The sequence below is a fragment of the Variovorax raffinosi genome (assembly GCF_051216615.1).
Classification (GTDB): Bacteria; Pseudomonadota; Gammaproteobacteria; order Burkholderiales; family Burkholderiaceae_C; genus Variovorax.
On record NZ_JBPJZR010000002.1, the window covers coordinates 618734 to 846876 of the forward strand.

Consider the following 228143-nt stretch of genomic DNA (forward strand, 5'->3'; position numbering starts at 1 on the left):
GGGGCGCCCGCCCTCCAACACCGGGATGGGCGCGCTGTGAAGGCCGCAGCCCCGCGCCTACTTCGCGTCGATGCGGATCTGGCGCGCGCCGAAGGTCACGTTGAGTGTTTGCGGCTTGCCCGGCTCCACCGCGCGCACCTCGCGCCAGCGCGCGCGGTCGAGGTCGCGGAATGCCGCCATCACGCCGATGGCCTTGGCATCCGCCGGCAGGATGAGGTCGAGCTTCTTGCTTTCGCCGGGCCGCAGCAGCGCTTCTTCGCGTTGCACGAGTTCGGCGCCGAGCGTGGCCTGGTCTTTTTCAAACAGCGAGAAGAAATCGGCGCCCTCGAAGGGCCCCGACGACTTCAGCACATACACGCGCACCGTGAGCGGCGAGGCGCGCCCGCGTGCGTCGGGGTTGGCATCGGCACCTGCCACGAGCGTGATCGACACCGGCGTGACCACCGGCTTGCTCGCGCAGCCCGCGATCAAAAGACCCGCTGCAGCAAGGCCGAAGGCCGCGATGCGACGCCGCGAAGCGCCGCCAGAAAAGCCTTCATAGGACGAATGGTGTGTACCGAGCGTGCGCATGCTATTCCCTTCGTTGCATTGACCGGTCCTGACGCATCTTTGATTATCACCAGCGAACTCCAACAGGCAACATGCTGACTCCCGAACTTGCACAAGCACTGCTCGCGCCCATCGGCGAGGCCTCGCCATGCGGCGACGACCTGGAGTACGACGCGGACTTCACGGCGCTCGTGGCCGCCGCGCAAGGCAAGCCCGAGCAGCAGTTCGGCGACACCCTGATCCCCGCGGTCGAGCCCGAGTGGCGCGCCGTGGCCGAACAGGCCGATGCCATCCTGCGCCGCAGCAAGGACGTGCGTGCCGCGGTGCTGCTGCTGCGCGCCGCCACGCGCACGCAAGGCGTGACCGGCTTCACCGCCGCGCTCCAGTTGCTGAACGGCCTGCTCGACACCTTCTGGGACGGCATACATCCAAAGCTGGATGCCGACGACGACAACGACCCGACGATGCGCCTGAACGCGCTCGCGCCGTTCTGCGACGAAAACCAGACGATGCTGCGCGAGCTGTACGACGCACAGGTGGGCATGGCCCCCGGCGTCGGGCCGATCCGCGTGCGCGACATCGCCGTCGCCCACAACGTCCTGGACGCCGTGGGCGGCGAAGCCACCTACTCGGCCTCGCAGGTGCAGGGCGGCATCGAGGCCATCCAGGCGTCGCGGCCCGAACTGCTGCAGGCCGCGGTGGACGTGCTCGGCCTTCTCGACAAGCTGCAGGCCCTGCTGGTCGAACGCACCGGCCGCGCCGACGTGATCGACCTGAGCCCGCTTCGCACCGTGGCGCGCGTGCTGAAGAAAGCCTGCGGCGCCGTCGCCGGTGCAGCCGAAGAATCGCCGGCGGGCGCGGCGGACACCGGAGCCGACGGATCGCAGGCGACCGGCACGAGCGCCCGCCCCGCCGCACCGCGCGGCGAGATCCAGAGCCGGCAGGACGCCGTGCAGATGCTCGACCGCGTGATCCGCTATCTCGAACAGTCCGAGCCCGGCAACCCCGCGCCGCTGCTGATCGAGCGTGCCAAGAAGCTCATCGGCGTGAGCTTCCTCGAGATCATGGCCAACCTCGCGCCCAACGCGATGGACACCATCGAAACCGTGACGGGCAGACGCCCTTCCGAGTGACTAGGCAAAAACCCGACCCGCACCCCATTCACACCCGCAAGGAGCATCTCCATGGCCAAGAGCAGTCAGAAATTCATCGCCCGCAACCGGGCGCCACGGGTCCAGATCGAATACGACGTCGAACTCTACGGCGCCGAAAAGAAGATCCAGCTGCCCTTCGTGATGGGTGTGCTGGCCGACCTGTCGGGCAAGCCGGCCGACCCGCTCGCGCCGGTGGTCGACCGCAAGTTCCTGGAGATCGACGTCGACAACTTCGACTCGCGCATGAAGGCCATGAAGCCGCGCGCCGCATTCGCTGTCGAGAACTCGCTCACCGGCGAAGGCGACCTGAAGGTCGAGCTGACCTTCGAGAACATGGACGACTTTTCGCCCGCCGCCGTGGCCAAGAAGGTCGGCGCGCTCAACAAGCTGCTGGAGGCACGCACGCAGCTGTCGAACCTCGTCACCTACATGGACGGCAAGGGCGGCGCCGAAGACCTGCTGGCCAAGGTGCTCGAAGACCCGGCCCTGCTGCAGACGCTGGCCGCCAGCAAGAAGCCCGATGACGGCGCCACGCCGGCCGCCTGAATGAACCCCACTTGAGCAACGAGGAGTAACCCACCATGGCCGAAGCACTCGAACAGAGCGCGCTGAAAGATGTCGCGTACGCGGGCAGCGATTTTTCGTCGCTGCTGCAAAAGGAATTCAAGCCGCGCAGCGACGAAGCCAAGAGCGCCGTCGAAGCCGCCGTGCTCACGCTCGCGCAGCAGGCGCTGAGCAACAGCACCGTCATCGGCAAGGACGTGACCAAGTCGATCCAGGCCATGATTGCCGCGATCGACGCCAAGCTCACCGAGCAGGTGAACAAGATCATTCACCACCCCGACTACCAGAAGCTCGAGAGTGCATGGCGCGGCCTGCACTACATGGTGAACAACACCGAGACCGACGAGAACCTGAAGATCCGGGTGATGGACATCTCGAAGGTGGAGCTGGCCAAGAACCTCAAGAAGTTCAAGGGCGCGGCCTGGGACCAGAGCCCGATGTTCAAGAAGATCTACGAACAGGAGTACGGCCAGTTCGGCGGCGAGCCCTTCGGCGCGATCGTCGGCGACTACCACTTCGACCAGAGCCCGCCCGACGTCGAGCTGCTCGGCGAGATGGCCAAGATCGCCGCCTCGGCGCATGCGCCCTTCATCACCGGCGCAAGCCCCAACCTGATGCAGATGGAGTCGTGGCAGGAGCTGGCCAACCCGCGCGACCTGACCAAGATTTTTCTCACGCCCGAGTACGCCGGCTGGCGCACCCTGCGCGAGTCGGACGACTCCAAGTACCTGGGCATGTGCATGCCGCGCTTCCTGGCGCGCACGCCCTACGGCGCCAACACCAACCCAGTGGAAGAGTTCGACTTCGAGGAAGACACGGCTGGTGCCGACCACAGCAAGTACGCCTGGGCCAACGCGGCCTATGCGATGGCGACCAACATCAACCGCTCGTACAAGCTCTACGGCTGGGGCTCGCGCATCCGCGGCATCGAGTCGGGCGGCGCGGTGGAAAACCTGCCGCTGCACACATTCCCCAGCGACGACGGCGGCGTCGACCAGAAGTGCCCCACCGAGATCGCCATCAGCGACCGGCGCGAAGCCGAGCTGTCGAAGGCCGGACTGCTCTCGCTGATCCACCGCAAGAACTCCGACTTCGCGGCCTTCATCGGCGCGCAGTCACTCAACAAGCCGGCCGAGTACGACGACCCGGACGCCACGGCCAACGCCAACCTGGCCGCGCGCCTTCCCTACCTGTTTGCCTGCAACCGCTTTGCGCACTACCTGAAGTGCATCGTGCGCGACAAGGTCGGCAGCTTCAAGGAGCGCGAGGACATGCAGCGCTGGCTCAACAAATGGATCATGAATTACGTCGATGGCGATCCCGCCAATTCGTCGGAAATCACCAAGTCGCAAAAGCCGCTGGCAGCCGCCGAGGTGGTGGTGGAAGAGGTCGAGGGCAACCCCGGCTACTACACCTCCAAGTTCTTCCTGCGCCCGCACTACCAGCTCGAAGGCCTCACGGTCTCGCTGCGGCTGGTGTCGAAGCTGCCTTCGGGCAAGGCCGCCGCATGACGGTGGCATAGGCCGTCGGGCGTGTTTGAAATCCCGGCGTTTCTTTCGTCTTCAAGGCACTACCGCCAGCGGCCAAGGGGCCCGAGGCGGTAGGCCCGAAACCTCACAGATCGTCATCAACCCATCGCCCGAAGAATCTTGGGCCCAACAGGAGTAGCAACATGGCATCCGATTTCCACATCAAGTTCGACGGCGTCACCGGCGAAGCCAGCCACAAGGACCACAAGGACGAGATCGAAATCTCGTCCTGGTCGTGGGACGTGAGCAATGCCTCGGGTGCGGCCGCGGGCGGCGGCTCCGGCAAGGGCAAGGCAACGCCGGGCGTCTTCAACTTCGTGCATACCTTCGACAAGGCGTCCCCGGTGCTCGCCAAGAACTGCGTGACCGGCAAGCACTTCAAGGACGCCGTGCTGACCTGCCGCAAGTCCGGCGACGGCCAGGGCGAATACCTGAAGGTCACGATGAAGGAAGTCTTCATCTCCCACGTCGCACCGGCCGGATCGCAGGGCGGCGACGTGATGGAGAACGTCGCGGTGACGTACAAGGACATCGAGTTCTCCTACAAGGCCCAGAACGACAAGGGCGCCACCACCGGCGACGTCAAGTTCGGCTGGAACGTCGGCTCCACGGAAACCCGATAAGCCATCGACACCCGTGCTGCGCCAGGCGGCATTCGGACGACGCACGCCGTCCGGCGGCCGCCGCCAGCCCAAGGAGCACACATGGCACACACCTACATCACCAACCTCGGCGGGCACGCCTACAACATCGACTGGGCGGTGGGCGTCACGGGCACCAATGCCAAGGCTGACGTCATGCTGGTCCAGTCGCTGTTCAACATCCTGTACTTCGACCACGACGGCAACCCCGGCGAAAGCCGGTCGCAGCGGTACTTTCCGCCCGCGGATGCCGGCCCCCTGGCAGTCGATGGCTACTACGGACCGTTGACGCAGCGCTTCATCGACCAGTTCGAGGACACGTTGCGGGCCGCCGACGGATGGACCATGCGACCGGACCGACGGATGGACCCTTTCATGGGAGGCTCGCCCAGTCCGATCCAGCATGAGGCCTATGCGCTGACGCTACTGGTGCGCTTTTGCCACTTCGGGGACATCGACACCGGCCGGTACTCCTACCGGGATCTGCCGATCAACCCGTCAACGTCGCCTACGCTGCGCGATGCATTGCACCGGCGCAAGAAGGTGCCGGACCAGTACGCCTACCACGCGCCGAAGAAGCCTGTCTTCAATCCCTGAAGACGCCGGCAGCCCGGCCTCAGGAAGTCAACGCCGCCGTCATGGCGGCGTTCAGCTTTGGGCGTTCGCCGACGCTGCAGGCTGCGCGGCCACCGGCTCGTCGACCTCGGCCAGCAGCCGCGTCTCGTCGCTGTCTTCATGGATCACCCACAGCGTCAGCGCCGTGTAGTTGTCATGGCCCGGCTTGGCATGGGCCCTGATCTGCGCATCGAGCAGCTCGGTCCACTGGCTCGGCGTGCGGCAGGCGTGCAGCGTGTCGACCAGCAGCTCGTCGCCCAGCGGCTCCCACACGCCGTCGCTGCACAGCAGCAGCACGTCGCCGGGCAAGAGGCGCATGCGATCCGACACCGTGATGTCAGGCGCCTCCTCGATCGAGCCCAGCGCCGACAGCAGCATGTTGCGTTGCGGATGCAGCCGCGCGCCTTCTTCGTCGAGCATGCCGCCGGCCACCATCTGCTGCACCAGGCTGTGGTCGGTGGTGCGCGCCACGATGGCGCCGCCGCGAAACAGGTAGGCCCGGCTGTCGCCGCTGTGCACCCAGGCCAGCGCCTGGCTTTCGAGATCGATGGCCGCGAACACGATGGTCGAGCGCATGCCCGCGAGCTTGCCGCCTTCGGCCTGGCGTGCCACCACATCGAGGTTGGCCTGCTCGACCAGTCTGCGCAGCACAGACTCATCGAGACCGGGCGCGGCCGAGAAGCCGCCCAGCACGCTGCTGCGCGCGATGGCCGCCGCCACGTCGCCGCCGCCGTGGCCGCCCGCGCCATCGGCCACGAGGCATGCAACGTAGCGCTCGTCATGCCAATGGCCGAACACGTCTTCGTTGTAGTTGCGGCCGCCCTGCCGGGAGAGCGTGACGATTTCGATTTCCAAGCGGGGTGCCTCGCTTCAGCTGGGGGTGTTGTTGTTGTCGTTGTGCTTCAGGCGCGCCATCTGCTCTTCATAGGCTTCGAGGAACGCCTTGCCGAAGAGGTTGTGGAAGTCGTCCTCCGCCTCGCTCGCGATGCCGCCGTAGAGCGCCACGAACTGGTCCCACAGCTTGGCCTTGCGGTTGGCGCTGAAGAGCGCATCGAGCGCGGTCTTCGCGCTGATCTTTTTTTCCAGTTCGGCCGGCTCGAAGCGAGCGATGACATGGGCCAGCGCCGCGCGCATGCCCACCATCACGCCGAACTGATGCGCGCGCAGATCGTTGAAGGCGTCGCGCATCGCGGCCTCGGGCGGCATGAAGCCGCGGACGCCGGGGCCCAGCAGATGGGCCAGCGCCACTTCGACCGTGGGCGAGAACTTCAGCGGGTTGTTGGCCTGCGCTGCGATCATCGTGACCTCGGCGCGCACTTCGCGCTTGAACTCCTGGCGCGTGAGCAGCAGTTGCAGCGTGCCTTCGGTGGCGCTACGCAGCATCGAGCCGATGCGCTCCATCAGGCCCGGCGTGAGCATCTCGGGCGGCTGGTGCGTGCTGGCCAGGCCGCGCAGGAAGGCGGCGAGCAGTTCGTCGTCGGCGGCGCGCTCGGCGCGCGGCGTGGTTGATGTGACCGGCGCGGGGGCATGTTGCACTGGTATCGGTGCCGGTGCCGGCGCTGGCGCAGGCATCGGCGGCAGCGCCGGCACCTCGGCCAGCTTGCCCGTGGGCTCCGGCCCGCTGATGCGGATCGGCTGCCCCGTCATGTCGTCGAAGCGCGGCAACTCTTCCGCGAGCAACGACACAGGTGGTGCAGATGGTGCAGGCGGCACCGGTGGCGCCACCGCCTTCGGCGGCGTGAAGCCGAAGCGGTCGATCGGCAAGTGATCCGATCGCGGCGTCGGCGTGGATGGCGCGGCATGCTGGAACGCCGCCAGCGGATCTTCCGAAGAGGCCGTGTTCGGCTGCAGCAAGGGATCGGCCAACGGCGACAACGCGAGCGGATCGCCGCCGATGCCGCCACCGCCGTCCATGCCGCCGAACAGCGCATCGATGCCCGCCGCCTTGCCGTGCGCGGGTGGCGCACCGAGGTCGGAGAAGTCGTCGAGCGCGCCCAGGCCCGCAGCGGGTGCCGATGCGGGCGTGGGCCCCAGCAGATTGGCGAAGGGATCGACCTGCGCGGCATGCGCGTTGCGCGAGCCGCTCTCCATCGGATCGGGGAACAGCATCGCATCGGCCGGCGGTGCGGACGCCGCAGGCGTCGCCGGCTTGGCCGCAACCGGCGAGCCAAGGCCGGCGAGCAGGTCGGCAAAGGGATCGTCGCCCGACGGTGCGGCGACGGTCAGCGGTATCGCCTCGACGGCGGGCGCAGCGCCCGCACCGGCACCCGCTGCAACCGCGCGCACGACCAGCTCGAAGCTGCCGATGACCAGGCGCGCACCGTCCGTCAGTGCGGCCTCGTTGCCGGCGCCCAGCGACTGCCCGTTGCACTGCATCGGGTTGCTGCCCCGGTCGATGATGAAGTAGCTGCCGTTGCGGCACAGCACCTGCGCATGCACGCGCGACACGGTGCGGTCGGGGTCGTCGAGCACCAGCGTGTTGGTGTCGGCGCGGCCGATGGTGCCGCCCTGCGGTCCGAACCCGGCCACCATGGGCTGCCCCGCGGGCGTGCCTTGCCGGGTGATAACAGCGATTTGGATCATGAACCGGCCCCCGGGCGACGCCCATACACCCTTCGCACATGCGAACGAAAAGGCTCACAGGGAGTATTCATTCCGGGGGACACCTTGGCAATCTCGCCGTAAGAGATATGCCTTTGCGCGCACCGCACGTCGCGCCCGCTCACGGCGCCAGCAGCAGCAACAGGGCCTGGCTCGGCACCACGCGCACGCCGGGGCAGTTGGTGCTGTTCTGTATGGACACGCTGGTCAGCCGCGTGGCCGGCATGCCCTGCAGCAGCACGGTGAAGGCAGCGGTGACGTGGCGGCTCGGCCCCATGACCGTGCCGGACGCCACGCCCAGCAGCACGCCTGCGTTGTCGCCGTTGGTCATCGGGATGGTGGTGCCGAGGTTGTGCGCCGGCGCGCCCATGACCAGGATGGTCGGGCAGTTGGGAATGGCCATCGGCCCCATCGCGATGTTGGGGTACGGCACCGGAATCGGCGAGGGCGCGGCCGGTGTGATGCAGACATCGGGAAAGCCCATGTCGGTGCCCATCAGTTGGCAGTTGGCGAACATGGCGGGCTCCTAGCCGAAATGGATCTGGCCGCCGCGCGTCTTGACCAGCTTCTCGCCGTTCACCAGCGTGTGCTCGCCCGACAGGCGCAGCAGCTGCCGTGCCTCGCACTCGACGTGCGTGGCGGCCACGCGGTCGGTGCCGTCGGTGGTGCGCACGTAGTGCCTGCTGTAGTGGTTCACGCGGTCCATCACGGTGGACAGCACCGAGCCCACCAGCTTGATCACGCTGCCCACCACGCGCAGGTGGCGGCCGACGAGTTCGGCCGATTCCACCGCCATGCGCCCTTCGCGCGCGCGCACTTCGAGTTGATCGCCATGCAGCGCGAGCCGCGGTGCCGCGAAGGTGAGCGCGCCGTCGTCGACCTGCACGCGCGTGTCGCCGGACAGGCGCAGCACGTGCGCCTGGCTGCCTTCGCGCTGCAGCACCGCAAGAATCCACAGCTCCTTGGGCGCCACTTCCATGCAGGCGACGCTGTCGCCCACGCGCGGCTCCAGCAGGCAGCTCGCGGCGCGGCGGCCGGTGCGGTGCAGCGTGCCGCTCAGCACGGTGAAGCCTTCGGCGTCGCAGGCACTGACGGTGCCCACGCACCAGCCAGCGGCAATCGCCTGCTGCGGCTGCTGTTGCTGCTGAAGTGGCGGCGATGCGGCAGCTCGCGCCTTGCGGCGACTGCGCCCAGGCAACGACGAAACGGTGCCGTTCGATGATGAGTTCATGAGGTCTGCTCCATGGGTTGCCAGCGTTCGGCGGCGGCCAGGTCGGGGTCTTCGTCGATGGCGCGGGTGCGATCGGTCATGCGCGCCTCTTGCGTGTTCGCGCCGTGCAGCACGGTGCGGAACATCGCGGCTTCGCGCAGGTCGGCACCCGACAGGTCGGCGTGGCGAAAGTCCGCGTAGCTGAGTTCGGCCGAAGCCAGTTGCGCCCGTGGCAACTTGGCACCGGCGAAGTGCGTCTGGTACAGGTCGGCGCCGGTGAAGTTGGCACCGGGCAGGCGCGCGCCGGTGAAGAGCGCCTGGCGCAGTTGCGCGCCGGCAAAGTCCGTCTTCTCGCCCTGGACTTCGCAGAACAGCGCGAGCGCGGCCTGTGCCTTGGCAAAGCAGGCGCCGTCGAGCGTCGCGCCCTGGAAGTTGCACTGGCGCATGCCGGCTTCGGAGAAATCGGCGCGCGCGAGTTGCGAGTTCAGGAACTGGCAGCCTTCGACCTTCAGCCGCGCGAACGACTTGCCCTGCAGGTCGGTGCCGATGAAGGCCACGCGCAGCAGCGTCGCGCCGGCCCAGGTCAGCAGCGTGAGGTCGCAGCCCGACACGGTGGTCTGGCGCCAGTGGGCACCGTCGGCGCACACGTCGATCAGGCTCGTGGCGTCGAGCAGCGCCGAGTCGAGGTTCGCGCCGCGCAGCACGGCGTGGTCGAGCTGCGAGCGGGTCACCGTTGCCATGCTCAGTTGCGCGTCGGCCAGCTGCGCATGCGGTGCCTGGCATTCGGTCCACAGCGCCGCATGCAGGTTGGCGCCGCGCAGGTCGGCATGGTCGAGCGTGCAATGGTCGAACACCGCGCGCCGCAGGTTGGCGCCCGCCAGCAGCACGCCGCGCAGGTCGCACTGCTCGAACACCGCTTCGCGCAAGTCGGCACCGCGCAGGTCGGCTTCGGCCAGCCGGGTGCGCGAGAACACGGCGCCGCCGAGCGCGGCGCGCGCATAGGCGCCCTTGCCCAGGTCCATGCCGATGACCGGTTCACCGATGGCGACGGCCATCGACAGCAGTTCGGGGCTCATCATGGCGCGGCCTGCTCTTCCGGCGTCAGGCGCGGCCAGGTGCGGGCGCGCTTGAGCATGGCGTCGTCGAAACGCACGTCGCCATCGAGCCGCACGCGCGACAGGTCGGCACCGAAGAGGTTGCTGCGGCGCAGGTCGGCACCGCGCAGGTCGGCGTGGTGCATCACCGCGTTCGACAGGTTCATGCCCGCCATCACGGCCTGGCGCAGCACGGCCTTGCGCAGCATGGCGCCCGCCGCGCTGGCCAGGCGCAGGTCGCAGCGCGCAAAGCGCGTGCCGGTGAGGTTGGCGCCGTCGAGCCGCGCCTGCACGAGCCGCGCGCCTTCGAGCTGGGTCTCGCCCAGGTTGCAGCGCATCAACTGCGCGCCGCTCAGGTCGGCACCGGCAAGGCTGCAGCCCTGCACGAACACCGCGCCCTCGGCCTGCATGCCGGCCAGCCGCGCGCCGTCGAGCTTGCAGCCGACGAAGTTGCCGCGCTGCAGACGCGCGGCGCGCAGGTCACAGCCGCTCAGGTCGCATTCGATGAAGCTGCAGTCGTCGAGGTCGGCCTCGGCCAGCACCAGCCCCTGCAGGTCGAGCTTGTAGAACACCTGGCGTGCCGCCTGCACGCCGCTCCAGTCGGCCGCGCCCCATCGGGTGTCGAGCAACTGGGCGCCGGCCAGTTGCGCGCGACGCAACTGCGTGTCGGCAAGCAGGCAGCCGCTCAGCACGGCGCCGCGCAGGTCGGCTTCGTCGAACACCACGCCGGCCAGTTGCGCGCCACCGAGGTTGGCCCCAGCGAACTTCGCGCCCACGCCGACAACGCCGCGCAGGTCGGCATGCGCGAGCACGGCGCCCGAGAAATTAGCGCCCGAAAGATTGGATTTCGACAGGTTGGCGCTCTCCAGCCACGCGCCCGCGAAACTCACGCCGCGCAGATCGAGGCCCGAGAGGTCGGCACCCGTGAGGTCCATGTTCTCGAAGTAGCGCATGCCGCTGGCCGCGGCCCGTGCGATCTCGGCGCGCAGCGTTTGCGCTTCGGCCGCCGGCATGGGGTCGGCCGGTGCCTGCGCATGCGCCGACTGCCGGTAGGCCAGCCGCTCGGCGGCCTCCTGCTGCACGAGCGCGGGATAGACCTTGGCGGTGTCCACCGCCCTGCCCTGCGCCGCGAAATCGGCGCGCATCGCATCGAAGCGTCCTTCGGCGCTGAAGCGCGGCGGCCCGCGATGCTGCAGCGCGGCCAGCGGCAGCTTGTGCTCGGCCGCGAACGCCAGCGCCTTTTCCGCCTGCGTCACGGCGTCTTCGAGCGCGGCCCACTGCTGGCGCTCGGCTTCCTTCATCTGGCGTTCCATGTAGGGCGCGAGCGCCGCGCCGGTGGGCACCTTCTCGCGCGCCGGCATCTTGATGCCGAGGGCGTCGGGGTCCCGCCCCTGCGCGCGGACCTCTTCGCGCGCCAGGGCCACGTCGGTCTCGGCACGCAGGTATTGCGCATCGCCCTGCAGGCCGTCCATGGCGAAGGCCGCGCGCGCGGCTTCGACGGCGGGATCGAAGGTATCGAGGCCGTCGGGCAGCAGGTCGCCGTCGTGCAGCATGTGGACGCTGCCCGTGCGCGGATCGGCGCGCCGCGCGATCGCGTCCGCATAGTGCGCGTCGCTTCGGCGCTCGCCGAGCCGCTCGACCGCGCCCATCAGCGTCACCACGTCGGCCCCGTCGTCGGTGGCGACTTCGGCCAGCCCCTGGAACAGCAGGACGGCGCGTTCCGCATGCGGAAAGAACCAGGCGGTCGTTAGCCGCAGCGGCACCTCACGCAGCTTGGGCTCACTGCCCTCGCTGCCCGTGCGATAGCCCGCGAACACACGCGCGCAAAGGCCCGGCAGGCGGCCTTCGATGTGCGCCTGCTCCGCATGCATGTGATCGAAGGCAAAGGGCTCGTCGCCGCGCAGCGGCTGGTCGAACCACTGGTCCGGCGGCGCGAGGTTGAAGTGGCGCCAGTCCAGGTCGGGCGGAAAGCCGGGCGCGTGCGCCTGCATGTAGCCGGCGTCGTAGGTGCCCCGGTATTGCGCACGCTGCGGATGCATGAGGTCGAGCGCGCCGAAACCCGCCGGCGGCACCGCATGGTCGGGCCGCAGCAGGCGGCTGCCCGGCAGCTCGATGTTGGGCAGCCACTGCGCACCGCCCTGCACCGCACGGCCCTTGCCCGCGGTGTTGAGCGCGAAGTCCGCGCCGCCGTAGGCATGCGCCCAGTCGATGGGCATCTGCTCGAAGGGCTCGGGGGCGGTAGCCTGCGCGCCGTCCCAGCGGCGCTCGCCGAAGACCAGCAGGGTTTTTTCGCGCGCACCCAGCCGTGCGCGCACGGCGCAGGCGGCGGGCTGCCCGGGCTGTGGAAATGCACGGCCGTGCACCAGGAACTCGGCCGTGAGCTTGGCCACGCCTTCGTCGATCAGCGGCACCGCCATCTCCTGCGACAGGAAGTCCCACATCGACTGCTCGCTCCACAGCGCGCCGCGCTCGCCCTGCGCAAAGGGCACATGCAGGCAGGCGGTCACGCACAGGCCGAAGCGCTTTCGGTACTCCACCGGCCGGGTCGACAGGCCGAGCGCCTGGGGCTTGGTCACTTGCATGCGCGAACGGCCTCAGGAGCCGCCATGGGGTGGCGTGTAGGGCGGTGGGAGCGGGGGCATGTCCGGCACGGGCGGAATGACGGGCGCGGCCGGCGTGGCAGGGCGGGCGCCCGTCGAGGGCGCGTCTTCCTTCGACAGGGCATCGGCGGTGCGGCTGGCATTGGTGCCGCCGAGAAGCTGGTCGTCGATCTCCATCGCCAAGCCGCCGAGGACGGGAAACATGACTATCGCGCCTTCGGTCCCCCGCCGGTCGGCGATGGCGGCCAGCCGGGTCAGCCGGCTGGCCAGATTCGTCAGGCCCTGGTCGCGCGCCTCCTGCGCGGCCGTTTCGAGGTCGGTCTTGGCCTTCTTGTACTGGTCGAAGGTGGCCTTGATGTCGAAGATGCCGTGAATGGCCGAGATCGCGCCGAACACTCCCGCCGCGACATGGCCCGCCACTGCCGCGCCGGACCCGGCCCCGGCACCAGCCCCCGAGTTGATGATCTTGACGGTGGCCAGGTCGATCGACAGCGGCTCCTGCGTCAGGTCGGGCCCGCCGACGTTGCTCATCTTGACCGCGAGCGTGTTCTCCATCTGCACGCCCAGGAAGTTCGAGACGTCCAGCGCCAGCGCATTGCTCATGCTCAGGCCCATGAAGGTGGAGCGCGTGACGCCCAGGTTGGCCTCGCTGTTCGAGCCGATGTAGCCGCTGGAGTTGGAGCCCAGCACGGTGGTGTTGGAGCCGATGGAGGTGGCGTTGATGTCGCCCACCGCCATGATGTCGACCGAGGTGTTGCTCAACATCTTGATCTGGTTGGCCATGATCGAATGCTTGCCGCTCGTGACATCGTTGCGCACGCCGCCGCTCTGCATCTTGGTGTTGCCACCGACGAGGTAGGCCATGTCGGCCCCCACCGAGGTGGTCTGGAAGCCGACCACGCCCACGTCCTGGTTTGCGCCCACCACGGTCCCCTGGAAGCCGCCGATGGCGACGTTCTGGTTGGCCGACACCACGAGCGCCTGGAAGCCGATCACCGAGGTCTTCTGGCCCGCATGGAAGATGTTTTCCTGGAAGCCCAGCACCTGCGTCTTCTGACCGCCCGCGCCGATGCTGTTGCTCTGCGAGATACCCACCACGTTGGTCTGTATCTCCGCCACCGTGTTCTTCTCGTTTCGCTTGACCAGCGCGGTGCGGTCGCGGTCCACCGTCTCGCTCTGGTCGCGCCCGACCGAGAGCGAGTCGTCCACTTCCACCGAGGTCGACATGTTCCGCTCGGCATGGATGTTGACCAGCTCCTGTCCCTTCTTGTCCTCGAACATGATCTCGTTGTAGTTCGAGGGCCCGCCGCCCGGCGTGGAGCGCGTCTTGAAGCCGCTCTGGGTGGGCGACTTGTAGGGAATCGGCTGGTCGTCGTTGTAGACCCGCCCGACGATGATCGGCCGGTCGGGGTCGCCGTTCATGAAGTCGACGATCACCTCCTGCTTGATGCGCGGCATGAAGTAGCCGCCCCATGCCTTGCCGGCCCAGGGCTGCGACACGCGGATCCAGCAGGTCGACTTTTCGCCGTGTTCTTCGCGGTCGTCGTAGCGGTCCCAGTGAAAGTGCACCTTGACGCGCCCCATCTCGTCCACGTCCAGTTCCTTGCCCTTGGCGCCGACGACGATCGCGCTCTGCGGGCCGGGCATGGTCACGCGCGGCGTGAGGCGCGGCGGACGGAAGGCCTGCTTGGCCGACAGCGCGGTAATCAGGAAGGTGCTGGTGCCGCGCGTGCTTTCGCTGAGCGCGGGCGTGGTATCGATCATTGCGAGAAAGGCGTCGAGGCAACCGGAGTTGACGGCGTCGTCGAGCAGCGCTTCTTGCAATACGCGGCGGATCGGCTGCACGGCGATCTCGGGGCCCAGGCCTTCGTAGCCGGGGTGCGTGGCGGCGAAGGTGCAGCCGGCAATGATGTAGTCGTCGTCGCCCGCGCCGTCGGGGTCGCCGCGGAAGGTGAAGCTGTGGCCCACCGCCACGTCGGGCCAGTGGGTGACGGCCCAGTGCGGTTCGTGCCGCGTGTCGAGTTCGTCGGCGCGCACGGCCAGCACGGCTTCGGCGTCGTCGGCGTTGAAGTAGCCGCCCGGGTATTCGAAGACTTCGAAGTCGGCCAGCTCGTGGTTGTCGGACACGTCGGCGCCGGTGCTCAGCAGCCGCTTGATGGCCTTGTAGTCCACGTCGCGCGAGGCGTACTTGCCCGACTGCAACTGGCGTGCGGTGGTCCAGCGTTCGATCTGGTTGAAGCGCGCCTCGCTGGCGCCGGCCTTCACGAATTCGAGCACGCCCTTCACGGGCAGGCCGGCGTGGGCCATGTCGGTCACGTCGGCCAGCATCATGGTGCCGGGCGCGGTGTGCGCGTCGAACCAGTAGTAGATGCCTTCATCCTCGAGGATGCGCGAGAGAAAGCGGTAGTCGCTCTCCTGGTATTGCACGCAGTAGCGTCGCAGCGGGTGCGGGCCGGTCACGCCGTCGTTCTTGATTTTCTTGACGGCCTTGATCGGGCTGTCCTCGAACACGGCGTCGAGCACTTCGAGCACCGGCTTTTCCTGCAGGATGCGCGAGTTGGTGCGCTTGGTGAGCAGCCAGAACCATGAGCGCAGGCTGATGCGGTATTCGAAGAAGCGACCGATCTGCGCGCCGCGTGCGAAGCGCACGGCATGGCCTTGGGCGTGGCGTTCGTGCTTGCCTTCGTCGGCGTCGAAGAATTCGATGACCACATCGAACGCGCGCCCGAGGATGGCCCGGGGGTCGATGGCACGGTTGGTCGAGAGCACCGTGAGTTCGTAGCTCGACGGCCGCGAGAACGCCTCGTGGCCCACGATGCGCCAGAACATCAGGTCCTTGTTGGCGGGCGAATCGCTTTCGATGCGGAACTCGTGGTCGGCCATCTTTTTTCTCTTGAAGGTGGAGGCGGTTTCAGCGGGCTGGCTTGGGGGTTTTTTCGGGGTGCGGGTTCGGGTTCATTCGGGGCGAGTGCGAATGACACCAGGAGCTCCCCTCCGCGAATGTCCCCCGCTTCGCTCCTCCTTTATTTCGCTGCGGGGAGCACCTGGTGCCATTCGCACTGGGGCACGCTGCTGGTGATCCTGCGATCAACCACCGCTCTGTCCAACGCTCACGTCGATACGGGGCTCTTTTTCGCGAAATAAAGGAGGAGCGAAGCGGGGGACATTCGCGAAAAAGAGCACCGTGTCGGCGGGAGCGTCGCCCTGAACAGCAGCAGCGCCCCAAACCAACAACGCGACGATCAGAAAAACAGGTTTTCATTTCAGTCGAACGCGTAAGTAAAGTCAGCGTCCTTCACATCCAGCGCAACACGGCGAATTTCTCCACCCGAGGCCAGACGCTGCAGGTACTCGACAGAAATCGTGGGCAGCACGGTGTTGGTCAGGATCGCGTCGATCACGCGCCCGCCCGACTCCGGGTCCTGGCAGCGCGCGACCACCTGGTCGACCACCGCTTCGGTGTAGTCGAAAGGCACGCCGTGGTTGGCTTCCACCCGCTTCTTGATGCGGCCCAACTGCAGCCGCACGATCTTCTTCATCATGTCGGGCGACAGCGGGTAATAGGGAATGGTGACGATGCGGCCCAGCAGCGCGGGCGGGAACACCTTCATGAGCGGTGCCTTGAGCGCATCGGCCAGCGCGTTGGAGTCGGGCAGCAACTCGGGGTCGCGGCACATGCTCATCACCAGCTCGCTGCCGGCGTTGGTGGTCAGCAGGATGATCGTGTTCTTGAAATCGATCATGCGGCCTTCGCCGTCTTCCATCCAGCCCTTGTCGAAGACCTGGAAGAAGATCTCGTGCACGTCGGGGTGGGCCTTCTCCACTTCATCGAGCAACACCACGCTGTAGGGGCGGCGGCGCACGGCCTCGGTCAGGATGCCGCCTTCGCCATAACCCACGTAGCCGGGCGGCGCGCCCTTGAGCGTGGAGACGGTGTGCGCCTCCTGGAACTCGCTCATGTTGATGGTGATGATGTTCTGCTCACCGCCATACAGCGCCTCGGCCAGTGCAAGCGCGGTCTCGGTCTTGCCGACGCCCGAGGTGCCGCAGAGCATGAAGACGCCGATGGGCTTTTGCGGGTTGTCCAGCCGCGCGCGCGAAGTCTGGATGCGCCGCGCGATCATCTCCAGCCCGTGCTTCTGGCCGATCACGCGCATGTTCAGCGTGTCGGCGAGTTTGAGCACCGCCTCGACTTCGTTCTTGACCATGCGGCCGACGGGAATGCCGGTCCAGTCGGCAACGACCGAGGCCACGGCCTGTTCGTCGACGGAGGGCAGGATCAGCGGCGACTCGCCCTGCACCGCATGAATCTTGGCCTGCAGCTCATGCAGCTCCGCAAGCAGCACCGCCCGGTCTTCGGCTTGGGGTTGGGGCACGTCGGCCTTGGCATCGCCGTCAGCCTTCGATGTATCCACCGGCTTGTTCCCCGCCCGCAGCTTCGCGCGCAGCTCAAGCAACCGGTCGACCAGCCCCTTCTCTTCCTGCCAGCGCGCATTCAACACATCGAGCTGTACCTTCGATTCGGCCAGCAACGTGGTCACCTGCGCCGCACGCTTGGTCACGTCAATGCCGATGGCCTCCTCGCGCCCGATGATCTCCTGCTCGACCGTGAGCCCTTCGATGCGCCGCATGCAGTCTTCCACCTCGGGCGGCGTCGCGTGCTGCGACACGGCCACGCGCGCGCATGCGGTGTCGAGCAGGCTCACGGCCTTGTCGGGCAACTGCCGCGCGGGAATGTAGCGATGGCTCAGCTTCACGGCCGCTTCGATGGCCTCGTCGAGCAACTGCACGCGGTGGTGCTTCTCCAGCACGCTGGCCACGCCGCGCAGCATCAGGATCGCCTTGGTCTCGTCGGGCTCGGGCACCTGCACGACCTGGAAGCGCCGTGTGAGCGCCGGGTCTTTTTCGATGTACTTCTTGTACTCGGCCCAGGTGGTCGCGCCGATGGTGCGCAGGTTGCCGCGTGCCAGCGCGGGCTTGAGCAGGTTGGCCGCATCGCCGGTGCCCGCCGCGCCGCCCGCGCCCACCAGCGTGTGGATCTCATCGATGAAAAGAATGATCGGCGTGGGCGAACTCTGCACCTCGTCGATCACCTGGCGCAGTCGCTGCTCGAACTCGCCTTTCATGCTCGCGCCGGCCTGCAGCAGGCCGATGTCGAGCGTAAGCAGCTTCACGTCTTTCAACTGCGGCGGCACGTCGCCACGTGCCAGGCGCTGCGCGAAGCCTTCGACCACCGCCGTCTTGCCGACACCGGCCTCGCCGGTGAGCAACGGATTGTTTTGGCGGCGGCGCATGAGGATGTCGACGATCTGGCGGATCTCTTCGTCGCGCCCGGTCACCGGGTCCATCTCGCCCTTCTTGGCCTTCTCGGTGAGATCGACCGCGAACTTCTTCAGCGCATCGCCCTTGCCCATGGCGGCCGGCGCCATCGCGCCCGAGTCTTCGCCCGGTGCGCCGCTGCCCATGCCGGTGCCGTCTTGTGCGCGCATCTGCGATTCGGGCGAGGCGTCGCAGATTTTTGCGAAGTTGTCGGCGAGGTCTTCGACCTTGACCTTCTCGAACTGCTTCGACAGATTGAACAACGGGTTGCGCAGGCTCTGCGTCTTCAGCATGCCGACCAGGATGTAGCCGGTGCGCACCTGCGCTTCGCCGAACTGCAGCGTCGCGTAGGTCCACGCGCGTTCGATGGCGTTCTCGATGTGGGGCGAGAAGTCGCTGATGGCGGTGGCGCCGCGCGGCAGGCGGTCGAGCGCGGCGGTCATGTCCTTGGCTATCACCGACACATCCAGGCCGTAGTGCTGGATCACGCGGTGCAGGTCGGAGTCTTGCGTCTGCAGCAGTTGGGCGAACCAGTGCTCCAGTTCCACATACGGATTGCCCCGCATCTTGCAGAACACGGTCGCGCCTTCGATGGCCTTGTAGGCCAGCGAATTGAGTTTGCCGAAAAGGGCGGTGCGGCTGATTTCACTCATGAAGGACTCCGTATCTCGTCTAGACGAATGAAGCTGGTTGGATTGAAAAAAAGCGAAGTTGAAAGGCAAGGCCGCATCAATGCGCTCCCGCCGGTTGACGGCCGATGCGCACGTCCGCCGCATCGCGGCTGCGCGTGCGCTCGCCGAGCCACGAGACCCAGCCCAGGCGCGGCGCATTGCCCTTGGCATGGCCCAGGCGCGTGGCGGGCACCTGCGCTTTTTCGAGCACAAGCTCGGCGTCCCATTCGAGTTCGTCGCCCAGCAGTTGCAGCATCCAGCGCTGCAGCACGGGCTGCGCATTGCCGATGGGAAGAAACATGCGGTACTGGTCCAGCGTGAGCGGGCCCAGGTGCAGGCGCACGCGGTGCTGCCGGTCCCACGCGCGCGTGCCGAGCATCGCGCCCATGCCCATCGAACGCGAACTCTCGCCCTGCCCCAGCCGCGTCAGCTCGCCGGGCGGCAGGCTCATCCAGTGGCCGACCCAGCGCTCCAGCGTCACGGGCACGCCGAAATAACTGCACAGCACCGACGCCACACCTTCGGCGTTGTGCACGCGGCGCGCGAGCCAGCCCGAAAAATGCAGCCGCGCGTCGTCATGGATCTCGTCGCGCTCGATGCGCCCCGGCGCGCCGATGCCGACCAGCGCGCCGATCTGCAGCCGGAACCGGTCTTCGTTCGGCCGGTCCAGCGCCACCGCCGGACGCGCCTGCGCCCAGGCCCGATAGAAGTGCAGCGAGAAGCGATGCAGGAAGGTGTCGAGAAAGGCCAGCCAGGTCGGGTCGCCGTGGTTGAGGCTGCGCTCGCGGATGAAGTCGCTCAGGTGCACCGGCAGCGGACCGTTGGGGCCGATGTAGCTGAAGAAATGCTGGCGCAAGCGCGGTGGCGAATAGGCGCTCGCCCCCTCGAAGCGGCTGAAGCTGGCGGGCGCGAACGACAGCGAGGGCTCCTGCCCCACGCGCAGCGGTTCGGCGCTGGGCAGCAGCGCGCGGCCCCAGCGCGGCGTGGTCTTGGCGATCGACTCCAGCCGGCGCAGCGCCGCGAAGTAATCGAAGGACCAGGGCTCGGCCGACCATGCGTGCACCGCGCCATCGACCCGCGATGCGGCCGTGCCCTCCAGCGCCGGTGCGGCTACAGGATCTGGCGCGTCCCGCACAGCGGTCTCCAGCGCATGGTCTCGCCCTTGCCCGCGATGCGAAGCACGGTCTCGACGAAATGATTGACCTCGACGTGGCGCGCCAGATAGCGCGCCAGCACGGCACCGAACAGGAACGCGCTGTGGCCGTGGAAGGCGTCCTTGTCGACTTCGAGCGTCACCTCCAGCCCGCGCCCGAAAGCGATCGGCCCCTTCATCGGCAGGCGGCGCGCCACCGGCTTGCTCTTGACCGACAGCAGCCCGCGCACCTGGCCCTGGCGCATTTCGTCGGCGTGCACCGCGTAGAGCATCAAGGTCTCGCGCAGCGCCGCTGCCCCCTGCTGCGGCGTGCTGTCGGACAGCGAGAGGTAGTTGAGCGCCAGGTGATCGAGCACGCGCCAGCCCAGCCCCTGACTCACCACCGGCGACACCGGCCGCGACGGGCCGCGCACCATGCGCACGCGCTGCACGGGGAAGGAGTCGACGCAATCGAAGTCGTTGTCGCGGCCCATCGGCAGCAGCAGCGGCAGGTCGCGGTTGGTGCACAGCGCGGTCACCGCCAGTTGCCGCAGCGCGGCCGCATACGGGGCCTGCTGCGGGTCGACGATCTGCATGTAGACCTCGGAGCCGATGTGGCTGCTGCGATGGCCTTCGGTGCGTTGGCGCACCGACAGCATGCGCGGCTCGCGCGTGGTCGTGAAGTAGGCCGGGTGGCTGTACCGCGTGCCGTGGAAGGCCGAGTAGAAGGGCCGGAAGACCTGCTCGACGGCGGCCGTGTCCGTGCCCGGCGCGCCATGGCCGATGGCCTCGGTGACGGTGTGCACCTCGAAGTCCTGCGGCCGCGTGCGGTCGGGCAGCAGGTGAAACTGGCTCACGCCTTCGGTCAGCGGCACGCGGTCCAGGCGCCGGCTGAACAGATTGATGGCCGGCACGCAATGCAGTTGCACGTTGTCGGCGCTCACCAGCTTTTCGAGCGCGGCATCGCCCCGCGAAAAAAGCAGCACGATCTCGATGTCGGTCACCGGCATGGACGCCAGCAGCGGCTGCAGGCCTGCAATGCGCGCGAACTGGAAGCGCTGCGGAAAGGCGAAGTACTCCTGCAGCAGCCGGAAGCCCGAGAAGCCGGTGGCGGTGACGGGCAGCAGTGCCTCGTCGTCCTCGAAGCCCATGGCGCGAATCGCGTCGGGCGGCAGGTGGCGCACCTCGCCCTGCAACGCGCCCGTGGGCGACAGCGGCCGCACCATCACGCCGACCGGCTGGCCCAGCGCGCATTCGTGCAACTGCCAGGCCACGTCTTCGCCGCCGCTGAAATGCAGCACGAGGTCGTCGAGCGCGATCTGGCTGAAGTTCAGACCCGCCGTCGCGTGCAGCGCGATGCGCAGGCCGCCGCGAATGCTTCGCGCCTGCGGGTGCGTGTTCAGCGGCAGGTCGGGCGCGTAGGTGAAGTACTGGGCGCGCTGGATCTCCAGCGGCCACACGCGCAGCGCGGCGGCGGTGCGAAATTCGCAATGCGTGTTCTGGCCCACGGCCTGCCGCGCGCGCAGGCCGCTGCCACGCGGCAGTGCGGGGCCGGTCGCAAGGTTCGCGTCTTCCGGGTCGGGCGTGAACGAGACCACCGCCATCGCCGGCGTGGGCGCCAGGAAGTGCGGATAGACGACGTCGAGCAGGTGCCCGGTGAAGCGCGGGTACTCGGCATCGAGCTTGAGGTTGACGCGCGCCGACAGGAAGGCCGTGGCCTCGATCAGCCGCTCGACATACGGGTCGGCGACTTCCTGGCCTTCGATGCCCAGGCGGTGCGCGATCTTCGGAAAGGCGCGCGCGAATTCCGAGCCGCTTTCGCGGAAGTAGCGCAGCTCCTGCTCGTACAGGGTCAGCAGCCGGGGGTCCATGGCATGGGGCTCACGTTTTTTGCGCCATGTCCTGGATCTCGATGCGCCCTTCTTCGAGGTCGACCCGGCTGCGCATCAGGAACTCCAGCGGCACGGGCTGCGCCCAGAGCATGCCGCGTATCTGCAGGCCGATGCTGTTGTGGGAGTCCAGGGCGGAGCCTTCCATGATGAGTTCCACTTCGAGAGTGCGGGACAGGATGCGCGGCTCGAACTGCAGGATCGCGTTCTTCAAAGCCTGTTCCATGCTGACACGCTGCACCGACGAGGTGAACTGGCCAGACAGCATAGGCAATCCGTAGTTGATGACCGAGCGCGCCGCATTCGGAAACTGCCGGTCGTCCATCGACAGGCCGTAGCCGGTGGCGTTGAAGAGCCAGCTCAGGTCGCGCAGCACGGCCGCGCGCAATGCCTGGCGGGTCAGCGTGCGTTTTTCGTCGCTCTCGCGTTTCTCGCTGGGCGCGTTGTCGACGAGGCGATCGAGCAGCGAAGGCTGCAGGCGTTCCTGGGCCGTGGCAACGTCAGCCATGGCCGGCCTCTTGCGCACCGTCTTCGTCTTCGGCCGCGGGCGTGAACAGGATCTCGCGCACGTCCATCAGCGCGTACTCACCCGCGTCGCTGCCGAGCACGCGCTGCCCATAGCCGGCCCAGACCTCGGGCCGCAGCTCGCGCCACTCGGTCTTGCGCGCGAGTTGCAGTTCGCCGTCTTCGGTCTTCTCGGTGCCTTCGTAGCGCGTGGGAATCAGCGCGAGGGTTTCGCCGCCGTTCTCGAACTGCAGGTGCGCGGGCATCCACACGCAGTCGCGCAGGTCTTCGGGCGGCTCGATCTTGATGTGCGCCAGGCGCGCGTAGGGAATCCAGTAGTACTTGCCATTGACGAAGGCTTCGAGCACCGGGCCCAGACGCATGTCGGCATCGGCCAGCCATTCGAAGGGTGCGCCGTCGATGGTGCCCGCGATGGCGGGCGCGCCGTCGAAGGCGCGCTGGCGCAGGTCTTCGGCCAGCGCCGCTTCGCCGCGCCCCTGGCGCAGCAGCGACTCGATGAGCAGCGCCAGCCATTCGTCGGGCTGGCCGAAGATCATGGGCGTGCGCGTGCCGGCGAACACTTCGGCGCGCAGGCCTTCGCAGCGCACGGCGTCGCCATACACCTGCTTCATCGGAACGGCGAGCGCGTCGAGTTCGGCCGCCACGGTGAGCTGGTTGAGCGCGCGCTCCCACTGCCCGAGCACGCACAGCAACTGCGCCATGAAGACGCGATGCTTGCTGTCGGCGGGCCTGGCGCGCACCTCGTCACTCAGTGCCTTGAGGGCTGCGACCGGATCGGCGGACTTGAGGAGTTCGGCGGAAGTCATGGCGTGGCTTTCCGGTGGGCTCAGTTGTTGAGGAGCTTGGCTGAACGCACCGCGCCACGGATGCCGCTGACAAGCTGCGGTGCGCTCTTGATCTCGATCGCGCGGTAGCTGAACACGATGATCTCGCACGGCCGCTTGGGCACGCCGCCCGTGAGGATCGCGTGCTGGCTGATGCGGCCGCCGGTGAGTTCGATCTCGAAGAAGGGCTGGCGATCGGCGTTGTCGCCGCCGGCCTTGAAGACCAGGATGTTGACGATCAGGTCGCTGTCCTGGCTGTACAGCAGGCTGGCGATCGAGGCGGTAGCCGCATCGCAGTCGCGCACCACCGCCAGCGGCAGGCCGCGCGCGACGCCCTTGCCCGAACCGGGCGCGGACGCGACCTCCGCCACGTAGGAGTAGCCGCCAATCTCCAACACCTCCATGTTGTCCGAGAAGAGAGACTGGATCTCGCCCACCACCTTCTTGCCCTTGCTCTCGAGCGTCATGTAGAAGTCGCTGCCCGATGCCTGCGACAGCAGGTCGAGCATGCGCAGCGCATCGTCGGTCTCCAGATACCCGCCGTTGTTGAATGACATTGCCATCTCCTGAAAAAACTACCGTGCGGGCGGGGCATCGCCCGCCCACCGGACCACCGCGGCAAAGGCCTGCCGCTCGCTGTCGGGCTGCAATGCCCCGCGCACCCGGACCTCGGGTGCCGTCGTGTTGTTGCTGGCCACCGCGCCCGTGCCGAACAATCGCGGCGCGCTGTACGGTGCGGCCGGCGTGGCCAGCACGAGCAGCCGGCCGCCTTCCGCGTTGAACCACGGCAGCTCGAAGCGCTTGGCGGCGGGCGCGTCGCGCGTGCCGCGCTTGAAGCGGTTGGTCTCGCCCGGGTCGTCCGGATAGACCTGGCGCACGCCGCCCTGCGGATCGACGCCGACCACGACAAGGTCCACCGAACGCCCGCTGCCGTTGCGCACGTTGAGCACCGCGCGCTCGCCGCCGCGCAATGGCAGCAGCCGTGACTCGGCCCGCTGCGCCGAGTCGCTGCGCAGCAGGCGGTCGCCGCTCCACACCTCGAACACGGCCTCGAAGCCGTCGAACTGCGCATCGCGGGCCAGCGCATCGAGCTGGTTGAGCCACTTCAGGCGTGCCAGCATTTCGAGGCGGCGGCGCGCGGCGGCCGCGTCGGGCAGCGATGTCTTCGCGGCCGATGGCGCGATGCCGAGCGAGGGCGAGAGCACTTCAAGGCGGTTGCCCGCCGCGCCGCTCCAACGCACGTCGGCGTTGGTGTCGGCCTCGCCCACGGCGACGATGGAGGCGGGGTAGTCGAGGCTCAGGCCGGGCGGCAGGCCCTGGTCCGCGCGCACGCGCAGCGCCAGCGAGGCCGGCTCGCCGAGCGGCGTCGTGCTCCACAACGCGGCGCCGGACAGGTCGCGCAAAGCGGGCGGCACGGGCATGCGGGCCCGGTCGAGGTCCACCTGCGAGAGCGTGCCCTGCGCGCTGCGCACCGTGCCGTCTTCCATGGTGGCCAGCACGCGCAGCGGCTGCCGGTCCGCAAGGCCGTCGAGCTGGCCGGCCTGCAGCGTGAGCGTGTCACCGGCCCGCTGCGCGCGCCAGACAGGGCGGGTCGAGACGGCCTGCGCGCGGTTGGCGAACAGCGGCGCATCGAGGTTGCCTTCGGCCACCGGTGAAGGCAGCTCGCGCGTCGGAAAGCGCTGCGCGAGTTCGTCGATGACCGGCGGGTAGACGGCCAGCACGCCGTCGAACAGGTCGCGCCAGGTGGCGGGCTTGCGCGACAGGGCTTCGACCACGGCCCAGGTGAGCAGCCCCTGCGGCCGCGCACCGCGGCTCTTGCGCGGCAGCCGCAGCTCGGGCGTGATCTGGTGGCTCTCGGAAGCGAAGAGCGCGACATAGCGGGCACGCGGCACGGTCTCGGTCGGCACGGGCGGCGTTGCCGCGCGTGCGGGGGCGGAAGGGGCCGGCGCTGCACCACTACTGGCCAATTGCACGGCGCGTAAACCGCGCCAGCGCACTTCGTCATCGGCCGGGCCTTCGGCGGTGACGGGTGCATCGACCGCACCACGGGTCATGGAGTTGGCGGAGCAGGTGTCGAACACCGAAGCGACGAAGACGTTGCGGGCGAGAAAGGCCTGGATCCAGCCGTCGAAATCGACATCGCGCACATCGCCGGTCAGCACCGTGTCGCTGCCGAGCGTGCCGCGCACATCGCGCGCAAGGAAATTCTCCGACAGGCCATCGGGCTCCTGATAACGCTTGGCGGTGTCGCGCAGGCGGGTGCCGTGGCCCGAGAAATAGAGCAGCACGAAGTCGCCGCTTTTCGACTGCGCGAGCAGCCGCGCCAGCGCCTCGTGGATGGCCTGCGCATCGGGCAGCGCGGCGCCGCTCACGCCGTCGGCGAGCATGGTGATGTCGGGCGCGGCGAAGCCCTGCCTGAGCAGCGCATCGCGCATCAGCATCACGTCGTTGCGCGGGGCCTGCAGCCAGAGGGCTTGGGGCTGGTTGACGAGTTCGGAAACGCCGACGAGCAAGGCGCGCTGGGTGGCGAAGGCGCTGCCCGAAACGAACAGCAGGCACACCATCAGCAGCCGCATTGCTCCTTCCCCCTTTGGGGGAAGGCTGGGATGGGGGCAGGCAGAGCGCCCCGTGGATGCGCCGCGTGCCCCCACCCCTGCCCTCCCCCGGAAGGGGAGGGAGAAAGACAGAGGCGCGGCAAACCTCATGGCCGCTCCGACGCCGGCCCCACCGACTCGACCAGCGGCGATGCCGCCAGCACAGCCAGTCCTTCGACCGGATCCTGCACACGCAGTCGCCATGTTCCGCTGACACCGGGCCCGCCCACCACTTCGGCCGAGACGGACTGCAGCAGCCGGTCGGCCTCGTCCATACGCACGCCGTCTTTCCAGCGCACGAACAGATCGGCACGTGCCGGTGCGGGCGCGGTCGGCACGGCGCGGTAGCGCACCTCGTCGTCTTCCGTACCGCCGCCGCTGAACAGGCCGATGTTCTGCACCACCACGCACAGGGCCAGCACCGCGAAGGCCGGGCGCACCCAGCCGTCGGCGCCGAACCAGCGGCGGATGCTGCCCCACCAGCCGCCTTCGGGCCGTGGCAGCGGCGTGGCGCGCGGGGAAGGCGTCGGCGTCTCGATGGGCGATTGCGCCGGGGCCGAGCCCAGCCGCAGCCCCGCATCGCGGTACAGCGCCTGGTAGTCAGCACGCGGGTCCTGCGGGCCGAGCGGCGTGCCCGACAGCACGGAGAACACACCGCCCACGCTGCGCAAGGCGATGCGCCCCGGTTCGGGTGCGATATCCAGCGTGGCCTGCGCAGCCCATTCGTCATGCACCGCGCCGATCGCCGCCAGCCGCGTGGCCGAGACTTCGCCGAGCACGCGCGCGCACAACTGCGGACTGGCTTCGAGCGTGAGCACGTTCCAGGTCTGGATCACGCCGAACATCGGCTCGAAGGGCTCGTCGTCGGGCTCCAGCAGCACGTCGAAGGCGCAGGCCCAGTCGGCCTCGCTCGCGGCCATCCAGCCCTGCCACACATCGCCACGGATGCAGCGGTCGAGCAGCACGCCGAGCAGCCGCCCTTCATGCACGACGCTGACGAGGCGGCCCGGCATCCAGCGCGCGGAGAAGGCGCGCCGCGCGACGGCCTCGCGGCGCCGGGCCAGTTCGGTAAGAGGCAGGAGCAGGTCCGACAGCGCAGCGGCGCCCACGGGTTCGGCCCCCGTTCCGGGAACCGAGCCCGGCATGGCCACCGTGGCGGTGCCGGGCAGCGCATCGTCGGGCACGGCCGCGCTGGCGGTCTCGAATGCGTTGCGGATCACGCTGAGCGGGGGCCAGAGTTCGGTGTTCATGGCGTCTGTTCCTGAATGGCTATGTCTTCAGGCATAAGACGCTTCAGCACCGAGGATTTTGAAAACCTGCAGGATCGCCGCCATGTTCTCGGCCTCGATGGCAATGCCCAGCGTCTGCTGGAGCCAGCCGCCGAGCCGGGTCTTGGCGTAGTCCGCGGGCAGCCCCTCGCGCTTGTGCACCAGGCCGAGCCGGCCCGCGCGGTAGTGGTACGACGCAATGGCATGGCGCGAGGCAATGCCCGACAGCCCGCCTTCGGCCTCCTTGCCGAAGCCTTCGCACAGCAGCAGGCGCTCGGGCTCGGGCAGCTCGGCGATGAAGGCGCGCGCGGCCAGTTGCACCGCCTGCGCGCTCAGGCCGTATTCGGCCAGGCAGCCTTCGAGGTCTTCGCCGGCGCCGATCTCGTCTTCGAGCTGGGCCTCGGTGATCTGCTCTCCGATGGAGAGCTTGCGGCGAAACGAGCTGGCCCGGGTGCAATCGATCAGGTAGCGACGGAAATACGCGCACAGCGCGAAGGCGGTCGAAGGCGCGCTGTGGCCCGCGCGCTCTTCCGATTCATCGGGGTCGGCATCGAGCCGCAGCACCTTGACATAGATGAACTGCGCCACCAACTCCTGCCGCCCTTCGCCCAGCACCTGCAGCTCGGGCGGATTGCAGGCCACGAGCGCATCGCCCACGATGCGGTACATGGCGCCCATGTCGTTCGAGGACAGCGTCTGCCGCCGCCGCCAGAGGCGGACGAGTTCGGCGCTTTCCGCGGACGACAGGGTTTCTTGCATGGAGGAACAAGAACAGTCAGTCGTCTACGCACACGCCTTCGGTGGGCACGAGGCATTGGGGCAGGTTGGCACCCACCGGGCCGCCGCGCGTGCGGATGGCCGACGACGCCGCGGCCTGCGCCACGGCCAGGCCGCGCGGCAGAAGAATCCACAGCTGGCCGCGCTCCTTCATGCGGCGCGCATTGGTCGCGGCCTGCTGGCCGTTGCCGAAGAAGTAGTCGGCCCGCACCGCGCCACGGATGGCACCGCCGGTGTCCTGCGCGATGGTCAGGCGCTGCATCGGCGCGCCGCTGCCGGGCGTGCGGGTCGAGACGAATACCGGATAACCCAGCGGCGTGCTGCGCGGATCGACCGCGATCGAGCGCCCCGCCGACAGCGGCACGCCGAAGGCACCCACCGGCCCGCCGATCGGCGACGTGGCTTCCTTGAAGAACACATAGCTCGGGTCCTTGATGCCCGAGCCGGCCACCGCGCCGGCCGTGCGTCGCCCCGGCACCACGACCGCGCCGCTGGCGGTGGGCCGGGCCAGCGTGAAGCCGCGCGTACGGATGGTGCCGGCCGCGACGGCGCTGGTGTCGTCGTCGTCATCGCTGTCGTCGAGCTGCAGCTCGATGGACGAGCCGCGCACCTTGACCGCGCTGCGCGGCTTGCCGTTGGCGGCCTGTGCGAGCGTCGGGCGGAAGGGCTGGCCGTTCTGCTCGGCGTAGGCCACGCGGATGATCTCGCCGCTGGCCAGCTTGATGCGGCCCGAGCCCTGAATCTGCATTTCATACAGCGCGGTGGCGCTGCCCACGAAGGCCAGCACCTTGGCGTTGGGTGCGCCCTTGGTCTCGATTTCTTCGCGCGTGTAGTAGGGCAGCAGTTGCTTGCCTTCGACCCGCAGGCGCACCTTGCGGTCGAGCGTGTCGCGCGAGATGCCCGCGAGATCGAGCGCATAGAGGCCCGGCGCGCCCATGTCGCGCGTGCTCAGCCCGGCCTGCACCAGCACGTTGCGCCCTTCGACGCGCGCCGCCACGGTGCCGCTGCCGGCCGGCAGCTTGCGCGCATCGGCGAACAGCATGTCGTCGGGCTGGCCGTACACCGGATAGATGAACGGCGCGGCGTACTGCCGGCTGCCCGCGATCTCGGGCTCGAAGTAGCCGGTGACCACGCCATCGGGCCGGCGGTCGTCGTCGCGGATCTGGTAGGCCGAGAAGCCGTTCTCGAAGAAGCCGCGAATGGCGGTGTTGCTCTTGCCGTCGACCTTCAGGGCCTTGTCGCACACCTCCTTCCACTCGGCGCCGCGCGCGGTGAGCACCTTGCAACTGCCGAGGAAGGCAGGCCAGCTCTCGGAGAAATCATCGCGCGACCAGCCCGGCACCGCGTCGAAGCCGACCGATGTGTAGGTGGCGAGTTGCGTCGAGAAGGTGCGAGCCTGCCCCGCCACGCTGGCACCGGTGGGCGCGGGACGCGACGCCGAGGTATCGGCGGCGGCGCTGGTGTCGGCGTTTGTCGCCGCAGGCGGTGGCGCGGCACAGCCGGCCAGCGACGCCACGGCGGCGGCGGTTGCCCAGCGAAGCAGTGCGGGAGTGAAGCGCGGCGACTGTGAGGTCTTCATGAAAGTCTCCTTGTCCGGAAAAAGGCGACCCATCGGGCCGACGTTCTACAGACGATTACTTCTCGACAATTTTGAAATTCGCGACGCCATAGACGTCGTTGCATGGCGCGCTGCCGGGCGCGCAAACCGGCTTGCCCAGCAGCGGCGACGGCCCGGAGCCGCGCGTGGCTTCGAGCGCGGCCAGCACCGGCAGCGGGAACACCGGGAACACGCCGTCGTTCTGCACGCCCGCGGCGCTGAAGTCGCGCTCGTGCTCGCTCACGAGCACCGCGAACTGGTCGGTGCCGGCCGGCCCGCCGGCGTCCATCGGCCACGAGGCGCGCGGCAGCGAAAGCGCGCCGCCGGCGGTGATCTTGTTGTACTTGTCGAGCAGGTTGGGGAACAGCAGGAACATCTCGCCACCGCTCGACAGCAGGAACACATAGACGAAGCCCTCGCGCTTGCTGCGCACCTCGAAGGCGAGCCGGTCCTTGCCGATGGCAACCTCGGCTTTCTTCGGCGTGGCCGTGACGTCGAAGCCGGCAGCGGCGCCGGCTGCGAACGATTGCAGCGAATCGGCGGGGGTGCGCGGTGCCGGTGGGGGCGGTGGTGCGGGAGCGGGGGCAGGCGGTGGTGGTGCTGATGGTGCTTCGGCGACCTTGGTGTCGGGCGCTGGCGGTGGGGTTGTTGTTGTCGTCGTGGTCGTGCTCTGCTTGCTGCCGCCACCCACGTCACCGGCCGTCGTGCGGCCCTGGAACCACCACCAGCCACCTCCGGCCACGACTGCGACGAGGGCGACCGATGCGAGTGCGGCCATGGTCTTGCCCTTGCCCTTGCCCTTGTCGTTGGTGCTCGTGTTGCTGCCTGCGGGGGCGGGAGCCGATGGCGATGCCTTGCCGCTGCTCTTCTTGTTGTTATTGCTGCTGCTGTTGTTGCTGCCAATGACCGTCGCGGCATTGGCATTGCTGTTCGTGTTGGTGTTGACGCCGCGCGCAGCCGATGGCGGTTGCGTGCGCGGTGTCGGCGCAATGCTGTGGCCCACATCGAGGTCCAGCGCCGCGCGCAGTTCGGCCATCGACTGCGGTCGCTGCTCGGGCCGCACGCCCAGGCCCGCGTCGATCGCCTGCAGCAGCCGCAGGCTGTAGCGCTGGCGCAGGATGTCGTTGCCCGCCAGCGGCACATAGCTGTCGGACAGCAGCCGCGCCACCGAAGGCGGCGGCGCGCGCCCGCACACGGCCACGTGCATCACGGCCGCGAGCGCATACACGTCGGTCCATGCGCCTTGCGACATGTCGGGCATCTCGGCGTACTGCTCGATGGGCGCGTAGCCGGGCTTGAGGATGACGGTGATCGCTTGTGTCTTGTCGGTGATGACGCGGCGTGCCGCGCCGAAGTCGAGCACCACCGGACGGCCCGAGCCTTCGAGCAGGATGATGTTGTCGGGTGCGATGTCGCGGTGGTAGCAGTGGGCGTGGTGCATCACCGCCAGCGCCTGTGTGACGCCGTCCATGATGCGGATCAGCCAGGCCTCGTCGACGCCCGCGGGGATGGCCACCAGGGCTTCTCTCAATGTGTCGCCACGGTAGAAGGGCATCACCATGTAGGTGGTGCCGCGCTCCTGCCAGAAGCGATAGACCTTGAGCAGCGACGGATGGTCGAACTGGGCCAGCAGGCGGGCTTCGTTGATGAAGCTGCGCATGCCGAGGTCGAAGGTTTCTCTGTGGCGCTCCGACAGGGGGACGACGGTGCCGTCCTGCTGTCTTGTCGACAGGGAGGTCGGCAGGTATTCCTTGATGGCGACGACGCGTTCTAGGTCGTGGTCCCAGGCTTCGTAGACGACGCCGAAGCCGCCCTGGCCGATGATTCGCGTGATTTCGAATTCTGCGAGGCGGCTGCCTACCAGGAGGAGGCCGGCTTCATGTGTGCCTGCGCCTGGGGTTGTTGGGGGTACTGCTGGTGGGGACAGGCTGGTGGGGGCGCCGCCTGTGATGATGGTTGCTGAGGTGTCGTTGCTGCTTGTGGGCTGCTGCGCGGGGCGGGAGACGACTCGGGTGCGGTCGTCTTCTGGGGGTTGGGTTTTGGGGGAGTCGGTCATTGACTGGCTCCTGATGTTTGAACTGCGCTTTGGGTTTGCTTTCCGAGGCCGGGTCTCGCCCCGGCAGGCGACCTACTTTTCTTTGCTTCGCCAAAGAAACGTAGGCAAAAGAAAGGCGACCCCACTGTCTGCGACCCCTGCGCTTCGCTACGGGGCAACCTGCGGTGCTCACGTTTCGCGGGGTCCGCAGAACTCGCTTCGCTCAAACAGCTGCGGCCCTGATCCGCGAAACGCTCCGCTCCTCGGCGCAGCCAGAGGGGGGTTGGATACCGAACGAGCCATCGCTTCGCTCGGCTCGAGCCCCCTCTCCCCTTGGGGAGAGGGTTGGGGTGAGGGCCGACGGCGCAGGAACACCGCCTCGCCTGGATGAAAGCCGATGCCCTCACCCCCGCCCTCTCCCCAAGGGGAGAGGGAGCAAATCCCAAGGCCGAGCGAAGCGAAGGCCCGAACGAAACCCAAGGCCGAGCGCAGCGATGGCCCGAAGGCTTCCCATCCCTTCTGGCTGCGCCGAGGAGCGCAGCGTTTCGCGGATCAGGGCTCGCAGCTGTTTGAGCGAAGCGAGTTCTGCGAGACCCCGCGAAACGCGAGCACCGCAGGTTGCCCGCAGCGAAGCGGAGGGACGCAGACAGCAGGGTCGCCTTTCTTTTGCCTACGTTTCTTTGGCGAAGCAAAGAAAAGTAGGTCGGCCGCCGGGCCGAGACCCGGCCTCGGGAAAGAAAACGATTAGCTCCCCTCATTCCCCGCCCCCGAGAAACAAAGCTTCGAATTGCGCATCGACAGGCAATCCAGAAGCAGTCATCCGAACCCCGCCCTCAACAGCCGGATCCCCCAACCACAACGAACCCCCTACCCCCGGCAACTCAAGCGATGCAGCAGCACCGCCAGCAGCGGCAGCAGCAACAACAAACAACCGCCCAAGCACCGCATCAAACCGCAGCGCATCCAAATCCCCATCAAGCCCTTCCAACGCAGCCTGCGTCCCCAACGCCCACCAGTGCAACGCGGCACCCAGCGCCTCCCCTTCCAGCCGATCCGCAACCCCGTCATCCAGCTCGACAGCCAGCGTGAACGGAAAGTACCGCCCCACCCCATCCACAGAAGGCATCAACACCCCGATCCACCGCCCCTCCCCCGCCACCTGCGCCCCCAGCGCAAAGCACCAGATCGGCGCTTCGAGGTAATGCGAAGTCCAGTCCGCATGCCGATCCCGCAGCCGTGCGAGTCCACGTTGCAGCCACGCATCCCACACAGAGCGAAACGATTCAGGCAGCCGCCGATGCGCAAAGTCCCCCATGCCCGGCAACTTGCCGAACCACCCCGGCAATTCCGCCGAAGCGAAAACGGAAGAAGGAAGAGAAGCAGAGGCAACGCTCACAACCCCTCCGGACAGGAAAACTCCCGCAGCTCACGCAGCCGGATCGGATGCTGCACGCTGTTCGTCGTCACTTCAAAACGCGTCTTGCGCGCGCCAATCTGGAAGGTGATAAAAAACTTCTCGGGCGCGTCACCGGCTTCGAGCTGGCCGTCGTCGAGCGCACGGAACAGCGCCCACGGCCCATCCACCGCCGAGCCCGAGCTGCCGGTGGTCGACGGCGGGCTCACCTGAATGCGCACCTGGTTGCTGCCCTTGGGCCCCGGCCACTGCACGGCCATCGGCACCACGGGGCCGTGCGCGTACTTCACGAGCTGGCCGTCGACGTCGAGGATGAACTGGGTGATGCCCGCGTCCATCTCCACCGGCTTGAAGTCCAGCCGCATCGACGGGCTGCGGCCACCCGCGCGAAAGAAGATGTCCTTGATGCGCGCGGCGCGCTCGAACTGCGCCAGCGCCTGCGTGGTGATGGCGCCGCGTTCGGCCACGGGCTTGTAGCGCCACGGGCGCGTGCTGGTGTCGACCAGCGCGGCCAGGCGCTTCTGGAAGAAGTCGTCCATCAAACCGCCGGGGCCGAACATCTGGCCGAAGTCTTCGGGCAGCACGTCGCGCTTGCTGCTCGGCACGAAGGGATAACGGCCGGCAATGGCGCGCGCGCAGAACTCGGCGACCGGGCGCAGGTCCTGGCTCAGGTTGCCGCGCTCGGCCACCTGGGCCTGCGCCGCACCCGACTGGCTCAAGTTCTCGACCATGGTGCGAACAGGCTCTGGCAGGCGGCCGGCGTCGGACTTGAGCTTGCCCGCCACGTCGCCGGGCGGCGGCGAAGTGCGGCCCTTGACCGCCGTGTCGACCGCGTTGAGGTACACGTACACCTCGTTGAAGAGCTTGAGCGCATCGTCGATGGGCGCGGGCTGGTTGGGGCCGCCGGCGGTGACGAGGCGGCGCAGCGGCTCGAAGCGGTCGTCGACGATGCTCTCGATGCGCTTGCCCGGCGCCACCTGCTTGCCGGGGTCGCCGCCGAACAGGTCTTCCAGGCCCTTGCGCGTGTTGCGCACCGTCTCGGTGGCCTTGCTGACCACGTCCTTGCCGGCGTCGCCCTGCGGGATCAGCGTGGTCTGCTTCACCACCGCGCGCAGGAAGTTGGCCAGCGGCGAATCGACGCCCGAGAGGATGCGCGCGGTCTCGATGTTTTTTTCCAGCCCGTTGGCGCGGATCAGGCGCACGTCGGCGAGCAGTGCCTCCCACTGCTTGACGTACTCCTCCAGGTAGAGGCGGCGCACGCGATCGGTCAACGCGCCGAGCGCGGCCACGTCACGCAGGCGGTCGGCGGTGCCCTTGTCCTGCCCGAGCACCCACGGGTCTTCCGCCGCGAGCAGGCCGGTGAGCACGGTCACTTCGTTCTGGAAGCGCTTGTGATAGCCGTCGTAGGTGAACATGCCCGGCACGCCATCGGTCAGCGGCTTGCCGCTGATGCGCTCGAACACCAGCGGACCCGAAGGACCGGTGGCGGTGGCCACGCTGAAGGCCGGAATGTCCTTGCTGGCGCGCTGGCGCTTGAGGCGGCTGAACACGCGCTGCTCCAGCGGATAGCTCGCAAGCACGGCGCGCACGCTGCGCACCAGGTTCTCGTCCATCTTCAGCGGCGAGCGCGGTGGGCCTTGCGCGATGAGCACGTCGAGCTGGTCTTCGAGGGCCTTGCGCTGGTCTTCGGGAATGCCGCGGTCCAGGCTGCGGGACCAGTCGAGCGTGATCCAGGCCTTGAGCGCCTCGGCATCGAAGTGCTCGGGCTGGTAGAGCATCAGGTAGCTCTTGAGCGCTTCGTAGGTGTACTCCAGGTTGTCCTTCTGCGCGGTGCGCAACTGGTCTTCGATTCGCTTGGCGATCTGCGGCAGGAAGGCGTCGTTGAGCGCGCGCTGGTGCGTGAGCATGGCGGCCGCATCGAGCTTGTCGCCCTGGTAGAGGCCCAGCGTCATCGACAGCGGCTCGTCGCCCTGGTGGTTGTCGGGTGTCTTCCAGATGTCGCGCAGGCCCTGCAGCACGGGCGCGACCTCGACCAGGTTCTGCACACGCGACGGCAATGCGGCCAGGGTCTGCTGCGCGGGCGCGACGCGGGCCTCGACCGACTTCAGGTAGTTCATGTTCTGCAGCGTGCTGTAGCCCCAGGCCGCGAGCAGGCCGACGGTGACGAGCGTCATCGCGGTGACGCCGATCACGCGCAGCGTGTGGCGGCGGCGCTCCAGCTTCACGTCGGCACCGGCCAGGCGCTGCTCGGGGAACACCACGTCGCGCAGCAGCGAGGTGAGGAAATAACTGCGACCGCTGCTCTTTTGCGGCGCGAGCATCGCGCGCTCGATGCCGAAGCTGCGCGAGAGGCTGCCCATCACGCGGTCGATCGGGCTGCCTTCCTGCGTGCCGCTGGTGAAGTACACGCCGCGCACCCACGGCGGCTGCGCGAAGCGCGAGCCGGTGAACACCTGGTCGAGCAGGTCGGACAGCAGCGAGCCGATGGAGCCGAACTGCGCCGGAAAACCGAAGATCGCCGCGCGGCGCGTGCCGTCGGTCTCGCGCTGCATGCGCGCGATGAGGCCGTCGTTCACGCGGTTGTGCAGCAGCGCGAACTCGCGCTGGAACGCGGCCGACATGCCCTTCTCATCGACCTGCACGACTTCCTCGGGCGGCAGCGTGAAGCCGAAGACCTGCGCGCGCTGTTCCTTGCCGAGGTCGTCGAAGTAGTCGGTAAAGCCGTACAGCAGGTCGCTCTTGGTGACGAGCACATACACCGGCAGGCGCGTGGTGAGCTTGCTGTCGAGTTCGAGCAGCCGCGCGCGGATCGAGGCCGCGAGCTGGGTGCGCGCCTCGGGGCCCTGGCTCAGCAGGTCGGCCACGCTGACGGTGAGGAACACGCCGTTGAGCGGACGGCGCGGGCGGGCCTTCTTCAACAGGCCCAGGAAGCCTTCCCACGCGCTCTTGTCTTCCGACTGGTGGCTGTCCTGCGTGGTGTAGCGGCCGGCGGTGTCGATGAGCACGGCCTCGTCGGTGAACCACCAGTCGCAGTTGCGCGTGCCGCCCACGCCGCGAATGGCGCCGGGGCCGAACTTCTCGGCCAGCGGAAAGCTCAGGCCCGAGTTGACCAGCGCCGTGGTCTTGCCCGCGCCGGGCGCGCCGATGAACACGTACCAGGGCAGGTCGTACAGGTAGCTGCCGCCCGAGATCGACATCCAGTCGCGCCAGCCCGGCTTCTTGCCGGCGGCATGCAGGCGCATCTGCTTGAGCGTGGCGACGGCTTCGCTGAAACGGGTGTCGAGGATCTTCTGTTCGCCGTTGACCGGTGCATCGGTCTTGGCCGCCGGCGCCTTCATGAGCCCATCGGTCAGGTGCTGGCTCGCACGGCGCGCGCGCCAGCGGCGGTACAGCGCGCGCAGCACCACGATCAGCACGATCACGCCGATGACGATGGCGCGCGTGGTCTCGCTCTCCAGCGGCGCCAGCGTGCCGATCTTCACCAGCGGGCCGATCCACCAGATCAGGAGCGCGACGACGATCAGCGCCAGCAGGGTCAGCAGCAACGGGCTGAACAGGAAGCCGAAGATTTTCTTGATCATTTCGTCGCTCCTGGGGCGGGAGCAGCCGGGGCAGCGACAGCAGCGGCAGCAACGCGGTCGGGTTCGGTCAGCAGCACGATGTCGACGCGGCGGTTGCGCGCGCGGTTGGCCGGCGTGTCGTTGGGCGCGACCGGCTCGGCGTCGGCCTTGCCGTCGGAGCGCATGCGCGCCGGATCGACCAGCGTGGTCAGCGCGCCCTTCACCGCATCGGCGCGCGCGGCCGACAGGTGCCAGTTCGACGGATAGCGCAGCGAGCGGATCGGCTGGTTGTCGGAGTGGCCGGTGATGAGCACGTCGCCCTTCACCTCGGCCAATGCCTGGCCGATGCGGCGCAACACCGGCAATGAAGACGCCATCGGCTCGGCGCTGCCGGAGCCGAAGAAGGAATCGCCGCGCAGGCGCACCACGCTGCGGTCGGCTTCGTCGGTCACCGTCACCAGGCCCTGCTTGATCTCGGGTTCGAGAAAACGCGCAAGCCGCGGCGACTTGGCCGGCGCGGCCGGCGGCGCGATCTGCAGGTTGGGCACGCGCAGGCCGGACACCGCCGAGTAGGTGGTGTCGGAGCGGTAGTTGAGCGTGAGCCGCAGGCCGAACCATGCGAGTGCAAGCAGCAGCGCAAAGCCCGCCGCGAACACCCACAGCGGCAGCGACTCGCGCAGCCGCACCGTGCCCGCGCCCTGCCCGCGCCAGTGCGGCGAGAGTTCGGCTTCGAGCGGCGGACGGTCCTTGGCGATCAGGTCGGCCAGGCGCTGTCGCACCGAGTCGAGTTGCGCGCGGCCGTTGTCGACCACGCGGTAGCGGCCCTCGAAGCCGAGCGCGAGCACGCTGTAGATCAGCTCCAGCAACTGGCGGTGCGTGGGCACGTCCTGCGCGAGCTTGGCCAGCAGCTGGAACACCTTTTCGCCGCCCCAGGTCTCGTTGTGGAACTGCACCAGCAGGCTCTGCTTGTTCCAGCCGGCCTGCACGCCCCAGGGCGTGTTGGCCACGGCTTCGTCGAGCGCGGTGCACAGCACATAGCGCGCGGCCAGCACCGATTCGTTGCTGACGCCCGCGCGGCGCGCACCGGCGTCGAACTGGTTGACGGCATCGGCGGTGGACGCGCGCAGCGCCGGCACGTTGGGCGGCTGTGCGAGGTTGCGCAGCTTGCCGATCAGCACCAGCAGCTTGCCGGCGGCGGACACGAGCGGATTGAGCAGGCCCAGTTCGCCGACCTCGGCGGGCGGCGTCGGGTCGGGGCCACCGAAGAACGGTGCGGGCGCGGGTGCCGGCGGCGTGCCACCCGGCGTGCGCGGCTTGGGCTTGATGACCGTGCGCTCCGACTCGAAGGCGGCAAAGGGGTCGGGAGGTGTGCTGCTCATGATGGTGTTCCGTTTCCGTCAGCCCATGGGGCTAGGAACGAATGGCCCAGAACGCGAGGTCCAGGCCCGGGAAGTCGCCGGCAATGTGCATCGCGATGCCGCCCGACTGTTCGAGCTGCCGCCACAGGTCGCTGTTGCGCGTTTCGAGCTCGAAGTAGTTGGCGCCCGCGTGAAAGGGAATCTGGCGCGGCGCCACCGGCATCGGCGTCAGCGTGACGCCCGGCAGCGCGAGGTTCACGAGGTCGCGGATGCGCTCGACCGGGCCGATCTTCACCTGCGTGGGAAAGCGCGCGCGCAGCGCTTCGCTCGGCATGTGCGCGTTGACCGCCAGCACGAAGGTCGCGTTGCGCTGCAGCTCCACGTCGGCCACCACCGCCACGCGCACGCCATGCTTGCGGTCGTGCAGTTCGATGCGGATGGCCGACTGCTCGAACACCATCGACAGGCTGCGGCGCAGGTCGTCCATCACAGGACGGAAGCTCAGCGCAAGATCATCGTGGATGTACGGCCCGAAGCGCGCGACACGCCGCGAATCGCGAAAGCTCGCAAGGTCGCCGGCCAGCCCTAGCGCATGCTCGAAGAAGTGCTGCGGATGCAGCAGCGCGGTCTTGGCCAGGTGCGCGAAGACGGCCTCGTTGCGGTTGACCGCCTGCAGCAGCATGAAGTCGGCGATCTCGGCCACGCCGCCGGTGCCGCCCTGCGTCATGCGCCCCGCGAGCGCTTCGCCGCGCTGGCGCAGCAGGCCCAGCAGCTCGTCGAGCCACGCGCGAATCACGGCATGCCCCGCCACATCGAGCAGCGGCGGCAGCATGGCGCGTTCGAGCTGCACCTGGTTGTCGACACGGCGCTCGACCACGCGCGCCACGCCCAGCGTGGTCCAGGCGTCGGTGGCTTCGCTGGCGCGCATCAGGCGCGTGTGGAGCTGGCCCAGTTGCAGCATCGCCGTGCGTTCGCCGGCGGTGTTGGAGTCGGGCACTTCGGATTCGAGCACGCGGTGGCGCACCAGCTCTTCGTAGTCTTCCGCATCGGCTTCGCGCGCGCCGGCGCGGCGCAGCGGCAGCGCCAGCACCACGGCTTCGTCGCGCATGGTGGAAGGAATGTCGATGGGCTCGGGCAGCGGATCGACCGCCGGCATGTCGAACACGGTGCCGTCGCCGAACACGCCGACCGCGCGCACCAGCGCGAGCTTGCCCAGCGTGAGCGCGGCCGCGTCGATCTCCAGCTCGGCAAAGCCCCAGGCGTAGGGGGTGGTCGTGCGCAACAGCACATGCCGCGCATGATCGGCATGGCGCTCGCTTTGCTGCAGGTGCTGAGGCTGCAACAGCATCCCCTCGCTCCAGACCACTTTTGTTCGCCAACTCATCCGCACTCCGTCAACGGCAAGGGTGCCTGAAAGAAACACGAAGTTTCCGGCGCGAAGGACGGATGGCAAATCCGCCTAATGGTCTAGGCGGAGCGGTTTGGAGGTACGGCGAAGGGAGTAGATGCGGGGAAGAAAGGGGCGCGCGGCACGCGCCCGTCTCCCTATCAGGCTTACGGGTTGTCTTCGTCCTGGGCAGAAGGCTGGGCCTTCGGGAACGCCAGCACCAGCGCGGCCGCTGCACTGGAAGCCGTTACCGCTTCGACCAGTTCATAGCCTGCGGCATACAGTTTTTTTGCGAGCCATTCATTGCCGTTCGACCCGAAGGTCCAGGAAATCGCGCACGCAACAAGGAGCACGAAGATGCTTGCGCCTGGTCCGACCAGCAGGTTGCCCACGAAGTCAAAGGCGAGCACTCCGACGATGACGCCGAATCCCAGGCTCCACATCGAATTGAACAAGGCCCAAAGCCCGCCAAAGAGGAATGCCATCCAGTTCCATCCTTCGGGGATGGCCGCGATGTCGCCTGAGGGGTGCTTGAATATTTGATAACGCTTCATGTTTTTTCTGTTGCTTGCTACTTCTGTTTTTGAATCAGGGCTGTGCCCTCCCTTTCAACCCATCGGCGCCTCTGGCCTGATGCCCTCCTCCTTTCATTCCTCCCTGTGATTGACGATTCACCGGCTGCCAGTCGTTCGGTATGCGCCTTCGCCAGGCAGCCGCGCCGGTGCCCGCGTCGGGCGACCAGCAACAACAGGAAAGGCAGAAGGATGAACAGACAGGAAGCGCGGCATCGACCTCTTCCGTGACAGGAAAAGAGGTCGCGGCAGTTTGCGGGCCGCGACACGCAGGCACTGCAAACAATGGTCACCCAGCCCGCATCAGGGCAGAGAAACTCTCGCGAAACGGGGATTTGTCATGTGCGAGCCGCGGGGCCCGCCAACTGGCAAGCGTCGCGTGCTCAGCGCCCGGCAGCCAGCGCGCGCAAGGTCTCGACCTGCTCGTTGTAGGTCTTCTCTATGCGCTGCAGCCGTTGCTCGCGCGCGGCCTCGTTGACCCACGAGGCGGCCATGGCCCGCTGCTTGCCGAGGCGGTATTCGAGCTTCGCCTCGGGCAGCAGCGCGCTGTCGTCGGCCTCGGCATAGCCGTAGGCGGCGCGCAGGGTCTCCAGCACCTTGCGTTCGGCGTCGGCGCGCGCGCCCTTGCCTTTGCCGTAGCCGGTCAGGAAGCCCTGCAGCCGTGCCTGGAATTCGGGCGGGTAGTCGCGCCGCACCACCATCGGGGCGCCGGGCGGCGGATCGGATTGCCAGACCACCTGCAGCCGCGCGGCCTCGACCGGGAACTGCTGGCGGAAGCGTTCGAGGTCGGTGGTGTTGTTGGTCGCCACGTCGGCGTCGCCGTTCGCCACCGCGAGCGCGGTGGCCTGATGGGTGCCGACGAACTCGCTGAGAAAGCGCGTTTCCATCTCGATGTTGTGCGGCAGGAACAGTTCGCTCTGCGGCACGATGAAGCCAGTGACGGATCGGCTGTCGCCGCGCGCGAGCCGCCAGCGTTCGGGCTGGGCGAGCATGCCTTCGAGGGAGTTGAGGGGGGCGGCCTTGCGCATGAGCAGCACGGCGCGGTGTTCGGGCATGCCGGGGCGACGCGCGATCTGGGCCACCACTTTCATGCGCCGCTGCATCACGGCGTCGAGTGCCATCTTGGCGGAGAGAAAGGCCATGTCGATTTCGTTGCGGCCGATGGCGCGGTCGAGTTCTTCGTACGACGGCACGGAGTAGGCATCGACCGGCATGCCGAGGGCGCGGCTCATGTCGGCCATGAGCGGTGTCCAAAGGGCACGCGATTCAACGGTGCCACCGAGGGGCAGTACGCCGAAGCGGACCGACTTGATGGTGGGGGTTGTGCTCTTTTCTGGTGCTCCGGCGTTTGTTCCTTGCGCCGAAGCATGCGGCGGCAGGGACAGTGCTGCTGCGATTGCTACGACGCGGCCTAGAGTTGCCAGCAGTTGCTTGAGTCGGGGGAGCATGTCGGTCGCTTTGTTTTGCTTTGCTGGCGCTTCAGGAAATTCGTTCGGGGCGGGTGCGAATGACACCAGGAGCTCCCCTCCGCGAATGTCCCCCGCTTCGCTCCTCCTTTATTTCGCTGCGGGGAGCACCTGGCGTCATTCGCACAGGACACGCTCTGCGTTTGCGGCTGATCAACGACCGCTCTGAGCGCTCGCGCCGATACGGGGCTCTTTTTCGCGAAATAAAGGAGGAGCGAAGCGGGGGACATTCGCGAAAAAGAGCACCGTGTCGGCGCGAGCGTCGCCCTGAAGAACAACCACGCCCCAAACAACAGCAGCGCCGGGAACAACACATTCCAGACACCACGCGACGAATAAGAAAACAGCTTCTCATCTCAAGGCGTCACGTCTTTCAGCACACTCACCTGCTCCGCATAACCGCTGTCGATGCGCTGCAGACGGGCCTCTCGCGCGGCGTCGTTCACCCATTGCGCCGTCATGGCGTTCTGGCGGGCCAGTTGGTAGGCCAGCTTGGCGGCCGGCTGCAGCGAACTGTTGTCGGCCGCCACGAAACCCGCCAGGTCGTGCAGCGACTTGAGCACCACGCGCTCGGCATCACCACGCGGACCCTTGGCTCGGCCGTAGTTGGTCAGGAAGGTTTGCACACGCGTGCGCAGCTCGGGCGGGTATTCGCGCCGCACCACGATCTGCGCGTGCGGAATCAGGTCCGACTCCCACAGTACCTGCAGCCGCTGCGTCTCGGCCGGAAAGCGCAGCTTGAAGCGCTCGAAGTCGGCCGAATTGTTGGTGGCCACGTCCGCCTCGTTGTTGGCAACAGCCAATGCGTTGGTCTGGTGGGTACCGACGACCTCGCTCAGGAAACGCGTTTCCATCACGATGTGATTGGGCAGGAAAAGCTGCAACTGCGGCACGATGAAGCCCGACACCGATTGCTTCTCGCCGCGCGCAATGCGCCAGCGCTCGGGCTGCTCCAGCAGGTCCTTCAGCGTGTTGAAAGGCGGCACCTTGCGCGACAGCAGCAGCGCGCGGTAACCGGCCAGGCCGTCGTGCCGCACCACCTGCGCCACCACCTTCATGCGGCGCTGGGTCACGGCGTCGAGCGCCATTTTTCCCGAGAGAAAAGCCATGTCGACCTCGTCGCGCTGGATGGCCTGCTCCAGCGCTTCGTATGAATTGACCGACAGCACGCTCACCGGCCGGTTGATGGCGCGGCTGAGTTCGGCCAATAGCGGATCCCAGTCGCTGCGCGACTCGAAGGCACCGCCCAGCGGCAGGATGCCGAAGCGCACCGGCGGCTGCAGCGGACTGCTGGCCTGGGCCGCGGCCCACAGCGGCAGACCCATGAGCAAGCCCAGCGCCGCCACACGAAGGGCGCCCGGAACAGCGGTGAAGCGACGCAGGAAAACCAGCATTTTTGAACCGGAAGACATAGGGACGCTGCGGACCAGCGGGTCTAACATGGGCTACGCGGACGCCATTAAATAGCAAATGCAGACATTCTTTGTGATGTTTTTCCTGTCTTCCATGTTCGGGGCGGGGCTCATAAGCTCGGCCCTCATGCGCCCACTTCCTTCATGAGCTGGAACTTCCGCGTCCTCCGGGGGCTTGCGCGCATGACCTTCGCGCAGCAGTTGATCCTGCTGGCGCTGGTGCCGGCGACGCTGGCCACGCTGGCGGCCATTGCCGTGCTGACGCGGCAGCACCTGGGCAACCTCACCGAGCTGATGCGTGCCAACGCGCAGACGGTGGCGATGCAGGTGGCCACGGTGGCGCAGGCCCCGCTGGCGCGCATGGACCGCCGCGCGTTGCAGCGCACCGCGCAGTCGGGCACTTACCAACCGCATGTGCAGCAGGTGCAGATCTGGACGGAAGACGGCGAGATCGTCGCCAACTCCGAGACGGTGGACCGCGCGCGCGGCGAAGGCCTGCAGGTGGTGGTGCCCATCGTCAGCGACGACGGACGGCACAACGGCAAGGTGATGGTCGAGATCAGCCTGGGCGCGGTGCAGACCGCCCGGCGTTCGGTCTGGCTCAACGTGGTGCTGGTGCTGGCCATCAGCCTCGTGGGCGTGGGCCTGGCGGGCTGGTGGGCGGCGCGGCGCATCAGCGAGCCGATCCGCGCGCTGGGCAAGGCGGTCGACCGGCTCGGCGCGGGCGAAGACGCGAGCGTGGCGATCGAGGGAACGTCCGAAGTGCGGCATCTGCAGCACGGCTTCAACCAGGCAGCACGCGCGCTTGCCGAAAGCCATGGCCTGCTGCAAAGCCGCATCACCGAGGCCACGGCCGAGCTGGCGCGCAAGAACGCGCAGCTCGAAGTGGCGAGCCAGGCCAAGACGCGGCTGCTGGCCGCCGCCAGCCATGACCTGCGCCAGCCGCTGCATGCGCTCACGCTGTTCTCCGACGGGCTGGCCAACGGCGAGACCGATCCGGTGAAGCTGCAGCGCATCGGCCACATCCGCGAGTGCGTGGACTCGCTCGACCGACTGTTCTCGGAGCTGCTGAACCTGTCGCAGCTCGACGCCGGCGTGCTGCAGCCGCAGTGGACCGACTTCCCGCTGGACCGGCTGTTCGACGAGATCAGCCGCAACTTCCGACCGGTGGCCGAGCAGCAGGGCCTGCGGTTGGTGGTGCGCAAGACCGAGGTGTGGGTGCGCTGCGACTACGTGATGCTCTCGCGCATCCTGAACAACCTGGTGTCGAACTCGCTGCGCCACACCATCGAGGGCGGTGTGCTGATCGGCGCGCGGCGGCGCGGCAAGGGCGTGCGCATCGACGTGCTCGACACCGGCGTGGGCATCGCGCTGCAGCACCAGGCCCGGGTGTTCGAGGAGTTCTATCAGGTGGAGCCCACCGGCCGCCAGGCGGCACGCGGCGCGCGCGGCATGGGGCTGGGGCTGGCCACGGTGCAGCGGCTGGCCGAGCTGCTGAACACGCGCGTCGAACTCAGCTCCCGGCTGCACAAGGGCACCTGCGTGCGGGTGCTGGTGCGCTCGGCGCCGGCCGCCCTGCCCGCGCCGGCCGGCTCGCCCATCATCACCGGGCTCGAAGAAGAAGCCAGCCTTGCGAACGTGCGCATCCTCGTGATCGACGACGAGCGCACCATCCTCGAAGGCCTGACCGTGGTGCTCGCCAACTGGGGCGCCGAAGTGCTGGCCGCGCAGACGCGCGCCGAAGCCCTTGCGCTGGCCGATGCCTGGGACCAGCCGCCCGACGTGGTGGTGAGCGACCTGCTGCTGCAAGGCGGCGACAACGGCCTCGACGTGATCGCCGCGCTGGAGCGCCATCCGCGCGGCATCGGCCCCGGCACCGCGCGCCTGCTGGTGACCGGAGAGACCAAGCCCGACCGCCTGCGCGAAGTGGCGAGCGCGGGCATCACGGTGCTTTACAAGCCGGTGTCGCCGCGCGTGCTGCGCCAGGCCATCCAGGCGCAGCGCCTCGCCGCGCTGCAGCTCGCGAGCGAGATAGGTGCGTAGGTAGGTGCGTAGGTAGTCCATCGGGCATAGGCCGTGCAGCCACCGGGGCGTGCATTCCGTCACGCGGGCAGGCCCTCGCGGGGGCTGACATAAGCCCTCCGCCTTATCGCGCAAAGGGGGGCCCGTCCTTACATTGGATCATTGCCCCTCGCTGCGAAAGCAGTCCATGTCTGTTGCCGTGAACCACCTTCTTTCGCGTGTCCCCGCACGCGTGCGCCCTCTCACCCGTGCCCTGCTGGCCCTGGGCGTGATGCTGGCCGGCGGTGCCGCATCGGCCGCCAGCCTCACGGTGCTGATGGGCGACGACATCGCGGCGTCGTCCGAATTCGTGCAGCAGCTTCGCGCGGACCAGGAACCGGGCAGCCGCTTCGAGCTGGTTCGGCTCTCGCCCGGTGGTGTCGATCCGCAGCAACAGCAACAACAGACCGCAGACGTTGCCGGCGCCGAGCCCGAACGGGCCGCCAATGCCGGCGTGCGCACGCGCAGCCTGCGCACCACCACCAGCGATGCGCCCCTGACCATGGCCGTCGGTCCGGCCGCCGCCCGCGCCGCCGTCGAACGACCGGGCCAGGAGCCGCTGGTGCTGGCGATGCTGAGCCGGCTCGACTACGAAGCCCTCAAGGCCAGCAGCCCCGCCCTCAAGCGCGGCGACCGGCGCGTGGGCGTGCTGCTGCGCGACCCGGCCATGGCCGACCAGTTGGCGCTCATCAACGCGGTGCTGCCGCAGAAGCGCCGCGTCGGCGTGGTCGCCACGCCCGAGTCCGAACCGCTGGTGCGCGAGCTGCAGCGTGCGGCCCAAGGCGCCAGCCCGGCGTGGGACGTGCACGTCGAATACGCGCCCGATGCCCGCTCGCTCGCTGCCGCGTTGCGCGTGGTGGTGCCGCAAAGCGACGCGCTGATGGTGCTGCCCGACCTGATCGGCGACAACCAGGCGGCCACGCTCTCGGTGCTGCGCGCCGGCGCCGGTGCCGGCGTGCCGGTGTTCGGCGCCAGCGAAGGCCTGGTGCGATCGGGCGGCCTGGCCGCCGCGGTGTCGACACCCTCACAGCTGGCCCAGCAGGCACGCCTGCTCGGCCAGAAGGTCGCCAGCGCGAGCAGCGCCGGCGCCAACAACAGCAACAACAACAGCGGGCCGCTGGTGGAAGCGGCAACGCCGGCCACCGTGCGCGTCAATGCCACCGTGGCGCGCGGACTCGGCCTGCGTCTGCCGGAGGAACGGGAACTGACCGAACGGCTCGCGGTCCCGAGATGAACACCGACCGCCTCCCCGAAGGCCCGGTACCCACCGGGACGGCGGGCCCGCACGCGCCGGCCGATGCGCCGGTCGACGCGCCGGTCGACGCGCCGGTGCGCCAACCGGCCTCCCACACGCTGGTCGTGCGCGGCAACCTGCAGCGCGACCTGTTCCGCCTTGGCGTGGTGCCGTGCGCGGCGGTGGCGCTCGCGCTCACCGGCTGGTTCACGCACAACCGGCTGCAGACGCTCGAAGCCGCCTTCGACGCCGAAGGCCAGGCCGTGGCGCGGCAGGTGGCGGCCATGTCCGACCTGAGCCTCTACGCGGGCGACCTGCCGGCGCTGCAGAACGTGGCCAACGCGGCATTGCGCGGCGGGCAGGTGACGCGCGTGGAGATCAGCAACAGCGCCGGCGTGTATGTCACGGCCGGGCCCAAGACCGCATCGCTCGCGCAGTTGCGCATGTTCACCTCGCCGGTCACGTTGCGCGAAGCCTCGCGCGCCAGTGCCTTCGCGCCCGCGGGCTCCACCGCGGCGGGCGACGCGCCCATCGGGCTGGTGCAGACCTTTCGCGACACCACGGCCTACACGCGCGAGCGCAGCCGCTCGCTGATTGCGGGCATCGGCATTGCGCTGGTCGCGCTGCTGGCGGCGTGGGCTTCGGTGCGCCACATGGCGCGCACCGTGGCACGGCCGCTGCGGCGCGTATCGCGCACCGTGGCGGCATTGGAAGCCGGGCACTTCGAGATGCGCTGCGACGTGGTCGAAGGCGGCACGCGCGGCACGCATGAACTGGCGGTGCTCGCGCACGACATCGACCGACTGGCCGAACGCCTGCAGCGCAACCGCCAGGTCAGCGAGGAGCGCGTGCGCGAAGCCACCGCCGTGGCACTGCAGCGCATGGCCGAGGCCGAGCAGGCCGCGCTGTCGCGCGCGCGCTTTCTTGCGGCCGCGAGCCACGACCTGCGCCAGCCGCTGCATGCCATGGGCCTGTTCATCGACGGGCTGCTGCCGGGCGCTTCGCCCACGCAACGCCCGGCCGTGCTGCGGCTGCAGGAAAGCACCGAGTTCATGGGCGTGCTGCTCGACGACCTGCTCGAAATCTCGCGGCTCGATGCGCAGGTGCTGACGCCGGCCATCACCAAGGTGTCGCTCGCCGCGCTGTTCGACCAGCTCGATGCGCAGCACACCGCCACCGCCATCGAGGCGCGCATCCGCCTGCGCTGGAGCGACCGTGGCCTGGCCGTGCGCACCGATGCGGCGATGCTGCGGCGCATCGTCGGCAACCTCGTGACCAACGCCCTGCGCCATGCGCCCGATGGCGGCACCGTGCTGGTGGCCGCGCGGCGCAGCCCGGCCGGAGTGCGCATCGAGGTGCGCGACAACGGCGTGGGCATTGCGCCGATCCACCAGGGCCGGATCTTCGAGGAGTTCTACCAGGTGGCGAACACCGAGCGCGACCGCCGCCGCGGCTTCGGGCTGGGGCTGGCGATCTGCGCGCGCATCGCCACGCTGCTCGGCACCCGCATCACCGTGCGCTCCGCGCTGCAGGCCGGCAGCACCTTCGCCTTCACGCTGCCCGCGGCGCGCACCACCGATGCCGTGCCGGCCGAGCCGCCGCCGCTCGCACCCGCGCCGTTGGCCGGCCTGCGCTGCCTGGTGGTGGACGACGACCCGGTCATCCTCGACGGCAGCCGCACGCTGCTGGAGCAATGGGGCTGCCAGGTCGAATGCGTGACCAACGGCCCCGAGGCCATCGCGCGGCTGGGCACCGGCGACATCCACTACGACGCGGTGCTGTGCGACCTGCAACTGGCGGGCGACGGTGACGGCGTGGACGTGATCGACGCCGCCAAGCGCCTACAGCCCGACGCGCTCGCGGTGCTGGTGTCGGGCGCCACCGGGCCCGAGGTGCTGCAGCGTTTGCGCCATGGCGGCGTGATGCTGCTGACCAAGCCGGTCGCGCCGGCCAAGCTGCGCGCGCTGCTCACCACGCGGCGGCACGCGCACGCAGTCTGACGCCGGCTGTTCAGGCCGTGGCGTCGGCCCGCGAGAACTGCCGGCGGTACACCGTCGGCGACACCTTGAACGCCGACAGGAAGTGCTTGCGCAGCGACACCGCCGATCCGAAGCCGGCGCCGGTCGCCACCTGCTCGACCGGATGGTCGGTCGTCTCCAGCAGCCGCTGCGCCAGCGCCAGCCGCTGGTTCTGCACCCACTGGCCGACGGTGGTGCCGGTGGATTCGCGAAAGCGCCGCGTGAAGGTGCGACGGCTCATCAGCGCGCGCCGGGCCAGGTCGTCCAGCACGTGCGGCACATCGAGGTGTCGGCCGAGCCACTCCAGCAGCGGCGCGAGGCGGTCGCGCTCGCCGGTGGCGGGCATGGGCTGCTGGATGTACTGCGCCTGCCCGCCCTGCCGGTGCGGCGCGACCACCATGCGCCGCGCGGCGCGGTTCGCCGTTTCAGCGCCGTAGCGCACGCGCAGCAGGTGCAGGCAGCAATCGATGCCCGCGGCGGTGCCGGCGGAAGTGAGCACGTTGCCGTCGTCCACGTACAGCACCTCGGGCTGCAGTTGCACCTGCGGGTATTGCTTTGCGAAAGCCGGTGCCAGCTTCCAGTGCGTGGTGGCCGGGCGGCCGTCGAGCAGGCCGGCCTCGGCCAGCACGAAGGCGCCCAGGCACAGGCCGACCACGGTGGCGCCTCGTCTGTGTGCGGCCTGCAGCGCGCGAATGAGCGCGGGCGGCGCGGCGCTGCCGTCGTCGCGCCATGAGGGCACCACCACGATCTGCGCGCGGCGGATCGCCTCCAGCCCGTGCGTCACGCCGAGCGTGAAGCCCGCGTTGGTCTGCAGCGGGCCGGGCTCGGGCGCGCACACGCGCATGCGAAAGCGCGGCGCGCCGTCTTCCGTGCGGTCTTCGCCGAAGACCATGCAGGGCACGGACAGGTGGAATGGGCTGATACCGTCGAAGGCAACGACGGCGATGGTTTCGACGGCAGGGCGGGTCATGGCCCGATCTTATCGATGAATGGCTTCCGGGCCACTTTCGGCAAAGGGCGACAACGCGAAGAATCAGGCCATCCCATCCACACACAAGAAAGAGCCCTTTCATGAGCAACACCGCCCCGCGCCGCGCCCTCGTCGTGATCGACGTGCAGAACGAATACTTCGAAGGCGGTGGCCTGCCGATCGAATACCCGCCCATCCTGGACACGCTGCCCAACGTGACCCGCGCCATGGATGCGGCGCACGCCGCCGGCACGCCGGTCGTCGTGGTCCGTCACCATGCGCCCAAGGGCGCGCCGGTGTTCCAGGCCGACACGCACAACGGCCAGCTCCATCCGGAGGTCGCGAACCGCCCGCGCGATCACCTGATCACCAAGACCTTCCCGAGCGTGTTCACGGGCACCGACTTCGCCGAGTGGCTCACCCGCCACGAGATCGACACGCTGAGCGTGGCGGGCTACATGACGCAGAACTGCGACGCATCGACCGTGTTCGAGGCGATGCACCGCGGCCTGAACGTGGAGTTCCTGGCGGACGCCAGCGGCGCGCTGCCTTACGAAAATGCGGCGGGCAAGGTCACCGCGGAAGAAATCCATCGTGTCTTCAGCGTGGTGTTCCACAGCAACTTCGCGGCGGTGACGTCGACTGCCGCGTGGATCACTGCGATGCAGGAAGGGCAGGTCATCGCGAAGGACAACGTGGTGATGTCCAACCGTCGCGCTCGCGGCGTCTGACGCGGCCTGCGTTTTAGGGGCGCTGCTGTTCAGGGCGGCACTCACGCCGACACGGTGCTCTTTTTCGCGAATGTCCCCCGCTTCGCTCCTCCTTTATTTCGCGAAAAAGAGCCCCGTATCGGCGCGAGCGTTGGACAGAGCAGTCGTTGATCGGCGATCACCAGCAGCGTGCCCCAGTGCGAATGGCACCAGGTGCTCCCCGCAGCGAAATAAAGGAGGAGCGAAGCGGGGGACATTCGCGGAGGGGAGCTCCTGGTGTCATTCGCACTCGCCCTGAATGAACCCGAACCCGAACCCACCCCGAACAACGAATCGGATCGCAGAAAACCTCAGAAGTCCGAGCACCCGTTGCGCTTCTCGGTATCCACGCAACTCGAAAGATTAGGCCGCGAGCGCACACGCGACCACTCGCGCGCAAGCACATCGCCCCCTTGCGCCGCGCGGTCGCCTTCCAACGGCCCAGTCGCAAAGCAGATCGGCGGCGGCCCGATGTTGCGGTCGTACAGCCAGGTGCTCGGCAGGTCCCGCAGAACATCGGGGCGCGGCAGGTTGGGCAACCCCGCGACGAGCAGATTGCCCGGCACCACGTTGACCGCATAGCCCTCGGCCGACGTAAAGACACCGTTGATCGGGTACACACCCTGCGGGCTCGACTGCACCGCTGGCGAACCAACGATGCCGAAGAAGCCCGCACCCGTGTCGCCAAGGATCAACCCACCGATGCCGTAGCTGAACAGCGGGTTCGGATAACCGAATGGCCGGCTCACATTGCCGATGACCACCGTGGCCGTTGGCTGCTGCGCGTAGATGAAGTGGTTGGCACCTGCGGGAATGTTCACCGAACACAGGCCCGAGTAGGCGCAGTGGTACAGGTTGGGATACAGCCCCGAACCCAGCAAACCGCCGCGCGTTTCGCCGACCCAGGTGTCAGCCCACACGCGCCACGGCGCGCCGCCGATCGTGTAGGCGCCGAGGTTCTGGAAACGCGAAGCCGCCACGAGGTCCGTGCCGTTCGTGCTGCTCACGTTGGTGCCCAGCAGCAGGTCGCCGGTCAGCGTGCGCACGAACACCGTGTCGGCCGCCATCGAGGTGGCCGCCTCCACCTGCGGCGCATTGCCGGCCGCATCGAATCCGACGACCGAGACCGACCCCAGTTGCACCGTATCGACATCGACATAGCGGAAGGCCCCGGCCGCACCGCCGCCGACCGTGGCCGCGCTGACGTTGTTCGGCGCCTGGTCGAGCAGCACGCTGCCACCGGTGGAGCGCGCCATCAGCGTGGTGGCCGTGATCGGTGCATTGGCGGCCTGCGTGATGTTGCCGCGCGAGAGCAGGCCGAGCTTCGGCACCGTGACCGCGCCGCCCAGGTTGATGTTGCCGCCGCCACCGTTCTCCAACGTGAGCGCCGAAGACAGCGACAGCGGGCCGACGACGTTGATGTCCGCCGCGTGCGCGTTGCTGCCGGCCACGATGGTGGACGCATTGAGCCGCGTGAACTCGTCCGCCGACACCGCGAAGCCCGTGGCCGCCGTGCCGCCGAGCGTGATGGGATTGGCCGTGCGGTCCACCGCGTTGCCCGTGGCATCCACGCCGCCGGGGCGCAGGTCGAGCACGTTGCCCGCGCGCACCGTGCCGCCGATCACCAGTGCATCGACCGCGCCGCCGTTGCTGGCACGCAGCACCACATTGCGGTTGCCGTCGACGCGTGCCGTTGGTGCGATGGTGACGCCCGCGCCGCCCGACTGCGATTCGCCGGCGATGTCGATGCTGCCCACGCCGAGCGTCGTGACCAGCGCGTTGTTGGCGATCAGCACGCCGCCCGAGGTGTCGCCGGCGGGGCCGGCCGTTGCGAGCCCGCGAATGGCGATGTTGCCGTCGACGCTGCGCACCAGCGCGTCGTTCAGCTCGACGCTCTGCACGGTCGTCGTGCCGAAGCTGGTCGTCGGCGCACTGCCGACGCCGACGATCTGGATGTCGCCACTGGTCGTGAGGATCTGGCTCCGTGCCGTGCCGTCGGCGATGCGCACGCCCGGGCCCTGCACGCCGATGCCCGAGATGGCCACGTTGCCCGTGCTGCTCTGGATGTTGACGCCGTTGAACTCGACCGTCGCGCCGGTGGTCGAGAAGGTGGGCACCCCGCGCTTGCCGGTGATCTGCACGAAGCCGCCGGGGCCCGCATCGCCCAGCGCGGTGATGCGCGTGTCGATCGTCGTGTTGTTCAGCTGGATGGCGCGGTTGCCCGTGCTGGTGGCGTCGGCATTCATCGTGACGTTGCCGCCGTCGGTCAGGATCTGCCCGCTGTACACGATGCCGTTGCCGAAGCCACCGCCGACGCCCTTGGCGTTGAAGACCACGTCGAGCGGGCCCGTGGTCGACCGGATGACCGTCGGCACGAACGGGCTGCACGGGAAGCTGGGGCACGGCGGCGGGTTCTGGCCGATGCCGTTGTTGGCATCGAGCCGGAACGTGACCGGCGTGGTGCCGACGGTGCGCTCGACCACGACGCCGCTGTCGAAGTTGATGTTGCCCGGGCTCGTGCCCGCGGTGCCGGTGGTGATGGTCACGCTGGTGCCCTTGTCGAGCGCCGCGTTGATGTCGCCGTCCTGGATGGTCGAGTTCATCACCGGAACAAAGGGGTTGGTGGGCAACGAACCCGGCCCGTTGCCATGCGCGATGGTGACGTCGAAGGGGTCGATCAACCAGGTACCCGCGGCGCCCACCGGCGCCGATGCATCGACGCGCAGACCCGACAGGTCGAAGTGCGGCGCCGAGGTTTCGATGAAGCCGCCGTTGCCACCCGCGCTGCCGCCGCGCGCCGACAGGCTGCCGAAGGCGCGCAGCGTGTCGCCCGCAATCACGCGCACGGAGCCGCCGTCGCCCGTGGCCGAGCTGGCATTGGCGGCCAGGCCAGCCTGGGCGCCGATGGCGATCACGTTGGTGGCGTTGATGTCGATGGTGCCGGCCTTGCTCGCGCCGCTCGCGTCGATGGTGGGAACGGTATAGACGTCGTCGACCAGCACGTTGCGTCCGGTGATCGCGACCGTGCCGCCTGCCCCGGTGCCGCTCGATACGTCGAGCATCGCGGTGCTCACCGGCAACGGAAAGTCGCTGTTGCCGAAACCGCGCGTCACGGACACGTCGCCGCCGCGGCCGTCAATGGCGATCCGGCCGCCTTCGGCACGGATGCCACCGTCGCCCCCGACGCTGATCGTCACGGCACTGGGGTCGGACGCGCCCGGCACCACGGCGCCCTGCCCGTTCACCTGGAAGCTCTTGCCGCCGGCGGTGCCAGCGACCGACACCTGCTGGCCCTTGCCGGCCACGATGTTGCCCCCAAAGATGGCCACCCCGTCGCCCGAGCCATAGCTCACGCCGTTGCCGTTGTTGGCTAGGCTCGCCGCGCGAACGAAGCCGGCGTCCGCGGAAAGATCCTGCAGGTTGCCGCCCGTGCCGTCGATGCCGACGCGCTCGCCCGCCACGATGACCGTGCCGGTCAGCGACACGCCGGTGTTGAGCCCCGTCACCACGGTGGGCGCGCCGACGCTGTCGTTGGGCGTGACTTCGCTCGCATAGACCGCGGCGGGATCGCTCGCCGTCCAGTTGCGCGAGCTGCCGACCACCGACACGTCGCCCGTGCCGGTGCTCAGCGCCGTGCCGCCACTGTCGGTGGCGCGCATTTCCACGCCGGCCGCACCGATGGCGCCCTGCCCCGTGATGGCGATGTTGCCGGCGCCCGTGGTCAGGCTGCCGCCCGCAATGAGCACGCCGCCCGCGCTCACGTAGTAGGCGGGGTCGCCGCTGGCGGAGCTGCTGGTGCCCTGCCCGCGCAGGCTGATGGCGCCGGTGCCGCCGCAGGAGCCCGATGCCATCGCGCAGGTGGAGAGATGACTGTCGGAGAGCGTGACGCCCGCCAGCGCGACTTGCGGGCCGCCGTCCGAGTCGGCCGTGCCGCCGACCGCATACCCCGCGACCGCGTCGCGCTGTCCGTAGAAGCGGATGTTGCCGCCGTTGGTGGCGATGTTCGCGCCCGACAGGACGATCGCGCCGCCGGCCTCGCCCTTGTCCGCATTGGCGTCGAAGTCCACATGCAGCGCGCCGGCATTCGACTGGATCGACGATCCCGAGAGCATCCGGATGTTGCGCAGCGAATCGACCGTGAGCCGCGCGTCGCGCCCTTCGGACTTCACGATGCGGGTGCCGTCCTCGAAGACCACGTCGGGCGCGCGGCCGTCATTGGGGGGGGCGCTGTTGCGCAAGGTGACGTCGGTCGCGTGGCCCAGCGCGTAGCCGATGGCGCCGGTGCTCACGCGCGTGTCCGCCGTGTTCTGCGCGTAGCTCGACGGGTCGTAGGCCGGCGTGGTGCTGTCCACGTTGAGCGTGCCGATGGCATCGGCGACCCAGACGCCGTTGGCGCCCGTAGCGCCGCCCGCCGCGTCGATCCTCGCCGCATTGCTGATCTCGAGCTGCCGCGCACTCGTGGTGATGGTGCCGCCGGCGCCGCTGCCCGCGCCGCGCGCCTGGAGCTGGCCCGAGACATGCACGAAGTCGGCGCTGAGGCCGACCGTGCCGCCGGCGCCGTTCACGCCATTTGCGCCTGTGGCGTTCGCGCTCCACACCGCGTCGGGCGACATGCTCACCGCATTGACGCCTGTCACCTGGATCTTGCCGCCCTGGCTGCCGCCGGCATCGGCAGTGCCGGTCAGGCGCACATAGTCGGCCTGCGCGGTGATGCTGCCGCCGGCCACGCCTGCGTCGGTGCCGCTCGCATCCAGTTTCCCGCCGAGCAGCATCTCGTTGGAGCGCGCCTTCGACTGGCCCGCGTCGAGCACGATCTCGCCGTTGCGCGAGGACAGCGATCTCGCCTGGATCACGCCGGTCTGGCTCACGACCAGATGCCGCGCATCGACATCCGCCGCGGCGGCCATCAGCACCACGCGCCCGCCATCGGCCGAAACAACGCCCCACTGCTTGTTGTTGTTGCTCTTGTCGATGCTCCCCACGTTCATGAGCTGTGCTGTCGCCGTCGGGTCGCTGGCCTGCAGGTCCGCCAGCTTGAAGGTGGTCCGCCCGTCCACCGGCACCGTGAAGGTCGTGAGCCCGTCGCCGTCGAAGTCCAGATTCATCGTGAGCTTGCTGGCCGACACCAGGCCCACCGAGCCGCGCGCGACATCGATGTTGCCTTCGTTGCGCACCGAGCCGCCGACCAGCGCCACCGTGCCGCCCGGCGATGCGATGATCGTCGCGCCGCTTTCCACCTTCACCTGTGCCACGCTGTTCGCCGGCCCCATGAAGACGAACTGGTCGCCCTTGCCGAGCGGCCTGTCCTGCATGCCCGCCGGTATGAAATTGCTGTCGTCGATCTTCAGGGTCGACGCCACCAGCCCGCCCACGTTCACCGACGATCCGCTGCCGAACACAATGCCGCTCGGGTTGATGAGGAACACGCTGCCGCCCGGCAGACCCGGACTGCCCAAGAGCGATGTCTTCAGCGTGCCGTCGATGCGCGACGCCTGGATGGTGAAGCCATCGCCCACCACGCGGTTGAGCAGCACGGCGCGAGTGCTCGGCTGCACGATGTTGACCGTGCCGCCCGCGCCGATCGAGAAGGTCTGCCAATTGGCGATGCCGCGCTGGAACTGCTGGTTGATGGTCATCAGCGCGCCGATCTGCGACATCGTGACCCCGCTGTTCATCGGCGTGGTGAAGCCACCGGGCATCGTCACATCCGCCATGGCCGGGCCGAGGCCGGCACACACCAGCGACAGCGCAAGAGGCCGCAGCGCAAGGCCATGCAGCGGCCGTTGACGGGAAAGGTTGCGTTGCTTCATGGTCAGAACGCCTTGATGAGCTGCACGTACAGCCGTGGGTTGCGGCCACCGCCGTCGGCCTGCGCCGCCGGTGTTCCCGCGCGCCAGGCCAGCGTCGCGTTGATCGAGAAATTGCCGGGCCGCGACCAGCTCAGGCCCACGCCGTAGCCGCGCAGGCTGTGGCTGTTGATGCCGTCGTAGGGCGTCGGGTTGCGCACGATCTTTCCGCGCGCCGCGTCGTAGAACAGGAAGGGCGTGAGTTCTTCGTTGAGCGACCAGCGCCATTCGGCCGTGCCGATCAGGCCCTGGTCGACCAGCAGTTCGCCCGAGGGGTAGGCACGCACGGCGCGCGCGCCGCCCAGCGCGAGCTTTTCCGATGCGTCGAGATTTTTGCTGGCCCATTGGCCGCCGAGCGAAAGGTACAGCGAATGGCGCGGCACGATGGCCTGCAGGCGCGACAACTGGAAACTGAGCTTGGTGAAGCCGCCTTCGGTGCGGTGGCCCGTGATGCTCTGGTCGAACTCGCGGCTCTCGCTGTCCTTGATCGACAGGTTGCCGTGGTACAGCGTGCCCGAGCTGGCCCAGTAGCCGCCGCCCAGAAGCTCGTCGCGGCGCTCCCACGTCCAGCCCACGCTGAGGCCGTGCACGCGCTTCTTCGAGGTGAAGTCGGCTGCGCGCAGTTCGTCGGTCAGGTCTTTCACGTCGATGCCCAGGCGCAGAAACAGGTTCTGCTGCCGCTGGCGAATCAGCGGGTAGTTGAGCGAGAAGTCGAGCACGTTGGCGCGGCCGCGCGCTTCGAGGTCGACGAACTGTCCGCCCAGCTCGTAGCTCACGCGCGAGATGCCGATGCCCGCGCGCAGGCCGCTGGTGCCGATGGGCGCTTCGTACGCGATGCGGCCGAACTGCAGCGCATTGCTGTTGGACACCATGACGCGCATGTCGAGGTTGTCGCCGATGCCGAAGGGGCTGAGCCAGCGCGCGGTGCCGCCCACGCGGTAGCGGCCCGATTCCTTGGTGCCCTGGTTGTCGCCCTCGGCCGTGAAGGCCCAGCGCGGTGCGGCCGCCACTTCGACGGACAGGTCGGTGGTGCCGGCCTGCGTTCCTTCCTGCAGGCCAGATGACACCTTGATGCCGGGCTGGTCGGACAGCAGCAGCATCGCGCGTTCGTAGGCGGGCGCGCTCACTGCTTCGCCGGGTTGCAGCGGTGCGAGAAAACCGCGCACGCGCGCCTCGCTGATGGGTGCATCGGGAGCCACCACCACGTCGACCTTGCCGAGGCTGCCTTCGATGACGCTGATCTCGACGATACCGTCGCGCACGGTCTGCACGGGCACCACGGCTTGCGCGAGGAAGTAGCCGCGTTCCTTGTAGCGTGCGGTGATGGCCTTGGCGAGTTCTTCGAGGTCGCCGAGCGTGACGTCGCGGCCGATGTAGGGGGCGGTGATGGATTGCAGCTCTTCGTTGCTCAGCGCCTTGACGCCGTTGAGCCGCAGGTCGTTGAGCTTGAACGATGTGCCTGGGGGGCGCGGTGGCGCGGGCAGGCTCTGCGGTGCGACGGCACCGGTGGCTTGTGCGAGTGGCCGGTCGCAGGTGCCGCAGGGGTCTTGTGTCAGCAGCAGCGTGTTGGTGTCGGCGTCGGCCGCGTGGGTGCGTTGGGCGGCGACGAGCAACGTGGCGCCGACCAGGGCGGTTACTGCAAGGGCGATGGGGTTGGGCCGTTGGAGAGCGCGCATTTCAGTGCTCCGCCGCGCGTTGTGCTGCGGGTTGTTTTTGCTGTTTTTCTTGGCGCTGCTGTTCAGGGCGGGTGCGAATGACACCAGGTGCTCCCCTCCGCGAATGTCCCCCGCTTCGCTCCTCCTTTATTTCGCTGCGGGGAGCACCTGGTGTCATTCGCACAGGGCACGCTGCCGGTGATCTCGCGATCAACGACTGCTCTGTCCAACGCTCGCGTCGATACGGGGCTCTTTTTCGCGAAATCAAGGAGGAGCGAAGCGGGGGACATTCGCGAAAAAGAGCACCGTGTCGGCGTGAGCGTCGCCCTGAAGAACAGCAGCGCTCAGAACGACGCTCTTCAAACAAGACACAAAGAGCCAAAGAGAAGGTTTCCATCCGAGTGGCCAACATTTCAACTCCCGACAGTGAGGCGCCAGTTGCCGATCAGGTTGAACGGCGCCCAGAAGAAGGGGTGAGACATCTTGGGGTCCTTCAACACGGCGAGCTGCCCGGCCTGCATGGCCTTCTGGATGTCACGACCCTTGGCCAGCTCGCCATAGAGCGTGCTCATGAGAACGGCCGTCGCGTCGTCCGACACCGGCCACAATGACGCGATCAGGCTGGAGCTGCCGGCCGAGAGAAAGGAACGCGTGAAGCCCAGCACCTCGTCGCCCTGCGCGATGCGCCCCAGCCCCGATTCGCAAGCCGACAAGGTGACCAGCGCCGTGCCGTCCATCGGCATTTCGAGGATCTCGTGCGCTTCCAGAAAATTCTGCTTGCCGCCTTCATTGGCCAGCAGGATGCGCGAGTACAACGGGTCGACCGCATCGGCCTCCGCATGCGCCGCCACGTGCATCAGCGGCGAGCGCGAGGCCACGTCGCGGAACTGCGTCTTGGTGGCGGCTGCGCCCATGTAGACGGTGTTGCGCGGGAACAGTTGCGCGAGCTGTTTCACCTCGGACTCGGCACCGGGCAGGTCGTACTTGTCTTCGATGCGCGGATTGCCGAAGGCCACCAGCGATGCGCTCACGCGCGGCGTGCGCTGCGCCAGTTGAACGGCGATGCTGATGGACGGCGCCACCGACACCGGGTGCGTCTCGATCACATAACGGCCGTCCAGGCGCAGCGCCTGGAACGGCAGGTAGTGCAACGGGCCGTGCGGCACGACGATCAGCCGCTGGCCCGGTGACAGGCCCAGCGGACCGAGCAACGCGGCGCCCAGCTTGTCGGCGTTGGTGATGGCCGTGCGACGGCCGCGCACGATGGAGTTGCGAAAAGTCTCGACCAGCTCGTTGAGATCGTCGCGCTTCACTGCCACCGTCTTCTCGGTGATGCTGCTCGAACTGACGAGCCACACCACCAGCCGGTCGGGCAGCGAATGGAACTGCACCACGCGCTCGTCGGGCGCCAGCGTGCGCTGCAGCGCGGCAAGGTCGACGGTGTTGGCGGCCTGGTCGTTGATCTTCGCGCGGCCGCGCACCGCGTCGAGCAGCGCGCGCGAGCGGCTGTGCTCGCTGACCTCGAAGGCCTCGCGCGCATCGCCCGCGTCGCTGTAGATCGACACGCCGCGCTCGAACACCGTCTGCAGGTCCGAGAACAGGCCCATCTTGAATTCTTCGCTGCGGAACTTGGCGCGCACCTTGTCGACGTCGCCGAGCGCACGGCCCACCGCTTCGGCCGCGGCCTGTTTCTGGCCGAGCGCGAGTTCGCTGCGCGCCACGCCGTCCCAGGCCCAGAGACGGTAGTACTCGGTGTCGACGCCGACCTGGCGCGCGGTGAGCGCGCGGTACGCATCGCGGGCTTCGGCTGGCTTGTTCTCGGCCAGCAGCAGGCGCGCGCGGGTGCGGTCGAGCTGCGCGGTGAGCGGTGCGTCCTTGGGCGGCGCCATGGTGCCGAGCACTTCGCGTGCGCGCACCGCATCGCCCGATTCGATCAGCGCATTGACCAGCGAGGCCTGCACCAGCGGCGCATAACGCGACGAACTGTTGGCCAGTGCTTCGTCATAGCTGAGCACGGCGCCGGAGAAATCGCCGCGCCGCGTGCGCACGTCGCCGATCACTTTCTGCACCGGGCCGACGACCAGCTTGGGGTCGCGCGCCGGATGCTTGAGCGCTTCGCGTGCAAACTCTTCCGCTTTTTCGAGCTGGCCCGAATAGCTGTAGACGATGGCGAGATCGCGATTGGCCATCGCCATCAGGTTCGGATCGTTGGTGGCGTTGGCCAGGTGCAGCGCCTTGCTGGCGGCACGCACGCTCTGGCGAAACTCGCCGGCCTCGGCCAGTGCGACGGCCTGGCTGCAGTACTGGTAGCCCGAGAGCTTGACCGCGTCCTGCCCGTAGAGCACGGCACCTTCGCTGGTCAGTGCCAGCAAGGTGTCGGTGTCGGCCAGACGCGCCTGCTCCATGCGGTCGGCGGCGGCTTCGGCACCCGATGCCTGTTGTTGCTGTGGCTGTTGCTTCTGCGGCTGCTGCGCCGTCGCCGAAGGACCGAAGCCCAGGAGAAGAACGCCTGCAAGCCCGAGTGCCGTTGCGATCCCCGCACGATGACGTGCAGGGCGTCTCCACCCCCATCTCGATATCCACGCCATTGGATCCCCCGCGCGCGGCCCATGCGCCCGCCGGAAGCGGGCGGTCGACGCGGCGAAAGTGCGCGCCGTTCAGGCCTCGTGGGGAAAGTCTAGGAGCGGGCTGTGGCCGCGCCTATTCGCAATACGGTCTAGCGCAAAAGGACTACCGGACTGATCGGGCTCGTTGATTTTTCGATGTCGAGTACGTCACACATTGCGCGTTGAATTCGAGGTGCGCGTCCCATGCGCAGGGCTGGGTGACCATTGTTTGCAGTGTTGGCTGTGTAGCGCCCGCAGACTGCGCGACTTCTTCTCCTGTCACGGAAGATGTCGATGCCGCGCACACTCTCAGTTCGCTCCCCCGCGATCCCTCTTGTTCTTGGACTGCCCGCGCTGGAGCCCGTGCGGTTGTCAGGGCACGAGGGGCTCGACAGCCTCTTTGCCTACGAGCTTCTCCTCAAGACCCCGGATGCATTGAACCTCGGCGCCTCGGGTGCGGCCGACTTCGATCTGGATGGATTCATCGGCCGGGAGATCGCTTGCTCGATCGAACTCGATGGGGGCTCTGCCCGCCAGATCAACGCCCTGATCACCGATGCCGGCATGTGGGGCGACCCGGACCTGCCGCTGTGCACAGGAAGGGTTCACAACCAGGCCAACCAGCCGCCCTGGGCGCTGCCGGGCCAGTCGGCGCTCAGCGGCTTTCGATCCAGAACGCTCACGAGCGAAGGCGGCAACAGCGCCAGCGCCCGAGCCGGACTGCATCGCATGGTTGTCGGCATGTACTACTGGCAGCTGAGGCGCGTCGAGGCGAATGTCAAACGCGACCCAGACAAGCTCTTCGAATTCGCTGACATTCTTCCAACCGAACTTCCCCTGGCACGAAAGGCCGCCTATGACCTCCTTGAAAGCGTGGGCCTCGGCGGCCTGTCCATCGACGTGGATGCGATGGCCAAAGCCGAGGGAGGCGGCACTGGCTACCGCATGCAGCTCTGGGAAGAAGACAGCTTCGCGTGCGACGAGTTGGTCAAGCGCCTTTGGAGCGGTAATCCTGACAACCAGTTGCCTGAACCCGGCTTTTGCACAACTGCTCTCCGCTACGCCATCCAGGCTCGGGGGAACAGCGCCTCAGGAGCAGCCAGTCATGCAAACTGAAGCCGAGAAGAAGACCCAGCGCGAGGCTTACAAGGTCGAAGCCCAGAGAGCCCAGGCTGCCTATGACAACTTTCGCTACACCGATGCGCAGCGCGAACAGACCATCGAGTTCATTGGCGCGGCCATGAAGGTGATTCGCGGTGAGGCCGAGTTCGACAGTCTGAAGCGATTACTCCCCGTCATCCGCACCGGCATGGGACTGAAGCCGGAAACCATCGCCAGGTTCGATTTTGATTCGAGTTTCTTGAATAAGTGGACCGGCATCGACGTGAGCACAATCCCGAAGCGGGATGGGAGCACGGGCTTCGAGCCAGTGTGGTTCCAGATCGATTTCCGTCCCGAAATGAACATCTCGCGCGAACGCCTGGAGAAATTGCTGGAACTCAAGGTCGTACGCGGGTGGACAACGACTGGGGGAAATCTGGTGTGGGAGGGGGCAAATCTCGAAGGGCTGCCAGATTTCAACGGCGGCTCATTCTTGTATTCACCACTGAAGCAGCCCCAGGAAGATTTTGATATTGAGGTCAGACTCACCTACTTGAACGGCCCCGACAAAGACCCCTGGACCGCCGCAAGGCTCAGTGATATTCAGATCCGCCGGATGTACCTGACCCCCGAGCAGATCAAGACGCGCAACGACTAGAAGCGCAGTCAACTACCTCGAACAAGAGCCGGGCAGGAAGCCTCTGCAGCCGGCGCATCCCAAACCCTCACGCCGGCACCGCATCGATATTCACCCGATCCCAATGCCGATGCCTCGCAATCGCAGCAATGAAGTCATTCGCAATCTGCGTCGCTGCCGTCGCGTCACCCAGGTTGGTCACCGGCGTGGCCGCAACCACGACACCCGCGGGCGCATCGGCGTCCGCCGCAATGCCCAGCGTGGACAACAACTGCACGCCCTCGCCCACCGTGCAGATCGCCTTGCAATGCTTGTACGCCTCCAGCACAAAGTGCACCGCATCGCCGATGCCCGCGAGTGCCGTGGCGCTGTCGCTGCCCGCAGGCACCAGCACCGCGTCGAACATCACCGACGGCGTGTTGGCAAAAGTCATGTCGACATCGATCTGCCGCTTGGACGCGCTGGCCACGGTGCCGAGCTTCGGGCCCACCACCTTGCATTGCGCGCCCGCCTGTTCGAGTGCATCGCGGATCGGCTTGAGCGAGGCCGAGTCGACGCCATCGGCCACGAGGATCGCGACCTTGCGTGTGCGGATGGAGCCATCGCCGGTGTCGGCCATGCTCAGCGCCGGTGACTCGTCGATCGGCAGCGCGATACGGTGGTCGCGAAAGCCCGCGCGACCGGCTGCCGCCTTGGCATCGGGCTCGCCGATGCCCAGCGGCTCGGCCACGCGGCGCGCGAGTTTCTCGTCGACGTGCGCAAGGTTGTCGACCATGCGCTGACGGATCGCGGGCACTTCGAGCTTGGACAGCTCGAAGCGGAAGGCCGCGACGATGTGTTCCTTCTCGGCCGCGCTCTGGCTGTTGAAGAACAGGCGTGCCTGCGTGAAGTGATCGTCGAATGAAGGGCTGCGCCTGCGCACCTTCGGTGGATCGATCTCTTCGGGAAACGACTGAAAACCGTTGCTGCCGCCATCGACACGGAACTCGGCGCCGCCGCTGCCCAGCGTGTTGGGCTCATAAGCCACCTGGCCGCGCGCAATGGTCTGGCGGTGCATGCCGTCGCGCTGCATGTTGTGGAACGGGCACACGGCCTTGTTGATCGGCAGTTCGTGAAAGTTGGCGCCGCCCAGGCGCGAGATCTGCGTGTCTGTGTACGAGAACAGACGCCCCTGCAGCAGCGGGTCGTTGCTGAAGTCGATGCCGGGCACCACGTGGCCGGGGTGAAAGGCCACCTGCTCGGTCTCGGCGAAGAAGTTGTCGGGGTTGCGGTTGAGCACCAGCTTGCCGATCTTCTGCACGGGCACCATTTCCTCGGGAATGAGCTTGGTGGGGTCGAGCAGGTCGAAGCCGAGCGAATGCTCCTTGTCCTGCGGAATGATCTGCACGCCGAGCTCCCATTCAGGGAAGTCGCCGTTCTCGATCGCTTCCCACAGGTCGCGGCGATGAAAGTCGGCGTCCTTGCCGGCAATCTTCTGTGCTTCGTCCCACACCAGCCCGTGGATGCCGAGCTTGGGCTTCCAGTGGAACTTCACGAAGTGGCTTTCGCCGCGGCCGTTGATGAAGCGGAAGGTGTGGACGCCAAAGCCTTCCATCATGCGCAGGCTGCGCGGAATGGCGCGGTCGCTCATGGCCCACATCAGCATGTGGGTGCTCTCGGGCATCAGTGAAGCGAAGTCCCAGAAGGTGTCGTGCGCGCTCGCGGCCTGCGGCATCTCGTGGTGCGGCTCGGGCTTCACGGCGTGGATGAGGTCGGGGAACTTCATCGCGTCCTGGATGAAGAACACCGGGATGTTGTTGCCCACGAGGTCGTAGTTGCCTTCGCGGGTGTAGAACTTGACGGCGAAGCCGCGCACGTCGCGCACCGTATCGGCGGATCCGCGCGAGCCGGCCACGGTCGAGAAGCGCACGAAAACGGGCGTCTTCGCGTCCGGGTCCTGCAGAAAGTCGGCGCAGGTGAACTGCGACATCGACTTGTAGACCTGGAAGTAGCCATGCGCCGCAGAGCCACGCGCATGCACGGCGCGTTCGGGAATGCGCTCGTGGTCGAAGTGCGTGATCTTCTCGCGCAGGATGAAGTCTTCGAGCAGCGTGGGCCCGCGCACGCCGGCCTTGAGCGAGTTGTGGTTGTCCGGAATCTGCAGGCCCTGGTTGGTGGTCAGGGTCGAGGGATGTTCGACGGTGAAGCCCTCGAGCTGCTGCTGCTTGGCGTTGCTGCCGTCCCCCGCCTTGGTGCTGGCGCGGCGGCCTGCGGCGGCCTTGTTCTGTGGCGTCATCGTGGACCTGGAATCTTTCATGGGGTGGGCGCTCAGCCCGCTTCGTTGCTGTCGAGGAACATGTCCAGCACATTCACCAACGCGACCAGGCAGATGCAACCCGCAACGGCGGCAACGGCCCAGACAAGGATCTCGTCACCCCATGCGGAGGTGAGCGAGTCGAAAAGCGATGAGATCTCCATGATTCCCTCCAAGGAAGCAGACAGACGCACTGGCGCGCGGTGGTGGCGGATGCAAGCGAAATGCAAGGTTATGTTTCGCGCGGGCCGCCACCCGTAGTGGCCGCCCTCCCCCCTCTGTGGGAGAACAAGCGGCTGCGCGGTAGGAGCGCGCCGACAGCGCATCGCGGCGGCCTACGCGGCTTCGGGCGTCCTGGCCGCGCGACGCGCACGGGCGTCTCGCATAGCATGGCCGCAAGACGGCATCAATCGTGCTTGCTGTCTTCACCGTGTCTCGCGCACCGGGCGCAATCACCCGGATCACCCAGGGAAGAAAGAAAGAACGCCATGCAGATCAGGATCGGTTTCGACATCGAACTCGGCGTCACCGCCCCCACGGCGTTGATCTACATGCTGCAGGTGCATCCGTCGCGCACGGCCGACCTGCAAGGCAGCGAGCACATCACCATCAGCCCGCCGCTGCTGACCGACCACTACCGGGACAACTTCGACAACCACTGCGCGCGGGTGCACGTGCCTTTGGGCGTGAGCAGCGTGCGGCTGCGCAACCATGCGGTGGTGTACGACACCGGCTGGCCAGACCCAGTGGACCTGGGCGCCATCGAGCATGCGGCGGCCGACCTGCCGGTGTCGACCTTGCCGTTCGTTCTGCCCAGCCGCTACTGCGAGGTCGACGGCGAATTGCTGCAGTTCGCCTGGGCGAACTTCTCGAACGTCACGCCGGGCTGGTCGCGCGTGCAGGCGATCTGCGACTTCGTGCACCGGCACCTGCGCTTCGACTACCAGAACGCGCGCGCCACGCGCACCGCGCTCGAGGGTTATCGCGAAGGCACAGGCGTGTGCCGCGACTTCGCGCACCTGGCGATCACGCTGTGCCGCTGCATGAACATTCCGGCGCGCTATGTGACCGGTTACCTGGGTGACATCGGCATTCCGCCGGTGCGCTATCCGATGGACTTCAGCGCGTGGTTCGAGGTGTACCTGGGCAACCGGTGGCACACCTTCGATGCGCGCCACAACACGCCGCGCATCGGCCGTGTGGTGATGGCGCGCGGGCGCGATGCGGCTGATGTGCCGATCACGATGGTGTTTGGGGCGAACACGCTGCAGCGGTTTGATGTGACGACGGAAGAAGTGCTGCAGTAGTTCTGGTTTTTCTCCTTCCCCTTCCGGGGGAAGGCCGGGATGGGGGCTCGGCGGCCTTCGATCAGGCGCTGCGCCTTTTTGGGAGGCCGTCGTGCCCCCACCCCAACCCTCCCCCAGCGGGGGAGGGAGCAATGCAGGCCGCTATTTGTTTGTTTGCTGCAGCCTCAGGCCGCGCCAGCCACCGCCCCAAGCTGGCGTTCGCTCGGACGCGCGAAGTAGAACCACTCGGCACCAGGCAGCGCCATCGCGTTCGGGAACACGATGAAGCCATCGTCGGGTGCGTTCAGCATCGTGCCGTCGTGGCGCATGCCGATGGGTTCGCCGCGCTGCACTTCGTCGAAGGTGGCCCAGTCGCGCACGAAGCTGTCGTCCTCGTGCAGCCGGTCGGTCACGCTCGCCAGGCGCAGCAGCCTGGGCGGCTGGGCAGATGCGCCCGCAAAGCCCGCTGGCAGCGGTGCCATGCCCAGCAGCGCGAGCGTGCGGCGGATGGCGCGCCACGCCACCTCGGGCGCCTGTGGGGCTTGATGCTGGCCGCATTCGAGCGTGACGCCGTAGCCGCCGCAACTGCGGATGTATTCGTTGGTGCCGCGGCCGAAGTCGATCGCCGCTTCGTCGGCCGGCGCACCGCCCGCGCGCTGCGCAAGGCCGGCCGCGTAGATGTCGAGCCAGCCTTCCACCACGATGGGCGTGCCGATGTGCAGTGCGAGCTGGCCTTCTTCGTACGAGCGGGCGAAGGGTTCCAGCGTGCCGGTGTTGTCGCGCGGGCCGATCATCGCGAAGGCCTCGCCCTCGCTCTGAAAGGAATGCAGGTCGAGCAGCACCTCGTGGCGCGCGATCACGGGCGCCAGCCGGTTGGTGATGCGGGCTTCGTAGTCGGCGGGCTCTTCGCTCGGGCGAAACAGCCGGTTGAGATTGCGCTCGCCCTCGCGTTGCAGACGGCGGCGCGCGAGCGGGTTGGCGACAGGCACCAGGGTCAGCTCGCCGCGCTGCAGTTGCAGCATGCCGGTGTCGAATTCAGCCAGGATGCGTTCGATGCCTTCGGTGCCGCAGGTCTCGTCGCCGTGCACGCCCCCGATCACGAGCAGACGCGGGCCGGGGTTCAGCGAGGCAAAGGTATGGATGCGCAGGCTGTCGGTGGCCGCGCCGTCAAAAGGGTCGGAAGACATGCGGAGGATTATTGCGGAGCGCTTTCCCCACGCGCAAAGGCACTATTTATTTCGTAGCGGCCTTTGTTTTGGCGATGCGGCTGTTCAGGGCGGGTGCGACGCCCTGAACGAACAGCAGCGCCAAGAACACCCAAAGTCAAAAGCGCAAAAGACCCTAAGCGCCAACACCAGCCAACTGCTTGCGCATGTCGGCAATCACGGTCCCATAGTCCTTGGCATTGAAGATCGCGCTGCCAGCCACGAAAGTGTCCGCACCGGCCGAGGCCACGCGCGCGATGTTGTCGGCCTTGATGCCGCCGTCGACTTCCAGGCGGATGTCGCGACCGCTCTGCTCGATGCGCTTGCGCGCGAGTTCGATCTTGCGCAGGGCCGAGTCGATGAAGCTCTGGCCGCCGAAACCGGGGTTCACGCTCATGATGAGGATGAGGTCGATGTCGTCGATGGCCCAGTCCAGCGCCTCCAGCCCCAGGCCCGGGTTGAACACCAGCCCGGCCTTGCAGCCGGCATGCTTGATGGCCTGGATGCTGCGGTGCACGTGGGGCGAGGCATCGGGGTGGAAGCTGATGTAGTCGGCGCCCGCTTGCGCGAACGAGGCCGCCAATGCGTCGACCGGCTGGATCATCAGGTGCACATCGACCGGCACCGGGGTGCCGTCCGCCTTCTTGGCGTAGGGCTTCAGGGCCTGGCAGATCATCGGGCCGAAGGTCAGGTTCGGCACGTAATGGTTGTCCATCACGTCGAAATGGATCCAGTCGGCACCGGCCGCGATCACGTCGGTCAGTTCTTGGCCGAGGTGCGCGAAGTCGGCGGACAGGATGGAGGGCGCAATGCGGAACGGGGTGCTCATGCCCGGGATTCTCGCAGCCGGCGCAAGTCCGAGGAAAGGGCTCCGTTACCATCGCGCCCATGTCACACAGCCCCTTCAGCGTACAAGTCGAACCACGCTACCTGGCCGACCAGTCCTCTCCCAAGGACAACATCTACACCTTTTCGTACACGATCACCGTCACGAACACGGGTTCGGTGGCCGCCCAGCTCATTGCCCGCCACTGGCTCATCAACGACGCCTCGGGCCATCCGCAGGAGGTCAAGGGCCTGGGCGTGATCGGCCAGCAGCCGCTGCTGGCACCCGGCGAATCCTTCCGCTACACCAGCGGTTGCCGCCTGCAGGCCGCCAGCGGCACCATGCACGGCAGCTTCTTCGTGGTCACGGAAGAAGGCGAACGCTTCGATGTGCCAGTCCCGATGTTCGTGCTCGAAGCCGACATTGGCGGCGCCCCAATTTCACGCGTCTTGCACTGAGCACGACGCCCTTTTTTCTTTCCCCCGCTCCCCATGGCTGCTGCATCTCGCGACTTGCAGGGGCTGCTTGCCGGCCTCGACCCCACGGCCGATGTGGCGCAGCGCCACATCTGGCTCATCAATCTCTTCGATTGGCTGCGCGGTGACCGCGCCTCGCCGCAGGCGGCCATGAGCCGCGTGCAACTGCTGCTTGACGCCATCGAGGCGCGACCCGAGCTGCGCGAACGCCTGCGCGCCTGGTGGCGCGCGTTCACGCAGACGGTCGACCTGACGACGCTGCTGGCCGACTACGGCTTCGCGCCGCGCACCGCCTTCGCCAGCGAGCTGGGTGAGCGGCTGCGCCGCAAGATCCTGCCCGGCACGCCCGAGACCACCGATGCGTCGGACCTGTTCCGCATGGTGCTGCCGGGCGTGTTCGATGCGGGCTGGATCGCGCTGCTCGACGAAACCCAGCTCGGGCGCATCGGCGCGCTGCTCGCCGACGCCGCGCTGGACGCGGACGGCGCGCCGCGCTGGCGCCACACGGTGATGGACGCCGTCACCTACTGCGCCAGCCAGGTGGTGGCGGCGGGCTTTTCGCCCGAACTGCGGCTGCGCATGAGCACCGAGCAGGCCGCATCGCGCCCCTTCCACGCCTTGATGGCCGACCTGGACGAACTGCGCGAGCAGATGTTCGAGCAGCCGCCCGGCGAAGAAAGCGACGAAGCACTGCAAGCCGCCTTCGTGGCCTTTCGCGACCGGCTCGACGCCTGCCGCGCGAGCGCCTCCTCGGTCTACACGCACCTGGAAGACAACGGCATCTCGGTCGGCCTGGTGTTCCGGCTGCGCCAGTTGCGCGAGCGCGTGCTGCGCATCCGCGAACTGCTCGACTGCCTGATGTCGCCCAACCCCGCGCCCAGCGTGGCACGGCTGATGGGCCGGCTGGTGCTGGCGGGCGGCGAGCGCAACAGCATCCGCGCGCTGATCGCGTCGAACTCGTCGATGCTCGCGGCCAAGGTGACCGAGCGCAGCGCCGAGACCGGCGAGCACTACATCACCCGCGACCGCGCCAGCTACGCGCAGATGGTGAAGAAGGCGGCCGGCGGCGGCGCGCTCACGGCCATCACCGTGCTGCTGAAGTTCAGCATCTATGCGCTGGGCCTGTCGGCCTTCTGGGCGGGCCTGAGTTCGGGGCTGATGTATGCGGCGAGCTTCGTCGCAATTCAATTGCTGCACCTGACGCTGGCCACCAAGCAGCCCGCGATGACGGCGCCCGCGCTGGCGGCGCGGCTGCGGGACATCAAGTCGGATGCCGCCGTCGATGACTTCGTCGACGAGGTTGCCAACCTCGTGCGCTCCCAGGTGGCGGCCGTGCTCGGCAATGTGCTGGTGGTGGTGCCGGCCATGCTCGGGCTGGCGCTGCTGGTGCAATACGCGCTGGGCCGGCCGCTGCTCGACGCGGCGCATGCCGCGTCCACGCTGCATTCGCTGTCGCTGGCCGGGCCGACCGCGCTTTACGCGGCAATCACCGGCATCCTGCTGTTTTCGGCCAGCATCATCGCCGGATGGACAGAAAACGCCTTTGTCCTGCATCGCATGGACTCCGCCATGCGTTACAACCCACGCATCGGCGCTTTTCTGGGCGCCGCACGGGCCCGCCGCTGGGCCACCTTCATGCGCACACACATCTCAGGCTTTGCCTCCAACATCTCGCTCGGCCTCATGCTCGGACTGCTGCCCGCGTTCGCGGGTTTCTTCGGGCTCGGGCTGGACGTGCGCCATGTGACGCTCTCGGCCGGGCAGATTGCCGCGGCCGCCGCGTCCACGGGGCTGTCGGTGTTGCAGCAGCCTGCGCTGTGGTGGGCGGTGGCGGCGATTCCGGTCATCGGCGCGCTCAATGTGAGCGTGAGTTTCTATTTCGCCTTCCGGCTGGCGCTGCGCGCGCACAGCGTGAGCCTGGGAGACCGCGCACGCATCCGTAGCGCGATCTGGGCCCGCTGGCGCAGCCGGCCCATCAGCTTCTTTCTACCTGCATGAATTTGACGAGCTTCATCAACGATCTGCTGGGTTTCTGGTCCGAATGGGTGCGCCCCTCGGCCGGCCTGCCCACCGTGCTGTGGTCCCTGTTGCTGGCCGCGGCCGCGGTCTCGGGCCACCTGGTGCGCCGCTACCTGGGCTTGCCCAAGGTGATCGGCTATTCGCTGGTGGGCGCGGTGGTGGGCTTTGCGGGGTTCGAGGGCGCGATCTGGCCGCTGCGTGGCATCAGCCTTTTCCTGCTTGAACTCGGCGTGGCCGTGGTGCTGTTCGAGGCCGGCGGGCGGTTGCCGCTGCGCTGGTTCCGCCACAACCCGATGGTGCTGGTGCAGAGCCTGCTCGAAGCCACACTCACCTACTTCGGCGTGTTCTGGGTGCTGATGCTGCTGGGCCTGCCCGAGCCGGTGGCCAACCCGATCGCGCTGATGGCCATCGTCGCTTCGCCGGCGGTGCTGAGCCGCGTGATCATCGACACCCGCGCCGCCGGCCCGGTGACCGAACGCGCGATGACGCTGGCCACGCTCAACACCTTCTATGCGCTGGCGCTCGGCTATGCGCAGGCCGGCCTGATCGAACGCGCGCCGCAGACGCTGCTGCAAAAGCTCTACCCGGTGGCGGTGGTGCTGGGTCTGTCCTTCGTGGTCGGCGCGATCGTGGCGCTGGCCCTGCGCTCGGCCCTGCGGGTGATGAGCCCGACGAGCGAGAACACGTCGATCCTGCTGCTCGCGCTCATCGCGGCGGGCGCCGCGCTCACGGCGCATGTCGGCGGCTCGGCCCCGCTGGCGGCGCTGATCGGCGGCGTGCTGCTGAAAACACTCAACCCCAAGCCCTGGGCCTGGCAACGGCAACTGGGCACCGCGGCGTCGCTGTTGACCATGCTGATGTTCGTGCTGGTGTCCATCGTGGCGGCGCAGGCCGACTGGACACTGCCCGTGGCCAGCGTGGTGCTGGCCGTGATCGGCGTGCGCCTGGTCACCAAGATCGCCGGCGTGGCCATTGCCAACCCGGGCAGCGGCGCCAGCTGGAAGCAGGCCTTCTGGGTCGGCTGCGCGATGTCGCCGCTGTCGTCGATCGCATTGCTGATCGCCTCGAACTTTGCCAGCGCCTCGCCCCTGCTCGGCACCATGATCACGCAGGTCGCCCTGCCCTCGATTCTCTTGATGGAAGTGGTGGGCGCGGTGCTCGCCACCGTGGCCATTCATGCGGTGGGTGAAAGCTCGGTGCCATGGGTGCCACAGGCCTTCAGCACCACGGAAGACACGCAGCGATGAGCACAGCCATTCCCACCATCGACCCGGACAGCGACGACGTGCGTTCGGCGCCGCTGGCGGCCGATCCCGCGAGCCGCATGGTTAAGCTGGAGCCGTTCAACAAGTCGGAAGCGCTGTCGCTCGGCGTGGAGCTGGAGCTGCAGCTCGTCAACACGCACGACTACGACCTCGCGCCGTATGCCGAAGACATGCTGCGGCTGATGGCGCAGACGCCGCTGCCCGGCAGCGTGGTGCCCGAGATGACGTCGAGCATGATCGAGATCTCGACCGACATCTGCCATTCGGCGCAGGACGTGATCACGCAGCTTTCGCCCATTCGCGAAGCGCTGATCCGCAATGCCGACAAGCTCAACATCGCGGTGGTCGGCGGCGGCACGCATGCCTTCCAGCAGTGGCATGAGCGCCGCATCTACGACAAGCCGCGCTTTCGCGAACTGTCGGAGCTGTACGGCTACCTGAGCAAGCAGTTCACCATCTTCGGCCAGCATGTGCACATCGGCTGCCCCGATGCCGATGCGGCGCTGCTGATGCTGCACCGCATGTCGCGCTACATCCCGCACTTCATCGCGCTGTCGGCCTCGTCGCCGTTCGTGCAGGGGCAGGACACGCAGTTCGACTCGGCCCGGCTCAACTCGGTGTTCGCATTTCCGTTGTCGGGCCGCGCGCCCTTCACGCTGAGCTGGAAGGAATTCGAGGCGTATTTCGAGCGCATGACCCGTACCGGCGTCGTGCGCAGCATGAAAGACTTTTATTGGGACATCCGCCCCAAGCCCGAGTTCGGCACCATCGAGATCCGCGTGTTCGACACGCCGCTCACCGTCGAGCGCGCCGCCGCGCTCGCGGGCTATGTGCAGTCGCTGGCCGCGTGGTTCCTGCAGGAGCAGCCCTTCGAGCCTTGTGAAGACGACTACCTCGTCTACACCTACAACCGTTTCCAGGCCTGCCGCTTCGGGCTCGACGCGGTGTATGTCGACCCGGCCACCGGCCAGCACATGCCGCTGCGCGACCACATCCTGATGACGATGACGCAGCTCGAATGGCACAGCGAGGCGCTCAACGCCACGCAGGCGTTGGGCGAATTGCGCACCAGCGTCGAGGCCAACCGCAACGATGCGCGGTGGCTGCGGGAGAAGCAGGGGAAAGAGCGGTTGTTGGCGGAAGTGGTGCGGCAGGCGGCGTTGAGGTTCAGAGGGCAGGCCTGAACGTCTTGCTCCTTCCCCCTTTGGGGGAAGGCTGGGATGGGGGCGGGCAGAGCGCCCGATGGATACGCCGCGAGCCCCCACCCCAACCCTCCCCCGGAAGGGGAGGGAGAAAGACAGCCTCCCCACCCCTTATGCTCCCACCCCATGGGTGAATTCGACCTGATCACACGCTACTTCAAACGTCCCGCCAAGCGCTCCCCGCTCGGCGTGGGTGACGACTGCGCCTTGCTCGCGCCGGCCGCGGGCATGCAGCTCGCCGTTTCTTCCGACATGCTGGTCGAGGGGCGGCACTTTCTCTCCACCGTCGATCCGGCGCGGCTGGGCCACAAGGCGCTGGCGGTGAACCTCAGCGACCTCGCGGCCTGCGGCGCGAAGCCGTTGGCCTTCACGCTCGCGCTGGCGTTGCCGGGCGTGGACGAGCCCTGGCTCGAAGGCTTCTCGCGCGGCCTCTTCGCGCTGGCCGACGCGCACGGCTGCGAACTGGTGGGCGGCGACACCACGCGCGGGCCGCTCAACATCTGCATCACGGTGTTCGGCGAAGTGCCGGCTGGCGCGGCGCTGCTGCGTTCGGGCGCGCGCGCCGGCGACGACATCTGGGTCAGCGGCACGCTGGGCGATGCGCGGCTGGCGCTGGAGGTGTTTCGCGGCACGCTCGCGCTGTCGGCCGATGCCTTCGAGTCGGCGCGCACGCGCATGGAACAACCCACGCCGCGCGTGGCGCTGGGCCAGGCGCTGCGCGGCACGGCCACGTCGGCGGTGGATGTGAGCGACGGGCTGATCGGCGACCTGGGCCACATCCTCGGATCGAGCGGCGTGGGCGCCACGCTCGATGCCGATGCGGCGATCGCGTTGATCTCGGTCGAGGCGCCGGGCCTTGGCAAAGAAATCCTGCGCACCTGCGCGCTGTCGGGCGGCGACGACTACGAGCTGGTCTTCACCGCGCCGCCGTCAGCACGCGATGCCGTCGAACAGGCCGGCAAGGACAGCGCAACACCCGTCACGCGCATCGGCCGCATCGATGCCGAAACCGGCCTGCGCATCGTCGATGCGAGCGGCGCGCTGGTGGCGCAGCGCTTCGGCTCGTTCGATCACTTCGTCTGACCCCTGCCCCTTCGCGGAACACCGCGGAACCGGCTTTGCCGGGCCGCAGGTGTTGCCCCCGGTAGGGGGTTGGAGAAGCGACACGAAGTGCGCGAAGCCTGGGGGCGAGCCTTAGTTTCCGCGCACCATCGCCTGCATCTTTCGTTGAGCGGCGTTGATGGCGGCCGACTGGCCGTTCAACTGCTGCAGCATCTTGTTCAGCTCAACCTGCACGGCCGGGTCGGTCACGGTGACCGAAGAGCCCGAGACCTGGATCTTCGATTTGTTCTGCTGCAGAAAATCGCCGATGGTCAGCGCGCTGTCGAACACGGTGTCGAGCGCGGGGAACACTTCCTTGAACGTGGTGGCGGGCGCCGTCACGGTCCTTTCGTAGGCCTTGTCGTAGACCTGCTTCAGGTCCTCAGGCTGCTTGAGTTGCGCATGCGCCGCATCGGCCTTGGCGACCTGCTGGTCGAGGGCGGTGCGCAGGCCACCCAGCCCGTCCTTCGCGGCCTTGAGGTCGTCGCGGCGCGAAGCCAGGTCGGCAATCGAGCGCAGCGCGCCCTTGGCCATGACCTCGCCCATCGGTTTGCTCACCGACTGGTTCATGCCTTCGTTGAAATCGGTGATCACCGCGTAGTGCTGCGCGTAGTCGCCGAACGATGTTTTTTCTTCGGGCGTCGGCGTCGGCACATGCAGGCCGGGCTTGTCGAGCACGCGCGTCTGCAGGAAGGCGATGAAGGCGGTGCGCTGCTCGGCCTCCTTGTTGCCGCAGGCCACCAGCGCAAGGCTGAAGGCCACTAGGAGCGACAGGGCCCCGAGACGTTGAATGAAAGTTCTCATGGTGCAAGGCCCTCCCGTTGTTGCGGACTCAAAAATTATAGGGAGCGCTTCAATGCCTCGATGAAGGCACGCGCCGCGGCCGAAAGCGAGTGGCCGCGCTTGATGACGACCGAGATATCGCGTGCCACGCGCGGCGCGCTGAGCACCTTGATCACCAGCGAGGGATCGGCCTCGGCGCGGGCAAAGGCCGAGGGCATGATCGACGCGCCCATGCCGGCCGCGGTCATCCAGATCGCGGTGGAGAGAAAAGAGACTTCGTTCACCACGTCGAGCGTCACGCCGGCCTCGGCCGCGGTACCGTCGATGAGCGGCCGCACGCCGTAGCCGGGCCGCACGGTGATGACGGGGTGGCGCCCCAGGTCGCTCCAGCGCACGACGCGCGCCTTGGCCAGCGGATGGTCGCTGCGGCACACCAGCGCAAGGTGGTCGCGCATCAGACGCTGCACTTCGACCTCGGTGCCGGGCCGCTCGGGCGTGCCGATACCAAAGTCCACATGCTCGCCGATGATGCGCGAGATGAACTGGTCGGGCGCGCAGTCGTTCACCAGCACGCGCACTTTCGGATGCTGTTCGTTGAAGGCGCGCATGGCATCAGGCAGCAGGAAGCCCGCGAGCGTGGGCGTGATGGCCAGCGTGACGCGGCCGCGCTCCAGCGTGGCCAGTTCACGGAAATCGTTCGACAGCGAATCGACGTCGCGCAGGATGCGCTCGACCGTCACCATCATCTGTTCCGCCGCGGCGGTGGGCTTGAGCGAACGCGTGGTGCGGTCGAACAGACGCGTCTCCAGCCCCTCCTCGAGCTGGCGGATCAGCATGCTCACCGCCGACTGCGTGACGAACAGTCTTTGCGCCGCCGTGCTGAGCTTGCGCAACTGGTAGACAGCCAGGAAAGCGCGCAGTTGGCGAATCGTAGGACTGAAGTTCGTATTCATCAGGAAAGATGATATTTCATTCGAAATTTCTTGATTTACGAATGAATCCTGCCATCGTTCAATCTGTGCTCAAACCGATAACTCATATTCAAGGAGTCCCGATGACAGTTCCCCTCGCCCGCGGGACGAGCGCACTGCGTCGGCAGCTCGTGCTGGCGACGGCTTGCACGGTCCTCGGCGGCGCGGCCCTCGCGCAGGCTCCGGCCGGCGACTATCCGAACAAACCCATCCGTATGGTCGTGACGTTCCCGCCGGGCGGCAGCGCCGATGCGGTGGTCCGCATGCTGGTGCCGCGGCTCAACGAGAAGCTGGGCCAGCCGGTGGTGGTGGACAACCGGCCCGGCGCTGGTGGCAACGTGGGGCTTTCGCTGGTGGCCAAGACGCCGGCCGACGGCTACACGCTGGGCCTGGGCGCAGCGGGCGCGCTGACCGCCAACGTGAGCCTGTATCCGCAGATGCCTTTCGATCCGGTGAAGGACTTCAAGCCGGTGGGCATGGTCGCGGCCACGCCCTTCGTGATCGTCGGCCATCCCTCGATCGCGGCGCGCACGCAGCGCGAGCTGATCGCGCTGGCGAAGTCGCAGCCGGGCGGGCTGTCGATCGGTCATGGCGGCAACGGCACGGCAATGCACCTGTCGGCGGCGCTGTTCGCGCAGATGGCCGATGTGAAGCTGGTGGAAGTGCCCTATCGCGGCTCGGGCCCGGCGGCACTCGATGCCATCGCGGGGCAGATCCCGCTTGCGCTGGTCGACCTGCCCGCTTCGCTGCAGCAGATCCGTGCCGGCAAGCTGATCGCTTTTTCGGTCACCAGCGCGCAGCGCGTGCCGATGCTGCCCGACGTGCCCACGGTGGCCGAGGCCGGGCTGCCCGGCTACGACTCGACCGGCTGGTTCGGCGTGGTGGCGCCGGCCGGCACGCCCGCGCCCATCGTGGCGCGGCTCAATGCAGAGATCAACGCCGCGCTCGGCGACGAGCAGATCAAGGCCTCGATGCGCAACCTCGGCGCGGAGCCGGCGCCAGGTTCGACCGAAGCCTTCGAGGCCTACATCCGCTCCGAAACGAAGAAGTGGGCGAAGGTCATCCAGACCGCCAACATCCGGCTTGACTGACGGGAACCGACAGGATTTCTGAGAAGACATGACAGACAACACCGCACTGACCGCCGACGTGATGATCGTCGGCGCGGGCCCCGTGGGACTCACGCTGGCGATGGACCTCGCCTCGCGCGGCGTCTCGGTGATCATTTGCGAAACGCGCCATTTCGCCGAGCCGCCGAACGTGAAGTGCAACCACGTGGCCTCGCGCACGATGGAGCAGTTTCGCCGCCTGGGCGTGGCGCAGAAGCTGCGCGATGCGGGGCTGCCCGCGGACCACCCGAACGACGTGGTGTTCCGCACCAGCGTGACGGGCGCCGAACTCACGCGCATTCCCATCCCGTGCCGGCGCGACCGCTACACCGAGACCGAGGGCCCTGACGCATGGTGGCCCACGCCGGAGCCGCCGCACCGCATCAACCAGATCTACCTGGAGCCGATTTTGCTGAAGCACACGGCCGCGCTGCCTGGCGTGACGCTGCTCAACTGCACGCAGTTCGCGGGCTTCACGCAGGACGACGACGGCGTGACCGCCATTGCCACCGACATGGACAGTGGCGTGACGCGCAGCATCCGATGCCGCTACATGGTGGGCTGCGACGGCGGCAGCTCCGCCGTGCGCAAGCAGATCGGCGCCAAGCTCGAAGGCACGGCCGTCATCCAGCGCGTGCAGTCGACCTTCATCCGCGCGCCGAAATTGCGCGCCATGATTCCGGGCAAGCCGGCGTGGTCTTACTACGCGATGAACCCGCGCCGCTGCGGCACGATGTTCGCCATCGACGGCCACGAAACCTGGCTGGTGCACAACCACCTGAACGCCGAAGAACCCGAGTTCGATTCGGTCGACCGCGACCAGTCGTTGCGCGACATCCTCGGCGTGGGGCCGGACTTCGAATACGAGGTCATCAGCAAGGAAGACTGGGTCGGCCGCCGCCTCGTGGCGAATCGCTTTCGCGAAGGCCGTGTGTTCCTGGCGGGCGACGCGGCGCACCTGTGGGTGCCCTATGCGGGCTACGGCATGAACGCGGGCATTGCGGATGCGCTCAATCTCTCGTGGCTGCTGGGCGCCTGCGTGCAGGGCTGGGGCGACGAGGCCATCCTCGACGCGTACGAAGCGGAGCGCCAGCCGATCACCGAGCAGGTGTCGAACTTCGCGATGGACCATGCGCAGAAGATGATCCGCGCGCGCCGCGCCGTGCCGCCGAACATCGAGGAACCCGGCCCGGCGGGCGATGCGCTGCGGGCCGACATCGGGCGCGAGGCCTACGAACTCAACGTGCAGCAGTTCTGCTGCGGCGGGCTCAACTTCGGCTACTTCTACAGCGGCTCGCCGATCATCATTGCGGACGGCGAACACACGGCACCGCCCTATTCGATGGGCGACTTCACGCCCTCCACCGTGCCCGGCTGCCGCGCGCCGCATTTCTGGCTGGCCGATGGCCGCTCGCTCTACGACGCCTTCGGCCCCGGCTACACGCTGCTGCGCTTCGACCGCAGCGTGGACGTGAAGCCGATCGAGCATGCGGCACGCGCCTACAAGATGCCGCTCACGGTGCTGGACATCGAGACCGAGGACGTGCCCAAGGCCTACACGCATCGCCTGGTGCTGTGCCGCGCCGACCAGCATGTGGCCTGGCGCGGTGCCCATCTGCCGGCCGAGGTCTACGACCTGGTGGCGATGCTGCGCGGCGAAGCCAGGCGCGTTCGGGCGCGCAAGCGGGCGTTGGCCTGGGAAGGCGTGGTCGCCTGAACCCGGCACTGGCAGGGCCCGTTCACCAGGCCCGCCGCGCCACGGTGCGGTACGCCAGCCACGCGGCCAGCGCGGGAGCCAGCGCAAAGCTTGCGAACAGCCAGATGGCCGCCGAGCGCCCGCCTTCGATGCCGCCCGGCACGGTCAGGCCCGCTGCATTGGCGACCAGCCCCGCCACCGCCGCGCCCACGGCCATGCCGTAGAGCTGCACCGTGGTGATCGAGGCCGAGGCCCGGCCTTCCTCGCCCTTGGGGGCCAGCGACATCACCCGTGTCACCAGATGCGGCCAGCCGATGCCCACGCCCAGCCCGACCGCCGCCAGCGCGATGGCCACCAGCACCGTCTCGAAGCCCGCGCCGAGCAGGCCCGGCGCCGGCAGCAACACCACCAGCGCAACCAGGCCCAGCGTGCAGATCACCGGCCCGGTGCGCAGGATGCGGTCGGCCCCGGCACCGCTGCGGCCCGACGACAGCAGCGAGCCCGCGCTCCAGCCGCCGGCCATCGCCGCCGTGAGGTAGCCCGCCATGAGCGGCGAATGGCCGTGCAGCAACTGCAGGAAGTACGGCACGAAGATTTCGGTGGTGGTGCCGATCAGCAGCAATGCCACGCTGGCGTAGATGGCGCCGAGCGGCGTGCGCACGGCATAGGCGCCGGTGGGCAGCACGCGCACGCCGGCGCTGCGGTCGATGCGCGTGGCGGCGAAGCCGATGGCCAGCCCGAGCACCACGCCGGCCGCCTGCCAGGGCAGGTCGGACAGGAAGCCGCTCGCCGCGATCACCAGCACCGAGGCCGCGAGCAGGCCGATCTGCAGGGCCGGCACGCGCGGCAAGGTTGCGGGGCGCTCATGCTTCACGCCGGCCGAGGGCCGCAGTTGCACCAGCACCAGCACCGCCTGCGCCGCCGCCACCGGCAGCAGGAACCAGAAGGCCCAGCGCCAGTGCCCGGCCTGCGCGAACAGCCCGCCCACGGCCGGCCCGCACAGCGTGGCAACGCCCCACATGCCCGAGACCAGCGCCACCGCGCGCGGCCAGAGCCGCGGCGCGAACACCAGCTGGATCAGCCCGTAGCTCAGCGCGGCAAGCATGCCGCCGCCCAGCCCCTGCACCGTGCGGCCCGCGAGCATCCATGGCATGGCCGACGCCAGCGCGCAGCCCATCGAGCCGGCGGTGAACACCGCCAGCGCGGCCAGGCAGGCACCGCGCGGCCCGAGCACCGCCAGCAGCCGCACCGACAGCGTGGCACCGAGGATCGAGCCGACCACGAACAGCGTGGTGCTCCAGGCGTACCAGTCGAGCCCGCCGATCTCGCGCACCACCGATGGCAGCACGGTGGTCACGATGTGGACGTTGATGGCATGCAGCGCGACCCCGCCGGTCAGCGCGAGCGCGCGCCAGCCATTGCGGCCGGTGAACAGTTCGCTCCACGCGGCAGTGGGGGGTGGCGCTTGCAAGGCGGCGGAATCGGCGGAAGAGGAAGACGACATGGCAGGCACGAAGAACGGAAAGGAGCCCGAATACTAGGCGGCACGCCTTAATTAAACAAGCTATTGCTTTGATAAATAGAAACTTCGGCGCGCAGGCCGGGGCGCAGATGCGCGACACTTCTGCCCCTGATGCAAGCCGTTTCTTCCTTCGACACCCGCGACATCCACGACGCCACCGGCCCCATGCCGAAACCCACGCTGCCCCGCCCCACCGTCCGCTTTCTGTTCTCGCACCCCGCGCATGCCATCGCGCTGGGTTTCGGCTCCGGGCTGCCGCGCTTCGCGCCCGGCACCGTCGGCACGCTGTGGGCCTGGGTGGCCTTCGTGGTGATGCAGCTGTGGTTCACGCCCGCCACCATCGGCTGGATCATCCTGGCGTCGCTGCCCATCGGCTGGTGGGCCTGCACGGTGACGGCGCGCGACATGAACATCGCCGACCCCGGCGCCGTGGTGTGGGACGAGGTGGTCGCCTTCTGGATCGTGCTCTGGCTGGTCACGCCGGCCGGGCTGCTGGCGCAGGCCGTCGCCTTCGCGCTGTTCCGTTACTTCGATGCCGCCAAGCCCGGACCGGTGGCCTGGGCCGACGCGCTGTTCAAGCAGCGCGACGCGGCGCAGGTGCGCTGGTGGCGCGCGGGCTTCGGCATCATCCTCGACGACCTGGTGGCGGCCTTCTGCACGCTGCTGGTCATTGCGCTCTGGCGCGCATGGTGACAAGACCGATGATGGATTCTTCTTCGACGCTGCCCGCGCAGCCCACGCTCGCCGACCAGGACACGCCCGCATTGGTCGTGACGGTGGCCGGCCTGCTGCAGCAAAAGGGCTGGATGCTGTCCACCGCCGAAAGCTGCACGGGCGGGCTGATCGCCGCCGCCTGCACCGAGCTTGCGGGCTCCAGCGCATGGTTCGAGCGCGGCTTCATCACGTATTCCAACAGCGCCAAGACCGAGCTGCTGGGCGTGGACGCCGCGGTCATCGAAGCGAACGGCGCGGTCAGCGAACCGGTGGTGCGTGCCATGGCCACGGGCGCGATCGCGCACTCGCCGCCGTCGCGCGTGGCGCTGGCCGTCACCGGCGTGGCGGGGCCGACCGGCGGCACGCCCGACAAGCCGGTGGGCACCGTGTGGTTCGGCTGGTCAGTCGATGGCGAAGTGCGCACCGAGCGCCGACGCTTCGACGGCGACCGTGCCACGGTGCGCGCGGCCACGGTGCACTACGCGCTGCAGACGCTGGTCGAACTGCTCGCGCGGTAAACGTCGAAGCCTGGGCTTAGTCAGGCGTTCATGAAATCGCCGACGGGCCGGCGCGGCGCAGCGGACACCGGCGCCACCGGATAACCAAGGCGGCACATCATCTGCACCGTGGGGCTGCGCGCGTCGCGCGGCGGCGCGGTGCCCAGCAGCATGTCGTGCGCGGCCGCATGGTGCGACGCCATCTCCGCGAACTCTTCGAGCGGCTGGCTCATCGGGTGCATGCCCAGGCCCAGGTCGGTGGCCCGCAATTGCTGGCGCACATAGGCGCGCCCCGCGGCGATCTGCTCGGTGCGGCTGTTGCCGCGCGTGCTGAGCCAGATGAAGCCCATCGCGGTGTGGGCCTGGTCCTCGAACATCTGCAGCGTCTGCCGAAACGAAAGGCTGTCCTCGGCCGCCGGCACCTTGCGGTCGAACTGGCCCAGCGCCACGGCCACGCGCAGGGCCGGATCGTTCATCGAGAAGCCGTCGCGGTGCGCGAGGATCTCCTGCGGCCCGACGCGCAGCATGCGCAGGTTTTCAAGCGCGGTCTGGGGCGTGGCGAGTTCCACGCGCGCGGCCGCCGCACAGAGCCTGCGCAAGGGCAGCACGCGCGTGATGTCGACCGTGCCGGCGCACTGCACCCGTCCGCTGGCGGGCGTGACCGCCATGAGGCCCTGCAGCATGTCGGCCGACACCGGGCGCCCGGTGTCGAAGCGCTGCTTGGGCGTGCGCCGGCGCAGCACCTGCGCGAACAGCGGGTCCGGCTTGCCGCCGCCCGACAGCTTCAGGCGTGCCACCGGAATGTGCGGCCACCGCCGCGGCTCGCCCACCAGCTCGCCCTGCGGCCACAGTTGCACGCTGGCCGTCACGCCCTGCTGCCCCAGCGCCATCACCAGCAGTTCGATGAAGGCGCCATGGCCGATCAGGACCTGCCGGCCGAAGGGGTCGGTCTCGGGCTGCACGCGCGCCCGGTCGCAATACAGCACGATGGCATCGGGCTCGCGCAGGTCGACCATCCAGGGCTGGCAGTTGTAGGCCGTGGGGGCGGTGACGGCATAGGCGACGGCACGCTTGCGCACGTCGCGCTCGTCGCCGGGGCCGTTCCAGATCTCGAAGGCAGCGGCCGGCACCTCGTCGTTCAGCCACCAGGTGGCCATTGCCGCAGCCCCGGTGCTCAGCGCGATGCCGCCTCCCAGCAGGCGCACGAAGTTTCTGCGTTGTCTCATGGCGTCGATTCTTGGAAGCACCGGCGTGTTACACAATTGCCTGAATCGCCATACCCGCTATGCAGTAATGAATACTGAAACCGCGGGAAGGCGAATGTCCATCCGAGCCGGCAAGGACCTCCCATGAGCCCCAACCTTCAGTTCGACTGGCGACTCGTCCGGTCTTTTCTTGCCGCGCTGGACTGCGGCAGCCTGCTGGGCGCGGCGCGCATGCTCGGCGCGAGCCAGCCCACGCTGGGGCGGCACATCGCCGAGCTTGAATCGCAACTCGGCGTGGTGCTGTTCGAGCGCACCGGCCAGGGCCTGCGGCCGACCGCGATGGCCACCCAACTGGCCGAAGCGGCACGCAGCATGGAGAGCGGCGCGCACGCAATGGCGCGCAGCGTGTCGGGCGCCAACACCGCGCTGGGCGGCACGGTGCGCCTCTCGGCGAGCCAGGCCACGGCGCGGCATCTGCTGCCGGCGCTGCTGGCGCAGATGCGGCGCGAGCTGCCCGAAATCCAGATCGAGCTGGTGGCCACCAACGAGATCAGCAACCTGCTGCGCCGCGAGGCGGACATTGCGCTGCGCATGACCGCGCCCGAAACCAGCTCGGTGATTGCTCGGCGCGTCGGCAAGCTCGCGCTCGGCACCTTCGCGCAGCGCGACTACCTGCGCCGGCGCGGCACGCCCCGGCAGGCGAGCGACCTGTTCAAGCACGACCTGCTGGGCTACGACCGCGACGACAGCATCGTGCGCAGTTCCGCCCAGCTCGGCGCGCCGCTCAAGCGCGAAGACTTCTGCTTTCGCACCGACGACGTCAGCGTGTACTGGGAGGCGCTGCGCCAGGGCATGGGCATCGGCTTCGTGAGCGAGTCGCTGGCCCGCACCGACGACGAGGTGGTGCGCGTGCTGCCGGCGCTCAAGCTGCCGGTGCTGCCGGTGTGGCTCGCGGTGCACCGCGAGGTGCGCACCGACCGGCGCATTCGCACGGTCTATGATTTCCTCGCGCGCACCATTCCCAAGGTGATGTGACCCCGCTCCCCAACCCCAGAGGCCCCATGACCGCAGCCACCAATGCCCAGACCATCGAGCGCTTCTACAGCGCGTTCGAGAAACTCGATGCCGCCACCATGGCCGCCTGCTACGCCCCCGACGCGGAGTTCGACGACGAGGCTTTTTCGCTGCGCGGCCGGCGCGAGGTCGGCGGCATGTGGCGCATGCTGGCCCTGGCCACGCGCGCCAAGGGCGCCGACGTGTGGCGCCTGAAGTGGAGCGACGTGCAGGCCGACGAGACCACGGGCCGCGCCCACTGGGATGCGCACTACCGCTTCAGCGCCACCGGCCGGCTGGTCGACAACAGCATCGACGCGCGCTTCACCTTCACGCCCGAGGGACTGATCGCCACGCACAAGGACAGCTTTCCGTTCTGGACCTGGTCGCGCCAGGCCCTGGGCACGCCGGGCCTGCTGCTCGGCTGGACACCGATGCTGCGCAAGAAAGTGCGCGCCACCGCCGCCACCAACCTTGCCGCCTTCCTGGCACGCCAACCATGAGCAATACCACCGATCTCACTTTCACCAACAACGAAGCCCTGCACCGCTACGAGGCTGCGCTCGACGGCAAGCTCGCGGCCTATGCCGAATACAACCTGCTGACCGAAGCGATCATGTTCACGCACACCGAGGTGCTGCCCGAGCACGAAGGCAAGGGCGTGGGCTCGGCCATCGCGCGGCATGTGCTCGACGAGGCCCGCGCCAAGGGGCTGCATGTGATTCCGGTGTGCCAGTTCATCGCGGGCTACATCCGCAAGCACCGCGAATATGCCGACCTCGTCCGGCCGGACATCCAGCGCGCCTTCAAGATTTGAGCGAGGCGGCCTTCGGCGCGGGCAGCCACGCGAAGGCCACGATGCCCAGCACCAGCAGTGCAGCGATGGTCGCCAGCACCGCGGTCAGCGGGTCGGCGCCATGCGCTGCGGCCACCGAGGCCGCGACACCCGTTCCCCATTGCATGAGCGCCACGCCGAGGAACATGGCCATTGTGAAGACGGCCATCGCGCGCCCGGTGAGCGCGGCCGGGTAGGCGCCGCGCACGTCGGCGTACTGCCAGACGATGAAGCCCGAGAGCACGCCGATCAGCACCATGCCGCCGATGTCGAGCCAGGCCGAGTGCAGAAAAGCGATGAGCGCGAACAGCACCGCGTAGACCAGCCCGCAGGCCACGATCCAGCGTCGGCGCGCGGCGGCACCGTCGCGGTCGAGCTTGCCGAACAGCGGTGCGCCGAACAGCGAGACCACCGACACCAGCAGCGCCACGTTGCCGCTCTGCACCAGCGAATAGCCGTGGCGCTCCATCATGAGCGGCCCGAGCCAGAGCCCGCGCAGCGAGATGAAGGCCGCATAGGTGACCGCGCCGAGCACGATGATGCCGAGCGTGTGCGGCATCGCGAACAGCGCGCCGAACTGGCGGATGGCCTCGGGGATCGATTCCTTCACCTGGGGCACGGCGGATGGGGGCTCGTGCACCCAGCGCCAGATCGCGAGCCAGGCCAGCGCGGCGGCCACGGCCAGCACAAGGAAGCCCGCGCGCCATGACCAGGCCTGCACCAGCCAGGCCAGCGGTGTGCCCGTGGCCAGCATGCCGAGGCCGCCGATGGCCAGCACCATGCCCGAGACGGTGGCGAAGCGCGCCGCCGGAAAGTGCCGCGCGATGAACACGGTGCACACGAGGAATGCCGGCGCGCAGCCGATGCCGATCAACGCCTGGCCCGCCACCAGCACGAGGTAGCTGGACGACACGGCCGACAGCAGCGCGCCCACGATGGCGATGGGAAAGGCCACCAGCACCGTGCGCCGCACGCCGTGCAGGTCGATGCCGATGCCCATGAAGAGCTGCATGGCGCCGAACGCGAAATGGAAAGCGCCCGAGAAGATCCCGAGGGCCTGAGCCGACAGCTTGAAGTCGGCCTGCAGCGGGCTCGCCATGATGGCGCCGACCGTGCGGAAGGCCTGGCTCAGCGCTACACCGGCGCACAGCGCGAGGACCATGACCCAGGCTGCCCTTGGCGTCAGGGGTTCTGTGGTGGGGCGCTGTGTCTGCGGGGGCATGTCGGTGTGTTTTTGTTCTTGGGGGTTCGGGGTCGGGTTCGGGGTCATTCAGGGCTTGTGCGAATGACACCAGGTGCTCCCCTCCGCGAATGTCCCCCGCTTCGCTCCTCCTTTATTTCGCTGCGGGGAGCACCTGGTGCCATTCGCACAGGACACGTCGTGCGTTTGCGGCCGATCAACAAGTGCTCTGAGCGCTCACGTCGATACGGGGCTCTTTTTCGCGAAATAAAGGAGGAGCGAAGCGGGGGACATTCGCGAAAAAGAGCACCGTGTCGGCGTGAGTGCCGCCCTGAACAGCGGCGCCCCAAACGAACAGAAAGACAAGGTGTCATCCTGGGAGCCGAGCCCAGTCACTCACCGTGGCACTTCTTGTATTTCTTCCCGCTGCCACAGGGACAGGGATCGTTGCGCCCAGGCGTGGCTTCCTTGCGGATCGTCTCGACCTTCGGCCCCAGGCTCTTCCAGAGCTGGCGCAGGTCGTACACCGCCCAGATGACCGCGCCGAAATCGTCCAGCCGCTGCTGGCTCACGCTGGGCGGGCCGTCGTCGCTGTACATCGACACGGTGGGCTTGGCGGTGTCGTCTTCGGTGAGCGCCACGATGTTGTCGAGCGCGTCGTTGAGCATCTGCGCGGCTTCCTTGTCGCGCGGAGCGGCCCACTCCTCGGGCCAGTTCTCGACCGCGTACATGAAGCCCAGCGCCCAGACCTGTGCGAACGAGGGAATTTCCTCGCCCGCCATCTCGGCGCGCTCTTCTTCGGGCAACGAGGCGATGGCGCCGCGGGTGTCGAGCACCTCGGGCTGCCAGCTGCGTTCGTCGTCCAGCGTCTCGACGGGGGCGTCCAGGCCCTCTTCGATCTCGCGCCAGCGGCGCTTCCAGTTCCAGACGAACTCCATCTGCTGCGCGGGCTTGAAGCTGTCGCCCAGCAGCACCGGCCAGTATTCGGCAGGCGGAATCGGCCGGCGGGTGCAGATCAGCGCGGCCATGAAGCCTTCGCAGAACTCCCACTGGGGAATTTCCTCGTCGTGCTCGCGCATGGCGTCCAGCGCTTGGTCGAGGGCATCGAAGTCGTCGGGGCCGAGGGGTTCCTGGGCCGGTGGAGGGGTCTGGGGGGTATCGGAGGAGGTCGTCATGGCAAGTTCGGGGCAGCCCTCTATGATGCAGCAGGCTCTGGTAGTCATCTCATTTCTATGCCCACGATTATTCCGTTTCCGACGCGTTACAGCGCCTTTGCCCTGTGCGTGCTTGGTCTGGTCGCCTGCCTCGCCACTGTTTTCGTGTCGCCGCACCTGTGGCTGGCCTGGATCGGGGTGGTGGTTTTCGCGGTGCTCAGCGGCACCGGCGTGCACGACCTGCGCCAGACCCGCCACGCCATCCTGCGCAATTACCCGGTGATCGGCCACATCCGCTTTCTGCTGGAGTACATCCGCCCGGAGATGCGGCAGTACTTCATCGAGAGCGACTCGGAGGCCGCGCCCTTCTCGCGCGCGCAGCGCTCGCTGGTCTACCAGCGCGCCAAGGGCGACCCGGACAACCGGCCCTTCGGCACGCAGCTCGACGTGACCATCGCGGGCTACGAGTGGATCAACCATTCGATGCAGCCGACGAAGCTGCCGGACCATGACTTCCGCATCGTGATCGGCGGCACGCCGCAGCCGGCCGATGCCAACCCTGCGCAGGTCTGCACGCAGCCATACAGCGCCAGTGTGTTCAACATCTCGGCGATGAGCTTCGGCGCGCTGTCGGCCAATGCGATCCTGGCGCTCAACCAGGGCGCCAAGATGGGCGGCTTTGCGCACGATACCGGTGAAGGCTCGATCTCGCAGCACCACCGGGTGCACGGCGGCGACCTGATCTGGGAAATCGGCTCCGGCTACTTCGGCTGCCGCAACGACGACGGCACCTTCAGCGAAGAACGCTTCACCACCAATGCGCGCGACCCGCAGGTGAAGATGATCGAGATCAAGCTGAGCCAGGGCGCCAAGCCCGGGCATGGCGGCGTGCTGCCGGCGCCGAAGGTCACGCCCGAGATCGCGGCGGCGCGCGGCGTGCCGGTGGGCGTGGACTGCATCTCGCCCTCGTCGCACAGCGCGTTCTCCAACCCGACCGAGATGATGCATTTCGTCGCCAGGCTGCGCGAGCTGTCGGGCGGCAAGCCGACCGGCTTCAAGTTCTGCCTGGGCCATCCGTGGGAATGGTTCGGCATCGTCAAGGCGATGCAGGCCACCGGCATCACGCCCGACTTCATCGTGGTCGACGGTGCCGAGGGCGGCACGGGCGCGGCGCCGGTCGAGTTCAGCGACCACGTGGGTGCGCCGCTGCAGGAGGGCCTGCTGCTGGTGCACAACACGCTGATCGGCGTGAACCTGCGCCACCGCATCAAGATCGGCTGCGCCGCCAAGGTGATCACCGCCTTCGACGTGGCCCGCATGATGGCGCTGGGTGCCGACTGGTGCAATGCGGCACGCGGCTTCATGATGGCGCTGGGCTGCATCCAGGCGCAGAGCTGCCATACCGGCCACTGCCCCACCGGTGTGACCACGCAGGACCCGGTGCGCCAGCAGGCGCTGGTGGTGCCGACCAAGGCCGACCGCGTGCGCAACTTCCACCGCAGCACGCTGCATGCGCTGCAGGAGCTGGTGCAGGCCGCGGGCCTGGACCATCCGCAGCAGATCACCGCGCACCACATCGTGCGCCGCATCTCCGACACCGAAGTGCGCCTGTTGAGCAACCTGGTGATGCAGGTGCAGCCGGGCGCCCTGCTCGGCGCGCTCGACGAGCAGCACAATGTTTTCCGAACCTACTGGCCGCTGGCCAGCGCAGAGAGCTTCCAGCCCGTGACGCAGGGCCCGCAAGGGCTGAGGGTCACCGGCCTCGCCATGGCTGCATGAGCGCAGCGCGAAGTGCGAACGTATTGACCTGATGAATCCACTGAGACGAGGCGCATCGACGCGCCTGCAGACGCGCAAGGGAGCCGCTTCGGCCCCCGCGCCCGTCGATGCCCTTCCGAACCCGCCCGCGCCCGGCGACTACGCCGAATTCCTGCGCGCCACCCTGCCACGGCAACAGAAAAACGTGGCGAGCCACCGCTTCGGCAGCGAACGCGTGTGGCTCAAGAAGGCCGGCCCGCGCCACGGCAAATGGGGCTACCGCGTGATGGCGGCGGTCGCGCGCATGGCGCGGCTGGACATCATCAAGCCGGTGCCCAACCCGGGCGGCGAAGCGGCCATTGCCACCGAGGCGCGGCGCCTGAAGCAACTGGCGGCCGCCGGCCTGCGCGTGCCCACCGTGCTGGCGCAGCAGGCGGACGGCCTGCTGATCTCCGACCTCGGCGAAAGCGGCCGCGCCACCGTCGTGCTGCAGGAGCGGCTGGACCATGCCGCCGCCACCGGCCCCGCCGCCCTGCTCGCCGTGTGGCGCGAAGGCCTCGTGGCCATCGCGGCCGTGCATGTGTGCGGCCAGCACCTGAGCCAGGCCTTCGATCGCAACCTCGTGCAGTGCCCGGATGGCGTGATCGGCTACATCGACTTCGAGGACGATCCCGCCGAAGTCATGACACTGGCCGAATGCCAGGCGCGCGACTGGCTCAGCTACCTGCATTCGACGGCCATGATGCTGGAAGCCGCCGCGCCGCAAGCTGCGGGGCAGCACTGGCATGCGGCGCTGGCGGGAGTGAACGAAGAAGTGCGCGAGCGCATCGCCAACGCGGCGCGGCGCATGAAGTGGGCGCAGAAGCTGCCGGCAAGCCGGCGCTGGGGGCGCGATACGCAGCGGGTGCGGGCCGTGGCACGGCTGCTGGGGCAGTGGCACGGGGTGCCGCCCACCCACACGCACACGCCTGCCGGCTAGCTAGGGCGAAAAGGCGGCCTGCACCGCGACGCCCCGCAGCGCCAGCCGCTTCTTCATCGACAGCACCGCCCGGTCCTTGCTCAGCAGCAGCGCGCCGTGCGCCACGGCGAGGTCGATGAAGACCTGGTCATCTGGATCGCTGCAGACGCAGGGCGCGCGCGGCGGCGTGCCGGCCAGCATCTGCACGCGCGCATCGAAGTCGGCCAGCACGGCGGGCACTTCGAGCCCCCGCTGCGCCATGCGCCGGGCGATGAGCGGATAGCCGAGCACGCGCGCAAGCTCGGTGCGCATGGCGTCGGACGCGATCCAGCGCAGTTCGCCGGCCGCCAGCCTTTCGGTCAGCGGCCCCCATGACGGGTCTTCGAAGACCAGCAGGTCGAGCGCGATGTTGGTGTCGATGACGACGGGGTCGGATGCGGGGGCGGTAAAGGTCATGGATGCGTGAGGACTATCGCCGATGTTGCACCATGCAGGGGCGGCGTCAGCCCCGAGTGGGTTCGGCGCCCGACAATGCTGCGGCGCCGCTCGCGCATTGCACGCCGTGCACTCCTCCAACCCGCCCTTCTTTTTTCATGAAACGACTTTCGCTGCTCTGCCTTGTCCTGCTCGCCGGCGCGGGTGTCCGGGCCGAGTGGCTGACGCTGAATGGCTCGCCCGGCGACGCCGGCAACACCTACGTGCAGGTCGATCCGACCAATGTCGAGGTGAACGGATCGCTGCGCAACGTGACGCTGCGCATGAGCCTGGCGGAAGACCGCACCAACAAGGACGGCGTGCGGTTCCGCTCCTTCCTGGCCCGCGCGAGCGTCGATTGCGAGGCCCGCAGCGCGCGCTACGTGAGCACCACCTACTTCGCCCAGCCGAACTTCGTCGGTGAACCTGTGGCGGTGAAGAATTTCGAGGAAGACGACGTGCGCCCCATGACCTTCGAAGGCGCGCCGGGCGACCTGGCTGCACGCACGGTGAATGCGGCGTGCAGCGTCGGCGCCCCGCGCCAGCAGTGATTCAGCAACCTGCCTATGCGCCCGCTTCCTGCTGCGGCGCCCGGTTGGAGCCCCGGACCAGGTCGAAGCGGAACAGCCGGCATTCGATCGGGCCGTTCCACATCGGCACGCGGCGCGATTCCTTCAGCCGCATCTGCTTGGGCAGCTTCAGGTCGGGCGTGAGCACCCAGGCGGTCCAGCCGGCGTAGTTTTTCTTCCAGTGCGTGGCCAGTTGCGGGAAGAAATCGCCGCTGTTGCCATCGCCGCTTTCTCCGCCGCCAGAAGAGGTCTGGGCGGCTTCGCGCGCGCCGAAGCGGGCCACGCCGCCGACTTCAATCCGCTCGCCGTACGGCGGGTTGAGCATGATCACGCCGCCTTCGGCCGGGGGCATGCGCTGCAAGGCATCGCCACCGCGGAATTCGATGGCGTTGGCCACGCCGGCGCGCTCGGCGTTGCGCTCGGAAAAGTCGACCATGCGGTGCGAGACGTCCGATCCGAAAATTGCGACATCGCCCGTGGACACTTGGGATTCAGCTTCTTTTTTGATAGCAGTCCAGACATGCGCCTGGAACGGCAGCAGCTTCTCGAAGCCGAACTGCCGCAGCGAGCCGGCCGCGATGCCGCGCGCGATCTGCGCCGCCTCGATGGCGATGGTGCCGCTGCCGCAGCAGGGGTCGTACAGCGACTGCGCGGCCACGGCGCCGGTCTCGGGGTTCCACCAGCCGCTGGCGGCCAGCATGGCGGCGGCCAGGGTTTCCTTCAGCGGGGCATCGCCCTTGTCCTGGCGCCAGCCGCGCTTGAACAGCGGCTCGCCCGAGGTGTCGATGTACAGCGTGCAGTGGTCGGTGGTCAGGTGGGCGAACACGCGGCAGTCGGGCCACTGGGTCTCGATGCTGGGGCGCACGCCGTGGGCCTTGGCGCGGAAGCGGTCGGCAATGGCGTCCTTGATGCGCAGCGTGGCGAAGTTCAGGCTCTGCAGCGGGCTGTGCTGGGCCGTGGTCTCGATCTTGAAGGTCTGCTTCGGAGTGAACCAGATCTCCCAGGCCACGCCGCTGGCGATGGCGTAGAGGTCGTTCTCACTGCGGTAGGGGGCATGGGCCAGCTCGACCAGCACGCGTTGCGCCAGGCGGCTGTGCAGGTTGAGCTTCAGGCCGTCGCGCCAGTCGGCACGCACCCGCACGCCGCCGCGCAGCGTGAGCAGGTCTTGCCCGGCGCGGCCGGTCAGGGCGTGTACCTCCTGGGCGAGGAATTCCTCGACGCCGGCGGCGCAAGGCAGGAAAAAGGAAAGATCGTTCACGGAAAGTTGGCCATCGGGAAGCCCGACTAGGGGCCTCCATTGTCGCCGCGTCACGGTTCTTCTCTATATAGTCGATTCGCCCATGACTCCCACCCCTGCCCCCAAGGCTGCCCCGGCCGCGCCCGGCGGCGACGGCTTTGCGATCCAGTGCGAGGTGTTGCGGCTGTCCGTGCGGCCGATCGGGCCGGTGCTGCTGGTGCAGTACCTGTTGAACTGCGGGGTGGCGGCGCTCTTTGCGTGGCAGTACTCGCTGTCGCGCGCGCTGGTGTGGATCGCGCTCGTCACGCTGGTGACGGCGATGCGCGGCTTCTTCCCGCAGCGGCTGCCCGACCCTTTCACGCCCGAGAACCTGCGCGCCGCGCAGCGCACCCACACGCTGCGCACCGGCATCTGGGAGCTGGCGCACGGGCTGGCGGGCGTGCTGCTGTTCAACCCGGAACGCGTCGACCAGCAGTTGCTGCTCGGCCTGATCCTGATGGGCATGACGCTGTCGTCGGCGTTCTCGGTGTCGTTCTACACGCCGGCCACGCAACTGGCGATCACGCTGCTGCTGGCGCCGGTGGTTCTCACGGGGCTCTGGCTGGGCGCGCCGATGATGGTGGCGGTGGTGGTCATCGGCATCGGCCTGATCGCGATGATGTGGAAGCTGGTGGCCGAGCGTTCGCGCCAGCTCGAGGAAAACATCGGCCTGCGGCTGAACGAGCGCACGCTGCGCGAACAGGCGCTGGCGGGCCTGCGCGCCTCCGAGCAGGCGCAGGCCGAACGGCTGCGTTTTTTCTCAGCCGCCAACCACGACCTGCGCCAGCCGGTGATGGCCATCGGCCTGCAGGCCGAGGTGCTGCGTCAGCAGTTGCAAAGCGGCGCGGACATGCCGGCGGTGCAGTACACGGTCGCTTCGCTGGCGCGCGCGCAGCAGGCGCTCGAAGGGCTGACCAACCAGTTGCTCGAAATCGGCCGCATCGAGGCCGCCGTCGACCCGTTGCGGCCGGCGGCGGTGGCGTTGGCGCCGCTGCTGCAGGAGCTTGCGCGCCAGGCGGGAGACGGCCGGGTGATGGTGCGTTGCCCGGCGGATGCCGTCGTCTGGAGCGATGCGGTGTCGTTGCGCCGCGTGCTCGCCAACCTGGTCGACAACGCCGTCAAGTTCACGCCGCGCGGCCGTGTGTTGCTGGCGGTGCGGGCGCGCCGGCGGGGCAACGGCGAGCGGGCCTGGCGTGTCGAGGTGCGCGACAACGGCATCGGCATCGCGGCGGATTCGCAGGAGCGGGTGTTCAACGACTTCGAGCAGATCGGCAATGTGGAGCGCAATCTGCAACACGGCCACGGGCTGGGCCTTGCGATCGTGCGGCGGCTGGCGGCGCAGTTGGGCATCGAGGTCGGGTTGCGCTCGGCGCCGGGACGGGGCTCGGTCTTCAGCTTCGAGCTGCCCGCGGCTTCAGGCGATGCGGTGGTGGTCGCGCAGCCCTCGCCCGTGCCGCCCGCCGGGGCCGACACGCTGCGCCCCGGGCTCGCCGTGCTGGTGGTGGAAGACAACGCGGTGGTGGCCGACAGCCTGTCCGCGCTGCTGCGGCAGTGGGAGGTGGCGCCGCGCGTCTACACCAGCGCCGCCGAGGCGTTGGCACTGGCCGATCTGCATGCGCTCGATGCGGCGCTGTGCGACATCCGGCTGCCGGGCGTGCTCGACGGCATTGCGCTGGCCGAGAAGCTGCAGCGGCAAAAGCCCTCGCTGACCATCGCGCTGATTTCCGCCGACATCAACGAAGCCACGCAGCGGTTGGCTGCAGAGCGGGGCTGGCATGCGCTGCGCAAGCCGGTGCAGCCGGATGAGTTGCGGGCTGTGTTGCTGAAGGCGCAGCGACAAGGCTGAGCGCTTGTTCGAGTCCTTGGGTAGATGCATGCGGCTCGTCCGGGGCGAGTGCGAATGACACCAGGAGCTCCCCTCCGCGAATGTCCCCCGCTTCGCTCCTCCTTTATTTCGCTGCGGGGAGCACCTGGTGCCATTCGCACTGGGGCACGCTGCTGGTGATCCTGCGATCAACCACCGCTCTGTCCAACGCTCACGTCGATACGGGGCTCTTTTTCGCGAAATAAAGGAGGAGCGAAGCGGGGGACATTCGCGAAAAAGAGCACCGTGTCGGCGGGAGCGTCGCCCTGAACAACAGCACTCTAAACAACACCGCCCCGGACAGAGCACCCTGGCACGGCCCATGCGATGGGGTCAAGGCTTCCGAGATATGCTCCGCGCACAGGCCGCCGGTCCTGCCCCCGATGTCCGCCGACACACCCTCCCCACTCCCCGCCGCCGACGCGCGCAGCCTGCGCTATGGCACGGTCGCGATCGTGCTGCACTGGCTGCTGGCGGCCATGATCGTGGGCTCGCTCGGCGTGGGCCTGTACATGACGGGCCTGCCGTTTTCGCCGTTGCGGCTGAAGCTCTATAGCTGGCACAAGTGGGCTGGCGTCACCATCCTGCTGCTGTCGGCGTTGCGGCTGTTGTGGCGCCTGAGCCATCGGCCGCCGGCTTTGCCCGCGCGCGTTGCGGCGGCCATGCCGGGCTGGCAGGTCGCGGGGCACCGGGTCAGCCATGCGCTGATGTACCTGCTGTTCTTCGCGGTGCCGCTCCTGGGCTGGGCCTACAGCTCGGCGCTCGGCGTGCCGGTCGTGTGGTTCGGCGTGCTGCCGCTGCCCGACTTCGTGCCGCTCGACAAGGACTTCGCCGAGGCCGTGCTCAAGCCGCTGCACAAGGGCAGCGCGTTCACATTGGCCGGCGTCACGCTGCTGCATGTAGCGGCGGCGCTCAAGCACCACTGGATCGACCACGACGGTCTGTTGAAACGCATGTGGCCCGCGCCACGCAAGGAATCTGCCGGATGAAGCGCCTCTTCCATCTCCCGCCCTTCGTGGCGATGGCATTCGCATGTGCCACGGCCATGCCTGCGGGCGCCGAACCGGCCGCCACGCGGCTGGTGGGCGACAAGAGCCAGATCGTCTTCGTCAGCAAGCAGATGGGCGTGCCGGTGGAGGGCAGCTTCAAGAAGTTCGATGCGCAGGTCGCCTTCGACCCGAAGAAGCCCGAAGGCGGCACGGTCGCGCTGCAGATCGACACGGCCAGTGCGGGCTTCGGCGTGCCCATGAGCGATGCCGAACTGCCCAAGCAGCCCTGGTTCGACGCCGCGCACTTTCCGCAGGCGAGCTTTCAGTCGAGCGCCATCCATGCGCTGGGCGACGGCAAGTTCGAGATGGCGGGCAAGCTCACCATCAAGGGCGTGGCGCGCTATGTGACGGTGCCGGTCGGCATCGTGGCGGCCGGCGGCAACTACGCGGTGGCCACCGGAAGCTTTACGATCCAGCGGCTCGACTACAAGGTGGGCGACGGCGAATGGACCGACACCTCGGTGGTCGCCAACGAGGTGCAGGTGCGCTTCAAGCTCACGCTCGCGGGCTTCGGGCCCCTGTGAAGCGCCTGACCGGGCCGGCCCGTACACCTCTTACTCACCAGAACGCTTTCATGACCTCCACATCCATCGCCATGAAAAAGCTCCTTCTTGCAGCGGCGCTGTCGGCCACGGCCGCCACGCTGGCCACGGCACAGGAATACACCGCGCCGGCCGTCGCCGCCAAGCCCGCGGGCGGGCCGGCGAAGAACGCCAACTACGTGGTCGACCCCACGCACACCTTCGTGATGTACGAGATGGGCCACTACGGCACCACCACCAACCGGGGACGCTTCAGCACGAAAGACGGCTCGGTGAAGATCGACGGCACCGGCAGCAGCGGCAAGGTGGACATCACGATGGACATCAGCTCCATCAACACCGGCGTCGACCTGCTCAACCGGCATGTGCAAAGCAAGGATTTCTTCAACGTGGCGGAATTTCCGACCGGCCGCTTCGTGGCCGATCGCATCGACTTCAGCGGCGACAAGGTGGTCGACGTGCCAGGCACGCTCACCCTGATGGGCCAGACACGGCCGGTGACGCTGAAGGCCGTGCGTTTCAACTGCTACCTGAGCCCGCTGATCAATCGCCAGGTGTGCGGCGGCGACTTCGAGACCACGGTGGAGCGCAGCGACTGGGGAATTACCTGGGGCCTGAACTTCGGCTTCGAGAACAAGGTGAAATTGCTGGTGCAGGTGGAAGCGGTCAACATTCAGCCGTAACCGCTCCTGGCGTGCCCGCGGAGCCCCGCCTATCTGACGATGCTCTTGTGGGTGTTCTGTGCGAGGCGGCCTTCGCCGGCCCGGGACGACTTCAGGCGCTGGCGAACTGCGGCGACCGCACGTGGAAGATTCAGCAGGGCGAGCATCCAGGCGCCCGTGACAACGGTCATCACCACGCCGAAGATCAGTTGCTCGGAAAGCGGTGCGTCGTGCCAGTAGAAAAAGCTCAGCAGGAACGACAGGACCATGGCCCAGACAGCGAGGAGTAGAAGATTTTTCATTTTTTGCACCGCGGTAGTCCGATGCAGAAAATGTAAACCAAAAGATATCAAAGTACTACTTACAGTTTACTTTTCAATCTCCGATCAACGTGCACTTCTGCACGCTGTTCGGGCTTTTCACCGCATCCCAAGGAATAGCAACCGATGGACAACACCCTTTCCCTGCTAGGTATCGCCGGCGCCATGGCCGTGGGCGCGATGAGCCCCGGCCCCAGTTTCGTCATGGTGGCGCGCACGGCCGTGGCCTCGCGCCGAGACGGGCTGGCGGCGGCGCTGGGCATGGGCGCGGGCGGCCTGGCTTTCTCGATCGCCGCGATGGCCGGCCTGCAGGCCGCGTTCCTGGCGGTGCCCGGCCTGTATCTGGCCATCAAGGGTTTGGGCGGCGCCTACCTCATCTACCTGGGCATCCGGATCTGGCGCGGCGCGCGGCAGCCGCTGGACGTGGCACCGCAGGACGCCGGCACCACTTCCCCGCGCCAGCAAGGCCGGGGCGGACGCACCTTCCTGCTGGGCCTGGCCACGCAGGTCAGCAATCCGAAGACGGCGGTGGTGTACGCCAGCATCTTCGCGGCCTTCCTGCCGCGCGAGGTGCCGCTGGTGCTGGCGCTCGCAGTGCCGGTGGTCATCTTCTGCATCGAAACCGGCTGGTACACCATCGTCGCGCTGGCGCTGTCCTCGGCGGCACCGCGCTCGGCCTACCTGCGCTACAAGACCTGGATCGACCGGGCGGCCGGCGGCGTGATGGGCGCACTGGGCCTGCGGCTGGTGTGGTCGGCCGTGCGCGGCGGCTGAACGCCGGGGGCGTCTACAGCAGGCTCTCGGGCGTGAGCGGCGCCAGCAGTTCGAGCATGGTGCGGTCCCAGAAACCCGAATCGGGCTCCTCGTGCAGCACGGTGGTCTGGCCGCCGTCTTCGCTGACCCATTCGATGCGCGAGCCGCCGCTGCCTTCGGCAAAGCGCAGCCGGTAGGCGCCCTGCTGCTTGAGCACGTCGAGCAGCTTGAGCGTCTGCTGCGCCATCTCGGGGCTGCGGATGAACAGCCCGATCTCGGTGTTGTGCGATTCGGAGCGCGGATCGAAATTCATCGAGCCGACGAACAGGATGCGCTGGTCGATCACCGCCGACTTGGCGTGCAGCCGCCCGACCGAGGTGCCGAACAGCCCCAGCCGCACGCTGCGCCGCGTGCGCGTCGAACTCAGTTCGTAGAGGTCGACGCCCAGCTTGAGCATGTCCGGCCGGTAGCGCCGGTAGGCGGTGTGGACCAGCGGCTCGTCGGTGGCGGCGAGCGAATTGGTGACGACGCTGATCTTCACGTTGCGCCCGCGGATCTCGCGCATCACCTCCAGCCCCGTGGCACCCGGGATCAGGTAGGGCGAGACGATGGTCACCTCGGAGCGCGCGCGGCGCATCTGCTCGACCACGTTGTAGCGCACGCTGTCGACGTCCAGCAGCGGCACGCCGCCGTACGACGCGGTCTTGCCGATCACGCGGTCGGGCGAATCGGCATACGCCTCGGCGGTGGTCCAGATCAGACCGAGCTTGCCGGCGTTAAGGTCTTCGACCATCGGGCTGTAGCCGAGCAGGTCGTTGGGCGCGGGCTTCGGCGGGGGCGGCGTGGTGTCGGGGCCGGTGGCGGCGTCGAAGCGCTTTTGCAGTTCTTCGCGCGGCAGCTCGCTCGCCACCACCGACTGGATCGGCCGCACGTAGACGCTGTTCCAGTACTGGTCGAACAGCACGCCAAGACGCGGGACCAGCGCACCCGCGACGAAGGTGTCGAGGTCGATGAAGTTCTCGCCCGAGGTGCGCGTGAAGTACTGATTGCCGATGTTGCGCCCGCCCGCCACCGCCATCGCGCCATCGGCGATGAACAGCTTGTTGTGCATGCGCCGGTTGACCCGCTCGAAATCGAACAGCGACGCGGTGAAGCGCTTGAGCAGGCTGCCGCGCCCGGCCGGGAACGGGTTGAACAGGCGCAGCTCCACGTTCGGCGTGGCCGCCAGGCCGAGCAGCAGTTCGTCTTCGCCGGACGTGTACAGGTCGTCCATCAAGAGGCGCACGCGCACGCCGCGCTGGGCCGCATCGCGCAGGGTGCGCATCAGGTAGCGGCCGGTCTCGTCGTTCTCGATCTGGTAGTACTGCACGTCGAGCGTGCGCTGGGCGCGGCGCGCCAACTGGATGCGGGTGTCGAAGGCGAAGTCGCCGCCCGGCATCAGCCGAAAGCCGCTCAGGTCGGGGTCGGGCTGGGAGGCCAGCGCGATCTTGCCGAGCGCGGTGTCGTTCGATGCGGCAATGGCCTTGGTGGGCGGGCGCGGCGCCTCGTCGGGCAAGGTGGCGCAGCCGGCGAACAGCAATGTGGCCGCAATGACGAAAGCCCAATGCCCGCAGCGCGAAAGCAGGCGATGGGTCACCGGTGGCCCTCTACAGCGCCTTGCGCAGGTTCGCGGGCGCGATGCGCAGCGCTTCGCGGTACTTGGCCACCGTGCGCCGCGCGCATTCGATGCCCTGCTCTTTCAGCATCTCGGAGATCTGGCTGTCCGACAGCGGCTTCTTGATGCTCTCGGAGGTCACGAACTGCTTGATGAGCGCGCGCACCGCGGTGCTCGATGCGTTGCCGCCGGTCTCGGTGCCCAGCGCCGAGCCGAAGAAGTACTTCAACTCGACCGTGCCGAACGGCGTGGCCATGTACTTGGCGGTGGTCACGCGCGAGATGGTCGACTCGTGCAGGCCCAGTTCGTCGGCGATCTCGCGCAGCACCAGCGGCCGCATGGCCAGTTCGCCGTGCACGAAGTAGCTCTTTTGCCGTTCGACGATGGCATTGCTCACGCGCAGGATCGTGTCGAAGCGCTGCTGGATGTTCTTGATGAACCAGCGCGCCTCCTGCAGGCGCTGCGACAGCGCCTGGCTGCCCTCGCCCTTGTGCGACTTGAGCGCGCCGGCATAGATGTCGTGCACGCGCAGGCGCGGCATGACTTCGGGGTTCAGCATGACGCGGAACTTGACGCCGGTGCCGCGTCCGGTCTTGGTGACGATCACGTCGGGAATGACGATGTTGCGCTCGACGTCGACAAAGCGGCGCCCCGGCTTGGGTTCGAGCCGCGCAATGATCTGCAGCGCCGAGCGCACCAGTTCTTCGTTGCTGCGGGTGAGCGTGGCCAGGCGCTTGAAGTCGCGCCGCGCGAGCAGCTCCATCGGCTGCTTGCAGATGGCAATGGCGATCTTGTAGACCTGCGCCTGCTCTTCGTCCATGTCGCGGTCTTCGGCGGCCAGTGCGCGCAACTGGATGCCCAGGCATTCGCCCAGGTCGCGCGCGCCCACGCCCACGGGCTCCAGGCTCTGCAGCAGGCCGAGCGCCACCTGGAAGTGGTGCACGAGGTCGTCGAACTGGTCGTTGTCGTCGCCCGCAAGGCCCGAGGCCAGGGCGGGCAGCGAGTCTTCGAGGTAGCCGTCGTCGTTGAGCGATTCGATCAAAAAGCGCAGCGCGGCACAGTCGTTTTCGTTCAGCCGAAGGCTCAGCGCCTGGCGGTGCAGGAACGATTGCAGCGACTCCTGGCTGCGTGCGAGTTCGGTGGCGTCGGCGCGCTCGTCGTTGCCCAGGTTGTTCTGGCGCGCGGGTGCGTCGCTGCCCCACTCGCTGTCGTCCGGCGCCATGTCGACGGTGCCGTCGCCTTCCCAGTCGGGCTCGCGCTCGGTGATCTCGGCGGCGGGGCCGTCGGATTCGCCCGGGGTGCTGGCCTCGGTGGATGCAGTGCTCGTGCTGCTGGCGGGTGCCGAGGCGAATTCGCTTTCGGCCGCTTCGCCCGCCTCGTCGCGCGGGACCGGCGTGTCGACGGCATCGAGCCCGAATTCCTCGCGCGCCGCTTCTTCCGCGGTGCGTTCGAGGAACGGGTTCTCGTCCAGCATCTGCTCCACCTCCTGGCTCAACTCGAGCGTGGAGAGTTGCAGCAGGCGGATCGACTGCTGCAACTGGGGCGTGAGCGCGAGATGCTGCGAGACGCGAAGGGACAGCCCTTGCTTCATAGGAAAACGGCTCCCCCCCAGGCTGCGCGCTTCGCGCTGCGCCAACCCCCTGCCGGGGGCGGGCCGGCTGCTTCGGGCGGCCGTGCGCGGCGGCCCCCGCGAAGGAATTCCGCCCGGATGACGGCCGCGATCATCCTTGACCCGCGCCGCACGATCACATCCGGAAGTGTTCGCCCAGGTACACCCTGCGTACTTCGGCGTTGTCGACGATCTCCGAGGGCGTGCCTTGTGCCAGCACATGCCCGTCGCTGATGATGAACGCGTGATCGCAGATGCCCAGCGTTTCACGCACGTTGTGGTCGGTGATGAGCACGCCGATGCCGCGTTCCTTCAGGAAGCTGATGATCCGCTGGATTTCGATGACCGCGATCGGGTCGATGCCGGCAAAGGGTTCGTCCAGCAGGATGAAGCGCGGCTGGGTGGCCAGCGCGCGCGCAATCTCGACGCGGCGGCGCTCGCCGCCCGACAGCGCAAGCGCGGGCGAATCGCGCAGGTGGTCGACCCGCAGGTCGCTCAGCAGCTCGGTCAGGCGCTCTTCCATGTGCTGCTTCGAGAGCGGCACCAGCTTGCCGCTCTCGTCGGGCTCGCTCTGCAGTTCCAGCACGGCGCGCACGTTTTCCTCGACCGTGAGCTTGCGGAAGATCGAGGCTTCCTGCGGCAGGTAGCTCAGGCCCATGCGGGCGCGGCGGTGGATCGGCATGTGGGCGATGGGCTCGCCGTCGATCGTGATGTCGCCCGCGTCGGCACGCACCAGGCCCACGATCATGTAGAACGAGGTGGTCTTGCCGGCGCCGTTGGGCCCCAGCAGGCCGACGACTTCGCCCTTCTGCACGTCGAGCGAGACGTCCTTCACCACCGTGCGGCTGCCATAGCTCTTCTTCAGGCCGCGCGCCACCAGGCGGCTGCCCGGCTTGCCATTGGCGTCCTGGGTTCCAGCGGTTTCGATCACTTGCGGGTTTCTCCCTCGGCACCGAGCGTGGTGGTCGAACGCAGGCCCTTGCCCGGTGCCGGGGTGGACGCCGGGGCCACGGGCTTCGCGCCAGCCGGGGCGGAAGCGCCGGCCACGGGCGCCGGGACGGCCTTGGGGGTGAGGATGGTCTTGACGCGGCCGGTCGGGGACGAGGCGTTGACCGCCGTGTTCGGCGGCACGGTGGAACCGTTGACCGTGTAGGTGTCGTTGCTCTGGTCGTAGACGATCAGGGCGCCGTGGCTCTCGTCGTTCGGCGTCGAGCCGAGCAGGCGGCGCATCTCGGCGTTGCGAATGAACTTGACGTTGTCGGCGCGGCTGTCGTACTCGATGACGTCGGACTCGCCCTCGATCCATTCGTCGGGCGCATTGCGTTTCTGCTTGTAATACGCGCGCTTGCCGGGCGCCGCCGTGACCACGCCGTACTGGTAGCCCTCGGGGTCCTGGCGCACGTCGAGGCGCGCGCCGCGAATGATGATGGTGCCCTTCGTGACCAGCACGTTGCCGGTGAACACGCTGGTCTGCTTCAGGTCGTCGTAGCGCATCGAGTCGGACTCGATGTTCATCGGCTTGGAGCGGTCGGCGGTCTCGGCCAGCGCGCCCGAGGCGAGACCGGCCAGCAACAGCGCGCCGGCGGCCAGGCGGCCGATGCGACGAAGGAGGGAAGTGGTGGGGTAAGAATGCAATGTCATAGAGGCACGAAACTTGCTCTGCGGCATTGTATGCGGCTGATTACAGCAGCCCACCATCGCCGATGAAAAAGCCCGCCAAAGCGAGCTTGTGTTCCATTCAGGAAACACCTTGAAACCGATCGGGCCGGTTCGCCGGTGCCATCCCTTTGGGGAGAAAGGCGCGGCGGACACGAAGTGCCCCGCGCCTGGAGGGGGCCGGTCAGCCCTTCTTTGCTTCGCCGACCAGGTAGTTGACGACCTGGAGCACCTTGGTCATGTTGCCGGCGGTTTCGCCATCCACATACCAACGGCCGGCCACGGCCATTGCCGGCACGCCGGCCACCTTGTAGGCGTCGGTCATCTGCGAGGCGCGCTTGGCCTTGCTGGCCACGCCAAAGGAGGTGAAGACTTCCTTGAACTTGGCGCCGTCGAGGCCGTTGGCCGCTGCCCAGGCAATGATGTTGGCGTCGCCGTTCACGTTCTGGCGCTGCGCGTGGATCGCGTTGAATACCTTCGGCTGGTATTCGTCGACCTTGCCCATGGCCTCGAGCGCGTAGTACAGGCGCTGCTTGGCTTCGACGTCGTTGCCCACGAAAGGCACCGGGATGCGGCGGAAGGCCACTTCCTTCGGCACGGTCTTGACCCAGGCTTCGAGCGACGGCTCGAAGTCGTTGCAATGCGGGCAGTTGTACGAGAAGAACTCGACCACCTCGATCTTGCCGGCGGGTGCATCGACCGGCACGCGCTTGTCGAGCACCAGGTACTCGGTGCCGGCCTTGGGCGCACGCGCCTGTGCGTGGGCCGGGTTGGCAGCCAGGGACAGCAGCCCGAGCGAAGTGGCGGCCAGCGAAAAGTCACGACGTTTCATTGAAAGGGTTCTCCTGTTGGTACGGCAGACTGAGCCGGCGCGCGGCGGGGAGTTCCCCCGCTCACGGCACGCCCAAGGCGATGAATGGTGGCGGCAAACGCCGCGCGGCGAAGCTTAAAGGCTATTTGTGGCGGCGCCCCGCCCACACCTTGTCAGCGCTGGACGCGGACCAGAGCCGATTCGAGACCGCCGCCGTCGAGCCGTTCCTTGAGCCGGTCGGCGTCGTCCTTCTTGTTGAACGGGCCGGCGCGCACGCGGTAGACCGTGCGGCCCGCCTGCTCGCGTTCGGTGACCTTGGCCTCGACGCCCATCAGCGACAGCTTGGCGCGCTGGGCCTCGGCATCGTCGGTGGTGCGGAAGGCGCCGGCCTGCACGAAGTACATGAACGGATCGGCGCCCGAGGCCGCCGCCGGGGAAGCCGCCGTGCTGCCGGCGCTGTTGGCGTGGCTGCTCGGCGCGGCCGAGGCGGTCGTCGTGCTGCCCGAGCCACCACCCGAACGCGCACGGGCCAGGTCACCCAGCGGATCGTTCGACGGCGGCAGCGCATTGGCTTCGGCCGGCACGGGCGCGGTGCGCGGCGGCTTGGTGGGCGCGACCACCACGGGCACCGGTGGCGCCGTCGTGGGCGGCACGGTCGCCGGCGTCACGGGGGTCGTTGCCGGCTCGCCGGTGACGGGATTGACGGGACCTGTGGCGACCGGCGCGGGCTTGGTGGCCCCGGCCTTGCCGGCCAGCGGCGCGTTCGGGTCCCAGTCGCGGTTCTTGCGTGCTTCGGCTTCATCCTGCTCGGCGCCGCCCTTCTGGGTCTTGGTCACGAACGGGATCGGCACCTTGGTCACGTAGACCGCGATGCCCAGCGCGACGCCAAGGCCGAGCACCAGTCCGATGATCAGGCCGATGACGATGTTGCCGCGTTGTCTGGTTTTCTTCTTCATGGTGAGGAGGTTTACATCTTGCTCGGCGCACTGACGCCAAGAATCGCGAGGCCATTGTGCAGCACCTGCGCGGTCGCGGCGACCAGCGCCAGCCGGGCCAGCTTGACCGCTTCGTCGTCGACCAGAATGCGCTCGGCGTCGTAGTAGCTGTGGTAGCTGGCGGCCAGTTCGCGCAGGTAGAAGGTGACGTCGTGCGGCGCGAAATCCTTGGCCGCGGCCGTGAGCATGGCCGGGTACTTGGCCAGCAGCAGCATCAGCGCCTGGGCCGCCGGGCTTTCGAGCGGCGACAGGTCGACGCCCGCCAGCGTGGCGCGGTCTCCGCCCCAGCCGGCCAGCACCGAGCAGATGCGCGCATGCGCGTACTGCACGTAATAGACCGGGTTGTCGTTGTTCTTCGTCACGGCAAGGTCGACGTCGAAGGTGTATTCGGTGTCGGGCTTGCGGCTGAGCAGGAAGAAGCGGATGGCGTCGGTACTGGTCCACTCGATCAGGTCGCGCAGCGTGACGTAGCTGCCGGCGCGCTTGCTGATCTTGACCTCTTCGCCGCCCTTCATCACACGCACCATGGTGTGCAGCACGTAGTCGGGGTAGCCCTCGGGAACGCCCTCGCCCGCCGCCTGCAGGCCGGCGCGCACGCGCGCGATGGTGCCGTGGTGGTCGGTGCCCTGGATGTTGATGACCTTGTGAAAGCCCCGCTCCCACTTCGCGATGTGGTAGGCCACGTCGGGCACGAAGTAGGTGTACGTGCCGTCCTGCTTCTTCATGACGCGGTCTTTGTCGTCGCCGTAGTCGGTCGACTTCAGCCACAGCGCGCCGTCCTGCTCGTAGGTCTTGCCGGCGGCCACGAGCTTCTGCACGGCAGCCTCGACGCGGCCGCTGGTGTAGAGGCTGGACTCCAGGTAGTACTGGTCGAAGTGCACGCGGAAGGCCTGCAGATCGAGGTCTTGTTCGCGGCGCAGGTAGGCCACGGCGAACTCGCGGATCGCGTCGATGTCCTCGATGTCGCCTGTGCCGGTGACTTCGCGGTCTTCCGACTTGACGGTCTTCTTCTGCTTGAATTCTTCGGCGATCTCGGCGATGTAGTCGCCGTTGTAGGCCGGTGCCTTTTCGCCGCTGGGCCATTCGGCGTCGCCGGGCTTGAAGCCGCGCGCGCGCAGTTGCGTGCTGTTGGCCAGCGTCTGGATCTGCACGCCGGCGTCGTTGTAGTAGTACTCGCGCCAGACGCTCTCGCCCTGCGAGGCGCGCAGGTTGCAGATGGCGTCGCCCAGCGCGGCCTGGCGGCCGTGGCCGACATGCAGCGGGCCGGTCGGGTTGGCCGAGACGAACTCGACCAGCACCTTCTCGCCGGTGGCGGGCTGTTGGCCGAAGGTTTCGCCGGCCGACAGCACCTCTCGCACGATCTGCTGTTTCGCCGCCGTCTTCAGGCGGATGTTGAGAAAGCCGGGCCCGGCGATCTCGATCGCCTCGACCCATTGGCTGAAAGCGGGGGTGGCGAGCAGCGCAGCGCTCAATTGCTCGGCCAGTTCGCGGGGCTTGCGCCCCAGCGGCTTGGCGAGCTGCATCGCGGCCGTGCTGGCGAAATCGCCATGCGCTGCCACCTTGGGCGACTCGAACGCGGCTTTGGAGCCAGCGCCGGGCGAGAGGGATTCGAGCGTGTTCGCGAGCGCCGCGAGCAACTCTTGTTTGACCAATAGCATCCGTGAATTTTACCGGGGGCAAACCCGGGGCCCGTTAACGTTCGTCATCCGATCGTTGTCCTGGCCCGTTAGGATGGTCGGCCCCGAGGAGGGGCTCCTGTCAAACCAACCTTGCAAGGACACATCCATCATGAAGAAGCTCCTTTCCCTGGTCGTTCTGGGCGCATGCCTTTCCTTCGGTGCCGCGCAGGCTCAAGACAAGGCCGCCGCGCCGGCAGCAGCGCCTGCCGCCGCTGCCGCACCCGCCGCCGGCGCGAGCTGCGATGCCAAGGCTGTAGACAAGAACGGCAAGGCCCTGGCGGGTGCCGCCAAGGCCAGCTCGATCAAGAAGTGCGAGAAAGAAGCCAAGGCTGCAGCCGCTCCCGCCTGCGCGACCAAGGCCATCGACAAGAACGGCAAGGCCCTGGCCGGCGCCGCCAAGAACAGCTTCATCAAGAAGTGCGAAGCGGACGCAGCCAAGGGCTGACACCGCGCTGCGCTGAATCTGGCGCAAGAAAGAATGAAAGAGGCCCGCCGCGTGCGGGCCTTTTTCATGGGCCAGCCGGCCTACTTGCCGAAGCCGCGCGCGAGGAACACGGCCACCAGCGGAATCAGCGCGATCAGGTGCGCCTGCACCATCACCAGCTTGCGCGTCTTCCTGATGTCTTCTTCCTGCGGCAGCTTGCCGGTGGCGCGCAGCGTCTTGCGCCAGCGGAAGTAAGTGAGGGTCGGAAAGATCGACAGCACGCCCACGATGATGAACAGCCCCAGCTTCACGTGCAGCAGCGGGTTGGTCCAGTACCAGGCCGTGCCCTTCACGCCCCACCAGGTGCGCGCGATGCCGGTCGCGAGCACCGCGATGGCCGCGATGCCATAGACCATGTCGACCTTGGCCAGCCGCTCCACCACCGCGGCATTGAGCCACTGCACGCGGCACAGCGCGGCCTCGCTGGAGATGAAGACGACCATCGTGAGGATGGCCAGCAAATGCAGGTACGCGAGGATGGCTTCGAGCGTCATCGATGGCTTTCTTCTCTTTGAGTTGCAAATGCAAACAGATTGTGCCGTCGCTTGAGCGCCCTACGCCCTGCCTCCCCAGAATTCGGGGTTCCCGTACTGCGCCTTGAGGAAATCAAGCCACAGTCGCACCCGCAGCGGCAGGTGCTTGGCGCCTGCGAACACCGCGTAGATGCCGTTGGGCGGCGCGGCGAAGTCGTCGAGCAGCGGCACCAGCAGGCCCGCGTCGATCTCGGCCTCGACCTCCCAGGTGCTGCGCCAGGCGATGCCGTGGCCGGCCAGGCACCAGTCGTGCAGCACCTGTCCGTCGGAGCAGTCGAGCGGGCCGCTCGGCCGCAGATGGATCAGCTCTTGCGCGCCGCCCTCGGCGGTAATGCGAAAGGCCCAACCGCGCGTCTGCGAGGCGTCGCTCGACAGCGTGAGGCAGGCAAAGCGCGTGAGTTCGCCGGGGTGCCGTGGCATGCCATGCCGCCGGATGAATTCGGGCGTTGCCACGCAGCGCCGGCGGTTGTCGGCCAGCCGCACGCTCACCAGCGACGAGTCGGGCAGGTCGCCCACGCGCACCGCGCAATCGAAGCTCTCGCCGGTCACGTCGACCACGCGGTCGCTGAGGTTCAGCGAGATCGTCACTTCCGGATGCAGCGCATGAAAGCGCGGCACCAGCGGCGCGACGTGGCGGCGGCCGAAGCCGGCCGGTGCCGTCACGCGCAGGTGCCCGCTGGCCTTGATGCCGCCGGCGCTTACGCTCGCTTCGGCATTCGCGAACTCGGCCAGCAGGCGCTGGCAGTCTTCAAGAAAAGCACTGCCCTCGTGCGTGAGCGTGATACGGCGCGTAGTGCGCACCAGCAGCTTGACGCCCAGCCGTTCTTCGAGCGCGTCGAGGCGGCGGCCCATGATCGCGGGCGCCACGCCCTCGGCCTTGGCCGCGGCGGTGAGCCCGCCACGGGTCGCGACCGAGACGAAGGATTCGAGTTGCTTCAGGCGGTCCATGGGGCGGGAACTATATCGCCCGCCGCCACGGCTGCGCCCTTATTCGGGCTGAACGCCCGCCTCGCGCACCGCCGCGCCCCAGCGCGCATGCTCCGAGCGGATGTACTGCGCCGCCTGCTCCGGGCTGCCGCCGCCGGGCGTGCTGCCCTCGGCCAGCAGTTGCGAAATGGTGGCGGGCTTGGCCAGCGCCTTGTCGATCGCGGCATTGAGCTTCTTCACGATGTCGGCGGGCGTGCCGGCCGGCACCACGATGGCCTTCCAGTCCACCGCCTCGAGGCCCTTGTAGCTTTCGCCCACGGTCGGTACCTCGGGCATCACCGGCAGCCGCTTGGCCGAGGTGACGGCCAGCGCGCGCAGCTTGCCGCCCTTGACCATGGCGAGCGCGCCCTGCGGCGTGGCGAACATGTAGTCGGTCTGGCCGCCGAGCAGGTCGGTGATGGCCGGCGCGGCGCCCTTGTACGGCACATTGAGCACCTTGAAACCCGCGCGCTTGGCGAGCACCTCACCGGCCATGTGGCCCAGCGTGCCGGTGCCGGCAAGCGCTTGCTTGATCTCGCCCGGCTTGGCCTTGGCGGCCGTGACCAGGTCGGCCAGCGACTTGAACGGCGCGTCCGCACGCACCACCAGCACCACGGGCTGCGAGGCGACGATCGACACCGGCACCAGGTCCTTCAGCGCGTCATACGGCATCTTGGGAAACAGCGTCGGGTTGATCGCCAGGTTGGCGGTCTGCCCCAGGCCGACGGTGTAGCCATCGGGCTTGGACTTGGCCACCACGTCCATGCCGATGTTGCCGTTGCCGCCCGCGCGGTTGTCGACGATGAAGGTCCACTTGGTGTCGTCGACGAGCTTCTGCGCGATCAGGCGCGCCACGATGTCGGTGGCGCCGCCCGGCGTGTAGGGCACGACGAGGCGCACCGGCTTGTCGGGCCAGGCGGCGGTGTCAGCGGCAGTGGCGTCGATGGCGGGAAGGCATGCAGCGGCTGCGGCGCAGGCCAGCAAGGCGCGCCGTGTGAATGAAAACATGGGGTCAGTCTCCGAGGGTGATGTGGTGTGTCTTGAGGGCTGCGATCTCAGCGTCGCTGTAGCCCACTTCCTTCAGCAACTCGTTGCTGTGCTCGCCGATGTGCGGCGGCTGCAGGCGGATCGCCGGCCGCTCGCCGTCGAGCGTGAACGGCATCAGCGGCACCTTGGCCGTGCTGCCGTCGTTCATGCGCACCGGTGCGAGGCCGCCGGTGGCGTTGAGGTGCGGGTCGTCGAACAGGTCCTGCGGCTTGGTGATGGGCGCGAAGGGCAGCTCGTTCTGCTCGAACACGGCGGCGAGTTCGGCCGCGCTGCGGCTCGCCATGTGCGAGCGCAGGATCGGCATCATCCAGTCGCGCGCCAGCACGCGGTCGTTGTTGGTCTTCAGGCGCGGGTCGGCCAGCATCTCTTCGAGGCCGAAGGCCTTGCAGAAGATGGCCCACTGCTTGTCGCTGACGGCGGCAAGAAAGATCTGCTCGCCGTCCTTCACGGTGAACACGTCGTACACGGCCCACGCCGAGATGCGGCTGGGCATCGGATCGGCCGCCTTGCCGGTGGCGGCGAACTGCATCATGTGCTGCGCGACGAGGAACACGTTGTTCTCGAACAGCGCCGACTGCACCTCGCAGCCCTTGCCCGTGAGGTCGCGCTGTCGCAGCGCGGCCATCGCGCCGATGGCGCCGAACATGCCGCCCATGATGTCGTTGACGCTGGTGCCCGCGCGCAGCGGGTCGCCCGAGCGGCCGGTCATGTAGGCCAGGCCGCCCATCATCTGCACCACTTCGTCGAGCGCGGTGCGGTGGTCGTACGGGCCGGGCAGAAAGCCCTTGTGGCTCACGTAGATGAGGCGCGGGTTGAGCTTGGCCAAGGTCTCGTAGTCGAGCCCCAGCTTCTTCATCGTGCCGGGCTTGAAGTTCTCGCTCACGATGTCGGCGGTGGCGATCAGGCGCAACGCGGCTTCCACGCCCTCGGGCTTCTTCAGGTCGAGCGCGATGCTCTTCTTGTTGCGGTTGAAGGTCGGGAAAAAGCCCGAGCCCGAGCCGAGCAGGCGGCGCGTGTTGTCGCCCTCGATGGGCTCGACCTTGATGACCTCGGCACCGAGGTCGGCCAGCAGCAGGCCGCAGGTCGGCCCCATCACCATGTGGGTGAACTCGACGACGCGGATGCCGGCATACGGCAGCGTGTTGGGCGATGTGTTGGCTTCAGACATGTGCGATGGTTTCCTGAACGAAGCCCTGAACAAAGCCTTTGGGCAGGCCGGCTTCGGGCGTCATGCCGTAGACCGGTTCGCCGGGCAGCCCGGCCATGAGCGGCGCGCGCGCCGCGATGAGTTTCTGGATGTCGATGCCCGTGCGAACGCCCATGGCCTCGAACATGAAGACGAGGTCTTCGGTCACCGCGTTGCCCGAGGCGCCGGGCGCATAGGGGCAGCCACCGAGTCCACCGAGCGAGGCGTCGAAAGTACGCACGCCTTCGTCCCACGCCGCAAGGCAGTTCGCAAGGCCGAGGCCGCGTGTGTTGTGCATGTGGGCCGCGCCGGCATGCACGCCGATCTCCGCGCGCAGGCGCTTGAAGAGCCGGCGCACCTGCGCGGGGTTGGCATAGCCCACGGTGTCGGAAAGCCCCGACTCGTCGGCGCCGGCCTCAATGCATTGCGCGGCAAGACGGATCACATCGTCTTCCGGCACCAGCCCCTGCAAGGTGCAGCCGAAGGCGGTGGAAATGCCGGCTTCGAGCTTCACCTGCGGCGCGATGGCGCGGCGCAGTTCGGCGATGGCGCGCACCTCCTCGACCATTTCTGTCGGCGTCTTGCGCACGTTGGCCAGCGAATGCGCCACGCTGGCCGACACCGGCATCGTGAGCTTGTGCACGCCCGCCTCCAGCGCGGCCTGCGCGCCCTTGCGGTTGGGCACCAGCGCCATCACCACGAGGCCGGGCAACGTGATCGCATGGCGCACCACCTCGGCGGCATCGGCCATCTGCGGCAGCAGCTTCGCGGGCACGAAGGAAGCGACCTCGATCTCGCGCACGCCGGCGGCGTGGAGCGCGTCGATCCAGCGCAGCTTGTCGGCCGTGGGCATGGTCGCCTCGACCGATTGCAGGCCGTCGCGCGGGCCGACCTCGCTGATGAGGACATCGGGGGATGTCATTGAATTTGTCTCCTTGCGGCGATCCGGCATGGATCGCTTGACAGTTCTATTAGACAGAACTAAATTCCGTTAAACAGAATTAGACCGCCGATCGACTTTCACTGTCAAGCCCAAGCCATGCCCCGCAAAGCCCAGACCGAATCGGTTTCCGACCTCAATGCAGCCCCCGGCGGTGCCGCAGCGGTCGACCGCGCGCTGAGCCTTCTCTCGGCCTTCCAGCCGGGCGACGAGGCGCTGTCGCTCGCGCAATTCGCCGAGCGCACGCAGCTCTACAAGAGCACCGTGTTGCGGCTGCTGGCTTCGCTTGAACATGCGCGTCTGATCCGCCGACAGGACGACGGGCGGTACGCGCTGGGCATGGAGATCGCGCGGCTGCATGGGCTTTATGCCGCCTCGCAGTCGCTCGACGGCATCGTGCTGCCGGTGCTGCGCGCGCTCGCAACCGCCACCGGAGAGAGCGCGGCGTACCACGTGCGGCAGGACCAGGGTGACAGTTGGGTACGCCTGTGCCAGTTCCGCGTCGATTCATCGCATGTGGTGCGCGACCACGTGCGCGCGGGCGACCTGTTGCCCAACGACCGGGGCGCGGGCGCACGCGTACTGATCGCCTTCGGACCCGAGGCCGAGCGGCCGCGCGGTGCCAAGGAACGCAAGCTGTACGAAGCCATTCGCGCGCAGGGCTACTGCGCGTTGGTGGGCGACCGCACGGCCGAGTTGGCGGGCATCTCGGCACCGGTGTTTAGCGCCGATGGCAGCCTTGCTGCGGCAGTCACGTTGACGATGCCGACTCACCGCTATGACGAGCGCTACATCGGGCCGGTGCGTGCTGCGGCGAAGGAACTTAGCGGGCAGGTTTGAACTGCGTGCGTGGTGGGTTCATTCAGGGCGGGTGCGAATGACACCAGGTGCTCCCCTCCGCGAATGTCCCCCGCTTCGCTCCTCCTTTATTTCGCTGCGGGGAGCACCTGGTGCCATTCGCACATGGACACGCTCTGCGTTTGCGGCCGATCAACGACTGCTCTGAGCGCTCGCGCCGATACGGGGCTCTTTTTCGCGAAATAAAGGAGGAGCGAAGCGGGGGACATTCGCGAAAAAGAGCACCGTATCGGCGGGAGTGCCGCCCTGAACAGCAGCGCAAAAAGGACAGACGACAGACAGACCGCAGTCTCAGGCGTCGGCCTTGAAGCCCGAATTCTTGACCGGCATTTCCCAACGCTTCAGATGCGCGGCCTGGATCGCTGCAAGCTCAGCCGGCCCCGCATGCGTAGGAACCAGCCCCAGCGCATAGATCTTTTCCTGCACATCGGGCAGCCGCATCGCGTCGGCCACCGCCTTGTCGATGCGCGCGACCAAGGCAGGTGACATTCCCGGCGGGCCATACAACCCGAAGAAGGCATCAGCCGTCACATTGATTCCGGCCTCCTTCAGCGTCGGCACATCGGGCAACGCGCGATTGCGCTGATCGCCCGTCACCGCGAGGATGCGGACCTTGCCGGCACGGTGATGCTCGATGGTTTCGGACGCGGTATCGACCATCAACGGCACCTGCCCGCCGATCAGGTCCTGCGCGGCAGGCGCACCGCCGCGATACGGTACGTGCGTCATCGGCACGCCTGCAGCCTGCGCGATCAGCTGGCCGGCAAAGTGCGGCACCGTGCCCGCGCCCGAAGTCGCGTAGTTGGCCTTGGCGGGGTTCGCCTTCATCCACGCCAGCACCGTCTTGAGGTCACCGGGTGGCGCGCCCGGCCCGGCCGTCACCGCGAAGTCGAAGGTGCCGCCGAGCGAAATCGGCGTGAAGTCCTTCGCCGGGTCATAGCCGAGGTTCGGGTACAGCCACGGATGAATCACCATCGCGCCGCTGGGCGAGAAAGCCAGCGTGTTGCCATCCGGCGCCGCGCGCCGCAGCTCGCCCAGCGCAAGACGGCCGGCCGCGCCCGGCTTGTTGTCGATGATGACGGTCTGCCCCAGCGACGCGCGCATCTTGTCGGCGAGCACACGCGCCACCACGTCCGCCGACCCACCCGGCGGAAAGCCGACCAGGATGCGCACCGTGCGGTCCTGTTGCGCGAGAGCCATCGGCGCGATGGCCGTGGTGGCGATGACGGCAGCGGCCTGCGCTGCGAACTGGCGGCGTTTCATGTGCTTTGTCTCCTCGGGGGTGGTTGTCTGAATGCGTGAGAAGGGGTCAGCCGCGCAGCGCGGCCAGCACGGCCTTGTTCTGCTCCGGCAGGCCGATGCTGATGCGCAGCCACTGCGGCAGGCCGTAGTTGGCGAGCAGCGAGACCTCGATGCCGGCGGCCAGCAGGCGCGCGTGCACCGCCTGGCCATCGCCGACCTGCACCGTCAGGAAGTTGCCCGAAGAGGGGATGTACGTCAGGCCCAGCTCGGTGACGCCCGCCGCGAGCTGGTCGCGCCCGGCGGTGTTGAGTTCATACGTGCGCACTAGAAATTCGGTATCAGCCAATGCAGCCACGGCCGCAGCCTGGGCCGGCGTCGTCACGTTGAAACGCGGACGTTGCGCATTCATGCGCGCCGTCAACGCCGGCTGCGACACGCCGTAGCCGATGCGCAGCCCCGCCAACCCGAAGGCCTTGGAGAAGGTGCGCGCCACGATCAGGTTGGGCAGGCGCCGCACCCATTCGATGCTGTTGTAGCGCTGCGCCGGCGACAGGTATTCGGTGTAGGCCTCGTCCAGCAGCACCGTCACATGCGCGGGCACCGACTGCAAGAACGCCAGCAGCGGCGCGGCCTCGATGAAGGTGCCGGTCGGGTTGTTGGGGTTGGCGACGAACACCAGCTTCGTGTCGTCGCCGATGGCGGCGCGCATGGCGTCCAGGTCATGCCCGAAATCGCGCGAGGGCACGACGGTGGCGTGCGCATGGGCGTGCGCATGGGCGTGCGCCGTGGCCGCCGCATAGACGATGAAGCCGTACTGCGAATAGACGACGCCCTCGCCCGGCTTCAGGCTCACCTGCGCCGTGAGTTCGAGGATCTCGCTCGACCCGCTGCCGAGCGTGAGCCATTCGGATGGCACATCGAGCTTTGCGGCGAGCGCGTTCTTGAGCGCGGTGCCGTTGGCGTCGGGGTAGTTGCCCGCGCCTTCGAGCGCGGAGGCTGCCGCGCGGCGGGCCGATTCGGGCATGCCGAGGGGGTTTTCGTTGGAGGCCAGGAGGATCATTGCGGCAGGTGTGAATTTATTTAAGAAGTTAAATATATCCCGCATTGAAAGCCTCTCTATCAGTGCCTACCCTTTGAATGCAAAGGCGCCTTTGCACCAATTACCTCCGTTTTTGTCACTGATAAATCCCGCTTTCGGCTCTTACTCGCCAGCAAAGTATCGAATAAAGTTCAGCCATCCTTCGTTTTCAAGTTTCAGCATTGCGTTCTCCAGGAGAAAAAACATGACCGCCCGCACCCCCTCCCACGGACTCCAGGTCGCGACCGAGCTGTATCGTTTCATCGAGGACAAGGTCCTGCCCGCCAGCGGCGTGGCCAGCGACGTCTTCTGGAAGGGCTTCGACGCCATCGTCAGCGACCTCGCACCCAAGAACATCGCGCTGCTCGCCGAGCGCGACCGCCTGCAGATCGAACTCGACACCTGGCACAAGGCCCACCCCGGCCCGATCGCCGACATGCCGGCCTACCGCGCCTTCCTTGAAAAGATCGGCTACCTGCTGCCGCAACCCAAGGGCGCCAAGGCCACGACCGCGAACGTCGACTCCGAGCTCGCGCTGCAGGCCGGCCCGCAACTGGTGGTGCCCATCCTCAACGCACGCTATGCGCTGAACGCCGCCAACGCACGCTGGGGTTCGCTGTACGACGCGCTCTACGGCACCGATGCCATTCCCGAAACCGATGGCGCCGAAAAGGGCAAGGGCTACAACCCCGTGCGCGGCGCCAAGGTCATCGCGTTCGCACGCAACGTGCTCGACCAGGCCGCACCGCTGGCCAACGGCTCGCACAAGAACGCGACCGGCTACAGCGTGAAGGACGGCAAGCTCGTCGTCGCGCTGCAAAGCAGCAGCACCGGCCTGGCCGATGCCTCGCAGTTCATCGGCTACCAGGGCGATGCGGCCGCACCGTCTTCCGTGCTGCTCAAGCACAACGGCATTCACCTGGACATTCGCATCGACCGCAGCACCGCCATCGGCAAGAGCGACGCGGCGGGCGTGAGCGACCTCGTGCTCGAAGCCGCGCTCTCGACGATTCTCGATCTCGAAGACTCGGTGGCCGTGGTCGATGCGGCCGACAAGGTGGTCGCGTATTCCAACTGGCTCGGCATCGTCGAAGGCACGCTGACGGAAGAAGTCGCCAAGGGCGGCAAGACCTTCACGCGCGGCCTGAACGCCGACCGCGAATACACCGGCGCCAACGGCCAGCCCGTCAAGCTGCATGGCCGCTCGCTGATGTTCCTGCGCAATGTCGGCCACCTGATGACCAATCCGGCCATCCTGTATGCCGGCGGCAAGGAAATCCCCGAAGGCATCCTCGATGCCGTGGTGACCACCACCATCGCCACCATCGACCTCAAGCGCAAGGGCAACTCGCGCACCGGCAGCATCTACATCGTCAAGCCGAAGATGCACGGCCCGGCCGAAGTGGCCTTCGCGAGCGAGCTGTTCGGCCGCGTCGAGCAACTGCTCGGCCTGCCCGCCAACACCGTCAAGCTCGGCATCATGGATGAGGAGCGCCGCACCAGCGTCAACCTGAAGGCCTGCATCGCCGAGGCCGCCGCGCGCGTGGCCTTCATCAACACCGGCTTCCTCGACCGCACCGGCGACGAGATGCACACCGCCATGCAGGGCGGCCCGATGATCCGCAAGGGCGACATGAAGTCCAGCGCGTGGATCGGCGCCTATGAAAAGAACAACGTGCTGGTCGGCCTCTCGTGCGGCCTGCGCGGCAAGGCGCAGATCGGCAAGGGCATGTGGGCCATGCCCGACCTGATGGCCGCGATGCTCGAGCAGAAGATCGGCCACCCCAAGGCCGGCGCCAACACCGCCTGGGTGCCCTCGCCCACCGCCGCCACGCTGCATGCGCTGCACTACCACCAGGTCAGCGTGACGGCAGTGCAGCAGGAGCTGGAAAAGATCGATGCCGACGCCGAGCGCGACAACATCCTCAACGCGCTGCTGCAAGTGCCGATCGCGGCCGAAGCCAAATGGACCGCCGAAGAGCGCCAGCAGGAAATCGACAACAACGTGCAGGGCATCCTCGGCTACGTGGTGCGCTGGATCGACCAGGGCGTGGGCTGCTCCAAGGTGCCCGACATCCACAACGTCGGCCTGATGGAAGACCGCGCGACGCTGCGCATCTCCAGCCAGCACATCGCCAACTGGCTGCTGCATGGCGTGGTGACCAAGGCGCAGGTCGACGAGACCTTCCAGCGCATGGCCAAGGTGGTGGACGAGCAGAACGCGGGCGATGCGCTGTACCAGCCGATGGCCGGCCACTTCGCCACCTCGGCTGCGTACAAGGCGGCGCAGGACCTGGTGTTCAAGGGCATCGAGCAGCCCAGCGGCTACACCGAGCCGCTGCTGCACGCATGGCGTCTGAAGGTCAAGGGCGAAGCCTGAGCCGCACCCGCCTCGCCCGGCCTCGATACCGGGCATAGGTAGATGAACGAACGGCGCCCGAGGGCGCCGTTCTGCATGAAGGGCGGCATGCCATTAGCATTCGTGCCGCTCCCTTCTTCTTTCAGGCCCTCCCTTTTCGATGAACACGAACGCGGCATCGCCGCCCCCGCCGCGCTGGTCGACCTCCGCGGCCGCCATGCTCGTGGCCCTTGCCAGCGCCTTCGCCCTGAGCCAGGCCTTCCGCACCGTCGGCGCCATGATGGCCACGCCGCTCAGCAGCCACTTCGGCCTGTCGCCCCAGCAGCTCGGCACATGGGCCGGCACCTTCCACTTCATGTTCGGGATCATGCAGCTCGCGATGGGCGTGTCGATCGACATGTTCGGCGTTCGTCGCACGGTGCTCACCGCTTTTCCGCTGGCCATTGCGGGTGCGGCGCTGTGCGCGGTGGCGTCGAGCTTTCACATGCTGCTGCTCGGGCAGGCGCTGATCGGCGTCGGCTGCGCGCCAGCGTTCCTGGCCTGCACGGTGTTCATCGCGCGGCACTTCGACGCCTCGCGCTTCACCGCGATGTCGGGGCTGGTGATGAGCATGGCCGGCCTGGGCATCGTGTTCACCGGCACGCCGCTGGCCCTGCTGATCGAGGCCGCCTCATGGCGCGCCGGCTATGCGGTGCTGGCCGCGTTCGCGGTGCTCTCGTGGATCGTCATCTTCTGGCGCGTGCGCGAACCGGCGCGCGCGATGGACCTTGCGCCGCAGTCCGCGCCGGCCGAACGCCAGTCGCTGCGCAAGGCCGTGCGCGAACTGCTGCCGCTGTTCGCGATGCCGCACACGCTCGGCCTGCTGTGCTTTGCCTGCGTGTCGTATGCGGCCTTCATCACGCTGCGCGGCCTGTGGCTGGGGCCGGTGCTGCATGAACGACACGGCCTGTCGCTCGTCGCGAGCGGCAACGTCGCGCTGGTGATGACCGTCACCGGCATGATCAGCCCGATGCTGTTCGGCCGCATGGACCCGGGCGCCGCGCGGCGCCCCCGCTGGATGATGGGCTGCGCCTGCGCCGGCGCGCTGATGTTCGCGGCGATGGCGTTCACGCATTCGCGCGCGGTCGACATTGGCCTGCCGATCATCTACGGCCTTCTCTCCGGCTACAGCGTGCTGCAGTACGCGTACACCAAGAACGGCTACCCGGCCGCCATGACGGGGCGCGCGATGGCACTGATGAACATGGCGATGTTCCTGGGCGTGTCGCTGATGCAATGGACGACGGGCGTGGCCGCGTCGTGGGGCGTGGCGCATGGCGTGGAGCCGTTCCGTGCGGTGTTCCTCACGGTGGCGGGCATGCTGGCGGCGGGGACGCTTGCGTTTCTTGTGCTGCCGCGCGCGCACGAAGGCTCTCGTACGGCATCAGCCGGGCTTTGACCAAAGCACGCAGCATCTTCCGGTGCTGCCTTCTTTCTACGCGCCTCGTTTCGCTTTCTTCTTTGCGGGTGCACGGACTGGCGCCGCCGTCGACAGTTGGCGAATTTCGCGGCGCAATTCCCGCTCGAGTTCCTGCTCGGTCGGCAAATGCAACTGATAGCGGCTGGCGAAGATGTTGCGCTCCTGTTGCTCGCCCAAGGTGTACTTCACCACAGCGTCATTCTTGTCGGGGCACAGAATGACGCCCAACGTCGGGTTGTCGCCTTCGGTGCGGCGTTCGCGATCGTAGTAGTTCACGTAGAACTGGATTTGCCCGAGGTCGGCGTGAGTCAGCTTGCCGACCTTGAGGTCGATCAGCACATAGCATTTCAGCACCGCGTGATAGAAGACCAGGTCGATATAGAAATGGTCGCCATCGATCGTGATGCGCTCCTGCCGCGACACGAATGCGAAGCCTTTGCCCAACTCAAGAAGAAAGGTTTGCAGGTTGTCGATCAGCGCCTGTTCCAACGCCGACTCCACGAGTCTCGGGGATTCGGGCAACCCGAGGAATTCGATCACCACCGGGTCTTTCAATGCATCGAGAGGCTGTGCCACTTCCTGCCCGTGCGTTGCCAGCCGCATCAAGCCCTTCTTGTCCTTGCTCTTCGCCAGGCGGTCATACAGCAGGCTCGCTGTCTGGCGCTGCAACTCGCGCACCGACCATGCATTGCGGATCGCCTCGATCTCATAGAAAGCGCGCGCTTCCGGCCGGGTCACGCGCAGGAGCTGTCGGTAGTGGCTCCAGGAAAGGGAAGGATGCAGCACACCGGGAAGCCAGTCGGCCTCGGTTGTCGATTTCCGAGACGGTGTCGCGGAAATCGGCTGCGGGGGCAACGCTTGAGCTGCGGGGAATTTCCGAGGCACCGTCTCGGAAATCAATTGCGGGTAGTCGACATAGAACTGCCGGAACGCCTCGAGGTTGTCCACCGAGTAGCCGCGACCGAACTCCGTGTTCAAGCGGGCGGACAGCTCGGCAAGCAGCTTTGCGCCATAGCCGGCGCGCCGCTGCCCACGCTGTTCTTCCTCGACGATCTCGCGCCCGATCAACCAATTGGCGGCAACCTGCGTCGTGTTGACTGTCCGCGCCACGCCCGCACGCGCGGCCTCCAGAATCTCGCGCACCCGCCCGAAAAGAGGACGTGTGGAAGGTACGGCCTTTGCGCGAATCGGCGTCGTCGCGCGAACACGGGATTTGTCGGAAGTTGGCAAGGCAGCGCTCTGAGGGAGTTCTTCAGGAATTATGCAGGCGCGATAAACGACCGACGGGCCAGCTCGATACCAGCGCGCTCGCAATGCTCGTCCTCTGGAGGCAAAGATGCACATCTATCATCCCGCCGATGGACCCTCGCATTCACGACGCGCTCACGCGCTGCCTTCACGCGATCAATCTCGACAACGCCTTCGGCTATTCACCGAGCGCCGAGCAGAAGGCACAGCTCGATGCGCTGGCCGTTGAGATCCAGCCACTGATCGACGCACTCGCCGCCGAGCCCTATGCGGGCAAGGGACTGGGTTGCGGGTATCTCGGCCACCGCGGCTATCGCACGCCGTGGGCCGGCCTGATGTACCGGCTGCGCGGCAGCCGCAGCGGCGACAGCCTGAGCTGGAAGGACCGCATCGAAGTGCTGTTCGACACGGCCGGCCTCGACGCCAGCGAGATGCTGGCCTGGACGTTGCAGGTGGAAGACGAGATCCTGCGCGACCATCTGCTGCTGCACATTGCAGCCGATCTCGCGATCGAAGGTGAGATGGCGCGCGTCGAGCAGGAGATCACGCCGCGCCTGCGCCCCGACATGGCGTACCGCGCCGACCGCGTGCTGCTGATGGAATACGCGCGTCGCGGCGATGTCGACGGGTTCCTGCGCAAGCACAAGCAATCCGAACAGCGCAAGGAACGCCACACGCTGCTCGATGCGCGCGAGTTGCTGGTCGAGCAGGTGGCCGCGCGGCAAGGCCTCGATGCGGCGTTGCGCCTCGCTGAAGAGACCAAGGGCTTCGGCGACAGCTATCGCGAAACGGCCATGCGCACCTATGCGGCCACGGTGAACGTGGCGACAATGCGTGCGTGGATCGCGGCGCACGCGCCGCTCTTCGCATCGACGCCGGGCCTGGAAGAAGAACTGCTGGTGAAGGCCTATGCCAAGGGGCCGCGACCCGATGACGGCGACAGCAGCGACGGCAGCGATCCCTTCGACGAACTGTTCGCCAGGGTCGATGCGCTCGACAAGTCGTTGCGCCACGGTGCGGCCCGCCTGCGCGATTCGCTGCTGCTCGACCTCGGCATGGCCGTGGGGCCGGGCCCGCGCCGGCTGCTGTGCCGCAAGAAGATCGGCAATGCGTCGATCAAGCGCGAGCTCGAGAGTTAGACGCAGGGCCGTCACAGGAATCGCCAAAGCGCGCCCGCACCTTCTGCAGGCTCAGCTTGCACATGGCCGCGGCGTACACATGGTCGCGCCCGTACATCTCCCGATGGTCGGGTGACCCGAAGGCCGGCTTCTCGCAACCGCCACGGCGCGTGACCGGGCAACGACGCAGCACGTCGTAGTACGTCACATCGAGCATGGTCCGCCGCAGTTCGGGCAGCGGCGCGATGGTGACCTCGAACCAGCAGCCGTTGACGCGGTGCCATTGCGTGAACTCGTCGATCACATGGAAGACCGTGTGTCGCTTCTTGTCAGGCGACCAACTGGATCGTGCGGCGCGATACGCCTCTTCCTGCGCCTGGCGCGCTTCGCGCAAGCGCCGGTTGGGCAGCACGATGCCGGTGACCGGGTGCACGAACAGCTCGACATGCGCAGCTTCGCGAAGCGGCACATGGTCCGCTGGCCTCCACCGGCGCGATCTCACCCACACCTCGCCGTCGCGCATCACCGCCTCGCGTTCGACGAAGTCGTCGATGTGCTCGAAGATGTGCGCCTGCACAGTGCTGCGACGGTCGATGCCGCTGCACAGCTCGGCGTACACCTTGTCCCACGGCCGATGCACCTGCTTGTGCAGCCAGCGCTTGAGCGGCGCGAGGTTCTCGTTGAGCCACTTCGTGCGACCGTAGCCGCGCTTCATGCCCAGGTGCGAACCACGCTCCTTGCTGTTGCGCCATGCGCGCCCGTCGCCTTGCACGCCACCACCGCGACGCGGCCGCTCGACGATGACCTTGTCCATGTCGTCACGCATCGTCGCCCCTCCCCGCAAGGCTGCGCGCAGCCTTCTGCAATGCCACCTTCTGCGCCCGCCGTTCCGCACGGTGCGTGCGCAGATGGCGCCCTGCGCCCTGCCCCGTTTCGCGGCGCGCCATCGCGGCCACCACGGGGTTGCGCGGTGCCGTTGCCGGCACCGAAAAATAAAACCGGCCCAGACGCTTCTCGTCGTCGCGGGCCTTTCGTTGAGCACTCATGTGCGCACACTCCAAAAACAAAAAGGCCCCGGCGAATGGCTGCGCGGGGCCTTTGTCGATGGGCCTCGGCGGATGCATGGATGCACATCCGGCCGGGGCGGTCGGTGTGCGGGTCAGGTGTTCAGAAAACGGTTCATTGATGTGTGTTGTCGCCCGGGAGGTTGGTCGTCGCCAGGCGAGGAGAAAAAAACTGTTGCTGAAAAAGAAGGGCGGATTGTGGCGAGCGCGCATGCGATGCGCAAGCGCCGCGCCGTGCGCTGTGGTGCAAAGCCGACGCGCAACAAATCGGCGAGCGGGTGCGAATCCAAACGCGAACGGGCGCCGTATTCGATTCAAGCGCATCGCGCCTCCGAGCTGTTGGCGGTTTCCACAGACACCTCAAGAACCATTCTTTCCAGGAGCCTTCAATGAAAAAACTCATGATTGCAGTCGGCGTTTCGGTCCTGCTCGGCGCTTGCGCGGGCGGCATGGGCATGAGCGGCAGTGGCAGCAGCGGCATGTCGTCGAACCCGATGGTGGGCGGCGCCGCGATGTACCCGACGAAGGACATCGTCGACAACGCCGTGAATTCGAAGGACCACACCACGCTGGTCGCCGCCGTGAAGGCCGCGGGCCTGGTCGATACGCTCAAGAGCCCGGGCCCGTTCACCGTGTTCGCACCGACCAACGAAGCCTTCGCCGCACTGCCGGCCGGCACGGTGGACACGCTGCTCAAGCCCGAGAACAAGCCCACGCTGACCAAGGTGCTGACCTACCACGTGGTGCCCGGCCGCATGGACGGCCCGGCGCTGATGAGCGCGATCAACGCGGGCGGTGGCAAGGCCGTGCTGAAGACCGCCAGCGGCGGCACGCTGACCGCGACGATGAGCGGTGGCAACGTGTGGGTGACCGATGCCAAGGGCGGCACCGCGATGGTGACGATTGCCAACGTGTACCAGTCGAACGGCGTGATCCACGTGATCAACAAGGTGCTGCTGCCGGGTTGATCGCCCGCGATGCGGCGGGCCTTCGTCAGGCTCGCTGCGCCGCCTCGGCTTCATCGCGCAGCCACTGCGCGAAGTCCTGCGCGTCGCGATTGTTCGCGGCGCGTTTCGACATCTCGATGAAGTAGCCGCGGTGCGATACGGCGCCCTCGCCGAGCGGCGCCACGAGCCGGCCGTCGCGCACCAGCTCGCGCAGCAACGGCAAGCGGCCGATCACCACGCCCTGCCCCGCCACCGCGGCCGCCACGGCATCGGCGTACTGCGTGAAGCGCAGCGTGCTCTTCATGCGCAGGTCTTCGAGCCCCATCACCTTGAGCCACGGCTCCCACTCGGCGGTCGGAGCCTTGCTGTGATCGGGGTACTCGACGGTCAGCAGCGTGACCCCGGCAAAGTCCGACAGCTTGCGCAGCGACGCGGCAAGCTGTGGCGAGCACAGCGGAATGATCGACTCCTCGAACAGCGCCGGGCCGACGCCGCGATCGATGGGGGAGAAGCGCACGGCCAGGTCGAGGCGGCCGGTGTCGAGGTCGAGCGCATCGAGCGTGGCCGACACGCGCACGTCGACCTGCGGATGCGTGCTGGTGAAGCGCGCCAGTTTGGGAATGAGCCAGAGCGATGCAAAGCCCGGCGTGGTGGTGATCGCCACCTGCCGCGGCGCAGCGCTGGCGCGCACGCGGGCGGTGGCGTCGCGCAGGCGCTCCAGGCTGTCGGTCACTGCTCTTTGCATGACGCCACCCGCTTCGGTGAGCGACAGCGCGCGATGGTGGCGCTCGAAGAGCAGCACGCCCAGGCTGGCTTCGAGCTGCTGGATCTGCCGGCTCACGGCCGACTGGGTCAGGTGCAGTTCACCGGCCGCCAGCGTGAAGCTGAGCCGGCGCGCGGCGGCTTCGAAACTGCGCAGCAGCTCGAGCGGCGGGAGTTCGCCGCTCAGGGCGCCAGGGGCTTTCGCATTCTCTGCAAGCATGCAACGAGTTCCGAATGACCGCGTGTAAGAGGGGAATCGACTCACTATATTCATTCGTATCCCGAATGCAATGGAGCTTCCCATGAGCACCCACCCGTCTTCTTCGCCCACCTCTTCTTCCCGTTTCGACCTCAGCCTGCCGAGCCGGTCCATCTTCGCGGTGCCCGATGGCGCCGGCGTGGGCATCGAATGCCGCAGCGGCTCGGTCTGGGTCACGCTCGACCGCGATCCGCGCGACATCGTGCTGGCACCCGGCGAGCGCTTCGAGGGCACCGAGCACCGGCGCGTGCTGGTGTCGGCGCTGGAGTCCTCGTGCATCACGGTGACCGATGCGCAACCGTCCGCGATGCCGCTGCCCGCGCCCGTGCGCCAGTGGTCGCCTTGGCGACTTCTGCCCCACGGGTTGTCCCCGGCTTGACCTGAGTGCCACCGGCATCGACCCTCGATGCCATGGGTTTGCCGAAACTGAATGCCGCCGTGGTGACGGGCGGCTTTTTGTTTTGGGCGCACGATTCACGCTGTTTTCTTTTTTGAGAAGGACATGAACATGGCAGAGGCATACATCGTGGCCGCCGCACGCACGGCGGGCGGGCGGCGCGGCGGCAAGCTCGCGGGCTGGCATCCCGCGGACCTGGCGGCGCAGGTGATCGACGCGCTGGTGGCGCGCAGCGGCATCGACCCCGCGGCGGTGGAAGACGTGATCCTCGGTTGCGTGAGCCAGGTCGGCGAGCAGGCGACCAACATCGCGCGCAACGCGGTGCTGGCGTCGAAGCTGCCTGAATCGGTGCCCGGCACTTCGGTCGACCGGCAGTGCGGCTCGTCGCAGCAGGCGCTGCATTTCGCGGCGCAGGCCGTGATGTCGGGCAGCATGGACGCGGTGATCGCGGGCGGCGTCGAGAGCATGACGCGCGTGCCGATGTTCACGCCCAACGTGCTGCCGGCCAAGGCCGGCCTGGGCACCTACATGAGCCCGGCGATGAAGAAGCGCTACCCCGGCGTGGAGTTCAGCCAGTTCACCGGCGCCGAGATGATCGCGCGCAACTACGGCATCGAGAAAGACATGCTCGATCGCTACGCGCTCGAAAGCCATCACCGCGCCATCGCCGCGAGCCGCGTGGGTGCGTTCGACCAGGAGATCGCGCCCATCGAGATCCTGCTGGCCGACGGCACGGGCACGGGCGAGCAGCACACGGTGGATGAAGGCATCCGCTTCGACGCAACGCTGGAAGGCATCGCGGGCGTCAAGCTGATTGCGGAAGGCGGTCGCTGCACCGCCGCCACCGCCAGCCAGATCTGCGATGGCGCAAGCGGCGTGCTGGTGGTGAACGAACGCGGCCTGAAGGCGCTGGGCGTGAAGCCCCTTGCGCGCATTCACCACATGAGCGTGATGGGCCACGACCCGGTCATCATGCTGGAGGCACCGCTGCCCGCCACGCAGCGTGCATTGAAAAAGGCGGGCATGCGCATCGAGGACATCGACCTGTACGAAGTCAACGAAGCCTTTGCACCCGTGCCCATCGCGTGGCTGCAGGCGCTGGGCGCCGACCCGGCGCGGCTCAACGTGAACGGCGGTGCGATTGCGCTGGGCCATCCGCTGGGCGCTTCAGGCACCAAGCTCATGACCACGCTGATCCACGCGCTGGGCCAGCGCGGCAAGCGCTACGGCCTGCAGACCATGTGCGAAGGCGGCGGCATGGCCAACGTGACCATCGTCGAAAGGCTCTGATGACCACGCCCCAATACATCCTCTACGAACTGGCCGATGGCATCGCGACGCTCACGCTGAACCTGCCGGCCAAGCTCAACCCGATCGCGCATGGCTTGCAGGTCGAGCTGAAGGAAACGCTGGAGCGCATCCGCGACGACCGCGCGGTGCGCGCCGTGATCCTCACCGGCGCCGGCAAGGCCTTCTGCGTGGGCGCCGACCTGAGCGCGATGTCGCCCAGCGAAGCGGGCAAGTCGCTCGGCACGCAGGCGGCTGAAAACATGCAGGCGCTGAGCAACCCGCTGATCGAGACGCTGCGCACGCTGCCGATTCCGGTGGTGGCGGCCGTCAACGGACCCGCGGCCGGCGCGGGCGTGGGCATTGCGCTCGCGGCGGACGTGACGATCGCGGCGCGCAGCGCCTACTTCTATCTGCCCTTCCTGCCCAAGCTGGGCATCGTGCCGGACCTGGGCTGCACCTGGGCCATTCCGCGCCGCGCCGGCAGGGCGCGCGCCATGGGCATGGCGCTGCTCGACGAGCGCGTGGGCGCGGGGCGTGCCGTGCAATGGGGCCTGATCTGGGCCTGCGTGGACGACGAGCAACTGCTCGAAGAAGCCCGCCGGATCGCGCTGCGCCTGGCGAGCCTGCCGGCGCATGCGGTGGTGGAAGCGCGCGAAGCCTTCGAGGCCTCGGAGCGCCACACGTTGAAGGAGCAACTGCACTACGAGAGCGAGCGGCAGCGCGAGCTGATCGACCGCCCGAGCTTTCGCGAAGGCGTGAGCGCGTTCATGCAGAAGCGCCCACCGGTTTTCGAAAGCCGCTGATCGCGAGGCTGGTGCGGGGTCAGTGCGGACGCGAATTGATCTCGTCGGCGTCGATCAATTCGGCCACCAGCACCGCTTCGGGGCCATCGAGAAAGTACTCCGTCGAAAGCGGCGCACGCAGCCGCATGAACTTGTCTTCGCCGACCTGCATGGTGTGGCCCGCGCCCATCTCGGCACCGCTGTCGATGAGGTAGCGCAAGACATTGCCGAACACGTCGAAGTACTTCCGGCCTTCGTGGTGGCCCTCGGCCAGCGCGGCGAAATCGGGATGGCCGAAGTGATGCGCGCCATAGGTGCGCATCCAGACGCCCTGCACGCCTTCGACTTCGTACTTGACGAAGCCGCAGTACAGCGCCGGCAGATCGAGATAGCGCAGCAATTCGATGCTGTCGCCTTCGTTCTCGGCGTCGAACACGCCGGCCGGCAACGAGGTGCGGGCCGATTCGTTCAGCACCGCCAGCGCACCGAGCCGGGCCAGCGCGCCGGCCACGGTCGCGAGGGCCACGTACTGTTCGAGCACCGAGGCCTCGTAGCCCGCGTAGTAGAGGATGACGTGGCTGCGGTGCGCGCGAACCCGGGCCTTGAGTTCTTGCGGATAGTGCGCCGGCGCGACGCAGGCCGCGACCGATTCGGCCGGCATCGGCGCGTCGAAGCCGACCATCCGGACCACGTGCTTCTTCCAGCCCGCCAGCGCAATGAAAGTGCCGGGCTCTTCCGAAATCTCGCAGCGCGCATCGCCGGTGGAGCGGTGGTAGGCGCGCAATGCCTGCCCGAGCGCGGCGACATCGATGGCCAGCGCATCGGCGAACACGGCCGTCAGCGCGATGGTGTCGCCGGCATCGGGGTTGGCCACCAATGCGCCGGCATCGGCCGGCTCGTCCTTGCGGCCGAAGAAACGGGAAAAGATGCTCACGCGCGGACTCCTGAAAATTTGTGTGCCTGTTGCCCAGGGAATGGCGCGGCGCCGGTTGCGCGCCATGCGCGCACGCCCTCGTGCGCGGCGTTCAGAAACGAACTGTAATCGCGCGAGATCGATCAATTGGCCATTGGCCTGCGGCTGGCGATTGCGCCAGAATGGCCCTCCCGCGAAGCGTTGCCGCCATGCGCCCTGGACGCCCCAGGGCGATGACCGTCGCGTCACAGCACGGAGATTGCCCCATGAGCACCGCCACCCTCAACGCCTTCTACGCCCAGTCGGGCGGCGTCACCTCGGTCATCAATGCGTCGGCCTGCGGCGTGATCGAAACGGCGCGCCGGCACCCTGACCGCATCGGCAAGCTCTACGCCGGACGCAACGGCATCATCGGCGCGCTGACCGAGGAGCTGATCGACACCGGCGCCGAATCGGCGGACGCCATCGCGGCATTGCGCAGCACGCCTTCCGGCGCGTTCGGCTCGTGCCGCTACAAGCTCAAGTCGCTCGAAAAAAAACGGCGCGAGTACGAGCGGCTGATCGAAGTGTTCAAGGCACACGGCATCGGCTATTTCTTCTACAACGGCGGCGGCGATTCGGCCGACACCTGCTTCAAGGTGAGCCAGTTGTCGCAGTCGCTCGGCTATCCGCTGCAGGCGATCCATGTGCCCAAGACCATCGACAACGACCTGCCGCTGACCGACTGCTGCCCCGGCTTCGGCTCGGTCGCGAAGTACGTGGCGGTGTCGACGCTGGAAGCCTCGTTCGACGTGCGCTCGATGGCGGCGACATCGACCAAGGTCTTCGTACTCGAAGTGATGGGGCGGCATGCGGGCTGGATCGCCGCCGCCGGCGGGCTGGCTGCGGACCACGGCATTCCGGTGGTGGTGCTGTTCCCCGAGATCGAATTCGACAAGCCGCGCTTCATCGCGCGCGTCGACGAACTGGTCAGGCAGCACGGCTACTGCTCGGTGGTGGTGTCCGAAGGCTGCCATCACCCCGACGGCACCTTCCTCGCCGAGCAGGGCACGCGCGATGCCTTCGGCCATGCGCAGCTCGGCGGCGCTGCGCCGGTGGTGGCGCAAATGGTCAAGGACGCGCTGGGCCACAAGTTCCACTGGGCCGTGGCCGACTACCTTCAGCGCGCGGCCCGGCACATTGCCTCGGCCACCGACGTGAAGCAGGCCTACGAGCTGGGCCAGCGCGCGGTGGAGCTGGCGCTCGAAGGGCGCAATGCGGTGATGCCGACCATCGAGCGCATTTCCGATGTGCCGTATGCCTATCGCCTGGGCAGTGCACCGCTTGAATCGGTGGCGAACGTCGAGAAGCCGATGCCGCGCGATTTCATTTCGGACGACGGTTATGGCATCACCGAAAAATGCAGGCGCTACCTGCTGCCGCTGATCGAGGGCGAGGACTATCCGGCCTACCGCGATGGCCTGCCGGTTTATGTGACGCTGCAGAACGTGGCGGTGGCGAAGAAGCTGCAGCCCTTCGAGATCGCGTGATGACAACAACGGCCACTGCGGTCATCGACACCACGCGCTGCCCGCTGTGCGGCGAGTTGAACCGCTGCGCGATGGAGATCGAGCGCGAGACGGGCCAGGCACAGCCGCCCTGCTGGTGCATGCAGGCGGACTTCAGCAATGCGCCGCTGACCAACCTGCCGGAGGCGATGCGCGGCCTGGCGTGCATCTGTGCCCGGTGCGCGGCGGGCACCACGCCCGCTCAGGACTGACCGGGCCCCTGCGATTGCGACTGGCTCTGCGCCTGTTGATCGGGTGCGGGCTGCTGCTCGACGACAGGCTCGGGCGCAGGCGCCGCCACGTCGCTGGCCATCACCATCGTCGGTGCCGAGCCGTACCGCTGCCCGGTGATCACGCCGTGGATGAACTGCAGCTTGCCCACCGCCGCGCGCGGCAGCACGAAGGGGTAGTAGTCGGGCTGCCCCATGCTGCGCGACAGCTCGTTCAGCACATTGGTCAGCAGCACCCAGCCGTTGATGAAGTCGAGGAATTTCGCGGCATCGGGGTGCGCGGGTTGCCAGAGGTCATCGACGGTGAAGAGATCGCTCGCCAGTTCCACGTTGGTGGCGTCGACGCCGAAGCTCATCGCGGTGTCCGCCGTGTCGGCCATGTGCAGGTAGTGGGCCCAGGTCTCGGCCCAGTCTTCCCACGGATGCGTGCTGGCGTAGCTGCTCACGAAGCGGTCGGCCCAGTCGGGCGGCGGGCCTTGTTCGTAGTGCGTCTGCAGCGCGGCCGCATAGTCGGCGCGGTCGTCACCGAAGAGCGCGCGGAAGTCGTCGATCCACGGCGTGGGCAGCACCAGCAGGTCCCAGTAGTAGTGGCCGATCTCATGGCGGAAGTGGCCCAGCAGCGTGCGGTAGGGCTCGCGCATTTCGGCGCGGATGCGTTCGCGCACGGCGTCTTCGGCTTCTTCCGCGTTGAGGGTGATCACGCCGTGCTCGTGGCCCGTCATCACGTGCGGGCCGCCCGGCATGTTGCTGAGGAAGTCGAAGGCCAGGCCGTGCACCGGATCGGCATGGCGGCTCACCACCGGCAGGCCGAGCGCGAGCAGTTGCGAGACGAGCCGGCGCTTGGCCTGCTCCAGCTTGCGCCAGAGTTCGCCGTTGCTCTCCACCGAAAGATCGGGAATGGTGCGCGTGACGCTGCACGCCAGGCAGTAGCCGGGCGCCAGGCCCTGGGTGTCGACGGGAGGGGTCTCGCCCTCGCGCGGCGCCGGCACCATCCAGCTGCAGGCGGCGGGCGTCATGAGATTCGCGCAGCGGCGGTACGTGGGGCCGTGCGGATCGCCGAAGACGGTGAAGGTGTCGGGCAATGCGCCGCCGCCCGCGGCCGGTGCGAGCGGCATGACGCCCAGGCGATCGATGACGTAGCCGAGCGGCGTGTGGCAGGCCAGGCATTCGCTGTTGCGCAGGAACACGGGGCGGCCGCACTGGCAGCGGTAGGCACGGCTGACGGTCGGCGCGGCAAGCTCGGTCGCTAGCGTGGGTGCGGCCTCCGGCTCGACATTGCCGATGGGACCATCGAGCTGGCCGTTGGCTTGTTCGTTCAATGGGGAGTCCATGTTGTTGTACTGATCTTGACGCGAAGGGGACAGCCGCTGCATTGTGCGACCGCCCGGTGCGCCCTTGGCCGCGCAAACACCGATATGCTTGTAGGACGACGGACCCCGAGACATTCCGCCGCCCCATGACCTCCCCACAGACATCCGAAGCCGCGACCACGCCGGCCCCGCCTTCCATCGGCACGATGCGCCAGCGCTATGGCGAACACTACCGCTGGTACCTGCTGCTGTCGGTGATGGTGGGGACGATGGCATCGATCATGTCCTCGACCATCGTCAACGTGGCGATCCCGGGCATGAGCCATCACTTCTCGCTCGGGCAGGAGCGCGCGCAATGGGTGAGCTCGGGCTTCATGGTGGCGATGACGGTGTCGATGCTCACCACGCCGTGGCTGCTGTCGCGCTATGGCTACCGCCGCACCTACGTGGGCACGATGTTGTTGCTGCTGGTGGGCGGCATCGTGGGCGGGCTGGCCAACAACTTCTCGCTGGTGCTGTTCGCGCGCGTGGCCGAAGGGCTCGCGGCGGGCGTGGTGCAGCCCATTCCGGCCATCATCATCCTGCGAGCCTTCGAGCCACACGAGCAGGGACGCGCGAGCGGCATCTTCGGCATGGGTGTGGTGCTGGCGCCGGCCATCGGGCCAAGCATCGGCGGCGTGCTGGTCGACCTGTTCGGCTGGCGCTCGATCTTCTTCATGGTGGTGCCGTTCTGCCTGGCGTCGCTGTGGCTGGCCTACAAGTTCGTGCCGACCACGGCGCCCGGTGGCGTGGCGGCCGTGCGCGGCGGCGGGCTCGACGGGCGCGGGCTGGCACTGGGCACGGTCGGCACGCTGTGCCTGCTGAACGGGCTGGTCGAGCTGCGCGGCGATTCGCCGTTGCAGGCGGCTTTGCTGCTAGCCGGCGCGCTGGTGGCTTTCGCGGCCTTCGTGTGGTGGCAGCGGCGGCTCGCGGCCTCGGGCGGCACGCCGCTGATGAACCTTGCGCTGTTCCAGTACCGGCAGTTCGCAATGGGCAGCGTGGTGGCGTTCATCTACGGCACGGCGCTGTTCGGCTCGACCTACCTGCTGCCGGTGTACATGCAGGTGGGGCTGCACCTGTCGGCCTCGCACGTGGGCACGATCCTCCTGCCGGCGGGCATCGTGCTGGCGGTGACGATCGCTGGCGTGGGCCGGCTGGCGGACCGGCATCCGACCTGGGTGCTGGTGACCATCGGCCTTGCGCTGCTGGCCACTTCGTTCGCGCTGATGATGCTGCTGCGGCTCGACAGCGCGCTGTGGCTGCTGGTGGCCTTCGCGATCATCGGGCGCATCGGGCTGGGCTTCATCCTGCCTTCGCTCAACCTCGGATCGATGCGGCCGCTGGCCAAGCCGCTGATTCCGCAGGGCGCGAGCGCCATCAACTTCGTGCGCATGCTGGGCGGCGCGGCCGGCGTGAGCCTGTGCGCCATCGTGCTGGAGTGGCGGCTGGCGGCGCATGGCGATTCGCTCGCCAATCCGATGAGCAGCCCGGCGCGGCTGGCCGCGTTCGACGAGGTGTTCGCGATGCTGGCGGGGCTGTGCGCGCTGGCTGTCTGCGCGGCCTGGCAACTGCGCGAAGGCCAGAAGAGGACGGCGCGCAACACGGGGTAAACACCGGCGGTGGGGAGGGTCGCTTTCGCATTCAATTGTTATCAGTTGTATCCAGATCGCGAAACGGGTTCCCCATGCATCGCAGAAATTTTCTTGCCGCCTCGGCTGCGGCCATGGCCGGGTTCGGCCCTTTGTCGTCCGCCATTGCCGCAGAGAGCGGCGTGAGCGACGGCGAGATCGTGCTCGGCCACACCGGCATCCTGAGCGGCCCGCTCGGGGTGCCCATCAAGGTGGTAATGGCCGGCGCGGGGCTGGCCTTCGATTCAGTCAATGCGCAGGGCGGGCTGTCGGGCCGCAAGATCAAGCTGGTCTCACTGGACGACGAACTGGTGCCCGAGAAGGCCGTTTCCAACTACGAGAAGCTGCTGGGCGAGCACCACGCGTTTGCCTTCTTCGGCTGCGTGGGCTCGGGCACCACGGCCGCGGCAGCGAAGGTGCTGAACCAGAGCGGCGCGCCGATGGTGGGCGGCTATGCGGTGTCGGACTCGGCGCGCGACAAGGTCAACGGCTCGGGGTATTTCGTGCGCGCCACCTTCGCGCGCGAGGCGCAGGCGCTGGTGCAGCACCTGACGACCATCGGCGTGTCGCGCATCGGCGTGGCGTACCTCGACAACCCGGGCGGCGCCGAAGTGGCGAAGCTCGTCGAAGCGGCCTTGACCGCACTGCAACTGAAGCCGGCGGCGGCCGTGCCGGTCAAGGGCGACGGCTCGACCAACGAGGCGGCCGGCAAGGCGCTCGCGGACAGCAAGGCGCAGGCGGTGATCATGTACCTGGGCGGCGGCATCGGCGGCGAGGTGATGAAGAGTGCATGGGTAGCGGGCGGGCGCCAGATGTTCTACGGCATGTCGATCGTGCCGGGCGACGTCACGGCCAAGCTGGTGGGCGACAAGACCAGCGGGCTGGCCATCTCGCAGATCGTTCCGTACCCGTGGAGCGAGGTCGATGCGGTGGCGCGTGACTACCGGCAACTGGCCGAGCGCGCCAAGGTGGACGTGGGTTACCTGAGCTACGAGGGTTACGTCAACGCGCTGGTGATGATCGAGGCGCTGCGCCGCACCGGCCGCGAGCTGACGCGCGCGAAGCTGCACGCCACGCTCAAGACCATGAAGCTGCGCGTGGGCAACATGGAGATCGACTTCACCGGGGCCAGCAACACGGGCTCGCGCTTCATCGAGATGGTGCGGGTGACCAAGGAAGGCAAATTCCTGCGCTGAGGAAAACGGAAGCGTTGCAGCAGCGCGAAGGTCGGATTAAGCGGCGTCGGCGGCGGGGCCCTGCGGGAATCGCGGTCTAATCGCAGCCATGTGCCAATTGCTAGGGATGAACTGCAACACGCCGACCGATGTGACCTTCAGCTTCACAGGGTTCGCGCAGCGCGGCGGCCGCACCGACCATCACGCCGATGGCTGGGGCATCGCGTTTTTTGAAGACCGCGGGCTGCGCCACTTCGTGGACCACCAGCCGGCCAGCGAATCGCCGGTGGCGGAGTTGATCCGGCGCTATCCGATCCAGAGCCGCAACGTCATTGCGCACATCCGCAAGGCGACGCAGGGCGAGGTCAACCTGCAGAACTGCCACCCCTTCGTGCGCGAGCTGTGGGGCCGCTACTGGGTGTTTGCCCACAACGGTGATCTGAAGGATTTCCGCCCCAGGTTGCACGGCAACTTCCACCCGGTGGGCAACACCGACAGCGAGCACGCCTTCTGCTGGCTGATGCAGGAGCTGGCCAAGTCGCACGCCGATGTGCCCAGCATCGAGGAATTGACGCTCACGCTGCGCGAGCTGGCGCCGCAACTGGCGAGCCACGGCACTTTCAACTTCATGCTGTCCAACGGACAGGCGCTGTGGGCGCATGCCTCGACGAACCTCTGGTACGTGGAGCGCCGGCACCCCTTCGTGACCGCGCAACTGTCGGATGAAGACCTGGCGATCGACTTCGCGCAGCACACCACGCCCACCGACCGCGTGGCCGTGGTCGTGACCGCGCCACTGACCACCAACGAGACCTGGACGCCTTTTGCGCCGGGGGAATTGCACGTGTTCGTGGACGGGCAGCGATCCGGAAACTGAGGTTTCAACGAAACCTTTTGGCTGACACTTTTTTGCAACAGTGCAAGAAAGTATCGGTGGCGAGGCAGCAGAAGAGAATAATAACGGTTCTCATTTGCAGCCTACCGGACCGTTCATGCCCGCAGTTTCCACCCTTCGCCTTCGCCCGACCGTGGCGGCTTCGCTCCTTGCCCTGCACACTCTCGGCGCCATGGCGCAGACCCCGGCTGCAGAGCCTGCCGCATCCAGCGGCACCCTGGCCACCATCAACGTCGAGGCCAGCGCCGACGCATCGGCCGCAGGCCTGACCAAGCCCTACGCCGGCGGCCAGGTGGCACGCGGCGGGCGGGTCGGGATCCTGGGCAACCAGGACATGATGAGCACGCCGTTCTCGAGCACCAACTACACCAACGAGTTGATCCAGGACCAGCAGGCCAAGAGCGTGGCCGACGTGCTGCTCAACGATCCGTCGGTGCGCCAGGCGCGCGGCTTCGGCAACTTCCAGGAGCTGTATGTGGTGCGCGGCTTCCCCGTGTACTCCGACGACGTGGCGTACAACGGCCTCTACGGCATGCTGCCGCGCCAGTACATCGCCTCCGAATTCTTCGAGCGCGTGGAAGTGTTCCGCGGCGCCAACACATTCCTGAACGGTGCCGCGCCCGGCGGCAGCGGCATCGGCGGCGCGATCAACCTGCTGCCCAAGCGAGCGCCCAACGAACCGCTCACCCGCGTCGGCTTCGGCGTGCAGAGCGGCGGCCAGGGCTTCGTGAACCTCGACCTGGCACGCCGCTTCGGTCCTGACGACAGCCTGGGCGTTCGCGTGAACGCCGTGCGCCGCGACGGCGGCACGGGCGTCAAGAACGAAAGCCAGCAGCTCAGCGCCTTCGCTGTCGGCCTCGACTGGCACAACCGCAACGTGCGCCTGTCGGCCGACTTCGGCTACCAGGACTACGACCTGAAGGACGGCCGCCCGAGCCTCACGCCCTCCTCGACGCTGCCGATCCCGCGCGCGCCCGACGCCAAGAGCAACTTCGCGCAGCCCTGGACCTACTCGAAGGAAAAGGACAAGTTCGCCACCTTCCGCGGCGAGGTCGACATCACCGACAACATCACGGCCTGGGCCGCCGGCGGCGTGCGCCGCAGCAACGAAGACAACGTGCTGTCGAACCCGACCCTCACCGACGCGTTCGGCAACACCAGCAACACGCGCTTCAGCAACACCCGCAAGGACCGCATCGGCACGGCCGAGATCGGCGTGCGCGGCAACTTCGTCACCGGCCCGGTGAAGCATTCGGTGGTGGCCTCGGCGGCCACGTACAGCAACGACCGCGACAACGCCTACGCCATCTCGCGCGGCAGCATTCGCAACAACATCTACGCCCCCTACGCATCGGCCTACCCGATCGCCAACAACTTCACCGGCAACACGCTGGACAACCCGCGCCTGACCGACAAGATCGACACCTCGAGCATCGCCATCGCCGACACCATGTCGTTCATGGAAGACCGCCTGCTGGTCACGCTCGGCGCGCGCCGCCAGACCATCAAGCAGACCAGCTTCGCCTACAACACGATCAAGGAAACGAGCGCCTACGACAAGAGCAAGACCACGCCGGTGGCCGGTGTCGTGTTCAAGATCACGCCGACCGTGTCGGTCTACGCCAACTACATCGAAGCCCTCGTCAAGGGCAACGTGGCGCCCGGCACGGTGAACAACCGCCCGGTCACCAATTCCGGCGAGGTATTCGCCCCCTACCAGGCCAAGCAGAAGGAAATCGGCGTCAAGTACGACGGCGGCACGCTGGGCGCCAGCGCCGCGTTCTTCACCACCGACCAGCCGGTCTACCAGTACTCGGGCCAGACCTACGGCCTCTACGGCAAGCAGCGCAACCAGGGTCTGGAGTTCTCCGTGTTCGGCCAGCCTGTGAAGGGCCTGCGCCTGCTCGGCGGCCTGACGCTGCTGAACGCCAAGCAGAAGAACACACAAGGCGGCGCCACCGACGGCCTCACCGCCATCGGCGTGGCCAAGCAGCAGGCCAACCTCGGTGCCGAGTGGGACGTGCCGGGCGTGCGCAACCTGTCGCTGAATGCGCGCCTGCTGTACACGTCCAAGCAATACGCCAACGCCACCAACACCCAGCAGATCCCGGGGTGGACGCGCTTCGACATCGGCGCGCGCTACCTGGTCGACCTGGGCAACGGCCGAGCGCTCACGCTGCGCGCGCGCATCGACAACCTGTTCAACAAGTCTTACTGGGCTTCGGTGGGCGGCACGCAGGGCTCCAACTACCTGGTGATGGGCGCGCCGCGCACCTTCGCAGTGAGCGGCACCATCGACTTCTGATGCGCGCCTTCGCGACCGCCGTTCACCGCTGGGCGGGACTTGCGGTCGCGCTGTTCCTCATCGTCTCGGGCCTGACCGGCGCCGTCATCTCGTGGGACCACGAGATCGACGGCTGGCTCAACCGCAAGCTCTACGACACGCACAGCCGCGGCCCCTTCAAGGACCCGTTCGAGCTGGCCGCCGCGGTCGAGGCGCACGACCCGCGTGCGCGGGTCGCGTACCTGCCGCTCGGTTTCGAGGAAGGCCACGCGGCCGGCTACTTCGTGCAGCCGCGCGTCGACCCGGTCACGGGCAAGCCTTTCAAGCTTGGCTACAACCAGGTGTTCGTCGATCCGGTCACGGCCGAAGTGCGCGGTCGCCGCGACTCGACCGCCGTCTCGCTCAGGCCCGAGACGCTGATGCCCTTCCTGCGCAAGCTCCACTACATGCTGCACGTGCCCGCGATGTGGGGCACCGACCGCATCGGCTGGTGGATCATGGGCACGGTGGCGCTGGTGTGGCTGCTCGACAGTTTTGTCGCGCTCTACCTCACGATGCCGCGGCGGCTGCGCAAGGCCGTGCACCCGGCGCACCGGCCCGCGACCGCCTGGTGGCAGCGCTGGAAGCCGGCGTGGACCGTGCGCTGGGCGGCCGGCGGCTACAAGCTCAACTTCGACCTGCACCGCGCGGGCGGGCTGTGGATCTGGGGGCTGATCATCGTGGTCGCCTTCACCTCGTTCTCGCTGAACCTCTACAAGGAGGTGTTCCACCCGGTGCTCTCGCTGGTGTCGAAGACCACGCCGGGCCCGTCGGCGCTGGTGCCACTCGCGCCGCTGGGCACGCGCATCGAACCCACCATCGGCTTTCGCGAGATCGTGGCGCAAGCCGATGCCGAAGCCCGGCGCCGCGGCTGGACGACGCCGCTGGGCGGCGTGTTCTACAACGCGCGCGGCGGCTTCTACAACGTCTCTTTCTTCGACCATGCCACGCACGACGACAGCGACGGCATGGGCCTGTCGAACCTTTATCTCGACGGGCGCGACGGCCACGTCATCAGCAGCAACCGCCCGTGGCACGGCACGGCGGCCGACGTGTTCGCGCAACTGCAATTGCCGCTGCACGGCGGGCGCATCCTGGGCATGCCGGGCCGCATCATGATGTCGGCGCTGGGGCTGGTGGTGGCGATGCTGTCGATCACCGGCATCGTCATCTGGGCGCGCAAGCTGCGCTCACGGCGCCTGCAGGCCCGGCGCGAGCGCGAAGCCCGCGCGGTGGCCTCCAGGCTCAGGCAGGACGCAGGGTTTTCTCCAGCGCGTCGATGAACATCTTCGGCACGTCGAAGCCTGTCTGCTCGGTGATTTCCTGAAAGCAGGTCGGGCTGGTCACGTTGATCTCGGTGACCGAGTCGCCGATCACGTCGAGCCCGATCAGGAGCAGCCCACGCGGCGCCAGCGCCTGGCCGATGGCCTCGGCGATCTCGCGGTTGCGCGCGGTCAGCGGCTGCGCCACGCCCTTGCCGCCGGCGGCCAGATTGCCGCGCACCTCGGTGCCTTGCGGGATGCGCGCCAGCACGAAAGGCGCCGGCTCGCCCGCGATGATCAGGATGCGCTTGTCGCCCTGAACGACCTCGGGCACGAAGCGCTGCACCATGATGGTTTCGGCGCCGTCCTTGTTGAGCGTCTCGACGATGGAACCCAGGTTCAGCGCGTCCTGCTTCACGCGGAAGATGCCCATGCCGCCCATGCCGTCGAGCGGCTTCAGGATGATGTCGCCGTGCTCCACATGAAAGTCGCGCACGGCCTGCGCGCTGCGCGTGACGAGGGTGGGCGTGACGAACTGCGGAAACTCCATGATCGCGAGCTTCTCGGGATGGTCGCGCAACGCACGCGGCGAATTGACCACCTGTGCGCCCTCGCGCTCGGCTTGCTGCAGCAGGTGCGTCGAGTAGATGTACTCGGCGTCGAAGGGCGGGTCCTTGCGCATCAGCACCGCGTCGAAGTCCTTCAGCGCCTTCGACTCGGTGATATCCACCGTGTACCAGTCCTTCGCGTCGCCGGTCAGCGTGATCTGCTGCACCACGGCCGTGACCACACCGCCCGACTTCCACTGGATGTCCTGCGGCAGGCAGGCCGCGATGCGGTGGCCGCGACGCTGCGCCTCGCGCATCATCGAGAAGGTCGTGTCCTTGTAGATCTTGAAATGATCGAGCGGGTCGGCGACGAAGAGGATGTTTTTCATCAGGCGTTCTTTCCGGCGCCGGGAACGGCGGCCACGTGTGTGTCTGGCGCGATGTTGCCGGAAGCGGCGATGTCCTTGCCGGCCGGGGCCTTTTCCGCTGGGGGTGCGCGTCCGATCTGCTGCACGGCGAGCGCGACGGCACCGGCCACCACGCCCCAGAACGCCGAGCCGATGCCCACCAGCGTGACGCCGGACAGCGTGACCAGGAAGGTGATCAGCGCCGCCTCGCGGTGCCGCTCGTCGCGCACCGCAGCAGCCAACCCGCCGCCGATGGTGCCCAGCAGTGCCAGCCCCGCGATGCACGCCACCAATTCCTTCGGAAACGCCGTGAGCAGCCCCGTGACCGCCGCGCCAAAGAGTCCAATCACCACGTAGATGGCGCCGCAGCTCACGGCCGCCGTGTAGCGCCGCGCCGGATCTTCATGGGCTTCGCGGCCCATGCACATGGCGGCCGTGATCGCGCTCAGGTTCAGCGCGAACGCACCGAAAGGCGCGAGCACCAGCGTCGCAAGGCCGCTGATGGTGATGAGCTTGCTGACCGGCAGGTCGCTGTACCCGCTCGCGCGGATCGCAGCCACACCGGGCAGGTTCTGCGAGGCCATGGTCACGACGAAGAGTGGCAGCGACAGGCTGACGATGGCCTGCCAACTGAAGACCGGCATCGTGAACACCGGCCAGGTGAGCGAGAAGTGCACGGAAGACCACGCCAGTTGGCCGCGCGCCGCCACGAAGACGATGGCCACGAACAGCGTCAGCGGCACCGCGTAGCGCGGCACGAGCCGCTTGGCGACGAGGTAGGTGCCGAGCATCAGCAGCACCAACGGCAACGCGGTCTGCGCGGCGATGAAGGCCGAGATGCCGAAGCGGGCGAGCACGCCGGCCAGCAGCGCGGAGGCAATCGCCATCGGGATCTTGTTCATCACCCGCTCGAACCAGCCGGTGGCGCCCGCAAGCACGATCAGCACCGCGCACACAATGAAGGCGCCGACCGCCTCGCCCATGCCGTAGCCCATGCCGGCAACGGCCAGCACCGCCGCGCCGGGCGTGCTCCAGGCAATCATCACGGGCTTCTTCCACCAGAGCGAGGGCAACGCCGAGGCCAGGCCCATGCCGATGCCCAGCGCCCACATCCACGAAGCCGCCATCTCCGGCGTGGCGCCGAAGGCCTGCGCGGCCTGGAACACGATGGCCACCGAACTCGTGAAGCCCACGAGCACGGCGACGAAACCCGCGGTGAAAGCCGAAAGGCTCAGGTCTTTGAAGAACGACATCGGGCGATTGTGCCGCCGCCCTCAGATCTCGATTTTTGAGCCCAGTTCAACCACCGCGTTGTTTGGCAACCCCAGGAACGCCGCCGCTCCGCTGGCGTTGTGGTGCATCTGCGCGAACAGCTTCTCGCGCCACGGCGCCATGCCGCTGCCGAGCGTCGGGATCACGACGTCGCGCGAGAGGAAGTAGCTGGTCGTCATCGGCTCGAGCTGGCAGCCGCGCATGCGCGCATGTTCAAGCGCACGCGGCAGGTCGATGTCGTTCTTGAAGCCGTAGTGCACCGTGATCTGCCAGCAGTGGTGGCCGAGCGCCTCGATCTCGATGCGCTTGTCCATCGGAATCCACGGTACCTCGTGGTTGCGCACGGTGACGAACATGTTCTGCTCGTGCAGCACCTTGTTGTGCTTCAGGTTGTGCAGCAGTGCATTGGGCACCGTGCCCGGCTCGGCTGTGAGAAACACGGCGGTGCCGTCGACGCGCGCCGGTGGGCTCACGAACACCGAGGCAAGAAAGGACTTCAGGTCGATCGCATCGGCGTGCTGCGCCTCTCCCATCAGGCGACGGCCTTCCTTCCAGGTGATCATCAGCGTGAACACGAAGCCGCCGATCATCAGCGGGAACCAGCCGCCCTCGAACAGCTTGAGCAGGTTCGACGCGAAGAACAGGAAGTCGACCACGAAGAAGACGGCGGTCGATGCGATGCACAGCGCCAGCGGCAGCTTCCACGCGTAGCGGATCACGAAGAAGGTCAGGATCGTGGTGATCAGCATGTCGGTGGTCACCGCGATGCCGTAGGCCGCCGCCAGGCTGCTGGAGGTGCGGAACATCACGACCGCCAGCACGATGGCCACGAACAGGCCCCAGTTGACCAAGGGAATGTAGATCTGCCCCGCCGTGCGCACGCTGGTGTGCTCGATGTTCAGGCGCGGCAGGTAGCCCAGCTGGATGACCTGCCGCGTGACGCTGAACGCGCCGGTGATGAGCGCCTGCGACGCGATCACCGTGGACGCGGTGGCCAGCATCACCAGCGGTATGAGCGCCCACTCGGGCGCCATCATGAAGAAGGGGTTCTTCACGGCCTCGGGGTTCTCCAGCAGCAGCGCGCCCTGGCCGAGGTAGTTGAGCGTCAGCGCCGGCATGACGACCGAGAACCACGCGATGCGGATCGGTTGCTTGCCGAAGTGGCCCAGGTCGGCATACAGCGCCTCGGCCCCGGTCACGCACAGCACCATGGCGCCGAGCAGGATGAAGCTCGTCCCCGGGTTGCTCCAGATGAACCTCAGCGCATACCAGGGGTTCAGCGCCTTGATGATTTCAGGGTGGTGCAGGATCTGCCACACGCCCAGCACCGCGATGGCTGCGAACCACGCCAGCGTGATCGGCCCGAAGAATTTGCCGATGCCCGCGGTGCCGCGCTTTTGCACCGCGAACAGGCAGAACAGCACGACCAGGGTGATCGGGATCACGTAGTGCGTGAAGTGCGGCGACACCACCTCCAGGCCCTCGACCGCCGACAGCACCGAGATCGCCGGGGTGATGACCCCGTCGCCATAGAAGAGCGAGGTGCCGAAGATGCCGACCACCAGCAGCAGATGGCGCAGCCTGGGCTTGTCGGCCACGGCCCGCGAGGCCAGCGCGAGCATGGCGACCAGGCCGCCCTCGCCTTCGTTGTCGGCCCGCAGCACCAGCACCACGTACTTGATGGAGACGATGACGGTCAATGTCCAGAAGAACATCGACAGGATGCCGTAGACGTTTTCGACCGTGAACGGCACGTGACCGTGGCCGAACACTTCCTTGACGGCATACAGCACGCTGGTGCCGATGTCGCCATAGACAACGCCGATGGCGCCGACGATCAGGCCGGCTGAGATTGATTTGGGGGCTGACACGAAGTCGATGGAAAAGGGCTGGCTGCTTGATCGACGCGTCAGACACGCCGGGGACCTACGGCGGCGGACTGTCGCCCGCCACGCATCCCCTCCGCCCTTTTGTTTCCTTTGATGTGGGGCCGCTATTTTGCCGTTGCGCGCCGCCGCCGCAACCTGCCCCTTCAATCATTCGTAGATTTCGGCGTCCGGATCGGTTGCTTCCATCTCGTAGCTGGCCGCCACCATGGCCAGCCGGCCGACCACGCCATACATGTAGAAGCGGTTCGGCGCGCTGGCGCCGGGCTTGGCACCGGGCTGCGGCATGTGCGCGCTTTCGGAGAAAGCCAGCGGCACGAAGCTGGCGTCGGGCAGCTTGAGGTTTTCGTCGGCGGCGCGCTCGGCATGCACGCGGTAGAAGCCGCCGACCACGTAGCGGTCCATCATGTAGACGACCGGCTCGGCCACGCCGTTGTGCACGCGCTCGTTGGTGAGCACACCCTCCTGCACGATCAGCTCAGTGGGTTCGCGCAGGTCCCTGCCGGCGCCGGTCTTCGCGGCCGAAGACGTGCTGGTGCGCGACTTGCCGATCAGCGTCTCGACGTCCTTGGCATCGCGCACGGTGATCACGCCCGGGCTGCCGCTGCCGCTGTGACCGCCCTTGACGACCACGAAGGGCTTCTCGTTGATGCCGTATTCCTTGTACTTGCGGCGCACCTTGGTCAGCACCGCGTCGACATGGCTGGTGAGCACGTCGATGCCGCGGCCCTCGGCCACGTCGACGCCTTCGGCGCGCGCATAGATCGGGTTGATGAGCCAGGGGTCGATGCCCAGCAGCTTGCCGAAGCGCTTGGACAGCTCTTCGTAGCTGTGCAGGTGGTTGCTCTTGCGGCGCACTGACCAGCCGGCATGCAGCGGCGGCAGCAGGTACTGCTCGTGGAGATCCTCGAGGATGCCGGGCGTTCCTGCGGAAAGCTCGTTGTTCAGGAGAATCGTGCAGGGATCGAAGTTCTTCAGCCCCAGACGGCGCTTGCTGCGCACCACCGGCTCCAGCGTCACGGTGTCACCGTTGGGCAACTCGATCTTCTTGGGCGACTTGATCGCCGGATCGATCGAGCCAATGCGCACATTGAGCCCCGCCATGTGGAAGATGCGCACCAGTTGCGCGACGTTGGCGAGATAAAAGGTGTTCTTCGAGTGATTTTCCGGAATGACGAGCAGGTTGCGCGCCTCCGGACAGATCTTCTCGATGGCCGCCTGCGCGGCCTGCACCGCCAGCGGCAGCATCTCCTTGGTGAGGTTGTTCCAGCCGCCCGGAAACAGGTTGGTGTCGACCGGCGCCAGCTTGAAGCCCGCATTGCGGATGTCCACGGCGCTGTAGAACGGCGGCGTGTGCTCCATCCATTCGAGCCGGAACCAGCGCTCGATGGCCGGCATCGAGTCGAGCACCCGCTGCTCCAGTTCGTTGATCGGGCCGGTCAGGGCAGTGACGAGATGCGGAACCATGCGGCGGCCTTCTTGGATTTGTACTTAGAGGTGGAGCGGAATTGTAGGATTTGGGGGTGGCCGCCCCAATGACAAGACCGAGGGGGCGCGCATCAGGTCCGCACTTCGCCTTGACCGAGCACCACGTACTTCAGCGACGTCAGCCCTTCGATGCCGACCGGGCCGCGCGCGTGGAACTTGTCGGTGCTGATGCCGATTTCAGCACCCAGCCCGAACTCGAAGCCATCGGCGAAGCGTGTGCTCGCATTGACCATGACGCTGGCCGAATCGACCTCGCGCAGGAAGCGCTGTGCATGCACATGGTCGCGCGTGACGATGGCGTCGGTGTGGTGGCTCGAATAGCGGTTGATGTGCGCAATGGCTTCATCGACCCCGGCCACGACCTTGATGCTGATCACCGCCGCGAGATATTCCTCGGACCAGTCGGACTCGAGCGCATCGACCACCCGGGCCTTCGGATCGAGCGCACCGTCGGCGCGCAGGATGGCGGCGGCCGCCGGGTCGCAGCGCATTTCCACGCCCTTGGCCGCGAAGATGGCGGCGATCTCGGGCAGGAAGTCTTCCGCCACCGTGGCCGACACCAACAGGCCTTCGGCCGCGTTGCAGGGGCTGTACTTCTGGGTCTTGGCGTTGTCGACGATGCGCAGCGCCATGTCGAACTCGGCCGTGTCGTCCACGTAGACGTGGCAGTTGCCATCAAGATGCTTGATGACCGGCACCTTGGCGTCGCGGCTGATGCGCTCGATCAGGCCCTTGCCGCCGCGCGGAATGATCACGTCGACGAACTCGGGCATGGCGATGAGCTGGCCCACGGCCTCGCGGTCGGTGGTCTGCACCAGTTGCACCGCCTCGATCGGCAGGCCGGCTTCGGCCAGGGCCTCGGACACCAGCAGCGCCAGCGCCTTGTTCGACTCGATGGCTTCCGAGCCGCCGCGCAGGATGGCCGCGTTGCCGCTCTTGATCGCGAGGCTCGCAGCCTCGATGGTCACGTTGGGGCGGCTCTCGTAGATCATGCCGAAGACGCCGATCGGCACGCGCATCTGCCCCACGCGGATGCCGCTGGGCTGCTGCTTCATGCCGATGATCTCGCCGATCACGTCGGCCATGCCGGCAAGCTGCTCGCAACCGAGGGCAACGGTCTCGATGACCTTGGGCGTGAGCTTGAGCCGGTCGACCATCGGTGCCGAGAGGCCGGCGGCGGTGGCGCGCTCCAGGTCTTTCTGATTGGCGACGGACAGCACCGGGCCGGCGTCGCGCAGGCGCCGGGCCAGCGCCTTCAATGCTATGTTTTTGGTAGCTGCATCCGCACGGGCCATGAGGAAAGCAGCGGCTTTGGCTTGCAAACCCAGGGTTTGCATGTGCTCGCTGACGTTAAACGCGTTCATGCCGGCATTTTCCCACGCCGACCCGTGGCCCGGCTGACAGAGGCTTTTTGGCGCCTCCAGCCACCAGGATCAGGCGCGGCGCGCGCCGGCCGGTGCGCTGCTGCAGGCGCGGCACAGCATCAGCGCCAGCCGCTGCAACGCCTGCCAACCGCTGGCGGGCCAGTCAGGCTGCTTCAATCCCTTGCAGATGCCGTCCACCAGGTGCGCGGCGCGCAGCAATCGGGTGAGCATGCGGTCGTCCAGGCGGGGCAGCACGCGCTCGAAGGCGCGCTCGCGCGGGCCCCAGATGCGGTTTTCGCGCAGTGCCATCGGCAGCGGACGGCCGGAAGCCATGGCGTCTTTCACACGCTTCAAGGCGCGGATGTCTTCGGCAATCGTGTAGTGCACCAGCACTTCGGCCTCGCCCTCGGCCTGCAGGCCGTCGAGCATGCGCGCCACGCGCTGCGGGTTGCCGGCGAGCACGGCTTCGGAGAGCTTGAAGACGTCATAGCGCGCCACGTTGTTGACCGCGCCTTCGACCTGCTCCCAGCTCAGTTCGCCGGCCGGATGCAGCAGCGCGAGTTTCTGGATTTCCTGGTGCGCCGCCAGCAGGTTGCCTTCGACGCGGTCGGCAAAAAACTGCAGCGTGCGCTGGCCTTCGTCGCCGGGCATCACGCGCTGGCCCTGCAAGCCGAGGCGCTGCGCGATCCATTGCGGCAGCGCCGCGCGCTCGATCGGGTCGACCTGGATGCTCACGCCGTTGTTCTCGAGCGCCGAGAACCAGGCACCAGTGCGGGTGGCCTTGTCCAGGCGCGGCAGCATCACCAGCGTGAGCGTGCTGTCGTTACCGGGCGCGCCTTCGGCCAGTTGCTGCAGCGCGGTGCTGCCGTCCTTGCCGGGCTTGCCCGAGGGAATGCGGATCTCGACGATCTGCTTGTCGGCGAACAGCGAGAGCGAGCCGCCGGCCGCGAGCACCGCGCTCCAGTCGAAATGCGCGCCGGCCACGGTGTACGAGCTGCGCTCGGTGTAGCCCTGCGTGCGCGCGGCGGCGCGAATGGCATCGGCCGCTTCCTGCGCGAGCAGGGGCTCGTCGCCGTGGATCGTGTAGAGCGGCTTCAGGCCCTTCTGCAGGTGGGCACCGAGTTGGGCACTGGCAAGTTGCATGGAATCGCGAAGGCCGTGGCCTAGAGTTCTTTCACGGCCGCCAGGCGGCGCATCACCTGCTGGGCGATGTCGGCCTGCATGTCGCGGAACAGCAGGTCGGCTTCGCCTTCCTTGGCCAGCGCATTGGTTTCGTTGTAGCTCAGGTCGCGCGTCTGCGAGACCTCGGAGGCTGCAAGCAGGTCCTTGCCGCCCGGCGTGTGCAGCCGGAAGCGAACGCGCAGGCGCAGTTGCAGCTCGCGCAACTGTCCCTGCGAATTGGTCGAGATGATCAGGCGGTCGCGGTCTTCACCGAGGATCTCAAGCACCGCATCGGCCGTCTTGGCTTCCTCGGGCGTCACCAGCGTCACGGTGCCCGTGGCCCGGAACTCGCGCCGAAGCTGGTTGATCATGGCCGTGTTGCCCGTCAACGACAGCGTCTTGAACGCGAAGACCGGCGCCTTGCGCAGCTCGAAGCCGCAGCCGGCCAGGCCCAGGGAGGCACCCGCTACCGTGAGGCCGAGGAGAAAGCCGCGGCGCGGCAGCGAGACATTGCGTGTGTTCATGCTTGAGTCGTTCAAAGGACCACGTTGACCAGACGGCCGGGAACCACGATCACGCGCTTGGGCGGCGCGCCTTCGGCGAAATTGACGAAGTCGTCGCAGGCGAGCGCCAGCTTCTCGATCTCGTCCTTGGAGGCGCCGGCGGGCACCAGCAGCTTGCCGCGCAGCTTGCCGTTGACCTGCAGCATCAACTCGATCTCGTCCTGCTGGAGCGCACCGACGTCGACCGTCGGCCAGGGTGCATCGAGCAGGCCGCCGAAGGTCTTGTCGTAGCCGAGTTCGTTCCACAGCTGCTGGGCGATGTGCGGCGTCGCCGGGTACAGGCAGCGCAGCAGGATGCCGAAGCCTTCGCGCAGCGCGGCCGCGTCGCCAGCGCTGCCGTCGGGCTTGAAGCCTTCGAGCGCGTTGAGCAGCTTCATCGCGCCCGACACCACCGTGTTGTATTGCATGCGCTGGTAGTCGTAGTCGACCTGGCGCAGCACCGTGTGCACCTCGCGGCGCAGCGCCTGGGCGGGCTTGCCGAAGGTCTGGCCGCCGGCCGCCACGGGCTGCACGTCCGCCTGCGCCGCGCCGAAATTCCACACCCGGCGCAGGAAGCGGTAGCTGCCCTCGACGGCCGCGTCGTTCCACTCGAGCGTGGCTTCGGGCGGCGCGGTGAACATGGTGTACAGGCGCGCGGTGTCGGCGCCGTACTTCTCGATCAGGTCTTGCGGGTCGACGCCGTTTCGTTCCGTCTTGCCCATCTTGCCAACGCCGCCGTATTCCAGCTTCGTGCCGTCGGCCAAGGTACCGCCAGTGATGCGGCCCTGTGCATCAACCACCGGCGTTACTTCCAACGGTGGAAAGAAGTTCTTGCCGCCCTTTTCGCCCCGGTTGTAGAAGATGTGGTTGAGCACCATGCCCTGCGTCAGCAGCTTGCTGAAGGGCTCGTCGGCCTTCACGAGGCCCAGGTCGCGCATCACCTTGGTCCAGAAGCGCGCGTACAGCAGATGCAGGATGGCGTGCTCGATGCCGCCGATGTACTGGTCCATCGGCATCCAGTAGTCGGCGCCGCCGGCCACCATGGCTTCGTCGTTCTTCGGGTCGCAGTAGCGCATGAAGTACCACGACGAATCCACGAAGGTGTCCATGGTGTCGGTCTCGCGCCGCGCGGGCTTGCCGCAGACGGGGCAGACGACGCCGGCGTGGAAGCCTTCGTGCTTGTGCAGCGGATTGCCCGAGCCATCGGGCACGCAGTCGGTGGGCAGCACCACCGGCAGGTCTTTCTCGGGCACCGGCACCGCGCCGTGTTCATCGCAATGGATGATCGGGATCGGCGTGCCCCAGTAGCGCTGGCGGCTCACGCCCCAGTCGCGCAGGCGCCAGGTGGTCTGCAGCTCGCCCAGGCCCTTCTGGCCCAGCGCATGCGCCACGGCGGCCACGGCCTCCTTGTAGGTCATGCCGCTGAAGTTGTCGGAGTTGATGGTCACGCCGCGCTGCTTGTCGCCGTACCAGTCCTGCCACTTGTGATAGTCGAAGTGCGGCTCGTCGTCGACCAGCACGACCTGGATGATCTCGATGCCGTACTTGTTGGCGAAGGCGAAGTCGCGCTCGTCGTGCGCGGGCACGCCCATCACGGCGCCGTCGCCGTAGCCGATCAGCACGTAGTTGCCGACCCACACCGGCACCTGTTCCTCGGTGATCGGGTGCGTCACGGTCAGGCCGGTGGGCACGCCCTTCTTCTCTTGCGTGGCGAGTTCGGCTTCGGTGGTGCCGCCGTTCTTGCACTCCTCGATGAAGGCCGCGACCTTCGGGTCGCGCGTGGCGGCATGCGCGGCCAGCGGATGCTCGGGGGCCACGGCGCAGAAGGTCACGCCCATGATGGTGTCGGCACGCGTGGTGAACACGTACATGCGGCCGTCCTGGATCGGCTTGCCGTTCGCATCCTTGATGTCATGCGTGAAGGCGAAGCGCAGGCCTTCGCTCTTGCCGATCCAGTTTTCCTGCATCAGCTTCACGCGCTCGGGCCAGCCCGGCAGCTTGTGCTGCGTGTGCTCGAGCAGTTCTTCGGCGTAGTCGCTGATCTTCAGGTAGTAGCCCGGGATCTCGCGGCGCTCGACCGTGGCACCGGTGCGCCAGCCCTTGCCGTCGATCACCTGCTCGTTGGCCAGCACGGTCTGGTCGACCGGGTCCCAGTTCACGACCTGGGTCTTGCGGTAGGCAATGCCCTTTTCGAGCATCTTCAGGAACAGCCACTGGTTCCACTTGTAGTAGCTCGGATCGCAGGTGGCAATCTCGCGGCTCCAGTCGATGGCCAGGCCCATGGCCTGGAGCTGGCCCTTCATGTAGGCGATGTTCTCGTAGGTCCACTTGGCGGGAGGAACGCCGTTCTTGAGCGCCGCGTTCTCGGCCGGCAGGCCGAAGGCGTCCCAGCCCATGGGCATCAGCACGTTGTAGCCGCTCATGCGCAGGTAGCGCGTGAGCATGTCGTTGATCGTGTAGTTGCGCACATGGCCCATGTGCAGCTTGCCGCTGGGGTACGGCAGCATCGAGCAGGCGTAGTACTTCTTGCGGCTCGCGTCTTCGGTGACGCGGTAGGCATCGGCGGCGCTCCATTGCGCCTGGGCAGCGGACTCGACGTCGCTGGGTTTGTAGCTGGGGTTCATGTCGGCTCGGCAAGGCCCGGCGCGGGGCGGCCGGGGAAGGCGGATTATCGCGCCCGGGCGAAGCCCCGGCCCGCCGACCCTAGACTCGGGGCACGTAACCTGCATGTTGCGCGGGTAACCGCTTGCCCTTGGGCAGGTTTTCGCACCGCCTGGAACGCCATGAAACTGCGCCTGAAACACCTCGCCCTGGGCCTTGCGGCCGCCGCCGGCCTCGCCGCCACGCCCCTGTGGGCCCAGCACAACGACAAGCCCCTGCGCATCGTCGTGCCCTTCGCCTCGGGCGGCGCGCAGGACGTGATCGCCCGTTACCTGGGCGCCAAGCTCACCGACAAGCTCGGTGCGCCCGTGATCATCGACAACAAGGCCGGCGCCGGCGGCATCGTGGCCGCCGACGCGGTGGCCAAGGCGACCGACGGGGCCACCGTGCTGCTGGCCACGGGCGGCGCCATCACCATCGCGCCCCATCTGCAGGCCAAGCTGCCCTACGACCCGGTGCACGACCTGGTGCCCGTGGCCCTGGTCGGCGACACGCCCATGACGGTGTCCGTGCGCACCGAAAGCCCCTACAAGACGCTGGCCGACGTGCTGCGCGACGCCAAGGCCAAGCCGGGTCAGGTGACCTACGCCTCGACCGGCAACGGCACCGTCTCGCACCTGACGGGCGCGCTGCTGGCCCAGGCGAGCGGCGTGAACCTGCTGCACGTGCCCTACCGCGGCGCCGCGCCGGCGCTGACCGACCTGCTCGGCGGACAGGTGGCGCTGATCGTCACCAGCGTGGCGTCGATCGAGCCGATGGTGGTCAGCGGCAAGGCGCGCGTGCTCGGCACCTTCTCCCGCGTGGCGCTGCCCAGCATGGGCACGGCCCCGACGGTCGGCGAAGCGACCGGCCTGCCGGGCATGGAAGTGCCGGTCTGGGTCGGTGTGATGGCGCCCGCGCGCATGCCGGCCGCGAGTGTCGAGAAGCTCTCGGCCGCGCTGGTCGAGGTGTGCAACCTGCCGGAAACGAAACAGCGCTTTGCGCAACTGGGCGCGGTCAATACCTGCGGCAATGCGGCAGCGCTGGGCAAGGTGATCACCGAGGACAGCCAGCGTTGGGCCAAGGTGATCAAGCAAGGCAGCATCAAAGTTGACTGAGACCACGAAGAAGATTCACCGGGTCGGCATCGCGGGCACCGGCGCCATCGCGCTGGCCAGTGCGGCCTGGCTGCGCCACGCGGGCCACGCCGTCACGCTCTGGTCGCCGGGCGGCCAGGGCGCCGAGGCCCTGCGCACGCAGGCACTGGAAGCCAACGGCGTCCAGCCCTGCAGCGTGACGGTCGAAGTGGCCGACGACCCGGCGCAGTTGTGCCGCGCGTCCGACGTGCTGCTGCTCGCCCTGCCCGTCAACGGCCACCGGCATGTGATGGATGCGCTGCTGCCCTTCATTCGCGACGGGCAGACGGTCATCGTCAGCTCGATGGCATCGCTTTCATCGCTCTATCTTTACGAAAGCGCCCGGCGCGCCGGCAAGCAACTGACCGTCGCCAGCTTCGGCACGACCGTGCTGACCGCGCGCCGCGCATCCGGCACGCAGGTCAAGGTCATGACGCGGCGCAAGGCCGTGGGGGTGTCAGCCCTTCCGGGCGCGCACGTTGCGCAGGCCGTTGAGCTGTGCACCGAGCTGTTCGGCGACGGCTTCTTCGCGCAGGACAGCGCGCTCGCCAGCGCCCTGGCCAACGTCAACCCGCAATCGCACGGCCCGCTCGCGGTCTTCAACTGGACGCGCATCGAGCGTGCCGAAAACTGGCCGCAGTACCACTGCATGACGCCGGGCGTGTCCCGTGCGATCGAGGCGCTGGACCAGGAACGGCGCGCCGTCGCCCGGGCCTTCGGCATCGAGGTCGGCCCCATCGAGGAACACTTCGCGCGCTCCTTCGGCACCGCATCCGCGCGGCTCGAAGACATCGCGGCCGAGCTGCATGCCAAGCGCGGCGGCCCGCCCGGACCCGTCGACACCGACACCCGCTACGTGACGGAGGACATGCCTTACGGCCTCGTGTTCATCGAGGCGCTGGGCGCCATCGCCGGCGTGTCGACGCCCGCCACGCGCACCATCGTTGACGCCGCCTCGCTGGTCAACGGCATCGACTTCCGGCGCGAGAACGACCTGCTGGCCCCGCTGGGCCTGGCGAACGAAACCGTCGCCGGGCTGCTCGGTCGGCTGTAGCTACGGCGCGGCGTCCGCCGGGAAGACCGGCTCGCCGAGGTTGAGCATCAGCCGGTTGGCCCAGGCGAACAGCGCCACCGAATGGATCAGGTCGAGAATTTCCAGCTCGCTCAGCCCGACCTCCTTCAATTCGCGGATGTCTTCGGCCGACACCTGGTCCGGCTCAGCCCCCAGCTTGACCGAGAACGCGACGATGGCCTTCTCGCGCGGCGAGGTGCCGGCGGACGTCGGCTCCTCGAACACCTGGGAAATCACGTCGTTGCGCTTGGCCAGTTGCTCGAAGCGCTGCGCATGCACCGAGGCGCAATACACGCAGCCGTTGACGCGCGATTCCACCGTCGCGCCCAGCTCGCGCTCCGCGCGCGGCATGCCGCCCGGCGCGAACATGATCGCGTTGAAGGCAATCGAGCGCTGCAGCAAGATTTCGGGCTGGTGCGCAAGCACCAGGAAGTACGGCGAGGTGCGCGCCTGCGGGCTCATCTCGTCCAGCGCCGCCAACTGGGCCGGCGTGGCGGTGTCGACGTTCACCGTGGCCAGCCACGGCTTCCATGTCAGCACCTCGTTGGTGAAGCCCTTGATGCGGATCGGGAGCGTCATGCTGGCACCTCCACCGCTGCCAGCGCCTGCAGGCCCGCGGCGACGCGGATCTGGTACGACAGGAACGCGATGAGCTGGCTCAGCGCCACGATGGCAGGCGTCGACAGGCCGCCGTCGGCGAGCGACTGGACCGCCGCCCTGTCTCCTTCGATGGGGCGTTCGATCAGCTTGCCGGTGAAGGCCAGCACCGCGCCAAGGCGTGCATCCGCCACCGGCTTGCCGCTTTCGACGGCGGCAATCACGGCGCCGTCCGCGCCCTCTGCCACGAGCCGTTCGCGGTAGTGCGCGGCCAGGTTGCCGGCCTTCGACACGCGGCAGGCGTGCAACGCGACCAGCAGGCGCTCGGCGACCGACAGGCCTTCGACCGTCGAAGCGAACATCGCGTCATAGCTGCCCTGCGTTGCGGCGACGACCTTGTCGCGCTGCCGGCGCAGCGCCCAGGTGGATTGCGCCGGCGTCAGCGGCACGGCGGCGTCGATCACGTCGACGGCGAGAGATGAATCGGTGGTGTTTGTCATGAAGTTCAGTTTCGTTCGGACGGCGGCAGCGCGGGCAACCATTCGTCGCCGAACAGTTCCGGCTCGCTGTAGGCCTCGAGATTGGCGAAGTGGTGGTCGAAGTCTTCGCGGTAGAACAGGCTGGCGATGCCGCTTGCGAGCCGCTTGGCGCCTTCGCTGATCGCGGGAATGTCGCCCGATACCGTGCCGTGCGACAGCGCCGCCGGATAGCAGAAGCAATGGATGCGGCCCAGCCCCGGGCACGCGCCCGCAACGCGCTGCTGGAATTCGAAGACCGGCCCGAGGTCGGGCGAGTCGGCCAGCTCCTGGTCTTCGTCGCCGGGGGCGGGCACGAAGCGGTCTTTCCAGGTCCGAACGTGGGAGGCGATGCCGTCGAACTCGGGGCGATGGGCCCAATCGACCTTGAAGCCGGTCGAGACGATCAGGAAGTCGAACACGAAGTCGCCCTTGGGCGTCGACACGCGCATGGCCTCGCCTTCGGGCGCGATCGAAAGGATCGGGCAGCCGAAGTTGAAGAAGGCGTTCGGATGCCCCGACACCCGCAGCGTGCTGCCGTGCGGTGGCGGCACGTTCGCCACGTTGATGTAGTGGCGGATGCGCCACTTCAGTTCATCGGGCAGGTCGTAGTGCCCCTGCGTGAGCCCCGGCACGCCGGCGCCCTTGCCCTTGTTGACGCGCGGCAGGTCGGGCCGGCGGATCAGCAGCTCGACGCTGTGCGCGCCGGCTTCCAGTGCGGTGCCCGCGCTGTCCATGGCCGAGGAGCCCGCGCCGACCACGCCCACGCGCAGGCCGCGCAGCTGGCCGTAGTCCATCTCGTCGGAGGAATGCGCCCACTTCGAGCGCGGCAGGGCATTCACGAAAGCGGGGATGGCCGGGCCGCCGAGACCGTCGCGGCCAGTGGCAAGCACGACACGGCGCGCGAGAACGCTGCGCGAGCCTTCCGGCGTGCGCAGGTCGAGGCGAACGGCCGTCGCATCTGGCAGCGGATGAATACCGGTGACGGTGGTGTCGTTGCGCACGTCCACGCCCATCACGCGGCGATACCAGACCAGGTAGTCCATCCACTGCAGGCGCGGGATCTTGTCCATGGCCGTCCAGGCTTCGAGGCCGAACTGGGCCTCGAACCAGGCGCGGAAGGTCAGCGCCGGCAGGCCCAGCGCCGGGCCGGTCAGCTCCTTGGGCGAGCGCAACGTCTCCATGCGCGCCGTGGTCGCCCACGGCCCTTCGTTGCCGGCGGGCGAACGGTCGAACACCACGGCACGGATGCCCTGCTGCGCCAGCGCGACCGAAGCAGCCAGCCCGGCCTGCCCGCCACCGATGACGACCACGTCCAGCACCGCCTCGCCAGCGATCTGCCGCGCGGGCATCCATTGGCGGCCGGGAAAGCCGAGGTATTCGAGGTCCTGGGCGAGCCGCGCTTCGAGCACGGCGAGGGAAGAAGCGGAATCTGATGTCATTTTGAAAAGCGGAAACGGCGCCCAGTGTAGAAAGCTTCGCGGGTCGTCAGGCCGCGTGTGCGCCTGCAAGGGCGTACCACTGGCCCGAATCTCGCATGCCACAATGAATTCCGACCACAGGGGTAGGCATGAGCATGAGCAGCAGCAACAGCGAATGGTGGCGTGGCGCGGTGATCTACCAGATCTATCCGCGCAGCTTCATGGACAGCAACGGCGACGGCATCGGCGACCTGCCCGGCATCACCGCCCGGCTCGACCATGTGGCCAGCCTCGGGGTCGATGCGATCTGGGTTTCGCCCTTCTTCCGCTCGCCCATGAAGGACTTCGGCTACGACGTGGCCGACTACCGCGCGGTCGACCCGATGTTCGGCACGCTGGCCGACTTCGACGCGATGCTGGCGCGCATGCATGCGCTGGGGCTGAAGCTCATCATCGACCAGGTGCTGTCGCACACCTCCGACCAGCACGCGTGGTTCGTCGAAAGCCGCGCGAGCCGCGACAACCCCAAGGCCGACTGGTACGTGTGGGCCGACCCCAAGCCGGACGGCACGCCGCCCAGCAACTGGCTGTCGGTGTTCGGCGGCTCGGCCTGGCAATGGGATTCGCGCCGGCGGCAGTACTACCTGCACAGTTTTCTCACCGAGCAGCCCGATCTCAACTTCCACTGCCCCGCCGTGCAGGACGCGCTGCTGGGCGAAGTGCGCTTCTGGTGCGAGCGCGGCGTGGACGGCTTTCGCTTCGACGCCTGCAACCACCAGTTCCACGACGCACTGCTGCGCGACAACCCGTCGGCCTCGGTCGAATCGCAGGGCGAGGTCAGCACGGTGCGCGTCGACAACCCGTATGCGATGCAGCAGCACCTGCATGACAAGAGCCAGCCCGAGAACCTGCTGTTTCTCGAACGCCTGCGCCAGTTGCTCGACGGGTTCGGTGCGGTGGCGCTGGGCGAGGTCGGCGACGAGAACGCGCCGCCCGTCATGGCGCAGTACACGGCGCGCGGCAAGCGCCTGCATCTGGCCTACAGCTTCAGCCTGCTGACGGCCGATCACAGCGCCAAGCACATTCGCCATCAGGTCGAGGCGCTCGACCATGCCCTGAAGGCCACCGACGGCTGGGGTTGCTGGGCGGTGTCGAACCACGACGTGCCGCGCGTCGCCACGCGATGGAGCGACGGCGAGCCGGCCGATACGCGGCGCGACCGTCTCTGGCTCGCGCTGCTGCTCACGCTGCGCGGCAGCGCCAGCATCTACCAGGGCGAAGAGCTGGGCCTGCCCGAAGCCGAGGTGCCGTTCGAGCTGCTGCAAGACCCCTATGGCCGCGCCTTCTGGCCCGAGTTCAAGGGCCGCGACGGTTGCCGCACGCCGATGCCCTGGACAACGGATGCGCCCAGCGGCGGCTTCACCACCGGCACGCCGTGGCTGCCGGTGTTCGGCCCGCACCTGCCGCTGGCGGTCGAGCGACAGGCCGGCGATGCCGCTTCGATGCTGGCCTTCAGCCAGGCGCTGCTGCACTGGCGCCGCACGCAGCCGCTGCTGCGCACGGGCGGCATCGTTTTCTTCGACGCGCCCGAGCCGCTGCTGTGGTTCGAGCGGCGCGACGGCGCCCGGTTGCTGCAGGCGATCTTCAACCTGGGGAGCGAGCCGGTGACGATGCCCCTGCCCGATGGGCTGGTGCCGCTCGCCGGCCAACCGCTCGCATCAACCACCACAGTGCAGGCGGAAAGCGAAAGGCGCATGCTGGTGCTGGCGCCGTATGGCGTCTTTCTCGGTGAACCTGCCGGCGAAGGACAAGTCTGATCACCATGCCCCAGAAGCTTCTGCTGCCCGAATCCGAAGTCCGCGCGCTGATGCGCGCCGAGCATGGCGATCCCTTCGCCGTGCTGGGCCCCCACGAGACGCGCGAAGGCCTGGTGGTGCGCGCCCTGATGCCCGGCGCGCAGAGCGTGGCGGTGATGCATTCGCGCACCGGCTGGCCGCTGGCGATGCTCACGCGGCTGGAAGACTCCGACGTGTTCAGCGCGCTGGTGCCGGCGGCGGAGGCCCGGCTGGGCTATTCGTTCCAGGTCGACTGGGGCACGCACAGCTCGCGGCTGCAGGACCCGTACCGTTTTCCGTTCGTGCTCGGCGACACCGACGTGTGGCTGCTGGCCGAGGGCACGCACCTGCGACCCTGGGAAAGGCTGGGTGCGCACCTGCGCGAGATCGACGGCGTCAAGGGCGTGGCCTTCGCGGTCTGGGCGCCGAATGCGCGGCGGGTGTCGGTGGTCGGCGACTTCAACAACTGGGACGGCCGGCGCCACATGATGCGGCTGCGCCGCGAGTGCGGCGTGTGGGAAATCTTCGCGCCGCACGTGGCCACGGGCGACGCCTACGAGTTCGAGATTCTTTCGGCGCAGGGCGAGGTGCTGCGCAAGGCCGACCCCTTTGCCTTCTCGTCGCGAATGCGGCCGGATACCGCTTGCGTCGTGGCACCGCTGCCCGCACCGGTGGCCATGACCGAGGCCCGCGCGCAGGCCAATGAGCGCCATGCGCCGATCAGCATCTATGAAGTGCACCTGGGTTCGTGGCGCCGCAAGAACGGCCACGAGTGGCTGGACTACCGCGAGCTGGCCGACACGCTGGTGCCGTATGCGCGCGACATGGGTTTCACGCACATCGAGCTGCTACCGGTCAGCGAGCATCCCTTCGACGGGTCGTGGGGCTACCAGCCGATCGGGCTGTATGCGCCGACCTCGCGCTTCGGCACGCCGGGTGACTTTCGCCATTTCGTCGAAGCCGCGCATGCGGCGGGGCTGGGCGTGATCCTCGACTGGGTGCCCGCGCACTTTCCGACGGACGCGCACGGCCTGGGCCGCTTCGACGGCACGGCGCTGTATGAGTACGCCGATCCGCGCGAGGGCTTTCACAACGACTGGCAGACGCTGATCTTCAACTACGCGCGCACGGAAGTGCGCAACTACCTGGTCGGCAATGCGCTGTACTGGCTGGAGCGCTATGGCGTGGACGGGCTGCGGGTGGATGCGGTGGCGTCGATGCTGTATCGCGACTACAGCCGCAAGGCGGGCGAGTGGATACCGAATTCGATCGGCGGGCGCGAGAACCTGGAAGCGATCGAATTCCTGCGCCGCATGAACCGCGTGGTGGGCGTGGAGCGGCCGGGCGCGGTGACGCTGGCGGAAGAGTCGACGAGTTTCCCGGGTGTGACGCGGCCGCCGGAAGACGGCGGGCTGGGCTTTCACTACAAGTGGAACATGGGCTGGATGAACGACACGCTGGCGTATGCGGGCACGGACCCGGTGTATCGCAAGCACCATCACCAGCAGATCACGTTCGGGCTGATGTATGCGCACACCGAAAACTTCGTGCTGCCGCTGTCGCACGACGAGGTGGTGCACGGCAAGGGCTCGATGATCGGGCGCATGCCGGGTGACGAGTGGCAGAAGTTCGCGGGGCTGCGCAATCTGTATGGCTATCTCTGGGCGTATCCGGGGAAGAAGCTGTTGTTCATGGGCGGCGAGTTCGCGCAGTTTTCCGAGTGGGATGCGGACCGGGGGCTCGACTGGCATCTGCTGGAGCATGCGCCGCACCAAGGGGTTCGGCGGCTGGTGCGCGACCTGAACAACGTGTACCGGCACTTTCCCGCGCTGCACGAGCTGGACAACGAAGCCGCGGGGTTCGAGTGGATCGTGCATGACGATTCGGACCAGTCGGTGTTTGCCTTTGTACGGCGGGCGCGCGATGGGTCGTTCGTGATCGCGGTGTGCAACTTCACGCCTTTGCCTCGGCATTCGTATCGGCTGGGGGTTCCTGTGGCGGGGGGCTATCGCGAGATCATCAATACGGATGGTGCTGTGTATGGCGGGAGCGGTGTGGGCAACGGGATTGTTGAAAGCTCTGCCGTGCCTTGGCATGGGAAGGCGGATTCGGTTTCCGTGAGCGTGCCGCCGTTGGGGACTGTGATGTGGGTGCTGGTTTGATGTCTCGCGTTTGTTCCGAACGTTCGAGGGGGGCGCGGCGACGGGCGCTGCATGCCCGGACGGCCGACGTCACCGGCCCTTCGGGCTGCCCTGCGCTGCTCACGACAGGCGGGGTCTCGCCCAAACTCGCTTCGCTCAAACAAGGGCGAGCCCTGATCCGCCTGTCGCTGCGCTGCTCGGCGGTGCCTCAACGGCCGACCGGACATGCAGCACCCGCCGCCGTGGGCACGCTGGTTTCTTGTTCCTCCGCGTTCTGGTCATGCTGAGCATTGGGACGCCCTTTCCTCTGGGGGCATCGCTGTCCTCGGGCGGCGTCAACTTTGCGCTGGTTGCGCCTGGTGCGGAGGCTGTCGAACTCTGCCTCTTCGATGGGACGGGGGCGCACGAACAACAACGCCTGCGGCTGCCTGCGTGCACCGATGGGGTCTGGCATGGGCTGCTGCCAAGCGGGCGTGCAGGGTTGGTCTACGGGTATCGCGTGCATGGTCCGTGGGCGCCGCATGGCGGACAGCGCTTCAATCCTGCGAAGCTGCTGCTCGATCCGTATGCGCGGGAGATCGTGGGGCGCTACGACGGGAGCGCGCTGTTTCTGGGGCATGACTCCGCTCAACCGGATCAGCAGGATTTGCGGGACAACGGGGCTGTTGCGCTCAAAGGGCGTGTGGTGGCGGCGGGCACGACTGCGACACCACCGGGACATGCGCGCATCGCTGCCGGCGAGCGCGTGCTTTACGAGCTGCACGTTCGCGGCCAGACGCGGTTGCATCCAGGCGTGCCGGCCGCACTGCGCGGCACCTATGCCGGTCTGGCGGAGCCAGCGGTGCTCGATCACCTGCAACGCCTTGGCGTCACCACGTTGAGCCTCATGCCCGTGCAGCACCGCGCCGACGAGCAGCGGCTGCTGGCCATGGGCCTGAGCAACTACTGGGGCTACAACACCATCGGTTGGTTCGCGCCGGAAGCGCGCTACTGGAGCGGCCGGCCCGGCACCACGCCGGCGAGCGAGTTCCGCGCGATGGCCGATGCGGTGCACGCGCGCGGCATGGAACTGGTGATCGACGTGGTCTACAACCACAGCGCCGAGAGCGACGAGGTCGGCCCCACGCTGTCGATGCGCGGCATCGACAACGCCTTGTACTACCACCTGCGCGAAGACGACCGCGCGCTTTATGAGAACTGGGCCGGCACCGGCAACTGCCTGAACCTCGGCGAGCCCCGCGTGCTGCAGCTCGTGATGGACAGCCTGCGTTTCTGGGCCTGCGAGATGGGCGTCGATGGCTTTCGCTTCGACCTTGCGCCGGTGCTGGGGCGCAACGCGGCGACGGGCTTCGATCCGCGTGCGCCGTTCTTCGCGGCGATTGCGCAAGACCCTGTGCTGTCGCGCACGCTGCTGATCGCGGAGCCTTGGGACATCGGCCCCGGTGGCTATCGCCTCGGTGAATTTCCGCCGGGCTGGCTCGAATGGAACGACCGCTACCGCGACGCGCAGCGCGGCTTCTGGCTGCGGCAGGCGCACGGCGACGCGGTGGGCCTTGGCGACTTCGCGCACCGCTTCACGGCTTCGAGCGCGCAGTTCGCGCACCACGGCCGCGCGCCGACCGCCAGCGTCAACTTCATCACCGCGCACGACGGCTTCACCTTGCGGGATCTCGTGAGTTTTGAAGAGCGCCACAACCTCGCCAACGGCGAGAACAACCGCGACGGGCATGCCCACAACCTGAGCAACAACTGCGGCGTCGAGGGCGCGAGCGACGATCCTGCGGTACTGGCTTTGCGCCTTCGCTTGCGGCGCGCGCTGCTCGCGACGCTGATGCTCTCGCAGGGCACGCCGATGCTGCTGGCCGGCGACGAGCTGGGTCACAGCCAGCAGGGCAACAACAACGCCTATTGCCAGGACAACGAGACCACCTGGCTGGCATGGGTCGGCGCGTCCGACCCGGCCGGTGACGCGGCGCAGATGAGCGCTTTCGTGGCCCGGCTCGCGGCCCTGCGCCGTGAAGCGCCCGCCTTGCGCAGCACGCATTGGTGGCCTGCCGAGCCACTGCCGGGAACATCGCCCGGCATCCGCTGGCTTCGCCCCGATGGCGAGCCGATGACGCCGGACGACTGGCACCTGGGCACGGCCCTTGCAATCCTGTTCGCAGATGCTGCAACGAACGAGGACAACAACAACGGCAATCAGGGCGCATGGCTGGTGATGCTGAATGCGGGCGCGGAAACCGTGTCCTTCAACCTGCCGGCGGGTGCGTGGCATGGCTGCCTTGCCACCGACCCCGGGCTCGATGCGGGTGGCGCGCCACAGGCGCTCGACGGCACGGCACAAGTCCCCTTTTCGAGCCTCTTGATTGCAAGAACGTAGGAGCCAGCCGCACGGCGCGGTGCTAGTCTCGATGCAGAAACTCTGACGACGGATTCCAACGAACGAACGAACGGAGACACAGGATGGACAAGCAGATCACCACGCAGGAACCCCTGCAGGCTCATCAACTGGTCCGACGCACCATCGCCCTGGTGCTGGCCGGTGGCAGGGGCTCCCGCCTCAAGCAGCTGACCGACCGGCGCGCCAAGCCGGCCGTGTACTTCGGTGGCAAGTTCCGCATCATCGATTTCGCGCTGTCGAACTGCCTGAACTCCGGCATCCGGCGCATGGCGGTGGTCACGCAGTACAAGTCGCATTCGCTCATGCGCCACCTGCAGCGCGGCTGGAGCTTCCTGCGGGCCGAGCTGAACGAAATGGTCGACGTGCTGCCCGCGCAGCAGCGCGTGGGCGACGAGCACTGGTACCGCGGCACGGCCGACGCGGTGTTCCAGAACCTGGACATCATCCAGACCCGCTCCACCAAGCACGACTACGTGGTGGTGCTGGCCGGCGACCACATCTACAAGATGGACTACTCGATCATGGTGAAGGACCATGCCGAGCGCGGCCTGGGCTGCACGGTCGGCTGCATCGAGGTGCCGCGCATGGAAGCCACGGCCTTCGGCGTGATGGCGGTGGACGATGGCCGGCAGATCACGGCCTTCCTCGAAAAGCCGGCCGACCCACCCGCCATGCCCGGCCACCCCGACCTGGCGCTGGCGAGCATGGGCATCTACGTGTTCGACTCCGAATACCTCTACCAGCTGCTGGAGGAAGACAGCGTCAACCCCGATTCGAGCCACGACTTCGGCAAGGACATCATTCCGCGCGCCGTGGCGCAGGGGCGCGCGCTGGCCCATCCCTTCACCATGTCGTGCGTCACGCGGGCCTCTCGCGGGCCGGGCGCGAAGGCCTACTGGCGGGACGTGGGCACGATTGATGCATTCTGGGCAGCCAACCTCGACCTGGCCTCGATCACCCCGGAGCTCGACATCTATGACACCGACTGGCCCATCTGGACCTACCAGCGGCAACTGCCACCGGCCAAGTTCGTGCTCGACCGCGAGGGCAAGCACGGCATGACGGTCAACACCATCGTCTCGGGCGGCTGCATCGTCTCGGGCTCGAAGGTCAGCAGCTCGGTGCTGTTCTCGGGCGTGCGCATCCATTCCTTCTGCGAGATCAACGAGGCCGTGCTGCTGCCCGACGTGGAAGTCGGCCGTGGCGCCCGGCTCAACCGCGTGGTGATCGACCGCGCCTGTGTCATACCGGATGAGATGGTGATCGGCGAAGATGCCGAGGCCGATGCCGCGCGCTTCGAGCGCACCGAGAACGGCGTGGTGCTGGTCACGCGCGAAATGTTGAAACGATTGGCCGCCTGAGGCCGCGACGATCCACGAACGATGCGAATCCTCCAGGTCAGCGCCGAAATCTTTCCCCTGCTCAAGACCGGCGGCCTGGCGGACATCGCCGGCGCCCTGCCCATCGCGCTCATGGCGCAAGGGCAGGACGCACGGGTGCTGCTGCCGGGCTTTCCCGCCATCGTGGCCGGCGTGCGCGATCTGGTCCCGCTGGCCGAATTCACGGCGCCGTGGGGCGAACGCTTCGGACTGCGTGCGGGGCACATCGCGATCGACGGCGCGCCGCCGATCCCGGCCTATGTGATCGACGCGCCGGCGCTCTACGACCGGCCCGGCAACCCCTACGAGGACACGGCGCGCCAGCCCTACAACGACAACCACCGTCGTTTCGCTTTGCTCGGCTGGGCGGCGGCACAGCTCGCGCAGGGCCTCGACCCCGACTGGCAGCCCGAGGTGGTGCACGCCCACGATTGGCACGCCGCACTGGCCCCCGCGTACCTTGCCTTCGCACGGCAGTCGGGCGGGCCGCGCGTGGGCAGTGTTTTCACCGTGCACAACCTGGCCTACCAGGGCGTGTTCGCGCCCTGGCACTTTGCCGAGCTGGGCCTGCCCGCCTCCGCCTTCCACATGAACGGGCTCGAATACCACGGGCAGGTGTCGTTCATGAAGGGCGGGCTCTACTTCGCCGACCGGCTGACCACGGTGAGCCCGACCTACGCGCTGGAGATCCAGACGCCCGAGCAGGGCTTCGGGCTCGACGGCCTGCTGCGCCAGCGCAGCGGCGTGCTCAGCGGCATCCTCAACGCGGTCGACGACCAGGTCTGGAACCCGTCCACCGACGCTGCGCTGGTGCAGGGCTATCACACGCCCGAGGGGCGCCACATGGCGGGCAAGGCGCGTTGCAAGTCAGTGCTGCAGCATCAGCTCGGTCTGGCCGAGCGGCCGGATGCGCCGCTGTTCATCGTCGTGAGCCGGCTCACCGAGCAGAAGGGTTTGCATCTGGTGCTTGGCGGCATCGATGCGCTGTTGTCGCAAGGTGGCCAGTTGGCGCTGCTGGGCAGCGGTGAAGCGTGGCTGGAGGAAGCATTCCGTCAGCGTGCGGCGGCTGCGCCGCAATCGGTCAGCGTCACCATCGGCTACAACGAGGCGCTGGCGCATCAGCTCTTCGGCGCCGGCGACGTGACGCTGGTGCCGTCGCTCTTCGAGCCCTGCGGCCTCACGCAGATGTACGGCCTGAAGTACGGCAGCCTGCCGCTGGTGCGCCGCGTCGGTGGGCTGGCGGACACGGTGGTCGACAGCACGCTGGAAGACATGGCCAGTGGCGAGGCCACCGGCTTCGTGTTCGACCATTTCGACGATGCGGACTACGCACGCGCCTTGCGCCGCGCCTTCGCGCTCTACGACCGCGCACCTGACTGGCGCCGTGTGCGGGGCAATGCCATGCGACGGCCGGCCGACTGGGGTACTGCGGCGGCGCAGTACATCGATGTTTATCAGCAGGCGCTGGGATGACTGTTTGCTCTTCTGTTCGTCGCGTTGTGTGGTTTGGGTGCTGCGGCTGTTCAGGGCGACGCCCACGCCGACACGGTGCTCTTTTTCGCGAATGTCCCCCGCTTCGCTCCTCCTTTATTTCGCGAAAAAGAGCCCCGTATCGGCGCGAGCGTTGGACAGAGCGGAGGTTGATCAGCGGTACACCAGCAGCGTGCCCCGTGCGAATGACGCCAGGTGCTCCCCGCAGCGAAATAAAGGAGGAGCGAAGCGGGGGACATTCGCGGAGGGGAGCTCCTGGTGTCATTCGCACTCGCCCTGAATGAACCCGAATCCGAACCCGCCTTGAACAACAGCAACGCCGGAAACACAAGCAGCCAGCAAACACCACTCACCCCGGGAGCGCCAAAACCATGACGATCAAAGACTTCGCCTACGACCATCCCGACCGCGACGTCGCGGCCTTCAAGCGCGCGGTGGCCAACAAGCTGATCTACGCGGTCGGCAAGGACCCGGTCGCGGCCAGCCAGGACGACTGGCTCAACGCCACCTCGCAGGCCGTGCGCGACCAGCTGGTCGAGCGCTGGATGATGACCACGCGCGCCAACTACGCGCAGGACCTGAAGCGCGTCTACTACCTCTCGATGGAGTTCCTGATCGGGCGCACCTTCACCAATGCGCTGCTGGCCGTGGACCTGTTCGACACCGTGCGCGAGGCGCTGGCCGACTTCGGTGTCGACATGTCGGCACTGGCCGAGCGCGAGCCCGACGCGGCGCTGGGCAATGGTGGCCTGGGCCGGCTCGCTGCGTGTTTTCTCGACTCGATGGCCACGCTCGGCGTGCCCGGCATGGGCTACGGCATCCGCTACGAATACGGCATGTTCCGCCAGCGCATCGTCGATGGCCAGCAGGTCGAAACACCCGACTACTGGCTCACGCGCGGCAACCCGTGGGAATTCCAGCGGCCCGAGGTCAACTACCGCGTGCGCTTCGGCGGTCATGTGCAAAAGCGCGAAGGCATCAATGCGCCGTACGGCGCGGCCGACTGGGTCGACACGCACGACGTGCTGGCCGTGGCCTACGACACCATCATCCCGGGCTACGGCACGCAGGCCACCAACACGCTGCGGCTGTGGTCGGCGCGCGCCACCGAAGAAATCGACCTGTCGGCCTTCAACCGCGGCAACTACATGGGCGCGGTGGAAAGCAAGAACCAGTCGGAGAACGTCTCGCGCGTGCTTTACCCCGACGACTCGACGCCATCAGGTCGCGAGTTGCGGCTGCACCAGGAGTATTTTTTCTGCAGCGCGAGCGTGCAGGACCTGCTGCGCCGCTACCTGCGCAACCACAAGACCTTCGACCAGCTCTCGGAAAAAGTCAGCATTCACCTGAACGACACGCACCCGGTGCTCGCTGTGCCCGAACTCATGCGCCTGCTGCTCGACGAGCACGGCCTCGATTGGGACACCGCGTGGGCGCACACACAGAAGGTGTTCAGCTACACCAACCACACGCTGATGCACGAGGCGCTGGAGACCTGGCCGGTCGAGATGCTGGGCCGCATATTGCCGCGGCACCTGCAGATCATCTACGACATGAACGCGAAGTTTCTGGCCACGGTGACGCAGAAGGTCGGCAACGACGTCGAGCTGATGCGCCGGCTGTCGCTGGTCGATGAAGCGGGCGAGCGGCGCGTGCGCATGGCCTATGTGGCGGTGCTGGCGAGCCATTCGATCAACGGCGTGTCGGGGCTGCATTCGGAGCTGATGAAGCAGTCGATCTTTGTCGACTTCGACAAGATCTTTCCCGAGCGCTTCAACAACAAGACCAACGGCGTGACGCCGCGCCGCTGGCTGGCGCAGGCCAACCCGCCACTGGCCGCGCTGCTCGACCAGCGCATCGGCAAGGGCTGGCGGCGCGACCTGTCGCAGCTCGAAGCGCTCAGGCCGATGGCGGCGCAGCCAGCCTTTGTGCGCGCGTTTCGCCATGCCAAGCGCGAGAACAAATTGCGGCTGGCCAACTGGGTCGAGCAGCACCTGAAGATCGACATCGACACGGATGCGATGTTCGACGTGCAGGTCAAGCGCATCCACGAATACAAGCGGCAACTGCTCAACGTGCTGCATGTGGTGGCGCGGTATCACCGCATCCTCGATGCGCAGGCTGCCGGCACGCCGATCGACATCGTGCCGCGCGTGGTGGTGTTCGCGGGCAAGGCCGCTTCGGCCTACGCCATGGCCAAGCTGGTGATCCGGCTCATCAACGACGTGGCGAGCACCATCAACGCCGACGCGCGCGTGGGCAAGCTGCTGAAGGTGGTGTTCCTGCCGAACTACAGCGTGAGCCTGGCCGAAGTCATCATGCCGGCGGCCGACCTGTCGGAGCAGATTTCCACCGCGGGCACGGAGGCCTCGGGCACCGGCAACATGAAGTTCGCGCTGAATGGCGCGCTCACCATCGGCACGCTGGACGGCGCCAATGTGGAGATGCGCGAGAACGTCGGGCCGGAGAACATCTTCATCTTCGGCAACACGACGCCGGAGGTAGCGGACATTCGCGCGCGGGGCTACCAGCCGCGCGACATCTACGAAGAGAACGCGGAACTCAAGCGCGTGCTCGATACGATCCGCGACGGCGCGTTCTCGGCGGGCGAACCCGCGCGCTACCAGGGCATCTACGACGCGCTGGTGAACTGGGGCGATCACTATCTGCTGCTGGCGGATTACGCGAGCTATGTCGCGAAGCAGGCCGAGGTGGATGCGCTGTACCGCGACTCGGATGCCTGGACGCGGATGGCTGTGCTGAACGTGGCGGGGATGGGGGCGTTTTCTTCGGACCGCACGATTGCGCAGTACGCGCATGAGATCTGGCACACCAAGCCGGTTGTGCTCGCCTGAGTCTTCGGCGTTGAGTCTTCGGCATTTCTCCCTCCCCTCCCGGGGGAGGGCCGGGGTGGGGGCAAGCAGCGCTCACCAGGGGCGCTCTGCCCGCCCCCATCCCAACCTTCCCCCAGCGGGGGAAGGAGCAAGACAAGACAGTGTCAGCGCGGCTTTTGCTGCGCCGCTTCGGCCTCTGTCACGAACCCGATACGGCTCAGGCCGGCCTTGTTCGCGATCCCCATCAGCGTGACCACCTTGCCGTAGGGCACGGTCTGGTCGGCGCGCAATTGCACCTCGGTGTCCTTGCTGTCGGCGGCGGCCTTCTCAAGCCGCGTCGCCAGTTCCTCATCCGTCACGGCCTGGTCGTTGAGGAAGACCTTGCCCGAAGCATCGACGGAAAGGCTCACGAACTTCGGCGCGTCATTCGGCTGCCCCGCATCGGTCTGCGGCAAATCGAGCTTGATCGAGCTGGCCATCAGCGGCGCGGTGATGATGAAAATCACCAGCAGCACCAGCATCACGTCGACCAGCGGCGTGACGTTGATGTCGGACAGCGGCCGCTGCGCGCCCGCGCCCATCGCACGCCCGCCGCCGCCAGCGCTGCTGCCCAGGGAAGTGCGACCGAAGGCCATGGTCGGGCTCAGACCGGCATCGGCCGCGCGGGTGGCGGTGCGGCGGGCTTCGGAGCTTCGCCGAAGCTGCCGAGCAGGTCATGCGCGAAGCCTTCGAGTTCGGCTTCGATGCGGCCGATGACACGGCCGAACACGTTGTAGGCCAGCACGGCCGGAATGGCGACCGCCAGGCCGAAGGCCGTCATGACCAGCGCCTCGCCGACCGGCCCGGCCACCTTGTCGATGGTGAAGCCGCCGGTCTGCCCCGCGATGCCCGACAGCGCGCCATAGATGCCCCAGACCGTGCCGAGCAGGCCGACGAAAGGCGCGGTGGCGCCGACCGTGGCAAGAAGGATCTGCCCCGCCTGCAGGCGCCGCAGCGCACCGTGCAAGGCGTCGCGCAGAACACGGGTGAGTTGCTGGTTGCGATCGCCCGTGGCGCCCAGCGTGCCGCCTGTCGAAACGGTGGCCGCGCTCTTGATGGCGGACACGGTGGGCGAGACGAGCATCGCGCGGTCGAAGGCCTTGAGCTTCTGCTCGGCATCGGCCAGCGTGGACGACTGCCAGAACGCGGCAATGCTGCGCAGCACGTCGCGCGTGCCGCCGCGCAGCAGCCAGGCCTTCCAGAGGATCACGACCCAGCTCGCGATCGACATCGCCAGCAGCAGCGCCGCCACCGCGCGGCTGACGCCGTCACCATGCGTCAGCAGTTCCAGCACGCTCATCGGCGGTCCTTTTTATCGGCGGATCAGCGCAGGCCGAGCACGTCGAACATGTCGAACAGGCCCGCTTTCTGGCCGCCCAGGAAATGCACGGCGCGCAGGGCGCCCTGCGCGTAGGTGACGCGGCTCGACGACTTGTGGGTGATCTCGATGCGCTCGCCGATGCCGGCGAACAGCACGGTGTGGTCGCCCACGATGTCGCCGCCGCGGATGGCCGAGAAGCCGATGGTCGAGGGGTCGCGCTCGCCCGTGATGCCTTCGCGGGCGTAGACGGCGCATTCCTTCAGGTCGCGGCCCAATGCGTCGGCGATCACTTCGCCCATCTTGAGCGCGGTGCCCGAAGGCGCATCGACCTTGAAACGGTGGTGCGCCTCGATGATCTCGATGTCGTAGCCGGTGGCCATCGCCTTGGCCGCCATCTCGAGCAGCTTGAGGGTGACGTTGACGCCCACGCTCATGTTGGGCGCCATCATGATGGCGATGTCTTTGGCGATCTCGGCGATCTCGGCTTTTTGCGCATCGCTGAAGCCGGTGGTGCCGATCACGGCCTGCACACCCAGTTCGCGGCAGACCGCGAGGTGCGCGAGCGTGCCTTCGGGGCGGGTGAAGTCGATGAGCACCTGCGCGTCTTTCAGGCCGGTGCGCAGATCGGAGACGATGGGCACGCCGCTGTCGAAACCCAGGAAGGCGCCGGCATCGGTGCCCAGGGCCGGGTTGCCGGCGATGTCGAGCGCGCCGGCGAGGCGGCAGTCCGGCGCATTGCGCACGGCCTCGATCAGCATGTGGCCCATGCGGCCCGAAGCCCCGGCGATCGCGACGCGGCGCGATGCGGGGACGGAAGGAGAAGAAGAGGAAGAAGAAATGGATTCAGTCACGCGGGTTCAGTCTTCAGAATGGCCATGAGGCCACTGGCATTCATGGACACGGGACGGACGCCGCCTGACTCGGCGGGCGCCGCCCGCTGCTGGTGCGCTCAGCGCGTGGCTTCGAGCGGGGGGTAGGCTGCGGGCAACGGCGGCAGGCTGGCGGAAGCGGCGGCATCGGCCTTGTTGCTCTTGTCGTCCTTGGCCGGTGCGTATTTCTTCAGATCGTCTTCGGACGCTTCAAGCGGCGGCACCTTGCCGGTTTTCTTGCGGGTGTCGAGCGTGGCGACGAAGTCTTCTTCGCTGGGCATTTCGTCGCCCTCGAAGCGGTCCATCAGTTCGCCGTTGAAGAACACGGTCAGGTGGCGTTCTTGCGGCTCGACGCCCTGGCGGCGGATGGTGAAGACGTAGTCCCAGCGGTTGGCGTGGAACACGTCGCTCAGCAGCGAGGTGCCGAGAACTTCACGCACCTGCTGGCGGGACATGCCGGGCTTGAGCGCCGCGACCTGTTCCTTCGACACGAAATTGCCCTGCACCACTTCAACTTTGTAAGGGGTGATGGCCGAAAGCGCGCCACGCGTGCGATCGCTGAAACTGCTGCAGGCACCCAGGAAGAGCGTCGCGGTGACGGCAGCAACCAGCAGCCAGGGACGGCGTTGGAGAATGGCAGGCATGGGAGGAAAAGGGGGTAGCGATATGATCGGCCATTGTAGCGGCTGGCCTTTTTCAGGGCCTTTGCCGCAGCCCAGGGCGCAGGAACCAACATGGCCAATATCGACGAACTCAAGAATACCGGCCTGAAGGCCACATTGCCACGCCTGAAGATTCTCGAAATCTTCCAGACCGGCAGCCAGCGGCACATGACGGCCGAAGACGTGTTTCGCGTGCTGCTCAACGAACATTCCGACATCGGCCTTGCCACCGTTTACCGCGTGCTCACGCAATTCGAGCAAGCCGGCATCCTGGAGCGCAGCCACTTCGAAAGCGGCAAGGCGGTCTACGAGCTGAATGAAGGCACGCACCACGACCACCTGATCTGCACCTCGTGCGGCAAGGTGGAGGAGTTCTACGACGCCGAGATCGAGCGCCGCCAGCAGATGATTGCCAAGGACAAGGGCTGGATCCTGCAGGACCACGCCATGTCGCTCTACGGCCTTTGCGGCGACTGCGTCAAGAAGCGCTGAGCCACCACAGGCAGAAAAGACGGACGGCGTCAGTCGCCGCCGTCGCGCCCGTTTTCCATGGCCTTGTGGTGGCGCGCCACGAAGTCCGCATAGGTGTCGATGCCGCGCAACTGCAAGATCGAGTTGCGCACGGCCGCCTCGACCAGCACGGCGATATTGCGCCCCGCCACCACCTGGATGATGACCTTGCGCACGGGGATGCCCAGCACGTCCTGCGTGAGCGGCGCTGAAGGCATGCGCTCGTAGTCGCGCTCGAAGCTGTCGCGCCGCACGAGGTGCACGATGAGCTTCAGGCGCATCTTCCGGCGCACCGCCGTCTCACCGAAGATCGCGCGGATGTCCAGCAGGCCGATGCCGCGCACTTCCAGCAGGTTCAGCAGCAGATCGGGGCAGCGCCCTTCGATCGTGTTCTGGTTGATGCGGTAAAGATCGACCGCGTCGTCGGCCACGAGGCCGTTGCCGCGCGAGATCAGCTCCAGGCCCAGCTCGCTCTTGCCCAGGCCCGACTCGCCCGTGATCATCACGCCCATGCCCAGGATGTCCATGAACACGCCGTGCATCGAGGTGCGCTCGGCGAAGTGCTTGGACAGGTAGGCGCGCAGCAGGTCGATCACGAAGGCCGACGACTCGCGCGTGGCAAACAGCGGCAGTTGCGCGCGCTCGCAGATCGACAGCAGCTCGTCGGGCGCGGCCTGGCCGTCGGCCAGCACCAGCATCGGCGGCTCCAGCGTGACGATGCGGGCGATGCGGCGGGCGCAGTCTTCCGGGCTGCCGCGCGTCAGGTAGGCCACTTCGCGCGCGCCCAGGATCTGCACGCGGTACGGGTGGATGTAATTGAGGTAACCGACCAGGTCGGCAGCCGACTGCGCGCGGCTGATGACTTCGGGGTCGAACTGGCGCTCCGAGGCACCGAGCCCTGCGAGCCATTCCCAGCGGAGCGACCCACGGAACTCCTCGAACATGGCATCGGCGCTGATGACGGTCGGCTTCATGCGTTCAGGAGACGGCACTCACGCGCCGGCATTTTCTTGTGATGGACGAAGGCAGCAACGCAGCTTAGCAGCAGCTGCGAGTGCCGACGCATGCGCTCAGGCGACTTGGGTGGATTGCCAGCCGGCGATGAGGCCGTGCAAGGCGGCCGCGTCGGTGCTGGACTTGATCTGCTCGCGCAGGCTGGCATCGCTCAGCAGCTCGGCGATTTCAGAGAGGATTTCGAGGTGCTTCTGCGTGGCCGCTTCGGGCACCAGCAGGAAGATCAGCAGTGCCACGGGCTGTTCGTCCGGGGCGTCGAAGCCGATCGGATTGGCCAGCTGGAACACGGCGGCCATTGGTGCCTTCAGGCCCTTGATGCGGCCATGCGGAATGGCGACACCGTGGCCCAGACCGGTGGAGCCGAGGCGCTCGCGCGCAAACAGGCTGTCGGTGATGAGGGCACGGCCCAGGCCGTGAAGGCTTTCGAACAGCAGGCCGGCTTCTTCAAAAGCACGTTTTTTGCTGGTGGCGTCAACGCTCACGAGCACTTGAGCGGGCGGCAGGATGGACGCGAGGCGATTCATGGTGGGTGCAGAGCGGGCGCGATTATGCACCCGCTTGGTAAAAACCCCCAGTCCCTCTACCTACTTTTTGTCTACATGTTGCCCAGAGGCCTCGTACGCCTCGAAGGGGCTTGCAAAGCCCCAGCACAACAGTCGGAAAACAAAAAGCCGCCCGAAGGCGGCTTGTGGCGTGAGCCCCGAAGGCTCCTACATCAGGCGCTTGGGTGCCGCGTGATGGTGGTCTTGCAGGCGGTCCTTGTGGCGCACGACCTGGCGGTCGAGCTTGTCGACCAGTTCATCGACCGCAGCGTAGAGATCAGCGTGGCTCGACTCCGCGAACATGTCATTGCCCTTGACGTGGATGTTGCATTCCGCCCTTTGGCGGCGTTCCTTTTCCTTCTGCTTTTCCACCGTGAGGATCACCTTCACATCGACCACCTGGTCGAAGTGCCGTGTGATCCGGTCCAGCTTGCTCGTGACGTAGGTGCGCAAGGCAGGGGTGACGTCGAGGTGATGACCGCTGATCGTCAAATTCATGAATGACCTCCTGGAATTGACGGTTGGGGAAATGACCGCGCTTCGGAATGAAGCGTGGCCGGCGAAACAGTGAGTCGGGGGAGAGGGAGAAGAAGAGAGGGGGAAAGAAGAGGAAAGAGGGGTCGGTCAATTCACTATGCCCAAGCTGTCACGGTATTGCAATACCCGAGTTGCCCGGGGGTGCTGGGCGCGCAAAACGCCGCATGATCCGCTATTCAATCCATAGCGGACAACGTCAGCAGGGCAACCGCTTCGGCGCTTTGAAAGCAAGTGTTTGCGCCGGCGCGCGTCGGTGACCATGCCGCCCGAAGGGCCGGCTCGCTCAGCGCCAGGCGGCGCGCATGCGGTTGCGCAGGTCGATCACGGCGGCCGGCGGCGGCACCGCCGGGGGCAGCACCGGTGCAGGCGGCCAGGTCTGCTGCTCGAAGCCGGCAAGGTCGGCGTCCGGAATGAAGCGCGTGCGGTTCGCATACAGGTGCCGGTCGCCGCGCGCCGCCTGCTGCGGAATGTGGAAGCGCTGCGGCACCAGCAGGTGCAGGTGGTCGCGCGCCCGCGTCATCGCCACATAGAGCAGCCGGCGCTCTTCCTCCAGTTCGTGCGCGCCCTGCGCCACGTCGGCCGGCATGCAGCCGTCGACCACATTGAGCACATGCACCGAATTCCATTCCTGCCCCTTGGCCGAATGGATGGTCGAGAGGATCAGGAAGTCTTCATCGAGCAGCGGCGGCCCGGGGCGGTCGCTGGTGGCTTCGGGCGGATCGAGCGTGAGTTCGGTGAGAAAGCTCTCGCGCGAGCCATAGCCCGCGGCAAGCCGCGCAAGCTGCTCGACGTCGGCACGGCGCACGCCGGAGGTGTCTTCGTACAGCCGCTCCAGATGCGGCTGGTACCAGTCCATCGCCAGTTCCACATCGGCCGGCCATGCCAGTGAAGGCGCTCGCAGCGCGGCATAAGCCTTGGCAAAGTCGTCCCACTGTGCGCGTGCTGCAGACGGCGGCACGAAATCGCGCACGGCGGCCACGGGGTCGGCCGCCTGGTCCATCGCATCGAGCAGCCGCGTGCCGGTGACTGGCCCGATGCCCGGTATCAACTGCGTCACGCGAAAGCCCGCCATGCGCCCGCGCGGGTTCTGGGCAAAGCGCAGCACCGCAAGCAGGTCTTTCACATGCGAGGCCTCCAGGAACTTGAGGCCGCCGTACTTCACGAACGGGATGTTGCGCCGCGCCAGTTCGAGTTCGAGCCCCGCGCTGTGCGACGAGGTGCGAAACAGCACCGCCTGCGACTTGAGCGCCAGCCCGCCCTCGCGATGCGCCAGCACCTTGTCGGCCACCCAGCGCGCCTGCCCGGCATCGTCGGCCACGAGCACCAGCAGCGGCTTGCCGGCCGAGGGCCTGTCGGTCCAGAGCGTCTTGGCGTGCCGCTCGGCCGCATGCGCGATCACGCGGTTCGACACATCGAGGATCGGCTGGGTCGAGCGGTAGTTGCGCTCCAGCGTGACCACGCGCGCCGCCTGCGTGAACTGCGAGGGAAAGTCGAGGATGTTGCGCACCGTCGCGCCGCGAAACGAATAGATCGACTGCGCGTCGTCGCCCACCACCGTCACGCCGCGCCCGTCAGGCTTGAGCGCCAGCAGGATCGAGGCCTGCAGCAGGTTGGTGTCCTGGTACTCGTCGACCAGCACATGGTCGAAGCGCGCGCCGATTTGCGCGGCCAGCGCGGGCTCGGCGACCATCTCGGCCCAGTAGAGCAGCAGGTCGTCGTAGTCGAGCACGTTCTGCTGCTGCTTGGCCTCCACGTAGCCACCGAACAGCTTCTTGAGTTCGGCCTCCCATTCGTCGCACCAGGGAAAGGATTCCTTCAGCACCTGGGCCAGCGGCGCGCGCGTGTTGACGCAGCGCGAGTAGATCGACAGGCAGGTGCCCTTGCGCGGGAAGCGATTGACGGTGGCAGACAGGCCCAGCTCGTGCCGCACCAGTCCCATCAGGTCTTCGGCGTCGCCCCGGTCGTGGATGGTGAAGTTCTCGTCCAGCCCGATCTGCGGTGCGTACTCGCGCAGCAGCCGCGCGCCGATGCCGTGGAAGGTGCCGGCCCATGGCAGCGCAGGCGGCACCGCCGACTGCAGGCCGAGCACGCGCGCCAGCACCTGTCCCGCACGGCGCCCCATTTCCTGCGCGGCACGGCGCGAGAAGGTCAGCAGCAACAGGCGTTGCGGATCGACGCCACCCGCGATCAGGTGCGCCACCCGGTGCGCCAGCGTGCTGGTCTTGCCGGAACCAGCGCCGGCAATCACGAGCAGCGGGCGATGGTCGCCGCCGACGGCTGCGCCCACGCCATGCTCGACCGCCGCGCGCTGCGCTTCGTTGAGCGTTGCCAACGCCGCGGCAAGACGTTCGGACTGGCTCGTCGCGGCAACGGAAAAAACAGGGGGCGCAGCGGTCTGCATGGACACGACTTTACTGTATGCCCGTCCAGTCCCATCACCCTGCTGCCTGATGGCCAGTGACATAATCGCGCCTCGCTGCAACTGGAGACTCTCCCCTATGGAAACCGCCCCGTCTCGGCAGCTTTCAACTCCCTTTCACACGGCCTGATCGCTCACGTCGGGCCCGGGAATTGAAAGCGCCCCTCCCTCGCCCATCGTTCAGTCATCCCCGGGAGTGAGCCCATGCTCAATATCTTTACGCTCGCCAACGGCCGCCTCGTTCAGGAAGAGATCGAGGCACTCGAAGAGCTCTCCAAGTTCCAGCCGATCTGGGTCGACCTCGAATCGCCCACGCTCGAAGAAAAGCGCTGGATCAAGCAGTACTACGGCCTGTCCATTCCCGAAGACGCGATGGACGAGGACATCGAGGAGTCGGCCCGCTTCTACGAAGAAGACAACGGCGAGCTGCACATTCGCTCCGACTTCCTGATCGACGACGACGAGAACCCGCGCACGGTGCGCGTCGCCTTCATTCTCAACCAGCACAACACCGACCTGCGCAGCCGCGGCGTGCTGTTCTCGATCCACGACGAAGACGTGCCCGTGTTCCGCCTGCTGCGCATGCGCGCACGCCGCGCGCCGGGGCTGATCGAAGACGCCAAGGAAGTGATGCTCAAGCTGTTCGACGCGGACGCCGAATACTCGGCCGACACGCTGGAGAACATCTACGACGAACTCGAAGTGGCCGGCAAGAAAGTGCTCTCGGGCAACGTCACCGACGAGCTGGCCGGCGAGGTGCTCGGCCTCATCGCGCGGCAGGAAGACTTGAACGGCCGCATCCGCCGCAATGTGATGGACACGCGCCGCGCGGTCAGCTTCATGATGCGCAGCAAGATGCTCAACGCCGAGCAGTTCGAAGAGGCGCGGCAGATCCTGCGCGACATCGAATCGCTGGACAACCACACGGCCTTCCTGTTCGACAAGATCAACTTCCTGATGGATGCGACCGTCGGTTTCATCAACATCAACCAGAACAAGACCATCAAGATCTTCTCGGTGGCCAGCGTGGCGCTGCTGCCGCCCACGCTGATCGCCAGCATCTACGGCATGAACTTCAAGTTCATGCCCGAGCTGGACTGGTCCATGGGCTATCCATACGCCCTCGTGCTGATGGCGGCGAGCGCGCTGGGGCCGATGTGGTATTTCCGCCGGCGCGGCTGGCTCAAGTAGCCGCTTTTATGGCGGGCAGCGTGGCCAGCCACGCGCCGACCAGGGCGAGGCTGTAGCGGCTCGCCACCTCCACCACGAAGCGCGCGAAGTCGCCATGCGCGGCATCGTCGGCGCGGTCCGAGATCGTGCGCATCGCGGCGAAGGGCACGCCGTAGTCGTGGCACACCTGTGCCATTGCCGCGCCCTCCATCTCGACGGCGAGCGCATCGGGCAGATCGCGCTGCAAGGCCGCGCTCTCCGCCGTGGTCGATACGAAGCGGTCACCGCTCACCAGCAGGCCACGGTGCACTTTGGGCTGCTGAAGATCGAATTCGTCGACGGCTTGCTGGCCGACCAAGGCCACCGGGTCGCGCAGCACATCGGCCGCCACGGCCGACAGCGCGTTGCCGATGGCCGCGTCGGCCGGAAAGCGCGCCATGCCCATCAGCGGCACCTCGTGCCTGGGGAACAGCGGCGAGGCGTCCATGTCGTGCTGCAGCAGTTCGGTGGCAACGACCACGTCGCCGACGTTCACGCCCGGCGCCAGTCCACCCGCCACGCCGGTGAACACGATCGCGCGCACGCCGAAGCGCTCCAGCAGCACCGTGGCCGTGACCGCCGCCGCGACCTTGCCGATGCGGGACAGCACGGCGACCACAGGTTGGCCCTGCAGATGGCCCACCCAGAAGTCGCGCCCCGCCACTCGAACACGCTGCTCGTCAGGCATCTGCGCAAGCAGCGCGCTCAGTTCCTCGTGCATGGCCGCCACGATGGCGACCGGTGCGACGCCACTCATGCGGCCACGTCCATCACTTCATGTCCACGCCGTAGAAGGTGTGGCGGCCGAACGGGCTCAGCTTGAAGTCGATCACTTCCTTGCGCACGGGCTTCAATTGCACCGCATGCGCGATGGTGAACCAAGGCGCCTGCTCCTTGAAGATGACTTGCGCCTTCTTGTAGAGCGCGTCGCGGTCGGCCTGCTTCACCGTGCTCTTGGCCTTCACCACGAGGTCTTCATACGGCTGGTAGCAGAACTTCGAGATGTTGCTGCCGCTCGCCGACTTCGCCGAGGCGCAGCCCAGCAGCGTGTAGAGGAAGTTGTCCGGATCGCCGTTGTCGCCGGTCCAACCCAGCATGCCCATCTGGTGCTCGCCGGCTTGCAGGCGCTTGCGGTACTCGCCCCATTCGAAGCTCTTGATCTCGGCCTTGACGTTGATCTTGGCCAGGTCGGCCTGCATCAGCTCGGCGATGCGCTTGGCGTTCGGGTTGTACGGACGCTGCACCGGCATGGCCCACAGGTCGGTCGTGAAGCCGTCGGGGAAGCCGGCCTGCGCCAGCAGCTTCTTGGCGGCTTCGGGGTCGTACGGATCGTCCTTGATCGCGTCGTTGTAGGACCACATGGTCGGCGGGATCGGGTTCTTCGCCGCAACGCCGGTCGTGAGGTACACGCCATCGATGATGGCCTTCTTGTTGATCGCCATGTTGATGGCCTTGCGCACGCGCACGTCGTCGAAGGGCTTCTTCGTCGTGTTGTACGAGAGGTAGCCGACGTTCAGGCCGGGCTGCTCCAGCACCTGCACGTTCGGGTCCTTGCGGATCGCATCGAGGTCGGCCGGGTTCGGGTAGGGCATGACATGGCATTCGCCCTTTTGCAGCTTGGCCCAGCGCACCGACGCATCGGGCGTGATCGCGAACACGAGGTCGTCGATCTTGGCCTTGCCAGCCCAATACTGCGGGAAGGCCTTGAAGCGGATGATCGCGTCCTTCTGGTATTGCACGAGGTAGAAGGGGCCGGTGCCGATCGGGTCCTGGTCGACCTTCTCAGGCGTGCCGGCCTTGAGCATGGCGATGGCGTATTCCTTCGACTGGATGCCCGCGTACTGCATGGCCAGGTTCGCAAGGAACGGCGCCTCGGCCTGGTTCAGCGTGATCTTGACGGTGTAGTCATCGATGCGGTCCACCGACTTCAGCAGCTTGGGCATGCCCATGTCGTTGAAGTACGAGTGGTTCTGGCTCGTGACCTTGAAGAAGGGGTCGCTCTCCTTCCACTGCCGGTCGATCATGAAGATGAAGTCGTCGGCGTTGAAGTCGCGCGTGGGCTTGAAGCTCTTGCTGGTGGTGTGCCACTTCACGCCCTTGCGCAGGTGGAAGGTGTAGACCGTGCCATCGGGCGAGATGTCCCATTTTTCGGCCAGGCCCGGCACGACCTTGGTGCCACCGCGCTCGAACTCGACGATGGTGTTGTAGACCTGCGTGGTCACGTCGAACGAGGTGCCGGTGGTGTTCATGCCCGGATAGAAATTCTCCGGGCTGCCTTCTGCGCAATACACCAGCGTCTTGGCAGACACGACGCCACAGGCCAGGGTAAGGGCCGCAAGCGCTGTCGGTGCCAGAAGCGCCAGCTTTCGTGAGCGGCGCGTAGCGGTGGGCTGGGTCTTCATGGGGACTCCTTGGGACACGGTTGAAAAAGCAGGTTGCTAGGGATTCGTCGCCATCGAGATGGCAGGCGAAGGGACATCGGCGCGCACCGGGGCCGCGCCGTCGAGGAACTGTTCCGAGAAGTGGCAGGCCACCAGCCGCTCGTCGAGCATGCGCGGCAGCGGGCGCTCTTCGCGGCAACGCGGTGCCACGTGCGGGCAGCGCGTGCTGAAGACACAGCCCGAGGGCGGATTCAGCGGCGACGGCAGCTCACCCTTGAGCACGATGCGCTGGCTGCTGAGCCCGGGCGTCGATGCCAGCAGCGCCTGCGTGTAGGGATGCAGCGGCCGCGCGAAGATGCGCGACTTGGGGCCCTGCTCCACCGCATGGCCCAAGTACATCACCAACACGTCGTGCGCGATGTGGCGCACCACGCCGAGGTCGTGCGAGATGAAGAGGTACGCGAGGCCCAGCTCGGCCTGCAGGTCGGCCAGCAGGTTCAGCACCTGCGCCTGGATCGACACGTCGAGCGCCGACACCGGCTCGTCGGCCACCAGCAGGCGCGGCGACAGCATGAGCGCGCGCGCGATCGCGATGCGCTGGCGCTGGCCGCCCGAGAACATGTGCGGATAGCGGTTGGCGTACTCGGGCCGCAGGCCCACGCGCGCGAGCATCTCGCGCGCCTTCGCGGCACGCTCCGGCTTGCCCAGCGTGGTGTTGATCGCGAGCGGGTCTTCGAGCACCGCCGAGATTTTCTTGCGCGGATTGAGCGAGCCATAGGGGTTCTGGAACACCAGTTGCACGGCCTGGCGCAGTTCGCGCTTTTGCGCTGTCGCCTGGTTCACCGCATCGGCGCCGACCAGCGTGAGCTGCCCGGCCGTGGGCTTTTCGATCAGCGCGACCATGCGCGCCAGCGTCGACTTGCCGCAACCCGACTCGCCCACCACGGCCAGCGTGCGGCCGCGCTCGATGCGAAAAGAGATGTCACCCACGGCGCGCAGTTGCGAAGGCGCGCGGAACAGCCCACGCCGGATTTCATAAGTGCGCTGGAGGTTGCTCGCCTCCACCACGACGTCGTTCGTCACTACTGCGCTCATTGCACGGCCTCTGCCACCGATGGCCGCGGCCGGTCTTTCTCGATGGCCGCCATGCGCCCAGGCTCGCCGAGCGGGAAGTGGCAACGCACCTCGGCCTCCTGCCATTCGCGCAGCGCCGGCCGCACATGGCAGGCGCGCTCGGTGACGTAGGCGCAGCGCGGCGCGAACAAACAACCGGCGGGCCGGTCGTGCACGCCCGGCACCATGCCGCTGATGGTGGCGAGCCGCCCTTCGGGCGCGGCACGTTCGGGCAGCGCCGCGAGCAGCGCCTCGGTATAGGGATGCTGCGGCGATGCGAAGAGGCGGTCGACGCGCTGCTGCTCCATCAGCTGCCCCGCGTACATCACGGCAATGCGCTGCGCCATTTCGCTGACCACGCCCATGTTGTGCGTGATGAGCACCAGCGCCATGCCGCGCTCTTTCTGCAGGTCGCGCAGCAGGTCGAGGATCTGCGCCTGGATGGTGACGTCGAGCGCGGTGGTGGGCTCGTCGGCGATCAGCAGGCGCGGGTTGCAGGCAATGGCCATGGCGATCATCACGCGCTGGTTCATGCCGCCCGAGAGCTGGTGCGGATAGCTGCCCAGGCGCGAAGACGCGGCCGGAATGCCGACCTGTTCGAGCAGCTCGGTCGCCCGCCGCTTCGCATCGCGCTTGTCGAGCTTCAGGTGCAGCCGCAGCGTTTCCATCAACTGGAAGCCGATGGTGAAGCAGGGGTTGAGGCTGGTGGTCGGCTCCTGGAAGATCATCGCGACCTCCTTGCCGACCAGCGAGCGGCGCACCTTGTCGGAGACACCGAGCAGCTCCTTGCCCGCGAAGCGCATGTGGTCCGCGCGCACGCGGCCGGGGTAGCCGACGAGGCCCATCAGCGCCATCATCGTGACGCTCTTGCCCGAGCCCGATTCGCCGACGATGCCGAGCACCTCGCCCTCTTCGAGCCTGAGGCTCACGCCATCGACCGCATGCAGCACGCCGCCCTGTGTGGGGAACTCGACGTGCAGGTCTTTTATTTCAAGCAAAGGCATCTGTTCTTTCCTTTGCTTCAGCGCTTGAGCTTGGGGTCGAGCGCATCGCGCAGACCGTCGCCCAGCAGGTTGAACGCCAGCACCGCCGCGAGGATCGCGAGGCCCGGGAAGGTGACGACCCACCATGCGCGCAGCACGAACTCGCGCGCATCGGCCAGCATGGTTCCCCACTCGGGCGACGGTGGCTGCGCACCGAGGCCGAGAAAGCCGAGGGCGGCCGCATCGAGGATGGCGGTGGAGATACCGAGCGAGGCCTGCACGATCAGCGGTGCGGCGCAGTTGGGCAGCACCTCGCGGAACATCAGGCGCAGCGTGCCGGCGCCGCTGACGCGCGCGGCGGTCACGTAGTCGCGCGAGACCTCGGCGATGACGGCCGCGCGCGTGATGCGCACATAGTGCGGCAGCACCACGATCGCCACCGCGAGCATCGCGTTGATCAGCCCCGGCCCGAGGATCGCGACGATCACGATGGCGAGCAGCAGGCTCGGCAGCGTGAGCACGATGTCCATGAGCCGCATGATCGCGATCTCGAGCATGCCGCGGAAAAAGCCTGCGATGAGCCCGAGCACCACGCCCACGATCACCGACAGCACCACCACCGCGACACCGATCGACAGCGAGAGCCGTGCGCCGTACATGAGGCGCGAAAGAATGTCGCGCCCGATCGCGTCGGTGCCCAGCAGGTAGCTGATGTTGCCGCCCTGCTGCCACGCCGGCGGCAGCAGGAAGACCGCGCTGTTGGTTTCGTTCGGCGCATGCGGCGCGATCCACGGCGCGAACAACGCGACCAGCAGCAACAGGGCAATGATGACGAGCCCGATGACCGCGCCACGGTTGGCCGAGAAGGCCGTCCAGAACTCGCGCCAGGGGCCGGGAGGCGCGGGACTTGCGCTGGTGAAAATGGTGTGTGTGCTCGCCATGTGTTCAGCGCCGGATGCGGGGGTTGATGACGCCGTACATCACGTCGACGAGCAGGTTGACGATCATCACGATGGCGCCGAGCAGCAGCATGCCGCCCTGCAGCACCGGATAGTCGCGACGGCCGATGGCCTCGATGAGCCACTTGCCGACGCCGGGCCAGGAGAAGATGGTTTCGGTGAGGATCGCGCCGGTGAACAGCACGCCCACCTGCAGCCCGATGACGGTGACGACCGGGATCAGCGCATTGCGCAGCGCATGCAGCCCCACCACGCGAAAGCGCGAGAGGCCCTTGGCGCGCGCGGTGCGGATGTAGTCTTCGCCGAGCACTTCGAGCATGGCCGAGCGCGTCATGCGCGCGATCACGGCAAGCGGCACGGTGCCCAGCACGATGGCCGGAAGAATCAGGTGATGCAGCGCCGACCAGAAGGCATCGATGTCGCCCGCGCGCAGCGAGTCGATCAGCAGGAAGCCGGTGTCGGGCTCGATGAAGTACTGCACCGCGATGCGCCCCGACACCGGCGTCCATCCGAGCTGCACCGAGAAGAACAGGATCAGCAACAGGCCCCACCAGAAGATCGGCATCGAGTAGCCGGTCAGCGACGTGGCCATGACACCGTGATCGAAGATGGAATTGCGCCGCACCGCCGCGAGGATGCCGGCCGGCAGGCCGAGCAGCAGCGCGAAAAGAATGGCGCAGACCGCGAGTTCGACCGTGGCCGGGAAGAGCGCGAGGAACTCGCTCATCACCGTGTCCTGCGTGATCAGCGACTTGCCCAGGTCGCCATGCAGCACGCGGCCGATGTAGATGCCGTACTGCACGAGCACGGGCTTGTCGAAGCCGTAGGCGGCGCGCAGTTCGGCATGGCGCGCGGGATCGATCCCGCGCTCGCCGGCCATGGTTTCTATGGGATCACCCGGCACGAGCCGGATGAGGAAGAAGGCGAGCAATGTCATGCCGATGAAGGTCGGCACCAGCAGGCTCACACGGGTAAGAATGAATCGAAACATCGACCCGCGAATATGCAAGATCGATGCCGTGGCCCTACCCGGGCCGAACCCTTACTTCTTCGTGTCTCGCAGCTCGCGGCGAAGGATCTTGCCGACCGGTGTCTTCGGCATGTCGGTACGAAACTCTACGATTCGCGGTTGCTTGTAACCCGTAAGGTTTGCTCTGCAGTATTCGCGCACTTGCGCCTCGGTGAGCGAGGGATCTTTCTTGACGATCACGAGCTTCACGGCCTCGCCAGTCTTCTCGTCGGGTATGCCGACGGCCGCGCATTCGAGCACGCCCGGAATCAGTGCAACCACGTCTTCGATCTCGTTCGGGTACACGTTGAAGCCCGAGACCAGGATCATGTCCTTCTTGCGGTCGACCACCTTGAAGTAGCCGCGCTCGTCGACCACGCCGATGTCGCCGCTCTTGAAGTAGCCGTCGGGCGTCATGACCTTCGCGGTCTCGTCGGGGCGCTGCCAGTAGCCGGCCATCACCTGCGGCCCCTTGATCGCGATTTCGCCGCGCTCGCCCACCGGCACTTCGTTGCCTTCGTCATCGAGCAGCTTGAGCCAGGTGTTGGGCAGCGGCAGGCCGATGGTGCCGGTGTAGGCGGTGCTGTTGGTCGGGTTGCAGGTGGTCGACGGCGAGGTCTCCGACAGGCCGTAGCCTTCGCAGATCGGGCAGCCGGTTTTTTCGAGCCAGAGCTTGGCGACCGCAGCCTGCACGGCCATGCCGCCACCCACCGAGATCTTCAGGTTCTTCCAGTTGACGGTGTTGAAGTCGGGGTGGTTCGCCAGCCCGTTGAACAGCGTGTTGACGGCCGGAAGGCTGTGGATCGTGTGCTTCGACAATTCCTTGAGCACGCCCGCGATGTCGCGCGGATTCGGAATCAGGATCAGCTTGCCGCCCGTGCGCATGTTCAGCATCATGCCGACCGTGAACGCGAAGATGTGATACAGCGGCAGCGCGCACACGCTGGTTGGCTGTTCGTTGGGGGGCACCTTGTCCATGGCCGGACCGTTCCAGGCTTCGGACTGCAGCACGTTGGCGATCACGTTGCGATGCAGCAGCACCGCGCCCTTCGACACGCCCGTGGTGCCGCCGGTGTACTGCAGCACGGCGACATCGTCAGGGCCGATGGCCACGGGCTGCGGCGTGCGGCTGGCGCCCTTGTCGAGCGCATCGTTGAAGCGCACGGCGCCCGGCAGGCTGAAGTGCGGCACCAGCTTCTTGACGTTGCGCACCACGTAGTTGACGAGCGCGCCCTTGAGGAAACCAAGGCGGTCGCCCATGGAGGCCAGCACGATGTGCTTGATCGGCGTGGCCGCGATGCATTGCTGCAGCGTGGTGCCGAAGTTCTCCATGATGATGATGGCCTTGGCGCCCGAGTCCTTGAGCTGGTGCTCGAGTTCGCGCGGCGTGTACAGCGGGTTCACGTTGACCAGGATCAGGCCGGCGCGCAGGATGCCCGCGACCGCGATCGGGTACTGCGGGCAGTTGGGCATCATCGCGGCGACGCGGTCGCCCTTGACCAGGCCGAGCCCCTGCAGGTAGCCCGCGAAAGACTTGCTCTGCTTGTCCGTCTCGGCGTAGCTGATGTCCTTGCCCATGAAGCTGTAGGCCGTGCGGTCGGCGTACTTCGTGAAGCTCTCTTCCATGAGCGCAACCAGCGAAGGGTACTGCGAGGCATCGATATCGGCGGGCACACCCTGCGGGTAGCTGCTGAGCCAGGGACGGTCGGTCATGGATTTGTCTCCTCCGGGAGTCGGACAGTTGAAAACGAAAACGGCGCACGAAGTGGCGCCGCCAGGAACTCGCCCGCATCGCGGGCACGGACCTTCGGCCTATTCGATGGCCTTGCCCATATCTTCTACTACTTTCTTGGCATCGCCAAAAACCATCATGGTCTTGTCCATGTAGAAGAGCTCGTTGTCCAGGCCGGCATAACCCGCGGCCATGGAGCGCTTGTTCACGATCACGGTCTTGGCCTTGTAGGCCTCCAGAATGGGCATGCCGTAGATCGGGCTGCCCTTGGTGTGGGCAGCGGGGTTCACCACGTCGTTGGCGCCCAGGATGATCGCCACGTCGGCTTGGCCGAACTCGCCGTTGATGTCTTCCATCTCGAACACCTGGTCGTAGGGCACTTCGGCTTCGGCCAGCAGCACGTTCATGTGGCCGGGCATGCGGCCCGCCACCGGATGAATGGCGTACTTGACGGTGATGCCCTTGTCGGTGAGCTTTTGCGCCAGCTCCTTCACCGCATGCTGCGCGCGCGCCACGGCAAGGCCGTAGCCCGGCACGATGACGACCGTCTCGGCATTGCCGAGCACGAAGGCCGCGTCGTCGGCGCTGCCGGTCTTCACCGGGCGCTGTTCCTTCGCCGCGCCACCGGCGGTGGCGGCCTCGCCGCCGAAGCCGCCCAGGATCACGTTGAAGAACGAGCGGTTCATCGCCTTGCACATGATGTAGCTCAGGATCGCGCCCGATGAGCCCACCAGAGAACCGGCCACGATCAGCATTGCGTTGTTCAGGCTGAAGCCGATGCCCGCGGCCGCCCAGCCCGAGTAGCTGTTGAGCATCGACACCACCACCGGCATGTCGGCGCCGCCGATCGGGATGATGATGAGCACGCCCATCACGAAGGCCAGCGCCAGCATCGCGAAGAACGCGCCCCAGCTTTCGGTGGCCACGAACAGCAGGCCCAGCGCAATGGTCAGCAGGCCCAGCACCAGGTTCAGCATGTGCTGGCCCTTGAACTGCACCGGCGCGCCCTGGAACAGGCGGAACTTGTACTTGCCCGACAGCTTGCCGAAGGCGATGACCGAGCCGCTGAAGGTGATGGCGCCGATGGCCGCACCCAGGAACAGTTCGAGCCGGTTGCCGTAGGGAATGCCGTAGCGCAGGAAGCCGTCGATGACGATGGCGCCGTCGGGCGTCTGCGCACCGATCAACGCGGCCACGGGCGCGGCGGTGATGCCGAAGGCCCAGGGCTCGGCCACCGCGGCCACGCCGATGAACACCGCGGCCAGGCCGATCATGCTGTGCATGAAGGCGACCAGCTCGGGCATCTTGGTCATCTCGACCTTGTTGGCCATGAAGGCACCCAGGCCGCCACCGACCACCACCGCCGCCAGCACATAGGCGATGCCGGTGCCGAAGTCGACGTTGAGCGAGCGCGCCTGTCCGTGGATCAACGCGATGGTGGTCAGCACGGCAATCGCCATGCCGGTCATGCCGAAGATGTTGCCGCGGATCGAGGTGGTGGGATGGGACAGGCCCTTGAGGGCCTGGATGAAGCAGACGCTGGCAACGAGGTACAGCAGCGTGACGAGGTTCATGCTCACTTGGCGGCTCCCTCTTCTGCCTTGACAGCACCTGGTGAGGCCTTCTTCTCTTTCTTCTTGAACATCTCGAGCATGCGCCGCGTGACCAGGAAGCCGCCGAAGACGTTCACCGCCGCCAGCGCCACGGCGAGCACGCCCATGGTCTTGCCCAGCGGTGTGGTGGTGAGCGCGGCCGCCAGCATGGCGCCCACGATGACGATGGCGGAGATCGCGTTGGTCACCGCCATCAGCGGCGTGTGCAGCGCGGGGGTGACGGTCCAGACCACGTGGTAGCCGACGTAGATCGCCAGCACGAAGATGATCAGGTTGATGACGGTATGGGAAACGGGATCCATGGCGCTTGTGCTCCTCGCGTTTTCGCTTGTTCGCTTATTTACGGGTGACCTGGCCGTCTTGCGTGACGCGGCAGGCAGCGACGATGTCGTCCTCGAGGTCGATCTTCAGCGCGCCCTCTTTGGTGACGATCAGCTTGAGGAAGTCGAGCACGTTGCGCGCGTAGAGCGCCGACGCGTCGGCCGCCACGAGCGCCGCGAGATTCGTTTCGCCCACGATGGTCACGCCATGCTTGACCACGGTCTTGTCGGCTTCCGACAGCGGGCAGTTGCCGCCCACGCCATCGGGACCCTTGCCGGCGGCGATGTCGACGATCACCGAGCCGGGCTTCATGGCCTTGACCATGTCCTCGGTGATGAGCGTCGGCGCGGCGCGTCCGGGAATGAGCGCGGTGCTGATCACGATGTCGGCCAGCGCCACGCGCTTGGCGACTTCGATCTGCTGGCGCGCGAGCCAGCTCGCAGGCATCGGCTTGGCATAGCCGCCGACGCCGACGGCGGCTTCTTTTTCTTCATCGGTGTCGTACGAGACCTCGATGAACTTGCCGCCGAGCGATTCGATCTGTTCCTTGACGCTGGGGCGAACGTCGGAGGCTTCGATGACGGCGCCCAGGCGCTTGGCCGTTGCAATGGCCTGCAGGCCGGCGACACCGACGCCGAGGATGACGACGCGCGCGGCCTTCACGGTGCCGGCCGCGGTCATGAGCATCGGGAAGAAGCGCTGGTATTTGTCGGCCGCGATCATCACGGCCTTGTAGCCGGCGATGTTGGCTTGCGATGAGAGGACGTCCATGCTCTGGGCGCGGGTGGTGCGCGGCGCTGCTTCGAGAGCGAAGCCGACAACGCCCGCGCCGGCCAGGCGTTGCAGGCCGGTGGCATCGAAGGGATTGAGCATGCCGATGACGACGGCGCCGGACTTGAGCAGCGCGGCTTCGGCATCGGTGGGCGTGCGCACTTTCAGGACCATGTCGGCGGACAACGCGCCGGCCCGATCGGTGATCTCCGCGCCCGCAGCCTGGTAAGCCGCATCGGTCACGCTGGCGGCGACGCCGGCGCCTGACTGCACACGAACGGTGTGCCCTGAGGCCAGGAGTTTCTTCACCGTTTCAGGTGTAACGGCCACTCGGGTTTCGCCAGCCAGTGTCTCGGCAGGCACGCCTATCAGCATAGAGATCTCCTCAGGGCAAGGGGGCACACGGAATGCGGGCAGAGCTTACAGCAAGATTACAGACGCTTGCTGTCGCCAAAATGCCCACCGCCATTGGCCCCGGAACGCCTGTGGATGCTGCGGGTCTAGCTATCTAATTGGGAGCAAATTTGAAGATTCGGTCCTCATTTGGAGGCGGCCGGCGGGCCTAGGACATACCCGGCGATATCGCCTGTGATGCCACTTGTCCAGCGCTCAATTGTTGACAACACTTCGCCAACGCTTGCCCAAAAAAATCTTCATTTGTATCCAACTGCCGCCAATTGTCCGCACTATCTGCGTGAAAAACTGGATTTGCGTGCATTAGTTGCAATTCACAATTCTTACGCCAGTCGCAGATAGATACACTTCACCCAGATCGCCAGCTCACTGAGGCTGGCGCGGGGAGGAAAAGGGGATGGAATGCGAATTGCCGTACTTGACGATGGCCCGGATCAGCTCCGGCTGATCAATCAAACCATGGTGGGACTCGGACACGAGTGCCACCTCTACACCGAAGGACGAACGCTGTTGCAGGCGCTGCGCCGGCAGACCTTCGACCTGCTCATCCTGGACTGGAGCCTGCCCGACATGGCCGGGCCGGACGTGGTGAAGAGCATCCGGCAGGAGCTCAAGAGCCGCCTTCCCATTCTTTTCGTGACCGACAGGCGCGACGAAGCCGACATGGTCGAAGGCCTCAACGCCGGCGCCGACGACTTCATGGCCAAGCCGATCCGCGCCGGTGAACTCGAAGCGCGCGTCCGGGCGCTGCTGCGCCGCTCCTACCCCGCCCAGCACGAGTCCGAACTGATCTTCGGCCCCTACCATTTCTATCCGCCCTCGCGCGTGCTGAAGGTCCGGGGGGTGCCGGTCGAGTTGAAGAACCGCGAGTACGAACTCGCGCTGTTCCTGTTCCAGAACCTCGGGCGGCTGCTGTCGCGGGAGCATCTGCACGAGGCCGTCTGGGGCCTCGGCATCGAGGCGCTGTCCCGCTCGCTCGACACCCATATCTCACGCCTGAGAACCAAGCTCGACCTGCGGCCCGCCAACGGCTTCCTGCTGCTGGCCATCTATGGCCTGGGATACCGCCTGGAAACGATCGAGGCGGACGCGCTCCCCAAGGCCGGCACGCGGTAGGCCTGCCGGGCACCCCAGCCTTTGGGGAATCTCCTGCACGCTACAGTCTCCAACGGTTCTGCCGCCCGGAGACTGTCCATCGGGCGTCCCGTACCCCTCACAAGGAATGAGACGAATGCCCCGCATGATCAGGCTGTTGCTCGCCGCCGCGCTGCTTTGGAGTTGCTTGGGCCCGGCCTCGGCACAGGACATCGAGGCCAGCGACATGGTCCGGGGCGGCATGCAGGCGATCCAGATGATCGACCAGGGCAAGGCCGGCGAACTCTGGGACGGCGCCACCGCTGCCGCCCGCAAGCGCGTGACGCGCGCCGACTTCACGGACAAGGTCGCCGGGAGCCGCACGACACTCGGGGCACCCCGTCAACGCACTTGGGTGGCCATCAATCGCCGGGTGGTGACCGACCCTGACGGCGACACGGCTGGCCAGTACATCAGCATCGAATACGAAACCCGCTTCACCGGCAAGCCCGAGAGCACCCTGCGCGAACTCGTGAGCTTCCACCTCGACAGCGACCGCATCTGGCGCTTCAGCGGCTACGTGCTGCGATAGACAGTAGACAGGCCCTCAATCAATGGCTACAGCCAAATCCGCACGCTGGAAACCCAACGTCACCGTGGCCGCGGTGATCGAACGGGACGGGCGCTTCCTGCTGGTCGAGGAGCATGCCGACGACGGCCTCAAGCTCAACACGCCTGCCGGGCACCTGGACCCCGGCGAATCCCCCGCCGAGGGCTGCGCACGCGAGACCCTGGAAGAAACCGCCCACCATTTCACGCCAACGGCACTCATCGGTGTCTATATGGCGCGCGCCCGGCCACAGGCCGAGCGGGGCGAAGACATCACCTACATGCGCTTCGCCTTCACTGGCACGCTCGGCGCGTTCGAAGAAGGCCGCGCGCTCGACGAAGGCATCGTGCGCACTGTGTGGATGACGCCGGCCGAGATTCGCGCCAGCGTCGCGCGGCATCGCAGCCCGTTGCTGCTGCAATGCATCGAGGACTACCTGGCCGGCAAGCGCTACCCGCTCGAACTGCTCCACATCGACGAATCGGTGCGGTCGGTTCCACCACCGGTCAAACGATGACGCCGCCCCCGAGGCAACGCTCGCCGTCGTAGAGCACCGCCGACTGCCCCGGCGTGACGGCCCATTGCGGCTCGCCGAAGCGCAAGCTGAACCCGGTTCCCGCGCCCGCCTCGCCGACGCCCATGTCGCAAGCCGCATCGACCTGCCGGTAGCGCGCCTTCGATCCATAGCTGCCCGCCACGGGCGCCTCGCCCGCCACCCAGCTCGCATCGTCGGCCTTCAGTTCCGATGACAGCAGCCACGGATGGTCGTGCCCCTGCACCACCCAGAGCGTGTTCTTCTCGACGTCCTTGCGTGCCACGAACCAGGGCGAGTGGTCGCCCGAGCCGCGCTGCGCGCCCTTCTCCTTGACGCCGCCGATGCCCAGCCCCTGCCGCTGGCCCAGCGTGTAGAAGCTCAGCCCCTGGTGCTCGCCCAGCTTGCGGCCCCGGTCGTCCTTGATCGGGCCCGGTTCCTTCGAGATGTAGCGGTTCAGGAAGTCGCGGAACGGCCGCTCGCCGATGAAGCAGATGCCGGTCGAGTCCTTCTTCTTCGCATTGGGCAGGCCGATCTCTTCCGCGATGCGGCGCACCTCGGTCTTGTGCAGCTCGCCGACCGGGAACAGCGTCTTGGACAACTGCGCCTGGTTCAGGCGGTGCAGGAAGTAGCTCTGGTCCTTGGACGCATCAAGCCCCTTCAGCAGTTCATGCCTGCCGGTGGCTTCGTTCAGCCGCACGCGTGCGTAGTGCCCGGTGGCGATCTTCTCGGCGCCCAGGCGCATCGCGTGATCGAGGAAGGCCTTGAACTTGATCTCGGCGTTGCACAGCACATCGGGGTTCGGCGTGCGGCCGGCCTTGTACTCGCGCAGGAACTCGGCGAACACGCGGTCCTTGTAGTCGGCCGCGAAGTTGACGTGCTCGATCTCGATGCCCAGCACGTCGGCCACGCTGGCCGCGTCGATGAAGTCGATGTTCGACGAGCAGTATTCACTGTCGTCATCGTCTTCCCAGTTCTTCATGAAGATGCCGACCACCTCGTGCCCCTGCTGCTTGAGCAGGTGCGCCGTCACCGCGGAGTCCACTCCGCCGCTCAGTCCCACCACGATCCGTTGCTTTGCCATAAGCCCGCCATTGTCCCAGCCCCGGGGTAGGGGCTTCCCGCGTGTGGGAAATCGGGAAAACCCGTGTCGCCTGCATGTCAGGCCGCGCTCCCCGGCGGAAAGACCCGGCGCTACAGTGCCTTCGAAGGGCGGCACAGACCCGCCCGCGCGATTTGCAACAGCAGCACAGCGGAGACAACGCATGGCCCCCTCTTCTTCCTCCGCCCTCTCCGGCGACAACACCCCCTGGACACGCGCGTACCCGCCGGGCATGCGCTGGGACGCCGAACTGCCCGTCAAGCCGGTGCAGCAGATGCTCGACGAAGCCGTCGCGCGCTGGCCCGATCACTCCGCCGTCGAGTTCATGGGCCAGGTCATCACCTACGCGCAACTGGGGGCGGCGGTCGAGCGCGCCGCCAAGGCGCTGCAGGACCTGGGCGTGAAGCCCGGCGTGCACGTCGGCCTGTACCTTCCGAACACACCCCATTACCCGATCGCCTTCTTCGCCGTGCTCAAGGCCGGCGGCACGGTGGTGAACTACTCGCCGCTCGATGCCGAGCGCGTGCTGGCCCACAAGATCGAGGACAGCCGCACGGACATCCTGATCACGCTGGACCTGGTCAACCTCTACCCGCTGATGGCACGGCTGCTGGACGACTCACGCCTGCAGAAGCTGGTGGTCGGCAGCCTGGGCGACTACGGCGCGGCCGGCGACAAGGTGCAGGCCCAGTTGCAGGCCGCGGGCCAGATCGCTGCCGTGCCAACGGACGAGCGGCATGTGCGCTTCACCGATCTGCTGAAAAGCGAAGGCACGCACCGCACCTACCCACTCGGCGATCTCGCGCAAGAGATCGTGGTGTTGCAATACACCGGCGGCACCACCGGCCTGCCCAAGGGCGCGATGCTCACGCACGCCAACCTCAGCTCGGCTTCTGCGCAGTACTACGAGTCGACACGCGGCGAGCCACCGATCCTCGTCGAAGGCGCCGAACGCTTCCTGGTCGTGCTGCCGCTGTTCCATATCTTCGCGCTGAGTGCCGCGATGCTGCTCGGCGTGCGCCTGGGCGCGGCGCTGGTGCTGCACACGCGCTTCGATGTCGATGCCGTGATGAACGAACTCGCCGCCAGCAGGATCAGCGTGTTCCCCGGTGTGCCGACGATGTACACGGCCATCCTGTCGCACCCCAAGGCCAAGGAGATGGACCTGCGCTCGCTCAAGTTCTGCGGCTCGGGCGGCGCGCCGTTGCCGGTGGAAGTGGAGCAGCGCTTCTTCGCGCTCACCGGCTGCCACCTCAACGAAGGCTGGGGCATGACCGAGACCTCGCCGGTGGGCACCTTCACGCCCGCGCGCGGCGTGCGCAAGGCGGGCTCGTGCGGCATGCCATTGCCGCAGGTGCGCATCAAGCTCGTGAGCCTGGACGATCCGACGAAGGACGTGACCGCATTCGGCGAAGCGGGCGAGCTGTGCGTCAAGGGTCCGAACGTGATGAAGGGCTACTGGAACAACCCCAAGGCCACGGCCGAGTCGATGACACCCGACGGTTATTTCCGCAGCGGCGACGTCGCGAAGATGGACGCCGACGGCTACTTCTACATCGTCGATCGCACCAAGGACATGCTGCTGTGCGGCGGCTACAACGTCTATCCGCGCGTGCTCGAAGAAGCCGTGTACGAGCACCCGTCGGTGGCCGAGGTCTGCGTGATCGGCGTGCCCGACGACTACCGTGGCCAGTCGCCCAAAGCCTTCGTCAAGCTGAAGGAAGGCGCGCCCGAACTGACGCTCGATGCGCTCAAGCTGTTCCTGAAAGACCGCCTGGGCAAGCACGAGATGATCGGCGCGCTGGAGTTGCGCGCCGAGTTGCCCAAGACGGCGGTCGGCAAGCTGTCGAAGAAGGACCTTGTCGACGAGGAAGCCCGCAAGCGGGCCTGACCGCTGCGGCTACTTCTTCTGGCCGAAAGCTTCGGCCAGCAGCTCGTACGAGCGCAGCCGCGCGACGTGGTCGAACACCTGCGAGGTGATCATGAGTTCGTCGGCGCCAGTGCGCGCCACGAACGCTTCCACGCCCTTCTTCACCGTCTCGACCGAACCCACCGCAGAGCACGACAGCACCGAGTCGAGCAGCGCGTTCTCGGCCGGCCCGACCTTCTGGCGGTAGTTCTCGACCGGCGGCGGCAGGCGCCCCGGCCGGCCGCTGCGCAGGTTGACGAAGGCCTGCTGCCACGAGGTGGCGCGAAACTCGGCCTCTTCGTCGGTGTCGGCCGCGAACACGTTGAAGCCCAGCATCACGTACGGCTTTTTCAGTTGCGCCGAAGGCTTGAAGGTCTCGCGGTAGATCTGGATGGCCTGCATGATCTGCTGCGGCGCGAAGTGCGAGGCAAAGGCATAGGGCAAACCCAGGTGCGCCGCGAGCTGCGCGCCGAAGGTACTGGAGCCGAGGATCCACACCGGCACTTCCAGCCCCTCGCCGGGCACGGCCCGCACGGGCTGTTGCGGTGCCTTCGACATGAAGTCCATCAGCTCGAGCACGTCCTGCGGGAACTGGTCGGAATCGGATTCGAGATTGCGGCGCAGCGCCCGCGCGGTGCGCTGGTCGGAGCCGGGCGCACGCCCCAGGCCCAGGTCGATGCGCCCCGGGTACAGCGACTCCAGCGTGCCGAACTGCTCGGCAATCACCAGTGGCGAATGGTTCGGCAGCATCACGCCGCCGGCGCCGATGCGGATGGTCGAGGTGCCCGCCCCCACGTACGACAGCAGCACCGCCGTGGCCGCGCTCGCAATGCCCGGCATGCCGTGGTGCTCCGCCAGCCAGTAGCGCGTGTAGCCGAGCTTCTCGCCATGCTGCGCGAGCGAGAGCGAGTTGCGGAACGACTGTGCCGCGTTGCTGCCCTCAATGATCGGGGAAAGGTCGAGGATCGATAACGGAATCATGGGCGCGATCATGGCGCGAACCGCCCAACGCCGTCGCCCGAGGGGCTATTCGGTTTGGTATAGCGTCGTCACGCTGGCGAAGTCGCGGCCGTTCTGCTCCACGTTCACCTGGAAAGGCACGCTCTCGCCGGGCGCGATGGCCGGCAGGTTCTCCACCAGCTTGAAGCCGGTGAGCTGCCCGCTGCGGTCGCGCAGGCTGACCCACAGCCGCACCTTGCCGACGATGTTCGTGCCCGGGTTCTTCACGCTGCCCTTGACCTCCACGCTCTTGTAGGTGAAGCGCTGGCTGAAGTTGAGCAGCACGCTGCCGGTTTCGGCCTTGGTGCCCGTCACCTTCACTTCCAGCGACATGCGCGGCCCCGGCATGGCGGCGCGGCGCATCGGCTTCCACTCGATGCGGGTGTCGGTGATGCGCTCCATGTCTTCCGGCTCCAGGAAGATCGGAAAGCGCTCGCCCGGGTACAGGTACGCCAGCCCCGAGATGTTGGTGGTGCCGTCGGCCTTGCTGCCGCTGAAGCGCGAGATCACGCCGCCCGGCGCGATGGCCACCGTGTCGGTGCTGCGGTTCACCAGCTCGGTCAGGAACAGCCGCTGCTGGATGTTGTTGCGCCCGTCGATCAGCGGCAGCAGTTCGAGCTGCTTCGCATCGAAGCGCTCGCTGTCGTCGGCCAGCAGGTCTTCGGTGCCCAGGCGCAGTTCGGGGTTGAAGCGCTCCGGTGCGCTGGTGCTGCGGATCACGCGGTCGGTGCTCAGCACCGCCGTGCGCGCACCCGAGGTCTCGATGGTGCTGTAGCCGATGCGGTAGTCCCACGCCGCGATGGCCGCCGCGCGGCCGAAGCGGGCAATGCTCAGGTCCACCGAGGTCTGCGCGCCAGGCTTGAGTTCATTCGATTGCCCGTAGCCGTGGCCGAAGCCGATCACCTGCCCTGCATCGTCGTACAGCGTGGCCAGCACCTCGATGCCGCCGATCATGGCCGCGTCCTTGCGCGTGTTGGCGACGCGGCCCACCAGCCGCACGCGATCGCCCTGCTGCACCAGCCGCACGCGCGCGAAGGTCATGCGCGGTCCCTCGACGGCGTTGTAGGGCTCGGACAGCTTCTGCACCCGCAGGTCCTGCCGCGTGATGTTCTTGCCGCTGGGCATGTCGATCAACGCGGGCGTGCTCTCGCCAGGTTCGAGCACGGAGATCGGCACCATCTCGCTGCGCTCGTCGAGCCGGTTGTCGCCGTCGTAGTAGGTGGCGCGGATGCCCGCGCGCGACAGCGGCTTGCCGGTCTCGTTGCGCGCCACCACCAGCAGCTTGGGCACCGCCGAGCTGCCGCTGCCCACCAGCACCTGCCTGGGTTCGCCGAGCTTCAGGCCATCCGTCGGAATGGTGCGATCGACGATGGCGGCAACCACCGGCTGCGCGCTTGGCGGGTTGCGCGATTCGAGGAGCACTTCGATGATGCGCCCCACCAGCACCACGCCCAGCACGACGATCACGCCGATGCCGATCTTGCGCAGCATCAGCTTCTGCCGGAGCGCTTCCTCGGCCGCCAGGCGCCGGCCTGCTTCGTTCTTGACCTGGTCGAGCACGCGCTCAAGCCGATCGGACACGTTGTCCTCGACCAGCGTGACGGAGCCGCAGTGGTCGCAGGTGTATTCATTGAGGCCGGTGCGCTTGAGCACGCTGCTGCCGCATTCGCCGCACTTGAGCGTCTGGAGATCGATGGTCATGAAGCGCTTCCGGTTTCTTGTTTTGCCTGCGATTCTCCCTGCACCCCGTTTCCTGCCGCGGCGGCCCGCGCGCTACCAGCCGAAATCGTCCAGCAGGGCTTCAGCCGTGGCGGCATCGCCGAGCAGCGGTGCGAGCCGCTCGACCAGGCGCGCGCGCTGCACCGGATCGACGCTGTAGTCGTCCAGGAACAGACCGTCGTCGGCCTCCTCCACGAACTGGCCCACGGTGCCCAGGCAGGCGGCCATCTGGAAGATGTCGGCAAAGATCGGTGCGTCGTCCTGCCATGCGCCCGCACCGTGCCGCGCGAACTGGATCGCGCCCGTGCGCAGATCGAAGATGAAGGGGTCCGCCCCTTGGTCCGCCACCACGAGCCAGTGGTCGGGCCAGTCGGCGATGCGCTCGCCGGTGATGCCGTCCCAGCGGTAGCCGGCCTGCTGCTCCCACAGACGCGCAAGCGGCAGAATGCTGAAGGGATTGCCAACGTTCGGGACCTCGAGGCCCGCATGGCCCACGCGCTCATTGATCCACTCGCCGAGCGGGCCGATCTGTTCGTAGAACGTTGCGATGACGGGCGGCAGCGGGATGTCGCCGCGCCAATGGTCGGCGGCCGGTTGTGCTGCCAGTTCGCCGAAGGGAGCCAGGGCCGCGCGGGCCTGTTCGATCGATGTCAATTTCTTCTCCGGTCAGGTGTTGCAGGCGGCTTGCAGCGCGGTGCGCAAGGCATCCACATCGCCGGCCGCGACTTCACGCACGCCTGGCAATGCGGCAAGGCCGCAGGCGGTTGACGCCACCACGGGCAGGCCTGCCGCCACGGCACGCAGGAGCGCACGCGGCGCATGCTCGACGTGCGCGGGCAGCACGACGACGCTGGCGCCGGCCAACCCGTCGCCCCGCCAGTTCATGTGCTCGACAGGGTCGATGCCTTGCCACAGTTGCGCATCATCGGATGGCGAGCCCAGCACGCGCAACCGGCACGGCCAGCCTTGCAGCGCAGCGGCCAGTTCGCGCGCACCCTTGCGTGCCAGTGCGCTTGCGGCGAACACGATGAGCGGTGGTTCTTTGCGTTCGGCCGCGAGAGTCTTTGCGTTGGACAGTACCCAGTCGAGCTGCAACAAGTTTGCTTGCGGCGCTGACTCGGCGAGTTGTCGTGCGACTTCCGCGTGGGGCGTGACCACAGCCACGGCACGGGCCAGCGCGATGGCCTCGGCCCGCACGAGCGCGGGATCGGCGCGAAAGTCGCGCAACGTGGCATCGCCGGGCCAGCGTTGGGACGCGGCATCGAGCCTTCGCTCGATCACTGCCATGGGCAACGCACTGGCCAGCACCGTGACATGACGACCGTCGAGCGCACCGGCTCTTTGCAGGTGCGGCAACAGCGACTGCTCAATCACCAGTTGCGTGTGTTCGGGCTTCAGGCGCGCGGCGAAAGCCAGTGCCAGCCAGCGTTGCCCATCGATCAGGCTGGCCTGCCGCCGGCCCGCGTGCCGCGCCCAGAGCCGTTGCCACAGCGCGCGGCGCAGGCTCGCGGCCCACGGCGATTGCGCGGGCGCTGCGCCGTCGGGCACGGGCTCCCGGTGCCATCCAACTGCGGATGCGCGCCAGAACGCCAGCCGCATCGGCACCGGCTGCATGCGGTCCGCGCCGGGGTGATTCGCCCCCAGGTAGCGCGCGAACTCCGGCGTCCACGCATCGAGCAGCACGGCAGTGCGGCCTTGCGGCGCCACATCGACCAACGGGCGGTGCCGAAAGCAGGCGGTCTGGTCGCAACTGAGGCAGCCGCGCGCCAACGGCAGCACGGGGGCCGCGCGCTCTTCGCTCGCCCGCCGCAGCGTGACCGGCACACCCGGCATCGCCAACGGCGAACGCGCGCGGATGCGCAGCACCAGCTCGGTGGCGGTCAGCTCCACTTCGAGCCGCCATGCGTGTCTGGCGCGCAGCTTGAGGTCGACGTAATTCCAGAACACCGTCGCATCGATGGCGTCGGCGGCGGCTGCCCCAGCCTGCTCGATGCGCGCCGTGTGCCCATGCCGCTCGACCAGCTCGAAGCCGGCACGCACCGCCACCGTGGCGAGCGCATTCGACAACTGGCAAAGGCCGCCGGCCAACGTCGGCACCACGCAGCCGCCGCGCAACTCGCGGCCCACCACGAAACCGCGCCACGCGCTCGGCCGCCCCAACTGGCGCCAGAAGCTCAGCACTTCGCCGGCCGGCACCTCGATCGCGTCGAAGGCGCGGCGGGCCACGCGCAGGTTGTGCACCTTGCCGGCGACCAATGGGAATTCGTCCGCGCGCCCGTCCGACCACAAGGGCGTGCGGTATTGCGCAAGCACCGGCGCGTCGGCCAGTGCGTGATCGCCGCCATGCCAGCGCCGGGCCGAGGGCCGCAGCGTCTCGCGCAGCGCGTGGGCCGTGGCCAACAGCCGCGAGCGCAGCCAGAAATCGATGGCGTCGATGCGGCGCGGCGGCTGCCAGGCCTGCACGCTCACGCGGAAGGGCCTCGCTTGCGCCATTGGCCGAGATCGGCTTCGATGCGCTCGTTGATGTCGCCGCTCCACTTCGCATCGAAGCCGGCGGCGCGCAGCAGCTCGACGATGCGATGGCCGACCACGACGGTGTTGGCTTCGCGCTGTGCGATCTCGGGGATCATGCCGCCGCTGAACGCCAGGTGCAGGCGGCCGGTGCGCACCGCCGTGTCGAGGTCCTGCGAGTGATAGAAGCAGCATCCGCGAATGCCCGAGGCCAGGCGGCCCGCCGCGCGCCATTGCTCGCGCACGTCGTCATGGCCATCGGACAGCGTGTTGCCCGCGCGGTGCAGCGCAATGATTTTTTCGCCGCGCAGTTGCACGAAGACGGCATCGAGCCGGTCGTACTCGGTCTGCGCGGGCCAGTCGCGCTCGGCGGTGTGCTTGGCGGCGCAGGCGCGGCCGGCCTCTGCCTTGATCCAGGCGCGGTCTTCGGCCGTGAGCTCATCGGGATCGAGGTACTCGTCGGTGATCATCCATTCGACATCGGCGTCGGCATGGAAGCCGCTCCACACGAGATCGTGGATGCGTCCGCGCGTGTCTTCGGGGTCGAGAGTGAGGGCCATGCGTGTGGGTTGCCGCGTCAACGGCGACGGATCATGCTTTCTTTTTTACGGCGGGAGCGCCTTCGTATTTTCGCCCGACTGCACCACATTGATGCAGTAATGCGAAAGCATGCGGTCTTGCGGCTATCCCTTCCGCGTCGCCATCATGAGGGATGCGTGATGGCAAGGCAATGCGCCTTTCGGCGAAGGCGGCCCCTGCCGAACGGCCGCCTGGCGCGGGTTGGGGCCGGCCAACTGCACCGGCGTGGTGCCGCTTCGCGAATGGCTATGCTCGGCGCCTTCCCATGCCTTCCCGCCATTCATCCTTCGACCTGACCGCGCCTGCAAGCGGGGAGCCCACCGAGTGGACTTCCAACGCGCCGCAGGTCACCGAGCGCACGCCGCAGTCGGCCTCCGACTGGGTGGCGTGGCTGATCGCGCTCGCGGTGCTGGCGTTCTTCGCGGTGTTCGGCTTCCGGGCGATGACCTGGGCGCTGGCCGGCGGCTGGCAATGGCTCTGGATGGTGATCGGACTGCCGGTGTTCGCGACTTTTTCCGTGCTGACGGTGATGTTCGTCGTGAAGCGCCTGCGCGAAGGACGCCGCGTGCGCGTGGCGCTGGAGAACATGTCGCTGGAGCGGGGCGAAGGCTTTCGCGTCGGCGAGCCGCTCGAGTTGCGCCTGCGTGCGACGGTGCCACGGGCACGGGCCGGCGAACGCACGGTGGCGCCTGAGCGCATCGTCATGCGGCTGATACGGCGCGCTGCCGGTGGCGCGGCAAGCGGCGAAGAAATGCTGCCGGACGAGTGCTGCGACGAGGCTGTCGCGCATCGCGATGATGCGCGGGCCGACCGGCTGGTCTATGCCTGCGAGCTTTGCGCGAGCCCCGCGTACAGCGGCGGCGCAGCGCAATGGTCCGTCGAGCTGCACGACCCGGCGGCTGACGACGACCTGCCCTTTTTCGTGGCCGGCCTGCGGCTGCTGCCCGAGCGCTGAATCAGCGAGCGCCGATGGCCGCGATGAGCGCGTCCGTCGAACGCACGCGGCCCATGCGCGGGAACAGCTCCTTGTTCGCGAAGTTGTGCAGCTCGGCCGCCAGCGAACTCATCGCGTCTTCCACGAACACCAGTTCGTAGCCCCGGTCGAAGGCGGCACGGGCCGTCGAGTCGACGCCGAAGTTGGTTGCGATGCCGCTCATCACCAGCGTCTTGATGCCGCGACGGCGCAGTTGCTGGTCGAGGTCCGTGCCGTAGAACGCGCCCCACTGGCGCTTGGTGATCAGCACATCGCCGCCCTGCACCTCCAGTTCGAGCACCAGTTGCGAGAACTCGGGCGGCGGCACGGGCGACCCCGGCGGCCGGCTGATGGATGCATCCGCCGGCAGGCTCAGCAACGCGGTGACATCGACGCGCACCCACACCACGGTGCCGCCGGCTGCGCGCAATGCATCCGCGATGCGCTTGCTCCGTTGCACCACGTCGGCGGCGGCATGCGGCGCAAGCTGGCGGCCCACATTGCTGTGTTGCAGGTCGATGGAAATGAGGGCGGTCTGGCGGGGGTTCAGGTCAAGAGGGTCCATGCTGACCCATGATACGGAGGCAATGTGAGCCTGCCATGAGCGGGGTGGGCACAAAAAAAGGCCGGTCCATGCGTTGGCATGAACCGGCCTTTCGGCAGCGGCACTCGCCGAAGCGAGCGCATTGCTGACGAGGATTACAGCGGCAGTGCATCGCCACGAGCGGCAGCGCGGGCTGCGGCACGCACCGCGGCGCGGTCCACCGTGCTGGCAACGATCGGGGCCACGCCCGACGATGCGCCTTCGGCATACGGATCGGCGCTGTGTGCAGCGGCAACGGCTTCACTGCGGACGGCAGCGCGGCTGGTCGACGACACGAACACGGGTGCCGGGCCGGAGTTGGCGCCGGTGGCGTAGGGGTTGGCGCTGTGCGCGGCAACCACGGCCTGGCTGGAAACATCGGCGCGGCTGGCGCCCGAGGTGAGCTGGTGCACGCCTTCATAGGTTTCGGCGTGGGCAGAACCGGCAACAGCCAGCAGGGCAACGGCAACAGCGGAGAGGAGCTTCGAGGCGGTCATTTGGATTTCCTTCAGTTCAGTTCAATTGTTTTTGCACTTGGATGATTTCGAACCGGTCTTGGGTGGGTTGCCGTCCCTCTGGGCGCGGCCACCGCGCTCGGGGCCCTGTTCATCCAGATCGGCTTGGGGGCCGGTCTGTGGATTAATTGTGCGCCGATATCTAAGTAGAAACCCGTAGCAAACAGAACCACGGTGTTCACACGTTGGAAACAATCACCTGTCAGAAAGGGAGATGAGGGCTTGTCGTAGAGTGCCGGCATGAACGCGCCAGCCCCTTCATTCGCCCCGCTTGCGCCCTGGGGCACCCCGGACGCCGTCTTCGACGGGCTGGAAGGCGCCTGGGACCTGGACCGGACCATCGAAGGCCAGGCCGCCATGACCGGCACCGCCACGTTCACGCGGCTCGACACGGGGATGCTGAAGTACCGAGAGGAAGGCCGGATCCGTCTGGCCGACGGCAAGGAGTTCGACGGGCACCGTGAATACCTCTTCGAGCGCGCCGCTGGCGGTTTCGCCGTGTACTTCGCCGAGCAGCCACCGCGCCTTTTTCACGGCATCGCGATCGTGCATGACGGCGACGCGCTCGCCGGATCGGCCACGCACCTGTGCACACCCGACACCTACGACAGCAGCTACCGCTTTCTCGCCGATGGCTCCTTCGTGATCCGGCACACGGTGCACGGCCCGCGCAAGGACTATCTGTCGGCCACCACCTTCAGGCGGCGCAGCGCGTAGCCCAGGGACGAATCAGTCGCGGTCGAGCCGCCAGCCCGGCATGCCACGCATCACCGTCTGCACAAGCATCGCGCAGATGCCGCACTTGATCAGGTCGCCGGGAATGAAGACCAGCATGGCCAGCGCCGCCTGCGACAGCGACATGTGGGCCACCCACGAGAGCCCGACGATGCCGAAGGCATAGACCACCACGATCCCGCCGACCAGCGACGCGACGAAGGCCGCCGCCAGCAGCCCGGTGCCCGTGGCACCCGCCATGCGGCGCATCAGCAGGCCGCAGGTAAACGCGCCGAACATCCAGCCAAACAGGAAGCCCGAGGCCGGCGCCACGAACACGCTCAAGCCCCCACGTCCACCGGGCAGCAGGGGCAGGCCCAGCGCCACAGCGAGCAAAAACAGCGCAATCGCCAGGAACCCGCGTCGCGGCCCCAGCAGGCAGCCGGCGAGCATCACGCCCAGCGACTGCAGCGTGATCGGCACGCCGAACGGCAGGTCGATCTTGGGGATCAGCCCGAACACCGCCATCAGCGCCGCGAACAGCGCGATGTACGACAGGGAACGGGACGAAGTGAGGGAGCCGGTGGTGGTCATGGGAATCTCGTTCCAGAAAGAGGGTTCGGAATCAGCGGCCCAGCCGCGCGGCCAGCGCATCGGCCACGCGCTCTGCCGTCTGCAGGGTGCGGATGGTCAACGGCGCCAGCAGCCGCAGGCCGCCGCCATGCCCCGAACGGGCGCGGTAGGCATCGTCCAGGCGCTGCCACTGCACATAGAAATTTTCGGCGAAGCGCAGCATCAGGCCAAGGCCGAGCGCGATCCGCTCGGTCGGCACGCCGAAGCGCTGCAGCGGATGCATGAGGGTTTCGAGCACTGCCAGCAGGTCTTCGAAGCGCGTGGTCAGCGTCAGCATCAGCGCGAGCGTGGCCGCGCTGGCCAGCCGCAAGGCGCTGGCCACGCCCAGCGGCGTCGTGCCCAGCGCCCAGTGAAAGCCGACGATCAGCCCACCGGCAATCGCCACGCCGACCAGCATGCGCACGCGGCGCCATGCGGGGCGCCCGAGCGACGCGAAGATCAGCAACACCACGGCGCAGGCAATGGCCAGGTGAACAGGCCTGTCGACCAGCACCAGCAGCGTGCCGCACACCGACAAGACCGCGAGCTTGATCCACGCCGCGATCGCGTGCATCCAGGTTTGCTGTTCCGAATAGAGGCTACGCATGCGGCGCGCCCCGCTCTGCCCTGGCGCGCTCGCGCACATTCGCGGCATAGGCCTCGCAGACCTCGCGGCCCGGCCCGTCAGCGCGGACCTTGCCCTGCTCCAGCCACAGCACGCGCTCGAAGTCGTGCACGTGATCGAGCAGGTGCGTCGACAAGACAATCTGCTGGTCGGTGGCGTCAAGCTGCGCCGCCAGCCGCGCCTGGCTCAGCAGGTCGAGGCTGGCAAAGGGCTCGTCCAGCAGCAGCGTGGCCGGCTGGCTGATCTGCAATGCCAGGAGACACACCTGTTGGCGCTGCCCCTGGCTCAGCTCGCCGATGGCGCGCCCGGCCCATGCGTCGAGCCCGCGCTGCGCGAGGAAGTCGCGCGCCCGCTGCCGTGCCACCTGGCGCGTTTCACCACGCGCCGTGAGGCTGAACGCCAGCTCTTCAGCCACAGTCGGAAAAATGATCTGGTCGTCGGGGTTCTGGAACATCAGCCCCACGTGCTGCGACAACTGCCGCCGATCGGTCTGCGTGTCGCAGCCATGCACCACGACGCGCCCCTGCTGCGGCTGGTCGAGCCCGCTGATCAGGCGGAACAGGCTGCTCTTGCCCGCCCCGTTGTCGCCGACCAGCCCGATGCGCGCCTCCTGCAGATGGAGCGTCAGCCCCTCGAAGACGTGCTGGTTGCCGCGCACCAGCGTGACCGCCTCGAGGCGAATGCTGTGCGGGGAAAGGGGGGCGGTGGATGTCGGCTGCGGCAAGGGGCCGCCACTGTACCCGAACCCACCACGGCGGCTTGCGCCCTCCCGGCAGAGGGATCAGGCGGTAGCGGGAAAGAGTGCGTTGATTTCGCCGGCCGGGATCATCTCGCTGCTCATCGTGCGAAAGCCGGCGTTGTGCGTCCTGTCGTCGAATGCTTCGGTGGCGATGCGGCCAAGCACGCCGAGCACCGCCTGCAAAGGACCGCAACCGAGGCTGATGCGCCGCGCACCCGCATTGGCGAGCACGTCGACCGCCGGCGCTTTGGTATGGCCCGCATAGACGTTGACGGGCAACGCCACGGCGTCCGCAAGGCCCGCGATTTCTTCGAGGCTCGTCATGCCCGGCACGAAGATGCCGTCAGCGCCCGCCGATGCGTAGAGCCGTGCGCGGCGCAGCGTGTCCTGGTAGCGCGCGGCGGGGTCGTCGTTGGCGACGAAGTGGGTGTCGGTGCGTGCGTTGATGAAAAAGCGTGCGTCCAGTTTGCGCAGCGCCCCGATGCGCTCGCACAGGATCTCCGGCGGCGCGAGCTGGCGCGTGCCCGGCAGCACGCCGTCTTCGATGTTGATGCCGGCCACGCCCATGTCGATCAGCGCGCGCACGAGGTCGCACACCGCCTGCGTGCTGTCGCCGAAGCCGCGCTCGATGTCGACCGTCACCGGCACGCCGGCCACGCGACAGATGCGCGCACAGGCCGCGAGCAGTTCGCCGACCGGCATGCGCTCGCCGTCCGCATAGCCCAGCGACCACGCCATGCCCGCGCTGGTCGTGCCGATGGCCCGCGCGCCGGCGCGTTCGACGATGCGCGCGCTGGCTGCGTCCCACGCGTTCACCAGCACCAGCGGCTCAGGGCCGCTGTGCAAGCGATGGAAGATGTCTGTCTGCTGCTGGCGTTGCATGGTGGTCATTCGATTCCGGGGTGGTGGAGGAATGACCGGAGCATAGGCGCCCCGCGTCCGCGGAACTTGGAAAAAACTGCTGTCTGTTGTTGGCGCCGCGCCAACATCACCTGACGCCGTAGCGCCGCGCCGCGCGCAACGCCACCAGGCTCACCACCACGCCGAAGGCCACGTAGAACGCCGGCGCGATCTTGCTGCCCGTGGCCGTGATCAGCCAGGCGCTGATGAAGGGCGCGAAGCCGCCGAAGATCGCCACGCCGAAGCTGTAGCTCACCGACAGCCCGGTGCCGCGCGTGGCGGCTGGAAACAGCTCGGACATCGCGGCCGAAATCGGCCCCCAGTACGCCGAAGCCACCGCCCCCATGGCCGTGAGCGCCAGCATCAGCGCGGGCACCGACGGATGGTTCACCAGCAGGTAGAACAGCGGCACGATCATCACCAGCATCACGAGCGCCGCACTGCGCATGATGACAATGCGCCCCACCCGGTCCGACAGGCTGCCGAAGACCGGCACCAGCAGGAACTGCAGCACGCCGAACCAGAAGGTGCCCGCAAAGGCCATCGACGCCGGCAGCCCCAGTTGCCGCACCGCGAAGGTGGGCATGAACAAGCCCGTGTACGCCACGATGGTCGCCAGGATGATGAGCCCCATGGCCGCGAGCGTGCGCCCGCGCTGGTCGACCAGCGTGGTGCGCACCGGCGTGGCCTCTTGCGCCGCGCGCTTGAACTCCAGCCCTTCGTCGAGGTGGCGGCGGATGTACAGGCCGGCCGGCCCGATCAGCAGGCCGAAGAAGAACGGAATGCGCCAGCCCCACGACAGCAGCTGCTCGGGCGTGAGCAGCGCGTTGAGCCCCATGCCGAAGCCCGCCGCCAGGAAGGTGGTGATGCCCTGGCTGGCGAACTGCCAGCTGGAGAAGAAGCCGCGCCGCTGCGGGTCCTGCTCGGCCAGCAGCGCGGTGGCGCTGCCGAACTCGCCGCCGGCCGCAAAGCCCTGCAGCAGGCGCGCGGCAATGATGAGCGCCGGCGCCCAGAGCCCGACCTGCGCGAAGGTCGGCGACACCGCGATCAGCAAGGTGCCGCACAGCATGATCGCCATCGACAGCGTCAGCGCCTTCTTGCGCCCGGCCGCGTCGGCGTACGCGCCGAGCACCAGCGAGCCGACCGGCCGCATCACGAAGGTCACGCCGAAGGTGCCCAGCGTGATGAGCAGCGACACCGTGTCGTTCTCCGCGGGGAAGAACAGCTTGGAGATGGTCACGGCAAGAAAGCCGTAGATCACGATCTCGAACCACTCCAGCGCATTGCCGATGGAGATGGCCGTGATCACCCGCACCGTGCTTTGCCGGGCAACAGGGTCGGGAATGGCGGAGGCCGTGTGGGGTGCCAGGGTGCTCATGGTGCTGCGTGCTCCAGGGGTGGATGAACCGGTTGGCCCGCGACGGGCGAGACACCGAAGTGATGCAGCACGTTGCGCAGCACCCCTTCGAAACAGGGATCGACGCCGAGCACCCAGCTCGCGCCGACGGCGCCGGCGTTGAACACGCGACCGCCCTGCGGGCGCTCCCAATAGATCATCTCGGCCGACAGGCCGTCGAGCGACTCGGTCACGTTCGAGAAGTAGTCCAGGTAGGCATCGAGGCGGCCCGGCTTCGGCCGGCGCCCCTGCGCGATCACCTCGATGCCGCGCTGCGCTTCGGGCAGGCGCTGGCCGGGCGGCAGCGCATGCGTCATGCGGCGCAGCGTCGCCACGCTCAGGTCCCATTCATGGCCGATGGCACGCGGCAGGCCGCCGCCCGGTGCATGGCCGAAGGTCGAGCCTTCGCGCAGGTCCAGCGCATGCGGCTGCGAGAACAGGAAGTGCCGCGGCAGCGTAGCGTGGTACACGCCGAAGTCTTCGCCATCGGCAAAGGCCCAGCCAGCAGACTCCAGGCCGATGAGTTCGGCGCACGAGCGGCCGGCCTGCCTGAACTGCCCGCCGCGCGCCCAGTCCTGGCTGTGGTACTGCTCGCCGAACGGGCCGGCGGGCGGGCGGACCTTAGCCGCCTCCTCGCTGTCCTTGTCGTTGGGGCCGAGCACCTTGCGCTGCTCCATCACGGTGCCGTCTTCGTTGTAGCTCACGCGCAGGTACATGGTGTTGCCCGAGAGCACGATGGCCGTGCCGCCGCCCGACAGGTAGTCGTCGAGCCCGTCGCAGGCCGGCAGCGACCAGTACTCGCTGTGGCCGTTGATGACGACGGTCTTGTAGGCCTTCAGCAGCCCCGGATCGCGGTGCAGGTCGAGATCGCTCACCACGTCGTAGGCGTAGCCGGCCTGGTCGAGCCACACGTGCAGGCGGCGCTCCAGCCGCGTCCACTGGCAAAAGCCCGCATCGGCCGGGTCGTACAGCGCATTGGGGCTGGCGTTGGGCCAGGGCATGCGCAGCCCGACCTGGTAGGTGGGCTGGCCACCACGGTGGTAGGTGTAGCTGCTGTAGGCCGGCGCGTCGGGGTGGCTGTTCTCCAGTCCGACCGAGCGGCGCGGCCACACCGGATCGGCCACCACGTTCCGGGCGAAGGGCGTGCTCGCATAGGCCAGCCAACTGTTGGTGGCGCACAGCACCAGCACCGGCGCGGGCGCCTGATGCGCGGCGCGGCGCACGATGAAGCTGATGTCGTAGTCGGCCGCCTGCCCGTCCAGCAGAAAGCGCACGCGGCCCACGTAGACGCCGGACTTCGCATTGGCGGGCATGCGAAAGGCATGGCTTTCGGGCCAGCGGCAGTCGTAGAGGTCGTCGCCGGCCAGGCGCAGCCCGTGGCCGCGCGTGGGGTCGGCCAACGGGTCATAGCCGTTGTCGGAAAACTCGTTGACTCGATGCGGCTCGAAGGCCGGCCCGACGATCATCCAGGTGCCGTGGTTGACGATGCGGCCGGTGCGCTGGTGGCCGCTGGCGTCGGCCACCACATCGCCGCGCTCTTCGCGCAGCGGCCAGCAGGCGAGCACGCCGCGGCCACGGGCGGTGTGCAGACCCCGGTCGGCGAAGCGCTCGCGCACCTCGTCGGCCTGCAGTGCGTGCGCGTAGATCGCGGGCATGACGAGATCGCCTTCGAGGAAAGCATCCGCAAGGCCGTCGACACCGCTGCTGCCCAGGCGCAGCGGCGCGCGGCCCGGCAGCAGCGGGCCGGTCCATGCGCCGCGCGCGACCACCACGCCATCGAGCCACAGCACCGTGGCGCGCCCGTCCCAGGTGGCGACGATGTGGTGCCAGCGCCGGGGCACGAGCGTCCCACCGGCAAGCACGCCGTCGGCGCGGAAGGCGCCACCGTCGCCGAGATAGAAAACAGCGCGCCCGGCCTCGTCGATGAACAGGCCGTAGCCGCAGGCCCCGGGCAGGTCGTACTGGCCCATCACGCTCTGGCGCGTTCCCACGCTCCACGGCTGGACCCAGCATTCCAGCGTGATTGATCGCAGCGGCTGGTCGAGTCCGCGCTCCACGCGCACATAGGAGCCGGGGTGGATCGGCTGCACGCGCGGCGCAGAGGGCGCGAAGGCATGCAGCACGGTGTCGGCCGAACGCCCCTCGACATCGGGGCCGAGCTGGCACACCGAGAGCGTGTACGGCACGTCGCTGCTGATGTGAAAACGCACCACCTCGCCGGCGGCCACGCTCTTGCGGTCGGTGTAGCCGTGCACGCCCGGCACGTGCAGGCTGCGGTGAGGCGGGAGCGGTTGTTGTTGTTGCTGCTGCATGGCCACGGCTTTCGTCACGCGGCCGAAGCCACGGCCAGCCCCCTGGCCGCGACTTCGTCGGCCAGGTCGCGCAGCGAACGCTCCAGCAGGTCGACGAGTTCGTCGATCTCCTGCGCGGTGATGGTCAGCGGCGGCGTGATCATCTGGAAATCGCCGAAGGCGCCCAGGTTGGCACGCCGGTTGTAAAGCGCAATGCCGTGCCGCAGGCCGTGCTCGGTCAGCCGCGCCGGCGCATTGAAGCTGGCCGGCAACTGGCGCCGCGTTGCCTTGTCGGCCACCAGCTCGATGGCGGTGAACAGGCCTTTGCCGCGCACGTCGCCGACGATGGGCGAGCGTTCGGCCACCTCGCGCAGGCGGGCCATCAGCAGTTCGCCCATGTCGCGCGCGCGGGCCACGAGGTCTTGCGCGATCACCTCGCCGACGACCGCGTTCGCCACCGCGCACGACAGCGGGTTGGTGAAGTAGGTGTGGCCGTGCACGAAGCCGCCGCTGTTCGCGATCGCATCGACGATGCGGTCGGGCGCGAGCAGCGCGCCCAGCGGCGTGTAGCCGGCCGCCAGCCCCTTGGCCAGCGTCACGAGGTCCGGGCGCGCACCGGCCCAGTGATGGGCCGCGAGAAAGGCGCCGGTGCGGCCGGCGCCGCTCATGATCTCGTCGTAGATCAGCAGCACGCCATGCCGGTCGCAGATCTGGCGAATGCGCTCGAAGTACGCAGCAGACGAGACCACCGCGCCGGTGGACAGGCCACCGATGGGTTCGAGGATGAAGGCCAGCACGGTGTCGGGCCCTTCGCGAAGGATGGTGGCTTCCAGCGCATCGGCGCAGGCCATCGCATGCGACTCGACGGTGTGCCCCTCAGGCACGCGGTAGGACAGCGGCGCGGGCACCTTCGGCATCTCACGCACCATCGCGCCATAGAGCGATTGCGTGTGGGCGTCGCCGGTCACGGCCAGCGCGCCGAGCGTGGAGCCGTGATAGCTGGGGTCGCGTGAAATGATCTTGGCGCGGCGCGGCTGGCCGGTCACCACCGCGTACTGGCGCGCCAGCTTGATCGCCGACTCGTTGGCCTCCGAGCCGCCCGACACGAAGAAGGCGCGATCGAACCCCTCGCCCGCCAGCGCGCACACGCGGTCTGCCAGCTCGATGCTGTGCTCGCTCTCGAAGAAGCGCGGATAGGCGAAGGTCACCTTCGCGGCCTGAGCCTGCATCGCGGCCAGCACCCGTGGATTGCCGTGCCCGATGTTGGCGACCACCGCGCCGGCCGTGGCGTCGAGATAGCGCCGGCCGCTGGCGTCCCACAGGTAGATGCCCTCGCCGCGCGCGATGCGCGGCGGCCGGGGCGTGCCCTTCGCGGCATAGAAGCCGAGCACGGTGCCGCCCTTGGGCGTGTCGCCGACGGTGCGGGCGATGTCTGTGGTGGTGGCGCTGCTCATCGGGGGATTTCCATTCACTTGTCTTGACCGGCCCGACGATAGGCAGAGCCCGCCATGATGGGTAGACGTATGGGACGATGAAGTGCTATACGTCTGGCGCATGAAGAACACCCACGACCGGCTCGATCTGCTCGACACCTTCATCAAGATCGGCGAGAGCGGATCGCTCAGCAAGGCGGCGCGCCTGCTCGGCACCACCCAGCCCACGGTGAGCCGGCGCCTGCTGGAGCTGGAGCGCCTGCTGGGCTGCAAGCTGGCGATTCGCACCACCGCCAACTTCTCGCTCACCGACGAAGGCCGCTCGCTGCTGGCCGAGGCCCACGACCTGACCGACCGCTGGTCGGGCCTGTCGCAACGGCTCTCGGGCGGCCAGAGCCGGCCCGAAGGCACGCTGCGCGTGATCGGCCCGTCGGGTTACGGCACCGGCTTTCTTACCGACGCAGTGACCGACCTGCGTGCCGCCCATCCGCAATTGCGCGTGGAACTCACGCTGACCGATCGCGTGGTCGACCTGGCCGCTTCGGGCGCGGAATGCTGGGTGTGCGTGGGCGAAGTGCGCGACCCCGGCCTGGTCTGCCGCTCGCTGGGCCGCATGGAACGCGTGCTGATCGCCACGCCCGCCCTGCTCAAGCGCCTCGGCCCGGTCACGCTGGCCCGGCTGCCGCAAATGCCTTGCGTGGGCCTCGTGCCGTACGTGATGGGCAACGTGCGCCTGATCGACCGCGGCGGCCGCTCGCGCATCGTGCCGCTGGACACGCCGATCCGCACCGACAGCCTGCTAGCCAGCTACCGCGCGATCCTCAACGGCGCGGGCATCGGCGCCGCCGCGCCGTGGATGTGCCATGAAGACATGCAGGCCGGCCGCCTGAAGCGCGTGCTGCCGAACTGGTGGCTGGAGCCCATCGGCGTGCATGTCGCGCTGGCGCCGGGGCTGTATCGTCCGGCACGCGTCACGGCCTTCGTCGAGGCGCTGCGGCAGCGCATGCATGCGCTGCCTGGATTCAAGCCCGCGTCATGACTGCAAGGAACATCACCGTGGAAACTGCCATCCAGTCGACCTCTGCGGACGGCCGGTACATCGTTCGCATCGCGCCCTGGGAGGCGCGCAACACGCACTGGGTCTGCCCACCGGAGATCGTGGACACCCGCACGGGCAGCACCTTCTTCAAGTTCGAAAGCGAGAGCTGGTCCGCCGACCGCTCGGCTTGGGAGAGCGATTCGCTGGTGCGGCTGACGCTGCGCAAGTACCCCGGCGATCAGCCGCGAAACACCCTCGTCGTCAGGATCGATTGCATTCACGATACGGGCGACATCGAGGGCGGCGCGCGGGTGGCCCTGGACGCGCTGGAAGCGGCATTGGAGAAAGCCCTGCATGCCGCCTGAACACCCGCTCACCGTCTGGGGCCGGCTCAGTTCGTTCAATGTGCAGAAGGTCTTGTGGCTGCTCGACGAAATCGGGCTGCCGTACCAGCACATTCCCGCCGGCGGCGCCTTCGGGCTGCTCGACACGCCGGAGTTTCTGGCGATGAACCCGCACGGCCATGTCCCGGTCATCCGCGACGCGGACGGCACCGTCGTCTGGGAATCGCACAGCATCCTGCGCTACCTTGCCGCGCGGCATGGCGGCGCGGCCTTCTGGAGCGAAGACCCGGTGCGGCGCTCCCATGTGGACCGCTGGATGGACTGGTCCCAGAGCAGCCTGCAGCCGGCCTTTCTGACGGGGGTGTTCTGGGGTTTCTATCGCACGCCGGAGCCGATGCGCGACTGGCCGAGCATCGAGAAGAACCTCGGCCTCTGCACGCGGTATTTCAGGCTGCTGGACCAGGCGCTGTCGGGCCGCGACTTCCTGGCCGGCGACACGCTGAGCCTGGCCGACATTCCCGCCGGCACCAGCCTGTACCGCTACTACGAACTCGACATCGAACGGCCTTCGCTGCCGAACGTCGAGGCCTGGTACGAGCGGCTTTCGCGGCGCGATGCGTATCGCCAGCGCGTGATGCTGCCGTTCGACGAATTGCGCGGCCGGCTCGACTATTAGAAAGAAGCGGGCGAAGTTCAGGGCACGATCAGTTTCGCCAGCGCATGCGCCGTGGGCGACGCTTCGCGTTCGAGGTTCTCGATCACACTGCGCCGGTCGGCTTCGGTGCGCTGCTGCGACAGAAAGCGCTTGCCGGTCAGCGACCGGATCTCGATCTCGAAACCCACCAGCCGCTGCGACGCGTTCTCGGCAAACTCCTGCGACGCGTCGTTCAAGGACCAGGCTTCGGTACGCCCCGCCTCCTGCGATTCGGTCAGCGAAGCCAGGTGCGACAGCACCCAGGCCGGGTCGTCGATGAAGCGCAACGGCCCTTGGGCCTGCACCGCGACGTAGTTCCAGCTCGGCGCCAGCCGGCCACTGCGTTGCCCGTTGACATACCAGCGCGGCGAAATGTAGGCGTTCGGCCCCTGGAAGACGACTGTCACGCTGCTGTCGTCCGCGACGCTTTGCCACAGCGAATGGCTTCTGGCGACATGTCCTCGCAGCGTTCCGTGTGGACCGAGGTCGCACACCTCCAGCGGCAGCAGGTTCGCTTCCGCCGCGCCGTCGCTCGTGACCGTGAACAGGGTGGCCAGGGGATAGGCGCGCATGAGCTGCAGAAGCTCATGGCGCGGCTCGACCGAGAACAGGGGCTGTGTGTGCATGCGGAAAGTATCGGCATCCCGCCGGCCGGTGCCTGTCGCGAGGGAGTCGCGGCGCGCACCCGGTTTCCCTCCCGCCCGCGCTCCAGCTACAGTAGTCGCCCCAAACCGGTCATCCAGCCCTTCTGCCGAGAACCAGACGAGAGCCAGACAAGGCCGCAACCACACACCTCAAGGAATCAGACATGGGCGCGCAATGGAAAGCAAAACACAAGGATCTGGCGGCCAACGCCAAGGGCCGGCTGTTCGGCAAACTCGCCAAGGAAATCATGATGGCCGCGCGCAACGGCGCCGACCCGGCCTCCAACTCGCGCCTGCGGCTCGTGGTGGAGCAGGCCCGCAAGGTCTCGATGCCCAAGGACACGCTGGACCGCGCCATCAAGAAGGGCGCGGGCCTCACGGGCGAGGCGGTGCATTTCGAGCACGTCATCTACGAAGGCTTCGCGCCGCACCGCGTGCCGGTGATGGTCGAATGCCTGACCGACAACGTGAACCGCACCGCGCCTGAAATGCGCGTGCTGTTCCGCAAGGGCCAGTTGGGCACCTCGGGCTCGGTGTCGTGGGACTTCGACCACGTCGGCATGATCGAAGCCGAACCCACCGGCGCCGGCGCCGACCCCGAAGTGGCCGCCATCGAGGCGGGCGCGCAAGACTTCGAGCCGGCAGAAGAAGGCAACACCACCGTCTTCCTGACCGACCCGACCGACCTCGACCTCGTGAGCCGCGCGCTGCCGGCCCAGGGCTTCACCGTGCTGTCGGCCAAGCTGGGCTACAAGCCCAAGAACCCGGTCGATCCGGCGAGCCTGAGCGCCGAGCACCTGGAAGAAGTCGAAACATTCCTGGCCGCCATCGACGCGAACGACGACGTGCAGAACGTGTTCGTGGGCCTGGCCGGCTGAAGTTGCTTCATGCAGTGCCCTGTCTGCAACCATCTCAATTCGGCGACGGACGTGCGCTGCTTTCAATGCCGCACCACGCTGATCCAGGAAGCCGTGGGCCATTCGGACAGCTACCGCAAGACGACCGGCGCGTTGGACTCCCGCATGTACAGCGGCGTCGGCGCGTTCTTCGGCTTCTTTCTGGTGGCTGTTCTCCTGAAGTTCATCCTGTCCGGCGTGAACCTTGGTGACGGGGAGATCTACACCATCTCGGCAGTAGGTGCCGGGATCGGTGGACTCATCGGCCGTGCGCTGCTGCGCGCGAGGATGAAGTAGGCCCTCGGCGAGGCAAGAAGGAAAAAGAGCCGTGACCGCCCCGAAGGAAGCGCCCCGGCGACAACTCGCCGGCCAGTGCTTGTGCGGCGCGGTCCGCTACGCGGTCGCGGATGAATTCCTCTACGCCCTGAACTGCCACTGTGCGAACTGCCGGCGCGCGACGGGCTCGGCCTTCAAGCCCTTCGCGGGTATCGAGCGCCACAAGCTGGCGATCACGCAGGGCGAAGACAGGCTACTGGTCTTCGGCGAGCAGGACGCTGGCGACATGCACTGCGGGCATTGCGGCTCGCTGCTCTATTCGATCGTGCGTGAGGGCATGTACGCCCATGTCACCCTGGGCACGCTGGTCGATGCCCCTGCGATCCGGCCGAGCGCGCACATCTTCGTGGGCTCGAAGGCGCCGTGGTTCACGATCACCGACGCGCTGCCGCAGTACGACGAGCACGTGAAGCCAGCGGCCGAGGACTGACCGAGTCTTCGCGACGGGCGGCGCGCCTGCCCGCGCGAGCGCTCAGCCCAACCGGTCCGAGCGCAGACGCTGGCGCTCGTCGGTCATCGACCGCGCGGCCATGTAGACCGCGCCGGCTGCCGCCAGCCCGCCCGCGCCGGTGAGCAGAAACAGCAGCAGGATCTGGTACTTCGCGGCCTCGATCGGGTCCATGCCCGCCAGCAACTGGCCGGTCATGATGCCCGGCAGCGTGATGACGCCGGCCGCCGACATCTGGTTGATGATCGGGATCATCCCCCGGCGGATCGACGAGCGGATCAGCTCCGCGAGCGACTGGTTGATGGTCGAGCCCAGCGCCAGTTGGGCCTCGATGCCCGCGCGGCCCTTGGTCACGCCTTCGAAGAAACTGTCGAGCCCGAGGCTGGCCGAATTGAGCACGCTGCCCAGCACGATGCCCATCAGCGGAATGGCATAGCGCGGGTCGTACCAGGGTTGCGGGCGGATCGCCGTCATCAGCGCCAGCACCACCGTCGCCACGCTCGACACGCCGACCGCCGCCGCGCCGATGCGGAAGTTGCCACCGCCCTTGAGCCGCCACGCGGGCCGCACCGCCACCTCGCGCGCGGCGGCCAGGATCATCAGGATGACGATGGTGAGCGTGGCCACCGGCGACGCCGCGCTGAAGACGAAGCGCAGCACCAGCCCCACCAGCAGAAGCTGCACCACCATGCGCGCTGCCGCCCACAGCACCTGGCGATGCAGTTGCAGGTGCAGCATCAGCGAGGCGCCCGCGTTCAGCAGCACCAGCAGCGTGGCGAGCACGAGGTCGGTGGCGTCGAGATGGATGGTGGTCATGCGATGGCCTGCAGTTGGCCTTGCGCCATTTCAAAACGTCGGTGGCCCAGGCGCGCCGCCTGTTCCTGCGAGTGGGTCACCATCAGGATCGTCAGACCTGCTTGAAGCTGCCGCGACAGCAGTGCTTCGACTTCGAGCGTGGTCTTGGCGTCGAGCGAAGCGGTCGGTTCATCGAGCAGCAGCACGGCCGGCTTGCGCGCGAGCGAGCGCAGGAGCGCCATGCGCTGGCGCTCGCCCGTGGACAGGCGCGCAATCTCCGTGGCAAGCAGGTCGCCCGACAGGCCCACGTCCGCCAGCCAGCCCGCCAGCGGCTCGTCGACACCTTCCGGAAAATGCCCGGCCGCCGTGGGCGCCCACCATGCGGGCTCGGCCGCCTGGTAGATCACGCGGCGGCGCCATTCGGGGCCCGATCCTGCGTTGCGGTCGATGCCATCGAGCGCGACGGCCCCCTCCCCCGGGTCCATGTCCGCGATCAGGCGCAGGAAGACGCTCTTGCCCGAGCCGGACTTGCCGAGGATGCAGATGCATTCGCCCGCCGCCACGTCCAGGTCGATGAGCCCGCCGGTTCGCGTGCGCAGTTGCCTGATCCGCAGACGAGGAAGTGGATCGGTCATGCGGCGGAGCCTGCGAGGAACGACACGGCGAAAGCGGGGGGCATGAGCATCGCCGGATGCTAGGCGATGCGGCGCCCGCGCGGGGACTTCGCCGGGATGCCATACCGCGCCGCTGCGGATAGCGGCCGACGTCAGATTCAGTACACGTCGCGGCGGTAGCGGCCTTCGGCGATGAGGTCGTCGAGCGCGGCGCGCCCCAGCACTTCTTCAAGCACCGCATCGACACCCGCGGCCATGCCGGCCATGCTGCCGCAGACATAGACCACCGCGCCGTCGCTGATCCAGCGATGCAGCGCATCGGCCGCCTCGCGCAACCGGTCCTGCACATAGATGCGGGCGAGCTGGTCGCGCGAGAAGGCCAGGTCGACACGCTCGACCAACCCTTGCGTGCGCCATTGCGCCACTTCGTCCATGAAGAAGGCGTCGTGTGCGCGCTGCCGTTCGCCGAACAGCAGCCAGTTGCGCCGATGCCCGCGCGCGATGCGCTCGCTCAGGTGCCCGCGCAGGCCGGCGTAACCCGAGCCATTGCCGACGAAGATGCAGGGCACGTCGCCTTCGACAAGCTCGAAGCCCGGATTGCGCAGCAGGCGAAGCTCGATGTCCGCGCCCTGCGGCGCATGCGCGGTGAGCCAGCCGGAAGCGATGCCCAGCCCCGACGCATGGCGCGCCTGACGCACCAGCAGGCGCACGCGCCCTTCCCGTGCCACCGATGCAATGGAGTAACGCCGGGGCGCCAATGGCACCGGGTTGCCGGCACGCGACTGCGCGTCGTGCAAGCGCGGCAGCAGTTCGACCAGCGCACCCGGCTGCCATGAAGGCAGCTCGCCATGCGCCGGTGTGAGTTCGATCTCGTACAGCGGCGCGCCGATGCTGTCCGGATTGAGCAGGCGGCGTGCCGACAGTGTCCAGTTGGCAAAGGGCGCCTCGTCGGCCTGTGGCATCGGCAGATCGGCGATGCGATCACCGCCCGCACCGGCCAGCACGCCAAGCCTCTGTCGCCATGACGCAAGCGCGCCGGCATCGCCGTTGTCCACCTCGATCATCGGAAACATCGCCCGCGCACCGGCCGCGACCAGCGTCTGGTCGAGCGTGTGGCCGAAGCCGCAAAAGCGCGGGTAATGCCGGTCGCCCAGCGCCAGCAGGCCGTAGTGCAGATGCGAGAGCACCGCATCGCCAAGCTGCGACAGTTGCTGCGCAAAGCGCCGCGCCACGTCGGGCGGCTCGCCTTCGCCGAAGCTGCTGGCGACGATCAGCACGCGCTGGTGATCGCGCAACTGCCCGGCATCGAGCCGCGCCAGCGAAGCCAGCGTGACGGCAACGCCGGCCGCCTGCAGCGCGGCGGCACTGCGCAACGCAATGCCTTCGGCCGTGCCCGACTGGCTGGCGAAGGCCAGCAGCACGCGCTCGGGCACTGCGCCATCACCGTCGCCGTCGGACCGGGGCACCGCGCCAAGCGCCGCGCGTTCGGCACGAACCGCGCGCTTCTTGCGCCGCCGGTCGAGGTACAGCATCCAGCCCGTGACCGCGAACACCGGCAGCATCAACGACGCCAGCATCATCGCGATGCGTCCGGGCAGGCCGAAGTAGGTGCCCATGTGAAGCGGGTAGATCGTCGCCAGGAAGCGCCCGCCCTGCGACTTGGAGGCGTAGCGCTCGTCCTGCGTGACCTTGCCGTCGGGCAATTGGACCGTCGTGCGGTTGCGTGCGCGGTCGTGCGGCGGATCGGCGTCGAGCCAGGTGAAGAGCACCGAGGGCGTGGCACCCGAAGGCACGCGCAGGATCGCCTGGCTCCATCCACCGGAGCCCTTGGCGAGTTGCTCGAAAGCGGCCCATGCCGGCGCGATGTCGACCGCGCCCGCGTCCGCGCGCGCCATGTTGCGCACGCGCGGTGCCGTCGCCGCACCGGCCGCCGGCCGCGCGGCCGTTCGCGCGCCGCCCACCATCACGTCGACGGTGTCGCGCAATGCATCGAAGGCCCAGTACATGCCGGTGGTGGTGAGCACCAGGTACATCAGCAACGCGAACGTGCCGAACACCGAATGCAGGCCCCACAAGAAGGACCGGCCCTTGAGGGCGGTGTCGAAGGTGAACCATGCGCGCCAGTCGAGCGGCCGGCGTGGCCATCGCAGGTACAGGCCCGAGAGCGACAGCAGCAACAGGCCACCGGCCAGCACGCCAGCCGTTGTCTTGCCCTGCTCGCGCGGCAACAGCAGCCAGCGATGCAGTTCCTCGACCCACTCGAAGAAATCCGCGCCCACGAGCGGCGGCAGCGCGGCACCCGAATAGGGATCGAGGTAGATGGTCTCGCCGCGCCGCTCGCCCTTGGGCGGCGCAAAGATGACGCGTGCCGCGGCGCCCGGTGCTGCGTACACGGTGAGCGTGCCGACCTGCCGCTCGCCGAAAGCCTGGCGCACGACGCCGAGCAGTTGCGGCGGCGTGAGCGCCGGCACGGCCTGCGCGGGCACTTCGCGCCCGCCCGGGTTCATCGCGTCCAGCAGCTCTTCATGAAACGAAAGGACCGCGCCGCTCAGGCCGATCACGACCAGCACCGTGCCGGCCGTGATGCCGATCAGCCAATGCAGCTGGAACCAGATCTGGCGCAGTCCGGGGAGTTTCATTTATCGCGCACCCACTGCCCAGTCGATCGCCGCATCGAACAACTGCCGACCCGAAGGCGCGAGGTTGGTGAAGGTGTCGTTGTCCAGGAAGAACATCACCCGGCGCGCCGGGGCGAGCGATTCGTAGTCCATCGTCGCGCCCTTCTCGTAGCCAAAGATCGCCGCCTTCTCGGGCTGGCCGTAGAGCGTGGCGATGGTGATGGCGCCCAGGCCGGGCTTGCCCCAGCTCATGGCGGCCTGCTTGACGTAGACGTTGTTCACGCCGGCGGCGAGCCCCGCCGCCATCGGATGCGGGGCGTTCACGATCCAGAGGTAGCGCTCCTTGGGGGCTTCGCCGAAGTCGACGTCGTGCCACTTGCCGGTCATCGCGAGGTCGTCCAGCAGGTCGTTCTCCCAGGTGAGCAGGGGCACGGGCGATTGGCGCCACGCGCCGCTCACGTCCTTGGCCGCGACGGTGGACGAGATGACGACGAGGTCCGAGCCGTTCGCCACCGCAGGGCTGGCCGATTGGTCCTGCAGCGTGACGGCATAGCCGCGCGATTCGAGGTGCTGCCTGATCTTTTCGTCGGTCGGTAGATTGGGGCCGTCGCGCTGCACCAGCAGCACAACCTTGCGGCCCTTTCCCGGGGTCGTTGCGGTGGGTTCGGCGGCCTGCGCGGCATGCAGGCTGGTCAGCAGCGCGCATGCGATGAAGAAGGAAGCCGCGCGGCGCGTGATGTGGTTGAGTGGATTCATTCTGGGTGCGCCGTCTTGCTATCGCGCGACTTGCGAAGTTGATCGTGTGCTTTTGCTTGGGGCTGCAGTTGGGGACGGGTTCGGGCGCATTCGGGGCGAGTGCGAATGACACCAGGAGCTCCCCTCCGCGAATGTCCCCCGCTTCGCTCCTCCTTTATTTCGCTGCGGGGAGCACCTGGTGTCATTCGCACAGGGCACGCTGCTGGTGTACTGCTGATCAACAACTGCTCTGTCCAACGCTCGCGCCGATACGGGGCTCTTTTTCGCGAAATAAAGGAGGAGCGAAGCGGGGGACATTCGCGAAAAAGAGCACCGTGTCGGCGCGAGCGTCGCCCTGAACAGCAGCGCCGAAAAACAAGCACAACGCGGCGAACAGAAAAGCGGAGTTCCATGTCAGAACTCGAAGGTGGTCAACAACGACACCTGACGCGCATCGCCCATCGAGATGAAGTAAGTATTGGCAGCCGACGGGTAGTAAGTCTTGTCGAACAGGTTCTTCACGTTGAGCTGGAACTTCACCTTGCGCCCGTACATCCGCGTGTCATACGTGGCGAAGGCATCGACCGTTGTATAGGCTGGCAACTCGAAGCTGTTGGCCGAGTCGCCCGCACGCTTGCCGACGTAACGCGCACCCGCGCCCAGGCGCAGCCGGCCTTCACCGCCGAACACCTGGCCGGCGTCGTACACGGCCGAGATCGATGCCGTCTGGCGCGCCACGTTCCAGAGCCGGTTGCCAGCGTACAGCGGGTCCTGCGTGGTCTTCGCATCGACGAAGGCATAGCTGCCGATGGCGCTCCAGCGCTTACCGAGCTGGCCCGCGAAGTCGACTTCGAGGCCGCGCGAACGCGCCGCGCCCGCCGTGCGCCAATCGGTCAGCTTGGTCACGTCGTTGAACTGCGACACCAGCACGTTCTTCTTGTGAATGTCGAACAGGGCCACCGTGCCGGTGACGCCGCCCGGCATGTCGAGCTTGGCGCCGAACTCCCACGACTTGGCGCTTTCCGGCTGCACCGCCGAGTCGAGGACGAAGCCACTCGACAGCGGCGCGATGGTCGATGCGGGCTTGAGCGACTGTGTGTAGCTGCCGTACAGCGAGACGGTGTCGCTCCACTTGTAGACCAGCCCGACGCGCGGCAGCACCTTGGAGCCTTCGGTGTCGGTGTTGAGCTTGAACGGCCGGCCGCGCCCCGCCGTCTGCGTCCACGCCTGGTAGCGCAAGGCGGCGACGGCGATCCACTTGTCGCTCAGGTGGATCGAGTCCTGGAAGAACAGCGACTGGTTGTGGAGCTTGTCGGTCTGGTCGCTGTCACTGGCCGACACGGTGCTCGAAGGCAGCTCGAGGCCGTACACCGGGAACAGATAGCTGAAGGTGCGCGTGGTGGCCTGGCGCAGCAGGTCGGCGCGGTAGATCTTGCGGTACTCGGCGTCCACGCCGAACTGCAGGTCGTGCCGCATGCCCGCCAGCTGCACGCTGCCGTCGACATACGCGGTGCCATAGCTGTCGGTGCTCAGGGCGCCATGCGTCGCGTCGTTGCTGCGCGTGAGCGTGCCGCGCGTGGCGTTCAGGCCATTCACGCGCAACTGGTTGGCGTCATAGGTCTCGCGGTTGTAGCTGAGGTTCAGGTGGCCGGCCCATCCGCCGCCGAACTGGTGATCGACCGAGAGCTGGCCCAGGTGGGTTTCGCCGCGCATCTCATTGAACGGTTCGTCCAGGCGCTGCGTCTTCGGAAGATTCAGCGGACGCTGGGTGCGCGGGTCGAGCGCGGTGCCTCGGTCGAAGGGCGTGACGTACTTGCGGTACTCGTACCAGAGCACGGCCTGCGTGTCGTCGCCATACCAGGCGAGCGACGGCGCGACGAGGGTCTCGCGGTGCGTGCCGAAGTTGCGCCAGTAGTCTTCGTCGACGTGATCGACGATCAGCCGGTAGGCCAGGCCGTCCTCGCCGATGGGGCCGGTGGTGTCGAGCGTGGCGCCGGTGCCGGTGCGGCCGTTGGCGTAGCCCGACCCGAGCAGCGACACGGCCGTGCGCTGGCGCAGTTGCGGCTTCTTGCTGACCACGTTGATCACGCCGCCCGGGTCCATGATTCCGTACAGCAGCGATGACGGGCCCTTGAGCACTTCGACGCTTTCGGCCGCCGCATTCATGCCCCGGCCCTGCACCAGCGGCATGCCGTTGTGCATGATCGATCCGTCGCGGTTGCCGCCGAAGCCGCGCTTCATGATGGTGTCCTGCGTGCTGGCCAGGGTGTTGCCCTGGTTGATGCCGCTGACGTTGGCGAGCGCATCGTCGATGTTGCGCGGGCGCTGGTCGCGGATCACCTGGGCCGGCACCACGTTGACCACCTGCGGAATGTCGAGCACCGGCGCGGTGGTGCGCAGGGTCGATGCGTCGGGCGTGGGCTGGTAGCGGTCGTCCGCATCGGAGGGCGCGGGCGCGGCGCGGGCGACCACGCGCACGGCGGGCAAGGTGCCGTCTGCTTCGGTGTCGCTGCTGGATGCGGCTGCTTGCGGCGCGGGCACGGCCTTGCGCAAGGTGAATTCACCCACGCCGCCTTCCACGGCTTCGAGGCCGGTGCCGGCCAGCAAGGCGGCAAAGCCCGCCTGCACCGTGTAGCTGCCCTGGATGCCGTCGGAGTTCAGCGTGCGGGTGCTGGCGGGGTCGAACGACAGCGCCACGCCGGCGGCCGCCGCGAAGCGCCCCAGCACCGATGACAACGGGCCCGCATCGATGCGGTAGGCCTTGGCGGGCTGGTTCTGCGCACGCGCTGCAGCAAAGCCGGCGACGGGCTCGGCAGCCCATGCGGCGGCGGGCAGGGCCACGGCCGCGAACAGGCACAGCAGGGCCTTGTGCACGGCATGCGTGCTGGGCAAGAGGGCAAAGGCTTCACGCGCGCGGTCGCGGCGTGACGGGTTCTCGGACATTCAGATCTCCTTCGGCACAGGGTTCGGTGTTGGGCGTCTTCTCTGGTAGGCCGAACGAGATCGAAAAAGATGAAAGCCGGAACGAAAAGAATTTTGAAAACAGCAAGCTTGCGAGCACCAAAGCTCAGAGCGGGCCCAGCGTGACCCAGTAGCGCGTCATCGCGGACACACGCACCGGGAGCGAACGGGCGATCACCGCCAGTGCCTTGTCGGTGTCCTGGAGCGGGAACGCGCCTGACACGCGGAGGTCTTCCACCGCCGGGTCGCAGGCCAGCCGGCCACGGCGATAGCGCGACAGCTCGGCCACCACGTCGCCCAGCCGCCAGTCGTTCACCACGAGGCTGCCCTGCGCCCATTCAGCGGAAGCGGGGTCGGCCGACCGGGGCGCGTCGATGCGGCCGCGAACGAAGTCGACCTGCTGGCCGGCGCGCAGCACTACGGCCTGGCTGGGCGCTTCAGAGGCGCGGATTTCCACGGCGTCTTCCAGCACGGTCACAGCCGTCCGCTCGCCATCGCGCCGGACCGTGAAGCGGGTGCCGAGCGCGACGATGCGGCCGTCTTCGGTCTCGACCACGAAGGGCCGCGCATCCGCCTGCGCGCCGACGCGCAGGCCGCGATGCTTCGCGGTCTCGACCAGGATCTCGCCCTCCCGCAGCCGGACGACGCGGCTCGAAGCGTTCATCGCCACATCGACGGAAGTGCGCGTGTTCAGCAAGAGCTTCGAGCCGTCGGCCAGTTCGACCGACTGCTGCTCGCCGGTGCCCGTGCGATGGTCGGCCAGCCACGAACGCCAGCCGCCTTGCGCGTCGGTCGCCTGCCACGAGAGGTACGCCAGCGCACCGCCCGACGCCACGACGCCGATGCCGCGCAGCACGCGGCGCCGATCGGGCCGGGCCGCGCGCAGCGTGGACGCGGCAATGGGCCCCGGCACGCGCCGCAGGGTGGCCTGAATCGATTCGAGCCGTTGCCAGGCCCGCTGGTGATCGGGGTGCTGCTGGTGCCAGCGTTGCCACGCGGCCTCGTCGGCCTCGAGCACGTCGCCCGAGCACAGGCGCGCGTACCAGGCCACCGCCTCCTTGCGCACTTCGAGTTCGCTGCGGGCCGGCGGGCGCACGTCGCGCGCGTGGGCCGTCAATTCGGGCTGCTGCGTTCTCATGGTGCCAGCAGGTAGCAGTGCTCGATCGCCTTGAGCATGTAGTTGTTGACCGTGCGCACCGTCACGCCCAGGCGCCGGGCGATCTCGGCATAAGTGAGCCCGTCGAGCTGCGAGAGGATGAAGGCCTGCCGCACCGCCGGCTTCATGCCGTCGAGCATGGCGTCGATGGCGGTGAGGGCTTCGAGCACGATGGCCCGTGCTTCGAGCGACGGCATCTGCGGCTCGGGCAGTGCAGCCAGCGTGTCGAGGTAGGCCCGCTCGAGCGCGCGGCGCCGGTGGAAGTCGACCACCAGCCCATGCGCGATGGTCGCCAGGTACGCGCGGGGCTCGGTCGGCGCCACGGGCTCATGCTTGCTCAGCACGCGCACGAAGGTGTCGTGCGCAAGGTCGGCGGCGTTGTGCGAGCAGCCCAGCTTTCTGCGCAGCCACGCATGCAGCCACCCGTGATGGTCGCTGTACAACGCCTTCACTTGATGCTGCAACGCGAACTCGGCGGCCGACATGGCATTCCCACGCAGCCGGTCAAGCCGCAGTCAGAAGTTAATAAGAACTGTTCTCAATTATACAAAAGACCTCATGGCTGCGGATGAATGCCTGTTGTCTTCCCTTCCGTGGGCAGGGCGATCGCGGCGGCTTCACCTGCGCGCCGGCCCCTTTGCGGAGACGACGATCTCGGCGCTTTCGACAAAGCCCTGGATCAGCCGCAGGCGCGGCGATGCACGCTGCCACAGGATGCCGAAGCGGCGCGGCTCCGACGGCAGCGGCAACGGAATCTTCGTCACGCGCTGGCCTTCCAGCAGCGGCGATGCGATGTCGGGCACCAGCGAAACGCCCAGGCCGCGATCGACCATCATCGCGATGGCCAGCAACGAACTGAGTTCGAAGCGCTCCTGCGGCACGATGCCCGCGGCGCGCAGATAACGGTCGGCCTGCTTGCCGCCGCCGAGGTTGCGGTCGTAGCGGATCAGCGGCGAGGTTCTCAGCAGTTCATGCGGATCGCGCCGCGCCAGACGGCTCGGTGCCAGCAAGACGAGCGGCTCTTCGCGCAGCAGCGACCAGTCGAAGGTCTTGGCGAGCACATAGGGCGGGTACAGGCACACGGCCGCGTCGAGCTCGCCCTGCTGCACTGCCTTGTAGAGCGTGGCCGTCGTGCCCGATTGCAGAAAGACCTTGGCGCCCGGATGCGTCTTCACGAAGCGCGCGAGGATGTCCGGCAGCAGGCTGTGGATGGCCGTGTTGATGGTGCCGATGAGCAGTTCGCCGCCCGCCGCATCGCTGCCCAGCAGCGCCTTGATGTCGCCCACCTCCCGCAGCAGGTTGCGGGCCCGCTGCACCAGTTGGTGCCCCGCCTCGGTGGGCTGCACCGTGCGGCCGGCGCGCGCCAGCAGCGGCGCATTGAGTTCGCGCTCCAGCGTGCGGATCTGCTGGGCCACCGCCGCGGGCGTCAGGTCGAGGCGGCGCGCGGCCTCCGACATCGAGCCCGATTCCACCACCAGGAGAAAGCTGTGCAGGTAGGCCGTTTCCATGAAGATAAATTTCCTATCATCTGATCATAGAGAGCATATGTTTTTCTAATCTCATGAACTGCACACACTGCGGTACATGAGAAGCAAACTGTTCGTTCCCGGCACGCGCCCCGAGTTGTTCGCCAAGGCATTGGTCAGCGCGGCCGATGGCATCTGCCTCGACCTCGAAGACGCGGTCTCCGAGCCGCGCAAGAACGAGGCACGCGACACCGTGCGGCAACTGCTGCTGCAAGGCAGCGAGGCCGCCGCATCCGGCAAGACGCTGATCGTTCGCGTCAACGCCATGGACACGCCGCACTTCGCGCACGACGTGGCGGCGGCGGTGCAACCCGGCGTGCACCTGATCAACCTGCCGAAGCCGGAAAGCCCCGCGCATGTGCGCGCCGCCATTGAGGCGATCGAGCGCGCCGAACAGGCCAACGGCGTGCGCACGCCCGTCGGCCTGCTGCTGAACATCGAGGCGCCCGCCGCCTTGCGCACCGCGTCGCAACTCGCACTGGCCCATCCGCGCGTGGTGGGCCTGCAACTGGGCCTGGGCGACCTGTTCGAGCCGCTGGGCATTGCGCGGCGCGAGCCTGCAGCCATTCAGCAGGCGATGTTCGCGGTGCGCGTCGCAGCCGGCGAAGCGGGCATCTATGCCTACGACGGCGCCTTCGCCGACATCCGCGACGCCGACGGCTTCCGCGCCGAGGCCATGCTGTCGCGCAACCTCGGCTTTCTCGGAAAGACCTGCATCCACCCGAGCCAGATCGCGATCGCCAACGAGGTGTTCCGCCCCACCGACGAAGAAATCGCGCACGCATGCAAGGTGGTCGAGGCCGCCCGCGACGCCGATGCGAATGGCGTGGGCGCCTATGTCGTGGACGGAAAAATGATCGACATCCCCTTCGTGATCCGCGCGCGCGCCATCGTCGCGAGCGCGCGCAGCCTCGGCCTGCTGCCGGGCTGACCCTCTCGCTTCAAGAAAAAAACCGGAGACAAGACACATGCCCTCATCCCTTCGCCTGCGCGATCTAGCCCTTGCCATGGCCCTTCTTTCGGGCATTGGCCTGCCGGGCGCCAGCGCGTTCGCGCAGCCGCCCGCGTACCCGTCCAAGCCCGTCACCATCGTCGTGCCCTACCCGGCCGGCGGCTCGAACGACACCTTCGCGCGCCAGGTGGCCAAGGAACTGGGCGACGAACTCAAGCAGCCCGTGATCATCGACAACCGCCCCGGCGCGAGCGGCAACACCGGCACCGCGCAGGTCGCCAAGGCCACACCCGACGGCTACCTGCTGGTGGCCGTGTCTTCGAGCATGACGACCAACGCGGCCGTGCAATCGAAGCTCCCCTTCGATCCGGTCAAGGGCCTGGCGCCCGTGGCCATGTTCGCCAAGGGGCCGTTCATCGTCGCGGTCAACAACGACTTTCCGGCGAAGACCCCGGCCGAGCTGATCGCCGCCATCAAGGCGAAGCCGGGCCAGTACAACTACGCATCGTCGGGCTCGGGCAGCGTCAACCAGTTCGGCACCGAGCTGCTCAAGGCCAAGGTGGGCGACCTGCAGATCGCGCACATCCCCTACAAGGGCATGGGCCCGGCCGTGACCGACCTGATCGGCAACCAGACGCAGTTGCTGATCTCCAGCGGCCCTTCGCTGCTGCCAATGGTGCGCGCGGGCAAGCTGCGCGCCGTCGGCATCACGAGCCTGAAGGCCAGCCCGGTCGCGCCCGAACTCACTCCCATGTCCACGGCAGTGCCGGGCTACGAATTCGAACTCTGGTGGGGCCTGCTGGCGCCGGCCGGCACGCCGCCCGATGTGGTCGCCAAGCTCAACGGCGCCGTCAACCGCATCCTGGCCAAGCCCACGATCGCCGCCAACTTCCTGCGCGAAGGCGCCATCGCCACGCCGCTCACGCCGGCGCAGTTCGGCACCGTCATCGCCGACGACGTGGCGCGCTGGAAGACGCTGGCGCGACAACAGAACATCACAGCCGACTGAAGTTAGAAAGAAAGATCCATGAGCTTCGACGCCCCCCACGACGACACACGCCTGCCTGCGCGCGGCGGCCCGGCCGGGCCGTTGAGCGGCCTGCGCGTGCTCGATCTGAGCGCCTACATCGCGGGCCCGTACGGCTGCTCGCTGCTGGCCGACCAGGGCGCGGAAGTCATCAAGATCGAGCCGCCCATCGGCGACAACCTGCGCAAGTACCCTTCGACGCTGGAAGCCGAGAGCCGCGCGTTCATCGGTGTCAACCGCAGCAAGCTCGGCGTGGTGCTCGACCTGAAGAACGCGGACGACCTCGCCGCGCTGATGGCGCTGGTGCGCACGGCCGACGTGCTGGTGCACAACTTCCGGCCCAGCGTGCCGCCCCGGCTGGGCATCGCTTATGACCAACTGAAAACCGTCAATCCGCGCCTGATCTATTGCGGCGTTACCGGCTACGGCGAAACCGGACCGCTGCGCGAGAAGGCGGGCTACGACCAGGTGCTGCAGACCATGACCGGCATGTGCGCGCTGCAGGGCAAGCGCGGCGAGGCGCCCGAGATTCTTTATGGCTCGGTGGTCGACTACTACGCGGCCGCGCTGGTGGCCGCGGGCGTGGCCTCGGCGCTGTACGAGCGCGAGAAGAGCGGCCAGGGCCAGTACGTCGGCGTGTCGCTGTTGCGCTCGGCGCTCACGATGCAGTCGGCGCGCATGGTGTGGGCCGAGGGCGAGCCGAAGGACGTGGGGCGCGACATGCGTTCGGGCGGCATCACCGGCCTGCACCCCACCCGCGAGGGCTACATCTACATCTCGGCCAACACGCCGCATTTCTGGCAGGCGCTGTGCGCCAAGGTCGGCCTGCCCGAACTCGCGGCCGACGAACGCTACGACTCGGTGCGCAAGCGCGCTCAGCATTTCGCGGAGATCGTGCCGAAGCTGCGCACCGCGCTGGCTACGCGCACCGCGCTCGAATGGGAGGCGCTGTTCGGCGAAGATGTGCCCTGCTCCGCCGCGCGCACGGTCGAGGACATGTTCGACAACGAACAGGTGCTGGCCGAAGACATGGTCGCGACTTTCGCGCACCCCACGCTCGGCACGTACCGCGGCTTCACCCGCCCGGTGCAGTTCGGCCGCACGCCCGGCCCCGAGCCTTTTGCCGCGCCGACACTGGGACAGCACACCGACGCGGTGCTGGCAACGCGCAAGGCCCCATGAACGCGAGCGCCGCGTATCCCCACAGCAGCGGCACGCACAAGCCCATCGGCGTGGCGCCGGCAGGCGCCTGCGATGCGCACATGCACATCTACGACCGCCGCTTCGCGCAGTCCGGCTCACCGGATGCCATGGTCGATGGCGCCACCGTCGACGACTACCGCCTGCTGCAGCAGCGCATCGGCACGCAACGCACGGTCGTCGTGCAGCCGCGCGTTCACGGCACTGACAACAGCGTGACGCTGGCGGCCATCCGCTCGCTCGGCGCCGCGCATACGCGAGGCATCGCGGTGGTGCGGCCCGACGTGACCGATGCCGAACTCGAACGCCTGCACGCGGGCGGCATTCGCGGCATCCGCTTCACGCTCTACACGCCCACGCATGCGGCGACCGATTTCGCCATGGTCGAGCCCCTGGCGCAGCGCGTGCACGCGCTGGGCTGGCATGTGCAGTTGCACTGGAGCGCCGACCAGATCGTGGAACACGCGGCCTTGCTGGCACGCCTGCCCTGCACGATCGTGTTCGACCATCTCGCGCGGCTGCCCTTGCCCGATGCCGCATCGCATCCCGCGTTCAGTGTCGTCAGCCGGCTGCGCGACAACGGCCGCACGTGGATCAAGCTGTCCGGCGCTTACCTCGACTCCAAGGTGGGCGCAGCCGGCGGATATGCCGACACGACCGCCATCGCGCAGGCCTGGGTGCGACAGGCACCCGAGCGCGTGGTGTGGGGCAGCGACTGGCCGCACCCCACGGAGCCCATCGCCAAACCCGACGATGCGGTGCTGTTCGATCTGCTCAGCGAGTGGGTGCCCGATGCAGCCACGCGCCACCGCGTGCTGGTCGACAACCCGGCACGGCTCTACGACTTTTCCTGAAACCACAAAGACCGAGCGAGACATCCGAATGAAGACAAGAAGAAGACGCGTCCTGGCATCGATCGCGGCCCTGGCCGCCTGCGTGCCGCTGCTGGGCTGGGCTGCCGCATGGCCCGACAAGCCGATCCGCATGGTGGTGCCGTACGCGGCAGGCGGCGGCGCCGACAACACGGCACGCATCGTCGCGCAGCAGATGAGCATGGCGCTGGGCCAGCAGATCATCATCGACAACAAGCCGGGCGCGGGCGGCGTGATCGGTGCCGACAACGTGGCCAAGGCGCCCGGCGACGGCTACACGGTGCTCTACGACGCGTCGGCGTTCTCGGTCAATCCGTCGCTGCGCAAGCTGCCCTTCGACGCGGCCAAAGACTTCATTCCGGTGTCGCTGGTGGCCACCGCGCCGCAGATCCTCGTGGTGCCTGCCACCGCGCCATACAAGACGGTGGCCGAGTTCCTGGACTTCGCGCGCAAGAACCCCGGCAAGCTGAGCTTTGCCTCGGCGGGCGGCGGCACCGGCTCGCACCTGGCGGGCGAAGCGCTGAACGAGCAGGCGAAGATCAACCTGATGCACGTGCCCTACAAAGGCGGCGCGCCCGCGCTGACCGACGTGATGGGCGAGCAGGTGTCGGCCTACTTCGGCAACGCGGCATCGACCCTCGGCTATGTGCAGTCGGGCAAGCTGCGCGCACTGGCCGTGAGTTCGGCCAAGCGCGTGCCCACCTTGCCCGACACGCCGACGCTCGCCGAGTCGGGCCTGCCGGGCTACAACGTCGTCGAGTGGAACGGCGTGTTTCTGCCCAAGGGCACGCCGCCCGACATCGTGCAGAAGCTCGGTAAAGCAGTGCAGGCGGCGGTGAACGAATCCAAGGTCCGGCAGAAGCTGCTTCAGCTCGGACTCGAACCCGCAGGCACGACGCCCGAGGCGTTCTCGAAGTTCGTGCAGGACGAAACCGGCCGGGTCAGCGCGCTGGTGCGTGCGCGCAATATCCGGGTCGATTGATTCGCCGGCACGAAGATGAATCGAACGAGTGCGCCGGCACTTGATCGGCGCACTGCATGACAATCTCGCAGATCGATCAAATGCCCCGGGCAACACCGGGTGGGAGCAGCGAGATGGCGTATCTGAAAGAACTCAAGGTCACGTTCACGCGCAAGCGGGTGGACGACGACCTGCTGAGCAAGCCCGTGGACAGCCCGGAACAGGTGTTCGCGCTGTTCAAGGACATGCAGAACGAGACCAAGGAGAAGGTCGTCGTGCTGCATCTGAATCCGCAGCTGGAGATTCTTTCCTACGAGGTGGCGTCGATCGGATCGGCCACAGCAACGCTCATGGAACCCGTGGAGCTGTATCGCAACGCGATGCTTGCAAGGGCCAGTTCGCTGATCGTCGTGCACAACCATCCGTCAGGCAACTGCACGCCTTCACCCGCTGACATCAGCATTGCCGCGCGGCTGCACGAGCTGGGAACGATTCATTCGATGCCGCTGCAGGACTTCATCATCATCGGAGACGGGAAGTACACGAGCTTTCGGGAAGACGGACGGTTCTGACCTTGTTCAGCGGCGGTCCACAGGCCCGAATCAGCCGCGCGACACGCCGTCACCGACCAGCTCCCACAGCGCCTCGGCCACCGGCGCCATGTGCGCGGTCTGCCGGTACAGCCGGATGTCCACCGGCACCCGCCACGCGCCCGCGCCGGCATCCACCAGCGTGCCACTTCGCAGATCGTCCGCCACCAGGCTCATCGGCAACCACGCCAAGCCGCGCCCTTCGAGCGCCATCGTGCGCAGCAGCGCGGCATGGTGCGCGGTGAAGACCACCGACAGCGACGGCGCGAAGTCCTTGCCGAACTCGCTGTCCTGGATCGACCGCATGATCCGCCCCAGGCCCGATGCCTCGCTGTACGCCAGCACCGACGGCGCCTGGCCGCTGCCGAGCGCGTGCAGCGGCGCACCGTTCGCATCGGGCGCCGCGACCGGCACCAGCACGTCGTCGCTCAGGCGTTGCATCGGGTACTGCGCATCGTCCAGCCTGCCCGGCGCATCGGCATGGCCGTGGCACAGCACGAACTGCACGCGGCGCTGCAGCATCAGGTCTTCGCAGGCCAGGGAGCTGTCTGAGATCGTCTGGATCGGCCCCAGGGTCAGCCGGGCCTCGATGCTGCCCAGCCAGCGCGGAAAGAAGGTGAGCGACAGCACGTGCGTCGCCGCGAAGCTCAGGCTCGCGGCTGCGAGGTCATGCGCAGCCTTCGCCTTGATGCGGGCAGCTTCAAGGCCGGCCAGCACTTCCTGCAGCAGCGGCTGAAAGCGCTTGCCCGCCGCCGTCAGCGCTGTGGGGTGCGCGCTGCGGTCGAACAGGTCGACGCCCACCCACTCTTCCAGCGCCCGGATGTGGCGGCTGAACGCAGGCTGGGCGATGGCGCGGGCCTGCGCCGCGCGCGAGAAATTGCCGGTCTCGGCCAGGGCCAGGAAATCTTCCAGCCATTCGAGGTCGAGGGGTCGGTTGCCGGGGCCCATGCGCAGCGCGATCTGGTGGTTTGAATAGTTGTATGCGATTCGAGTATTGGACGGTTCGCACCCCGCCAGCAAAAGATGCACGCATTCCTGCACCTCGAACCACAACGGAGACACAGCATGCCTTCCATCGCGAATTATCGCGGGATCATTCCCGCCATTTCCTGCCCTTTCACCGCCGACCACCGCATCGACGAGCCGGCCTTGCGCAAGCTCGCTTCGTGGCTCGCGGGCCATGACGGCGTGGTGGCGATCATGACCAACGGCCACACCGGCGAAGTGTTTTCGCTGACCCCCACCGAGCGCGCCGAAGTGACCCGCATCGTTGCCGACGAGCTGCGCGGCCGCATGCCGGTGATCTCGTCCATCGTGTGCGAAGGGCTGGCCGAAGCCGCCGAGCATGCGCGCGCCGCGCAGGCCGCCGGTGCCGTGGCGCTCGACGTGATGCCGCCGCACCACTGGCTGCGCTTCGGTTTCACGCCGGGGCATGCGCTGCAGTACTTCGACGCCATCCACCGCGCCGCGCCAGAGCTTGACCTGGTCTGCCACGTGTACCCGGCATGGACGCGCGCCTCGTACTCGTCGCAGCTGCTGGCCGACCTGGCCCGCCTGCCCTACCTGCAGGCCTTCAAGGTCGGGCAGCGCGACATGAACAAGTACGCCCGCGACATCCAGGCAATCCGCGAGGCCGATGCGTCGAAGGCGATCCTCACCTGCCACGACGAGTACCTGCTGGCCTCGATGGTGCAAGGCGTCGATGGCGCGCTGGTCGGCTTCGCGACCTTCATTCCGCAACTCATCATCGACCTGTGGAATGCGGTGAAGGCCGG

Annotated in this window: 195 protein-coding genes (2 of these 195 running past the window's edge); 78 read left to right on the forward strand and 117 right to left on the reverse strand. The window is 67.5% G+C overall.

Annotated elements, in window-relative coordinates; all coding sequences use genetic code 11:
- Positions 1-40, forward strand: the 3' end of a protein-coding gene (locus ACSFB7_RS08945) for a type VI secretion system protein (protein WP_435469120.1). It extends 1094 nt beyond the left edge of the window; 40 of the gene's 1134 nt are visible here — the last part of the coding sequence; its start codon lies beyond the left edge, outside the window; its stop codon occupies positions 38-40.
- A 17-nt stretch (positions 41-57) separates the two neighbouring features.
- Here ACSFB7_RS08945 and tssJ read toward each other — a convergent pair whose 3' ends face one another.
- Positions 58-570 (reverse strand): type VI secretion system lipoprotein TssJ, encoded by a 513-nt coding sequence (tssJ, locus tag ACSFB7_RS08950; protein WP_435469122.1) that lies wholly within the window; start codon positions 568-570, stop codon positions 58-60.
- A 71-nt stretch (positions 571-641) separates the two neighbouring features.
- Between tssJ and tssA the strand changes: the two genes are divergently transcribed.
- From tssA to ACSFB7_RS08975, 5 genes are all read left to right on the forward strand, one after another.
- Entirely contained in the window at positions 642-1682 is a 1041-nt protein-coding gene (tssA, locus tag ACSFB7_RS08955; protein ID WP_435469124.1) for a type VI secretion system protein TssA, read from the forward strand.
- A gap of 51 nt (positions 1683-1733) precedes the next feature.
- A complete protein-coding gene (tssB, locus tag ACSFB7_RS08960; protein ID WP_435469126.1) occupies positions 1734-2249 on the forward strand; it encodes a type VI secretion system contractile sheath small subunit in 516 nt (171 codons plus the stop codon).
- Between the two features lie 35 nt (positions 2250-2284).
- A complete protein-coding gene (tssC, locus tag ACSFB7_RS08965; protein WP_435469127.1) occupies positions 2285-3778 on the forward strand; it encodes a type VI secretion system contractile sheath large subunit in 1494 nt (497 codons plus the stop codon).
- A gap of 161 nt (positions 3779-3939) precedes the next feature.
- Positions 3940-4419, forward strand: coding sequence for an Hcp family type VI secretion system effector (locus ACSFB7_RS08970; protein ID WP_435469128.1), 480 nt, complete (start codon positions 3940-3942; stop codon positions 4417-4419).
- Positions 4420-4500: 81 nt separating this feature from the next.
- Positions 4501-5034 (forward strand): peptidoglycan-binding domain-containing protein, encoded by a 534-nt coding sequence (locus ACSFB7_RS08975; RefSeq protein WP_435469130.1) that lies wholly within the window; start codon positions 4501-4503, stop codon positions 5032-5034.
- Between the two features lie 51 nt (positions 5035-5085).
- Here the strand turns inward: ACSFB7_RS08975 and ACSFB7_RS08980 are convergent, their stop codons facing one another.
- The 25 genes from ACSFB7_RS08980 to phnD form a co-directional block, all read right to left on the reverse strand.
- A complete protein-coding gene (locus ACSFB7_RS08980) occupies positions 5086-5907 on the reverse strand; it encodes a PP2C family protein-serine/threonine phosphatase (RefSeq protein ID WP_435469132.1) in 822 nt (273 codons plus the stop codon).
- A gap of 15 nt (positions 5908-5922) precedes the next feature.
- Positions 5923-7635: a type VI secretion system-associated FHA domain protein TagH gene (gene tagH / locus ACSFB7_RS08985; RefSeq protein ID WP_435469134.1), complete on the reverse strand. Its 1713-nt coding sequence runs from the start codon at positions 7633-7635 to the stop codon at positions 5923-5925.
- Positions 7636-7774: 139 nt separating this feature from the next.
- The gene (locus ACSFB7_RS08990) at positions 7775-8170 is read right to left on the reverse strand and encodes a DUF4150 domain-containing protein (RefSeq protein ID WP_435469135.1); all 396 of its coding nucleotides are present in this window, start codon (positions 8168-8170) and stop codon (positions 7775-7777) included.
- Between the two features lie 9 nt (positions 8171-8179).
- A complete protein-coding gene (locus ACSFB7_RS08995) occupies positions 8180-8884 on the reverse strand; it encodes a DUF3540 domain-containing protein (RefSeq protein WP_435469137.1) in 705 nt (234 codons plus the stop codon).
- The gene (locus tag ACSFB7_RS09000) at positions 8881-9942 is read right to left on the reverse strand and encodes a pentapeptide repeat-containing protein (RefSeq protein ID WP_435469139.1); all 1062 of its coding nucleotides are present in this window, start codon (positions 9940-9942) and stop codon (positions 8881-8883) included. Before ACSFB7_RS09000 ends, ACSFB7_RS08995 begins: the two co-directional genes overlap by 4 nt.
- Positions 9939-12539 carry a DUF2169 family type VI secretion system accessory protein gene (locus ACSFB7_RS09005; RefSeq protein ID WP_435469141.1) on the reverse strand — a complete coding sequence of 867 codons (2601 nt, stop codon included), beginning with the start codon at positions 12537-12539 and terminating at the stop codon, positions 9939-9941. Before ACSFB7_RS09005 ends, ACSFB7_RS09000 begins: the two co-directional genes overlap by 4 nt.
- Before the next feature lie 12 nt (positions 12540-12551).
- On the reverse strand, positions 12552-15440 hold the full coding sequence (locus tag ACSFB7_RS09010) for a type VI secretion system Vgr family protein (protein WP_435469143.1): 2889 nt from the start codon (positions 15438-15440) through the stop codon (positions 12552-12554).
- A 380-nt stretch (positions 15441-15820) separates the two neighbouring features.
- Positions 15821-18529 carry a type VI secretion system ATPase TssH gene (gene tssH, locus ACSFB7_RS09015; protein WP_435469145.1) on the reverse strand — a complete coding sequence of 903 codons (2709 nt, stop codon included), beginning with the start codon at positions 18527-18529 and terminating at the stop codon, positions 15821-15823.
- Between the two features lie 76 nt (positions 18530-18605).
- Positions 18606-19682 carry a type VI secretion system baseplate subunit TssG gene (gene tssG, locus ACSFB7_RS09020; protein ID WP_435469147.1) on the reverse strand — a complete coding sequence of 359 codons (1077 nt, stop codon included), beginning with the start codon at positions 19680-19682 and terminating at the stop codon, positions 18606-18608.
- On the reverse strand, positions 19658-21550 hold the full coding sequence (tssF, locus tag ACSFB7_RS09025; protein ID WP_435469148.1) for a type VI secretion system baseplate subunit TssF: 1893 nt from the start codon (positions 21548-21550) through the stop codon (positions 19658-19660). Before tssF ends, tssG begins: the two co-directional genes overlap by 25 nt.
- A 10-nt stretch (positions 21551-21560) precedes the next feature.
- A complete protein-coding gene (tssE, locus tag ACSFB7_RS09030; protein WP_435469150.1) occupies positions 21561-22076 on the reverse strand; it encodes a type VI secretion system baseplate subunit TssE in 516 nt (171 codons plus the stop codon).
- The gene (locus ACSFB7_RS09035) at positions 22069-22899 is read right to left on the reverse strand and encodes a type VI secretion system accessory protein TagJ (RefSeq protein WP_435469152.1); all 831 of its coding nucleotides are present in this window, start codon (positions 22897-22899) and stop codon (positions 22069-22071) included. Before ACSFB7_RS09035 ends, tssE begins: the two co-directional genes overlap by 8 nt.
- A gap of 20 nt (positions 22900-22919) precedes the next feature.
- The gene (locus tag ACSFB7_RS09040; protein WP_435469154.1) at positions 22920-23474 is read right to left on the reverse strand and encodes a type VI secretion system tube protein Hcp; all 555 of its coding nucleotides are present in this window, start codon (positions 23472-23474) and stop codon (positions 22920-22922) included.
- An 18-nt stretch (positions 23475-23492) separates the two neighbouring features.
- Positions 23493-25493, reverse strand: coding sequence for a caspase family protein (locus ACSFB7_RS09045; RefSeq protein ID WP_435469156.1), 2001 nt, complete (start codon positions 25491-25493; stop codon positions 23493-23495).
- Between the two features lie 125 nt (positions 25494-25618).
- Complete coding sequence (locus tag ACSFB7_RS09050) at positions 25619-26761, reverse strand: hypothetical protein (protein WP_435469158.1); 1143 nt, start codon at positions 26759-26761, stop codon at positions 25619-25621.
- A 27-nt stretch (positions 26762-26788) separates the two neighbouring features.
- A complete protein-coding gene (locus ACSFB7_RS09055) occupies positions 26789-27538 on the reverse strand; it encodes a hypothetical protein (RefSeq protein WP_435469160.1) in 750 nt (249 codons plus the stop codon).
- Between the two features lie 16 nt (positions 27539-27554).
- On the reverse strand, positions 27555-29135 hold the full coding sequence (gene mltA / locus ACSFB7_RS09060) for a murein transglycosylase A (protein WP_435469162.1): 1581 nt from the start codon (positions 29133-29135) through the stop codon (positions 27555-27557).
- A 55-nt stretch (positions 29136-29190) separates the two neighbouring features.
- A complete protein-coding gene (locus ACSFB7_RS09065; protein ID WP_435469164.1) occupies positions 29191-31209 on the reverse strand; it encodes a protein kinase domain-containing protein in 2019 nt (672 codons plus the stop codon).
- A 733-nt stretch (positions 31210-31942) separates the two neighbouring features.
- Positions 31943-32584: a type VI secretion system-associated protein TagF gene (gene tagF / locus ACSFB7_RS09070; protein WP_435469166.1), complete on the reverse strand. Its 642-nt coding sequence runs from the start codon at positions 32582-32584 to the stop codon at positions 31943-31945.
- Positions 32581-36183 carry a type VI secretion system membrane subunit TssM gene (gene tssM / locus ACSFB7_RS09075; RefSeq protein WP_435469168.1) on the reverse strand — a complete coding sequence of 1201 codons (3603 nt, stop codon included), beginning with the start codon at positions 36181-36183 and terminating at the stop codon, positions 32581-32583. The genes tagF and tssM overlap by 4 nt, the downstream gene beginning before the upstream one ends.
- Positions 36180-37541, reverse strand: coding sequence for a DotU family type VI secretion system protein (locus ACSFB7_RS09080; RefSeq protein ID WP_435469170.1), 1362 nt, complete (start codon positions 37539-37541; stop codon positions 36180-36182). Before ACSFB7_RS09080 ends, tssM begins: the two co-directional genes overlap by 4 nt.
- 31 nt (positions 37542-37572) lie before the next feature.
- Positions 37573-38904, reverse strand: coding sequence for a type VI secretion system baseplate subunit TssK (gene tssK / locus ACSFB7_RS09085; protein ID WP_435469172.1), 1332 nt, complete (start codon positions 38902-38904; stop codon positions 37573-37575).
- 170 nt (positions 38905-39074) lie between these two features.
- Entirely contained in the window at positions 39075-39461 is a 387-nt protein-coding gene (locus ACSFB7_RS09090) for a DUF2628 domain-containing protein (protein ID WP_435469174.1), read from the reverse strand.
- A 401-nt stretch (positions 39462-39862) separates the two neighbouring features.
- Entirely contained in the window at positions 39863-40927 is a 1065-nt protein-coding gene (locus tag ACSFB7_RS09095) for a phosphate/phosphite/phosphonate ABC transporter substrate-binding protein (RefSeq protein ID WP_435469176.1), read from the reverse strand.
- Between the two features lie 374 nt (positions 40928-41301).
- Positions 41302-42339: a phosphate/phosphite/phosphonate ABC transporter substrate-binding protein gene (gene phnD, locus ACSFB7_RS09100; protein ID WP_435469178.1), complete on the reverse strand. Its 1038-nt coding sequence runs from the start codon at positions 42337-42339 to the stop codon at positions 41302-41304.
- 162 nt (positions 42340-42501) lie between these two features.
- On the opposite strand from phnD, the gene ACSFB7_RS09105 reads away from it, so the two are divergent.
- The 3 genes from ACSFB7_RS09105 to ACSFB7_RS09115 all read left to right on the forward strand — a co-directional run bounded on the left by ACSFB7_RS09105 (position 42502) and on the right by ACSFB7_RS09115 (position 47652).
- A complete protein-coding gene (locus tag ACSFB7_RS09105) occupies positions 42502-44400 on the forward strand; it encodes an ATP-binding response regulator (RefSeq protein ID WP_435469180.1) in 1899 nt (632 codons plus the stop codon).
- A gap of 211 nt (positions 44401-44611) precedes the next feature.
- A complete protein-coding gene (locus ACSFB7_RS09110) occupies positions 44612-45652 on the forward strand; it encodes an ABC transporter substrate binding protein (RefSeq protein ID WP_435469182.1) in 1041 nt (346 codons plus the stop codon).
- Positions 45649-47652: a hybrid sensor histidine kinase/response regulator gene (locus tag ACSFB7_RS09115; RefSeq protein WP_435469184.1), complete on the forward strand. Its 2004-nt coding sequence runs from the start codon at positions 45649-45651 to the stop codon at positions 47650-47652. The genes ACSFB7_RS09110 and ACSFB7_RS09115 overlap by 4 nt, the downstream gene beginning before the upstream one ends.
- A gap of 10 nt (positions 47653-47662) precedes the next feature.
- Here the strand turns inward: ACSFB7_RS09115 and ACSFB7_RS09120 are convergent, their stop codons facing one another.
- On the reverse strand, positions 47663-48640 hold the full coding sequence (locus ACSFB7_RS09120; RefSeq protein ID WP_435469186.1) for a GlxA family transcriptional regulator: 978 nt from the start codon (positions 48638-48640) through the stop codon (positions 47663-47665).
- A 101-nt stretch (positions 48641-48741) separates the two neighbouring features.
- Here ACSFB7_RS09120 and ACSFB7_RS09125 point away from each other — a divergent pair, with 101 nt between their 5' ends.
- Positions 48742-49371, forward strand: a complete 630-nt coding sequence (locus tag ACSFB7_RS09125; protein ID WP_435469188.1) for a cysteine hydrolase family protein — start codon at positions 48742-48744, stop codon at positions 49369-49371.
- Between the two features lie 329 nt (positions 49372-49700).
- On the opposite strand, the gene ACSFB7_RS09130 is transcribed toward ACSFB7_RS09125, so the two are convergent.
- The 3 genes from ACSFB7_RS09130 to ACSFB7_RS09140 all read right to left on the reverse strand — a co-directional run bounded on the left by ACSFB7_RS09130 (position 49701) and on the right by ACSFB7_RS09140 (position 59295).
- Positions 49701-55199 carry a two-partner secretion domain-containing protein gene (locus ACSFB7_RS09130; RefSeq protein ID WP_435469190.1) on the reverse strand — a complete coding sequence of 1833 codons (5499 nt, stop codon included), beginning with the start codon at positions 55197-55199 and terminating at the stop codon, positions 49701-49703.
- 2 nt (positions 55200-55201) lie between these two features.
- Positions 55202-56911, reverse strand: coding sequence for a ShlB/FhaC/HecB family hemolysin secretion/activation protein (locus tag ACSFB7_RS09135; RefSeq protein WP_435469192.1), 1710 nt, complete (start codon positions 56909-56911; stop codon positions 55202-55204).
- A 392-nt stretch (positions 56912-57303) separates the two neighbouring features.
- Entirely contained in the window at positions 57304-59295 is a 1992-nt protein-coding gene (locus ACSFB7_RS09140; RefSeq protein WP_435469194.1) for a CHAT domain-containing protein, read from the reverse strand.
- A 495-nt stretch (positions 59296-59790) separates the two neighbouring features.
- Between ACSFB7_RS09140 and ACSFB7_RS09145 the strand changes: the two genes are divergently transcribed.
- Both ACSFB7_RS09145 and ACSFB7_RS09150 read left to right on the forward strand, forming a co-directional pair.
- Complete coding sequence (locus ACSFB7_RS09145; protein ID WP_435469196.1) at positions 59791-60612, forward strand: hypothetical protein; 822 nt, start codon at positions 59791-59793, stop codon at positions 60610-60612.
- Entirely contained in the window at positions 60602-61255 is a 654-nt protein-coding gene (locus ACSFB7_RS09150; RefSeq protein WP_435469198.1) for a hypothetical protein, read from the forward strand. Before ACSFB7_RS09145 ends, ACSFB7_RS09150 begins: the two co-directional genes overlap by 11 nt.
- Before the next feature lie 67 nt (positions 61256-61322).
- Here ACSFB7_RS09150 and katE read toward each other — a convergent pair whose 3' ends face one another.
- Together katE and ACSFB7_RS09160 are read right to left on the reverse strand one after the other, a co-directional pair.
- Positions 61323-63509, reverse strand: coding sequence for a catalase HPII (katE, locus tag ACSFB7_RS09155; RefSeq protein ID WP_435469200.1), 2187 nt, complete (start codon positions 63507-63509; stop codon positions 61323-61325).
- Positions 63510-63541: 32 nt separating this feature from the next.
- On the reverse strand, positions 63542-63691 hold the full coding sequence (locus tag ACSFB7_RS09160) for a hypothetical protein (protein ID WP_435469202.1): 150 nt from the start codon (positions 63689-63691) through the stop codon (positions 63542-63544).
- A gap of 324 nt (positions 63692-64015) precedes the next feature.
- On the opposite strand from ACSFB7_RS09160, the gene ACSFB7_RS09165 reads away from it, so the two are divergent.
- Positions 64016-64834: a transglutaminase-like domain-containing protein gene (locus tag ACSFB7_RS09165; protein ID WP_435469204.1), complete on the forward strand. Its 819-nt coding sequence runs from the start codon at positions 64016-64018 to the stop codon at positions 64832-64834.
- 164 nt (positions 64835-64998) lie between these two features.
- On the opposite strand, the gene ACSFB7_RS09170 is transcribed toward ACSFB7_RS09165, so the two are convergent.
- Both ACSFB7_RS09170 and rpe read right to left on the reverse strand, forming a co-directional pair.
- On the reverse strand, positions 64999-66000 hold the full coding sequence (locus tag ACSFB7_RS09170; RefSeq protein WP_435469206.1) for a M14 family metallopeptidase: 1002 nt from the start codon (positions 65998-66000) through the stop codon (positions 64999-65001).
- A 154-nt stretch (positions 66001-66154) separates the two neighbouring features.
- Positions 66155-66847: a ribulose-phosphate 3-epimerase gene (gene rpe / locus ACSFB7_RS09175; protein ID WP_435469208.1), complete on the reverse strand. Its 693-nt coding sequence runs from the start codon at positions 66845-66847 to the stop codon at positions 66155-66157.
- A gap of 59 nt (positions 66848-66906) precedes the next feature.
- Between rpe and apaG the strand changes: the two genes are divergently transcribed.
- The 5 genes from apaG (at position 66907) to thiL (ending at position 72889) form a co-directional block, all read left to right on the forward strand.
- A complete protein-coding gene (apaG, locus tag ACSFB7_RS09180) occupies positions 66907-67302 on the forward strand; it encodes a Co2+/Mg2+ efflux protein ApaG (RefSeq protein ID WP_435469210.1) in 396 nt (131 codons plus the stop codon).
- 33 nt (positions 67303-67335) lie between these two features.
- Entirely contained in the window at positions 67336-69318 is a 1983-nt protein-coding gene (locus tag ACSFB7_RS09185; protein ID WP_435469211.1) for a site-specific recombinase, read from the forward strand.
- Positions 69315-70586 (forward strand): cation:proton antiporter, encoded by a 1272-nt coding sequence (locus ACSFB7_RS09190; protein WP_435469213.1) that lies wholly within the window; start codon positions 69315-69317, stop codon positions 70584-70586. The genes ACSFB7_RS09185 and ACSFB7_RS09190 overlap by 4 nt, the downstream gene beginning before the upstream one ends.
- 77 nt (positions 70587-70663) lie before the next feature.
- On the forward strand, positions 70664-71788 hold the full coding sequence (locus ACSFB7_RS09195) for a YbdK family carboxylate-amine ligase (RefSeq protein ID WP_435469959.1): 1125 nt from the start codon (positions 70664-70666) through the stop codon (positions 71786-71788).
- Between the two features lie 144 nt (positions 71789-71932).
- On the forward strand, positions 71933-72889 hold the full coding sequence (gene thiL / locus ACSFB7_RS09200) for a thiamine-phosphate kinase (RefSeq protein WP_435469215.1): 957 nt from the start codon (positions 71933-71935) through the stop codon (positions 72887-72889).
- A 111-nt stretch (positions 72890-73000) separates the two neighbouring features.
- On the opposite strand, the gene ACSFB7_RS09205 is transcribed toward thiL, so the two are convergent.
- Together ACSFB7_RS09205 and ACSFB7_RS09210 are read right to left on the reverse strand one after the other, a co-directional pair.
- Positions 73001-73711 (reverse strand): DUF3053 domain-containing protein, encoded by a 711-nt coding sequence (locus tag ACSFB7_RS09205; RefSeq protein ID WP_435469217.1) that lies wholly within the window; start codon positions 73709-73711, stop codon positions 73001-73003.
- 35 nt (positions 73712-73746) lie between these two features.
- A complete protein-coding gene (locus tag ACSFB7_RS09210) occupies positions 73747-74643 on the reverse strand; it encodes a LysR family transcriptional regulator (protein WP_435469219.1) in 897 nt (298 codons plus the stop codon).
- A 101-nt stretch (positions 74644-74744) separates the two neighbouring features.
- Here ACSFB7_RS09210 and ACSFB7_RS09215 point away from each other — a divergent pair, with 101 nt between their 5' ends.
- Positions 74745-75752, forward strand: coding sequence for a Bug family tripartite tricarboxylate transporter substrate binding protein (locus tag ACSFB7_RS09215; RefSeq protein ID WP_435469221.1), 1008 nt, complete (start codon positions 74745-74747; stop codon positions 75750-75752).
- 28 nt (positions 75753-75780) lie between these two features.
- Positions 75781-77487, forward strand: a complete 1707-nt coding sequence (locus ACSFB7_RS09220; RefSeq protein WP_435469223.1) for an FAD-dependent oxidoreductase — start codon at positions 75781-75783, stop codon at positions 77485-77487.
- Between the two features lie 22 nt (positions 77488-77509).
- On the opposite strand, the gene ACSFB7_RS09225 is transcribed toward ACSFB7_RS09220, so the two are convergent.
- A complete protein-coding gene (locus tag ACSFB7_RS09225; RefSeq protein WP_435469225.1) occupies positions 77510-78970 on the reverse strand; it encodes an MFS transporter in 1461 nt (486 codons plus the stop codon).
- 183 nt (positions 78971-79153) lie between these two features.
- Here ACSFB7_RS09225 and ACSFB7_RS09230 point away from each other — a divergent pair, with 183 nt between their 5' ends.
- Together ACSFB7_RS09230 and ACSFB7_RS09235 are read left to right on the forward strand one after the other, a co-directional pair.
- On the forward strand, positions 79154-79681 hold the full coding sequence (locus ACSFB7_RS09230) for a phosphatidylglycerophosphatase A family protein (protein WP_435469961.1): 528 nt from the start codon (positions 79154-79156) through the stop codon (positions 79679-79681).
- Between the two features lie 11 nt (positions 79682-79692).
- Entirely contained in the window at positions 79693-80220 is a 528-nt protein-coding gene (locus ACSFB7_RS09235) for a CinA family protein (RefSeq protein WP_435469963.1), read from the forward strand.
- Between the two features lie 20 nt (positions 80221-80240).
- On the opposite strand, the gene ACSFB7_RS09240 is transcribed toward ACSFB7_RS09235, so the two are convergent.
- Positions 80241-81425, reverse strand: a complete 1185-nt coding sequence (locus ACSFB7_RS09240; protein WP_435469227.1) for an Acg family FMN-binding oxidoreductase — start codon at positions 81423-81425, stop codon at positions 80241-80243.
- 123 nt (positions 81426-81548) lie between these two features.
- Between ACSFB7_RS09240 and ACSFB7_RS09245 the strand changes: the two genes are divergently transcribed.
- Genes ACSFB7_RS09245 through ACSFB7_RS09255 form a run of 3 tightly spaced genes read left to right on the forward strand, consistent with a single transcriptional unit; the run spans position 81549 to position 83274 of the window.
- Positions 81549-82439 carry a LysR family transcriptional regulator gene (locus ACSFB7_RS09245; RefSeq protein WP_435469229.1) on the forward strand — a complete coding sequence of 297 codons (891 nt, stop codon included), beginning with the start codon at positions 81549-81551 and terminating at the stop codon, positions 82437-82439.
- Positions 82440-82465: 26 nt separating this feature from the next.
- Positions 82466-82960 (forward strand): nuclear transport factor 2 family protein, encoded by a 495-nt coding sequence (locus ACSFB7_RS09250; protein ID WP_435469231.1) that lies wholly within the window; start codon positions 82466-82468, stop codon positions 82958-82960.
- A complete protein-coding gene (locus ACSFB7_RS09255; RefSeq protein ID WP_435469233.1) occupies positions 82957-83274 on the forward strand; it encodes a GNAT family N-acetyltransferase in 318 nt (105 codons plus the stop codon). Before ACSFB7_RS09250 ends, ACSFB7_RS09255 begins: the two co-directional genes overlap by 4 nt.
- Here the strand turns inward: ACSFB7_RS09255 and ACSFB7_RS09260 are convergent.
- A complete protein-coding gene (locus ACSFB7_RS09260) occupies positions 83264-84514 on the reverse strand; it encodes an MFS transporter (RefSeq protein ID WP_435469235.1) in 1251 nt (416 codons plus the stop codon). The genes ACSFB7_RS09255 and ACSFB7_RS09260 overlap by 11 nt on opposite strands.
- A gap of 350 nt (positions 84515-84864) precedes the next feature.
- Positions 84865-85647 carry a YecA/YgfB family protein gene (locus ACSFB7_RS09265; protein ID WP_435469237.1) on the reverse strand — a complete coding sequence of 261 codons (783 nt, stop codon included), beginning with the start codon at positions 85645-85647 and terminating at the stop codon, positions 84865-84867.
- Between the two features lie 57 nt (positions 85648-85704).
- On the opposite strand from ACSFB7_RS09265, the gene ACSFB7_RS09270 reads away from it, so the two are divergent.
- Positions 85705-87405 carry an FMN-binding glutamate synthase family protein gene (locus tag ACSFB7_RS09270; protein ID WP_435469239.1) on the forward strand — a complete coding sequence of 567 codons (1701 nt, stop codon included), beginning with the start codon at positions 85705-85707 and terminating at the stop codon, positions 87403-87405.
- Between the two features lie 31 nt (positions 87406-87436).
- The gene (locus ACSFB7_RS09275) at positions 87437-88363 is read left to right on the forward strand and encodes a BUD32 family EKC/KEOPS complex subunit (RefSeq protein ID WP_435469241.1); all 927 of its coding nucleotides are present in this window, start codon (positions 87437-87439) and stop codon (positions 88361-88363) included.
- Here ACSFB7_RS09275 and ACSFB7_RS09280 read toward each other — a convergent pair whose 3' ends face one another.
- Positions 88364-88798: a putative toxin-antitoxin system toxin component, PIN family gene (locus ACSFB7_RS09280; RefSeq protein WP_435469243.1), complete on the reverse strand. Its 435-nt coding sequence runs from the start codon at positions 88796-88798 to the stop codon at positions 88364-88366.
- 137 nt (positions 88799-88935) lie between these two features.
- Here ACSFB7_RS09280 and ACSFB7_RS09285 point away from each other — a divergent pair, with 137 nt between their 5' ends.
- On the forward strand, positions 88936-89367 hold the full coding sequence (locus tag ACSFB7_RS09285) for a surface-adhesin E family protein (RefSeq protein ID WP_435469245.1): 432 nt from the start codon (positions 88936-88938) through the stop codon (positions 89365-89367).
- A gap of 13 nt (positions 89368-89380) precedes the next feature.
- On the opposite strand, the gene ACSFB7_RS09290 is transcribed toward ACSFB7_RS09285, so the two are convergent.
- Positions 89381-90643, reverse strand: a complete 1263-nt coding sequence (locus ACSFB7_RS09290) for a THUMP domain-containing class I SAM-dependent RNA methyltransferase (RefSeq protein ID WP_435469247.1) — start codon at positions 90641-90643, stop codon at positions 89381-89383.
- 82 nt (positions 90644-90725) lie between these two features.
- On the opposite strand from ACSFB7_RS09290, the gene ACSFB7_RS09295 reads away from it, so the two are divergent.
- From ACSFB7_RS09295 to ACSFB7_RS09310, 4 genes are all read left to right on the forward strand, one after another.
- Positions 90726-92507, forward strand: a complete 1782-nt coding sequence (locus ACSFB7_RS09295) for a sensor histidine kinase (RefSeq protein ID WP_435469249.1) — start codon at positions 90726-90728, stop codon at positions 92505-92507.
- Between the two features lie 401 nt (positions 92508-92908).
- Complete coding sequence (locus tag ACSFB7_RS09300; protein ID WP_435469251.1) at positions 92909-93514, forward strand: cytochrome b; 606 nt, start codon at positions 92909-92911, stop codon at positions 93512-93514.
- A complete protein-coding gene (locus tag ACSFB7_RS09305) occupies positions 93511-94098 on the forward strand; it encodes a YceI family protein (RefSeq protein ID WP_435469253.1) in 588 nt (195 codons plus the stop codon). Before ACSFB7_RS09300 ends, ACSFB7_RS09305 begins: the two co-directional genes overlap by 4 nt.
- A gap of 71 nt (positions 94099-94169) precedes the next feature.
- Entirely contained in the window at positions 94170-94799 is a 630-nt protein-coding gene (locus tag ACSFB7_RS09310; protein WP_435469965.1) for a YceI family protein, read from the forward strand.
- Between the two features lie 29 nt (positions 94800-94828).
- Here the strand turns inward: ACSFB7_RS09310 and ACSFB7_RS09315 are convergent, their stop codons facing one another.
- Positions 94829-95089, reverse strand: a complete 261-nt coding sequence (locus tag ACSFB7_RS09315; protein ID WP_435469255.1) for a hypothetical protein — start codon at positions 95087-95089, stop codon at positions 94829-94831.
- A 135-nt stretch (positions 95090-95224) separates the two neighbouring features.
- Between ACSFB7_RS09315 and ACSFB7_RS09320 the strand changes: the two genes are divergently transcribed.
- Positions 95225-95872: a LysE family translocator gene (locus ACSFB7_RS09320; protein WP_435469257.1), complete on the forward strand. Its 648-nt coding sequence runs from the start codon at positions 95225-95227 to the stop codon at positions 95870-95872.
- 13 nt (positions 95873-95885) lie between these two features.
- Here the strand turns inward: ACSFB7_RS09320 and ACSFB7_RS09325 are convergent, their stop codons facing one another.
- From ACSFB7_RS09325 to argS, 7 genes are all read right to left on the reverse strand, one after another.
- The gene (locus ACSFB7_RS09325) at positions 95886-97487 is read right to left on the reverse strand and encodes a phospholipase D family protein (RefSeq protein ID WP_435469259.1); all 1602 of its coding nucleotides are present in this window, start codon (positions 97485-97487) and stop codon (positions 95886-95888) included.
- Positions 97488-97497: 10 nt separating this feature from the next.
- Complete coding sequence (gene rpoN / locus ACSFB7_RS09330; protein WP_435469261.1) at positions 97498-99096, reverse strand: RNA polymerase factor sigma-54; 1599 nt, start codon at positions 99094-99096, stop codon at positions 97498-97500.
- A gap of 154 nt (positions 99097-99250) precedes the next feature.
- Positions 99251-100045: an LPS export ABC transporter ATP-binding protein gene (lptB, locus tag ACSFB7_RS09335; protein ID WP_435469263.1), complete on the reverse strand. Its 795-nt coding sequence runs from the start codon at positions 100043-100045 to the stop codon at positions 99251-99253.
- Positions 100042-100755, reverse strand: a complete 714-nt coding sequence (lptA, locus tag ACSFB7_RS09340) for a lipopolysaccharide transport periplasmic protein LptA (protein WP_435469265.1) — start codon at positions 100753-100755, stop codon at positions 100042-100044. The genes lptB and lptA overlap by 4 nt, the downstream gene beginning before the upstream one ends.
- A gap of 199 nt (positions 100756-100954) precedes the next feature.
- On the reverse strand, positions 100955-101602 hold the full coding sequence (locus tag ACSFB7_RS09345) for a thiol:disulfide interchange protein DsbA/DsbL (protein WP_435469267.1): 648 nt from the start codon (positions 101600-101602) through the stop codon (positions 100955-100957).
- A 152-nt stretch (positions 101603-101754) separates the two neighbouring features.
- A complete protein-coding gene (locus ACSFB7_RS09350; RefSeq protein ID WP_435469269.1) occupies positions 101755-102537 on the reverse strand; it encodes an SPOR domain-containing protein in 783 nt (260 codons plus the stop codon).
- Positions 102538-102548: 11 nt separating this feature from the next.
- Complete coding sequence (gene argS, locus ACSFB7_RS09355; protein ID WP_435469271.1) at positions 102549-104234, reverse strand: arginine--tRNA ligase; 1686 nt, start codon at positions 104232-104234, stop codon at positions 102549-102551.
- 130 nt (positions 104235-104364) lie between these two features.
- Between argS and ACSFB7_RS09360 the strand changes: the two genes are divergently transcribed.
- Positions 104365-104700, forward strand: a complete 336-nt coding sequence (locus ACSFB7_RS09360) for a hypothetical protein (RefSeq protein WP_435469273.1) — start codon at positions 104365-104367, stop codon at positions 104698-104700.
- 80 nt (positions 104701-104780) lie between these two features.
- Here the strand turns inward: ACSFB7_RS09360 and ACSFB7_RS09365 are convergent, their stop codons facing one another.
- Genes ACSFB7_RS09365 through ACSFB7_RS09385 form a run of 5 tightly spaced genes read right to left on the reverse strand, consistent with a single transcriptional unit; the run spans position 104781 to position 109393 of the window.
- Positions 104781-105233: a DUF2214 family protein gene (locus ACSFB7_RS09365; RefSeq protein ID WP_435469275.1), complete on the reverse strand. Its 453-nt coding sequence runs from the start codon at positions 105231-105233 to the stop codon at positions 104781-104783.
- A gap of 60 nt (positions 105234-105293) precedes the next feature.
- The gene (locus ACSFB7_RS09370; RefSeq protein WP_435469277.1) at positions 105294-106220 is read right to left on the reverse strand and encodes a LysR family transcriptional regulator; all 927 of its coding nucleotides are present in this window, start codon (positions 106218-106220) and stop codon (positions 105294-105296) included.
- A 39-nt stretch (positions 106221-106259) separates the two neighbouring features.
- Complete coding sequence (locus ACSFB7_RS09375) at positions 106260-107246, reverse strand: Bug family tripartite tricarboxylate transporter substrate binding protein (protein WP_435469279.1); 987 nt, start codon at positions 107244-107246, stop codon at positions 106260-106262.
- A gap of 4 nt (positions 107247-107250) precedes the next feature.
- Positions 107251-108453 carry a CaiB/BaiF CoA transferase family protein gene (locus ACSFB7_RS09380; RefSeq protein ID WP_435469281.1) on the reverse strand — a complete coding sequence of 401 codons (1203 nt, stop codon included), beginning with the start codon at positions 108451-108453 and terminating at the stop codon, positions 107251-107253.
- A complete protein-coding gene (locus tag ACSFB7_RS09385; protein WP_435469283.1) occupies positions 108446-109393 on the reverse strand; it encodes a hydroxymethylglutaryl-CoA lyase in 948 nt (315 codons plus the stop codon). The genes ACSFB7_RS09380 and ACSFB7_RS09385 overlap by 8 nt, the downstream gene beginning before the upstream one ends.
- A gap of 117 nt (positions 109394-109510) precedes the next feature.
- Between ACSFB7_RS09385 and ACSFB7_RS09390 the strand changes: the two genes are divergently transcribed.
- Positions 109511-110251 carry an IclR family transcriptional regulator gene (locus tag ACSFB7_RS09390; RefSeq protein WP_435469285.1) on the forward strand — a complete coding sequence of 247 codons (741 nt, stop codon included), beginning with the start codon at positions 109511-109513 and terminating at the stop codon, positions 110249-110251.
- Positions 110252-110560: 309 nt separating this feature from the next.
- Here ACSFB7_RS09390 and ACSFB7_RS09395 read toward each other — a convergent pair whose 3' ends face one another.
- On the reverse strand, positions 110561-111532 hold the full coding sequence (locus ACSFB7_RS09395) for a Bug family tripartite tricarboxylate transporter substrate binding protein (protein WP_435469286.1): 972 nt from the start codon (positions 111530-111532) through the stop codon (positions 110561-110563).
- A 46-nt stretch (positions 111533-111578) separates the two neighbouring features.
- Positions 111579-112571, reverse strand: a complete 993-nt coding sequence (hisC, locus tag ACSFB7_RS09400; RefSeq protein WP_435469288.1) for a histidinol-phosphate transaminase — start codon at positions 112569-112571, stop codon at positions 111579-111581.
- A gap of 223 nt (positions 112572-112794) precedes the next feature.
- Between hisC and ACSFB7_RS09405 the strand changes: the two genes are divergently transcribed.
- Positions 112795-114969: a malate synthase G gene (locus ACSFB7_RS09405; protein ID WP_435469290.1), complete on the forward strand. Its 2175-nt coding sequence runs from the start codon at positions 112795-112797 to the stop codon at positions 114967-114969.
- Positions 114970-115108: 139 nt separating this feature from the next.
- Entirely contained in the window at positions 115109-116386 is a 1278-nt protein-coding gene (locus ACSFB7_RS09410) for an MFS transporter (protein WP_435469292.1), read from the forward strand.
- Between the two features lie 36 nt (positions 116387-116422).
- Here the strand turns inward: ACSFB7_RS09410 and ACSFB7_RS09415 are convergent, their stop codons facing one another.
- Positions 116423-117637, reverse strand: coding sequence for a PDDEXK nuclease domain-containing protein (locus ACSFB7_RS09415; RefSeq protein ID WP_435469294.1), 1215 nt, complete (start codon positions 117635-117637; stop codon positions 116423-116425).
- 128 nt (positions 117638-117765) lie between these two features.
- Between ACSFB7_RS09415 and ACSFB7_RS09420 the strand changes: the two genes are divergently transcribed.
- The gene (locus tag ACSFB7_RS09420) at positions 117766-118794 is read left to right on the forward strand and encodes a hypothetical protein (RefSeq protein WP_435469296.1); all 1029 of its coding nucleotides are present in this window, start codon (positions 117766-117768) and stop codon (positions 118792-118794) included.
- Here ACSFB7_RS09420 and ACSFB7_RS09425 read toward each other — a convergent pair.
- Positions 118772-119599 (reverse strand): hypothetical protein, encoded by an 828-nt coding sequence (locus ACSFB7_RS09425; protein ID WP_435469298.1) that lies wholly within the window; start codon positions 119597-119599, stop codon positions 118772-118774. The two genes, ACSFB7_RS09420 and ACSFB7_RS09425, sit on opposite strands and share 23 nt — an antisense overlap.
- Positions 119592-119819 carry a hypothetical protein gene (locus ACSFB7_RS09430; RefSeq protein WP_435469300.1) on the reverse strand — a complete coding sequence of 76 codons (228 nt, stop codon included), beginning with the start codon at positions 119817-119819 and terminating at the stop codon, positions 119592-119594. Before ACSFB7_RS09430 ends, ACSFB7_RS09425 begins: the two co-directional genes overlap by 8 nt.
- Before the next feature lie 407 nt (positions 119820-120226).
- On the opposite strand from ACSFB7_RS09430, the gene ACSFB7_RS09435 reads away from it, so the two are divergent.
- Positions 120227-120805 carry a fasciclin domain-containing protein gene (locus ACSFB7_RS09435; protein WP_435469302.1) on the forward strand — a complete coding sequence of 193 codons (579 nt, stop codon included), beginning with the start codon at positions 120227-120229 and terminating at the stop codon, positions 120803-120805.
- 25 nt (positions 120806-120830) lie between these two features.
- On the opposite strand, the gene ACSFB7_RS09440 is transcribed toward ACSFB7_RS09435, so the two are convergent.
- The gene (locus tag ACSFB7_RS09440; protein ID WP_435469304.1) at positions 120831-121766 is read right to left on the reverse strand and encodes a LysR substrate-binding domain-containing protein; all 936 of its coding nucleotides are present in this window, start codon (positions 121764-121766) and stop codon (positions 120831-120833) included.
- Between the two features lie 82 nt (positions 121767-121848).
- Here ACSFB7_RS09440 and ACSFB7_RS09445 point away from each other — a divergent pair, with 82 nt between their 5' ends.
- The 3 genes from ACSFB7_RS09445 (at position 121849) to ACSFB7_RS09455 (ending at position 124295) form a co-directional block, all read left to right on the forward strand.
- Entirely contained in the window at positions 121849-122184 is a 336-nt protein-coding gene (locus tag ACSFB7_RS09445) for a DUF2917 domain-containing protein (RefSeq protein WP_435469305.1), read from the forward strand.
- A 129-nt stretch (positions 122185-122313) separates the two neighbouring features.
- Positions 122314-123492, forward strand: coding sequence for an acetyl-CoA C-acetyltransferase (locus ACSFB7_RS09450; protein ID WP_435469307.1), 1179 nt, complete (start codon positions 122314-122316; stop codon positions 123490-123492).
- Positions 123492-124295: an enoyl-CoA hydratase-related protein gene (locus ACSFB7_RS09455; protein WP_435469309.1), complete on the forward strand. Its 804-nt coding sequence runs from the start codon at positions 123492-123494 to the stop codon at positions 124293-124295. Before ACSFB7_RS09450 ends, ACSFB7_RS09455 begins: the two co-directional genes overlap by 1 nt.
- 19 nt (positions 124296-124314) lie before the next feature.
- Here the strand turns inward: ACSFB7_RS09455 and ACSFB7_RS09460 are convergent, their stop codons facing one another.
- Positions 124315-125208 (reverse strand): DUF4261 domain-containing protein, encoded by an 894-nt coding sequence (locus ACSFB7_RS09460; protein ID WP_435469311.1) that lies wholly within the window; start codon positions 125206-125208, stop codon positions 124315-124317.
- A gap of 245 nt (positions 125209-125453) precedes the next feature.
- On the opposite strand from ACSFB7_RS09460, the gene ACSFB7_RS09465 reads away from it, so the two are divergent.
- Both ACSFB7_RS09465 and ACSFB7_RS09470 read left to right on the forward strand, forming a co-directional pair.
- A complete protein-coding gene (locus ACSFB7_RS09465) occupies positions 125454-126716 on the forward strand; it encodes a 6-phosphofructokinase (RefSeq protein WP_435469313.1) in 1263 nt (420 codons plus the stop codon).
- Complete coding sequence (locus ACSFB7_RS09470; RefSeq protein ID WP_435469315.1) at positions 126716-126946, forward strand: cysteine-rich CWC family protein; 231 nt, start codon at positions 126716-126718, stop codon at positions 126944-126946. Before ACSFB7_RS09465 ends, ACSFB7_RS09470 begins: the two co-directional genes overlap by 1 nt.
- Here the strand turns inward: ACSFB7_RS09470 and ACSFB7_RS09475 are convergent.
- The gene (locus tag ACSFB7_RS09475; protein ID WP_435469317.1) at positions 126937-128295 is read right to left on the reverse strand and encodes a zinc-binding metallopeptidase family protein; all 1359 of its coding nucleotides are present in this window, start codon (positions 128293-128295) and stop codon (positions 126937-126939) included. The two genes, ACSFB7_RS09470 and ACSFB7_RS09475, sit on opposite strands and share 10 nt — an antisense overlap.
- A gap of 125 nt (positions 128296-128420) precedes the next feature.
- Here ACSFB7_RS09475 and ACSFB7_RS09480 point away from each other — a divergent pair, with 125 nt between their 5' ends.
- The 5 genes from ACSFB7_RS09480 to ACSFB7_RS09500 all read left to right on the forward strand — a co-directional run bounded on the left by ACSFB7_RS09480 (position 128421) and on the right by ACSFB7_RS09500 (position 135617).
- A complete protein-coding gene (locus ACSFB7_RS09480) occupies positions 128421-129923 on the forward strand; it encodes a DHA2 family efflux MFS transporter permease subunit (protein ID WP_435469319.1) in 1503 nt (500 codons plus the stop codon).
- Between the two features lie 74 nt (positions 129924-129997).
- Positions 129998-131137, forward strand: a complete 1140-nt coding sequence (locus ACSFB7_RS09485; RefSeq protein WP_435469321.1) for an ABC transporter substrate-binding protein — start codon at positions 129998-130000, stop codon at positions 131135-131137.
- A gap of 88 nt (positions 131138-131225) precedes the next feature.
- Complete coding sequence (locus ACSFB7_RS09490) at positions 131226-131993, forward strand: class II glutamine amidotransferase (protein WP_435469323.1); 768 nt, start codon at positions 131226-131228, stop codon at positions 131991-131993.
- A 115-nt stretch (positions 131994-132108) separates the two neighbouring features.
- Entirely contained in the window at positions 132109-134316 is a 2208-nt protein-coding gene (locus ACSFB7_RS09495) for a TonB-dependent receptor (protein WP_435469325.1), read from the forward strand.
- Positions 134316-135617, forward strand: coding sequence for a PepSY-associated TM helix domain-containing protein (locus ACSFB7_RS09500; protein WP_435469327.1), 1302 nt, complete (start codon positions 134316-134318; stop codon positions 135615-135617). The genes ACSFB7_RS09495 and ACSFB7_RS09500 overlap by 1 nt, the downstream gene beginning before the upstream one ends.
- Here ACSFB7_RS09500 and gshB read toward each other — a convergent pair.
- The 8 genes from gshB to leuS form a co-directional block, all read right to left on the reverse strand.
- Positions 135580-136533, reverse strand: coding sequence for a glutathione synthase (gshB, locus tag ACSFB7_RS09505; protein ID WP_435469329.1), 954 nt, complete (start codon positions 136531-136533; stop codon positions 135580-135582). The two genes, ACSFB7_RS09500 and gshB, sit on opposite strands and share 38 nt — an antisense overlap.
- The gene (locus tag ACSFB7_RS09510) at positions 136533-137804 is read right to left on the reverse strand and encodes a benzoate/H(+) symporter BenE family transporter (protein ID WP_435469331.1); all 1272 of its coding nucleotides are present in this window, start codon (positions 137802-137804) and stop codon (positions 136533-136535) included. Before ACSFB7_RS09510 ends, gshB begins: the two co-directional genes overlap by 1 nt.
- Before the next feature lie 21 nt (positions 137805-137825).
- Complete coding sequence (locus ACSFB7_RS09515) at positions 137826-139694, reverse strand: potassium transporter Kup (RefSeq protein ID WP_435469333.1); 1869 nt, start codon at positions 139692-139694, stop codon at positions 137826-137828.
- A 165-nt stretch (positions 139695-139859) separates the two neighbouring features.
- Complete coding sequence (gene gshA / locus ACSFB7_RS09520; RefSeq protein WP_435469335.1) at positions 139860-141176, reverse strand: glutamate--cysteine ligase; 1317 nt, start codon at positions 141174-141176, stop codon at positions 139860-139862.
- Between the two features lie 92 nt (positions 141177-141268).
- Positions 141269-142561 (reverse strand): glutamate-5-semialdehyde dehydrogenase, encoded by a 1293-nt coding sequence (locus ACSFB7_RS09525; protein WP_435469337.1) that lies wholly within the window; start codon positions 142559-142561, stop codon positions 141269-141271.
- A gap of 69 nt (positions 142562-142630) precedes the next feature.
- Positions 142631-143704: a DNA polymerase III subunit delta gene (holA, locus tag ACSFB7_RS09530; protein WP_435469338.1), complete on the reverse strand. Its 1074-nt coding sequence runs from the start codon at positions 143702-143704 to the stop codon at positions 142631-142633.
- A 20-nt stretch (positions 143705-143724) separates the two neighbouring features.
- Positions 143725-144246, reverse strand: a complete 522-nt coding sequence (locus tag ACSFB7_RS09535; RefSeq protein WP_435469339.1) for an LPS-assembly lipoprotein LptE — start codon at positions 144244-144246, stop codon at positions 143725-143727.
- 11 nt (positions 144247-144257) lie between these two features.
- Entirely contained in the window at positions 144258-146888 is a 2631-nt protein-coding gene (gene leuS, locus ACSFB7_RS09540; RefSeq protein ID WP_435469340.1) for a leucine--tRNA ligase, read from the reverse strand.
- 159 nt (positions 146889-147047) lie between these two features.
- Between leuS and ACSFB7_RS09545 the strand changes: the two genes are divergently transcribed.
- Both ACSFB7_RS09545 and ACSFB7_RS09550 read left to right on the forward strand, forming a co-directional pair.
- Complete coding sequence (locus ACSFB7_RS09545; protein WP_394484512.1) at positions 147048-148022, forward strand: Bug family tripartite tricarboxylate transporter substrate binding protein; 975 nt, start codon at positions 147048-147050, stop codon at positions 148020-148022.
- A complete protein-coding gene (locus ACSFB7_RS09550; protein ID WP_435469341.1) occupies positions 148015-149094 on the forward strand; it encodes an NAD/NADP octopine/nopaline dehydrogenase family protein in 1080 nt (359 codons plus the stop codon). Before ACSFB7_RS09545 ends, ACSFB7_RS09550 begins: the two co-directional genes overlap by 8 nt.
- On the opposite strand, the gene ACSFB7_RS09555 is transcribed toward ACSFB7_RS09550, so the two are convergent.
- The 3 genes from ACSFB7_RS09555 to ACSFB7_RS09565 are packed head-to-tail and all read right to left on the reverse strand — an operon-like array spanning position 149095 to position 151666.
- A complete protein-coding gene (locus tag ACSFB7_RS09555; RefSeq protein ID WP_435469342.1) occupies positions 149095-149691 on the reverse strand; it encodes a peroxidase-related enzyme in 597 nt (198 codons plus the stop codon).
- The gene (locus tag ACSFB7_RS09560) at positions 149688-150209 is read right to left on the reverse strand and encodes a CMD domain-containing protein (protein WP_435469344.1); all 522 of its coding nucleotides are present in this window, start codon (positions 150207-150209) and stop codon (positions 149688-149690) included. Before ACSFB7_RS09560 ends, ACSFB7_RS09555 begins: the two co-directional genes overlap by 4 nt.
- Positions 150210-150214: 5 nt before the next feature.
- Positions 150215-151666, reverse strand: a complete 1452-nt coding sequence (locus tag ACSFB7_RS09565) for a SidA/IucD/PvdA family monooxygenase (protein ID WP_435469346.1) — start codon at positions 151664-151666, stop codon at positions 150215-150217.
- 134 nt (positions 151667-151800) lie between these two features.
- Between ACSFB7_RS09565 and ACSFB7_RS09570 the strand changes: the two genes are divergently transcribed.
- The 6 genes from ACSFB7_RS09570 (at position 151801) to ACSFB7_RS09595 (ending at position 163747) form a co-directional block, all read left to right on the forward strand.
- Entirely contained in the window at positions 151801-153462 is a 1662-nt protein-coding gene (locus ACSFB7_RS09570; protein WP_435469347.1) for an alpha-amylase family glycosyl hydrolase, read from the forward strand.
- 5 nt (positions 153463-153467) lie between these two features.
- Positions 153468-155642 (forward strand): 1,4-alpha-glucan branching protein GlgB, encoded by a 2175-nt coding sequence (gene glgB, locus ACSFB7_RS09575; RefSeq protein ID WP_435469349.1) that lies wholly within the window; start codon positions 153468-153470, stop codon positions 155640-155642.
- A 259-nt stretch (positions 155643-155901) separates the two neighbouring features.
- A complete protein-coding gene (gene glgX / locus ACSFB7_RS09580) occupies positions 155902-158001 on the forward strand; it encodes a glycogen debranching protein GlgX (RefSeq protein ID WP_435469351.1) in 2100 nt (699 codons plus the stop codon).
- Positions 158002-158084: 83 nt separating this feature from the next.
- Positions 158085-159383 carry a glucose-1-phosphate adenylyltransferase gene (gene glgC / locus ACSFB7_RS09585; protein WP_435469353.1) on the forward strand — a complete coding sequence of 433 codons (1299 nt, stop codon included), beginning with the start codon at positions 158085-158087 and terminating at the stop codon, positions 159381-159383.
- A 21-nt stretch (positions 159384-159404) separates the two neighbouring features.
- The gene (gene glgA, locus ACSFB7_RS09590) at positions 159405-160874 is read left to right on the forward strand and encodes a glycogen synthase GlgA (RefSeq protein WP_435469355.1); all 1470 of its coding nucleotides are present in this window, start codon (positions 159405-159407) and stop codon (positions 160872-160874) included.
- A gap of 389 nt (positions 160875-161263) precedes the next feature.
- Entirely contained in the window at positions 161264-163747 is a 2484-nt protein-coding gene (locus ACSFB7_RS09595) for a glycogen/starch/alpha-glucan phosphorylase (RefSeq protein ID WP_435469357.1), read from the forward strand.
- Between the two features lie 143 nt (positions 163748-163890).
- On the opposite strand, the gene ACSFB7_RS09600 is transcribed toward ACSFB7_RS09595, so the two are convergent.
- From ACSFB7_RS09600 to ACSFB7_RS09615, 4 genes are all read right to left on the reverse strand, one after another.
- Positions 163891-164361: an ExbD/TolR family protein gene (locus ACSFB7_RS09600; protein ID WP_435469359.1), complete on the reverse strand. Its 471-nt coding sequence runs from the start codon at positions 164359-164361 to the stop codon at positions 163891-163893.
- A gap of 8 nt (positions 164362-164369) precedes the next feature.
- Positions 164370-165065, reverse strand: coding sequence for a MotA/TolQ/ExbB proton channel family protein (locus tag ACSFB7_RS09605; RefSeq protein ID WP_435469361.1), 696 nt, complete (start codon positions 165063-165065; stop codon positions 164370-164372).
- Between the two features lie 23 nt (positions 165066-165088).
- Positions 165089-165937 carry a 4-hydroxy-tetrahydrodipicolinate reductase gene (dapB, locus tag ACSFB7_RS09610; RefSeq protein WP_435469363.1) on the reverse strand — a complete coding sequence of 283 codons (849 nt, stop codon included), beginning with the start codon at positions 165935-165937 and terminating at the stop codon, positions 165089-165091.
- A 98-nt stretch (positions 165938-166035) separates the two neighbouring features.
- A complete protein-coding gene (locus ACSFB7_RS09615; RefSeq protein ID WP_435469365.1) occupies positions 166036-166599 on the reverse strand; it encodes an outer membrane protein assembly factor BamE in 564 nt (187 codons plus the stop codon).
- Positions 166600-166689: 90 nt separating this feature from the next.
- Between ACSFB7_RS09615 and fur the strand changes: the two genes are divergently transcribed.
- Complete coding sequence (gene fur, locus ACSFB7_RS09620) at positions 166690-167109, forward strand: ferric iron uptake transcriptional regulator (protein ID WP_056584276.1); 420 nt, start codon at positions 166690-166692, stop codon at positions 167107-167109.
- 29 nt (positions 167110-167138) lie between these two features.
- Here fur and hprK read toward each other — a convergent pair whose 3' ends face one another.
- From hprK to ACSFB7_RS09640, 4 genes are all read right to left on the reverse strand, one after another.
- Entirely contained in the window at positions 167139-168101 is a 963-nt protein-coding gene (hprK, locus tag ACSFB7_RS09625; RefSeq protein WP_435469368.1) for an HPr(Ser) kinase/phosphatase, read from the reverse strand.
- A gap of 96 nt (positions 168102-168197) precedes the next feature.
- Positions 168198-168665 (reverse strand): PTS sugar transporter subunit IIA, encoded by a 468-nt coding sequence (locus ACSFB7_RS09630; RefSeq protein ID WP_093127334.1) that lies wholly within the window; start codon positions 168663-168665, stop codon positions 168198-168200.
- Between the two features lie 186 nt (positions 168666-168851).
- Positions 168852-169181 carry a ribosome hibernation-promoting factor, HPF/YfiA family gene (gene hpf, locus ACSFB7_RS09635; protein ID WP_081270768.1) on the reverse strand — a complete coding sequence of 110 codons (330 nt, stop codon included), beginning with the start codon at positions 169179-169181 and terminating at the stop codon, positions 168852-168854.
- Between the two features lie 322 nt (positions 169182-169503).
- The gene (locus ACSFB7_RS09640; RefSeq protein WP_435469967.1) at positions 169504-171621 is read right to left on the reverse strand and encodes an ATP-dependent helicase; all 2118 of its coding nucleotides are present in this window, start codon (positions 171619-171621) and stop codon (positions 169504-169506) included.
- Between the two features lie 222 nt (positions 171622-171843).
- On the opposite strand from ACSFB7_RS09640, the gene corA reads away from it, so the two are divergent.
- Positions 171844-172830: a magnesium/cobalt transporter CorA gene (gene corA / locus ACSFB7_RS09645; RefSeq protein ID WP_435469371.1), complete on the forward strand. Its 987-nt coding sequence runs from the start codon at positions 171844-171846 to the stop codon at positions 172828-172830.
- On the opposite strand, the gene ACSFB7_RS09650 is transcribed toward corA, so the two are convergent.
- From ACSFB7_RS09650 to ACSFB7_RS09695, 10 genes are all read right to left on the reverse strand, one after another.
- Positions 172823-173605, reverse strand: coding sequence for a 5'-methylthioadenosine/adenosylhomocysteine nucleosidase (locus ACSFB7_RS09650; RefSeq protein ID WP_435469373.1), 783 nt, complete (start codon positions 173603-173605; stop codon positions 172823-172825). The two genes, corA and ACSFB7_RS09650, sit on opposite strands and share 8 nt — an antisense overlap.
- Positions 173606-173618: 13 nt before the next feature.
- Positions 173619-175250 carry an ABC transporter substrate-binding protein gene (locus ACSFB7_RS09655; protein WP_435469375.1) on the reverse strand — a complete coding sequence of 544 codons (1632 nt, stop codon included), beginning with the start codon at positions 175248-175250 and terminating at the stop codon, positions 173619-173621.
- A 36-nt stretch (positions 175251-175286) separates the two neighbouring features.
- Positions 175287-176324, reverse strand: coding sequence for a dipeptide ABC transporter ATP-binding protein (locus ACSFB7_RS09660; protein WP_435469377.1), 1038 nt, complete (start codon positions 176322-176324; stop codon positions 175287-175289).
- The gene (locus ACSFB7_RS09665) at positions 176321-177346 is read right to left on the reverse strand and encodes an ABC transporter ATP-binding protein (protein ID WP_435469378.1); all 1026 of its coding nucleotides are present in this window, start codon (positions 177344-177346) and stop codon (positions 176321-176323) included. Before ACSFB7_RS09665 ends, ACSFB7_RS09660 begins: the two co-directional genes overlap by 4 nt.
- Positions 177347-177363: 17 nt before the next feature.
- Entirely contained in the window at positions 177364-178266 is a 903-nt protein-coding gene (locus ACSFB7_RS09670) for an ABC transporter permease subunit (protein WP_435469380.1), read from the reverse strand.
- Between the two features lie 4 nt (positions 178267-178270).
- Positions 178271-179275: an ABC transporter permease subunit gene (locus tag ACSFB7_RS09675; RefSeq protein ID WP_435469382.1), complete on the reverse strand. Its 1005-nt coding sequence runs from the start codon at positions 179273-179275 to the stop codon at positions 178271-178273.
- A gap of 51 nt (positions 179276-179326) precedes the next feature.
- On the reverse strand, positions 179327-181006 hold the full coding sequence (locus tag ACSFB7_RS09680; protein ID WP_435469384.1) for a long-chain-fatty-acid--CoA ligase: 1680 nt from the start codon (positions 181004-181006) through the stop codon (positions 179327-179329).
- 99 nt (positions 181007-181105) lie between these two features.
- Positions 181106-182605 (reverse strand): NAD(P)(+) transhydrogenase (Re/Si-specific) subunit beta, encoded by a 1500-nt coding sequence (locus tag ACSFB7_RS09685; RefSeq protein ID WP_435469386.1) that lies wholly within the window; start codon positions 182603-182605, stop codon positions 181106-181108.
- Positions 182602-182940: an NAD(P) transhydrogenase subunit alpha part 2 gene (locus ACSFB7_RS09690; RefSeq protein WP_435469388.1), complete on the reverse strand. Its 339-nt coding sequence runs from the start codon at positions 182938-182940 to the stop codon at positions 182602-182604. Before ACSFB7_RS09690 ends, ACSFB7_RS09685 begins: the two co-directional genes overlap by 4 nt.
- 34 nt (positions 182941-182974) lie before the next feature.
- Complete coding sequence (locus ACSFB7_RS09695; protein WP_435469390.1) at positions 182975-184105, reverse strand: Re/Si-specific NAD(P)(+) transhydrogenase subunit alpha; 1131 nt, start codon at positions 184103-184105, stop codon at positions 182975-182977.
- Positions 184106-184546: 441 nt separating this feature from the next.
- Between ACSFB7_RS09695 and ACSFB7_RS09700 the strand changes: the two genes are divergently transcribed.
- The 3 genes from ACSFB7_RS09700 (at position 184547) to ACSFB7_RS09710 (ending at position 186345) form a co-directional block, all read left to right on the forward strand.
- Positions 184547-185260 carry a response regulator transcription factor gene (locus tag ACSFB7_RS09700; RefSeq protein WP_435469392.1) on the forward strand — a complete coding sequence of 238 codons (714 nt, stop codon included), beginning with the start codon at positions 184547-184549 and terminating at the stop codon, positions 185258-185260.
- Between the two features lie 115 nt (positions 185261-185375).
- Positions 185376-185810, forward strand: a complete 435-nt coding sequence (locus ACSFB7_RS09705) for a DUF4019 domain-containing protein (protein WP_435469394.1) — start codon at positions 185376-185378, stop codon at positions 185808-185810.
- 22 nt (positions 185811-185832) lie between these two features.
- On the forward strand, positions 185833-186345 hold the full coding sequence (locus ACSFB7_RS09710; RefSeq protein ID WP_435469395.1) for an NUDIX hydrolase: 513 nt from the start codon (positions 185833-185835) through the stop codon (positions 186343-186345).
- Here the strand turns inward: ACSFB7_RS09710 and mnmA are convergent.
- Positions 186335-187444, reverse strand: a complete 1110-nt coding sequence (gene mnmA / locus ACSFB7_RS09715) for a tRNA 2-thiouridine(34) synthase MnmA (RefSeq protein ID WP_435469397.1) — start codon at positions 187442-187444, stop codon at positions 186335-186337. The two genes, ACSFB7_RS09710 and mnmA, sit on opposite strands and share 11 nt — an antisense overlap.
- Before the next feature lie 181 nt (positions 187445-187625).
- Here mnmA and ACSFB7_RS09720 point away from each other — a divergent pair, with 181 nt between their 5' ends.
- The gene (locus tag ACSFB7_RS09720; protein ID WP_435469399.1) at positions 187626-189353 is read left to right on the forward strand and encodes a long-chain-fatty-acid--CoA ligase; all 1728 of its coding nucleotides are present in this window, start codon (positions 187626-187628) and stop codon (positions 189351-189353) included.
- Between the two features lie 9 nt (positions 189354-189362).
- On the opposite strand, the gene ACSFB7_RS09725 is transcribed toward ACSFB7_RS09720, so the two are convergent.
- From ACSFB7_RS09725 to ACSFB7_RS09745, 5 genes are all read right to left on the reverse strand, one after another.
- The gene (locus tag ACSFB7_RS09725) at positions 189363-190352 is read right to left on the reverse strand and encodes an LLM class flavin-dependent oxidoreductase (RefSeq protein ID WP_435469401.1); all 990 of its coding nucleotides are present in this window, start codon (positions 190350-190352) and stop codon (positions 189363-189365) included.
- A gap of 45 nt (positions 190353-190397) precedes the next feature.
- Entirely contained in the window at positions 190398-192071 is a 1674-nt protein-coding gene (locus tag ACSFB7_RS09730) for an FxLYD domain-containing protein (protein WP_435469403.1), read from the reverse strand.
- 72 nt (positions 192072-192143) lie between these two features.
- Positions 192144-192743: a hypothetical protein gene (locus ACSFB7_RS09735; protein WP_435469405.1), complete on the reverse strand. Its 600-nt coding sequence runs from the start codon at positions 192741-192743 to the stop codon at positions 192144-192146.
- Positions 192744-192755: 12 nt separating this feature from the next.
- Positions 192756-194558, reverse strand: coding sequence for a VanW family protein (locus ACSFB7_RS09740; protein ID WP_435469407.1), 1803 nt, complete (start codon positions 194556-194558; stop codon positions 192756-192758).
- Positions 194555-195160 carry a DUF6891 domain-containing protein gene (locus tag ACSFB7_RS09745; protein WP_435469409.1) on the reverse strand — a complete coding sequence of 202 codons (606 nt, stop codon included), beginning with the start codon at positions 195158-195160 and terminating at the stop codon, positions 194555-194557. Before ACSFB7_RS09745 ends, ACSFB7_RS09740 begins: the two co-directional genes overlap by 4 nt.
- A gap of 284 nt (positions 195161-195444) precedes the next feature.
- Between ACSFB7_RS09745 and ACSFB7_RS09750 the strand changes: the two genes are divergently transcribed.
- A complete protein-coding gene (locus ACSFB7_RS09750) occupies positions 195445-196134 on the forward strand; it encodes a hypothetical protein (protein WP_435469411.1) in 690 nt (229 codons plus the stop codon).
- 1 nt (position 196135) lies between these two features.
- On the opposite strand, the gene ACSFB7_RS09755 is transcribed toward ACSFB7_RS09750, so the two are convergent.
- Both ACSFB7_RS09755 and ACSFB7_RS09760 read right to left on the reverse strand, forming a co-directional pair.
- Positions 196136-196717: an isochorismatase family protein gene (locus ACSFB7_RS09755; RefSeq protein WP_435469413.1), complete on the reverse strand. Its 582-nt coding sequence runs from the start codon at positions 196715-196717 to the stop codon at positions 196136-196138.
- A 134-nt stretch (positions 196718-196851) separates the two neighbouring features.
- Positions 196852-197232, reverse strand: a complete 381-nt coding sequence (locus tag ACSFB7_RS09760) for a helicase SNF2 (protein ID WP_435469415.1) — start codon at positions 197230-197232, stop codon at positions 196852-196854.
- A 258-nt stretch (positions 197233-197490) separates the two neighbouring features.
- Between ACSFB7_RS09760 and ACSFB7_RS09765 the strand changes: the two genes are divergently transcribed.
- Complete coding sequence (locus tag ACSFB7_RS09765) at positions 197491-197967, forward strand: DUF6314 family protein (RefSeq protein WP_435469417.1); 477 nt, start codon at positions 197491-197493, stop codon at positions 197965-197967.
- 12 nt (positions 197968-197979) lie between these two features.
- On the opposite strand, the gene ACSFB7_RS09770 is transcribed toward ACSFB7_RS09765, so the two are convergent.
- The 7 genes from ACSFB7_RS09770 to ACSFB7_RS09800 form a co-directional block, all read right to left on the reverse strand.
- Positions 197980-198558 (reverse strand): biotin transporter BioY, encoded by a 579-nt coding sequence (locus ACSFB7_RS09770; protein ID WP_435469419.1) that lies wholly within the window; start codon positions 198556-198558, stop codon positions 197980-197982.
- Between the two features lie 31 nt (positions 198559-198589).
- Positions 198590-199183 (reverse strand): energy-coupling factor transporter transmembrane component T family protein, encoded by a 594-nt coding sequence (locus ACSFB7_RS09775; RefSeq protein WP_435469421.1) that lies wholly within the window; start codon positions 199181-199183, stop codon positions 198590-198592.
- On the reverse strand, positions 199176-199925 hold the full coding sequence (locus ACSFB7_RS09780; protein ID WP_435469423.1) for an energy-coupling factor ABC transporter ATP-binding protein: 750 nt from the start codon (positions 199923-199925) through the stop codon (positions 199176-199178). The genes ACSFB7_RS09775 and ACSFB7_RS09780 overlap by 8 nt, the downstream gene beginning before the upstream one ends.
- A gap of 57 nt (positions 199926-199982) precedes the next feature.
- A complete protein-coding gene (locus tag ACSFB7_RS09785) occupies positions 199983-200831 on the reverse strand; it encodes an isocitrate lyase/PEP mutase family protein (protein WP_435469425.1) in 849 nt (282 codons plus the stop codon).
- 97 nt (positions 200832-200928) lie between these two features.
- Complete coding sequence (locus ACSFB7_RS09790) at positions 200929-202218, reverse strand: MFS transporter (protein ID WP_435469427.1); 1290 nt, start codon at positions 202216-202218, stop codon at positions 200929-200931.
- Positions 202215-204566, reverse strand: a complete 2352-nt coding sequence (locus ACSFB7_RS09795; protein WP_435469429.1) for a N,N-dimethylformamidase beta subunit family domain-containing protein — start codon at positions 204564-204566, stop codon at positions 202215-202217. Before ACSFB7_RS09795 ends, ACSFB7_RS09790 begins: the two co-directional genes overlap by 4 nt.
- Positions 204563-205981, reverse strand: a complete 1419-nt coding sequence (locus ACSFB7_RS09800; RefSeq protein WP_435469431.1) for an aminotransferase family protein — start codon at positions 205979-205981, stop codon at positions 204563-204565. The genes ACSFB7_RS09795 and ACSFB7_RS09800 overlap by 4 nt, the downstream gene beginning before the upstream one ends.
- 100 nt (positions 205982-206081) lie before the next feature.
- On the opposite strand from ACSFB7_RS09800, the gene ACSFB7_RS09805 reads away from it, so the two are divergent.
- From ACSFB7_RS09805 to ACSFB7_RS09815, 3 genes are read left to right on the forward strand one after another with little or no spacing between them, the layout of a single operon-like run.
- Positions 206082-206999: a LysR family transcriptional regulator gene (locus ACSFB7_RS09805; protein WP_435469433.1), complete on the forward strand. Its 918-nt coding sequence runs from the start codon at positions 206082-206084 to the stop codon at positions 206997-206999.
- A 17-nt stretch (positions 207000-207016) separates the two neighbouring features.
- The gene (locus tag ACSFB7_RS09810; protein WP_435469435.1) at positions 207017-207364 is read left to right on the forward strand and encodes a hypothetical protein; all 348 of its coding nucleotides are present in this window, start codon (positions 207017-207019) and stop codon (positions 207362-207364) included.
- A complete protein-coding gene (locus ACSFB7_RS09815; RefSeq protein WP_435469437.1) occupies positions 207354-208019 on the forward strand; it encodes a glutathione S-transferase family protein in 666 nt (221 codons plus the stop codon). Before ACSFB7_RS09810 ends, ACSFB7_RS09815 begins: the two co-directional genes overlap by 11 nt.
- 17 nt (positions 208020-208036) lie before the next feature.
- On the opposite strand, the gene ACSFB7_RS09820 is transcribed toward ACSFB7_RS09815, so the two are convergent.
- A complete protein-coding gene (locus tag ACSFB7_RS09820; RefSeq protein WP_435469439.1) occupies positions 208037-208663 on the reverse strand; it encodes an FMN-binding negative transcriptional regulator in 627 nt (208 codons plus the stop codon).
- Between the two features lie 182 nt (positions 208664-208845).
- On the opposite strand from ACSFB7_RS09820, the gene ACSFB7_RS09825 reads away from it, so the two are divergent.
- Genes ACSFB7_RS09825 through ACSFB7_RS09835 form a run of 3 tightly spaced genes read left to right on the forward strand, consistent with a single transcriptional unit; the run spans position 208846 to position 210343 of the window.
- The gene (locus tag ACSFB7_RS09825) at positions 208846-209559 is read left to right on the forward strand and encodes a YebC/PmpR family DNA-binding transcriptional regulator (RefSeq protein ID WP_435469441.1); all 714 of its coding nucleotides are present in this window, start codon (positions 208846-208848) and stop codon (positions 209557-209559) included.
- A gap of 9 nt (positions 209560-209568) precedes the next feature.
- The gene (locus tag ACSFB7_RS09830) at positions 209569-209874 is read left to right on the forward strand and encodes a zinc finger Ran-binding domain-containing protein (protein WP_435469443.1); all 306 of its coding nucleotides are present in this window, start codon (positions 209569-209571) and stop codon (positions 209872-209874) included.
- Between the two features lie 31 nt (positions 209875-209905).
- Entirely contained in the window at positions 209906-210343 is a 438-nt protein-coding gene (locus ACSFB7_RS09835) for a GFA family protein (protein ID WP_435469444.1), read from the forward strand.
- A gap of 42 nt (positions 210344-210385) precedes the next feature.
- Here ACSFB7_RS09835 and ACSFB7_RS09840 read toward each other — a convergent pair whose 3' ends face one another.
- The 8 genes from ACSFB7_RS09840 to ACSFB7_RS09875 form a co-directional block, all read right to left on the reverse strand.
- Positions 210386-211177, reverse strand: a complete 792-nt coding sequence (locus ACSFB7_RS09840) for an ABC transporter permease (RefSeq protein ID WP_435469446.1) — start codon at positions 211175-211177, stop codon at positions 210386-210388.
- Positions 211174-211791 carry an ABC transporter ATP-binding protein gene (locus ACSFB7_RS09845; protein ID WP_435469448.1) on the reverse strand — a complete coding sequence of 206 codons (618 nt, stop codon included), beginning with the start codon at positions 211789-211791 and terminating at the stop codon, positions 211174-211176. Before ACSFB7_RS09845 ends, ACSFB7_RS09840 begins: the two co-directional genes overlap by 4 nt.
- A gap of 137 nt (positions 211792-211928) precedes the next feature.
- On the reverse strand, positions 211929-214409 hold the full coding sequence (locus ACSFB7_RS09850) for a PepSY domain-containing protein (protein WP_435469450.1): 2481 nt from the start codon (positions 214407-214409) through the stop codon (positions 211929-211931).
- Positions 214410-215144, reverse strand: a complete 735-nt coding sequence (locus ACSFB7_RS09855) for a hypothetical protein (RefSeq protein ID WP_435469452.1) — start codon at positions 215142-215144, stop codon at positions 214410-214412.
- 393 nt (positions 215145-215537) lie between these two features.
- A complete protein-coding gene (locus ACSFB7_RS09860) occupies positions 215538-218066 on the reverse strand; it encodes a TonB-dependent siderophore receptor (RefSeq protein ID WP_435469454.1) in 2529 nt (842 codons plus the stop codon).
- A gap of 124 nt (positions 218067-218190) precedes the next feature.
- Entirely contained in the window at positions 218191-219222 is a 1032-nt protein-coding gene (locus ACSFB7_RS09865) for a FecR domain-containing protein (RefSeq protein WP_435469456.1), read from the reverse strand.
- Positions 219219-219725: a sigma-70 family RNA polymerase sigma factor gene (locus ACSFB7_RS09870; protein WP_435469458.1), complete on the reverse strand. Its 507-nt coding sequence runs from the start codon at positions 219723-219725 to the stop codon at positions 219219-219221. The genes ACSFB7_RS09865 and ACSFB7_RS09870 overlap by 4 nt, the downstream gene beginning before the upstream one ends.
- 132 nt (positions 219726-219857) lie before the next feature.
- Entirely contained in the window at positions 219858-220748 is an 891-nt protein-coding gene (locus ACSFB7_RS09875) for a LysR family transcriptional regulator (RefSeq protein WP_435469460.1), read from the reverse strand.
- Between the two features lie 76 nt (positions 220749-220824).
- Between ACSFB7_RS09875 and ACSFB7_RS09880 the strand changes: the two genes are divergently transcribed.
- From ACSFB7_RS09880 to ACSFB7_RS09905, 6 genes are all read left to right on the forward strand, one after another.
- On the forward strand, positions 220825-221697 hold the full coding sequence (locus ACSFB7_RS09880; protein ID WP_435469462.1) for an HpcH/HpaI aldolase/citrate lyase family protein: 873 nt from the start codon (positions 220825-220827) through the stop codon (positions 221695-221697).
- A gap of 37 nt (positions 221698-221734) precedes the next feature.
- Positions 221735-222727, forward strand: a complete 993-nt coding sequence (locus tag ACSFB7_RS09885) for a tripartite tricarboxylate transporter substrate binding protein (protein WP_435469464.1) — start codon at positions 221735-221737, stop codon at positions 222725-222727.
- 18 nt (positions 222728-222745) lie between these two features.
- Positions 222746-223927, forward strand: coding sequence for a CaiB/BaiF CoA transferase family protein (locus ACSFB7_RS09890; RefSeq protein WP_435469466.1), 1182 nt, complete (start codon positions 222746-222748; stop codon positions 223925-223927).
- Positions 223924-224799, forward strand: a complete 876-nt coding sequence (locus tag ACSFB7_RS09895) for an amidohydrolase family protein (protein ID WP_435469468.1) — start codon at positions 223924-223926, stop codon at positions 224797-224799. Before ACSFB7_RS09890 ends, ACSFB7_RS09895 begins: the two co-directional genes overlap by 4 nt.
- A gap of 28 nt (positions 224800-224827) precedes the next feature.
- Positions 224828-225799 (forward strand): Bug family tripartite tricarboxylate transporter substrate binding protein, encoded by a 972-nt coding sequence (locus ACSFB7_RS09900; protein ID WP_435469470.1) that lies wholly within the window; start codon positions 224828-224830, stop codon positions 225797-225799.
- A 113-nt stretch (positions 225800-225912) separates the two neighbouring features.
- Positions 225913-226350 carry a JAB domain-containing protein gene (locus tag ACSFB7_RS09905; protein WP_435469472.1) on the forward strand — a complete coding sequence of 146 codons (438 nt, stop codon included), beginning with the start codon at positions 225913-225915 and terminating at the stop codon, positions 226348-226350.
- A gap of 30 nt (positions 226351-226380) precedes the next feature.
- Here the strand turns inward: ACSFB7_RS09905 and ACSFB7_RS09910 are convergent, their stop codons facing one another.
- Positions 226381-227316 carry a LysR family transcriptional regulator gene (locus tag ACSFB7_RS09910; protein ID WP_435469474.1) on the reverse strand — a complete coding sequence of 312 codons (936 nt, stop codon included), beginning with the start codon at positions 227314-227316 and terminating at the stop codon, positions 226381-226383.
- Between the two features lie 117 nt (positions 227317-227433).
- Here ACSFB7_RS09910 and ACSFB7_RS09915 point away from each other — a divergent pair, with 117 nt between their 5' ends.
- Positions 227434-228143, forward strand: the 5' portion of a protein-coding gene (locus tag ACSFB7_RS09915) for a dihydrodipicolinate synthase family protein (RefSeq protein WP_093246358.1). 229 nt of this gene lie beyond the right edge of the window; 710 of the gene's 939 nt are visible here — the first part of the coding sequence; the start codon lies at positions 227434-227436; its stop codon lies beyond the right edge, outside the window.

What these genes read in the sequence shown, in the direction of transcription:
- tssJ (WP_435469122.1), bottom strand. Translation starts at nt 570, where the DNA reads ATGCGCACGCTCGGTACACACCATTCGTCCTATGAAGGCTTTTCTGGC.
- tssA (WP_435469124.1), top strand. Translation starts at nt 642, where the DNA reads ATGCTGACTCCCGAACTTGCACAAGCACTGCTCGCGCCCATCGGCGAG.
- tssB (WP_435469126.1), top strand. Translation starts at nt 1,734, where the DNA reads ATGGCCAAGAGCAGTCAGAAATTCATCGCCCGCAACCGGGCGCCACGG.
- tssC (WP_435469127.1), top strand. Translation starts at nt 2,285, where the DNA reads ATGGCCGAAGCACTCGAACAGAGCGCGCTGAAAGATGTCGCGTACGCG.
- ACSFB7_RS08970 (WP_435469128.1), top strand. Translation starts at nt 3,940, where the DNA reads ATGGCATCCGATTTCCACATCAAGTTCGACGGCGTCACCGGCGAAGCC.
- ACSFB7_RS08975 (WP_435469130.1), top strand. Translation starts at nt 4,501, where the DNA reads ATGGCACACACCTACATCACCAACCTCGGCGGGCACGCCTACAACATC.
- tagH (WP_435469134.1), bottom strand. Translation starts at nt 7,635, where the DNA reads ATGATCCAAATCGCTGTTATCACCCGGCAAGGCACGCCCGCGGGGCAG.
- ACSFB7_RS08990 (WP_435469135.1), bottom strand. Translation starts at nt 8,170, where the DNA reads ATGTTCGCCAACTGCCAACTGATGGGCACCGACATGGGCTTTCCCGAT.
- ACSFB7_RS08995 (WP_435469137.1), bottom strand. Translation starts at nt 8,884, where the DNA reads ATGAACTCATCATCGAACGGCACCGTTTCGTCGTTGCCTGGGCGCAGT.
- ACSFB7_RS09000 (WP_435469139.1), bottom strand. Translation starts at nt 9,942, where the DNA reads ATGATGAGCCCCGAACTGCTGTCGATGGCCGTCGCCATCGGTGAACCG.
- ACSFB7_RS09005 (WP_435469141.1), bottom strand. Translation starts at nt 12,539, where the DNA reads ATGCAAGTGACCAAGCCCCAGGCGCTCGGCCTGTCGACCCGGCCGGTG.
- ACSFB7_RS09010 (WP_435469143.1), bottom strand. Translation starts at nt 15,440, where the DNA reads ATGGCCGACCACGAGTTCCGCATCGAAAGCGATTCGCCCGCCAACAAG.
- tssH (WP_435469145.1), bottom strand. Translation starts at nt 18,529, where the DNA reads ATGAGTGAAATCAGCCGCACCGCCCTTTTCGGCAAACTCAATTCGCTG.
- tssF (WP_435469148.1), bottom strand. Translation starts at nt 21,550, where the DNA reads ATGGACCCCCGGCTGCTGACCCTGTACGAGCAGGAGCTGCGCTACTTC.
- tssE (WP_435469150.1), bottom strand. Translation starts at nt 22,076, where the DNA reads ATGGCTGACGTTGCCACGGCCCAGGAACGCCTGCAGCCTTCGCTGCTC.
- ACSFB7_RS09035 (WP_435469152.1), bottom strand. Translation starts at nt 22,899, where the DNA reads ATGACTTCCGCCGAACTCCTCAAGTCCGCCGATCCGGTCGCAGCCCTC.
- ACSFB7_RS09040 (WP_435469154.1), bottom strand. Translation starts at nt 23,474, where the DNA reads ATGTCATTCAACAACGGCGGGTATCTGGAGACCGACGATGCGCTGCGC.
- ACSFB7_RS09045 (WP_435469156.1), bottom strand. Translation starts at nt 25,493, where the DNA reads ATGCGGCTGCTGATGGTGTGCCTGCTGTTCGTTTCGGGCAGCGCCTTC.
- ACSFB7_RS09050 (WP_435469158.1), bottom strand. Translation starts at nt 26,761, where the DNA reads ATGAACACCGAACTCTGGCCCCCGCTCAGCGTGATCCGCAACGCATTC.
- ACSFB7_RS09055 (WP_435469160.1), bottom strand. Translation starts at nt 27,538, where the DNA reads ATGCAAGAAACCCTGTCGTCCGCGGAAAGCGCCGAACTCGTCCGCCTC.
- mltA (WP_435469162.1), bottom strand. Translation starts at nt 29,135, where the DNA reads ATGAAGACCTCACAGTCGCCGCGCTTCACTCCCGCACTGCTTCGCTGG.
- ACSFB7_RS09065 (WP_435469164.1), bottom strand. Translation starts at nt 31,209, where the DNA reads ATGACCGACTCCCCCAAAACCCAACCCCCAGAAGACGACCGCACCCGA.
- tssM (WP_435469168.1), bottom strand. Translation starts at nt 36,183, where the DNA reads ATGATCAAGAAAATCTTCGGCTTCCTGTTCAGCCCGTTGCTGCTGACC.
- ACSFB7_RS09080 (WP_435469170.1), bottom strand. Translation starts at nt 37,541, where the DNA reads ATGAGCAGCACACCTCCCGACCCCTTTGCCGCCTTCGAGTCGGAGCGC.
- tssK (WP_435469172.1), bottom strand. Translation starts at nt 38,904, where the DNA reads ATGAGTTGGCGAACAAAAGTGGTCTGGAGCGAGGGGATGCTGTTGCAG.
- ACSFB7_RS09090 (WP_435469174.1), bottom strand. Translation starts at nt 39,461, where the DNA reads ATGAAGCGTTATCAAATATTCAAGCACCCCTCAGGCGACATCGCGGCC.
- ACSFB7_RS09095 (WP_435469176.1), bottom strand. Translation starts at nt 40,927, where the DNA reads ATGCTCCCCCGACTCAAGCAACTGCTGGCAACTCTAGGCCGCGTCGTA.
- phnD (WP_435469178.1), bottom strand. Translation starts at nt 42,339, where the DNA reads ATGCTGGTTTTCCTGCGTCGCTTCACCGCTGTTCCGGGCGCCCTTCGT.
- ACSFB7_RS09105 (WP_435469180.1), top strand. Translation starts at nt 42,502, where the DNA reads ATGAGCTGGAACTTCCGCGTCCTCCGGGGGCTTGCGCGCATGACCTTC.
- ACSFB7_RS09115 (WP_435469184.1), top strand. Translation starts at nt 45,649, where the DNA reads ATGAACACCGACCGCCTCCCCGAAGGCCCGGTACCCACCGGGACGGCG.
- ACSFB7_RS09120 (WP_435469186.1), bottom strand. Translation starts at nt 48,640, where the DNA reads ATGACCCGCCCTGCCGTCGAAACCATCGCCGTCGTTGCCTTCGACGGT.
- ACSFB7_RS09125 (WP_435469188.1), top strand. Translation starts at nt 48,742, where the DNA reads ATGAGCAACACCGCCCCGCGCCGCGCCCTCGTCGTGATCGACGTGCAG.
- ACSFB7_RS09130 (WP_435469190.1), bottom strand. Translation starts at nt 55,199, where the DNA reads ATGAAGCAACGCAACCTTTCCCGTCAACGGCCGCTGCATGGCCTTGCG.
- ACSFB7_RS09135 (WP_435469192.1), bottom strand. Translation starts at nt 56,911, where the DNA reads ATGCGCGCTCTCCAACGGCCCAACCCCATCGCCCTTGCAGTAACCGCC.
- ACSFB7_RS09140 (WP_435469194.1), bottom strand. Translation starts at nt 59,295, where the DNA reads ATGGAGCAGGCGCGTCTGGCCGACACCGACACCTTGCTGGCACTGACC.
- ACSFB7_RS09145 (WP_435469196.1), top strand. Translation starts at nt 59,791, where the DNA reads ATGCCGCGCACACTCTCAGTTCGCTCCCCCGCGATCCCTCTTGTTCTT.
- ACSFB7_RS09150 (WP_435469198.1), top strand. Translation starts at nt 60,602, where the DNA reads ATGCAAACTGAAGCCGAGAAGAAGACCCAGCGCGAGGCTTACAAGGTC.
- katE (WP_435469200.1), bottom strand. Translation starts at nt 63,509, where the DNA reads ATGACGCCACAGAACAAGGCCGCCGCAGGCCGCCGCGCCAGCACCAAG.
- ACSFB7_RS09160 (WP_435469202.1), bottom strand. Translation starts at nt 63,691, where the DNA reads ATGGAGATCTCATCGCTTTTCGACTCGCTCACCTCCGCATGGGGTGAC.
- ACSFB7_RS09165 (WP_435469204.1), top strand. Translation starts at nt 64,016, where the DNA reads ATGCAGATCAGGATCGGTTTCGACATCGAACTCGGCGTCACCGCCCCC.
- ACSFB7_RS09170 (WP_435469206.1), bottom strand. Translation starts at nt 66,000, where the DNA reads ATGTCTTCCGACCCTTTTGACGGCGCGGCCACCGACAGCCTGCGCATC.
- rpe (WP_435469208.1), bottom strand. Translation starts at nt 66,847, where the DNA reads ATGAGCACCCCGTTCCGCATTGCGCCCTCCATCCTGTCCGCCGACTTC.
- apaG (WP_435469210.1), top strand. Translation starts at nt 66,907, where the DNA reads ATGTCACACAGCCCCTTCAGCGTACAAGTCGAACCACGCTACCTGGCC.
- ACSFB7_RS09185 (WP_435469211.1), top strand. Translation starts at nt 67,336, where the DNA reads ATGGCTGCTGCATCTCGCGACTTGCAGGGGCTGCTTGCCGGCCTCGAC.
- ACSFB7_RS09190 (WP_435469213.1), top strand. Translation starts at nt 69,315, where the DNA reads ATGAATTTGACGAGCTTCATCAACGATCTGCTGGGTTTCTGGTCCGAA.
- ACSFB7_RS09195 (WP_435469959.1), top strand. Translation starts at nt 70,664, where the DNA reads ATGGTTAAGCTGGAGCCGTTCAACAAGTCGGAAGCGCTGTCGCTCGGC.
- thiL (WP_435469215.1), top strand. Translation starts at nt 71,933, where the DNA reads ATGGGTGAATTCGACCTGATCACACGCTACTTCAAACGTCCCGCCAAG.
- ACSFB7_RS09205 (WP_435469217.1), bottom strand. Translation starts at nt 73,711, where the DNA reads ATGAGAACTTTCATTCAACGTCTCGGGGCCCTGTCGCTCCTAGTGGCC.
- ACSFB7_RS09210 (WP_435469219.1), bottom strand. Translation starts at nt 74,643, where the DNA reads ATGAATACGAACTTCAGTCCTACGATTCGCCAACTGCGCGCTTTCCTG.
- ACSFB7_RS09215 (WP_435469221.1), top strand. Translation starts at nt 74,745, where the DNA reads ATGACAGTTCCCCTCGCCCGCGGGACGAGCGCACTGCGTCGGCAGCTC.
- ACSFB7_RS09220 (WP_435469223.1), top strand. Translation starts at nt 75,781, where the DNA reads ATGACAGACAACACCGCACTGACCGCCGACGTGATGATCGTCGGCGCG.
- ACSFB7_RS09225 (WP_435469225.1), bottom strand. Translation starts at nt 78,970, where the DNA reads ATGTCGTCTTCCTCTTCCGCCGATTCCGCCGCCTTGCAAGCGCCACCC.
- ACSFB7_RS09230 (WP_435469961.1), top strand. Translation starts at nt 79,154, where the DNA reads ATGCCGAAACCCACGCTGCCCCGCCCCACCGTCCGCTTTCTGTTCTCG.
- ACSFB7_RS09235 (WP_435469963.1), top strand. Translation starts at nt 79,693, where the DNA reads ATGGATTCTTCTTCGACGCTGCCCGCGCAGCCCACGCTCGCCGACCAG.
- ACSFB7_RS09240 (WP_435469227.1), bottom strand. Translation starts at nt 81,425, where the DNA reads ATGAGACAACGCAGAAACTTCGTGCGCCTGCTGGGAGGCGGCATCGCG.
- ACSFB7_RS09245 (WP_435469229.1), top strand. Translation starts at nt 81,549, where the DNA reads ATGAGCCCCAACCTTCAGTTCGACTGGCGACTCGTCCGGTCTTTTCTT.
- ACSFB7_RS09250 (WP_435469231.1), top strand. Translation starts at nt 82,466, where the DNA reads ATGACCGCAGCCACCAATGCCCAGACCATCGAGCGCTTCTACAGCGCG.
- ACSFB7_RS09255 (WP_435469233.1), top strand. Translation starts at nt 82,957, where the DNA reads ATGAGCAATACCACCGATCTCACTTTCACCAACAACGAAGCCCTGCAC.
- ACSFB7_RS09260 (WP_435469235.1), bottom strand. Translation starts at nt 84,514, where the DNA reads ATGCCCCCGCAGACACAGCGCCCCACCACAGAACCCCTGACGCCAAGG.
- ACSFB7_RS09265 (WP_435469237.1), bottom strand. Translation starts at nt 85,647, where the DNA reads ATGACGACCTCCTCCGATACCCCCCAGACCCCTCCACCGGCCCAGGAA.
- ACSFB7_RS09270 (WP_435469239.1), top strand. Translation starts at nt 85,705, where the DNA reads ATGCCCACGATTATTCCGTTTCCGACGCGTTACAGCGCCTTTGCCCTG.
- ACSFB7_RS09275 (WP_435469241.1), top strand. Translation starts at nt 87,437, where the DNA reads ATGAATCCACTGAGACGAGGCGCATCGACGCGCCTGCAGACGCGCAAG.
- ACSFB7_RS09280 (WP_435469243.1), bottom strand. Translation starts at nt 88,798, where the DNA reads ATGACCTTTACCGCCCCCGCATCCGACCCCGTCGTCATCGACACCAAC.
- ACSFB7_RS09285 (WP_435469245.1), top strand. Translation starts at nt 88,936, where the DNA reads ATGAAACGACTTTCGCTGCTCTGCCTTGTCCTGCTCGCCGGCGCGGGT.
- ACSFB7_RS09295 (WP_435469249.1), top strand. Translation starts at nt 90,726, where the DNA reads ATGACTCCCACCCCTGCCCCCAAGGCTGCCCCGGCCGCGCCCGGCGGC.
- ACSFB7_RS09300 (WP_435469251.1), top strand. Translation starts at nt 92,909, where the DNA reads ATGTCCGCCGACACACCCTCCCCACTCCCCGCCGCCGACGCGCGCAGC.
- ACSFB7_RS09305 (WP_435469253.1), top strand. Translation starts at nt 93,511, where the DNA reads ATGAAGCGCCTCTTCCATCTCCCGCCCTTCGTGGCGATGGCATTCGCA.
- ACSFB7_RS09310 (WP_435469965.1), top strand. Translation starts at nt 94,170, where the DNA reads ATGAAAAAGCTCCTTCTTGCAGCGGCGCTGTCGGCCACGGCCGCCACG.
- ACSFB7_RS09320 (WP_435469257.1), top strand. Translation starts at nt 95,225, where the DNA reads ATGGACAACACCCTTTCCCTGCTAGGTATCGCCGGCGCCATGGCCGTG.
- rpoN (WP_435469261.1), bottom strand. Translation starts at nt 99,096, where the DNA reads ATGAAGCAAGGGCTGTCCCTTCGCGTCTCGCAGCATCTCGCGCTCACG.
- lptA (WP_435469265.1), bottom strand. Translation starts at nt 100,755, where the DNA reads ATGACATTGCATTCTTACCCCACCACTTCCCTCCTTCGTCGCATCGGC.
- ACSFB7_RS09345 (WP_435469267.1), bottom strand. Translation starts at nt 101,602, where the DNA reads ATGAAACGTCGTGACTTTTCGCTGGCCGCCACTTCGCTCGGGCTGCTG.
- ACSFB7_RS09350 (WP_435469269.1), bottom strand. Translation starts at nt 102,537, where the DNA reads ATGAAGAAGAAAACCAGACAACGCGGCAACATCGTCATCGGCCTGATC.
- argS (WP_435469271.1), bottom strand. Translation starts at nt 104,234, where the DNA reads ATGCTATTGGTCAAACAAGAGTTGCTCGCGGCGCTCGCGAACACGCTC.
- ACSFB7_RS09360 (WP_435469273.1), top strand. Translation starts at nt 104,365, where the DNA reads ATGAAGAAGCTCCTTTCCCTGGTCGTTCTGGGCGCATGCCTTTCCTTC.
- ACSFB7_RS09365 (WP_435469275.1), bottom strand. Translation starts at nt 105,233, where the DNA reads ATGACGCTCGAAGCCATCCTCGCGTACCTGCATTTGCTGGCCATCCTC.
- ACSFB7_RS09370 (WP_435469277.1), bottom strand. Translation starts at nt 106,220, where the DNA reads ATGGACCGCCTGAAGCAACTCGAATCCTTCGTCTCGGTCGCGACCCGT.
- ACSFB7_RS09375 (WP_435469279.1), bottom strand. Translation starts at nt 107,246, where the DNA reads ATGTTTTCATTCACACGGCGCGCCTTGCTGGCCTGCGCCGCAGCCGCT.
- ACSFB7_RS09380 (WP_435469281.1), bottom strand. Translation starts at nt 108,453, where the DNA reads ATGTCTGAAGCCAACACATCGCCCAACACGCTGCCGTATGCCGGCATC.
- ACSFB7_RS09385 (WP_435469283.1), bottom strand. Translation starts at nt 109,393, where the DNA reads ATGACATCCCCCGATGTCCTCATCAGCGAGGTCGGCCCGCGCGACGGC.
- ACSFB7_RS09390 (WP_435469285.1), top strand. Translation starts at nt 109,511, where the DNA reads ATGCCCCGCAAAGCCCAGACCGAATCGGTTTCCGACCTCAATGCAGCC.
- ACSFB7_RS09395 (WP_435469286.1), bottom strand. Translation starts at nt 111,532, where the DNA reads ATGAAACGCCGCCAGTTCGCAGCGCAGGCCGCTGCCGTCATCGCCACC.
- hisC (WP_435469288.1), bottom strand. Translation starts at nt 112,571, where the DNA reads ATGATCCTCCTGGCCTCCAACGAAAACCCCCTCGGCATGCCCGAATCG.
- ACSFB7_RS09405 (WP_435469290.1), top strand. Translation starts at nt 112,795, where the DNA reads ATGACCGCCCGCACCCCCTCCCACGGACTCCAGGTCGCGACCGAGCTG.
- ACSFB7_RS09410 (WP_435469292.1), top strand. Translation starts at nt 115,109, where the DNA reads ATGAACACGAACGCGGCATCGCCGCCCCCGCCGCGCTGGTCGACCTCC.
- ACSFB7_RS09420 (WP_435469296.1), top strand. Translation starts at nt 117,766, where the DNA reads ATGGACCCTCGCATTCACGACGCGCTCACGCGCTGCCTTCACGCGATC.
- ACSFB7_RS09425 (WP_435469298.1), bottom strand. Translation starts at nt 119,599, where the DNA reads ATGCGTGACGACATGGACAAGGTCATCGTCGAGCGGCCGCGTCGCGGT.
- ACSFB7_RS09430 (WP_435469300.1), bottom strand. Translation starts at nt 119,819, where the DNA reads ATGAGTGCTCAACGAAAGGCCCGCGACGACGAGAAGCGTCTGGGCCGG.
- ACSFB7_RS09435 (WP_435469302.1), top strand. Translation starts at nt 120,227, where the DNA reads ATGAAAAAACTCATGATTGCAGTCGGCGTTTCGGTCCTGCTCGGCGCT.
- ACSFB7_RS09440 (WP_435469304.1), bottom strand. Translation starts at nt 121,766, where the DNA reads ATGCTTGCAGAGAATGCGAAAGCCCCTGGCGCCCTGAGCGGCGAACTC.
- ACSFB7_RS09445 (WP_435469305.1), top strand. Translation starts at nt 121,849, where the DNA reads ATGAGCACCCACCCGTCTTCTTCGCCCACCTCTTCTTCCCGTTTCGAC.
- ACSFB7_RS09450 (WP_435469307.1), top strand. Translation starts at nt 122,314, where the DNA reads ATGGCAGAGGCATACATCGTGGCCGCCGCACGCACGGCGGGCGGGCGG.
- ACSFB7_RS09455 (WP_435469309.1), top strand. Translation starts at nt 123,492, where the DNA reads ATGACCACGCCCCAATACATCCTCTACGAACTGGCCGATGGCATCGCG.
- ACSFB7_RS09465 (WP_435469313.1), top strand. Translation starts at nt 125,454, where the DNA reads ATGAGCACCGCCACCCTCAACGCCTTCTACGCCCAGTCGGGCGGCGTC.
- ACSFB7_RS09470 (WP_435469315.1), top strand. Translation starts at nt 126,716, where the DNA reads ATGACAACAACGGCCACTGCGGTCATCGACACCACGCGCTGCCCGCTG.
- ACSFB7_RS09475 (WP_435469317.1), bottom strand. Translation starts at nt 128,295, where the DNA reads ATGGACTCCCCATTGAACGAACAAGCCAACGGCCAGCTCGATGGTCCC.
- ACSFB7_RS09480 (WP_435469319.1), top strand. Translation starts at nt 128,421, where the DNA reads ATGACCTCCCCACAGACATCCGAAGCCGCGACCACGCCGGCCCCGCCT.
- ACSFB7_RS09485 (WP_435469321.1), top strand. Translation starts at nt 129,998, where the DNA reads ATGCATCGCAGAAATTTTCTTGCCGCCTCGGCTGCGGCCATGGCCGGG.
- ACSFB7_RS09490 (WP_435469323.1), top strand. Translation starts at nt 131,226, where the DNA reads ATGTGCCAATTGCTAGGGATGAACTGCAACACGCCGACCGATGTGACC.
- ACSFB7_RS09495 (WP_435469325.1), top strand. Translation starts at nt 132,109, where the DNA reads ATGCCCGCAGTTTCCACCCTTCGCCTTCGCCCGACCGTGGCGGCTTCG.
- ACSFB7_RS09500 (WP_435469327.1), top strand. Translation starts at nt 134,316, where the DNA reads ATGCGCGCCTTCGCGACCGCCGTTCACCGCTGGGCGGGACTTGCGGTC.
- gshB (WP_435469329.1), bottom strand. Translation starts at nt 136,533, where the DNA reads ATGAAAAACATCCTCTTCGTCGCCGACCCGCTCGATCATTTCAAGATC.
- ACSFB7_RS09510 (WP_435469331.1), bottom strand. Translation starts at nt 137,804, where the DNA reads ATGTCGTTCTTCAAAGACCTGAGCCTTTCGGCTTTCACCGCGGGTTTC.
- gshA (WP_435469335.1), bottom strand. Translation starts at nt 141,176, where the DNA reads ATGGTTCCGCATCTCGTCACTGCCCTGACCGGCCCGATCAACGAACTG.
- ACSFB7_RS09525 (WP_435469337.1), bottom strand. Translation starts at nt 142,561, where the DNA reads ATGAACGCGTTTAACGTCAGCGAGCACATGCAAACCCTGGGTTTGCAA.
- holA (WP_435469338.1), bottom strand. Translation starts at nt 143,704, where the DNA reads ATGCAACTTGCCAGTGCCCAACTCGGTGCCCACCTGCAGAAGGGCCTG.
- ACSFB7_RS09535 (WP_435469339.1), bottom strand. Translation starts at nt 144,246, where the DNA reads ATGAACACACGCAATGTCTCGCTGCCGCGCCGCGGCTTTCTCCTCGGC.
- leuS (WP_435469340.1), bottom strand. Translation starts at nt 146,888, where the DNA reads ATGAACCCCAGCTACAAACCCAGCGACGTCGAGTCCGCTGCCCAGGCG.
- ACSFB7_RS09545 (WP_394484512.1), top strand. Translation starts at nt 147,048, where the DNA reads ATGAAACTGCGCCTGAAACACCTCGCCCTGGGCCTTGCGGCCGCCGCC.
- ACSFB7_RS09555 (WP_435469342.1), bottom strand. Translation starts at nt 149,691, where the DNA reads ATGACGCTCCCGATCCGCATCAAGGGCTTCACCAACGAGGTGCTGACA.
- ACSFB7_RS09560 (WP_435469344.1), bottom strand. Translation starts at nt 150,209, where the DNA reads ATGACAAACACCACCGATTCATCTCTCGCCGTCGACGTGATCGACGCC.
- ACSFB7_RS09565 (WP_435469346.1), bottom strand. Translation starts at nt 151,666, where the DNA reads ATGACATCAGATTCCGCTTCTTCCCTCGCCGTGCTCGAAGCGCGGCTC.
- ACSFB7_RS09570 (WP_435469347.1), top strand. Translation starts at nt 151,801, where the DNA reads ATGAGCAGCAGCAACAGCGAATGGTGGCGTGGCGCGGTGATCTACCAG.
- glgB (WP_435469349.1), top strand. Translation starts at nt 153,468, where the DNA reads ATGCCCCAGAAGCTTCTGCTGCCCGAATCCGAAGTCCGCGCGCTGATG.
- glgX (WP_435469351.1), top strand. Translation starts at nt 155,902, where the DNA reads ATGCTGAGCATTGGGACGCCCTTTCCTCTGGGGGCATCGCTGTCCTCG.
- glgC (WP_435469353.1), top strand. Translation starts at nt 158,085, where the DNA reads ATGGACAAGCAGATCACCACGCAGGAACCCCTGCAGGCTCATCAACTG.
- glgA (WP_435469355.1), top strand. Translation starts at nt 159,405, where the DNA reads ATGCGAATCCTCCAGGTCAGCGCCGAAATCTTTCCCCTGCTCAAGACC.
- ACSFB7_RS09595 (WP_435469357.1), top strand. Translation starts at nt 161,264, where the DNA reads ATGACGATCAAAGACTTCGCCTACGACCATCCCGACCGCGACGTCGCG.
- ACSFB7_RS09600 (WP_435469359.1), bottom strand. Translation starts at nt 164,361, where the DNA reads ATGGCCTTCGGTCGCACTTCCCTGGGCAGCAGCGCTGGCGGCGGCGGG.
- ACSFB7_RS09605 (WP_435469361.1), bottom strand. Translation starts at nt 165,065, where the DNA reads ATGAGCGTGCTGGAACTGCTGACGCATGGTGACGGCGTCAGCCGCGCG.
- ACSFB7_RS09615 (WP_435469365.1), bottom strand. Translation starts at nt 166,599, where the DNA reads ATGCCTGCCATTCTCCAACGCCGTCCCTGGCTGCTGGTTGCTGCCGTC.
- fur (WP_056584276.1), top strand. Translation starts at nt 166,690, where the DNA reads ATGGCCAATATCGACGAACTCAAGAATACCGGCCTGAAGGCCACATTG.
- hprK (WP_435469368.1), bottom strand. Translation starts at nt 168,101, where the DNA reads ATGAAGCCGACCGTCATCAGCGCCGATGCCATGTTCGAGGAGTTCCGT.
- ACSFB7_RS09630 (WP_093127334.1), bottom strand. Translation starts at nt 168,665, where the DNA reads ATGAATCGCCTCGCGTCCATCCTGCCGCCCGCTCAAGTGCTCGTGAGC.
- hpf (WP_081270768.1), bottom strand. Translation starts at nt 169,181, where the DNA reads ATGAATTTGACGATCAGCGGTCATCACCTCGACGTCACCCCTGCCTTG.
- ACSFB7_RS09640 (WP_435469967.1), bottom strand. Translation starts at nt 171,621, where the DNA reads ATGCAGACCGCTGCGCCCCCTGTTTTTTCCGTTGCCGCGACGAGCCAG.
- corA (WP_435469371.1), top strand. Translation starts at nt 171,844, where the DNA reads ATGCTCAATATCTTTACGCTCGCCAACGGCCGCCTCGTTCAGGAAGAG.
- ACSFB7_RS09650 (WP_435469373.1), bottom strand. Translation starts at nt 173,605, where the DNA reads ATGAGTGGCGTCGCACCGGTCGCCATCGTGGCGGCCATGCACGAGGAA.
- ACSFB7_RS09655 (WP_435469375.1), bottom strand. Translation starts at nt 175,250, where the DNA reads ATGAAGACCCAGCCCACCGCTACGCGCCGCTCACGAAAGCTGGCGCTT.
- ACSFB7_RS09660 (WP_435469377.1), bottom strand. Translation starts at nt 176,324, where the DNA reads ATGAGCGCAGTAGTGACGAACGACGTCGTGGTGGAGGCGAGCAACCTC.
- ACSFB7_RS09665 (WP_435469378.1), bottom strand. Translation starts at nt 177,346, where the DNA reads ATGCCTTTGCTTGAAATAAAAGACCTGCACGTCGAGTTCCCCACACAG.
- ACSFB7_RS09670 (WP_435469380.1), bottom strand. Translation starts at nt 178,266, where the DNA reads ATGGCGAGCACACACACCATTTTCACCAGCGCAAGTCCCGCGCCTCCC.
- ACSFB7_RS09675 (WP_435469382.1), bottom strand. Translation starts at nt 179,275, where the DNA reads ATGTTTCGATTCATTCTTACCCGTGTGAGCCTGCTGGTGCCGACCTTC.
- ACSFB7_RS09680 (WP_435469384.1), bottom strand. Translation starts at nt 181,006, where the DNA reads ATGACCGACCGTCCCTGGCTCAGCAGCTACCCGCAGGGTGTGCCCGCC.
- ACSFB7_RS09690 (WP_435469388.1), bottom strand. Translation starts at nt 182,940, where the DNA reads ATGGATCCCGTTTCCCATACCGTCATCAACCTGATCATCTTCGTGCTG.
- ACSFB7_RS09695 (WP_435469390.1), bottom strand. Translation starts at nt 184,105, where the DNA reads ATGCTGATAGGCGTGCCTGCCGAGACACTGGCTGGCGAAACCCGAGTG.
- ACSFB7_RS09700 (WP_435469392.1), top strand. Translation starts at nt 184,547, where the DNA reads ATGCGAATTGCCGTACTTGACGATGGCCCGGATCAGCTCCGGCTGATC.
- ACSFB7_RS09705 (WP_435469394.1), top strand. Translation starts at nt 185,376, where the DNA reads ATGCCCCGCATGATCAGGCTGTTGCTCGCCGCCGCGCTGCTTTGGAGT.
- ACSFB7_RS09710 (WP_435469395.1), top strand. Translation starts at nt 185,833, where the DNA reads ATGGCTACAGCCAAATCCGCACGCTGGAAACCCAACGTCACCGTGGCC.
- mnmA (WP_435469397.1), bottom strand. Translation starts at nt 187,444, where the DNA reads ATGGCAAAGCAACGGATCGTGGTGGGACTGAGCGGCGGAGTGGACTCC.
- ACSFB7_RS09720 (WP_435469399.1), top strand. Translation starts at nt 187,626, where the DNA reads ATGGCCCCCTCTTCTTCCTCCGCCCTCTCCGGCGACAACACCCCCTGG.
- ACSFB7_RS09725 (WP_435469401.1), bottom strand. Translation starts at nt 190,352, where the DNA reads ATGATTCCGTTATCGATCCTCGACCTTTCCCCGATCATTGAGGGCAGC.
- ACSFB7_RS09730 (WP_435469403.1), bottom strand. Translation starts at nt 192,071, where the DNA reads ATGACCATCGATCTCCAGACGCTCAAGTGCGGCGAATGCGGCAGCAGC.
- ACSFB7_RS09745 (WP_435469409.1), bottom strand. Translation starts at nt 195,160, where the DNA reads ATGGCCCTCACTCTCGACCCCGAAGACACGCGCGGACGCATCCACGAT.
- ACSFB7_RS09750 (WP_435469411.1), top strand. Translation starts at nt 195,445, where the DNA reads ATGCCTTCCCGCCATTCATCCTTCGACCTGACCGCGCCTGCAAGCGGG.
- ACSFB7_RS09755 (WP_435469413.1), bottom strand. Translation starts at nt 196,717, where the DNA reads ATGGACCCTCTTGACCTGAACCCCCGCCAGACCGCCCTCATTTCCATC.
- ACSFB7_RS09760 (WP_435469415.1), bottom strand. Translation starts at nt 197,232, where the DNA reads ATGACCGCCTCGAAGCTCCTCTCCGCTGTTGCCGTTGCCCTGCTGGCT.
- ACSFB7_RS09765 (WP_435469417.1), top strand. Translation starts at nt 197,491, where the DNA reads ATGAACGCGCCAGCCCCTTCATTCGCCCCGCTTGCGCCCTGGGGCACC.
- ACSFB7_RS09770 (WP_435469419.1), bottom strand. Translation starts at nt 198,558, where the DNA reads ATGACCACCACCGGCTCCCTCACTTCGTCCCGTTCCCTGTCGTACATC.
- ACSFB7_RS09775 (WP_435469421.1), bottom strand. Translation starts at nt 199,183, where the DNA reads ATGCGTAGCCTCTATTCGGAACAGCAAACCTGGATGCACGCGATCGCG.
- ACSFB7_RS09785 (WP_435469425.1), bottom strand. Translation starts at nt 200,831, where the DNA reads ATGACCACCATGCAACGCCAGCAGCAGACAGACATCTTCCATCGCTTG.
- ACSFB7_RS09790 (WP_435469427.1), bottom strand. Translation starts at nt 202,218, where the DNA reads ATGAGCACCCTGGCACCCCACACGGCCTCCGCCATTCCCGACCCTGTT.
- ACSFB7_RS09800 (WP_435469431.1), bottom strand. Translation starts at nt 205,981, where the DNA reads ATGAGCAGCGCCACCACCACAGACATCGCCCGCACCGTCGGCGACACG.
- ACSFB7_RS09805 (WP_435469433.1), top strand. Translation starts at nt 206,082, where the DNA reads ATGAAGAACACCCACGACCGGCTCGATCTGCTCGACACCTTCATCAAG.
- ACSFB7_RS09815 (WP_435469437.1), top strand. Translation starts at nt 207,354, where the DNA reads ATGCCGCCTGAACACCCGCTCACCGTCTGGGGCCGGCTCAGTTCGTTC.
- ACSFB7_RS09820 (WP_435469439.1), bottom strand. Translation starts at nt 208,663, where the DNA reads ATGCACACACAGCCCCTGTTCTCGGTCGAGCCGCGCCATGAGCTTCTG.
- ACSFB7_RS09825 (WP_435469441.1), top strand. Translation starts at nt 208,846, where the DNA reads ATGGGCGCGCAATGGAAAGCAAAACACAAGGATCTGGCGGCCAACGCC.
- ACSFB7_RS09830 (WP_435469443.1), top strand. Translation starts at nt 209,569, where the DNA reads ATGCAGTGCCCTGTCTGCAACCATCTCAATTCGGCGACGGACGTGCGC.
- ACSFB7_RS09840 (WP_435469446.1), bottom strand. Translation starts at nt 211,177, where the DNA reads ATGACCACCATCCATCTCGACGCCACCGACCTCGTGCTCGCCACGCTG.
- ACSFB7_RS09845 (WP_435469448.1), bottom strand. Translation starts at nt 211,791, where the DNA reads ATGACCGATCCACTTCCTCGTCTGCGGATCAGGCAACTGCGCACGCGA.
- ACSFB7_RS09850 (WP_435469450.1), bottom strand. Translation starts at nt 214,409, where the DNA reads ATGAAACTCCCCGGACTGCGCCAGATCTGGTTCCAGCTGCATTGGCTG.
- ACSFB7_RS09855 (WP_435469452.1), bottom strand. Translation starts at nt 215,144, where the DNA reads ATGAATCCACTCAACCACATCACGCGCCGCGCGGCTTCCTTCTTCATC.
- ACSFB7_RS09860 (WP_435469454.1), bottom strand. Translation starts at nt 218,066, where the DNA reads ATGTCCGAGAACCCGTCACGCCGCGACCGCGCGCGTGAAGCCTTTGCC.
- ACSFB7_RS09865 (WP_435469456.1), bottom strand. Translation starts at nt 219,222, where the DNA reads ATGAGAACGCAGCAGCCCGAATTGACGGCCCACGCGCGCGACGTGCGC.
- ACSFB7_RS09870 (WP_435469458.1), bottom strand. Translation starts at nt 219,725, where the DNA reads ATGTCGGCCGCCGAGTTCGCGTTGCAGCATCAAGTGAAGGCGTTGTAC.
- ACSFB7_RS09875 (WP_435469460.1), bottom strand. Translation starts at nt 220,748, where the DNA reads ATGGAAACGGCCTACCTGCACAGCTTTCTCCTGGTGGTGGAATCGGGC.
- ACSFB7_RS09880 (WP_435469462.1), top strand. Translation starts at nt 220,825, where the DNA reads ATGAGAAGCAAACTGTTCGTTCCCGGCACGCGCCCCGAGTTGTTCGCC.
- ACSFB7_RS09885 (WP_435469464.1), top strand. Translation starts at nt 221,735, where the DNA reads ATGCCCTCATCCCTTCGCCTGCGCGATCTAGCCCTTGCCATGGCCCTT.
- ACSFB7_RS09890 (WP_435469466.1), top strand. Translation starts at nt 222,746, where the DNA reads ATGAGCTTCGACGCCCCCCACGACGACACACGCCTGCCTGCGCGCGGC.
- ACSFB7_RS09895 (WP_435469468.1), top strand. Translation starts at nt 223,924, where the DNA reads ATGAACGCGAGCGCCGCGTATCCCCACAGCAGCGGCACGCACAAGCCC.
- ACSFB7_RS09900 (WP_435469470.1), top strand. Translation starts at nt 224,828, where the DNA reads ATGAAGACAAGAAGAAGACGCGTCCTGGCATCGATCGCGGCCCTGGCC.
- ACSFB7_RS09905 (WP_435469472.1), top strand. Translation starts at nt 225,913, where the DNA reads ATGGCGTATCTGAAAGAACTCAAGGTCACGTTCACGCGCAAGCGGGTG.
- ACSFB7_RS09910 (WP_435469474.1), bottom strand. Translation starts at nt 227,316, where the DNA reads ATGGGCCCCGGCAACCGACCCCTCGACCTCGAATGGCTGGAAGATTTC.